General features: G+C 72.1%; 178 protein-coding genes and 10 pseudogenes (1 of these 188 cut by a window edge). 114 read left to right on the top strand and 74 right to left on the bottom strand.

The window, feature by feature from the left end:
• Positions 1 to 155: 155 nt before the first annotated feature.
• The 5 genes from ACGFT1_RS25480 to ACGFT1_RS25500 form a co-directional block, all read right to left on the bottom strand.
• Positions 156 to 704, bottom strand: a complete 549-nt coding sequence (locus ACGFT1_RS25480) for a phosphatase PAP2 family protein (RefSeq protein WP_373911299.1) — start codon at positions 702 to 704, stop codon at positions 156 to 158.
• 156 nt (positions 705 to 860) lie between these two features.
• Complete coding sequence (locus ACGFT1_RS25485) at positions 861 to 1,151, bottom strand: hypothetical protein (RefSeq protein WP_373911300.1); 291 nt, start codon at positions 1,149 to 1,151, stop codon at positions 861 to 863.
• Positions 1,152 to 2,588: 1,437 nt separating this feature from the next.
• Positions 2,589 to 3,221, bottom strand: a complete 633-nt coding sequence (locus ACGFT1_RS25490) for a PadR family transcriptional regulator (RefSeq protein ID WP_373911301.1) — start codon at positions 3,219 to 3,221, stop codon at positions 2,589 to 2,591.
• 14 nt (positions 3,222 to 3,235) lie between these two features.
• Positions 3,236 to 4,000 (bottom strand): DUF4097 domain-containing protein, encoded by a 765-nt coding sequence (locus tag ACGFT1_RS25495; protein WP_373911302.1) that lies wholly within the window; start codon positions 3,998 to 4,000, stop codon positions 3,236 to 3,238.
• Between the two features lie 121 nt (positions 4,001 to 4,121).
• Positions 4,122 to 4,616, bottom strand: coding sequence for a MarR family transcriptional regulator (locus ACGFT1_RS25500; protein WP_373911304.1), 495 nt, complete (start codon positions 4,614 to 4,616; stop codon positions 4,122 to 4,124).
• Positions 4,617 to 4,825: 209 nt separating this feature from the next.
• Between ACGFT1_RS25500 and ACGFT1_RS25505 the strand changes: the two genes are divergently transcribed.
• Positions 4,826 to 6,538: an MFS transporter gene (locus ACGFT1_RS25505; RefSeq protein WP_373911305.1), complete on the top strand. Its 1,713-nt coding sequence runs from the start codon at positions 4,826 to 4,828 to the stop codon at positions 6,536 to 6,538.
• A gap of 69 nt (positions 6,539 to 6,607) precedes the next feature.
• Here ACGFT1_RS25505 and ACGFT1_RS25510 read toward each other — a convergent pair whose 3' ends face one another.
• Positions 6,608 to 7,396, bottom strand: coding sequence for an SDR family NAD(P)-dependent oxidoreductase (locus ACGFT1_RS25510; protein WP_373911306.1), 789 nt, complete (start codon positions 7,394 to 7,396; stop codon positions 6,608 to 6,610).
• 277 nt (positions 7,397 to 7,673) lie between these two features.
• On the opposite strand from ACGFT1_RS25510, the gene ACGFT1_RS25515 reads away from it, so the two are divergent.
• From ACGFT1_RS25515 to ACGFT1_RS25535, 5 genes are all read left to right on the top strand, one after another.
• Positions 7,674 to 8,135, top strand: coding sequence for an anthrone oxygenase family protein (locus ACGFT1_RS25515; protein ID WP_373911307.1), 462 nt, complete (start codon positions 7,674 to 7,676; stop codon positions 8,133 to 8,135).
• 62 nt (positions 8,136 to 8,197) lie between these two features.
• Entirely contained in the window at positions 8,198 to 8,824 is a 627-nt protein-coding gene (locus tag ACGFT1_RS25520) for a class I SAM-dependent methyltransferase (RefSeq protein ID WP_373911308.1), read from the top strand.
• A gap of 128 nt (positions 8,825 to 8,952) precedes the next feature.
• Positions 8,953 to 10,671 (top strand): BTAD domain-containing putative transcriptional regulator, encoded by a 1,719-nt coding sequence (locus ACGFT1_RS25525; RefSeq protein WP_373911309.1) that lies wholly within the window; start codon positions 8,953 to 8,955, stop codon positions 10,669 to 10,671.
• Entirely contained in the window at positions 10,668 to 11,864 is a 1,197-nt protein-coding gene (locus tag ACGFT1_RS25530) for a cytochrome P450 (protein ID WP_373911310.1), read from the top strand. Before ACGFT1_RS25525 ends, ACGFT1_RS25530 begins: the two co-directional genes overlap by 4 nt.
• A gap of 35 nt (positions 11,865 to 11,899) precedes the next feature.
• Entirely contained in the window at positions 11,900 to 12,442 is a 543-nt protein-coding gene (locus ACGFT1_RS25535) for a DUF1707 domain-containing protein (protein ID WP_373911311.1), read from the top strand.
• A gap of 81 nt (positions 12,443 to 12,523) precedes the next feature.
• Here the strand turns inward: ACGFT1_RS25535 and ACGFT1_RS25540 are convergent, their stop codons facing one another.
• Complete coding sequence (locus tag ACGFT1_RS25540; RefSeq protein WP_373911312.1) at positions 12,524 to 13,732, bottom strand: cytochrome P450; 1,209 nt, start codon at positions 13,730 to 13,732, stop codon at positions 12,524 to 12,526.
• Positions 13,733 to 13,848: 116 nt separating this feature from the next.
• Positions 13,849 to 14,853, bottom strand: a complete 1,005-nt coding sequence (locus ACGFT1_RS25545; RefSeq protein WP_373911313.1) for an acyltransferase domain-containing protein — start codon at positions 14,851 to 14,853, stop codon at positions 13,849 to 13,851.
• 205 nt (positions 14,854 to 15,058) lie between these two features.
• Between ACGFT1_RS25545 and ACGFT1_RS25550 the strand changes: the two genes are divergently transcribed.
• Genes ACGFT1_RS25550 through ACGFT1_RS25630 form a run of 17 tightly spaced genes read left to right on the top strand, consistent with a single transcriptional unit; the run spans position 15,059 to position 28,256 of the window.
• A complete protein-coding gene (locus ACGFT1_RS25550) occupies positions 15,059 to 15,382 on the top strand; it encodes a TcmI family type II polyketide cyclase (protein ID WP_356945811.1) in 324 nt (107 codons plus the stop codon).
• Positions 15,379 to 15,825, top strand: a complete 447-nt coding sequence (locus tag ACGFT1_RS25555) for a cupin domain-containing protein (RefSeq protein ID WP_373911314.1) — start codon at positions 15,379 to 15,381, stop codon at positions 15,823 to 15,825. Before ACGFT1_RS25550 ends, ACGFT1_RS25555 begins: the two co-directional genes overlap by 4 nt.
• Positions 15,822 to 17,093 (top strand): beta-ketoacyl synthase, encoded by a 1,272-nt coding sequence (locus tag ACGFT1_RS25560; RefSeq protein ID WP_373911315.1) that lies wholly within the window; start codon positions 15,822 to 15,824, stop codon positions 17,091 to 17,093. Before ACGFT1_RS25555 ends, ACGFT1_RS25560 begins: the two co-directional genes overlap by 4 nt.
• Complete coding sequence (locus ACGFT1_RS25565) at positions 17,090 to 18,310, top strand: ketosynthase chain-length factor (RefSeq protein WP_373911316.1); 1,221 nt, start codon at positions 17,090 to 17,092, stop codon at positions 18,308 to 18,310. Before ACGFT1_RS25560 ends, ACGFT1_RS25565 begins: the two co-directional genes overlap by 4 nt.
• Positions 18,311 to 18,359: 49 nt before the next feature.
• Positions 18,360 to 18,617: an acyl carrier protein gene (locus ACGFT1_RS25570; RefSeq protein ID WP_373911317.1), complete on the top strand. Its 258-nt coding sequence runs from the start codon at positions 18,360 to 18,362 to the stop codon at positions 18,615 to 18,617.
• 3 nt (positions 18,618 to 18,620) lie between these two features.
• The gene (locus tag ACGFT1_RS25575) at positions 18,621 to 19,094 is read left to right on the top strand and encodes an SRPBCC family protein (protein WP_373911318.1); all 474 of its coding nucleotides are present in this window, start codon (positions 18,621 to 18,623) and stop codon (positions 19,092 to 19,094) included.
• Entirely contained in the window at positions 19,091 to 19,549 is a 459-nt protein-coding gene (locus ACGFT1_RS25580; RefSeq protein ID WP_373911319.1) for an anthrone oxygenase family protein, read from the top strand. Before ACGFT1_RS25575 ends, ACGFT1_RS25580 begins: the two co-directional genes overlap by 4 nt.
• Before the next feature lie 25 nt (positions 19,550 to 19,574).
• Positions 19,575 to 20,324, top strand: coding sequence for an SDR family NAD(P)-dependent oxidoreductase (locus ACGFT1_RS25585; protein ID WP_373911320.1), 750 nt, complete (start codon positions 19,575 to 19,577; stop codon positions 20,322 to 20,324).
• Between the two features lie 2 nt (positions 20,325 to 20,326).
• Positions 20,327 to 20,656: an antibiotic biosynthesis monooxygenase gene (locus ACGFT1_RS25590; protein ID WP_373911321.1), complete on the top strand. Its 330-nt coding sequence runs from the start codon at positions 20,327 to 20,329 to the stop codon at positions 20,654 to 20,656.
• The gene (locus ACGFT1_RS25595) at positions 20,653 to 20,982 is read left to right on the top strand and encodes an antibiotic biosynthesis monooxygenase (RefSeq protein WP_373911322.1); all 330 of its coding nucleotides are present in this window, start codon (positions 20,653 to 20,655) and stop codon (positions 20,980 to 20,982) included. The genes ACGFT1_RS25590 and ACGFT1_RS25595 overlap by 4 nt, the downstream gene beginning before the upstream one ends.
• A gap of 32 nt (positions 20,983 to 21,014) precedes the next feature.
• Entirely contained in the window at positions 21,015 to 21,302 is a 288-nt protein-coding gene (locus tag ACGFT1_RS25600) for a DUF6059 family protein (RefSeq protein WP_373911323.1), read from the top strand.
• Positions 21,302 to 22,348, top strand: a complete 1,047-nt coding sequence (rfbB, locus tag ACGFT1_RS25605) for a dTDP-glucose 4,6-dehydratase (protein WP_373911324.1) — start codon at positions 21,302 to 21,304, stop codon at positions 22,346 to 22,348. Before ACGFT1_RS25600 ends, rfbB begins: the two co-directional genes overlap by 1 nt.
• On the top strand, positions 22,345 to 23,409 hold the full coding sequence (locus tag ACGFT1_RS25610) for a glucose-1-phosphate thymidylyltransferase (protein ID WP_373911326.1): 1,065 nt from the start codon (positions 22,345 to 22,347) through the stop codon (positions 23,407 to 23,409). The genes rfbB and ACGFT1_RS25610 overlap by 4 nt, the downstream gene beginning before the upstream one ends.
• Before the next feature lie 38 nt (positions 23,410 to 23,447).
• Entirely contained in the window at positions 23,448 to 24,911 is a 1,464-nt protein-coding gene (locus tag ACGFT1_RS25615) for an NDP-hexose 2,3-dehydratase family protein (protein WP_373911327.1), read from the top strand.
• Positions 24,908 to 25,924 (top strand): Gfo/Idh/MocA family protein, encoded by a 1,017-nt coding sequence (locus ACGFT1_RS25620; protein ID WP_373911328.1) that lies wholly within the window; start codon positions 24,908 to 24,910, stop codon positions 25,922 to 25,924. Before ACGFT1_RS25615 ends, ACGFT1_RS25620 begins: the two co-directional genes overlap by 4 nt.
• 29 nt (positions 25,925 to 25,953) lie before the next feature.
• Positions 25,954 to 27,561 (top strand): FAD-dependent monooxygenase, encoded by a 1,608-nt coding sequence (locus tag ACGFT1_RS25625; protein WP_373911329.1) that lies wholly within the window; start codon positions 25,954 to 25,956, stop codon positions 27,559 to 27,561.
• Positions 27,558 to 28,256, top strand: coding sequence for an N-acyl homoserine lactonase family protein (locus ACGFT1_RS25630; RefSeq protein ID WP_373911330.1), 699 nt, complete (start codon positions 27,558 to 27,560; stop codon positions 28,254 to 28,256). Before ACGFT1_RS25625 ends, ACGFT1_RS25630 begins: the two co-directional genes overlap by 4 nt.
• 114 nt (positions 28,257 to 28,370) lie before the next feature.
• Here the strand turns inward: ACGFT1_RS25630 and ACGFT1_RS25635 are convergent, their stop codons facing one another.
• The 3 genes from ACGFT1_RS25635 to ACGFT1_RS25645 form a co-directional block, all read right to left on the bottom strand.
• On the bottom strand, positions 28,371 to 29,564 hold the full coding sequence (locus ACGFT1_RS25635) for a cytochrome P450 (protein WP_373911331.1): 1,194 nt from the start codon (positions 29,562 to 29,564) through the stop codon (positions 28,371 to 28,373).
• Between the two features lie 58 nt (positions 29,565 to 29,622).
• The gene (locus tag ACGFT1_RS25640; RefSeq protein WP_373911332.1) at positions 29,623 to 30,924 is read right to left on the bottom strand and encodes a glycosyltransferase; all 1,302 of its coding nucleotides are present in this window, start codon (positions 30,922 to 30,924) and stop codon (positions 29,623 to 29,625) included.
• A 139-nt stretch (positions 30,925 to 31,063) separates the two neighbouring features.
• Positions 31,064 to 32,278: an amidohydrolase family protein gene (locus tag ACGFT1_RS25645; RefSeq protein ID WP_373911333.1), complete on the bottom strand. Its 1,215-nt coding sequence runs from the start codon at positions 32,276 to 32,278 to the stop codon at positions 31,064 to 31,066.
• 266 nt (positions 32,279 to 32,544) lie between these two features.
• Between ACGFT1_RS25645 and ACGFT1_RS25650 the strand changes: the two genes are divergently transcribed.
• The 3 genes from ACGFT1_RS25650 to ACGFT1_RS25660 all read left to right on the top strand — a co-directional run bounded on the left by ACGFT1_RS25650 (position 32,545) and on the right by ACGFT1_RS25660 (position 36,176).
• Entirely contained in the window at positions 32,545 to 34,038 is a 1,494-nt protein-coding gene (locus ACGFT1_RS25650; RefSeq protein WP_373911334.1) for an FAD-dependent monooxygenase, read from the top strand.
• Positions 34,039 to 34,088: 50 nt separating this feature from the next.
• Positions 34,089 to 34,886, top strand: coding sequence for an FkbM family methyltransferase (locus ACGFT1_RS25655; protein WP_373911335.1), 798 nt, complete (start codon positions 34,089 to 34,091; stop codon positions 34,884 to 34,886).
• A 120-nt stretch (positions 34,887 to 35,006) separates the two neighbouring features.
• Complete coding sequence (locus ACGFT1_RS25660) at positions 35,007 to 36,176, top strand: nucleotide disphospho-sugar-binding domain-containing protein (protein WP_373911336.1); 1,170 nt, start codon at positions 35,007 to 35,009, stop codon at positions 36,174 to 36,176.
• 74 nt (positions 36,177 to 36,250) lie between these two features.
• Here the strand turns inward: ACGFT1_RS25660 and ACGFT1_RS25665 are convergent, their stop codons facing one another.
• On the bottom strand, positions 36,251 to 36,682 hold the full coding sequence (locus tag ACGFT1_RS25665; protein WP_373911337.1) for an SCP2 sterol-binding domain-containing protein: 432 nt from the start codon (positions 36,680 to 36,682) through the stop codon (positions 36,251 to 36,253).
• A 179-nt stretch (positions 36,683 to 36,861) separates the two neighbouring features.
• On the opposite strand from ACGFT1_RS25665, the gene ACGFT1_RS25670 reads away from it, so the two are divergent.
• The 3 genes from ACGFT1_RS25670 to ACGFT1_RS25680 are packed head-to-tail and all read left to right on the top strand — an operon-like array spanning position 36,862 to position 38,916.
• Complete coding sequence (locus tag ACGFT1_RS25670; RefSeq protein WP_373911338.1) at positions 36,862 to 37,638, top strand: NAD-dependent epimerase/dehydratase family protein; 777 nt, start codon at positions 36,862 to 36,864, stop codon at positions 37,636 to 37,638.
• Positions 37,635 to 38,630, top strand: a complete 996-nt coding sequence (locus ACGFT1_RS25675) for a beta-ketoacyl-ACP synthase III (protein WP_373911339.1) — start codon at positions 37,635 to 37,637, stop codon at positions 38,628 to 38,630. The genes ACGFT1_RS25670 and ACGFT1_RS25675 overlap by 4 nt, the downstream gene beginning before the upstream one ends.
• Positions 38,631 to 38,655: 25 nt before the next feature.
• Positions 38,656 to 38,916 (top strand): acyl carrier protein, encoded by a 261-nt coding sequence (locus ACGFT1_RS25680; RefSeq protein ID WP_373911340.1) that lies wholly within the window; start codon positions 38,656 to 38,658, stop codon positions 38,914 to 38,916.
• A gap of 63 nt (positions 38,917 to 38,979) precedes the next feature.
• Here ACGFT1_RS25680 and ACGFT1_RS25685 read toward each other — a convergent pair whose 3' ends face one another.
• The 3 genes from ACGFT1_RS25685 to ACGFT1_RS25695 form a co-directional block, all read right to left on the bottom strand.
• Positions 38,980 to 39,846, bottom strand: coding sequence for an NAD(P)-dependent oxidoreductase (locus ACGFT1_RS25685; RefSeq protein WP_373911341.1), 867 nt, complete (start codon positions 39,844 to 39,846; stop codon positions 38,980 to 38,982).
• A gap of 79 nt (positions 39,847 to 39,925) precedes the next feature.
• A complete protein-coding gene (locus ACGFT1_RS25690) occupies positions 39,926 to 40,318 on the bottom strand; it encodes a SchA/CurD-like domain-containing protein (protein WP_361996950.1) in 393 nt (130 codons plus the stop codon).
• A gap of 48 nt (positions 40,319 to 40,366) precedes the next feature.
• On the bottom strand, positions 40,367 to 41,104 hold the full coding sequence (locus ACGFT1_RS25695; RefSeq protein ID WP_373911342.1) for an SDR family NAD(P)-dependent oxidoreductase: 738 nt from the start codon (positions 41,102 to 41,104) through the stop codon (positions 40,367 to 40,369).
• Positions 41,105 to 41,683: 579 nt separating this feature from the next.
• Between ACGFT1_RS25695 and ACGFT1_RS25700 the strand changes: the two genes are divergently transcribed.
• The 8 genes from ACGFT1_RS25700 (at position 41,684) to ACGFT1_RS25735 (ending at position 48,701) form a co-directional block, all read left to right on the top strand.
• A complete protein-coding gene (locus ACGFT1_RS25700; RefSeq protein WP_373911343.1) occupies positions 41,684 to 42,301 on the top strand; it encodes a helix-turn-helix transcriptional regulator in 618 nt (205 codons plus the stop codon).
• A gap of 169 nt (positions 42,302 to 42,470) precedes the next feature.
• Positions 42,471 to 43,040 (top strand): hypothetical protein, encoded by a 570-nt coding sequence (locus tag ACGFT1_RS25705; protein ID WP_373911344.1) that lies wholly within the window; start codon positions 42,471 to 42,473, stop codon positions 43,038 to 43,040.
• A complete protein-coding gene (locus ACGFT1_RS25710) occupies positions 43,037 to 44,194 on the top strand; it encodes a hypothetical protein (RefSeq protein WP_373911345.1) in 1,158 nt (385 codons plus the stop codon). The genes ACGFT1_RS25705 and ACGFT1_RS25710 overlap by 4 nt, the downstream gene beginning before the upstream one ends.
• A 60-nt stretch (positions 44,195 to 44,254) precedes the next feature.
• Complete coding sequence (locus tag ACGFT1_RS25715; protein WP_373911346.1) at positions 44,255 to 45,412, top strand: MAB_1171c family putative transporter; 1,158 nt, start codon at positions 44,255 to 44,257, stop codon at positions 45,410 to 45,412.
• Between the two features lie 32 nt (positions 45,413 to 45,444).
• Positions 45,445 to 46,893, top strand: coding sequence for an FAD-dependent oxidoreductase (locus ACGFT1_RS25720; RefSeq protein ID WP_373911347.1), 1,449 nt, complete (start codon positions 45,445 to 45,447; stop codon positions 46,891 to 46,893).
• Positions 46,894 to 47,426: 533 nt separating this feature from the next.
• Positions 47,427 to 47,822 carry a peptidase inhibitor family I36 protein gene (locus ACGFT1_RS25725; RefSeq protein ID WP_373911348.1) on the top strand — a complete coding sequence of 132 codons (396 nt, stop codon included), beginning with the start codon at positions 47,427 to 47,429 and terminating at the stop codon, positions 47,820 to 47,822.
• Between the two features lie 186 nt (positions 47,823 to 48,008).
• Complete coding sequence (locus ACGFT1_RS25730; RefSeq protein WP_373911349.1) at positions 48,009 to 48,257, top strand: hypothetical protein; 249 nt, start codon at positions 48,009 to 48,011, stop codon at positions 48,255 to 48,257.
• Positions 48,258 to 48,404: 147 nt separating this feature from the next.
• Positions 48,405 to 48,701: a hypothetical protein gene (locus ACGFT1_RS25735; protein WP_373911350.1), complete on the top strand. Its 297-nt coding sequence runs from the start codon at positions 48,405 to 48,407 to the stop codon at positions 48,699 to 48,701.
• A gap of 198 nt (positions 48,702 to 48,899) precedes the next feature.
• On the opposite strand, the gene tpg is transcribed toward ACGFT1_RS25735, so the two are convergent.
• Both tpg and tap read right to left on the bottom strand, forming a co-directional pair.
• Positions 48,900 to 49,457 (bottom strand): telomere-protecting terminal protein Tpg, encoded by a 558-nt coding sequence (tpg, locus tag ACGFT1_RS25740; RefSeq protein WP_373911351.1) that lies wholly within the window; start codon positions 49,455 to 49,457, stop codon positions 48,900 to 48,902.
• Positions 49,458 to 49,470: 13 nt separating this feature from the next.
• A complete protein-coding gene (gene tap / locus ACGFT1_RS25745; RefSeq protein WP_373911352.1) occupies positions 49,471 to 51,696 on the bottom strand; it encodes a telomere-associated protein Tap in 2,226 nt (741 codons plus the stop codon).
• Between the two features lie 436 nt (positions 51,697 to 52,132).
• Here tap and ACGFT1_RS25750 point away from each other — a divergent pair, with 436 nt between their 5' ends.
• The 7 genes from ACGFT1_RS25750 to ACGFT1_RS25780 all read left to right on the top strand — a co-directional run bounded on the left by ACGFT1_RS25750 (position 52,133) and on the right by ACGFT1_RS25780 (position 59,166).
• A complete protein-coding gene (locus ACGFT1_RS25750) occupies positions 52,133 to 53,548 on the top strand; it encodes a DEAD/DEAH box helicase (RefSeq protein ID WP_373911353.1) in 1,416 nt (471 codons plus the stop codon).
• A gap of 171 nt (positions 53,549 to 53,719) precedes the next feature.
• Positions 53,720 to 54,526, top strand: a complete 807-nt coding sequence (locus tag ACGFT1_RS25755) for a GNAT family N-acetyltransferase (RefSeq protein ID WP_373911354.1) — start codon at positions 53,720 to 53,722, stop codon at positions 54,524 to 54,526.
• Positions 54,527 to 55,043: 517 nt separating this feature from the next.
• Positions 55,044 to 55,580, top strand: coding sequence for an EF-hand domain-containing protein (locus tag ACGFT1_RS25760; protein WP_373911356.1), 537 nt, complete (start codon positions 55,044 to 55,046; stop codon positions 55,578 to 55,580).
• Complete coding sequence (locus ACGFT1_RS25765; RefSeq protein ID WP_373911357.1) at positions 55,577 to 56,710, top strand: isocitrate/isopropylmalate family dehydrogenase; 1,134 nt, start codon at positions 55,577 to 55,579, stop codon at positions 56,708 to 56,710. The genes ACGFT1_RS25760 and ACGFT1_RS25765 overlap by 4 nt, the downstream gene beginning before the upstream one ends.
• Complete coding sequence (locus ACGFT1_RS25770; RefSeq protein ID WP_373911358.1) at positions 56,707 to 57,354, top strand: cysteine hydrolase family protein; 648 nt, start codon at positions 56,707 to 56,709, stop codon at positions 57,352 to 57,354. The genes ACGFT1_RS25765 and ACGFT1_RS25770 overlap by 4 nt, the downstream gene beginning before the upstream one ends.
• An 8-nt stretch (positions 57,355 to 57,362) precedes the next feature.
• The gene (locus ACGFT1_RS25775) at positions 57,363 to 58,226 is read left to right on the top strand and encodes a class I SAM-dependent methyltransferase (RefSeq protein WP_373911533.1); all 864 of its coding nucleotides are present in this window, start codon (positions 57,363 to 57,365) and stop codon (positions 58,224 to 58,226) included.
• Between the two features lie 154 nt (positions 58,227 to 58,380).
• Positions 58,381 to 59,166, top strand: coding sequence for a hypothetical protein (locus tag ACGFT1_RS25780; RefSeq protein WP_373911359.1), 786 nt, complete (start codon positions 58,381 to 58,383; stop codon positions 59,164 to 59,166).
• Between the two features lie 377 nt (positions 59,167 to 59,543).
• On the opposite strand, the gene ACGFT1_RS25785 is transcribed toward ACGFT1_RS25780, so the two are convergent.
• Both ACGFT1_RS25785 and ACGFT1_RS25790 read right to left on the bottom strand, forming a co-directional pair.
• Positions 59,544 to 61,070 (bottom strand): glycosyl hydrolase family 18 protein, encoded by a 1,527-nt coding sequence (locus tag ACGFT1_RS25785; protein ID WP_373911360.1) that lies wholly within the window; start codon positions 61,068 to 61,070, stop codon positions 59,544 to 59,546.
• A 354-nt stretch (positions 61,071 to 61,424) separates the two neighbouring features.
• A pseudogene (locus ACGFT1_RS25790) lies at positions 61,425 to 61,716 on the bottom strand (DoxX family protein); the annotation flags it as partial.
• Between ACGFT1_RS25790 and ACGFT1_RS25795 the strand changes: the two are divergent.
• Positions 61,713 to 62,168, top strand: a pseudogene (locus ACGFT1_RS25795) (lytic polysaccharide monooxygenase); the annotation flags it as partial. The pseudogenes ACGFT1_RS25790 and ACGFT1_RS25795 overlap by 4 nt on opposite strands.
• Positions 62,169 to 62,401: 233 nt before the next feature.
• Here ACGFT1_RS25795 and sbnB read toward each other — a convergent pair.
• The 3 genes from sbnB to ACGFT1_RS25810 form a co-directional block, all read right to left on the bottom strand.
• Positions 62,402 to 63,436, bottom strand: a complete 1,035-nt coding sequence (gene sbnB / locus ACGFT1_RS25800; protein ID WP_373911361.1) for a 2,3-diaminopropionate biosynthesis protein SbnB — start codon at positions 63,434 to 63,436, stop codon at positions 62,402 to 62,404.
• Positions 63,409 to 64,428 (bottom strand): 2,3-diaminopropionate biosynthesis protein SbnA, encoded by a 1,020-nt coding sequence (gene sbnA, locus ACGFT1_RS25805; protein ID WP_373911362.1) that lies wholly within the window; start codon positions 64,426 to 64,428, stop codon positions 63,409 to 63,411. The genes sbnB and sbnA overlap by 28 nt, the downstream gene beginning before the upstream one ends.
• Positions 64,429 to 64,826: 398 nt before the next feature.
• Positions 64,827 to 65,075, bottom strand: a complete 249-nt coding sequence (locus tag ACGFT1_RS25810; RefSeq protein ID WP_373911363.1) for an MbtH family protein — start codon at positions 65,073 to 65,075, stop codon at positions 64,827 to 64,829.
• 904 nt (positions 65,076 to 65,979) lie between these two features.
• Here ACGFT1_RS25810 and ACGFT1_RS25815 point away from each other — a divergent pair.
• From ACGFT1_RS25815 to ACGFT1_RS25835, 5 genes are all read left to right on the top strand, one after another.
• Positions 65,980 to 66,654 (top strand): hypothetical protein, encoded by a 675-nt coding sequence (locus tag ACGFT1_RS25815; protein WP_373911364.1) that lies wholly within the window; start codon positions 65,980 to 65,982, stop codon positions 66,652 to 66,654.
• Positions 66,655 to 66,812: 158 nt separating this feature from the next.
• Complete coding sequence (locus tag ACGFT1_RS25820) at positions 66,813 to 67,328, top strand: hypothetical protein (protein ID WP_373911365.1); 516 nt, start codon at positions 66,813 to 66,815, stop codon at positions 67,326 to 67,328.
• Positions 67,329 to 67,612: 284 nt separating this feature from the next.
• A complete protein-coding gene (locus tag ACGFT1_RS25825; RefSeq protein WP_373911366.1) occupies positions 67,613 to 68,839 on the top strand; it encodes a sensor histidine kinase in 1,227 nt (408 codons plus the stop codon).
• Positions 68,836 to 69,519: a response regulator gene (locus ACGFT1_RS25830; RefSeq protein ID WP_373911367.1), complete on the top strand. Its 684-nt coding sequence runs from the start codon at positions 68,836 to 68,838 to the stop codon at positions 69,517 to 69,519. Before ACGFT1_RS25825 ends, ACGFT1_RS25830 begins: the two co-directional genes overlap by 4 nt.
• Positions 69,520 to 69,660: 141 nt before the next feature.
• A complete protein-coding gene (locus ACGFT1_RS25835; RefSeq protein ID WP_373911368.1) occupies positions 69,661 to 70,059 on the top strand; it encodes a zf-HC2 domain-containing protein in 399 nt (132 codons plus the stop codon).
• A 157-nt stretch (positions 70,060 to 70,216) separates the two neighbouring features.
• On the opposite strand, the gene ACGFT1_RS25840 is transcribed toward ACGFT1_RS25835, so the two are convergent.
• Positions 70,217 to 70,615 (bottom strand): nuclear transport factor 2 family protein, encoded by a 399-nt coding sequence (locus tag ACGFT1_RS25840; RefSeq protein ID WP_373911369.1) that lies wholly within the window; start codon positions 70,613 to 70,615, stop codon positions 70,217 to 70,219.
• 91 nt (positions 70,616 to 70,706) lie between these two features.
• Here ACGFT1_RS25840 and ACGFT1_RS25845 point away from each other — a divergent pair, with 91 nt between their 5' ends.
• Positions 70,707 to 71,150 (top strand): MarR family winged helix-turn-helix transcriptional regulator, encoded by a 444-nt coding sequence (locus tag ACGFT1_RS25845; RefSeq protein WP_373911370.1) that lies wholly within the window; start codon positions 70,707 to 70,709, stop codon positions 71,148 to 71,150.
• A 554-nt stretch (positions 71,151 to 71,704) separates the two neighbouring features.
• Here ACGFT1_RS25845 and ACGFT1_RS25850 read toward each other — a convergent pair.
• The gene (locus tag ACGFT1_RS25850; protein ID WP_373911371.1) at positions 71,705 to 72,298 is read right to left on the bottom strand and encodes a TetR/AcrR family transcriptional regulator; all 594 of its coding nucleotides are present in this window, start codon (positions 72,296 to 72,298) and stop codon (positions 71,705 to 71,707) included.
• An 87-nt stretch (positions 72,299 to 72,385) separates the two neighbouring features.
• On the opposite strand from ACGFT1_RS25850, the gene ACGFT1_RS25855 reads away from it, so the two are divergent.
• Together ACGFT1_RS25855 and ACGFT1_RS25860 are read left to right on the top strand one after the other, a co-directional pair.
• A complete protein-coding gene (locus ACGFT1_RS25855) occupies positions 72,386 to 72,811 on the top strand; it encodes a nuclear transport factor 2 family protein (protein WP_373911372.1) in 426 nt (141 codons plus the stop codon).
• Positions 72,808 to 73,656: an NAD(P)H-binding protein gene (locus tag ACGFT1_RS25860; RefSeq protein WP_373911373.1), complete on the top strand. Its 849-nt coding sequence runs from the start codon at positions 72,808 to 72,810 to the stop codon at positions 73,654 to 73,656. The genes ACGFT1_RS25855 and ACGFT1_RS25860 overlap by 4 nt, the downstream gene beginning before the upstream one ends.
• 139 nt (positions 73,657 to 73,795) lie before the next feature.
• Here the strand turns inward: ACGFT1_RS25860 and ACGFT1_RS25865 are convergent, their stop codons facing one another.
• The gene (locus tag ACGFT1_RS25865) at positions 73,796 to 74,038 is read right to left on the bottom strand and encodes a WhiB family transcriptional regulator (RefSeq protein WP_356823446.1); all 243 of its coding nucleotides are present in this window, start codon (positions 74,036 to 74,038) and stop codon (positions 73,796 to 73,798) included.
• 387 nt (positions 74,039 to 74,425) lie between these two features.
• Here ACGFT1_RS25865 and ACGFT1_RS25870 point away from each other — a divergent pair, with 387 nt between their 5' ends.
• The 3 genes from ACGFT1_RS25870 to ACGFT1_RS25880 all read left to right on the top strand — a co-directional run bounded on the left by ACGFT1_RS25870 (position 74,426) and on the right by ACGFT1_RS25880 (position 77,053).
• Positions 74,426 to 74,734: a hypothetical protein gene (locus tag ACGFT1_RS25870; protein WP_373911374.1), complete on the top strand. Its 309-nt coding sequence runs from the start codon at positions 74,426 to 74,428 to the stop codon at positions 74,732 to 74,734.
• An 878-nt stretch (positions 74,735 to 75,612) separates the two neighbouring features.
• Complete coding sequence (locus ACGFT1_RS25875) at positions 75,613 to 76,107, top strand: hypothetical protein (RefSeq protein WP_373911375.1); 495 nt, start codon at positions 75,613 to 75,615, stop codon at positions 76,105 to 76,107.
• Positions 76,108 to 76,564: 457 nt separating this feature from the next.
• Positions 76,565 to 77,053 (top strand): GNAT family N-acetyltransferase, encoded by a 489-nt coding sequence (locus ACGFT1_RS25880; protein ID WP_373911376.1) that lies wholly within the window; start codon positions 76,565 to 76,567, stop codon positions 77,051 to 77,053.
• Between the two features lie 277 nt (positions 77,054 to 77,330).
• Here the strand turns inward: ACGFT1_RS25880 and ACGFT1_RS25885 are convergent, their stop codons facing one another.
• Positions 77,331 to 78,371, bottom strand: a complete 1,041-nt coding sequence (locus ACGFT1_RS25885; RefSeq protein WP_373911377.1) for a vWA domain-containing protein — start codon at positions 78,369 to 78,371, stop codon at positions 77,331 to 77,333.
• A gap of 166 nt (positions 78,372 to 78,537) precedes the next feature.
• Positions 78,538 to 79,803: a helix-turn-helix domain-containing protein gene (locus ACGFT1_RS25890; RefSeq protein ID WP_373911534.1), complete on the bottom strand. Its 1,266-nt coding sequence runs from the start codon at positions 79,801 to 79,803 to the stop codon at positions 78,538 to 78,540.
• A gap of 892 nt (positions 79,804 to 80,695) precedes the next feature.
• On the opposite strand from ACGFT1_RS25890, the gene ACGFT1_RS25895 reads away from it, so the two are divergent.
• Positions 80,696 to 81,073, top strand: a complete 378-nt coding sequence (locus ACGFT1_RS25895) for a LuxR C-terminal-related transcriptional regulator (protein WP_373911378.1) — start codon at positions 80,696 to 80,698, stop codon at positions 81,071 to 81,073.
• 109 nt (positions 81,074 to 81,182) lie between these two features.
• Here the strand turns inward: ACGFT1_RS25895 and ACGFT1_RS25900 are convergent, their stop codons facing one another.
• Positions 81,183 to 81,701 (bottom strand): RNA polymerase sigma factor, encoded by a 519-nt coding sequence (locus ACGFT1_RS25900; RefSeq protein ID WP_373911379.1) that lies wholly within the window; start codon positions 81,699 to 81,701, stop codon positions 81,183 to 81,185.
• A gap of 61 nt (positions 81,702 to 81,762) precedes the next feature.
• Positions 81,763 to 83,121, bottom strand: a complete 1,359-nt coding sequence (locus tag ACGFT1_RS25905; RefSeq protein WP_373911380.1) for a protein kinase — start codon at positions 83,119 to 83,121, stop codon at positions 81,763 to 81,765.
• A 433-nt stretch (positions 83,122 to 83,554) separates the two neighbouring features.
• Between ACGFT1_RS25905 and ACGFT1_RS25910 the strand changes: the two genes are divergently transcribed.
• On the top strand, positions 83,555 to 92,287 hold the full coding sequence (locus tag ACGFT1_RS25910; protein ID WP_373911381.1) for an amino acid adenylation domain-containing protein: 8,733 nt from the start codon (positions 83,555 to 83,557) through the stop codon (positions 92,285 to 92,287).
• On the top strand, positions 92,280 to 96,095 hold the full coding sequence (locus ACGFT1_RS25915) for a type I polyketide synthase (protein WP_373911382.1): 3,816 nt from the start codon (positions 92,280 to 92,282) through the stop codon (positions 96,093 to 96,095). Before ACGFT1_RS25910 ends, ACGFT1_RS25915 begins: the two co-directional genes overlap by 8 nt.
• A gap of 436 nt (positions 96,096 to 96,531) precedes the next feature.
• Here ACGFT1_RS25915 and ACGFT1_RS25920 read toward each other — a convergent pair whose 3' ends face one another.
• The 3 genes from ACGFT1_RS25920 to ACGFT1_RS25930 all read right to left on the bottom strand — a co-directional run bounded on the left by ACGFT1_RS25920 (position 96,532) and on the right by ACGFT1_RS25930 (position 99,014).
• The gene (locus tag ACGFT1_RS25920) at positions 96,532 to 97,197 is read right to left on the bottom strand and encodes a 4'-phosphopantetheinyl transferase superfamily protein (protein WP_373911383.1); all 666 of its coding nucleotides are present in this window, start codon (positions 97,195 to 97,197) and stop codon (positions 96,532 to 96,534) included.
• Positions 97,198 to 97,284: 87 nt separating this feature from the next.
• Positions 97,285 to 98,763 (bottom strand): class I adenylate-forming enzyme family protein, encoded by a 1,479-nt coding sequence (locus ACGFT1_RS25925; protein WP_373911384.1) that lies wholly within the window; start codon positions 98,761 to 98,763, stop codon positions 97,285 to 97,287.
• A complete protein-coding gene (locus tag ACGFT1_RS25930; protein WP_373911385.1) occupies positions 98,763 to 99,014 on the bottom strand; it encodes an acyl carrier protein in 252 nt (83 codons plus the stop codon). Before ACGFT1_RS25930 ends, ACGFT1_RS25925 begins: the two co-directional genes overlap by 1 nt.
• 398 nt (positions 99,015 to 99,412) lie before the next feature.
• On the opposite strand from ACGFT1_RS25930, the gene paaA reads away from it, so the two are divergent.
• The 9 genes from paaA to kynU all read left to right on the top strand — a co-directional run bounded on the left by paaA (position 99,413) and on the right by kynU (position 107,513).
• A complete protein-coding gene (gene paaA, locus ACGFT1_RS25935) occupies positions 99,413 to 100,522 on the top strand; it encodes a 1,2-phenylacetyl-CoA epoxidase subunit PaaA (RefSeq protein WP_373911386.1) in 1,110 nt (369 codons plus the stop codon).
• The gene (locus ACGFT1_RS25940) at positions 100,522 to 100,833 is read left to right on the top strand and encodes a 1,2-phenylacetyl-CoA epoxidase subunit B (protein ID WP_361993638.1); all 312 of its coding nucleotides are present in this window, start codon (positions 100,522 to 100,524) and stop codon (positions 100,831 to 100,833) included. Before paaA ends, ACGFT1_RS25940 begins: the two co-directional genes overlap by 1 nt.
• On the top strand, positions 100,817 to 101,614 hold the full coding sequence (gene paaC, locus ACGFT1_RS25945) for a 1,2-phenylacetyl-CoA epoxidase subunit PaaC (RefSeq protein ID WP_373911387.1): 798 nt from the start codon (positions 100,817 to 100,819) through the stop codon (positions 101,612 to 101,614). The genes ACGFT1_RS25940 and paaC overlap by 17 nt, the downstream gene beginning before the upstream one ends.
• 92 nt (positions 101,615 to 101,706) lie before the next feature.
• Positions 101,707 to 102,183, top strand: coding sequence for a 1,2-phenylacetyl-CoA epoxidase subunit PaaD (gene paaD / locus ACGFT1_RS25950; protein WP_373911388.1), 477 nt, complete (start codon positions 101,707 to 101,709; stop codon positions 102,181 to 102,183).
• 8 nt (positions 102,184 to 102,191) lie between these two features.
• Positions 102,192 to 103,589 (top strand): 2Fe-2S iron-sulfur cluster-binding protein, encoded by a 1,398-nt coding sequence (locus ACGFT1_RS25955; protein WP_373911389.1) that lies wholly within the window; start codon positions 102,192 to 102,194, stop codon positions 103,587 to 103,589.
• 57 nt (positions 103,590 to 103,646) lie between these two features.
• Entirely contained in the window at positions 103,647 to 104,423 is a 777-nt protein-coding gene (locus ACGFT1_RS25960) for an SDR family oxidoreductase (RefSeq protein WP_373911390.1), read from the top strand.
• Between the two features lie 103 nt (positions 104,424 to 104,526).
• On the top strand, positions 104,527 to 105,381 hold the full coding sequence (locus ACGFT1_RS25965; RefSeq protein ID WP_373911391.1) for a tryptophan 2,3-dioxygenase: 855 nt from the start codon (positions 104,527 to 104,529) through the stop codon (positions 105,379 to 105,381).
• On the top strand, positions 105,371 to 106,219 hold the full coding sequence (locus ACGFT1_RS25970) for an alpha/beta hydrolase family protein (protein ID WP_373911392.1): 849 nt from the start codon (positions 105,371 to 105,373) through the stop codon (positions 106,217 to 106,219). The genes ACGFT1_RS25965 and ACGFT1_RS25970 overlap by 11 nt, the downstream gene beginning before the upstream one ends.
• A gap of 43 nt (positions 106,220 to 106,262) precedes the next feature.
• A complete protein-coding gene (gene kynU / locus ACGFT1_RS25975) occupies positions 106,263 to 107,513 on the top strand; it encodes a kynureninase (RefSeq protein ID WP_373911393.1) in 1,251 nt (416 codons plus the stop codon).
• A gap of 62 nt (positions 107,514 to 107,575) precedes the next feature.
• Here the strand turns inward: kynU and ACGFT1_RS25980 are convergent, their stop codons facing one another.
• From ACGFT1_RS25980 to ACGFT1_RS26005, 6 genes are all read right to left on the bottom strand, one after another.
• The gene (locus ACGFT1_RS25980; RefSeq protein WP_373911394.1) at positions 107,576 to 108,454 is read right to left on the bottom strand and encodes a PfkB family carbohydrate kinase; all 879 of its coding nucleotides are present in this window, start codon (positions 108,452 to 108,454) and stop codon (positions 107,576 to 107,578) included.
• Between the two features lie 116 nt (positions 108,455 to 108,570).
• Positions 108,571 to 109,572 carry an SIS domain-containing protein gene (locus tag ACGFT1_RS25985; RefSeq protein WP_373911395.1) on the bottom strand — a complete coding sequence of 334 codons (1,002 nt, stop codon included), beginning with the start codon at positions 109,570 to 109,572 and terminating at the stop codon, positions 108,571 to 108,573.
• An 85-nt stretch (positions 109,573 to 109,657) separates the two neighbouring features.
• Positions 109,658 to 110,500, bottom strand: a complete 843-nt coding sequence (locus ACGFT1_RS25990) for an ABC transporter permease (RefSeq protein ID WP_373911396.1) — start codon at positions 110,498 to 110,500, stop codon at positions 109,658 to 109,660.
• Positions 110,497 to 111,405 carry an ABC transporter permease gene (locus tag ACGFT1_RS25995; protein ID WP_373911397.1) on the bottom strand — a complete coding sequence of 303 codons (909 nt, stop codon included), beginning with the start codon at positions 111,403 to 111,405 and terminating at the stop codon, positions 110,497 to 110,499. Before ACGFT1_RS25995 ends, ACGFT1_RS25990 begins: the two co-directional genes overlap by 4 nt.
• A complete protein-coding gene (locus ACGFT1_RS26000; protein WP_373911398.1) occupies positions 111,369 to 112,640 on the bottom strand; it encodes a spermidine/putrescine ABC transporter substrate-binding protein in 1,272 nt (423 codons plus the stop codon). Before ACGFT1_RS26000 ends, ACGFT1_RS25995 begins: the two co-directional genes overlap by 37 nt.
• Positions 112,641 to 112,656: 16 nt before the next feature.
• Positions 112,657 to 113,835 carry an ABC transporter ATP-binding protein gene (locus ACGFT1_RS26005; protein ID WP_373911399.1) on the bottom strand — a complete coding sequence of 393 codons (1,179 nt, stop codon included), beginning with the start codon at positions 113,833 to 113,835 and terminating at the stop codon, positions 112,657 to 112,659.
• A 233-nt stretch (positions 113,836 to 114,068) separates the two neighbouring features.
• Here ACGFT1_RS26005 and ACGFT1_RS26010 point away from each other — a divergent pair, with 233 nt between their 5' ends.
• Positions 114,069 to 115,166, top strand: a complete 1,098-nt coding sequence (locus ACGFT1_RS26010; RefSeq protein ID WP_373911400.1) for a LacI family DNA-binding transcriptional regulator — start codon at positions 114,069 to 114,071, stop codon at positions 115,164 to 115,166.
• A gap of 575 nt (positions 115,167 to 115,741) precedes the next feature.
• A complete protein-coding gene (locus tag ACGFT1_RS26015; protein WP_373911401.1) occupies positions 115,742 to 115,912 on the top strand; it encodes a hypothetical protein in 171 nt (56 codons plus the stop codon).
• A 234-nt stretch (positions 115,913 to 116,146) separates the two neighbouring features.
• On the opposite strand, the gene ACGFT1_RS26020 is transcribed toward ACGFT1_RS26015, so the two are convergent.
• The 4 genes from ACGFT1_RS26020 to ACGFT1_RS26035 all read right to left on the bottom strand — a co-directional run bounded on the left by ACGFT1_RS26020 (position 116,147) and on the right by ACGFT1_RS26035 (position 118,303).
• Positions 116,147 to 116,638, bottom strand: a complete 492-nt coding sequence (locus ACGFT1_RS26020; protein WP_373911402.1) for a hypothetical protein — start codon at positions 116,636 to 116,638, stop codon at positions 116,147 to 116,149.
• Positions 116,622 to 117,113 carry an RNA polymerase sigma factor gene (locus ACGFT1_RS26025; protein WP_373911403.1) on the bottom strand — a complete coding sequence of 164 codons (492 nt, stop codon included), beginning with the start codon at positions 117,111 to 117,113 and terminating at the stop codon, positions 116,622 to 116,624. Before ACGFT1_RS26025 ends, ACGFT1_RS26020 begins: the two co-directional genes overlap by 17 nt.
• A gap of 132 nt (positions 117,114 to 117,245) precedes the next feature.
• Positions 117,246 to 117,884 (bottom strand): class F sortase, encoded by a 639-nt coding sequence (locus tag ACGFT1_RS26030; protein WP_373911404.1) that lies wholly within the window; start codon positions 117,882 to 117,884, stop codon positions 117,246 to 117,248.
• Complete coding sequence (locus ACGFT1_RS26035; protein ID WP_373911405.1) at positions 117,881 to 118,303, bottom strand: sortase-dependent protein; 423 nt, start codon at positions 118,301 to 118,303, stop codon at positions 117,881 to 117,883. Before ACGFT1_RS26035 ends, ACGFT1_RS26030 begins: the two co-directional genes overlap by 4 nt.
• Positions 118,304 to 118,795: 492 nt before the next feature.
• Here ACGFT1_RS26035 and ACGFT1_RS26040 point away from each other — a divergent pair, with 492 nt between their 5' ends.
• From ACGFT1_RS26040 to lanL, 3 genes are all read left to right on the top strand, one after another.
• Entirely contained in the window at positions 118,796 to 119,422 is a 627-nt protein-coding gene (locus ACGFT1_RS26040; protein WP_373911535.1) for a hypothetical protein, read from the top strand.
• A 732-nt stretch (positions 119,423 to 120,154) separates the two neighbouring features.
• Positions 120,155 to 120,337, top strand: coding sequence for an SflA family class IV lanthipeptide (locus ACGFT1_RS26045; RefSeq protein ID WP_373911406.1), 183 nt, complete (start codon positions 120,155 to 120,157; stop codon positions 120,335 to 120,337).
• 2 nt (positions 120,338 to 120,339) lie between these two features.
• Complete coding sequence (gene lanL / locus ACGFT1_RS26050) at positions 120,340 to 122,886, top strand: class IV lanthionine synthetase LanL (protein WP_373911407.1); 2,547 nt, start codon at positions 120,340 to 120,342, stop codon at positions 122,884 to 122,886.
• Positions 122,887 to 123,251: 365 nt separating this feature from the next.
• Here the strand turns inward: lanL and ACGFT1_RS26055 are convergent, their stop codons facing one another.
• The 5 genes and pseudogenes from ACGFT1_RS26055 to ACGFT1_RS26075 form a co-directional block, all read right to left on the bottom strand.
• Positions 123,252 to 126,614 (bottom strand): SAV_2336 N-terminal domain-related protein, encoded by a 3,363-nt coding sequence (locus tag ACGFT1_RS26055; RefSeq protein WP_373911408.1) that lies wholly within the window; start codon positions 126,612 to 126,614, stop codon positions 123,252 to 123,254.
• Positions 126,611 to 127,561, bottom strand: a complete 951-nt coding sequence (locus tag ACGFT1_RS26060) for an AAA family ATPase (RefSeq protein WP_373911409.1) — start codon at positions 127,559 to 127,561, stop codon at positions 126,611 to 126,613. The genes ACGFT1_RS26055 and ACGFT1_RS26060 overlap by 4 nt, the downstream gene beginning before the upstream one ends.
• The gene (locus ACGFT1_RS26065) at positions 127,558 to 129,708 is read right to left on the bottom strand and encodes a trypsin-like peptidase domain-containing protein (RefSeq protein WP_373911410.1); all 2,151 of its coding nucleotides are present in this window, start codon (positions 129,706 to 129,708) and stop codon (positions 127,558 to 127,560) included. Before ACGFT1_RS26065 ends, ACGFT1_RS26060 begins: the two co-directional genes overlap by 4 nt.
• A 3-nt stretch (positions 129,709 to 129,711) precedes the next feature.
• Complete coding sequence (locus ACGFT1_RS26070; RefSeq protein ID WP_373911411.1) at positions 129,712 to 130,107, bottom strand: CU044_2847 family protein; 396 nt, start codon at positions 130,105 to 130,107, stop codon at positions 129,712 to 129,714.
• Between the two features lie 565 nt (positions 130,108 to 130,672).
• Positions 130,673 to 131,111 (bottom strand): annotated as a pseudogene (locus tag ACGFT1_RS26075) (VOC family protein).
• Between the two features lie 561 nt (positions 131,112 to 131,672).
• Between ACGFT1_RS26075 and ACGFT1_RS26080 the strand changes: the two are divergent.
• The 4 genes from ACGFT1_RS26080 (at position 131,673) to ACGFT1_RS26095 (ending at position 136,683) form a co-directional block, all read left to right on the top strand.
• Complete coding sequence (locus tag ACGFT1_RS26080; RefSeq protein WP_373911412.1) at positions 131,673 to 132,527, top strand: family 16 glycosylhydrolase; 855 nt, start codon at positions 131,673 to 131,675, stop codon at positions 132,525 to 132,527.
• Positions 132,528 to 133,555: 1,028 nt separating this feature from the next.
• Positions 133,556 to 135,070: an MFS transporter gene (locus ACGFT1_RS26085; protein WP_393734053.1), complete on the top strand. Its 1,515-nt coding sequence runs from the start codon at positions 133,556 to 133,558 to the stop codon at positions 135,068 to 135,070.
• Positions 135,067 to 135,321 (top strand): hypothetical protein, encoded by a 255-nt coding sequence (locus ACGFT1_RS26090; protein ID WP_373911414.1) that lies wholly within the window; start codon positions 135,067 to 135,069, stop codon positions 135,319 to 135,321. The genes ACGFT1_RS26085 and ACGFT1_RS26090 overlap by 4 nt, the downstream gene beginning before the upstream one ends.
• 126 nt (positions 135,322 to 135,447) lie before the next feature.
• Complete coding sequence (locus tag ACGFT1_RS26095; protein WP_373911415.1) at positions 135,448 to 136,683, top strand: glycosyltransferase family 2 protein; 1,236 nt, start codon at positions 135,448 to 135,450, stop codon at positions 136,681 to 136,683.
• 290 nt (positions 136,684 to 136,973) lie between these two features.
• On the opposite strand, the gene ACGFT1_RS26100 is transcribed toward ACGFT1_RS26095, so the two are convergent.
• Entirely contained in the window at positions 136,974 to 137,879 is a 906-nt protein-coding gene (locus ACGFT1_RS26100; RefSeq protein WP_373911416.1) for a LysR family transcriptional regulator, read from the bottom strand.
• Between the two features lie 340 nt (positions 137,880 to 138,219).
• Between ACGFT1_RS26100 and ACGFT1_RS26105 the strand changes: the two genes are divergently transcribed.
• Positions 138,220 to 138,834, top strand: a complete 615-nt coding sequence (locus tag ACGFT1_RS26105; protein WP_373911417.1) for an SRPBCC family protein — start codon at positions 138,220 to 138,222, stop codon at positions 138,832 to 138,834.
• A gap of 600 nt (positions 138,835 to 139,434) precedes the next feature.
• Here the strand turns inward: ACGFT1_RS26105 and ACGFT1_RS26110 are convergent.
• A complete protein-coding gene (locus tag ACGFT1_RS26110) occupies positions 139,435 to 140,592 on the bottom strand; it encodes a Dyp-type peroxidase (protein ID WP_373911418.1) in 1,158 nt (385 codons plus the stop codon).
• Positions 140,593 to 140,678: 86 nt separating this feature from the next.
• Between ACGFT1_RS26110 and ACGFT1_RS26115 the strand changes: the two genes are divergently transcribed.
• Positions 140,679 to 142,019 (top strand): NosD domain-containing protein, encoded by a 1,341-nt coding sequence (locus ACGFT1_RS26115; RefSeq protein ID WP_373911419.1) that lies wholly within the window; start codon positions 140,679 to 140,681, stop codon positions 142,017 to 142,019.
• 7 nt (positions 142,020 to 142,026) lie between these two features.
• Here the strand turns inward: ACGFT1_RS26115 and ACGFT1_RS26120 are convergent, their stop codons facing one another.
• The 4 genes and pseudogenes from ACGFT1_RS26120 to ACGFT1_RS26135 all read right to left on the bottom strand — a co-directional run bounded on the left by ACGFT1_RS26120 (position 142,027) and on the right by ACGFT1_RS26135 (position 148,900).
• Positions 142,027 to 142,707 (bottom strand): hypothetical protein, encoded by a 681-nt coding sequence (locus tag ACGFT1_RS26120; protein ID WP_373911420.1) that lies wholly within the window; start codon positions 142,705 to 142,707, stop codon positions 142,027 to 142,029.
• A 302-nt stretch (positions 142,708 to 143,009) separates the two neighbouring features.
• A complete protein-coding gene (locus tag ACGFT1_RS26125) occupies positions 143,010 to 145,433 on the bottom strand; it encodes an SdrD B-like domain-containing protein (RefSeq protein WP_373911536.1) in 2,424 nt (807 codons plus the stop codon).
• Between the two features lie 1,113 nt (positions 145,434 to 146,546).
• Positions 146,547 to 147,635, bottom strand: a pseudogene (locus ACGFT1_RS26130) (IS701 family transposase); the annotation flags it as partial.
• Positions 147,636 to 147,778: 143 nt separating this feature from the next.
• On the bottom strand, positions 147,779 to 148,900 hold the full coding sequence (locus ACGFT1_RS26135; protein WP_373911421.1) for an FAD-dependent oxidoreductase: 1,122 nt from the start codon (positions 148,898 to 148,900) through the stop codon (positions 147,779 to 147,781).
• Between the two features lie 752 nt (positions 148,901 to 149,652).
• Here ACGFT1_RS26135 and ACGFT1_RS26140 point away from each other — a divergent pair.
• Both ACGFT1_RS26140 and ACGFT1_RS26145 read left to right on the top strand, forming a co-directional pair.
• Complete coding sequence (locus ACGFT1_RS26140) at positions 149,653 to 150,381, top strand: trypsin-like serine protease (protein ID WP_373911422.1); 729 nt, start codon at positions 149,653 to 149,655, stop codon at positions 150,379 to 150,381.
• Between the two features lie 173 nt (positions 150,382 to 150,554).
• Positions 150,555 to 150,749, top strand: coding sequence for an antitoxin (locus ACGFT1_RS26145; protein ID WP_373911423.1), 195 nt, complete (start codon positions 150,555 to 150,557; stop codon positions 150,747 to 150,749).
• A gap of 529 nt (positions 150,750 to 151,278) precedes the next feature.
• Here ACGFT1_RS26145 and ACGFT1_RS26150 read toward each other — a convergent pair.
• The gene (locus tag ACGFT1_RS26150; RefSeq protein ID WP_373911424.1) at positions 151,279 to 151,965 is read right to left on the bottom strand and encodes a TetR/AcrR family transcriptional regulator; all 687 of its coding nucleotides are present in this window, start codon (positions 151,963 to 151,965) and stop codon (positions 151,279 to 151,281) included.
• A 52-nt stretch (positions 151,966 to 152,017) separates the two neighbouring features.
• Between ACGFT1_RS26150 and ACGFT1_RS26155 the strand changes: the two genes are divergently transcribed.
• From ACGFT1_RS26155 to ACGFT1_RS26170, 4 genes are all read left to right on the top strand, one after another.
• Positions 152,018 to 153,133 carry an FAD-dependent oxidoreductase gene (locus ACGFT1_RS26155; RefSeq protein WP_373911425.1) on the top strand — a complete coding sequence of 372 codons (1,116 nt, stop codon included), beginning with the start codon at positions 152,018 to 152,020 and terminating at the stop codon, positions 153,131 to 153,133.
• A gap of 789 nt (positions 153,134 to 153,922) precedes the next feature.
• On the top strand, positions 153,923 to 155,902 hold the full coding sequence (locus ACGFT1_RS26160; protein WP_373911537.1) for an amino acid transporter: 1,980 nt from the start codon (positions 153,923 to 153,925) through the stop codon (positions 155,900 to 155,902).
• A gap of 572 nt (positions 155,903 to 156,474) precedes the next feature.
• Complete coding sequence (locus ACGFT1_RS26165; protein WP_373911426.1) at positions 156,475 to 157,341, top strand: LLM class F420-dependent oxidoreductase; 867 nt, start codon at positions 156,475 to 156,477, stop codon at positions 157,339 to 157,341.
• 105 nt (positions 157,342 to 157,446) lie between these two features.
• Positions 157,447 to 157,698, top strand: a complete 252-nt coding sequence (locus ACGFT1_RS26170) for a hypothetical protein (RefSeq protein ID WP_373911538.1) — start codon at positions 157,447 to 157,449, stop codon at positions 157,696 to 157,698.
• A gap of 280 nt (positions 157,699 to 157,978) precedes the next feature.
• Here the strand turns inward: ACGFT1_RS26170 and ACGFT1_RS26175 are convergent, their stop codons facing one another.
• Positions 157,979 to 158,965, bottom strand: coding sequence for an alpha/beta fold hydrolase (locus ACGFT1_RS26175; RefSeq protein ID WP_373911427.1), 987 nt, complete (start codon positions 158,963 to 158,965; stop codon positions 157,979 to 157,981).
• A gap of 184 nt (positions 158,966 to 159,149) precedes the next feature.
• On the opposite strand from ACGFT1_RS26175, the gene ACGFT1_RS26180 reads away from it, so the two are divergent.
• Positions 159,150 to 159,743 carry a helix-turn-helix domain-containing protein gene (locus tag ACGFT1_RS26180; RefSeq protein ID WP_373911539.1) on the top strand — a complete coding sequence of 198 codons (594 nt, stop codon included), beginning with the start codon at positions 159,150 to 159,152 and terminating at the stop codon, positions 159,741 to 159,743.
• A gap of 411 nt (positions 159,744 to 160,154) precedes the next feature.
• Positions 160,155 to 160,649 (top strand): hypothetical protein, encoded by a 495-nt coding sequence (locus ACGFT1_RS26185; RefSeq protein ID WP_373911428.1) that lies wholly within the window; start codon positions 160,155 to 160,157, stop codon positions 160,647 to 160,649.
• A 441-nt stretch (positions 160,650 to 161,090) separates the two neighbouring features.
• Here the strand turns inward: ACGFT1_RS26185 and ACGFT1_RS26190 are convergent, their stop codons facing one another.
• Positions 161,091 to 161,474 carry a hypothetical protein gene (locus ACGFT1_RS26190; RefSeq protein WP_373911429.1) on the bottom strand — a complete coding sequence of 128 codons (384 nt, stop codon included), beginning with the start codon at positions 161,472 to 161,474 and terminating at the stop codon, positions 161,091 to 161,093.
• Positions 161,475 to 162,110: 636 nt separating this feature from the next.
• On the opposite strand from ACGFT1_RS26190, the gene ACGFT1_RS26195 reads away from it, so the two are divergent.
• A complete protein-coding gene (locus ACGFT1_RS26195; RefSeq protein ID WP_373911430.1) occupies positions 162,111 to 162,242 on the top strand; it encodes a hypothetical protein in 132 nt (43 codons plus the stop codon).
• Between the two features lie 448 nt (positions 162,243 to 162,690).
• On the opposite strand, the gene ACGFT1_RS26200 is transcribed toward ACGFT1_RS26195, so the two are convergent.
• Positions 162,691 to 163,269 carry a TetR/AcrR family transcriptional regulator gene (locus ACGFT1_RS26200; RefSeq protein ID WP_373911431.1) on the bottom strand — a complete coding sequence of 193 codons (579 nt, stop codon included), beginning with the start codon at positions 163,267 to 163,269 and terminating at the stop codon, positions 162,691 to 162,693.
• 76 nt (positions 163,270 to 163,345) lie between these two features.
• Here ACGFT1_RS26200 and ACGFT1_RS26205 point away from each other — a divergent pair, with 76 nt between their 5' ends.
• Together ACGFT1_RS26205 and ACGFT1_RS26210 are read left to right on the top strand one after the other, a co-directional pair.
• Complete coding sequence (locus ACGFT1_RS26205) at positions 163,346 to 164,530, top strand: FAD-dependent monooxygenase (protein ID WP_373911432.1); 1,185 nt, start codon at positions 163,346 to 163,348, stop codon at positions 164,528 to 164,530.
• A 948-nt stretch (positions 164,531 to 165,478) separates the two neighbouring features.
• Positions 165,479 to 166,075, top strand: a complete 597-nt coding sequence (locus tag ACGFT1_RS26210) for an isochorismatase family protein (RefSeq protein WP_373911433.1) — start codon at positions 165,479 to 165,481, stop codon at positions 166,073 to 166,075.
• 169 nt (positions 166,076 to 166,244) lie between these two features.
• Here ACGFT1_RS26210 and ACGFT1_RS26215 read toward each other — a convergent pair whose 3' ends face one another.
• From ACGFT1_RS26215 to ACGFT1_RS26230, 4 genes and pseudogenes are all read right to left on the bottom strand, one after another.
• On the bottom strand, positions 166,245 to 166,961 hold the full coding sequence (locus ACGFT1_RS26215) for a hypothetical protein (RefSeq protein WP_373911434.1): 717 nt from the start codon (positions 166,959 to 166,961) through the stop codon (positions 166,245 to 166,247).
• A gap of 508 nt (positions 166,962 to 167,469) precedes the next feature.
• A complete protein-coding gene (locus tag ACGFT1_RS26220; RefSeq protein WP_373911435.1) occupies positions 167,470 to 168,369 on the bottom strand; it encodes a hypothetical protein in 900 nt (299 codons plus the stop codon).
• On the bottom strand, positions 168,366 to 169,379 hold the full coding sequence (locus ACGFT1_RS26225) for an SPFH domain-containing protein (RefSeq protein ID WP_373911436.1): 1,014 nt from the start codon (positions 169,377 to 169,379) through the stop codon (positions 168,366 to 168,368). The genes ACGFT1_RS26220 and ACGFT1_RS26225 overlap by 4 nt, the downstream gene beginning before the upstream one ends.
• 231 nt (positions 169,380 to 169,610) lie before the next feature.
• Positions 169,611 to 169,783 (bottom strand): annotated as a pseudogene (locus tag ACGFT1_RS26230) (PEP-utilizing enzyme); the annotation flags it as partial.
• A gap of 29 nt (positions 169,784 to 169,812) precedes the next feature.
• Between ACGFT1_RS26230 and ACGFT1_RS26235 the strand changes: the two are divergent.
• Positions 169,813 to 169,974, top strand: coding sequence for a hypothetical protein (locus ACGFT1_RS26235; RefSeq protein WP_373911437.1), 162 nt, complete (start codon positions 169,813 to 169,815; stop codon positions 169,972 to 169,974).
• A 586-nt stretch (positions 169,975 to 170,560) separates the two neighbouring features.
• Positions 170,561 to 171,850: a hypothetical protein gene (locus tag ACGFT1_RS26240; protein ID WP_373911438.1), complete on the top strand. Its 1,290-nt coding sequence runs from the start codon at positions 170,561 to 170,563 to the stop codon at positions 171,848 to 171,850.
• Between the two features lie 358 nt (positions 171,851 to 172,208).
• Here ACGFT1_RS26240 and ACGFT1_RS26245 read toward each other — a convergent pair whose 3' ends face one another.
• Positions 172,209 to 173,084: a LysR family transcriptional regulator gene (locus tag ACGFT1_RS26245; RefSeq protein WP_373911439.1), complete on the bottom strand. Its 876-nt coding sequence runs from the start codon at positions 173,082 to 173,084 to the stop codon at positions 172,209 to 172,211.
• Between the two features lie 122 nt (positions 173,085 to 173,206).
• Here ACGFT1_RS26245 and ACGFT1_RS26250 point away from each other — a divergent pair, with 122 nt between their 5' ends.
• Positions 173,207 to 174,205 (top strand): NADP-dependent oxidoreductase, encoded by a 999-nt coding sequence (locus ACGFT1_RS26250; RefSeq protein ID WP_373911440.1) that lies wholly within the window; start codon positions 173,207 to 173,209, stop codon positions 174,203 to 174,205.
• Between the two features lie 98 nt (positions 174,206 to 174,303).
• Here the strand turns inward: ACGFT1_RS26250 and ACGFT1_RS26255 are convergent, their stop codons facing one another.
• Both ACGFT1_RS26255 and ACGFT1_RS26260 read right to left on the bottom strand, forming a co-directional pair.
• The gene (locus ACGFT1_RS26255) at positions 174,304 to 174,534 is read right to left on the bottom strand and encodes an FG-GAP repeat protein (protein WP_373911441.1); all 231 of its coding nucleotides are present in this window, start codon (positions 174,532 to 174,534) and stop codon (positions 174,304 to 174,306) included.
• 69 nt (positions 174,535 to 174,603) lie between these two features.
• Positions 174,604 to 175,653, bottom strand: coding sequence for a hypothetical protein (locus ACGFT1_RS26260; protein ID WP_373911442.1), 1,050 nt, complete (start codon positions 175,651 to 175,653; stop codon positions 174,604 to 174,606).
• Positions 175,654 to 176,915: 1,262 nt separating this feature from the next.
• Between ACGFT1_RS26260 and ACGFT1_RS26265 the strand changes: the two genes are divergently transcribed.
• The 5 genes from ACGFT1_RS26265 (at position 176,916) to ACGFT1_RS26285 (ending at position 182,556) form a co-directional block, all read left to right on the top strand.
• A complete protein-coding gene (locus tag ACGFT1_RS26265; protein ID WP_373911443.1) occupies positions 176,916 to 177,164 on the top strand; it encodes a hypothetical protein in 249 nt (82 codons plus the stop codon).
• A 467-nt stretch (positions 177,165 to 177,631) separates the two neighbouring features.
• Complete coding sequence (locus tag ACGFT1_RS26270; protein ID WP_393734064.1) at positions 177,632 to 180,745, top strand: GDSL-type esterase/lipase family protein; 3,114 nt, start codon at positions 177,632 to 177,634, stop codon at positions 180,743 to 180,745.
• A gap of 562 nt (positions 180,746 to 181,307) precedes the next feature.
• On the top strand, positions 181,308 to 181,496 hold the full coding sequence (locus ACGFT1_RS26275) for a hypothetical protein (protein ID WP_373911445.1): 189 nt from the start codon (positions 181,308 to 181,310) through the stop codon (positions 181,494 to 181,496).
• 428 nt (positions 181,497 to 181,924) lie between these two features.
• A complete protein-coding gene (locus ACGFT1_RS26280; RefSeq protein WP_373911446.1) occupies positions 181,925 to 182,188 on the top strand; it encodes a hypothetical protein in 264 nt (87 codons plus the stop codon).
• Positions 182,185 to 182,556 (top strand): hypothetical protein, encoded by a 372-nt coding sequence (locus ACGFT1_RS26285; RefSeq protein ID WP_373911447.1) that lies wholly within the window; start codon positions 182,185 to 182,187, stop codon positions 182,554 to 182,556. Before ACGFT1_RS26280 ends, ACGFT1_RS26285 begins: the two co-directional genes overlap by 4 nt.
• A 451-nt stretch (positions 182,557 to 183,007) precedes the next feature.
• Here ACGFT1_RS26285 and ACGFT1_RS26290 read toward each other — a convergent pair whose 3' ends face one another.
• Positions 183,008 to 183,484 carry a hypothetical protein gene (locus tag ACGFT1_RS26290; protein WP_373911448.1) on the bottom strand — a complete coding sequence of 159 codons (477 nt, stop codon included), beginning with the start codon at positions 183,482 to 183,484 and terminating at the stop codon, positions 183,008 to 183,010.
• Here ACGFT1_RS26290 and ACGFT1_RS26295 point away from each other — a divergent pair.
• Positions 183,483 to 183,692 carry a hypothetical protein gene (locus ACGFT1_RS26295; RefSeq protein ID WP_373911449.1) on the top strand — a complete coding sequence of 70 codons (210 nt, stop codon included), beginning with the start codon at positions 183,483 to 183,485 and terminating at the stop codon, positions 183,690 to 183,692. The genes ACGFT1_RS26290 and ACGFT1_RS26295 overlap by 2 nt on opposite strands.
• A 42-nt stretch (positions 183,693 to 183,734) precedes the next feature.
• Positions 183,735 to 184,286, top strand: coding sequence for a YciI family protein (locus ACGFT1_RS26300; RefSeq protein WP_373911450.1), 552 nt, complete (start codon positions 183,735 to 183,737; stop codon positions 184,284 to 184,286).
• Positions 184,287 to 184,513: 227 nt separating this feature from the next.
• Here ACGFT1_RS26300 and ACGFT1_RS26305 read toward each other — a convergent pair.
• From ACGFT1_RS26305 to ACGFT1_RS26315, 3 genes and pseudogenes are all read right to left on the bottom strand, one after another.
• Positions 184,514 to 184,831: pseudogene (locus tag ACGFT1_RS26305) on the bottom strand (transposase); the annotation flags it as partial.
• A gap of 263 nt (positions 184,832 to 185,094) precedes the next feature.
• Positions 185,095 to 185,548 (bottom strand): annotated as a pseudogene (locus ACGFT1_RS26310) (glycosyl transferase); the annotation flags it as partial.
• Between the two features lie 57 nt (positions 185,549 to 185,605).
• Complete coding sequence (locus tag ACGFT1_RS26315) at positions 185,606 to 186,259, bottom strand: CatB-related O-acetyltransferase (protein ID WP_373911451.1); 654 nt, start codon at positions 186,257 to 186,259, stop codon at positions 185,606 to 185,608.
• Positions 186,260 to 186,357: 98 nt separating this feature from the next.
• Here ACGFT1_RS26315 and ACGFT1_RS26320 point away from each other — a divergent pair, with 98 nt between their 5' ends.
• Entirely contained in the window at positions 186,358 to 186,984 is a 627-nt protein-coding gene (locus tag ACGFT1_RS26320; protein ID WP_373911452.1) for a TetR/AcrR family transcriptional regulator, read from the top strand.
• Positions 186,985 to 187,151: 167 nt separating this feature from the next.
• On the opposite strand, the gene ACGFT1_RS26325 is transcribed toward ACGFT1_RS26320, so the two are convergent.
• On the bottom strand, positions 187,152 to 187,763 hold the full coding sequence (locus ACGFT1_RS26325) for a hypothetical protein (RefSeq protein WP_373911453.1): 612 nt from the start codon (positions 187,761 to 187,763) through the stop codon (positions 187,152 to 187,154).
• Positions 187,764 to 188,148: 385 nt separating this feature from the next.
• Between ACGFT1_RS26325 and ACGFT1_RS26330 the strand changes: the two genes are divergently transcribed.
• The 9 genes from ACGFT1_RS26330 to ACGFT1_RS26370 all read left to right on the top strand — a co-directional run bounded on the left by ACGFT1_RS26330 (position 188,149) and on the right by ACGFT1_RS26370 (position 212,882).
• Entirely contained in the window at positions 188,149 to 188,790 is a 642-nt protein-coding gene (locus ACGFT1_RS26330; RefSeq protein WP_373911454.1) for a hypothetical protein, read from the top strand.
• A 515-nt stretch (positions 188,791 to 189,305) separates the two neighbouring features.
• Complete coding sequence (locus ACGFT1_RS26335) at positions 189,306 to 190,160, top strand: thioesterase II family protein (protein WP_373911455.1); 855 nt, start codon at positions 189,306 to 189,308, stop codon at positions 190,158 to 190,160.
• Positions 190,161 to 190,426: 266 nt separating this feature from the next.
• Entirely contained in the window at positions 190,427 to 191,251 is an 825-nt protein-coding gene (locus ACGFT1_RS26340) for a hypothetical protein (protein WP_373911456.1), read from the top strand.
• Between the two features lie 277 nt (positions 191,252 to 191,528).
• Positions 191,529 to 192,713 (top strand): transposase, encoded by a 1,185-nt coding sequence (locus ACGFT1_RS26345; protein WP_373911457.1) that lies wholly within the window; start codon positions 191,529 to 191,531, stop codon positions 192,711 to 192,713.
• 142 nt (positions 192,714 to 192,855) lie between these two features.
• Positions 192,856 to 193,650, top strand: coding sequence for a BTAD domain-containing putative transcriptional regulator (locus tag ACGFT1_RS26350; RefSeq protein WP_373911458.1), 795 nt, complete (start codon positions 192,856 to 192,858; stop codon positions 193,648 to 193,650).
• A 253-nt stretch (positions 193,651 to 193,903) separates the two neighbouring features.
• Positions 193,904 to 196,075: a BTAD domain-containing putative transcriptional regulator gene (locus tag ACGFT1_RS26355; protein ID WP_373911459.1), complete on the top strand. Its 2,172-nt coding sequence runs from the start codon at positions 193,904 to 193,906 to the stop codon at positions 196,073 to 196,075.
• A 367-nt stretch (positions 196,076 to 196,442) separates the two neighbouring features.
• Positions 196,443 to 198,032, top strand: a complete 1,590-nt coding sequence (locus ACGFT1_RS26360; protein ID WP_373911460.1) for an aspartate aminotransferase family protein — start codon at positions 196,443 to 196,445, stop codon at positions 198,030 to 198,032.
• Between the two features lie 300 nt (positions 198,033 to 198,332).
• On the top strand, positions 198,333 to 212,222 hold the full coding sequence (locus tag ACGFT1_RS26365) for a type I polyketide synthase (RefSeq protein WP_373911461.1): 13,890 nt from the start codon (positions 198,333 to 198,335) through the stop codon (positions 212,220 to 212,222).
• A 114-nt stretch (positions 212,223 to 212,336) separates the two neighbouring features.
• Positions 212,337 to 212,882: a flavin reductase family protein gene (locus ACGFT1_RS26370; RefSeq protein ID WP_373911462.1), complete on the top strand. Its 546-nt coding sequence runs from the start codon at positions 212,337 to 212,339 to the stop codon at positions 212,880 to 212,882.
• Positions 212,883 to 213,431: 549 nt separating this feature from the next.
• Here the strand turns inward: ACGFT1_RS26370 and ACGFT1_RS26375 are convergent.
• The 4 genes and pseudogenes from ACGFT1_RS26375 to ACGFT1_RS26390 all read right to left on the bottom strand — a co-directional run.
• Positions 213,432 to 214,046 carry a TetR/AcrR family transcriptional regulator gene (locus tag ACGFT1_RS26375; protein WP_373911540.1) on the bottom strand — a complete coding sequence of 205 codons (615 nt, stop codon included), beginning with the start codon at positions 214,044 to 214,046 and terminating at the stop codon, positions 213,432 to 213,434.
• Positions 214,047 to 214,175: 129 nt separating this feature from the next.
• Positions 214,176 to 215,615 carry a flavin monoamine oxidase family protein gene (locus ACGFT1_RS26380; RefSeq protein ID WP_373911463.1) on the bottom strand — a complete coding sequence of 480 codons (1,440 nt, stop codon included), beginning with the start codon at positions 215,613 to 215,615 and terminating at the stop codon, positions 214,176 to 214,178.
• 308 nt (positions 215,616 to 215,923) lie between these two features.
• A pseudogene (locus tag ACGFT1_RS26385) lies at positions 215,924 to 222,355 on the bottom strand (thioester reductase domain-containing protein); the annotation flags it as partial.
• Between the two features lie 69 nt (positions 222,356 to 222,424).
• Positions 222,425 to 226,609, bottom strand: a pseudogene (locus tag ACGFT1_RS26390) (type I polyketide synthase); the annotation flags it as partial.
• 330 nt (positions 226,610 to 226,939) lie between these two features.
• Here ACGFT1_RS26390 and ACGFT1_RS26395 point away from each other — a divergent pair.
• Complete coding sequence (locus ACGFT1_RS26395; RefSeq protein WP_373911464.1) at positions 226,940 to 227,317, top strand: DUF4440 domain-containing protein; 378 nt, start codon at positions 226,940 to 226,942, stop codon at positions 227,315 to 227,317.
• Between the two features lie 52 nt (positions 227,318 to 227,369).
• A complete protein-coding gene (locus ACGFT1_RS26400) occupies positions 227,370 to 227,786 on the top strand; it encodes a nuclear transport factor 2 family protein (protein WP_373911465.1) in 417 nt (138 codons plus the stop codon).
• A gap of 492 nt (positions 227,787 to 228,278) precedes the next feature.
• On the opposite strand, the pseudogene ACGFT1_RS26405 reads toward ACGFT1_RS26400, so the two are convergent.
• Positions 228,279 to 228,686: pseudogene (locus ACGFT1_RS26405) on the bottom strand (transposase); the annotation flags it as partial.
• A 33-nt stretch (positions 228,687 to 228,719) separates the two neighbouring features.
• Between ACGFT1_RS26405 and ACGFT1_RS26410 the strand changes: the two are divergent.
• Both ACGFT1_RS26410 and ACGFT1_RS26415 read left to right on the top strand, forming a co-directional pair.
• Positions 228,720 to 229,895 (top strand): acyl-CoA dehydrogenase family protein, encoded by a 1,176-nt coding sequence (locus tag ACGFT1_RS26410; protein ID WP_373911466.1) that lies wholly within the window; start codon positions 228,720 to 228,722, stop codon positions 229,893 to 229,895.
• Between the two features lie 21 nt (positions 229,896 to 229,916).
• Positions 229,917 to 230,686 carry the 5' portion of a cytochrome P450 gene (locus ACGFT1_RS26415; protein WP_373911467.1) on the top strand. 448 nt of this gene lie beyond the right edge of the window, so the window shows 770 of its 1,218 coding nt (coding positions 1-770); its start codon is at positions 229,917 to 229,919; the stop codon falls past the right edge of the window.

Here is a 230,686-nt window from a genome sequence, read left to right on the forward strand (position 1 = left end):
CCCGGCCCCCGGGCCGACCTGGACGCCCGCCTCCCGGGACTCCTGGCCGCCGTACTGGCCGAGGACGGACGCTGAGCTGACGGCTGCCGACCCCGGCGGCCGGCGGCCCGATGCCGCTTGACCGTTCCCTGTCGGCCCAGCCCGTCCCCTCCCCGTCACCGCCGCACGCGCACCGCCAGCCGCGGGAGGCGCCGGACCAGCCAGGCACTGCCGAGCCCGATGGCGGCACCGGCGGCGACATCGCTGGGGTAGTGGGCGCCTGACTGCACCCGCTCGACGGCGACCAGGGCGGCGGGCACCGCGCACGCGGCTCCGGCCGTCGGCCATGAGGGGATCAGCGCAGCGGTGAAGGCCACCGCGGCCGCGGTGTGCCCGGACGGGAACGACGAGGAATCGGGCCGGTCCTCGACCTCGTCGTGCGGGATCCACTCCTTGGGCGGACGCGGCCGGTCGGCCACCTGCTTGCACACACCGTTGGACACCAGCTGTGCCAGAGCCAGAGCCGCCAGACCCGAGACCGCGGCCTTCCGGCCCCGACGTCCGCCGGTGCAGGCCATCACCAGGGCCGCTCCGCACCACAGCTTGGAGCTCTCCGCGGCTTCCTCCACCGCCGAGAGTGTCCGGTGGATGTGGGGCTCCTGCCAGGCGGCCACCCGCTTGGTCAGACGGCGGTCCATGTCACGCACTGCGGTAATCAACGTCATGACCTGCTGGTATCCCGTGCGGCCCCGGACAGTCATCGATGTCGTGGACGGGCGGGTGGACACCGCTGTACCGGAAGCGCCGCCGCACCGTCACACGCCGTACCGCTTCCCGCGCAGGGTCAGCAGGAGAGCAGCCCCGTGCTCATGCTGCGGGACTTACCGGGAGGCGGGAGGGAACAGGGCCAGCTGGTCCTTCACCCAGGGGTCGAACACGGCTGCCCGCTGGGTGGACGACGGATAGAAGGTGGCCAGCTGGTCCGCGATCCACGGGTCGGTGGCCTGCCGGGCCGCGTGGTGACCGCAGGCGCCTCCCGCGGTGCCGTGGACCGGGAGGTGCCCAGCCGCCCCAGGTGTGGCCGCCAGCGCCGGGCTCCCGCCGGCCAGCAGAGCGCCTCCGGCGATCGCGGCACAAGCGCCTGCGACCGCGATCCGTCGCGTCAACTTCATGATCTCCTCCTTGCTGGCCCGCCACTGTGGGTCGCGATCGGAAACATCGCGTGATGTGAGCCCTTGTGGTGACGGGCGGAAGCATCCGGTCGGCCCACCTACCCACTCCTACTCCTCGCACACCGGCACCGGGCAAACCAGATGAAGCGGGGCAGCCGGCCGTCGTTCCGCCGTTCCGGCCGCCCGGCACCGCGTCGGGCGCCGCGACGCCGAAGAATGTTTCGTTTCCGCAACCGCGCAAAGCGGGCCGGCCCGAGTCCGGCATGATCAGCTCGCCGGGTGGTTCATTGACGACGCAGTCCGCTGTGCCGCTCATCGATGACGGGCACGGGCACGGGGACGGGCACGCGGGTGTGGGGCGTGGGGCATCCCGCAGGTGACGGAACGAGGAGAAGAGCACGCACCAGCCGGCCGCCCAGGAACCGATGAGCGCCAGCCAGAGGCTGGGCCGCACTCCGATCAGGTTGCCGAGCGCCCGCCCAGGACGCCACCGAGCGGCAGCGTGCCCGACACGACCTTGTGGACGGCCGCGTTCACCCGGCCCATCAGCTCCGGCGGTGTCACCGATTGCCGGCCACGGCGGCGGTCGTCGTTGCCGAGGACCGAACGGCGACCGATGCTCCAGAAGGTTCCCAGCCACCCGTTGAACTCTGTGAACAGGGGAACTTCGGCACTGCGGAGGCATGGTGGAACCGCTGACACGGAAGACCGGTTCGGGTGGGCGGAACGACGGGGGGTACGAGGTGCCGTCGCGCCGCGCATACTGCGGCCGGGGTTGGGCCGCAGAGGTCCGCCGGGGGGACGACCTGCCGCAGCCCGCGGTCGGAGAGCAACCCGGCGCGGGCGCCGCCCGGTGCGGGGAGAGCCTCCGGAACGAGTGCCTCGACACGGCCCTCGCCTCCGTGGCCTCGATGGTGAGCACTATTCTGTCGCTGGCCACCAGTGGTCCGCCGCCGCAGGCGCGCCGGGCTGGGCAGGCCAGGACCGCCGTGGCGCCGGCGTCCGGGAGCGACCGGCAGGCAGGACAGGGGACCAGCCCCGCACCCATAGCCATGAGGTGACTGGCTGAGCTGAATCGTCGATGTGGTCGGCTCCGGCGGGACCCACTTCCCTTGGGCTCAGCCGGGATCATGGCCGCGGCCATGGCGGCACGCAGCCGGTCCAGGGCAACGACGCCGACATCACCAGCAGCTGTTGCCGCAGCACGGGACTCGGCCGTCCCCCTGGCCGACCACCGCCTACCTGAAGATCCCAGCTGTAGCCCTTGTCTCCTCGGTGAGGGGCCGGACCTGGGGCCGCCGCCCCGGTCCGAAGGGCGGCACCGACCCCTCGCAGGCCAGGTGTGTCTTACTGGTCGAACCGCCTCGGGACCGGGCGGGTGCCGGGTCGCGAAGGCACCTTTTCGGGCTCCTGATCCGGACGGTGGGCCGGACCCGGTCAGTCCCGGGGCAGGAGCGTGCGCAGCGCGTCGGCCGTCTCGGCGAGCAGACGTGCTGCCTGCCGCAGGGAGTCATCCGGCACGGATTCCTCCGCGAGCAGGTCCTGGGCCGCTGCGGTGACCTCGCCCAGCCGATGCCGCAGACGTTCCCGGCCGGTCGGCTGTGCACCGGGGGAGGCCCAGCCGGCCCAGGTGAACCAGTTCTGATCGTCGGAAGTGTCGGTGGGACGACCCGTCGCCGCCTGGAACTGCTCACGGAAGTCCCGCACGATCGCCTCGACGTCGCTCCGGATGGACTCGCTGAGGCCGCCCGCGGCTGTCGCCGACGCCCCTGCCATGTCCTGATCACTCGCCTCGGGAGCGGAGTCGTCGCCGGCCTCCTCCAGTTCCCGTCGGCCCGCGTCGGTGAGGTGGTAGACCTTCCGGCCCCGGACCAGCTCGTGACGGACGAGTCCCTCGGCCTCGAGCCGGCGCAGCCTCGGATACACGGTGCCGGGAGAAGGCCGGTAGGCACCACCGAACTTCTCGCTCAGCGCGGTGAGCAGCTCGTAACCGTGCCGCGGGCGCCGGGCCAGCTCCTCCAGCAGGTGGAACCGGACCTCACCGTAGGCGAATCGGCGGCTGTCACTCATCCGCTCCACTACTCCTAGTCCGCGATGCCGCCTTCCTCGAAGCCGCCCTTGAGCAGCGCGATCCGGCCGGAGACGCTGTTGGCCCACACCGACGCGCTGCCGCGGCCGAGATCCCCTCGGGCTCTGTGCTGCATCGGCATCTTAACCGGGCTGACACTGCTGAACTGGCTGGAGACCCGTCCGTTCACGGATTCCAGAGTGACCCTGACGTCAGCGTCCTCCGGTAACCGGATGCTGAGATCGCCCGAGACACTGGACAGTTTGAGGTTGCGTGTCGGACGGGGCACGGCGGACAACGCGACGGCTCCGGACACCGATCTGATGTCCACGTCGCCGCTCAGATCGATGGCGTCCACATGGCCGGAGGACGTCTCCACGTCGACCTGGCCCGACAACAGGTTCAGCGTGGTTCCGCCGCCGCCGTTGTGCACATGGACCTCGGTGGCGCTGTCGAGCACCGCGACCTCGGCCTGGACCGACCACAGGTCGAGCTTGCAGTGACGCGGTACGGCGAGCGACATGACGACGTGCTGCGCGCGCCGCCGGCTCAGCCGGCCCTTGACGAGCTGCCGCCAGTCGGTGCCCTGGTGGCCGAGGAAGAGCAGTCCGTCGTCGATCTGGAGGCGTAACGGATTCCGGTCGAGTTCCGCGACCTCCAGCGTCACGAAGTCGTCGTTCGTGCCGATCACCTGGAGGCGGCCGCGCACGACGAAGGAGCGGACGGCCGTCACTCCTTGCAGGGTCATGCGCTGGGGCCGGTCGATCTGCATGTGCTTCATAAAGGTTCTCCGATTCGCACAAGTCGGCGTCCGCGGTCCGCGTGGCCCGGGGGGTCGTCGCTCACGGGGCGCCCATGTCCCCGAGGAGGCGGCCGGTGACCGGTACTGCGGCACCCCGGTGTCAGTTGCGGGCAGCGGGTTGTTCGAAGCCTTGCCGGAGCTTCATCGCCTCCGCGCGGGTGGTCTCGGTCGCGTGGCTGATGAAGTCGAGGACCAGTGCGATCTCGTGGTCCTCGTAGCGCGCGCAGAGATCGAGCATCGAGGTCGTGATGGAGCCGAAGAGCCCGGCGACGCGGGACGGCACGTCCGGGCTGACCGTGATGATCACTTTGCGGCGGTCGTTCGGGTCCTGTTCCCGGCGCACGAGCCCCGCCCTCTCCAGGCGGTTGACCACACCGGTGATGGAGCCGGAGGTGAGTCCGGAGACCTCGGCCAGCCGGCCGGCGGTGAGCGGTTCGGGGCCGGCGGCGAGGTCGAGGCACTTCAGGTCGGTGGCGTTGATGCCGAGGCGGTCGGCGATCCGCTGGTGGAACAGCACCGTTTCGGCACTGAGCCGGCGCATCTTCCAGGAGAGCGCCCCGACGAGTTCGTCCCTGGGTGGCAGATCGGTTGACATGCTTACTCAAGCCCTCCTAATATCTTAGCTCGCAAATCAAAATACACTCTAGCAGGGTGGTTTTCAATGCCCGCAGGGCGGTCAAACTGTCCGAAGATGGGCGGCTAGGATGCGCAAACGATCCGAGCGGCCATCGTGCTCCCACCCATACCTTACGTGTCTATTACGTGTCTTCCTCGATCAGGGGATGAACGAGCAAGGAGACCGATGTGACTACAGCTGAGTCAGGGGTGTCCGTCGAACCGAACGGCGGACAGGCCCGGAGCGCGCGGCGGTGGTGGGCGCTCGTCGCGCTGCTGCTGGCGAGCTTCATGGACCTGCTGGACGGGACCATCGTCAATGTGGCCATCCCGTCGCTCCAGCGGGACCTCGGTGTCAGCAACTCCGATGCGCAGTGGGTGGCTTCGGGCTATGCGCTCGCGTTCGCGCTGGTACTGATCACCGGCAGCCGGCTGGGGGACATCTTCGGCCGCAAGAACCTCTTCGTGCTCGGCGTAGCCGGTTTCGTCGTGTTCTCGGCGCTCTGCGGCGCGGCGCAGGATCCGGCGATGCTGATCGTCGCCCGGCTGCTCCAGGGCGCTGCCGCCGCGCTCATGGTGCCGCAGGTGCTGTCCACGCTCATGGCGACGTTCCCGCCCAAGGAAGGGGCCATGGTCGCCGGTATGTTCGGTGGGGTCTCCGGCCTCGCCGTGGTCAGCGGCCCCATGCTGGGCGCACTGCTGATCAAGGCCGACGTGTTCGGCCTGGAGTGGCGGTCGATCTTCCTGGTGAACATCCCGGTCGGCGCCGTCGCTCTCGTCGGTGCGGCCCTGTTCGTGCGGAACACCAGGTCGGAGCACGCCCAGCGGGTGGACGTGGTGGGCAGCCTGCTGGTCACCACGGCGATGCTGCTCGTGATGTTCCCCCTGCTCAAGGGCCGGGACCTCGGGTGGCCGCTGTGGACCTACCTGTCCATGGCCGCGTCGGTTCCCGTCTTCGCCCTGTTCGCCGTCGTCCAGATCCGCAAGGGCCGCGCCCAGCGCTCCCCGCTGGTGGAGATGAGCCTGTTCCGCAAGGTGCCCTTCAATGGCGGCCTGGTCATCGCGTTCCTGTTCTTCGCCGCGCTGATCGGCTTCTTCTTCGTCTTCATGCTGTACCTCCAGGTCGGGCGCGGCTTCGAGATCATGCACGCGGGACTCACCGCGCTGCCCTGGTCACTGGGCATGGCGGTGGGATCGGGTGTCTCCGGGGCGGTGCTGGCTCCCAGGCTCGGCCGCAAGCTCCTCAGCCTCGGCGCGCTGGTCATGGCCGCGGCCTTCACCGGAGTCATCCTGACCCTGCACCACCAGGGCCTGCACGCCACCTCCTGGCAGCTGATGCCCAGCCTGCTCGTCGCGGGTCTGGGGATGGGTGCCGTGGTCTCGTCGCTGTTCGGTATCGTCCTCGCGGCCGTGGAACCCCGGGAGATCGGGTCGGCCTCCGGCCTGGTCAACGCCATTACCCAGGTCGGTGCGTCGGCGGGGATCGCGATCCTCGGCGTCGTCTTCTTCTCGCTGCTGGGGACCCAGTCCTCCGGCATGGTGGACCGGGTCGCTCCCGAGCTGAGGGCGGAGATGTCCGCCGCCCACCTGCCGGCCGACGCTCAGGACCAGGTGATCCGCGTGTTCAAGACCTGCTACCACGACAGGATGGCTGCCACGGACCAGGCGGCGACGCCGGAGAGCTGCCGTGCCACCGGGGCCGGCGACGGGAAGGGGGCCGACGCCCCGCCGACCCTGGCGGACAAGAAGGTGGCGGTCGCACTGGAGCACGCCGGCTCCATGGCCAACGGCCAGAACTTCACCCTCGCGCTCCAGCGCACCCTGTGGTGCACGGTGGGAGCCATGGTCCTGGTGTTCCTGCTGTCCTTCGCCCTCCCGCCGCGTGCCCGCAATTGGGGCTAGCGGCAGGTGCGGCGCGGCCGGGGTGGCCGGGCCCGGCGGCCTGGCCACCCGAGCGGGGTCCGGCTCGGCTCAGCGTGCCCACAGGCGCTCGAAGGCGTGGCGGGAGATCGCGCGGGGGAGTACCCGGCTCAGGGCGATGGCGGCCCGGTAGGGACGCCCGGGAATGCAGACCGGCCGGCCGGTCTGCACCGCATCGATCGCCTCGCGGGCCACGTCGTCCCGGTCCAGCCAGAACGACTCCGGAAGGCGGAAACTCCGGGTGCCGCCGTCCGCCCCGCCCTCACCGCGCCGGACGAAACCGGGGCAGACCACGGTGACGTGGACTCCCGAACGGCGTGCCTCGCAGTACACGGTCTCGGTCATGGACGTCATGAACGCCTTGGACGCGGCGTAGGTCGCGCCCTGGGGCTGGGGCAGGAAGCCCGCTATCGACGAGACGTTGAGAATGCCGCCGTGCCGACGCGGCAGGAACGCGGACAGTGCCGCGTGCGTCAGCCGCAGCGGAGCCACGACGTTCAGTTCCACCTTCCCCAACTCGTGATCCAGCGGCTGGTCGACGAGGGGGTGCGGCGGGCGCGAGCCCGCCCCGGCGTTGTTGACCAGCAGATCGATCGGCCGCTCGACGGCGGTCAGGCGCTTTGCCACGGTGTCCAATTCCTCCGGCACCGTCAGATCTGCCGGCAGCACCTCGACGGACACCCCGTGGCGGCTGCGCAGTTCCTCGGCCAACTCCTCGAGACGCCCGGTACGGCGGGCCACCACCACGACATCGGTCCCCTGTGTCGCGAGCCGCCGGGTCAGGCTCTGCCCGATACCGCTGGAGGCTCCGGTCACCAGAGCCGACGCGTACGTCACCATCCCATGTCACCTCGTCTGCGTGTGGGCGACCCGGCAGCCGGCAGGCGACCGAGCGCTCCACTTACTTTGCCGACGATGCTGCCCGGCGTCGCTGGCACATCGCTGGACGGTCCGTCGACGCGCCGCACGATCGCAGGCACACCCGGGGACCGTACGGCAGGGCCGCCGCGACTGTGTCCAGTGAGCTGCGAGTGTCCGTACGGACGATCGAGCACATCGCGGCATCACCGGACCGCTGTCTCTGCGGACGGAAAGAGGAGCGAGTAGGAGAGGGGACGTGGGAGTGGTCCAACTCGTCAGTGTCACCGTCATATTCGGCAGCGGCCTGGTGGCCGGCGTGTTCTTCGCGGTGGCCGTCAGCGTGCTTCCCGCCCTCAGCGCCATGCCGCCGGACAGGTACGTACAGACGCACCACCTGCTCGGAAAGGGGTATCACCCGACGATGCCGTTGCTGGTCAACGCGACCCTCCTGGCGGACGTCGTGCTGGTACTGCTGACGGATTCCTGGACGGCCCGGGCCCTGTTGCTCGTATCCATTGTCGGCATTCTGGTGGTGGAGGCGGTTTCGCACCTCTGCAACGTGCCATTGAACAAACTGGTCCGGCAGGTTGCCGACGACACGGTGCCGGCCGACTGGCGCGATCCTCGGCCCTTATGGCGGCGCTGGCACGGGATCAGAACGATCTCCGCCTTCATCGTTCTGCTGCTGAACGGCCTGGCGGTCACAATTGGTCACTGAGCCAGGGACGGGAACCGGCCGATTTTCGGACCACGGGTGTCGGCCAATCGAAAGGGTTTATGATGAGACCGTGGCTTTACACAGTGCTGTACAAGCGAGGCGCCGCATGGGAGCACGGCGTCGGGCCGGAGCTGCGTGAACTCCTGGCTCAGGGGCGAATCACGGCCGACCCGCGGTCTCCGGACCGCCCCAGAGCCCTTGACCTGGGGTGCGGCACAGGAGCCAACGCCGTGTTCCTGGCCGAGAACGGCTTCGACGTCGTCGGCGTCGACTTCACCGAGTACGCGCTGGAGCGCGCTCGCGAACGCGCCCTCGAGGCGGGCGTCGCCGACCACTGCCGCTTCGTCCACGGCGACCTCTCGGCCGACCATATCCCCGGTGTCGACGGGCCTTTCGATCTGCTCGTCGATTACGGAACCCTGGATGACACCACTGGCCCCGTTCGCAGTGCGATGGTACGCACCGTGTTTCGGATGTCCCGCAGCGGTACCCAGTTCTTCCTGTGGTGCTTCTCGGCGGACAAGAAGGAGCTGCCGCTGGTGGCCCGGCGGAGAATCTCGCGGCTGCTCCATACGGTTATGGAGCCCGGGGAGGAGCAGCGTCTATTCGGACATGCCTTCACCATCGAACGATTACCGGATCCACCTCGCCCCGAACACGCGGCCTGCTTCCTCATGGTGCGCAGGTGAAAAGGCTGCTCCTCGACGGAATGACGGGCCCGGTGGCAGTCCGGTAGGAGTGGTCGGTGCGAGGTGATTTTCCGGGACCGTGAAAGCGCATCCCAGCACAGTGGCAGTTCAACAAAAGGGGGAACAGCATGCAATTCGGAATACTGGGAAGCCTCGAAGTCTACAGCGGAGAGACGTTGGTGACTCCGACCTCGCCCAAACTGCGGCACGTGCTGGCCGCGCTGATCCTGCATGCGAACCGTCCGCTCAGGCCCGAATCCCTCATCGACGAACTGTGGTCGGGCGAGCCGCCGGTCAGCGCCGCCACCACGCTCCAGACCTACATCTACCGGCTGCGGAAGAAACTGTGCCCCCACCGGCGCGTCGGAGAGCGGGAACTGCTCCTCACCGTCAACTCGAGTTACCTCTTAAGGACCCAGGCCGAACAACTGGACCTCACCCTGTTCGAGCAGCTGTTCCGCATGGGACAGGAGGCGCTGGGAGGCGGCCGGCCTGACCGGGCGTCGACGCTGCTCGGAGAGGCGCTCTCCCTGTGGCGCGGAAACATGCTCGAGGACATCTCGGTCGGACCACTCCTGGAGGCGAGTCTCGTCCACTTCGAGGAAGCGCGCCTGCGTGCCTTCGAGATGCGCATGGAGGCAGGTCTCCAGCTCGGCAGGCATCAGGAGCTGATTCCCGACCTCAAGGCCCTCACCACGAGTCATCCGCTGCACGAGGGATTCCCCGCCCAGCTCATGCTGGCCCTCTACCGCTCGGATCGCCGGCTGGAGGCGCTGGAGGTGTACCACTCCCTGCGGCGCCGCCTCGTCGACGAACTCGGTGTCGACCCGTCGAGCGAACTGGAGCACTTGAACCGGGCGATCCTGCGGGCCGACCCGGGCCTGGACCTCCCGGGCGAGAAGCGGACGGGGGTGCAGCTGAGGTTCCCGCCCCGGGCCCTGCCCGCGGACAAGCAGCAAGTGATCATCCACCAGTTTTCGGCTGCTCAGCTGGAGGCGCTGTTGAGCACCGCCTTCATGGACGTGCCCCGCGCCGACTCCCGGCCGCAGCTCGTGGCCCTGCACGGCATGCCGGGAGTGGGCAAGAGCGCCCTGGCGCTGCACGTGGCCCGACGCCTTCGTCCTCGGTTTGCCGGCGGCCTGTTGTACCTGGACCTCCGGGACGGGCAAGGGCGCCCCCTGACCTGCGACGAGGCGATGGCCCGCATGCTGCGGCAGGCCGGGATCGAGTTCAGCCCGTCAGAGGGTCCGGCGGAGGGCAGGAGGCGGTTCCGTTCCTGGAGCGCGGACCGTCGGCTGCTGGTCATTCTGGACAACGTCACGTCGGCCGATCAGGTGCTGCCCCTCCTGCCCAGCGGTCCGGAGTGCGCGACCATCCTCACCAGCCGGTCGCACCTCGTCGGGTTGGGCGATGTGGTGGCGTTCGACCTGGCCCCGCTGTCGGTCAACGAAGGGGTCCAGCTACTGGCGTCGCTGATCCTGCCGGAGCACGTGGTGAACGACCGAGAGCACGCCGAACAGGTGGTCAGGATGTGCGGCTGTCTGCCCGCCGCCATAAGCGCCGCCGCGCACCAGTTCCGTCAGCAGCCGCGGTGGCGGCTGCGGGATCTCGCCGCCTGGCTCGCCGATCCGCAGAGCCGGCTGAAGGCCCTCGGGTCGCCCGAGGGCGACCTGTGCAGGACCTTCGAACTCTCCGGCGCGGAGCTGGGCCGAAGCGGCTTGCAGCTCCTCGAAGCGGACCGCGGCCCGGCTTTCGGCTCCCAGCCGCCGGGCCAGGACGGGCAAGCCGCGCATTGTCCGGCCGCCCAGACCCAGGGCGTGGCCCAGTTGGTGAGGGAGGGGCGATGAACCAGCCGGAGGCGAGGCGCTTCCCGTTCCCCAGCCCGGGGCCGGTGGATATCGCCGAGGAATACGCGGAACTCAGGGCCGGCTGCCCGGTCGCCCGGGTGCGGTTCGCCACCGGCGACAGCGGATGGCTGGTCACCCGGTACGACGACGTGCGTACGGTGCTGACGGACGCGCGCTTCAGCCGGGCGGCCGCGGCCCGCCCCGACGCACCCCGCATGCGGCCCCTGCTTCCCGACCCGTCGACCATACTGTCGATGGACCCGCCCGAGCACACGCGGCTGCACAAGCTGGTCGCCCGCGCCTTCGGCAAGAAGCCGATCGAGCGGCTGCGGCCCTTCGCCGAGCGGACCACTGACGACCTTCTGGCCGCGATGCAGCGCACAGGGCCACCGGCCGACCTGGTGAGCGGCCTGGCCATGCCCCTGCCCGTGGCCGTCATGTGCCAGTTGCTCGGCGTGCCGTACGACGACCGTGACCGGTTCTGCCACTGGGCCGACGTGATGCTCAGCCTCGGCAGCCACACCCCCGACCAGGTGCGCGCGGCACGCGCCGGACTCGCCCGGTATCTGGCCGGGCTGATCGAGGCCAAGCGCGGCAGACCGGCCCAGGAGGACCTGCTGGATCTGCTGATCGCCGCACGGGAGGACCACGACCGGCTGAGCGAGCAGGAACTGGTCGTCTTCGGTGTCACTCTGCTGATCGCGGGCTACCACACGACGTCCAGCACCCTGGCCAACGGAGCGGTGCAGCTGCTGAGTCGCCCCGGGCTGGCGGACCGGCTCGCGCGTCACCCGGAACGGATCCCGCCCGCCGTCGAGGAGGTCCTGCGGTACAGCACGGCGGGCGTCAACGGCGGCACCATCCGGGTCGCCACGGAAGACGTACAGCTGGGCGGCGTCCTCGTACGGGCCGGTGAGGCGGTCCTGCCCGCGATCACGTCGGCCAACCGGGACGAAGCCGTCTTCGGCGACGCGGCCGTCTTCGACCCCGAGCGCGAGCACAACCCGCATCTGGCCTTCGGACTGGGTGCGCACTACTGCCTCGGCTCGCAACTGGCCCGATTGGAACTGACGGTGGCCTTCGGCCGGCTCCTCGCCAGATTCCCCGGGCTGCGTCTTGCCGGGCCGGTGGAGGAACTGGTCTGCACGTCGGGCGTCATACGGAACCTCGCCGCCCTGCCCGTCGTATGGTGAAGCGGAGTCGAACCTGGGAAAGGGGGCTGCCGGCCATGGCCGAGGAGCCGGACCACACCCGAGCGAAGCGGCTGCGGGCGTCCGACGCGGAGCGGGAACGGGCGGCGCGGCAGGTACAGGACGCGGTGGGGGAGGGCCGGATCCCGCTGGACGAGCTGGACCGCCGTCTCGCCTCGGTCCTCTCCGCCGCCACCCGAGCCGAGGTAGAGGCGGCCGTGGTCGATCTGCCGGCCGCGGTGGCCCCGGCTCCGCTCCGGGTGCACGCGGTGAAGGCGGTATCGCGACTCGACGGCCGCTGGGAGGTGCCGGATGTTCTGTTCGTCGACGGCTACGACGCCCTCATCCGGCTGGACTTCCGCGACGCCGTACTGCGACACCCCGAGGTGCGCATCGAATTGGCGGCGCAGAAGAGCGTGGTGAGGCTGCTGCTGCCGCCAGGGGCGTCCGTGTCCGTGCACGGACTGGCACTCCACAAGGGGTTCATCCGCAACCGGGCCCACGTTCGGCGCGATCCGCCGGGCGTCCCGCACTTCACGGTCATGGGGCACTTGTCGAAGGCCCTGCTCCTGCTGCGCTGACACAGCCGTCCTTGCACGGGACCCGGCGGCGCGACGGTCCAGGCCGCGCACCCTCCTCGGGTGCGCGGCCCGGCCGCGCGTTCACCAGTGGACGGGGATCTCGGTGAAGTTCTGGATCAAAGCGCCCTCGTTCCTCGGCAGCTCGTCCGCAGGCGCCGCCAGCCGCAGCCCGGGGAAGCGCCGCATCACCTCGCCCAGCGCCACCTGGAGTTCCATCCGGGCCAGCGCGGCCCCGGCACAGTAGTGCAGGCCCGTGCTGAAGGTGACATGCCGGTTGTCCTGCCGGGTGATGTCGAAGGCCTCGGGAGCGGAGAAGACCTCCGGGTCCATGTTGGCCGACTCGATCGAGGGAACAATGCTCGATCCGGCCGGGATACGGACCCCGCTCACCTCGATGTCCTCCTTCACGTACCGCAGCATGGACAGGGAGGAACCCATGACCTGGAGGCGCAGGAGCTCCTCCACGGCGGAGGGCAGCAGTTCGGGCCGGCGGCGGAGCTGCGCCAGTGCCTCCGGGTCGCTCAGCATGACGACCAGGCTGGAACCCAGCTGCCCGGCCGTGGTCTCGTAGCCGGCGATCAGCAGCAGCATCGTCCAGTAGACCAGCTCGTACTCGGTGAGGCTCGAGGCATCATCGTCCTGGGCCGTGATCATCGCGCTGATCAGGTCGTCCCCGGGCTCGTCCCGCTTGGCCGCCACCAACTGCTGTACGTAGGCGATCAGTTCGCCACGGGCCCGGCCGATCTCCTCGCCGGTGAAGCGGCTCACGGACAGGAAGTGGTCGGTCCAGACGCGGAACCGGTTCTGGTCCTCCAGCGGGACGCCGAGGAGCTCGCAGGTCATCCGGATGGTCAGCGGGAACGCCAAAGCCTCGTTGATGTCGGCGGGCCGGGGGCCTGCTTCCATCGCGTCCAGCAGTTCCGCGACCACCTTCTCGGCGCGGGGCCGAAGCTGCTCGACTCGCCGGGCCGTGAACGCCTTCGTGATCAGGCGCCGCATCCGGGTGTGCTCCGGCGGGTCCGGGCTGATCACGGGGTCCTGGAACATGACGTTGTCCTTCGTCATGCGGGCGGTCCCCGGCCGGGTCAGGTCGCGGCTCACCCGTTCGTCGGAGAGGACCGCGCGCATGTCCGCGTAACGGGTGATCAGCAGGGCCCGGTCGCCGCTGGGCAGTGTCACCGGGACGACCGGGTCCTTGTGGATGGTGCGCAGCTCCGAAGGCTGTTCGAGCGCGGATGGCCGCTTGAACGGGTACGGGCACGCGGTCGGGTTTGTGGGGCTCGTCGTCATACGTCTCACTTCCACGTCGGTCGGGCCCGGCACGACAGGCTCGCTGGTGGACCCTGCCGGCACCACGCCACGGCAGGGCCGGTCACGTCACGAGTCTGGTGGCCGGCGATGGACGATCACTGGACACGCGGAGTGTGTCCCTCCGCCCGGATGCGCTCGACGGCGTCCGCGAGTGCCCTCCCCGCGAGGCCGGGCGCGGCGTGCGCCGGGGGCAGCAGGGACACGGCGCGGCTGCGACCCGAGGCGACCGCCGGGTGCCGGCGGGCCAGACTCAGCAGGCTCTGGCCGGGACCGGCGTCCACCAGGAGCAAGTCGTCGTCGGTGAGCATCCGGTGCAGCGCCGGTCCGAACAGGACGGGTCCTGCCAGCTGCCGGCCCCAGAACCGCGGATCGGTCGCCTCACCGGCGGTGAGTGGGCCCCCCGTGGCCGCCGAGTACAGGCGGACGGCCGGGGGACGCCAGCGGGTCCGCTCGTACTCCGGGAGCGTCGCCGCGACCGCGGGCTCCATCAGGGGACTGTGGAATCCCTGCCGGGCACGGGCCGGACGGCAGGGCACCCCCCGGGCCCGCAGCCGGCTCTCCGCCTCGGCGAGCGGCTCACGGGCTCCGGCGAGCAGGATCTGATTCGGGCCGTTGACCGCGGCCACGGCCACGCCCTCCGGCAGGAGGCCGGCCAGCGTGCCGGGTGACGTGGCCACGGCCAGCATGCCGCCGGGCGGCGTCGTCCGTGCCGCGGTGGTGCGCGCCACCAGGAGCCGCACCGCGTCCGGCAGGGACACCACATCCGCCACGACGGCCGCGACGGCCTCCCCGACGCTGTGGCCCAGCAGCGCCGCCGGCCGCACGCCCCGTCCGAGGAGCAGACGGGCCAGCGCGTACCCGAGGGCGAAGAGCAGCGGCTGTGCCCGGCCGGCGTCGTCGAAGCCGTCCGCGCGCCCGGCGAGCCAGCAGTCCCGCAGGTCCAGCCCGCCCGGGCCCAGCAGGGCGAACACCTCGTCCATGGCATCGGTGAAGCACGGCTCCACGCCGTACAGGTGCAGCCCCATACCGGGGTGCTGGGCGCCCTGGCCCGCGAACAGCAAGGCCACGGGCCGCGGCCGCAGTGTGCCAGTGGTCACCATACGGGGCCCTCCCCGGGGACGACGGTCAGGCGCTCGCAGCCGGGCGCCGGTCCGAAGGTGGGGCGAACCGCTGTCGAGCGACTCGCAGCTCGGTGGACGGGCGCCGCCGTGCTCCCGCCAGCGACCTGTCAGCACCTGTCCAGCGGAACCGCCCAGGCTGGCTCGCCGTAGCCAACTCGGACCGCGCCGTATGGGGGAGGAACCCTTGCACCAGAACCTGATCGTCGCCCGGATGGAACCGTCGCAGGCCGCTTCGGTCGCGCAGATATTCGCCGAATCCGACGCCTCGGAGCTGCCCGATCTGATCGGGGTCTCCCGGCGCACGCTCTGGCGCTTCCACGACCTGTACTTCCATCTCGTGGAGGCCGACCAGGAGATCACCCCCAACCTCTACCGGGCGCGCAGCCACCCGCTGTACGAGGACATCCACGTCAGGCTCGCCCGGCACATCACGCCGTACGACCCCGCGTGGAGCGAGCCGAAGGACGCCATGGCCTCGGCCTTCTACACGTGGGAGAAGAAGCGATGAGTTCCGACGCGACAAAGGTGGCCCGCACCGACGTCACGCCCAACCGGCGCAGGGGCGGGGACGTCCGGGTCCTGCTGAGTCCCCGGACGGTCGGCGCCACCTCGGGCTTCATGGGGACGGTCACGCTGGAGCCCGGGGAATACGTGTGCGAGCACTACCACCCCTACTCCGAAGAGTTCGTGCATCTGGTCCGCGGGACCGTCGAGATCACCATCGACGGCACCACGCTGACCCTGGAACCGGGCGACTCGACGCTGGTCCCGATCGGGCTGCGGCACCGGCTGGTGAACAACGGCCCCGCGCAGGCACAGGCCGTCTTCCACCTGGGGCCGCTGGCGCCCCGGCCCGAGCTGGGGCATGTCGACACGGAGTTCCTGCCCGGTGCCGAGCAGGCGCCCTCGCTCCAGGTCGGCGGCCCCCCGGCCGGCGGGGCGGGCACATGAGGAGCATGGACGTGGCCATCACCGGCATCGGCGTGCTGGCCCCCGGCGGGGTGGGGCGCGACGCGTTCTGGCAGCGGATCATCTCGGGACGCGCGGCCACTCGTCGGGTCACCCACTTCGACCCGACGGGCTATCGCTGCCAGGTGGCCGCCGAGGTCGACTTCCACCCCGAGGTCCACGGGCTGACCCCTCAGCACACCCGGCGCATGGACCGGGCCGCACAGTTCGCCGTCGCCGCCACGGACGAAGCGGTGACCGACAGCGGGCTCGACACCGGCGCACTGGATCCGGGGCGCCTCGCCGTGACGGTCGGCAACGCCGTGGGGTGCACCACCGGCCTGGAGCGGGAGTACCGCGTCCTCAGCGACGACGGGCGGCAGTGGATCGTGGACCACACCTACGCCGTACCCGAGCTGTACAACTACCTGGTGCCCAGCTCGATCGCGGCCGAGGTGGCCTGGTGGGCCGGCGCCGAGGGCCCGGCGTCGGTGGTCTCCTCCGGCTGCACCTCGGGCATCGACGCCCTCGGTCACGCGGCCGGGCTGCTGGCGGAGGGCAGCGCCGACGTGGTGGTCGCGGGCTCCGCCGACGCGCCGATCTCACCCATCACCATGGCCTGCTTCGATGCGATCAAGGCCACCTCCACGTACAACGACGAACCCGAGCTGGCATGCCGGCCCTTCGATCGCAGCCGCCGGGGGCTCGTCCTCGGAGAAGGAGCCGCCATGTTCGTGCTGGAGAAAGCCGAGCACGCCCGGCGCCGCGGCGCCCGGGTCTACGGGCGGATCCTCGGCTACGCCACCCGTGCCAACGGCTACCACATGACCGGACTGCGCCCGGACGGCCGGGAGATGGCCGAGGCCATCGGTGCCGCGATGAACCAGGCCCGGGTGGACCCGCGGGACATCGACTACGTCAACGCGCACGGCTCCGGCACCAGGCAGAACGACCGCCACGAGACGGCGGCGGTCAAGAAGAGCCTGGGCAACCGGGCCTTCGAGGTGCCGATGAGTTCCATCAAGTCGGTGGTCGGACACTCTCTGGGGGCCATCGGTTCCATCGAGGTCGCCGCCTGCGCTCTGGCGATCGAGCGGGGCGCCGTCCCGCCCACCGCCAACCTGAGGGAACGCGATCCCGAATGCGACCTGGACTACGTGCCGTTGACGGCACGCGAGCAGAAGGTATCGGTCGCGCTGTCGGTCGGCAGCGGGTTCGGCGGCTTCCAGAGCGCCATCGTGCTGGCCGGCCCCGGCAGGGCCGCCGCATGAGCGGCACAGCCGCGGTGTTCGTCGGCATCGGCGTGACGGCCCCCAACGGGCAGGCCACGGAGGAATGGTGGGCGGCCACGCTGGCGGGCAAGAGCGCCATCGACACGATCAGCACCTTCGACGCCCGCGCGTACCCCTCTCAACTCGCTGGTGAAATAAGGGACTTCGATCCAACGGAGTACGTCTCGCCCCGTGTCGTCGTCGAGACGTCCCGCATGAGCCACTTCGCCCTGGCGGCCACCCGGATGGCGCTGGACGACGCGGCCGTCGACCCGTCCCGGCTGCCGGAGTACGAGCTGGGCGTGATCACCGCCAACGCCACCGGCGGAGCCGAGTTCGGCCAGCGCGAGTTGCAGAAGCTCTGGCGTGGCGGCCCGCGGGACGTGAGCCCGTACATGTCCATCGCCTGGTTCTACGCCGCAACCACCGGCCAGATCTCCATCGGGCACGGGATGCGCGGACCGTGCGGGGTCATCGTCAGCGAACAGGCGGGCGGACTGGACGCGCTGGGGCAGGCACGCCGCGTGGTGCGGGACGGCGCCCGTCTCGTCGTCACCGGCGGCACCGACTCCTCGCTCTCCCCGGCCGGCTTCGTCTCCCAGCTGCCCACCGGACAGCTCTCCCCGGTCACCGACCCGGCCGGCGCCTATCTGCCGTTCGACACCAGCGCATCCGGCTTCGTCCCCGGCGAGGGCGGCGCGATCCTGCTGCTGGCGAGCGCCCACGCCGCGCGTGAGCTGGACATCGACCCCTACGGCGAACTCGTCGGCTACGCCGCGACGTTCGACCCCCCTCCCGGATCGAACCGGCCCCCGTCGCTCGCCCGCTGCATGCGCGAGTCCCTGACAGACGCGCGACTGCGGCCGGAGGACGTCGACGTCGTCTTCGCCGACGGGCACGGCAGCCCGGAGCGCGACCAGCAGGAGTCACAGGCGCTCGCTGCCGTCTTCGGCCCCCACGGGGTTCCGGTGACCGTTCCCAAGACCATGACCGGCCGGCTGTACGCGGGGGCCGGCGCCCTCGACACCGCGGGCGCCCTGCTGGCCCTGCGCGACCAGGTCGTCCCGCCCACCGTGCACGTCACCGGTCCGGCCGCCCACCACCACCTGGACCTGGTCCTCGACCAGCCGCGCGAACTGCCCCTGCGCACCGCCATGGTCGTGGCCCGGGGATACGGCGGGTTCAACGCCGTGGCCGTCGTGCGGCGGACCGGATGACGTGCGGAGCAGTGCAGCCACACCACAACGAAGGAGCGGAGGAACGACCGTGAGTGCATTCACTCTCGACGAACTCAGATCGATGCTCCAGGAAAGCGTGGGCGTCGACGAGTCGGTGGACCTCGATGGTGACATCCTCGACACCCCTTTCAGCAGCCTGGGCTACGACTCACTCGCGATGCTGGAGATCACCGCCCGCATCCAGAACGACCTGGGTGTTCCCGTCCCCGACGAGCACATGGAGCTCATGACGACCCCCCGGGCCGTCCTCCAGTACATCGACCACCGCCTCCCGGAAGGACGCTGACCCATGGCCGCACGGACAGAGAACTCCGTGGTCGTCGACGCGCCCATGGAACTGGTGTGGCGGATGACCAACGACATCGAGTCCTGGCCGCAGCTCTTCGACGAGTACGCCTCGGCCCAGATCCTGGACCGGGCGCCGGACGGAACCGTCCGCTTCCGGCTCACCATGCACCCCGACGAGGACGGCAAGGTCTGGAGCTGGGTCTCCCTGCGCAAGCCGGACCCCGCCACCCGCACCGTACGCGCCCACCGGGTGGAGACGGGCCCGTTCGAGTTCATGGACATCGCCTGGGACTACCGGGAGACCGACGCCGGCGTGCGGATGCGCTGGGTCCAGGAGTTCCACGTACGGCCCACGATGCCCTTCGACGACGAGGCGATGGCCGCGCACCTCGACGCCAATACCAAGGTGCAGATGGCCCGGATCAAGAAGCTCGTCGAGCAGGCGGCCGGCCGGCCAACCGGTTCCGGGTCATGAACCAGATCCTGCTGCCGCTCGCCCTGGTCGGGAGCGGGATGGCGGCCGGCGGACTGATGATCGCCTCGCTGGGAGGAGCCCCGCTGCTCCTCAGCCTTCCGGTCGAGCGCTACGTCCCGGTGCACCAGTTCCTGGTCACCCGCTTCGACCCCTTCATGCCGATCTGCATGATCACCGCGATGCTCTGCGACGCCGCCCTGGCCGTCCTCGGTACCGGCCGGGTCCCGGCCGCCGCCGGGACTGCCGGCGTCCTGCTCCTCGCCGCGATCGTCGTGTCCGTCACCAGGAACGTGCCGATCAACAAGTGGGTCGGCTCCCTCGAACCGGGTGCCGTACCGCTCGACTGGGACCGGCTCGACCCCCGGGTGCGATGGCGCAACTGGAACCTCGTCAGGACCGCGCTCGCGGTCGCGGCACTGCTGGCCAACGCCGTCGGCGCCGCACTCTCCCTGTGAACCCAAGACGATTGGAGACGCCCCGATGAACCTGTCACTGGACGGGCAGCACGTGCTCGTCACGGGAGGCACCCGAGGAATCGGCCGGGCCGTGGTACTGGCCCTGGCCGCCGCGGGCGCCGACGTCCTGACCTGCCACCGCCAGGACAACGATGACGCCCAGAGCCTCGTCCGCGTCCTGAAGGAACTGCCCGGTGACCACCACGTGGTCAAAGCCGACGTCGGCCGCCCGGAGGACGTGGACCGGCTGCTGGAGGAGTGCAGGGTCAGGTTCGGCAGGCTCGACACCGTCGTCAACAACGCGGGAGTCATCTCCCACGTGCCCTTCGCCGAGCTGTCCCTCGAGGAGTGGCGGCGCATCCTCGACGCCAACCTCACCGCGCCCTTCCTGGTCACCCAGAAGGCGCTGCCCCTGCTCGCCGAGAAGGCCTCGGTCATCAACATCGGCTCCCGGGTCGCCACGGTCGGCCTTCCGCTGCGGGCCCACTACACCGCGAGCAAGGCCGGCGTGATCGGGCTCAGCCGCTCCCTGGCCAAGGAGCTGGGGCCCCGGGGCATCCGCGTCAACGTCGTCGCCCCCGGCGTGATCGAGACCGAGGAGGCGGCCAAGCTACCGCCCGAGGAGTACGAGGCCCTCCAGCAGAGGTACCGCCACATGACCGCGCTCGGCCGGCTCGGACTTCCCGCCGAGGTCGCCTCGGTCGTCGTCTACCTCGCCGGCTCCGCGTCGGGCTACCTGACAGGCGAGACCATCCACGTCGACGGAGGAATCTGAACATGGAGCGCGCCGACGGCGTCTTCCGGGTCCTGCTGCGCGTGCAGACACACCCGGGCATGGGAGCCGACTTCGAGCGGACCTGGCTGGAGATAGGCCACGCGGTCACCGCCGACCCGGCCAACCTGGGTCAGTGGCTGCTGCGTTCGACCGAGGAGGAGCACGTCTACTTCATCATCAGCGACTGGACCGACGAGCAGGGCTTCCGCGCCTTCGAACACAGCAAGCAGCACGTCGAGCACCGCCAGAGGCTCCACCCGTACCGTTCCGGCGGCTCCATGTCCACCATGCGGGTCGTCCACCATCTGCCCTCGGCGAAGGCGGCGGTATGAACCGCGAGATCCGGGTGATCGTGTACTGCCGGGCCCCCGAGGAGGGACCCGCCCCTCTCGAGGCCGCTTTCCTCAGCATCAACGAGGACCTCGCCGAGGTGCCCGGCCTGCTGCGCAGCGAACTGCTTCACTCCACCCTCCAGGAGGAGGACGGCATCTTTGCCGTCCTGAGCTACTGGCGGGACGCCAAGTCGTTCCGCGACTGGGAACAGGGGGCCGCCCACCGCTCGCAGACCTCGCCGTTGCGCCGATACCAGGACCGCGGCGGCAGCCGGCACTACGGGATCTACGAGGTCCGGGACGCGGCCTCGTTCACCAAGTCGTGAGCCGCCGTCCCCGGCGCGGAAGGGAAGCCGTGATGCGTCGCCTGCTGCGCGCGGTGGGGCGAGGGGTGTCCGAAGGATTCCAGACACTGGGGGCGGCGTACTTCCCCCTGCCCCCGTGGCAGGACTTCCACCAGAGTCCCGCCGCGGCCGCGTTCCTGCTGGGTCACTACGGCATCCCGACCCTGGCCGAGCCGCCCCCGGGGAGCCCCGAGCGCCTCACCTGTGGCGAGGCGACCTCCGCCGAACGGTCACTGATCAGCGAACTGAGCCGGGACCTGCGGTGGCCCGCGGAACGCTCCGACAAGGAAGAAGCCCCCTGATGTCCATTGCCGCCCCCTCCCGCACCCTGCTCGTCACCGGTGCGGCTGGATTCATCGGTGCCAACTTCGTCCACTACTGGCGCGAGCAGCATCCGGACGACACCGTCGTCGCCCTCGACGCGCTCACCTACGCCGGCAACGAGGAGAACCTCGCCGGGGTGCGTGACGGGATCGTGTTCGTGCACGCCGACATCGGCGACGGCGACCGGGTGGCGAAGATCCTGCGCGACCACCGCGTCCGGACCGTGGTGAACTTCGCCGCCGAATCCCACAACAGCCTCGCCGTCCTCGACCCCGGCAGGTTCTTCCACACCAACGTCATGGGCACCCAGCGACTCCTGGAGGCGTCCTTGCGCCACGGGGTCGAACGGTTCCACCACATCTCGACCTGCGAGGTGTACGGGGACCTTGCGCTCGACAGCACGGACGCCTTCCACGAGGACTCCCCCTACCGCCCGCGTACTCCCTACAACGCCAGCAAGGCCGGCGCCGACCACGCGGTGCGGGCCTATCACGAGACCTTCGGGCTACCCGTCACGGTGACCAACTGCGCCAACAACTACGGGCCGCTCCAGTTCCCGGAGAAAGTGATCCCGCTGTTCGTCACCAATGCCCTGCGCGGCAGGAGCCTGCCCGTGTACGCCTCCCGGCACCACCGGCGGGAGTGGATCCACGTCTCCGACCACTGCCGGGCCATCGACATGGTGCTGGCCGACGGGGTGCCGGGGGAGACCTACCACGTCGGCACCGGAGCGGAGGCGAGCGTCCAGGACATCGCCGACGCGGTGCTCGACGAGCTGGAACTGCCCACCTCCTTGCAGACGACCGTGGCGGACCGGCCGGGACACGACCGCCGGTATCTGCTGGACTCCACCAAAATCAGGCGGGACCTGGGCTGGCGGCCCACCGTCGCGTTCGGCGCCGGCCTGCGGGAGACCATCCGGTGGTACCGCGATCACCCCGAGTGGTGGGAGCCCCTGCTGGGACGCCGTCCGGTCGTGGAGGACCCGGCCGTCTGGCAGCCGTCCGGGGCGGGTGCGCGATGAAGGCCCTCGTCCTCGCCGGAGGTACCGGCTCGCGGTTGCGGCCCATCACCCACACCTCCGCCAAGCAGCTCGTCCCCATCGCCAACAAGCCAGTCCTCTTCTACGGCCTGGAGGCCATCCGCGAGAGCGGCATCCGCGATGTCGGCATCGTCGTGGGCGAGACGGCGGCCGAGGTGCGCCGCGCGGTGGGCGACGGCTCGGCATTCGGCCTGTCCGTCACCTACATCCCGCAGGAGGCACCGCTGGGCCTCGCGCACTGCGTGCTGATCGCCCGCGAGTTCCTCGGCGGCCACGACTTCCTGATGTACCTCGGGGACAACTTCGTCATCGACGGCATACGCGGTTTTGTCACCGACTTCCAGTCCCAGCGACCCGACGCGCAGGTCCTGCTGACCAAGGTCGCCGACCCGACGCAGTTCGGGGTGGCCGAACTGGACGCCGACGGCCGGGTGGTGGGCGTGGCGGAGAAACCCAGCCGTCCCAAGAGCGACCTGGCCCTCGCCGGGATCTACATGTTCACCCCGGCCGTCCACCAGGTCGTCGAAGGTCTGCGGCCCAGCCTCCGGGGCGAGCTGGAGATCACCGAGGCCATCCAGCAGCTGATCGTCCAGCGTGCCGACGTGCGTTCGCACATCATCACCGGCTACTGGAAGGACACGGGCAAGGTCGAGGACATGCTCGAGTGCAACCGCATGGTCCTGGAGACCGTCGAGCCGCGCGTCCTGGGAACGGTGGACGCCGAGAGCGAGGTCATCGGGCGGTTGGACATCGCCGAGGACACCGTCGTACTGCGCTCCAGGCTGGTGGGTCCGCTCTCCATCGGCCCGGGCACGGTGGTCAAGGACAGCTACATCGGCCCGTTCACGTCGGTGGGTGCCGGGTGCCGGCTGGACCACACGGAGCTCGAGTACTCCATCGTCATGGACCGCTCGTCCATCAGCGGGGTGCGCCGGATCCACAACTCGCTCATCGGCAGGGACGTGGAGGTGTCCCCCGCGGCTCCGACGCCGCGCGGCAACCAGCTGATCGTGGGCGACCACAGCCGGGTCCGGCTGAACTGACTGAGGCCAGGGCCGGCCGACCTACCGAAGGAGACACCATGCCGCACACCGCCGCGCCGGGCACCCGGCCGGGGGCCGCAGCGTCCCTGGCCGAACGGCTGGCCCGATCAGCGGCCATCAGGGACACTCCCGGTCTCCCCACAAAGGACGTGGTGCCCTGGCTGGCACGGGAACGCCGCGACGGCGGGATCGCCGTCTCCCGCATCCCCTTCGCCGAGCTGGACCAGTGGAGTTTCCACGAGGGGACCGGCAACCTCGTGCACCGCAGCGGGCGGTTCTTCACCGTCGAGGGAGTGCGGGTGACCGGCGAGGACTGGCCCGTCGGCGGCTTCACCCAGCCCATCATCAGCCAGCCGGAACACGGGATCCTCGGCATCCTGGTCCGCGAGTTCGACGGTGTGCCGTACCTGCTCATGCAGGCCAAGATGGAACCGGGCAACACCGGCCTGGTGCAGCTGGGCCCCACCGTCCAGGCCACACTGAGCAATTACACCCGCGTCCACGGAGGTGGCGGCACCCACTATCTGGAGCACTTCACCGGCCCGGGCCGCGGCCGGGTCCTGGTGGACACGCTCCAGTCCGAGCAAGGCGACAGCTTCCTGCACAAACGCAACCGCAACATGGCCGTCGAGGTATTCGAGGACGTCGCCGTGGGCCGCGGCCACCGCTGGATGACACTGGGTCAGGTCCACAGCCTGATGGGTCTCGATCACGTGGTCAACATGGATGTCCGCACCGTGCTGGCCTGCCTGCCGCTCGGCCGGGGGCGGACGCCCGGCGACGGTCCCACTGTGCCCAGCGCCGACCCTTTCCAGGAGGCACTGACCCGCTCCCTGAGCCCCGGCGCGTCCGTCCGCCACGACGAGTTGGAACTGCTCACCTGGCTCACCGACCTGCGCACGGGAACCTCCCGGTCCGCCCGGCTGATCCCCCTGAGCGCGCTGGCGGGCTGGCGGCGGAGCGAGGACGCCATCAGCGAGCCCTCCGGACGGTGCCACCGGGTGATCGCCGTCTCGGTCAGCGCCGGTACCCGGGAGGTGACTCACTGGACCCAGCCGATGCTGGAGTTCCCCGGCCAGGGCGTCGCGGCGTTCATGGTCCGGCGCATCGACGGTGTTCTGCACGTGCTGGTGCAGGGAAAGGCGCAGCCCGGACTCCGCGACGGCATCGAGCTGGCGCCGACCGTGAGCTGCGTCTCGCGCGACTGGCGCGCGCTGCCGCCCGGCGAGTGGCCCCCGCTGCTGGATCACGTGCTGGGCGCCGACCCCGCAAGCATCCGGTTCGACACCGTGCTCCCCGAGGAGGGCGGCAGGTTCTACCGGCGTGACAACCGGTACCTCGTGGTCGAGGCCGGTGACGACTTCCCCGTCGCCGAGCCCGACACCATGCGTTGGATGACGATGCGTCAGCTCAAGCGTCTGCTGAGGTACGGGACCTACGTCAGCGTCGAGGCCCGCACGCTCATCTCCTGCCTGCAGTCGCTGTGGGAAGGCGTCTGGTGAGCGGCACCCTTCCCGAGGAGCGGACCGGCAGGGCACCGGTCACCATGGGCGTGCTCGGATGCGCGGATATCGCCGCACGCAGGATGCTGCCCGCCCTGGCCGCCGGATCCCGCGTACGCGTCACCGCGATCGCCGGCCGGGACCCCGCACGGACCGCGCCGTTCGCCGCGCGGTTCGGCTGCGAGGCCGTCGACGACTACGCGCGGCTGCTCGCCCGGCCCGACATCGACGCGGTCTACATCCCGCTGCCCACCGGCCTGCACGCCCGGTGGACGCTCCGTGCCCTGAGGGCGGGCAAGCACGTGCTGGTGGAGAAGTCCGCGACCGTCACGCTCGCCGAGGCGTACGAGGTGGTCGGCCTGGCGCGTGAGCGCGGGCTGGCGCTCATGGAGAACTTCGCCTTCGTCCACCACGGCCAGCACGCGGCTGCCCGACGACGACTGGACGGCGATGAGATAGGCGAACTGAGAGCTTTCCAGGCGTCGTTCGGTATCCCGCCGCGGCCACCGGCGGACATCCGCTACCGCCGGGACCTCGGCGGCGGAGCGCTGCTGGACGTCGGAGCCTATCCGGTACGGGCGGCCTTGATGTACCTGGGCGACGACTTGGAGGTGGTCGGCTCGACCCTGCGCCTGGACCGGGAGCGAGGGGTGGACGTGGCCGGGAGCGCCCTGCTGGCATCGCCCTGCGGTGCCACGGCCGAGCTGAGCTTCGGCTTCGAGCACAGCTACCGCAGCCACTGCTCCCTGTGGGGCAGCACGGGGCGGCTCGTCCTCGAACAGCCCTTCTCGCCGCCGGCCACCGCCCGGCCGGTGACGCGGCTGGCCCGGCAGGACCACCTCCAGCACTTCGTGCTGGGCGCCGAGGACCAGTTCGCCCGTGTGGCCGACCACTTCGCGCACCTCACCCGTGGTCCGGCAGCGGCCCGCGAGGAGGAGTACACGCAGATCCTGCGCCAGGCTGCCCTGCTGAGCGCCGTTCGAGCCGCCGCCCGGACGACCCGGCCTGTATGACGCCCGGACGCATCCTGAGAGGGAGAGACATGACAGACGTACGAACCCCCGTGCTCGTCGTGGGGGGAGGACTCGTCGGCCTGTCCGCGGCGGTGTTCCTCACCTGGCAGGGCCAACGGCCTCTCCTGGTCGAACGCCGTCCCGGTACCTCGGCCCACCCCCGGGCCAGAGGCGTGAACGTCCGGGCGATGGAGCTGTTCCGGCAGGTCGGACTCGAGGAGCGGATACGGGCCACCGAGTCCGCCCGCGCCCTGGCCGATAACAGTGGCATCGTCCAGCTCGACTCGCTCGCCGGCCACCGGCAGCGGGAGTTCCTGCCGGGCTACCTGGAGGAGGGCACCGAAGACCTGAGCCCCACCGGATGGACCCTGTGCGAACAGGACGAACTGGAACCGCTGCTGCGCGAACGCGCCGAGGAGGCCGGGGCCGACCTGCGCTTCGGGCACGAGCTGATCGCCCATACCCAGGACGCCGACGGTGTCACGGCCACCGTGCGCGACCTGGCCACCGACGAGCGGTACACCGTGCGGGCGCGCTACCTGGTGGCGGCCGACGGTGCCGCCGGCCCGTTGCGGGGGGAGCTGGGCATCCCCCGGTCCGGGCGGGGCGTCCTGGCCCGCTACCTCAACATCCACTTCCGCGCCGATCTCACCGAGGTCCTCGGCGACCGGCGCTTCCTGATGGCCTACGTGCACAACGCCGACGTGACCGCGGGCCTGCTCCCCGTCAACAACAAGGACCGCTGGCTGCTGCACGTGCCGCTCGGCTCGAGCCGGGAGCCCTGGGACGAGCAGCGGTGCGAGGCGGCCGTGCGGGCCGCAGCCGGTGTACCGGAGCTGCCGGTGAAGATCCTCGGGGCCCAGCCGTGGGATGCCGCGGCACTGGTGGCCGCCAGATTCCGCCGCGGGCGGATCTTTCTGGCCGGCGACGCGGCTCATGCCATGCCGCCCACAGGTGCCTTCGGCTCGAGCACCGGGGTCCAGGACGCCCACAACCTCGCCTGGAAGCTCGCCGCCGTCCTGCGCGGCGACGCGGACGCGCACCTGCTCGACACCTACGAGAGCGAACGGCTGCCCGCCGCCCGGGCCACGGTGGAGCAGGCGGTGCTCCGCTCCCTGGACCGCCCCGGCCGCAAGGCGACGGCACCGGCCGGAACGATACTGCCGGATCACGCGGTGGCGCTCGGCTGCCGCTACCCGGCGCCCGGCACCACCGACGACGGCGCACTCGTGCGGCGGCTCACGGGAACGCCGGGCACGCGGGCACCGCACATGTGGCTGGAGCGCGACGGAAACCGGATCTCCACCCTGGACCTGTACGACGGCAGGGGCATCGTCCTGGTGGCGGGAGAGCAAGCGCGGCACTGGTACGAAGCCGCCCGCCGTCTCTCACCCCTCGTGACGGCGCACCGCATAGGCGCCCACGGCCTGGCCGATCCCCTGGGCCGGTGGGCTGAGGTTCACGGGGTGCCGCCGACCGGCGCGGTCCTCGTCCGCCCGGACGGTTACGTACTGGAGCGCTTCGACGGATCCTCCTCCGGCGCCGCCCTGACCGGCACGCTGGGCACGTTTCTCGGCCGCCCGGCCGCCCCGCGCGCCACGGCAGGGTCCACCACGACGACGGGGAGCGCGGGATGAGGCTGCACCTGTTCAAACTCGGCACCAACCCGGTCGGCGCGCCGGTGCCCGGCTACCTCGTCCAGGCCGACGACGGCACCAACGTGCTCGTCGACAGTGGTTTTCCGCGGACCGCGTCGGGCCCCCGCGTTTTCGTCACTGTCGGGCCGGACGAAGGCGTGGAGGCCAGGCTCGCGGCCGTCGGACTGCGCCCCGCCGACATCGCGCTGGTGGTCTGCACCCACCTGGATCCCGACCACGCCGGCAACCACGACCTCTTCCCGGACGCGGAGTTCGTCATCCAGCGCCGCCACTACGAGCGGGCGAGGGCGGGCGTGCCGGCCCGGGTGGAGTTGGCCAGGGCCGCCTGGGACCAGCCCCATCTGAAGTACCGGCTGGTCGACGGCGACACGGAGCTGCTCCCCGGTCTGGACCTCGTGGAGAGCCCGGGACACGTCGAGGGCCACCAGTCGGTCCTCGTACGACTGCCCCGGACCGGTGCCGTGCTGCTCGCGGGCGACGCCATCCCGTCGGGTGAGCATCTCGACCCTGACGCCCGGGCCATGACCCCCTTCGATGTGAACGAGTCCGCGGTGCGCGCCAGCACCCGCAAACTGGTCGCACTGGCGAAGGCGGAGGACGCGCTGCTCGTGCGCGGGCACGACGCCCAGCAGTGGCCGGCACTGCGCACGGGACCGGACGACTGCTACGAGTGACGGCGGGCCGCGTGCGGGCGGCCGTCCCCGGTGCGGGCACGCCGCAACAAGGGGTGAGGGCGGCGGGGAGAGGATGTTCCTCTCCCCGCCGCCCTCACCCCTCCCGTGCGTGGCTCACCACAGGACCGGCAGGGCCTTCGGTCCCCGCTGCATGGTGCGCAGCTCCCACTCCAGGTCCGTCACGGGCACGGCGAGGCGCAGCCCGGGGAACCGGGCGATCAGCGCGCCCAGGGTGATGCTCAGCTCCGCGCGGGCCAGTTGAGCACCGAGGCAGCGGTGGGGGCCGTGACCGAAGCCGAGGTGCGGATTGGGGTGTCGCGTCACGTCCAGCTCGTCGGGGCCGGTGAACACGGTGGCGTCCCGGTCCGCCGAGATCACGGCCGGCAGGACCGCCTCCCCCCGGCGTACCAGAACGCCGCCCAGTTCGACGTCCTCCAGCGCTATGCGGACGGTGCCGCCGCTGACCGCCGCCGGGGTGTAGCGGACCAGTTCCTCCACCGCGCCGTCGAGCAGCGAGGGCTGTTCGCGCAGCCGGTCCCACTGGTGCCGGTGCTCCAGCAGAGCCAGGACGCCACCGCTGATCTCATGGGCGACCGTTTCCACCCCGGCGACCAGCAGGGTCACCCCGAACGTCACCAGTTCCTCCTCGTCCAGCCGCTCCTCTTCGGGTGCGTTGGCCAGGTCGCTGAGCACCCCGGCGCCGGGCCAGCGCCGCTTCTCGGCGATCAGACGGGCCAGGTACTCCTTGAGCGCCGCAGCGGCTGCTTCGATCTGCCCTGCCGTGCGGTCAGTGACGCTCAGGTAGTCCTTGGTCCAGGTCCCGAACCGCTCCTGGTCCCCGGCGGGCACTCCGAGCAGTTCGCAGATCACCGTGACCGGCAGGGGCCTGGCCACCGCCGCGACGAGATCGGCACCCGGGCCGGCCACCGCCATGGCGTCCAGCAGTCGGTCGACGGTGTGGCGGATGCCCGGCCGCAGCAGGTCCACCCGCCGGGTCGTGAACGCCCGCATGGCGATTCTGCGCAACCGGGTGTGTTCGGGCGGGTCCATGGTGGTGAGCGAACGGGCTTCGAGTGCGGTGCGCCGGGCCCGGGGGGCGTGGGCCCGCGCGGCGGCGGCCCGGCTGAAGCGGGGGTCCGAGAGCAGGCGCCGGTTGTCCTCGTAGCGAACGGCGATCCAGGCCCTGTCCCCGGTGGGCAGGGTCACGCGTCGCAGGCCGTCCGTCTCGCGCAGCTCCGCGAACTGCGGTGCAGGTCGCCACGGTTCGGCGGACGGGAAGGGGAACGGCAGCGGCGGACGGTCGTTCATCACGTGGGTCTCCTGGCGGTGTCGGGGCGTACGGTGGGACTGACGGGCGGGCGTGATGTCACCCGCCGGGCGCCGTCACCGGACGGCGGGTCTCGATCAGCCGTTCGAGCAGCAACGCGAGCTCCCGTGGCGCCTGGCGTCCGGCGAACGCGGCACGCATCGCGGACGCCGCCCGCCGGACCGCGGGGTCGGTGAGCACGCGGTGCACGGCCGTGGCGAGGAGGGGTTCCGGCGGGCGCCGCCGCCGCAGGTCGACGCCGGTGCCACTCCACGCGATGCGTGCGCACACCTCCGGCTTGTCCTCGGTCACGCCCGAGGCCACGATCGGGACGCCGTGCGCGAGCGCGAGCTGTACGGTGCCGTACCCGCCGTTGGTGACCATGGCGTCCAGGTGCGGCATCAACCGGGCGTAGGGCAGGAACGGTTCGACATGGACGTTGGCCGGCAGCGAGCCGGGGCGCAGCGCCTCATGGGACGCGCCCGCCGTGGTCACGACGACGGTGATGTCCTGGTCCCGGAGCGCTCGGACGGCCGGCACCACCAGCTCGCCCAGGTCGCGGGCGCCCGTCCCCTGCGTGACCAGGACGGCCGGCCGGCCCTCGGCCAGCTCCGGCCACCAGCGCGGGAGCGGGCCGGAGGGCGGCGGGGCGGGGAGCAGCGGCCCGATGAACCGCACCTGCTCGGGCAGCCTGGCCCGCGGGTACTCGAACTCCTCCACGGTGGCCTGCGCGTACAGGTAGGGGGTGAGATTGGCGTCGAACGGACTGCTGCGGAGCGGCGGCAAACCGAGGTCTGCGCGGATGACGTTCATCAGCCGCAACGGTTCCGGGAAGCGCCGGCGCTCGACCGCTTCGGCGTACCGGCGCCGTGCCCGCCGCCAGGGCTGCCCGCCCGGCGGCCAGCCCTTGCCGAACGGCGGCACCAGCGGATCCGGGATCGCCAGCGGCGCCACACTGATCGTCGCCCACAACTCCCCGTGCAGCTCGTGCATCAGGGAGGCGGCGATGAGTGTGGAGTCGGCGAGCAGGACATCAGCCCGGTACCGTGCCATCAGCGTGCGCAGGTCCTCGTACTGGCCCGGCACCGGCCGGACGAAGACCCGCTCGGTGAACCACGCCCCGCGGGCCTCCGGTGGGAGCGCGAGGAACTCGGGGTGCTCGTCGGTCAACCGGTCCAGGTCGACGAACGCGCCCCGCTCCGGCGGGGCGTACTGGGCACCGGAGCGCGCCACTCGGTCCGCGTATCGGGTGCCCGTGTACCAGACGACACGGTGCCCGCGGGCGGTCAGCTCCGCTGCGACGGGGCCGCAGGGATTGACATGGCCGCTGGCCGCGAGGGTGGCCAGGAGGATCGTGGACATCGTCCGCTCCGTCACTCGGGATGGTGCCCGCCGCAGGGTGTGGGCGCACGGCGCCGGACCGGCGCTCCGGCCACGGTCACCCGTGCCGCTGGACTCCGGCTGGACACGGCGCGGTACGGGCGTCGGTCCGGCGGACGGCTCAGCCGCGGCCTTCCTCGACGGGCTGCCGCACGACCCTGACCCCGCGCTTCCACACGCCGGACACGGCCCGGCTCGCCCGGATGTCCCGTGTGGGGTCGCCGTCGACCAGGAGGAGATCGGCGCGCAGGCCCGGCGCGATCCGGCCCCGGTCGGTCAAGGAGAAGACCGCCGCGGGAGTCGCGGTCGCCGCGGTGAGCGCCTCGCCGGGGGTGAGTCCGGCCTGGACCAGCAACTCCAGCTCGCGGTGGAGTCCGATGCCGTGCAGCCACATCACCGAATCGGTCCCGGCGAGCAGCGGCACGCCCGCGGCGTGGGCCGAGCGGACAGCGGCCTGCGCGGCACCGAGGTCGACGGCGAGCCGCCGTGCCCTGCCCGTCCGGTGCCGCTCCAGCAATTCCCGGTCCCGCGCGCACAGATGGCGCGCCACGGTGTCGTCGTCGGCGAGCGTGCCGAGCGCGGGGCTGCCGGAGAACAACTCGACCATGGTCAGCGTGGGCACGGCGAAGACCCCGTGCCGCGCGAGCGCCTCTCCGAACCCCTGCCCGGGCGCCTCGTCGACGAGCAGGTGGGCGAGCCCGTGCGCGCCGGCCTCCACGGCGTCGAGAGCGGCCCGTACGGTTCCGGTGTGCACCAGGGTGAGCAGGCCGCGGTCCCGGGCCGCCGCGATGACGGCCGCCATGGTGGCCTTGCGGATGACCGGCAGCTCGGTGCCGTGCATCCGTCCGGAGACCTGGCCGTCGTCGTAGTGCACCTTGATGTAGTCCGAGCCCTCGGCGATGCGCGCCTCGACGAAACCGGCCGCTTCCTCGGGCTCGGTGAGCGTCGGGATGTCCGGGAAGCGCGCGGAGCCGTGGCCGCCGGGCACGGTGGCGGCGCACCCGGCGGACCTCAGGTCCGCGATCGAGGAGCCGAGCGGCCCGTCCTGCTCCTTCTTCGCGGCGGCGACCGCGTCGGGGAAGTTGGCCATGTCCAGTTCGGTGCCGACGCCCCACCGCAGTGCCTGCCGCAGGGCGTCCCCGACCACGTGGGTGTGGGCATCGATGAGTGCGGGCAGCAGAGTGCGTCCGCCGCCCTCGACCACTTCGGCGCCGGCGGGCACCGGCAACTCGCTGCCGACCGCCTCGATACGGCCGGAGGCGACGACGACGGTGTCCTCGGCACGGACGCACTGCCCGTCGAAGACACGCACGTTGCGGAAGATGGTTCGGCCCATAGGAGTCCTCCTGTGGATCGCGCGCTGCCATCGCGCGTCGATCGAGCGTCCAGCGCCTCGGGTGAGGCTGGGAACGCGGTTCCGGAGATCCGCGTCACCCTGTGCACCGCGCTGACAGGGACTCGCCGACAGGGCCGTGGGAAGCCGGTCGCGGTCCACCGTAGGCGAGGAGCGGACGGGTGTCCATGGAGCCCCGACCGGTCCGGTCCGGGCCGCACCGGCCGGTTCCGCTGTGGCGGGGGATCCAGTGAGGAGGCACGACGGTCATGGTGGCGGCGACTGAAGTGGTGGTGGTGGGGGCGGGCCCCGTAGGGCTGTCCGTGGCGGTCGAACTCGCCAGACGGCGCGTGAAGTGCCGGGTGGTGGACCGCAGGGCCGAACCGCGCCCGGGCACGCGCGGCTGCACCGTGTGGCAGCGCACCCTGGAGACGTTCGATCTGATGGGCCTGCCCATGGCCGACTTCGCGTCACGGGCGGTGAGCTACCGGCGCAGGGTCTACCACCCCTTCGGCGGCCCCGAGTTGGCCGTCGAACTGGGCGAGGGGAACACGCCGTATCCGCTGCCGCTGCTGATCGGCCAGCAGGAGACCGAGCGGGCCCTGACGGAGCGGCTGCGGGAACTGGGCACCGAGGTCGAGCGCGGCGTGCGCGCGGCCGGACTGGAACAGGACGCCGAGGGCGTGACCCTCACCCTGGACCACGTCACGGGAACCCGCGAGATCGTCCGGGCGCAGTGGGTGGTCTCCGCCGAAGGCTCCCACAGCATGACCCGAGAGGCACTGGGCGTGCCCTGGCACACCCGGCGCTTCACGGGCACCCAGCTCGTGCAGGTGGACGCCGTCGCGCAGGGACTGCCCGGCGACGGCGCCGATGAGGCACACCTCCACCTGACCCCGGACGGGTTCCTCGGTGTCCTGCCCCTGCCCGACGGCCGGCGCCGGCTCTTCGCGGCTGTCGCCGACCCGGACCCCGGGGACCGGAGCGATCCGTCCGTGGAAGAGGTCGAGGCGTACGTACGCAAGCTCTCCGGCGTGCCGGACATCCGGCTCCGGTCACCCCGCCACAGCTGGCGGGTGCGGCTGCACAACAGCATCGCCGGCTCGTTCCGGTACGGCCGCTGCCTGCTGGCCGGCGATGCCGCCCGCACCGTCATGCCGGTCACCGCCCAGGGGATGAACACCGGTATCCAGGACGCATTCAACCTCGGCTGGAAACTCGCGGCCGTCGTCGGCGGCGCCGGCGAACAACTGCTGGACACCTACGCGGCCGAACGGCTCCCGGTCGCCCACGACCTGCTGCGCCGCACCGAGCGCTCGTTCTGGGGAGGCGTCGGCACCCCACCCACTGCCGAGGCCGTCACCGTGGGAGTCCGCAGGCAGCAGCAGGCACGGTCGGACCAGGCCGTGGACTACCGGGACAGCACGCTCAGCCGCCAGTGGGCCGAACGCCCCGGTCTCAGGGCCGGTGACCGCGCCCCCCAGATCGCGCTGACCGGCGCGGACGGCGACCCCACCACCCTCTACGACGAACTGCGCCACGGTGACTGGGTGTCCGTCGCCGCCGTATCGCGGACCGGCCTGCCGCACGGGGTGAGGGGCACGCGACCCGCCGCCACGGCCGCCGGGAACCCGGCGGACCCGTATGCCCTGGCCGAGGGCGAGACGCTGCTCATCCGGCCCGACGGCTACCTCGGGTGCCGTATCGGCCCCGGCGACAGCGATGCACCGGCGCGGTACCTGCGTGAGACGTACGGCAGTTGACATCACCCACAGGCGAACCCGAGGACAGCGGACAGCACGAGGAGAAGCGGATGCCGGAAACGGACGCGGCACGCACGGACGCCGCCCACGAGATCGCACTTCCCGACGGCCGCAGGATCGTGGCCCCGGACCCCGACCAGGCGGCCGTGCTGTGGCGCGAGGTCACCGGGAACGACCTGTACGCCAGGGGCGTGGAGGGCCTCGCGGCCGGGGACGTCGTCTTCGACGTGGGCGGGAACCTGGGTCTGGCCGCCCTGTTCTTCTCCGACCTCGTCCCGGGCCTGCGGGTGTACTCCTTCGAACCGGCCGAGGACTGCTTCGCCTGCCTGCGGGAGAACACGCGCCGGCACGGGACCGGCATCACTGCCGTCCAGGTCGCCGTCGGCTCCCGTCCGGGCACGGGGGAGCTGACGTACTATCCGCGGTCGCCCGCGCAGAGCAGCCTGTACCCCGACGAGGACGAGGACCGGCGCCACCTCATGACCTATCTGGCCAACACCGGCATCGACGAGGACACGGCCCGCGCCCTGGGGGAGACGATGTACCAGGGCCGCCGGTACCAGGTGGACGTCACCACCGTGACCGCCGCCATGGCCGAGCACGGCGTCGACGAGATCGCGCTGCTCAAGATCGACGTAGAGCGTGCCGAACAGGACGTCCTGGACGGCATCGAAGAGAGCGACTGGCCCCGGATCCGCCGTGTCGTGGCGGAGGTCCACGACAGGAACGGCCGGCTGGCGGCCGTCGTGGAGGGGCTGACCCGGCGGGGATTCACCGTCCGCGTCGGCCAGGAGGAGATGCTCACCGGGACCGGCGTACAGATGGTGCTGGCCCTCCGGGACCGTTGAGCGGACCCCTGCCGGATACGGCCGCCGCCCCGGCGTCCAGCCCCCTGCGAGTACGCCTTGAGAGCATCACGAGCCCTCCGTTTCCACGTCCCGCGATCACCTCGACGCTATGGAGATCACATGCGAGTGCTCATGACAGCCATCCCGGCACCGGGACACGTCACCCTGATGGTCCCGCTGGCCTGGGGGCTGCGTGCGGCGGGCCACGAGGTCGTGGTCGTCAGCCAGCCGGACCTGGTGCCGGTCATCCGCGGCGCGGGCCTGCCCGCCCACGCGGTGGGCGAGCACCTGGACCAGCTGGCCATGCTGCGCGAGCGACTGCCCGACGACCAGCCGCCCATCGAGGCGTGGGGCCGGCAGGGTGAGGTCATGGCCGCGATAGCCGCGCGCACCTGGGCCACCTTCACCCAGTACGCCGTCGACAGGTACGTGGACTTCGCCACGGCCTGGCGGCCGGACCTGATCGTCTCCGAGCCGTTCGAGTTCACCGGCCGTCTGGCCGGCGGGGTCCTGAAGATCCCCTCGGTGCGGCACGGACTCGGAGTCAACGGACTGACCGGGCGCTTCGACGGGACGGCCAGAGAGGTGCTGTCCAGGACCGCGGACCGCCTCGGCCTGGAGTCCGGCCTGCCCGAACCGGCCCTGACCCTGGACCCCTGCCCGCCCACCCTCCAGTACCCGGGCATCGGCGGCGCCCAGCCACTGCGGTTCGTCCCGTACAACGGCACCGGCGCCCTTCCCGACTGGGCCGTCGACATGCCGCGTGACGTGCGCCGCGTCTGTGTCTCCCTGGGCAACCAGACCATCGCGCTCAACGGCATGCCACTGCTTCGCCGACTCATCGAAGCGGTCAGCGGCATCGACCGGACCGAGGTGGTCGTCGCGGTGTCGTCGTCGGACCTGCCCCTGGTCGGAGACGTACCCGGCAACGTGCGCTTGGTGGACTCCCTGCCGCTCCAGCTCTTCCTCCACCACTGCGACGCGGTCGTGCACCACGGCGGCGCCGGCACGGCCCTGACCGCCACCTCCTTCGGACTGCCGCAGCTCGTCGTGCCCCAGTTCCTCGACCAGTTCGATTTCGGCGACCGGATAGCCGCCGTCGGCGCGGGCATCGCGCTGGACACCGTGGAGAAGCAGAACGGCGTCGAGGGCCTGCGGCAGGCGGTCGCCGATCTGCTGGAGGACTCTGCCTACACCCGGGCCGCGCGGGGGCTGCGCGAGGAGATGAGGGCCATGCCGTCGCCAGCCGAGACCGTAACCCTGCTGGAGCAGCTGGCAGCGGGCCGCTGACCGCACGACCGGGAACGACATCCCCCGCGCGGCGGGAGGGGAGGCATCCGCCTCCCCTCCCGCGCGTACTTTTCTCAGCCGAGGTCGAACCAGTCCTTGAATCTGATCGCGGTCACCACATCTCCCTCGGTGCGCAGTCGCCGCTGCGCGCTGAGCTCGAATCCGGTGGCCAGCCCCGTGGACAGCAACAGCAGGTCGCCCAGGCTGATCGTGGTGACGGCGGTGGGCGAGGTGTCCGCGCCCCGGCGGATCCGGCACCGGCCGTCGCCCACCGAGACCGTGTACTGCCGCGTCCCCGCCGACGTCGCGACGTCGAACCGGAACTCACCCGCGGCGCCGGAAGCCCGCTGCGGGACGAACGCCCCCTGATACAGGGCGAAGAGCGCGTCCAAGGCGGCGTCCGGGCTGCCGAACGCCTCCTGCGCCCTCGCCGCCGCATCCTCGGGCGAACCTCCCCCGACGAGTTTGCGCAGTTCCTCGAAGCTGCGGGCATGTGACTCCATCATCGCTCCCCTCTTTGAGCAGTCGTGACCGGCTCGCACCGTCCCAGGTCCCACTGGACGCGCCGTGGACGGGCGGTTCGCCACGTGCGCCCGGCAGCCGCCTCCCGTCCAGCGACCTGCCAGCACCCGGCACCAGGCTCGTCCCCGAAGGCCCGGCACACGTGAGGAGGGACCGGCGCCCCATGGAAATCATCGGAAACGGGTTCATCGCCCGGCACCTGCGTCCGTTCGCGCACCGCCACCCGGACACAGTGGTGTTCGCCGCCGGGGTGTCGAGCGCCGGATCGCTCTCGGAGGACCAGTTCGCACGGGAGGCGGACCTGCTCTACTCGGTGATCAGGCGCTGCACGGCCGACGGGCGGCGGCTGGTGTACCTCTCCACCAGTTCCGCCGGCATGTACGGGGCGCGGGGGTGCCGCGGACGGGAGGACGAACCCGTCTTCCCCGGCTCGGCCTACGCCCGGCACAAGCTGGCCCTGGAAGCAGTCCTGGCGGCTTCCCGCGCCGACCACCTCGTCCTCCGCACGACCCATCTGGTCGGCCCCGGCCAACGGCCGCACCAGCTGCTGCCCTCGCTGACCGAGCAGATCCGCGGCGGCTCGGTGGTCGTGCACCGCGGCGCCTACCGCGACGTGCTCGACGTCCGGGATGCCGTCGCCTTCTTCGACGGCCTGCTGGCCGTCGCCGAACCGAGACAGGTGATCAACGTGGCGTCCGGCACCTCGGTGCCCGTCGAGGAGATCGTGGCCCACATCGAGCGGTCACTGGGCACCGTCGCGCACAAGACGTACCGCCATGCCGCCGCTGCCTACACCGTGTCCGTCGAGCGGCTCGCGGCGTTGCAGCCCAGCGTCCACGCACGGGTCGCCGACCCGGCCTACTACCGCACGGTCATCGACCGCTACCTGGCTTCGCCACCATCACCCGCGCGAGCCGCCACCGAGGGGGAACACCGGTGAATGCACGTCTGCGCACGCCGGAACACCGGTACAGCCGGATCCTCGGCGTCGGTGCCTACCGGCCCCGCCGGGTGGTGACCAACGCCGAGATCTGTACACGCATCGACTCCACCGAGGAATGGATCGAGAGCCGTTCCGGCATCGTCACCCGCCACTTCGCGGCCCCCGACGAGACACTCGCCGTGATGGCCGCGTCGGCCGGCGCCAAAGCCCTCGCCCACGCGGGACTGGAACCCGACCGGCTCGAGTGTGTGTTGGTGGCCAGCATGTCGAACCTGCTCCAGACACCGCCGGTCTCGGTCGCCGTCGCCCACGCACTGGGCGCGCACCAGGCGGGCGCCTTCGACCTCTCGGGGGCCTGCGCAGGCTTCTGCCACGCGCTGGCGGTCGCCGGCGACCTCGTCTCCTCCGGCGGCGCCGCGCACGTACTGGTGGTCGGTGCGGAACGGATGACCGACATCGTCGACCCGGAGGATCGCGCCATCGCGTTCCTCTTCGCGGACGGCGCGGGCGCCGTGGTCGTCGGGCCGTCCGACGAACCCGGCATCGCGCCGGCCGTGCGCGGGGCCGACGGCTCCCACGCCGGCGCGCTGCGCATGGACGGCGAGTGGGCGGGGGCCGGTCCGGACCGGTCGCGCCCGTACATGCGGATGGACGGCCGCGATGTCTTCCGGTGGGCGGTGAGCCGGATCGTGCCTGCCGGGCAGCAGGCCATGGCGCAGGCGGGTGTGGACGCGGCGCGACTGGCCGCGTTCATCCCGCACCAGGCCAACCTGCGGATGATCGAGGTTATGGCGGATCGTCTCGGTCTGCCCGCGGACGTGGCGGTTGCCACGGACGTGTGCCGCAGCGGCAACACCTCCTCGGCCTCGATCCCGCTGGCCATGGAGCGGCTGCTGAGCGAGGGGACGGCGCGCAGCGGCGAACCGGCGCTGCTCGTCGGGTTCGGAGCAGGTCTCAACTACGCCGGCCAGGTCGCCCTGTTGCCCTGACGGCTACTCGAAGAAGGAGGATGAGGTGCGCAGATTCACGGTGGCCGACTTGCAGAAGAGCGTCGACGCCTGCGTGGGCACCGACGAGAGGGTCGTCTTCGACGACTCCGCGATGGACGTCACGTTCGCGGATCTGGGGCTCGACTCGCTGGCGGTCTACGAGATGTTCACCCGACTCGAGGCCGACCTGGGCCTGGAGATCCCGGACGACGACCTGGACGGCCTCACGACGGCCGGCGCGGTGCTGACGTACGTGCGGCACCGCCTCACCGGGGAACGGCACTGACATCACCGAAGGGCGGCGGAGGCCATCGGCCTCCGCCGCCCTTCGCCTTCGCGCCCTACAGCGTCAGCCGTCCGCCGGGGCGGTCGCCTCACCGACCACCGCGGCATCGGCATCACCCCTGCCCCGGGCGATCGCCTCCTCGAAGTAGCGGGACGCGCTCGCCGTCACCGCCAGCTCCAGGCCCGACTGCCGGGCGTCGTCCAGCACCATGCGCAAATCCTTGTGCATGAGACTGGTACGGAAGGCCGCCGGCTCGTACGCGCCGGTGCGCATCACCTCGGCGCGGAACGCCATGACCTTGGAGCTGAAGCCGCTACCCGCGATGACCGTCAGCAGGAGGTCACGGTCCAGCCCCGCGTCCTGCCCGTAGCGCACGGCGTCCGCCAGGGAGGCGACCTGCGCGCCCAGCAGCAAGTTGAACGCGAGCTTCATGGCAGGGGCCTGACCCACCGGCCCGAGGGCCACGACGCCGCCCAGTGTCTCGAGTACGGGCCGGGCCGCCGCCACGTGTTCCTGGGCCCCAGACACCAGCACCCGCATGGCGCCCTCACGGGCCTGACGCGGATTGCCGATGACACAGGCGTCGATCCAGTGCGCTTTGGCCTTCGCCACACGCGTGCTCGCGTCACGGGCGTACCCCGGGGACACGGTGGAGGTGTTGATCACAAGGGTCCCCGGCCGCAGCCCGTGGTGGCCGAAGAGGACGTCGTCCACGGCGGCCTCGTCGGCCACGCTGACCACCAGCGTCCCGGCGGAGGCCACCGCCTCGGCGGCCGAGCCGGCGAACTCCGCGCCCGCCGCCACCACGGGCAGCGCTCGCTCCTTGGTCCGGTTGTGCACGGTGACGCGGAAGCCCGAGTCGATCAGGCGCAGCGCCATGCCGCTTCCCATGTTGCCGAGTCCTGTGAAGGCGATGTGTCGGCCGGTCATGACGACCCTTCCCGAGAGGACGGTCCGCAGCGTCGAACCGCTGCGGACCGGGTGGACGGCGGGGTGTGGCGAGCGGGCGTCACAGCTTGGCGAGGACCTCGGGCGGCAGGCTGTCCACGGAGAGTTCCGACAGGCAGCGCATCGAACTGTTGCGGAAGTAGGTGAGGAACCCCTCGACGGTGGTGGTGTCACGCGGCTCGGCGAGATACGGGGCGAGTCTGCGCTCCGCCTCCCGGACTCCGTCCTGCTGCGCCATGTGGCGGCCGACATCTTCCAGCGTCCCGTCGAACTGGATGAAGCGCACCATGTGGTCGTCCTTGATGAACAGCGCGGTCGCCCTGATCCGGCCTGTCTCCTTGCCGGCCTCGTCCCGCAGGATCGGCGAGGCCGCCCGCTTGAAGTGGGCGAAGATCTCGGCGATCTCCTCCTCGTGCCCGGGCTTGATCTTGTAGGTGATGGCTGCGGTGGCCACGCGAACCTCCTGGTTGGGGTGGGGCAGTTGAATGAGTGAGTCGTCGGGCTACAGTCCACCGTCGACGTTCAGCGTGACGCCGGTGATGTACCGGGCGGTGTCACAGGCCAGGAACAGGACGCCCTGCGCCACTTCCTCGGCGGTCACCAGGCGTCCCAGCGCGGACATCCGGGCCATCCGGGCCCGCACCTCGGCGCTCAGGCCGCTGTCCGGGCCCATGTCGACGATGCCGGGAGCGACGGCGTTGACCCGTACACCCTTCGGTCCGAGTTCCTTGCTCAGGGCGCGTGTCATGCCGGTGATTCCGGATTTGGCGGCTCCGTAGTGTGCACGGCCGGGCACCCCCCGGGCTGCCGCGGAGGAGCCGACACAGACCACCGAGGCGTCGGGGCCGAGCAGTCCGAGGACGGCCCGGGTGACCCGGTAGGCGCTGGTCAGGTTGGTCTGGAGCACGTGCTGCCACGCCTCCTCGGTGAGATCGGCGAAGGCGGACACGGCGTCGACGCCTACGTTGTTGACGAGCACCCCGAGCGGAACGCCGGCCTCGCGGCAGGCGCCCACCAGCCTGTCCACGTCGTCGGGGCGGGTCACGTCGGCCCGGATCATCCGGTGCTTGCCGCCCGCCTCCGCCAGGACGCGCAGGGCCTCCTCGGCAGTCCGCTCCTCGCCGTGGTAGCAGCCGACGACATCGGCGCCGGCCCGTGCCAGAGCCCGCGCGGTAGCGAAGCCGACGCCGCGGGTCGCCCCGGTGACCAGTGCCAGCCTGCCGTCCAACCTCAGATCCACGGTGCCTCCAGAATCGCCGGGCGCTTCCCTTGCATGAGGAGCCTGGTACCGGTGCCTGGACGGCAGCTGGACCGCTCGTCGCACATCGCTCTCACCGGCCGCCGGGCAGGACAGTCCCCGAGCCACTCAAAGGGGTAGCCCTGTCATGCTCAACTCGCCATGCCCCTCGGCCCGGTGCAGGCCGCCTCCACGTCGGCGCTCTCGGTCGGGGAGGCGATGAAGGACACAACAACCACTGGTCCGCCATCGCGGGGCTGCACGGGATCACGGGGCAGGGCACCCCGACCACCCCGTCGCGGAAGCGCAGCGCGACGAGACGACGTTGCTGCCGGCCCGGCTCGTCGAATCGCGGCTCCTCTCGGGCGGGCAGTACAGGGGATCGTTGTACTGGTGGGCGGACAACCTCCACCTCGCCGGCTTCCACCAGCCACGGTGATGGCGCTGCCGCACGCCCATCAGGCATCGAGCGACCCCGCTCACCGAGGCGCTCTTCCCCGCCCGTGTCGACCAGTCGAGGGGATGCGGATACGCTCGCGTACGTCCCGCCCCTGATCAGCGACGCGCGCAGGAGAATGCTCGGTGGCAGCAGACGATGCCTACGCAAGACTGGCCGGAACCCTGGAGCGCATCCAACGCGCCTCGGGAGGTGCCGAGTTGTTCGAGGTGCTCGACAGCGCGGACCTGTCGTACGAGACGGGGATCCCGCAGAGCGTCGTACTGAGCCTGCTCGGGGGCGGACGGGCCGAGGACATCTCGGTGGCGGAACGCGTACGGCAGCGGCTCGACTTCCTCCGTGAGACGCGTCGGCGTGACGACGGGAAGAGGTACGCCCTCGAAGAGATCGCCGCGGCCGCCGGCGTGACCCGTCAGACGATGAGCGAGTGGCGCAAGAAGGGCATACCCAGCCTGGAGTCCGCCGATCGGCTCCGCCGGTTCTTCTCCCTGCCGCCCGGGTTCTTCTTCGCCGACGAGCCGGAGGCCCTCGACGAAGCGCTGCAACAGCACCTCCAGGAACTGGAGTCGAGGTCGGATCCCTTCGCCGAGCTCCGTACGCCCGAAATACTGCGGCTCGCGGCGCGCGGACTGCTGTCGCCCACCGGAGTGCGGGCGATGGCCCAGTGGGCGGAGGCGGTCACCCGGCCCGTCGCACCGGGCGTCCGCGGTGCGCGCCAGGACGAAGAAGGACTCGTGTCGTGATCTCCGGATGCAGTGCGGCGCCCCGCCTTCCGCGGGCCCCGCGTGTCCCCGCCGACCGGCAGGAGCCCGGCACGGTCCGTGATGCCGCCGCCCCCAACCACCGGGGCGGGCGATGACTCCTCTGACCCGGCTCCGCCAGTGGCAGCGGTTACGGGCGCGCGACAGGGAAATGCGTCAGTTCGCCGAGACGCTCATCGCTCCGGTCCGGAGACGACTGGGTGATGCCGGGGCGGACGGCAGCGATGCCGGCGCAGACGGTGACGTCGAAGCGTCGACGGATCCCGAAGCCCTGTTCGAAGCCCTGGTCGAGTCCGCCCGGCGGTGGCGCGGCGATCGCCGGCTCGAGGTGCACAAGGTCCACATCCCGCGTGAGTTCAAGGCCACCGGGATGTGGCTGGAGCGAGTCGACCGTGACGACGTCATCATCGAGCAGGACGCGGCCATCTGGCACCAGGCCCAGATCTTCGGTCACGAGCTGTGGCACATGCGGCAGAAGGACGGCTTCACACCCGAGCAACTGGCGGGCGGGGCTTGGGACGAGCTGAAGTCCGGGCATGCGCACGGCGCGCACCCGGCCGCCGCGCGTTCGCGCTTCGACGAGGATCCCGAGAAGGAGGCCGAACTGTTCGGCATCCGGGTCGGGCAGGAGATGCGGGCGCTGATGGAACGGGACGTGATCACGGGCGCGACCGCCCGCCGTATCGCCGACGCTCTCAGCTATCGAGGGAACCGGAGATGAGTGGGTCGATCAACTACATAAGCTGCGGCCTGCTGTGGATCGGGCTCCTGGTGAAACTGCCGGGCCTGATCCGCAACGGCAGCGAGCCTTCGCTGCGTGCCATCAACGGGGTGCTGGCGTTCGCGTCGCTGTGTTTCCTTTTCGGGGCGCCTAGTTCGGTCGAGGTGATCAACCGGCTCAGCGGCGTGCCCAACCTGGCCGCCCCACTGACCTACGCCTCGATCACCGCGTACAGCGCGACCCTTCTGATCCTGATCGCCTGCTGGCGGGGCGGCCCCTCCGCGCGCCGCACGACACGCAGCTGGCTCTACGGCTACACGGCCGTTCTCCTCGGTGTCGCGGTCCTCTACATCCTGGGGGACGCCACGGAGGAGCGCCGCAGCGACTTCGACACGTACTACGCGACGGCGCCCTGGATCTCCGAGATGGTCGTCCTGTACCTGGTCGCACATCTGACGGCCGTCACGGTCAGTGCCGTCTGGTCGCTGCGCTGGGCCTTCGAGGCGGAGGTCCGCAGGCTGCCCTGGCTGCGGGCCAGCCTGCTGACGATCGGCGCCGGTACGGTCATCAGCGCCGGGTACAGCGTCTCCAAGCTGGTCGCCGTCATCGCGCGGTGGGCCGGCCGGGACTGGACGGTCCTCGGCACCTCCATTCCGCCCCTCTGCGCCGGCCTGGGCGCACTGCTCACCGTGGTGGGCGTCCTCCTTCCCGTGGCGGGCCACCACCTTTCGGCATGGCGCGACTTCTTCCGTCTCGCGCCCCTGGATGCGGTGCTGGACCCGGTACTCAAAGAACGCGCCCTGCGTGTCGAGCGCCCGCGTTCCCCGCTCCTGTGGGGCACCTGGCGCTGGAGCACCATCCACAACGGCCTCCTGGCGCTCGAATCACACTTCGACGAGCGGCTCTACGACGAGGCCTTCTGCACGGAGCTCGACAGGACGGGTGACGCGAAGAGCGCTACGGCCGCCGCGTGGGCCGTGACCATCGCCGCGGCCGTAGGGCGCAGCACCCGCCCTGTGCTCGGGCCCGGGGGCGCGCCGACCCGGCTCTGCCACCCACGGGACGCCGAGTCCCTGGTCCGGATCGCCGATGCCGTGAAGAGGTCCGAGCGGACGGTACGAGAGCCCGACACCGTCGAGGCCCGGCCGCTCTGACCCCGGCTTCGAGTACACGATTCCCCCACATCCGCGGACCTGAACGGAGTCCCCGAAAAGATGAGTCTTGTCGTGTATATGGCGTCCATCCTGCTGGCTCTGGCCGCCATACTGCTTCGCCGACCACGCAGGACTCCCCGCTCACCCCTGTCCAACGCCACGCGGGCCACTGCGTTCATCGCCGCCACGTGCTTCTTCTGGTCCGCTCCGGTGACCCTCGCCGCGGTCAACCACGCCACGGGCATTCCCAACGTGGGCGCCCCGCTGACCTACGGCTCGATCTCTGCCCTGAGCTGCTCCCTGATCATCCTGCTCATCCACTGGAGAGGCGGCCCCAGGGAGCGGATACGGCGGATGACGCGGATGACGGTCGCCGTCTACGGGACGCTCATCGTCGCCATCGTCCTGCTGTTCAGCCTCGCGGACGCCCACACGGAGCGGCTCACCGACCTGGACACGTACTACGCCAACACCCCGTACATGCGCGAGATGATCACCCTCTACCTCGTGGGCCATCTGGCGAGCACCGTCGTGCTGAGCGCCGTCTGCCTGAAGTGGGCGCGCGACGAGGTGACAGGGCTGCTGCGCGTCGGCCTCCGGCTGATCCTCGCCGGCCTGCTGCTCGACGCCCTCGGATTCACCCTCGCCAAGGTCACCGCGGTCGTCGCACGCTGGCTGGGGTACGACCTGGACGTCCTGTCCACCACCGTCGCCCCGCCGGCCGCCGCGCTCGGCGCTCTCATCTACTCCGCCGGATTCGTCCTTCCGCGCCTCGCGTCCGCCGCCGCCGCGGAGCGGCAGAGCCTGGCCACCTACCGCGCGCTGGCACCGCTGTGGTCCGCGGTGAAGGACGTGGTCACGGCACCACCGGTGGCGGAACCGACGTGGTGGCAGCTGTGGTGGCAGATGCCGAGCAACCGCCTCTACCTGCTCGAAGCCAACATCCACGACGCTCTGCTCCAGCTCACGGCGCACTTCGACCAACGGATCGGTCACGCGGCGTACGCGGCTGCCGTGGAACGCGGCGCGCAACAGGACCAGGCCCGGTTCGCCTCGGAGCAAGCGATGATCATCGACGGTATCCGGCGTGCTTCGGGCAAGGGTGACGGTCCTGCCGATCCGCCGGAGAAGTTCCGCGTCACCATCGCCCTGGTCGAGCTGGCGCACGCCGTGAACCGCCTCCGTGAGGCGGCGCCGCAGCAGGCGAGAATCCAGTGAGACCGTCTCATCAGTGCTACGAGGAGTAACAGTTGTCGCAAAAAGCCGTCGTGATCGGAGCCGGCACAGCCGGGCTGGTAGCCGCCGCGGCCCTGTCCCGCGCCGAGCCCGCGCTGGAGATCCTGCTCCTGGACAGGGACGAGCTTCCTGAGGGGCCCGAGAACCGGCGTGGTGTTCCCCAGGGCCACCACGCCCACCTGCTCATGGCCGGCGGCCTGTCCGCCATGGAGACGCTCTTCCCGGACAGTGTGCGCGACCGCCTCCTGGCCGCGGGGGCGCACGAGATCGCCCTCGGCAACGGCATGCTCGCCCTCACCGCGGACAGCGGGTGGTTCCGCCGCTGGAGGTCCAACGGCCCGCACATGATCACCTGCACACGCGCCCTGCTGGACTGGGTCCTCCGGCAGGCCCTGTTCGACTCCCGCGCCAACATCTCGATCCACCGGGCCGGCGTGGAGGGGCTCCTCGGCAACGCCCAGCGTGTTCACGGTGTCCGCGTCAGCGGAGCGGACCACGGCCTGGACCCGGAGCTGGAAGCGGACTTCGTCGTCGACGCGAGCGGCCGGGGATCAGGCAGCCTGAAGTGGCTCGACGGCATAGGCATCACGGGAGTCGAGGAGCGGAAGATCGACTCCGGACTCACCAACGCCACCCGGATCTACCGCACGCCGGAGGGCGCTGAGCGTTTCCCGCTGACTGTGGTCCAGGCCAACCCCTACAACGGCCGGCCCGGCCGGAGCGCCATGGTGCTCCCGATCGAGGGAGACCGGTGGATGGTCAGCGCGGGCGGCACCCGGGGCGGTGAACCTCCCCAGGACGCGCAGGGCTTCCTCGACTACACCCTCGACCTGCCGCATCCCATCGTCGGCCACCTGATCTCCGGCGCGGAGGCGCTCACCGACGTCGTGGTCACTCGCGGCCGCAGCACGAGCAACGCTCGCCGGTACTTCGAGAAGTCGGCGCAGTGGCCGGAACGTTTCGTCGTTCTCGGCGACGCGCTGACCACCTTCAACCCCGCCTACGGACAGGGCATGTCGGTGGCGGCACTCGGCGCCCAGGTCCTGACTCGCGAACTCCGGCAGCACGGCCTCACCGGCCCGGGTCTGTCCCGACGGGTCCTGCGGGGCGCCGCCCGCCACGTCGACACGGCGTGGGCCACCGCCGTCGGCATGGACATCCTCTATCCGGGCGTACTCGGCGGAGAGCCCACACTCGCCGACCGGGTCACCGCGCACTACGCACGCCGACTGACCAAGGCCGCGACCGGTTCCTACGACGCGGCGGCGGCGCTCTGGGACGTCACCAGCCTGACGGCCACTCCGGCCCGAGTGCTCCGGCCGAAGGCGCTGCTGGCCGGCCTGACGGGACCGTTCCTCCCCCGGACGTCCGAGCCCCCTCTGTGGCCTGCGGAGAGGGAGGTACTCGACCGGCTCAGGAAGGCGGCCGAGAAGACAGCCACCTCATCCGTCACCGGCCCGTAGCATTCGGCTGTTCCGGCATGCCCGTCCGCCTGCCGGAACGACGCGACCGGCTCGCGGAGCCCGCCCGCCGACCGGCGCTCAGCCCGCTCCGCGGTTCGGGGCACTCGACAGGTACGACTGTCACACCGACCGTGACAATCCGGAGACCGCGACAGCCCTCAGGCCGCGACAGCCCGATACCGTGACCGCCCGAAACCGTGACCGCGCGGAGCCGGCGCGGGCACAGACGCGGGGGAGCGGATGACCGGGGGGACCTCCGGGGCGTGCTCCGGGCACCGCAGGTACAAGTCGGCCGCGACACCTCGTCCGGGCGGGACAGGCCGTCTCGGCTCGGGGTCGCGCGCCGCCTGTCAGCGCGACCTCACTCCGCCGGAGGCCCCGGCTCACGCGGGGGAGAGGTGATGCCGGTAGCTTCCGGGGACGCCTCGCGCGCCCCTGCGCACGCTCTGGTGGCCGCCGTTCGCAGCGTATGACACTGGCAACCGTCGTCGGGGGACACCGGCGATGAAACCAGTGGTAAGGGGATGATCACCATGCGCCGTGTCACTTCGCTCGCCATCGCCTCGGTCGCCTTCGCGGCGGCTCTCGGCACAGCCCCCGCCGCGTCCGCCGCCTCCGCCCCGGCCACTCCGGGGACCGGCGCAGCCGCCGCGGCCTTCCGCTGCGACCCGGGGCACTTCTGCATCTACAGCGGCTGGGACGGCGGTGGCACCCGCTGCGAGTGGACGTCGGAGAAGGTCGCGAACACCGCCGACCGGTGCTCCCTCATCCGCAACGGCAAGAAAGTGCTGTCCGTGTGGAACGGAACGGGTCACCGCGTGCAGTACTACACGCAGACCAACTACCACGCGCGCGTCGGATCGACGCCCGCCGGCCACGGGGGCAACCTCCAGGGCAGCTACCAGATCCGCTCCTTCAAGAAGCAGTAGGCCCGTCAGCACGGATCCGGAGGTCGGAACCCCGTCCTCGACAGACGGATGGCGATCGCGACGGCGAACACCGGGACCCGGGACATCGAACCGGCAACGGCACGAAGACCCTCGCGCCCACGGGGTACCCGCCCGTCCGTCAGGCAGGAGCCGGTCAGTCACCGGCAGGAAGGCGGGACGAGAGCGATGATCACTGCCGATCACCTTCGTGAGTTGCTGGACCGTGGGCAGGACGACGCCGTACTGGTGCTGCTGCGTGGACGAGTCGAAATGGTCGACAACCCCGAGTCGGACCCGGAGCGCGGCCAGGGCGCGATGACCGTTGTCTCGCGCCGGGAACTCGTCGAGCGCCTGGACGCGGAGGGAACGGCACCAGGCGATCTCGACGCGGTGGCGGCCGCGCTCGACACGATGGTGACACATCAAGGCGGCTGAGCACGGGACGACGGGACAGGACAGGGCGGCCCCGGGCGCAGCCGATGGCGGGGCGCGCGTCGCACGGCATCGGGCCGGCCTCCACTCGGGCCGGCCCGTCGCCGTCCGCGACCCCTCATTGTCAGTGGTGGCTGTCACTCTGGACGGATGAACGGAGATGAGCAGCTGTTGCGCGGCCGGGTGTACGGCCGCGCATACGAGGACCAGGACCCGGGCCCGCTCGCGCACCGGACGTACGCCGTGCTCACAGGCGGCCCGCTCGACGGGCTGTTGCTGGACATCACGGGCTGGCGGCCGGAGGAAGTCGACGACGGCGCGGCCCTGCCCACCGAGCTGGGACAGTTCCCCGGCGGGCGGTCGCTGTACGACCCACGGCCCGGCGAACCCCGCACACCGGGTCCGGGTGTGGCCTGCCGCTTCCACTACGGCGGCGACACGCCCTGACCGCAGTCCCACCACCGCCCGCACGGGCGGGAGTTCCTCCCGTACGGCCGATGGGTTTTGCCTCGCCGCGTCGTCTGCCGAGGAAGAACGTCACCCGCCCGCGCGCCTGCGGAAGGCCCGGCTGAGGTGAAAAGGGAACTCCCGCGTGGCCGAGGTCGCCGCACCGACGGCTCGGGCCCGGACACAGGGGGGTCTGGGCTACAGCTCGAACTCAAGGTGTCCGAGGTCGGTGAATTCCACCTCCAGGCCGTGGGCGCGGCGGCCGCTGTCGCGGAAGTAGACCTCACCCAGGGCTTCGGCGGCGATCTCGCGGAGCTGGTCCTCGGTGGCGCCGGCCTCCTGAGCCTGGAAGAGTCGGGCGGCGTGGTGGGGTGGCAGGGCGAGGGTGAGGTGACGCAGCCGGGCGTCGTCGGTGCTCCCCGGGGCCGCGGTGAAGCCGAACCGGGCACGCGTGTCGATCATGATGCCGCCGGTGGTGGCCGCGGCCTGTTTGGCCTTGGCCCTGATCTGCGGCTGCCAGCGCGCGCGGACCTCGCGTTCCAGCCGGTCGGCGAGTTCCGGCCGGGGCTTCTTGATCTGGTTCTTCACGTACCGCTCGACGGTGCGCCGGCTGACACCGAGCAGCTCGGCCACCCGCCGGGTGCTGCGCTGGTGCTGCCGGACCAGGTAACGCATCTGTGCCCCGGCGGACTTGGGCAGGGGACGCGTGAACGCGCCCTGCACCGCCTTGTCGAGTCCTTCCCCGACCGTGACCATCGCCGCGACCCTCCTACTCTCCGGTGTCCTTGGCGGTGACCTCGCCGGTCTTGATGTAGCGGGCCAGGTTGGCGACCTTGCCGTCCTGACCGAGCTGCTCGAGCACGTCCGCGCCCCACAGCACGCTCTGGGTGCCTTCGTGTTTGACCATCCCGGGTGACACCCCCAGCCGGAAGGAACCCGGCACGGTCCTGCCGTCGGCGTCGTAGGGCAGGACGTCCAGCGGACCGGGTCCGTCGGCGGCGTACACGGCGCAGTCCGAGAGGACCGCGACCGGGTAGCGGCCGGTGGCCGCCGCGAGGGCGAGCATCTTGCGGTGCATGTTGATCCGGGCCCGGGAGATGACAGCGGCCCGGATGTCGGGGCGCCACGTCGGCCGGGCGAGGGCGGGCCAGGCGTGCCCCGGCTTCCAGCCGCCACCGCGCGCCTTCTCCTGCAGCTTGCCGATTCCGCCCTTGACGGTCATCTTGATGGCGTCCACGACGATCGCCATCTCCCGCTCGCGGCTCTTGTAGCCGTCCATCGCCCTCAGGAACTCAGCCGGGGACAGCTTCTCCGCGACGCCGAGGTCCGCCATGGTGCCGACGTAGGCGTCGCGCAGCCGCTTGTACCAGCCGTCCAGGAACCGGCCACTCTCCGGGCGCACCCACGCCTCCAGCGGCGCCACGTCATAGCCGAGTTCGACGGCGTAGGCGACCGTCGGCGTGGCGTACCAGGCCGGCCCCTCGGGGCGTTCCCCGGTCGGCGTGAACGGGCTGGGCAGCAGACCGCCGTCGAGCTCACGCCACTGCTTGCCGACCCTCACCCGGGACAGATCGACGTGGGAGAGATCGACCAGCCAGGAACCGGGCATCGCCGCGTCGAAGACCGGGTCGGTGACGTGCACGGGCGGCGAAGCGAGACCGACGACGGCGCCGTTGGCGGCCGCGCCGAACGCCAGGTTCACGTCGATGCCGACCAGGTAGCGCTTCATGCACTCGCTGTCGGTCATGTCCCGCGCCCAGTCGTACGCCTCCTCGAACAGCTTCTCGCCGGGGCCGCGCACGTGGAAGCGGGGCAGGTGGGCCAGGACGGGGTGGCCGTCGGTCGCCTCGCACGGCGCGGGGTCCATCGGCTGCGTGCCCAGCGAGCCGGGCCGGTGCTCGGCGTGCCGCCGGCCGGTGGCGTCCGGTTCGCTCGCGCGGGTCGGCGGGTTCAGCGCGGTCATCAACTGGAGACCGGTGACGGCCGTGGTGCCGACCGGCGTCATCACCCGCGTGGCGTACACGCCCAGTATCCGGGCGAGCTGGGCGGGGTCGAGCTGTGAGGCGTGGCCCCAGGCGCGGTCGTCGAGGGCGTGCCAGGAGGGGATGCACAGCTGCACGCACTGCCTCCGGCCGCCCTGCGCGGGGCGGTAGATCCGCGCCCAGGGCCCGAGCCCGCGTTTGGTGAGCTGCCAGTCGGCACGCTGGAGTTGCTTGATGACCTTGTGCCCGTCCCCGAGCCGCCCGGCGTGCCGCTCCGCCTCCGACAACTCCGCGGGGAGGCCGTACCGCTCGCAGGCCGCGCGGGTGAGCACGAGCAGCGGGTCGGCGTCCTTCCCGGAGCCGTGCAGCCTCTCCGCTCCCAACCGGGCCTCCTGGAGGGTCCACTCGACGAGGGCGGGCAGGGACTTGGCGGGTACGTCGAGGATCAGGCCGCCGATGCCGTAGCCGCTCACCTTCCGGTCGGAGTCGGCGTCGAGGACGAGCAGCGGACCGTGTGCGTACGCGCCGCCGGGCGCGGGTGTGCTCGCCCCGGTGGTGTGCTTCGCGCCCGGGCGGCGCGATGTGTGCGACGGCCGGGAAGCAGGTGCCGCACCTGCGGCGGCGGCCGGTGCGGGAACGCCGGCGGAGGGCACGGGCGGCGCTGGCGGGGTGCTGTCAGGCGTGGGCGGTGCGGTCGCTGCGGTCGGTGCAGGCACTGCCTGGGGCGCCGCGCCCGGCGCAACGGTGTCCTCCTGCGGCGCACTGCTCTCCTGGGCGGGGTAGAGCTCCGCGAGCTGCTTCATCAGGCGCGCGTACGCCTCCCGGTGCGGCGGGCGTGGCTCGGTCTTGCCCGACTCCCAGTCGCCGACGGTCGCGCGCCGCACGCCCAGGGCTGCGGCCACTTCGTCGAGGGTGAGCGCGTGAGCCTGGCGCAGCCGCCTGCGCTCCGTCGGCGGGGGCAGCGGAGACCGAGACGCGACCAGCGCGTCGACCGCGTCGAACAACTCGGACATGAGGCACCTCCAGAGCCACCCTATGCCCTGGACCGTACTGATGCCGTACTCATCGGGTGCGGTCGACGTGCGTTTCGCGTCTGTCTGACGTACGGGGAGCTTGCGGAGTGTGGCGTCCAAGGACTTCACCGCGGCGCAGCCGGTCCGGCGGCGCCTGGCAGGCCACGGCGGCATTCCGTTCGCGCCGCATCCCGACCCGGCGTGTCTCCCGCCCTTCCGACCAGCGGTGTCAACTCGGCGGCATATCGCGTTACCCGGCGGGAGGCGGAGCGAACTGCGCCACGACGCCGGCCACGGCGCCGGCCGTCACGTTGTGTTAGCCTTACGTGTTCACGCGCTCGTGGCGGCTGGCGAGTATGCCCGTCCGGCCCTCGGGTGTCGGCTGCTCATTCCTGCCGGGCCTTCCTCGGTACGTTCCCCTGTGCGGAAGGTCTGCATGAACCATCCCCACCGCCCCGGCGTCTCGCACGACGACCTGGCCCAGCCGGTGGCCACCGCTCCGATGGTGTCCCCGGTCGCTTCCTTCGCCGACCTGGACCTGCCGACGGAGATACTGGGCACGCTCACCGAACTCGGCGTGCGCGAGCCCTTCCCCATCCAGGCAGCCACGCTGCCCGACGCCCTCGCGGGACGCGACGTCCTGGGGCGTGGGCGCACCGGATCAGGCAAGACGCTCGCCTTCGGCCTGCCGCTGCTCGCACGGACCGCCGGGCGGCGCGCGGAACCGAAGCAGCCCCTCGCTCTGATCCTGGTGCCTACCCGGGAGCTGGCCCAGCAGGTCACCGAGGCGCTCACGCCGTACGCCGACGCACTCCGGCTGCGGATGGCCATCGTCGTCGGCGGCATGTCGATCGGCCGACAGGCCGCTGCGCTGCGCCAAGGGGCCGAGGTCGTCGTCGCCACCCCCGGCCGCCTGCACGACCTCATCGAACGCTCGGCCTGCCGCCTGGGCCGGGTCAAGATCACTGTCCTCGACGAGGCCGACCAGATGTGCGACATGGGCTTCCTGCCGCAAGTCACCGAGGTGCTCGACCAGGTGCACGCCGACGGCCAGCGGATGCTGTTCTCGGCCACCTTGGACCGCGACGTCGACGACCTGGTCCGCCGCTACCTCCACGACCCGGTCGTCCACTCGGTGGACCCGTCCGCGGGCGCTGTCGCGACGATGGACCACCATGTCCTGGTCGTCCACGGACCCGACCGGTACGCCGTCACCACGGAGATCGCCGCCCGCGACGGACGCGTACTGCTGTTCCTGGACACCAAGCACGCGGTGGACCAGCTCACCCGGCATCTGCGGGCCAGCGGAGTGCACGCGGCTGCCCTGCACAGCGGCAAGTCCCAGCCGCAGCGCACCCGGACCCTCGGACAGTTCAAGAACGGCCAGGTCACCGTCCTGGTGGCGACCAACGTCGCGGCCCGCGGCCTGCACGTCGACGACCTCGATCTCGTGGTCAACGTCGACCCCCCCACCGACCCCAAGGACTATCTGCACCGCGCGGGCCGCACCGCCCGGGCCGGTGAGTCCGGCAGCGTCGTCACACTGGTGCTCTCGGGCCAGCGCCGCGAGATGAGCCGGCTGATGGCCGAGGCCGGCATCGAGCCCACCGTCTCCAAGGTGCGCTCGGGCGAGGCGGAGCTGAGCCGGATCACCGGGGCCAAGGCCCCCTCGGGCACCCCCCTCGACGGCGGGCCCGCCGCGCCCCGCCCAAAGAACACCAATGCCCCCTTCCGCGGCCTGGGCACCAGCAAGGACGCCTCCCGCGGCACCGGTGGCAAGTCCCGGAAGGCCGACCAGGCCCGCAAGCTCGCCGAGGCCCGAAAGGCGGCCCTGACGCGTCGCGGCGGCTGAGCGGCCCGCAGAGGCCGGCGGTCACGCGCCGGGCGGATCACCACCCGGGGGGAGGCGCGCACGCCAGCGTGCCGCTGCCGCTTGATCCCCTTGCTGCTCAGGAGGCGTATCAGCTCCGACAGGGCGAAGGGGTGGCCGCCGTTGGCGGCCTGGACCCACCAGGTGCGGGCGGTGCCGGTAGTCGCCCCGCCGGAACCGGAGGACGCCCAAGTTGTGCATGGCGTCGGTACTGCCATGGTCGGCGGCCTGCGTCCACCAGGTGCGGGCGATGTCGTTGAACCCCATCCGGGCCATGAGGACGCCGAGACCTTCGCTTCCGGAGCCGCCGGCAGGGTTTCTGCTGATCTTTGCATGACCGTGCGCGGCCAGCGCGGACCAGGCTCCGGAACCTGGGTGCGGGCCGGTCTCGGAGCGCGGCAGGATGGCCGCATGAAACAACCCCTTGACGTGCCGGAACTCGCCGCCGGTGGTGGCTTCACCCTTCGGCCGTGGCGCTTGTCGGACCTCCCGCTCGTCCAAGAGGCGTCGGAGGACGAGTACATCCCGTTGATCACAACCGTGCCGTCGCCGTATTCGGAGCCGGCAGGTGTCGCGTTCATCGAACGGCAGTGGAGCCGGGCGACCACCGGGGCCGGGTATACGTTCGTCATCGCGGCCTCGGGTGATCGGCCGGTCGGTCAGGTCGGGTTGTGGCTGAAGAACCTGGACGAGGGCCGCGCGTCGCTGGGCTACTGGGTCGTCCGGTCCGCGCGTGGTCAGCGTGCCGCCGCGGCTGCGGTCGACGCAGTGGCCGGCTGGGCCTCGCGCGATCTGCGGGTTCCCCGGCTCGAACTGTGGGTGGAGCCCTGGAACACGGCCTCCATACGCACTGCCGAGCGGGCGGGGTTCCAACGTGAAGGGCTGCTGCGGGGGTGGCAGGTGGTGGGGGACGAACGTCGGGACATGTTCATGTATGCGCGGATGAACGACGAGGCGTGAAGTCGTCGGGTACTGCCGCGGGTCCGAGAGCGCTCAACGTGCCGGCAATGAGCCCCAGTACCCCCTGCACTTGGATGAGAGCGGCGAGAGCGAGCTCGCCGAGGCGGTGCCGTGCGGCGCGACGGAGGCCTGTGTCGGGAGTGACTTGTCGAAGTCGTGTCCCCGGTCGGTGTACAGACGCCGGTTGTCGCGGCGCGGGCCCGTGCGCAGGCCGTGGATCGGCTGCTGCCGGTGAGCGTGACGGCGCGCGGGGTTCCGTGCCGGTCGGCGGTCAGGGGCCCGGAAAGGCGCCCCTCGCGTTGCGCATCACGGCGGCCAGAACCCCACCCCACCGCCTGGACGCGCTTCCCAGGCCTCGCCGCATCATGCGCCATCCGGCCGATTCCCTCCTTTCGTGTGCACATGCCCAGCTTCAATCGCAGGCCCCCTGATGGAGGGCCGATAGTGGGGGAGCCGCCGGAGTTCCCCGAGACACGGTGGCATCTCCCCGATCGGCGCTGTAGCAAAGGTGAGGACCATGCCGACTACCGAGGCCAACGACCGCGTCAAGCTCGTCTTCTCCCTGTTCGACGCCGACGGCAACGGCGTTCTGGAGTCCGACGACTTCGAGCTGATGGGCAAGCGGGTCATCGCGGCGGTGCCCGAGGCCGGCGACGGAGTGAAGGACAAGATGCTCGACGCCTTCCGCCGCTACTGGGAGACGCTCGTCCGTGAACTGGATGCCGACGGCGACGGGCGGATCAGCCCTGAGGAGTTCACCGCCGTGGTGCTCGCCCCCGAGCGGTTCGACGCCACCGTCGACGACTTCGCGGACGCCTTGGCCGCCATGGGCGACCCGGACGGCGACGGCTTGGTCGAGCGCGCCCACTTCACGGCCCTGATGACGGCCATCGGATTCCAGCGCCCCAACATCGACGCCTTGTTCGACGCCTTCGAACCGGTTGCCGAGGACCGCATCCCCACGGTCACCTGGGCGGACGGCATCCGGGACTACTACCGCCCGGAGAAAGCCGGCATCCCCGGCGACCACCTCACCGTGGGCACGGCCCGGTGACCCGCCCTCACGTTCCCGCGCCGGGAGGCGAAATACGCGTCGCCAAGCCCGTCATCGGCCTGGCGGTGGGCCGGGGGACGGGACCCGAGCTCGCGGACGTCTTCGAGCGGGTGCTCGGCGCGCTGACCGCCGGTCATCCGCACGGCGTGGTGATCGAACGCTCCCCCCGCCTCTACCACTCGTACGTCTCGCTCCGCGCCGAACGGGGCGTGGCCGGTGCCCGTGCGCTGACCGCCGACGACGCGGACCATTACGAGCGGTTCTGCCGCGCCCGGGCCGAGCTGGGCACCGAGGCGGTCTTCCGCACGGCCATCAACGCCCAGTCCCTCTACCTCGTCCGGCAGCGGCTGCGCGCCGTGAAGGTCGACCTCCTCAGCGGCGCCGGGCGCTCCCTGCTCCTGGTGCGGGACCAGGCCCAGGGGTTCTACACCGGGGACAACCGGCACACGCCCGGCGAGGTCACCCGCACCATGACGTTCAGCCAGGAGATCACCGAGGCCGTCGTCACCTACGCCCTGCGGCGCGCTGGGCAGGAGTGGCCGGACGGGGGCCTGGACCGCATCGTCATGGCGTACAAGTTCCACCTTCTGGACGGTGCCCTCGACGCCTGGGTGGCCGACCTCGCGGACCGGCTCGGCATACGCGTCGACCTGTTCCAGCCGGACACGGTCAACCGCAACCTGATCACCCACGGCCTTCCCGACCGCACGCTGATCATCGCCGGGAACGAGTGGGCCGACATCATGCACGTCGTGCTGCTCGACCGGTTCGGCTCCGGCCGACAGGAGAACCACTGCACCGAGAACGTGTGCCTCGCACCGGGCCTGGCCGGTCTGGTCGAGTACCAGACGGTGCACGGGTCCGCCGACGACCTGGCGGGGCGGGAACTGGTCAACCCGGTGGCGACGATCCGCGCGGCGGCGCTCGTCGCGGAGCGCCACGCCGACTGCCCCGGTGCGGTACGGGCCACCGAGCGGTCGCTGCGGGCGCTGGACGAGCGGGGCGTGCACACCCCCGACCTCGGCGGGCGGCACTCCACCACCGCCGTGGTCGACGCACTGCTCGACTGCCTCGACGTGCCCGGACCCGACGGGACGCCGCAGGACACCGCGCTGGCCGGCGGGTCATGACCGGCGGTGAACCGGACGGGACGGCCCTGGTCGTGGTGGACCTGCAGAACGACTTCTGCACCGGTCCGACGGCCCTGACCCGTTCCGGCAAGGACCCGGCCGTGCTGGACGCGGCCGTCGCGGGTTGTGTCCGGGCGGTGCGCCTGGCCCGCGAGCGCGGTGTGGAGGTGGTCTTCGTACGGTTCGTCGGCGACCCTGAGTACCAGGGGGCCGCCTGGCGGCTGCGGGACCGTGCCCTCGACAAGCGGCCCAAGTGCCTGGAGGGCTCCTGGGGCGCGGAGTTCCACGCCGTCGCCCCGGCCCCGGGTGAGCGGATCTTCACCAAACGCGCCTGCTTCGACGCCTTCTTGAGCGACGGCTTCGAGGAGTACCTCACCGCGAGGGGGGTGGGGCACTTGGTTCTCGCCGGGCTGTACGCGGACGTGTGCGTGGACTCCACCGCCCGTACGGCGTTCCAAAAGGGCTTCCACGTGACCGTCCTGTCCGACTGCACCGCCGCGCTGCACCTGCCGTACGACGCGGTACTGCGGTTCATGAGCGTCGTGTACGGCGCCCGGACCACCGTCGCGGACGACCCGCGGGCATGGACGGCATCCGTGTCCCCACCCCGGGAGGAGGGGCCGTGCGTCCTGCCGCCGGGCTGAACGCCGGTGTGGCGGAGGGTGTGGGCCGTACCGCCCTGCTGGTGGCCGCGGCCCGCGCCATCGAGACCCATCGTCCCGACGCCCTGGCCCGGGACCCGTTCGCGGAGCACTTCGTGCGCGCGGCACCGGCATCGGCCGGCTGGCCGGTCCGGCCGGAGCAGGTGCCCGCCGGTGAGGCCGACCCGTTGTGGGGCCGCCTCGGCCGGTACTTCGGCTTGCGCACCCGTGTCCTGGACGACCATCTGCTCGACTCCGTCGACCGGGGCGCCCGGCAGGTGGTGCTGCTGGGGGCGGGCCTGGACTGCCGGGCGTTCCGGCTCGGCTGGCCGCCGGGCTGCGCGGTGCACGAGATGGACATGGCTGGCGTCCTGACGTTCAAGCAGGCGGTGCTCGACCGGACCGGGGCCACGCCCACAGCTGAGCGCCGCACCATCGCGGCCGACCTCCGGCTCGACTGGAGCGAGGCACTGCTGGGCACGGGCTTCGACCCCGCCGCGCCCACCACGTGGCTCGCCGAGGGGTTGCTGCTCTACCTCCCGGCGGCGGCCGAGTGCCGTCTCATGGCCACGATCGGCCGGCTGAGCGCGGCCGGCAGCACCCTTGCCTACGAGATCAAGGAGAGCGCCGAGTCACCACGGGTGCGCGCCAGTCCGGTCTATGCGGCGGCGCGACAGCGGCTCGGCATCGACCTGCTCGCCCTGTTCGACAGCGAGGCACGCCCCGACTCGGCGGGCGAACTCACCAAGAGCGGCTGGACGGTGGCCGTCCACACCCCGTACGACTTCACCGCCCGGCACGGCCGCGGTCCCCGCCCGGAACCGAACGACGCCCTGGCGGCCAACCGCTGGATCTTCGCCACGGCCCCGGCCTAGGAGGCGGTGGCCGACCGCCGTGACCGCCGTGGGGCTCCCGCCGCCCGGCCGGATCCGCCGCCGCGGCATGGCCTGCCCCGCCGTGCCCGAGGAAACGCTGTGCGATCGTCGTCCGCTCGCTGTGTACTCTCCTCTCACACCAAGGGGAGGGATCATGAAACACAGAACGATCAGAGTGGCATGGGCTGTGACCGGTGGGGCCGCGGCTCTGACGCTGCTGACGGCAACGGGAGCCCACGCGGAAGGGAAGGGAGACATCCGGGTCACGGGCGCCGTCGTCAACAGCGGGAAGAACGTCGTCATCGGCACCTCCCGGCGCGTCACTTACCCGATCGCCATCACCATCCGGGACAACTCCGGTGTGAAGGGTCTGTCGCACGTCAGTGTCTTCAACAAGAGCGACGGCTGGGGGTTCGGCGACTGGACCGGCACCAAGTGCGTGAAGAAGAGCTCCACCACTTCGGTGTGCACCGCCACGATGACGGTCGCCCCGCAGTGGCTTCCGGGCAGCCTGCCCGAGAGCGTCAACAACACCGCCGGCGTGTGGCAGGTCAACGCCACCGTCAAGGCGAACGACGGTGACTACTGGATCGCCGACCACATCGCTGAGTTCAAGGTGCAGCGCGCCTCGAAACTCACCACCGACGCCTCACCCGAGCCCGTCACCAAGGGTTCCGAGCTGACGGTCTCCGGCAAGCTGACCCGGGCTCACTGGGAAGACCTGAAGTACTACGGATTCACCGGGCAGAACGTGCAGCTCCAGTTCAAGTCGGTTGGAGCCGCCCACTACCGCACCGTCAGGACGGTACGGACGGGCACCTCCGGGTCGCTCAGTACGAAGGTCACCGCCGCCTCGGCCGGCAGCTGGCGCTGGTATTTCCCCGGCACGACGACGACCGCACGGGTCGTGTCGGCCGGTGACGAGGTGAAACCGAAGTAGGCCGAAGGTAGGGTCACGCCCGCGGCCTGATCGCCGGCCGCCGGGCACCCGGCTCCCTGCACGGCCGCCCGGGCACGCGCGAGGGTGCGGCAGCCCGGGCACGTGCGGGCGGGTCGGCCGGGACGGTCAGGAATCGTCGCCGGTCCGGCCGACAGTGGGCCGGGGTCCGGTAGTACCTCGCCCAGCAGGCCGGCGGCCCGCCGATCGATTCGGCCGGCCGCCGGCCCGGGTGGTCGCGCTGTGTGCCGCGGGTCCGGCGGCGCAGCTGCTGCTTCTTGCACACTCGTCCGCGGGCTTGTGCTCAGCCCGCCGACGGGGTCGCGAACCCTGGCATCCGGAGCTGCTCAGCCGCGCCGTCCGGGCGGTGACGAGGCGGTTCAGCAGGCGCCGAGGTCCTGCCAGACGCCCCACTCGCCGGTGGTGCCGGGCTCCTCACCCGTCGTCCACCACTTGGCCTTCCAGGTGTGGCCCTTGTACGAGACCTGCTGGCCACCGGTGTAGACGGTGGCCTTGGCCCACGGGGCGGCCGTGCACTGGCTGCCGGAGCCGCCGGTGACGGTCAGGGAGTAGGTCGCCGAGTGGCTTCCCGTGGCGCCCGCACCCGTCACGGTGACCGTGTAGGTGCCCGAGGCCGCGGCCGAGGTGGTGGCCAGGGTGAGTGTGGAGGAGCCGCCCGCGGTGACCGACGTCGGGTTGAAGGAGGCGGTGACGCCCGCCGGGGCCCCGCTGACGCTGAGCTTCACGCTCTGGGCGTCGCCCTTCGTCACGGCCGTCTTCACGGTGGCCGTCGCGGACTGGCCGGCCGTCACGGTTCCGGAGGCCGGGCTGAGCGCGACGGAGAAGTCGTTGGACGGAGTGGTGGCGCCGCCACCGGTGAACGGCGCGAAGACGTGCGTGAAGTCCCATGTGTTCTGCTCGATGCCCGAGCAGTTGTCCGCGGCGGCACCGCCCGCGCAGCTGCCGTTGTCCCGCTGCAGCGCCCAGAAGGACAGGGTGTTGATGCCCTTGGCGACCGCCCAGTCGTACACGGTCCGGGCGTTGGCCAGGGTGAAGGTCTCCGCCTTGCCGAAGTCGTCGACGCCCGGCATCTCGGTGACGCCGACCATGTTCCACAGCTGGGCCGGAGTCTTGCCCGGGTACAACTGGGCGAGCAGGTCGTACAGGCCCTGGGCGGCGGTCTGGGTGTCCTTCGCCATGTCGTGGGGCTGGTTGTCGTAGTAGTCGAACGTCATGAGGTTCACGACGTCGACCCGGGCCCCGTTGCTCACCGCGTTGCGCAGCAGTGCCGCGCCGCTGTCCGCGAGGCCGTGGGTGGTGGTCGGCAGGGTGTAGGAGATCTCCACCTTGCGCCCGTTGGCCGCCGCCCAGTCCTGGACCAGCTTGATGGCCTTGTTGCGGCGGTCGATCGCGGCGGTGTTGTCGAGTGAGTCGACCTCGATGTCCATGTCGAGCCGCGAGATGTCGTAGGTGGTGATGACCTTCTCGTAGGCGGCGGCGATCTGCTGGACGTCGGTGCAGCTGTCGGCGATCTCGGTGCCGGTGGTGTCGGCCGTGTAGCCCCCGAACGAGGGGATGACGTCGCCGCCGTTGCCCTGGATCGTCTTGATGTCGGCGCCGAAGGTCGAAGCGGCGACCGGCATGCTCGTGTCGCCGTTCCAGTACGGCGTGCAGGAGCCCTTGGAGGCGGTCTGCAAGAACGCCATCGTCAGGTGCTTGGCGCCCGACTGGGCGGACAGGGCGGCGGGGCTTTCACCGGTCCAGGCCTCGAAGTAGGGGGCGAAGACGTGGTTCGGCAGGGGTGTCGCGGCCTGGGCGGTGCCGGTTCCCGTGAGGGCGAGGCCCATCGCGGCCGCCATGGTGGCGGCCGCGGTGAGGGCCGCGCGGAAGGGAAGCGCGAGTCTCATGTCAGTCCCGGTGTGTGGTGGGGGAGGGTGGCCAATGTCCGTGTGCGGGGCAGGTGTTGCCGACTACTGGAATAACGCCCGTCAGATGGGTGGGTCAATGGTCTGGACCAAGAAGGGACTAGACCAATTTGCGGAGCCTGTGCACCCCTTCCCTGCACAGGGCACCCGGCGGTGGACTGGACCACGCGCGAATGTTCATCGGGGTGCCTGGGCGCCGGGGTGATCCGGTCTGCCGCAGGCGTTCGCGGGCGGCTGGGGGAGCGCCTTCCCTCGGGCCCACCGGTCAGTGAGTCCCGCGCCCCGAGGCGTGTGACGCCCGCTCGCGCGCCGGCGGCAGGTGGGCGCGGAGGCGGCTCATGCGGATGTCGGCGTGTTCCGGGACCACGTGCCGGCCGGCCCCCCCGGTGCCGGACCGTCGCCGGGAGGGAAGCAGGGACGCCGGCGCCCGACGCCCCGGCCCCAGGGCGGCGATGAGGAGGAAGGACCAGCAGAACATGGCCGCCGGTTCTCCGCCGTTCTGGATGGGGAGGGCCCCGTGGGCCTGGTGCACGTCGAAGTGGGCGTACGCCATGGACCCCGAGCACAGCACGGCCGCGACGCGGGTTCCGAGGCCGCCCAGGACCGGTGCGCCGCCGACCAGTTGGATGGCAGGTCACACCGGTCGGCACGACGGCCACGTTCACGTGGCACAACACGGCCCGGCACTCCACCGCCGACTGGCAGTACTTCATCGGTGGCCAGAAGTTCGCCGAGTTCGCCGGCGGCAACCAGCAGCCGGCCGCGGACGTCAGCCAGCAGGTGAACTTCGGCAACTTCACCGGCCGTCAGAAGGTGCTCGCCGTCTGGAACGTCGCGGACACGGCCAACGCCTTCTACTCCTGCGTCGACGTCAACATCGGCGGCGGCGACAGTGACGGCGGCACCGGCGGTGGTGGGACCACCTGCACCGCTTCGGCCTGGGACTCCGCACGCGTCTACAACGGCGGCGACACCGTCACGTACGGCGGCCACACCTGGCGCGCCAAGTGGTGGGTGACGGGCGACAAGCCGGGCACCACCGGCCAGTGGGGTGTGTGGGAAGACCTGGGAGCCTGCTAGGCCGCGATCCCGGCCCGTCGGCGCGCGTTTCCCCCAGGTGCCGACGGGCACGCAGGCCGACGGCTTCCGCTGCCCCGACACCGGCCGCCCCGCCCGAACCACCCGAGCCGAACAGGACCCGCGGCGCGACGGGCCTTCGCCCTCCACCCGGCGCCCCCTTCCGGGACGGCGGCAGAACGACGCCGGGCCGATGCCCCGAACGTCGCCGGTCAGCCGGTCAGCCGGTCAGCCGGTCAGCCGGTCGCCCCGTCGGCGGGGGCGGGCAGGAAGTCCGGTACCCGGGTGCCCAGCCCCAGGGATTCGGCGCGGCGGCGGACGAGTTCGGCGAGGGCGACGTCGAGGGTGCTCAGGCCGAACGGGGAGAACACGGTGACGCGGTCCTCGGGGCGCCGGCAGGGCTTCTCGGTGTTCAGGACGGAACCGATGGAGGTGGCGATGAAGTCCCGGCTGCCGCAGAGCCGTTCGGCCAGGTGCAGGGAGGTCGACTCCCGGCACACGTGGTCCGCGTCGTCGACCACGTTGACGACGGTCAGGATGCTCCCCGGGGTCAGGTCGCGCAGGGACACGTGCAGGACCAGGGTGCCAGGCCGGCAGGCGTCGGTGGTCAGATGCGGGGCGGCGGCGCTGGTCGCCAGGCAGACCAGCCGGTGGCTGGCGAGCGCCTCCTCGGCGCTCTCGGCGACCTCGGTCTTCAGGCCGGGCCAGCGTGCCTGGCAGCGGGCGGCGACGGCCTCCGCCCGGGAGCGGTCGAGGTCGAACACGGTGACCGCGGCGAGGTCGGGCAGGACGGCCCGGAGGTAGGCGAGGATCTCGAAGCCGATCACGCCGCAGCCGATCAGGGAGGCACCGGTCTCGGGTACGGACGAACCCAGCGCCATGGCCGCGAGGGCGGCGCTCGCCGCGGTACGCCGTGCCGAGATCACCGAGCCCTCCAGCAGGGCCTCCGGCTGCCCGGTGGCCCTGGAGTTGAGGATCACCGCGGCGGATGCGCGTTGCGGACCGTGCGCGGTGTCGCTGGAGAAGGAGGCGATCCACTTGCCGCCCGCCACCGGCTCGTCCTCGCCGAGGCAGGCGGGCGGTCCGCCGATGCGGCTGCGCGGGGCGTCGGGGAAGCGGAGGAAGGCGGAGTGCGGCAGGGCCGTCCGGCCCCGTTCGTACAGCAGGTAGGCGCGGCGTACCGCAGCGACGACCTCGGTCTCGGCGCCGTCGAGGACCTGGTGGACGGCGCCGGATCCGAGGATCAGCATGGTGCCACCCGCATCGCCCACTTTTTCTCCTTCCACAGGTGGGACACGTCGCCGAAGTGGCGGGCGACCCATTCGTCGTCGTAGATCGTGTCGAGGTACCGCTCCCCGCGGTCGGGCAGGACGACCGCGCAGCGCGCGCCCGCCGGGATGCGGTCGGCCAGTTGGTCGACCGCCGCCACCAGGGCCCCGGAGGAGCCGCCCGCGAGGACGGCCTCCCGGGCGGCGAGCCGCCGGCAACCGACCACGCAGTCGAGGTCCGTCACGTGGACGACCTCGTCGGCGAGTCCGTCGCGGTAGAGCGCCGGTCGTACGGCCGCGCCGTGACCCGGAATCAGCCGGGACGCCGGAACGCCGCCGAAGATGGCGCTCCCGGTGGCGTCCACCGCGACCACGGTCACCGGCAGCCCGCGGTCGCGGACGTACTCCGCGCAGCCGCGCAGCGTGCCGCACGAACTCGTCGCGCAGAACACGTAGTCGACCCCGCCCGGCGCCGCCTCCAGGATCTCGCGCATCGTCTGCCGGTGCGCCCGGGCGTTCAGCGGGTTGGCGTACTGATTGGGCCAGTAGGCGCCGGGGATGCGGGCGATCAGCTGGCTGATGCGGCGGATCCGGACGGGCAGGTACTCACCGGTCTGCGGGTCGCACTCGCTCACCACCTCGACCTCCGCGCCGAGCGCCCGCATGACGGCGATGTTCTGCCGGTTGGTGCGGGGGTCCACCACGCAGATGAACCGGAGCCCGTAGTAGGCGCAGATCTGGGCGAGCCCGATGCCGAGGTTTCCGGAGCTCGACTCGACGACCACCGAGCGGCCGGGCACGAGGGTGCCGTCCCGGATCAGCTCGCGCAGCATTCCCAGGGCCGCGCGGTCCTTCATGCTGCCGCCGGGGTTGAAGCCCTCCAGCTTGGCGTACGTGGTGAAGTGCCGGCCCGGAGCGAGCTTGGCCAGCTCGACCAGCGGGGTGCCGCCGATGGTGCCGAGAACGCCGGCCGGTCCGTCGTCAGGTGTCGGCATGGTGGCCTCGCCCCGTCGGGTCGGGGCACGGCCCGAGCATGGTGCGGAACACGGTGGTTCCTCCTGTCAGCACTGGATCGAGGGTGTGTGCGCCGGCCGGGTGCGGTGGGGAGGGGAGCCGCGGCCGGGCCGGGGGCCGGCGGGTCACCGATCCGGCGGGCCAGGCGTGGCGCGAACCCTGATCCGGCCGGCCCGGCGGCGAACGGCGAGCCGGTGAGGCCAGGACCGGCAGCGGGTAGGCGATGGTGGTCGCAGTCGAGCCGGGCAGCGAGACCGCCGCCCCGCCCCCGCAGCAGCAGGAAGTCGCGGTTGCGACGCAGCGGGACCACCGGACCGGCGGTGGCCGCGTCCGGCGGTTGCGCGTCCGCCGGCGCGCTCGCGCCGGGGCTCGTCATCCGTCACCCTCCTCGTCCGGCCCGGGCCGGACGCCGGCCGCGCGCCGACCGCTCCATCCGCCGGCGCAGACTGAGCGGTCGCATATCCGTCCAGACGGCGCCGATGTGGGCCAGACATTCGGCCCGGGTGCCCTCGGTCCCCTCGGCGTGCCAGCCGAGCGGCAGATCGCGGTCGGCGAGCCAGACCGAGTACTGTTCCTCGTCGTTGAGGACGACGCGGTACGTACGCTCGTCGATGTCTTCCTCGGCCACGGCGGGCTCTCCCTCGGGTGTGAACTTCCGGGTCACGAACGTCACATGACCGGTGCGGCGTCAAGGAGCCTGCCGCAGCCGCCCGGTCCGGTTGCAGAGAAGGAGCCGCAGTCACCGCGACGCAACGCTGCCGACGTGACTGCCGGTTGTTCTCTCGGAGCGGCATCGGCCCGGCGGCGACGCTGAGGCGCATGACTGCGAAGTCCTCCATCCGGACCGCGCCGGCCGACCGCGTCCGGGAGCGCGACGCAGGCTCCACCCTCCCTCTGACGGTGCCGGCCGAGTCCCCCGCTCGCCGGCACCCGCCGGGTGCACGAGGCGATCGGCCCCCCGCGACCGGCGCCCCCGATCCCACCGTCCGCCACCTCGGGCAGCGGCTGATCGCGGAGGAGGCCCACGCGCCGAACCGGGGCGACCCGGAAGGATGGCCGCGGGAAGCCGAGCACCACTTCCGCCACCGCCATGGTCGGCGCCTGCCGAACCCTCCTGCGCGAGATCGGCGCGCCGTTGCGCCCGCACCGCACCGGCAGCGACCTGATCCCGCCGGAGCTGGGCGCCTGATCGCCAGGACCGGACTGCTCAACCGCTCGCAGCCGTGCGCCCTGGCGGCGTCCAGGCCGCGGCCCCGGTGGAGAGAGATGCCTTACGGCACCCATGACGGCCTGCGGCGTGAGCAGTTCACGCCGCGCACCGGGCCGTTCGCGGTAACTTCCTGCTTCACGAAGCGAACTTCATGCCCACGAAGCGAACTTCAAGCTCAGGAAGCGAACTTCCGGCCATGCGAAGCGAAGGAGAAGAGTACGTGGAACCCCGTTCGACATCGTCCCTGCTCACACCCGTCCTGCGGGTGCTCACGGGTCTACTGGGCGCAGGGTCCTTCGGAACGGGGGTACTCGCGGTATTCGTGACCCAGAACGGGACGGGCACGGGAGTGCTGCTCGCCTTCGGTGGTGTCCTGCTCGTTCTCGCGCTCCTCGGTAACCGCATCGAGAGCTTCGAACTCGGTGGAGCGAGCCTGAGGCTCCGCGCGGCCGCAGCGGAGAGATTCGCGCTGGCAGAGGAGTCCGAGCGTCAGGGGGACCCCACCACGGCCGGCCAGCTGCGCGCCGAGGCGCAGGCCCTGCTGGACGCCGCGGGGCCCATCGCCGCCAGCTACAGGTCCGTTCGCCGCTCGATGCGCCCAGGCCCGGACCGCACCCGCGCCATGCAAGAGATCGTGTCCCGAGCTCGTCGTCTCTCGGAGGAGCAGCCGTTCGAGCCGGCCGAAGTTCTGCGCTGGCTGAGAGAGGGGAGCGACGAGGAACGCGTCACCGCCCTGGCCATGATGCAGGCCAGCCGCGAGTTGCGGAACTTCGATGCCGCACTCGCGACCATCGAGCACTCGCGCAGCGCGTTCGAGCAATACCTCGCCATGCTCCTCACCAGGCTCATGATCGACGACCTTGACGCGGCGCAGTTGAGGCGGCTCGCCGACATCGTCAAGTCGCAGCGAGGGCTCCGATTCCGCCGGGACACCGACCGGTGGCGGCTCAGCGAGGAGATCCTCCAGCGGGTGGAGGGACGCTCAGACACCCGCTGACCGCGCCTCCCGCAACGGGTGAGGCCCGGACGACGACACGCCGGCCTCCACCGACACCCCGGCCCCGCCCCACCTGCCGGTGACTGCTGAGGGCTTTTGTGGGCCATGTGAGCCGTGACGGGGTGGGTCAGGGGCGCGCCGGCGGGTACCCGCAGGACATGATCAGGCGCGCGCTGTGGCAGGGGTTGGTCGCCGGTACGGCCGGGGGAGTCGTGATGACCCTCGGAGAGAAACTGGAACAAGCGGTCACCGGCCGGCCCGACTCCCACGTACCGGCCCGCGTTCTTCAGCGCCTGACCGGCCTGCCGGAACACGACGGGGCACAGCCGCTGCCGGTCAACTGGGCCATGCACTTCGGCCAGGCCGCCCTGCTCGGCGTCCTGCGTTCGATCATGGCTCAGGCGGGGCTGCGGGGGCCGCTCGCATCTGCCAAGTTCACCGTCGTCCGCCTCACCAACGACCAGATCCTCGAAAACGCCACCGGTGTCGGCGCTCCGCCTCCCACCTGGCCGAGAAAAGAGCTCGTGCTGGACGTCCTGCACAAGGCCGTCTACGCCTTCGCCACGGGTGCTGTCGCCGATAGGCTCGCAGCCCGCAGCGGCCTTGGCCCCGGACAACGTCACGCCGCCCTCCGCCCGGGTCGCCATAGCGGCATCGGCCCCCCTCCCCGGTGAGTCGACGGCAGTACCGGCCGGCATGCTGATCATGGCCAAGCCGTGCCCCTTGACCCGGTCCACTCGAAGAGGCGCAGCCGAGCCGCCGCCCGGCGCAGCGGCCACGCATCGGGCGCTCCGCCGAACCGGGTCGGTTCGGCGTCGGCGGCCGGGCGGAATGCGACCCGGGCCCCGAAGACCCCGCCTGCTACGACCGGCCCGCCGCCACCCCCTCCGTCCCGGCCGGCCAGGCAACCGCGGAGGACGAACCGGCGGCGTTCGGGCATCGGCCCTACCGTGGTGGCATGGCAGTGATCACCGGTCGGCGAAGGGGAGCGGGAACCCCGGTCGGCACGCTGGACGTACTGGGGCCGGCCGTGCTGTTCGTGCTGTCGGTCGTGGCCGCATCCGTCATCCCGCACGAGCACCGGGTCGCGTTCCGGTGGCCCGCCGTCGCGCTGGCGGCAGTGGGCTGCTTCGCGTTGCTGTGGCGGCGCCGCCACCCGTTCGGCGTACTGGTCACCGCCCTCGCCTGCGGAATGGTCTTCCAGATGTTCGGGGTCCGGGAGAGTCCGCTGGTGACGAGCCCGGTCATCGTGTCCGTCTACACCGTGGCCGCACGGACCGACCGGCGGACCACCTGGGTCGTGGCGTCCGCCTCGGCTCTCCTGCTGGTCGGGGCGGCCATGGCGTTCGGGCCGGGATCGTGGCTGGCTCCGGACAACGCGGCGATGCTGGCCTGGACCGCTCTGCCCGCCGCCGTAGGGGACGGGGTGCGTTCACGCCGTGCTTACGTGGCGGCGGTGGAGGAACGGGCCGCGCACGCGGAGCGGACCCGGGAGCAGGAGGCACGGCAGCGGGTGGCGGCCGAGCGGGTGCGGATCGCGCGCGAACTGCACGACGTCGTCGCCCATCACATCGCTTTGATCAACGCGCAGGCCGGTGTTGCCGTTCATCTGGTGGAGCGGCGGCCGGAGCAGCTGGTCACCGCCTTGGAGGGCATCCGGGACACCAGCCGGTCCGCGCTGGAGGAACTCCGGGTGACCGTGGGCCTCTTGCGGCAGTCCGACGATCCGAAAGCGCCGCGGGATCCGATGCCGGGGCTGGCGCAGGTACCGGCGCTTCTGGCGTCCTTCGAGCGGGTCGGCCTGTCCGTCAGGCACACGCGGCACGGCCTGGCCGAGCCGCTGGCACCGGCGGTGGACCTGGCCGCGTACCGCATCGTGCAGGAGGCCCTGACGAATGTACGCAAGCACGCCGGGGCCGATCACGCCCGTCTCCACCTGCACTACCGTCCTCAATGGCTCACGATCACCGTCGAGGACGACGGGCACGCCGGATCGCACGAGCCTCACCCCGGGACCGGCCACGGGCTGATCGGGATGCGCGAGCGTGCGGCCAGCGTAGGGGGAGAGCTGGAGGCGGCCGGGCGCCCCGACGGGGGTTTCACCGTGACCGCCGAACTGCCGTTGCGGCCGACCGCGGCAACGGCGGTACCGATCGGGCAGAGTGCCGAGGAGAGATGGGCATGACGATTCGCGTACTGCTCGCCGATGACCAGGCGCTGCTGCGGGGCACCTTCAGAATGCTGTTCGACTCCGCCGACGACATGGAGATCGTCGGCGAGGCGTCCAACGGCCGCGAGGCAGTGGAGCTGGCGCGGACGCAGCAACCGGACGTGATCCTGATGGACATCCGCATGCCCGAGATGGACGGCCTCGTCGCCACGCGGCTGATCGGCGAGGCGGAGGACCTCGCATCGGTGAAGGTCCTCATCCTGACCACCTTCGAGGACGACGAGTACGTGGCGGAGGCACTGCGGGCGGGCGCGAGCGGCTTCCTCGGCAAGGGAGCCCGCCCGGAGGAGTTGCTTGACGCGGTCCGCATGGTGGCCGCCGGGGACGCCCTGCTGTCCCCCTCGGCGACCCGGGGGCTGATCAGGCGATTCCTGGCGCAGCCGGCACCGTGCACCACAGCCGTGCACGAGCGGCTGGAATGCCTGACCCGACGGGAGCGCGACGTCGTGGGGCTTGTCGCGCTGGGACTGTCGAACGACGAGATCGCCGGGCGCCTGTTCGTGAGCCCGCTGACGGCCAAGACCCACATCAACCGGGCCATGACCAAACTGGCCGCCCGCGACCGTGCCCAGCTGGTGGTCATCGCCTACCAATGCGGTCTGGTCAGTGCTGCGACGACGGCGGCTCGTCCCTAGTGCCTGGTCGGGCGCCCGGCGCGGCTGCGGAACGCCCTGCCCGGGCGGTAGGACCCCCCGCCGCGTACCGCAGCCGCAGTACCCGGGAATCGCCGCACAGGGACGACGCGCCAGGGCCCTTTCCTGGGCGATGGTGAAGGCATGAACGCAACTCTCATAGCCGTCGGACCCACCTCCGCGTCGGAAGAGTCCACCGTGGTCACCGCCCTCCAGGGTTGCCGCACGATCAGCAACCTGCTGGCCGGACACGCGCTCGACATCCTGGAGTCGCACGAGGCGGCCGCGGTCCGTGCCCACCTGGCGACCTGTTCCGACTGCCGGGACGAGCATCACTGCCTTGCGGCCGTGGCAGCCCACCTGTCCTCGCTCCGCAAGGCCCTGGCGTACGGCGCCGGCCGGCAGCAGTCCTCGTACCTTCCCGGCCCCGCCGGGCCCAGCCGGACGCGGCACCCACGACGCCGCAGCAGTGCCGCCCGAGGGCCCCTGGCCACCTCCCTCACGCTGTCCCAGTGGGTGAGCAGGCTTGCCCGCGTCAGGTGAACGGCTGGTCAGGGCGCTGGTCCGCCCCCGCCGGCACAGCGGATCCAACCGCAGCCGGCGGGTCCAGGCCGGCGGGTGTCCTCGGACTCGGCACGGCACCGGCAGGGACACCCGTGGGCCGAGCCGGGTCGTACAGCCATCCGCCGGCTGCCGGGTACTACACCTGGCGGGCGCTGCCGAGGGTGCGGTCGGCGTCGGAGCCGTGGAGCATCAGCGTGGTCTCCTCGATGCGGCTGAACCGGCCGTCGGGCGCGAGGTCGGCGAACACGTACACCTCCATGCTCACTCGGGAGCCGTCCTTCTTCGTGATGTGGACGGTGTGCCGGTCGGCGTAGCGGCTGCCGTCGTACAGCTCCTCATGGACCTGGACGCGGCCGTCGGCGACGACGGTGCGCAGGTGGTCGATGTGCGCGAGGAAGCCGGCACGGTCGTTCCATTCGCCGTCCGTGCGCTGGCGGTAGCCGGGGGTGAAATGGCGGTCGGCTGCCTGCGGGACGGTGAGGTCGCGACGGAAGACGAGATCGGTCAGAGCAGCCTCGATACCGGTACGGGTCATGTGAGGTCCTTTCCTCGCAACTGCGTGCGCCACGCACGCTTTTCGTCACTGTAGCAGGCGACGCGTGCGCCGCGCACGCTATCGTGGGGGTGTGGAGAACGAGGTAGGACACGAGATCGCGGACGCGCTGGGCCTTCTGTTCCGGCGTACCACCCGCACCCGGCTGCACCGTCGGCTCACCGAAGGCATGGGCGAAGCGATAGACGAACTGACCTATCCCGTGCTCAGCGCACTGGCCCGCACCGGCCCCCGCAGCGCCGCGGACCTCGCCCCCGAAGTCGGCATTGACCGCTCCGGAGTCACTCGCCGCGCCTCCCGGCTCGAAGCCGCCGGCCTCGTCCACCGCCGGCCCGACCCCACCGACCGACGCGCCCACCTGCTCCACCTCACCGATCAGGGCAAGGACGCCGTCAGCGAACTACGCGCCCGCCTCGCAGCCCACATCACGGCCGGCCTCTCCGCCTGGCCGCCCGGCGAAGCCGAATCGTTCGCCCGCCACCTCCGTCTCTTCACCACCGACGGCCCTTTCGCCTGAAACGGGAACGTGTCGGCCTGAATGCCCGAGCGCCGTTTCGACAGGTGCGCGGTAGTCGGTTCAGTGATCCGTACCCGGGCTGCGCATGCCCGCCGGGCCCTTGAGGGTGTGCAGGACGAGGAAGCTCTCGATGCTCCGGACGGCTGTGAGCCCGGAGACGGTGGTGGTCGGGTACTCGTATGCCCGACGGTCATCCGGAGCGCGACCTGCCGGAGGCGGACGAGCCGGGCCGCTGGCGCGGCGAGCCGGGCACCCGGCTGCCGCACACGTTCCTCACCGGCGGGTACGACGGCCTGTCGGCTCTCCGCGGAGCCCTCCGCCCCCACAGGGCCCGCCCTTCCGTCCGCGATCAGGACCGGCGAGCACGAGACGTCAACGGGCTGAGACGGGCCCACAGGCCACATGACGCCGTACAGGTCGGCGTCTCCAGCGACTGCCTTGCCCTCCCGTCCGGCCGGTTGGGCGGCAGCCGTCGTACTCCGCACCTTGGTGTCTAAGGAAGGCATCGGCCCGCTGTCGGATCTCTGCCGTGGGGCTCCGTGAGTCGCCGGCCGTCATTCTCCGTGGGGGACCGGGGGCAGCGCTCTGGTGGCGAAGTGCCGCAGTTGTGCACGCATCGCGTCCCGTGGCACGTTCTCTTGCCCGGCCAGGTGCTCGACGAGATCGGCTCGGGTGGCGGCGAGCAGGGCGTGGGCGGTGAAGTCGCTGTCGGCCACGCCGGGAAGCTGCTCGAGAACCGCTCGGAGCAGTCCGTGCCACCGCTTGTAATGCTCTGCCTGGTACGGGCTGCCGCCACCGCTCTCCTCCAGCGCCAGCGCGAGGCGGCGGTTGTCGAGTTTGAAACACAGGACCGCGTCGAGCAGCGCGGGCACGCGCCGCTCCGGCGGGGTGGTGGGCCCCAGGGGGGGCGGGCCGGTCTCGACGGCCTCTCTCACCGGTTCGAGCCGCGCCTCGTACAGGGCGCGCAGCAGCCCGGTGCGATCACCGAAGGCGCGGAAGAGCGTTCCCTTGCCCACGCCGGCCGCCGCCGCGATGTCGGCCATGGTGACGTCCTCGGGACTGTCGCAGCGGGCGAAGAGGGCGTCGGCGGCCGCGAGCACGGCCTCCCGGTTGCGGACGGCGTCCTTGCGGGACTTGCGCTCGGGCACGCGGTTCCTCCTGTTTGCAAAGCGGACCCCGGGTCCGTATCGTCAAAGCGGACCCAGGGTCCGTATTTCACGAGATGGAGGATACCCATGTCCGTACCGACTTCTCCGTCGGATCTCTACCGCCATAGCCTGCGCCTGCTGCTGGACAAGGACATCGCCGGCTGGGTCGGCCTGTGGGCCGAGGACGGCGTCATGGAGTTCCCCTTCGCTCCCGAGGGCCGGCCCGGGCGGCTGGAGGGCAGGGAGGCCATCGCCGCCTACATGCGCCCCTACCCCGACCACATCGACCTGCACGACTTCCCCGACCTGCGGATCCATCAGACCACCGATCCGCAGACCATCGTGGTCGAGATGCGCGGCGTCGGGCGCCTGGTGGAGACCGGCAAGCCCTTCGAGATGACCTACATCGCCGTCGTCGCCGTGCGGGACGGGCGCATCACCTCCTACCGCGACTACTGGAACCCCCTCGCCGTTCTGGAACCCGGCACCGACTTCACCGGGAGCAGCCGATGACCACCACCGGCACCACTTTGGTCATCGGCGCGACCGGCACCACCGGCAGCCGTGTCACCGCGCTGCTGGCGGCTGCCGGTCAGCACGTCAAGGCCGCCAGCCGGCACGCCGCCCCGGTCTCCGGCGCCCAGCCGGTCCCGTTCGACTGGCACGGCCACGCCACCCACGCCGCCGCGCTCGACGGCGTCGACCGCGTGTACCTCGTACCGCCCCCGGGAGACCCCGATCCCGCGAGGGTCATGCTGCCGTTCCTCCGGCAGGCCCGGACCGCCGGGGTGAGGCGCGCGGTGCTCCTCAGCTCCTCCGCCGTCCCCGAGGGCGGTCCGGCGGTAGGAGCGGTGCACCGGGCCCTGCCCGCGCTGTTCGACGAATGGGCGGTGCTGCGCCCCTCGTGGTTCATGCAGAACTTCACCGGCACCCACCCGCACGCCGTGAGCATGCGCGAAGAGGGCGTCATCCGGACCGCGACCGGGAGCGGCCGGGTCGGCTTCATCGACGCCGGGGACATCGCGGCCGTCGCCGTCCGCGCCCTCACCGACGCCCGCGCCCCCGACGCCGACCTCCTGCTGACCGGGCCGGAGACGCTCGGCTACGACGGCATCGCCGCGATCATCACCGAGGCCACCGGCCGCCCCGTGGTCCACCGCCGGCTGTCGTACGAGGAGATGCGTGATCGCCTGACGGCACTGATGCCGCCGGAGTTCGCCACCATGCTGGCCGGCATGGACCGCGCCATCGCCGAGGGGGCGGAGGACCGCGTCACCGACACCGTCCAGCGCATCACCGGGCGTCCCCCGCGGACCTTCCGCGCCTTCCTGGAAGAGGAGGGGGGATGTAACAGCTGAAGGCAAGAACTCCCCGGCAGCGGTGAGCCGCCCCGGCGGCGGCCCGCGCGAGCGCTCGCCGTCGGAGCGCGCACGCTGCCTGCCCGTCCGACCCTCCGCGGTGTATCGAACGGTACGACGACCACGCACCGGCCGGCGCTCAGCCGTCGGCCTCGCTCCGCCGTGGCCGCAGCGCACGCCGCTGCCTTGCGGTGAGGCCGCCCCAGACGCCGTCGTCCTCTCGGTGCCGTAGCGCCCAGGCGCGGCACTCGCGCACCACGGCACAGCGGAAGCAGATCCGCCTGGCCTTCTCGATCTGCGCGAGCGATGCGCCATCCTCACTGATCGGGAAGAACAGCTCGGGATCCTCGCCGCGACAGGCCGCCCATGTTCGCCAGTTCACAGTGCCCTCCACCTGGTCGGACGCACGGTCGTGCGGTCAGGTCCCCGGGGGCAGCCAGGACCGCGCGGCGCGTGCAACACGTCGCAGACCCGGCAGAGTGCTGACCAAAATATCCTATATAGGGAGAATATTTCCAGACGAGGAGACAAGAAGATGCCCCTTCTCACTGGGCGAGTGAGTGGTACCTCGACGAAGGTGCCTCGGGGGCTTGGACGCCGGCGATCCGGGCACGAGGGACGGTGAACGGACCAGCGAACTCGAGTGAGGACGGTGCTGCGATGAGCCCCTTCGAACGCGCATGCCGGTCCGTGGTGCGGACCGCGCCGGCGAGGCGGCTTCGGGCCCACGCTGACCAGCCGGCCGCCTGACCACCGGCCGCCGCACACCATGGCTCGCACGAAGCAGTACGCCGTCGCCGCCTCGGGACAGTGGACCGACGAGGAGGAGGGACGCCGTCGGCTGCCCGCCGGCGAGGTCCACGCCTGGGAACCGGGTCGGAACGAAACGGTCTGCGGGCTGTCCCTCAGCCGCTCCCAGCTGACCCGCTTCCCGCATGTCACCTGGGTCGACACGTTCCCCGAGTCCGGTGGCGCGGCGGACCGGGTGAAGCGCGTCTGTCCGCGGTGCGCCTCCGTCGCCGGACGTCGCGGCAGCGACGCACGCCCGCGGTGGCACCACACGAACCCCCGGCCCTGAGCCCAGCGTCGTCTCCCGGGCCACGGCCCCTGTTCCGCGACCATGTGACTCAGGGACAGGGGAGCTCTCGTCGGTGGTCCTCCTTCGCGGGGCCGGTAGTGCGGCGCGGGCGCGTGCCGCTCGGTCCGCTGCCGCGCCCGCCCTGCCGGTCCACCGAGCCGAGCCGGGCCCCGACGAATCGGCTGGCGTGCGCCCAGCAAGTCGTGCGCTCTGCCGGGCGCCCGTAACGCGCCAGGACACTCGGCACTCGCCCGGCCACGACCCGGCGAGAAGGGTAGGCCCATGGAGCGAGGCCGCCTGCTCGGCGGGGGAGGGGCCTGACAGCTGCCGCGGTCCTCACCCTCGCCGACGGCCGCGCGGGCCGCCGCGCACCTCGACATCCGGCCGTCCGCCGTCGGCGCTGACTGCCGGCTCGCCGCTAGGGTGTCGTGCCGTAACAGCATGTCTCCGTGGAAAGGCCCCCGTTGAGCACCCCGTCGCACCCGAACCCCGCCTACCAGCAGCCCCAGGGGCCGTACCCGCAGACACAGGGGCCGTACCCACAGGGACCGGGGCCGTACCCGCAGGGACCGGGGCCGTACCCGCAGGGACCGAACCCGTATGCTCCGGCTCCCGGTCCCTACCAGCAGGCGCCGAGCCCGTACCCGCACCCACCGGGAGTCTTCCCGCCCCCTGCCGTCGGTCCGCACCACAACGGCGGAGGGATGCCGGCGGATTGGCCTGCGGCCGGCGGGCCGATGGGGGTCTGCCAGGTGTGCGGGGCGGCACCCGCCGCGCCGGTGACGGTGCGCGGTCACCAGGGCATGCTGGTGATGATGCGGTTCCTCCGGCGACAGGGAACATTCTGTCGGACCTGCGCGCTTGCCACTTTCCGTGACATGCAGGCCGATACCCTCATCCAGGGCTGGTGGGGCGCCCTGTCGGTGTTCATCACGCCCGTCACACTGCTGCGCAATCTCGGTGCGCTGTCCTCGATCCGCACCATGCCCCCGCCGGTCTCGCCCGGCCCGCGGCCTCCGCTGGATCCCGGCAAACCGGTGTTCAAGCGGCCCGAGGGCATCCTGGCCCTGATCCCGCTCTGCCTGCTCACCCTGGCCGTGGTCGCCGTTCCGGTTCTTTTCGTCATCGGCCTGGTCACCGGGGCGAGCGCCGGTGGTGACAGCCGTTCGGTCCTGCGAGTCCACTCATGCGCGCACAACTACGCCACCTGGCCCGACCAGGACTTGCGGCCTGTGGACTGCGCCTCCCCCGAAGCCCAGTACCGCGTCCTCGCCCAGGATGACCCCGACTGCGGATCCACGGACTTCGACGCGTATCCGCAGTACAGCAGCAGCGGCGAGGTCTCCCTGTGCCTGCATGAGCTGAAGAAGTAGGCGGCGATGGGGCGTGCCCGGGGCCGCCCGGACTCGGGCTGCCCCCTCGGCGGGCGTCCCGCGAGCAGGTGGCCGCGGCCGGCCGCACGGCGGGGACCCGTCGGGTGGCGGTACACGCCAGGCCCAGCATGCTGACCACGCGACCGCGGAAGCCGCGCAACGGGCGAACCTGTACGAGCGGGCTACCGACCAGGAGGTTTCCAGTCCGCCCAAGATCAGCCGTGAACAGCTCATCGACGCTGCATTGCGCCGCCGGCATCGCTCTGTGCCGGGCCGCCGGCTGTGTGGTCCCCGGAACCGGTGGCGCCCCGACGTGTCGGCTCGGGCCCCGTCGCCGTCCGCGACACGCTGATCCGCGTGGACTCGCTGCCGGAAGAGGCGCTGGACGATGCCACGGCGGGGCCGCTGAGCCCGACCCGCCGGACGAAGGCGCTCCGCGGTGCGACATACTCTCCCGATGAGTTCACGCACTTCCCCCATCAGCCAGTCGATCACGATACGGAGGGCCGTCGCGCGGGATGCCAAGCGGCTCACGCGGCTCGTGCGTGGCTCTGGCGCCTACGAGGGGAAGTACGCGGCCGCAGTCGCGGGCTACAGGGTCGGTCCCGATTACATCGAGGCCCACCGCGCCTTCGTAGCCGTCGGCGCCGACGAGCATGGCAGCCGCGTCCTCGGGTTCTACTCGCTCGTCCTCGCTCCGCCGGAGCTCGACCTGCTGTTCGTCGCCGACGAAGCGCAGGGACGTGGCATAGGGCGGCTGCTCGTCGCGCACATGCAGTCCGAGGCCCGTGCCGCCGGGCTCGACCGTGTCAAGGTCGTGTCGCATCTTCCCGCCGCGGACTTCTACCACAGAGTCGGTGCGGTGCGGACCGGCACCGCGCCCGCGAATCCGCCCGCCGTGGCGTGGGACCGCCCCGAATTCGAATTCCGCATTCCTTCGGACTGACGCGGTGTGCCGGTTCGCGGGGCAGGGGCGTCGGCTCCATGGTGGCCTGCATGCGGGAGCCGACGGACGCCGCGCGATCCGTGTACGCCGTCGTCCCTGCCCCGACAGGGGGGGGGAGGGGGGCCGGTCACCGCACCGGCGATCGCCTCGCCTCGCCTCGCGAGTCTCGCGCGCCTTGTGCTTCTGCCTTCACTGCACCACCGCGTGCAGGAGGAATCCCCGTCGGCCACGCGATCGAGCTGATCCCCCGCTCCGTCTCCCGCGGGTCTCCCAAGCGTCAGAGCATCAGCAGAAGCCGCGTGTTCGCCACGAGTTTGCGGTTCACGCTGGTGCTCTGCACGAAGATCGTGTAGTCGTCGTTGTGGTCCGGCTTGACGCGGACTTCCGCGTCCGGCAGGCCGAGCAGGGCTCGGGCCTCGGGCCCCGTATACACGCGGTCCGTCTTCTTCTCGAGTACGGCGATCTGCTTCCTCGCCTGTATCTTCTCGGACTTGCTCAGCTGGTAGAACGCACCACCGGTACGGTAGGCGTGCCCGTTCTCGGTGACCCATTCCCGGATTGCCGTGTCACGGGTCACCGGGAGCAGCTGGTACTGCGAGGGCTTCACCGGGATGAGGCCGGCCGCCTCGATGGTGTCCCTGTTCACCGTTTCCGCACCCATGGAGAACACCGCCCGCGATCCCCGGATGCCCTTCGTGCGGCCCACCATGAACTTTTCGGTGGCCTGCTGGATGACCTGCCCGGCTTCCTCAAGACCCTGTGTGCTGGTGGCGTCCCAGATGGCGATGTTGTCCTTCGGGAAACCGCACTTCATGGCCTCGCGCTTGCCCATCTGGTCCGGCACCAGGACGGCCAGTGTCCAGTTGTCCGCCTGCGTCCCGATCATCTCGGACACGGCCTGCGTCAGTTCACGCGGGTCCTGGGTGAGCGTATCGGGGCAGCGATGACTCGCGTTCTCCTGCCCGTCGGTGAGTATGAACGTCAGGAAGCTGTGGTCTCCGTACAGTTGAGCGGTCTGCGCGAGTTCCCGCTGTGACTTCAGCGCGGCCGCCAGCAGGGCCGTCATTCCGCCGGCCCGGTACAACTGCTTCAGCGACGGCATTCGCAGCACGTCCTTGTCATAGACCACGCATTCCACCTTGTCGGCGAAGACGTACACCGTGACGCGGGTTTCCTGGTCCAGCTCCCTCGAACGCCGGGCGAGATACGCGATCTGCTGGTCGGCGACCTCTACGACCTTGCGGCTCAGGTGCGTCATGGACGAACTGGCATCCAGCACAAGGGCAACGTGATTGATGTAATTCTGGGTTCCGGACACGAAAGCTCCCCGTCATTCCGACTCGATGCTCCTACCGTCTCACGCACCACTGACAATCGGTCCTGCCCCCGCTCGCGGCGGTCCGGACCCTCCCCGGGTGGCGAGCCGGCTGTGCCCTCGCGTGTGTCACCGGCCGGCGGCGACCGGCAGGAGGCGAGGCGAGCGGTCACCGGCAGCGGCGGGTGGACGCCACCGCGTCGCGTGGCGCCGCGGCACGGACTTGGGCGAGCGCGGTGGCCAGGGTCTGCCAGACATGGGTGGCCAGGTCCATGTTCCGCGCGTCCGTCGCCTGGTGGGCGAGCCGTTCCAGGGCCGCTATGCCCTCCTCGACGCGGCCGTCCAGGATGGTCAGCCGGCCTTCGAGGACGGCGAGCCGCACCCGGTCGCGGTGGGGCAGCCGCAGTTCGCCGTCGGACAGCAGGGCACGGCACAGCGCGCGGGCCTCGTCCAGCCTCCCCTCATGGAAAGCCAGGTGGGCGCGCAGCGCGTGCAACTCCTGCACCTGCAAGGGTGTGCCGGTGAGTTCGACGAGCACCTGGGCCTCGCCCAGCCAGCGCCGGGCCGCCTCCAGCCGGGGTGGGGACATCTCGAGCGCGGTGGCGGTCGCGGCGGTGCGCAGCCGTGTCCACAGCTCCAGGTCGTCCCGGCCCTGGAGCAGGCCGAGGGCGGTTTCCAGCCGGTTATGGGCGGCGGTGTGGTCCCCTTGACGGTGGCTGACCACGGACGCGGTCCACAATGCCTCGGCCGCCTGCGGGGCACTGGCGGCGGGAAGCAGGTCCCGCTCCAGTTCGTGGACGTGCCGGCCGGCCGCGTCGAGGCGGCCCAGTTCCGTCTCGACACCGATCAGCGCCATGAGCGCGGTCATGGTGTCGGCCACCTGGAGCTCTTCTTCGCGCGCGATGGCCAGCGCGGTCACGGCCGCCGATTCCGCCGTCCCCAGGTCGCCCAGTGCCCCCAGGCAGCGCGCGTACCGGACGTTCGCCCTGACCCGCAGCTCCGGTACCGCCAACAAGTCGCTCAGCTCGACGAGTTCGCCGAGTCGGCCGCGTTCCTCCTCGTAGTCGCCGTTGCGGCAGTCGACGCGGCTCAGCAGCCACAGCGCCTGCCAGCGGCTGGAGAGGTCGGCGCGTTCGTCGTCCCGCAGGGCGTGACGCAGGGCGACGGTGCAGTCCGTGCCGGGTGGTGCCGAGGACGCGGCCGCCAGTGCGTGGCTGAGGGACCTGCCGCCCAGCGGCTCGTTCAGCGCCGACACGTCGACCCCGAGCCGCTGGGCCAGATAGGTGACGGCGCGTGGAGTGGGCCGGCGTTCACCGGACTCCAGCCGCGACAGGTATCCCGTCGACATGCCCTCGCCGACGACCGCCGCCTGGCTCAAGCCTCGTTCGAGCCTGAGCATCCTCAGCCGTCGCCCGAAATGCGGCTGCTCGAGCATTCCCACCCTCTGATCCCCTGAGGTCTTCGTGAGTCCGCTTCCTTCTGCGGATTTCCGCCGGCAGCGTGCGGAAGCGGTCCAACTTTACGAAGCGTCGACAGCACGGGCAACACAGTGGCGATCGCGTGAGCCACCGGCCATTCACCGTGTTCCCTCTTCATGGCCTGACCGCGTTCCCGGGTTGCCGGTTTCTTTCGGCTGAAAAACAGCCCTGTGAGCAAGAGTTGACAGGTTGTCGGCCCGATCGGGCAAACCCTTGCCAAGGGCGTTGCCCGGCCTTAGCCTCCGTGGTACCGGCCTGATGCGATTACGCCCTCGTCTCCGGAGGCTTCCGTGCCCCCTCGCGTCCAGTCGGGCTCGTTGTGGAAACTGACCGCGGAGAGGACCGCGGCAGCCGCTCCCGACGCGCCCGGCAGATTATCCCGCGGTACCGGTGTGCCGACAGCCCTGGCGGCGGGGCGGTGATCCCCGAGGAACCCGGGCGGGCAGTGTCGGGAAGTGGAGCTCCGACAACGTTGTCCGCAGGTCGTCGCGCATTTCAACCCCCCATGCACAGAAAAAGGGTACGTCTGTGGCCACCATGAGCACCGCCTCCTCCCTCTCCTCCTCTCCCACCCCCGACGGCGGAAGGACAGCCGCCGGCGTCGCTTCCCGGGTCCTGCCGGGGGACGCCGGGGGCGGCCGTCGGCGTCCTACCTACACGGCCCACGCGTCCGCGAGGGACACGACCGTCACCGCTGCGGAGACGGATTTCGCCGGGGCCTTCGGGCTGAGCCCGGGTGAGATATGCGGGCGTGACCTCTGCGATCTCCTTCTCGCGCGGTTTCCCGTGAGTCTGCGGCGCCGGTTCACCGATCTCTGCGAAGGCCGAACGGACCGGTTCACGGAGCCGGTGACCGGCCGGGACGGCAGCGGCCGGACCTTCTGCGCGGACCTGACGGCGACGGCGGTGGCCGGCCCGGACGGCACGGCCGGACTCGTGATCCTGCTCAGCCGTGCCGGGGACGGGGAGGGGACGGGACGCCGTGGGGAACAGATGCTCAGCGAACTGGACGCACGCGTGCTGGAGGGTGTGGCGAGCGGTGCGTCGACGGTGCAGCTGGCCAGCCGCCTCTACATGAGCCGGCAAGGGGTCGAGTACCGCGTGGGGCGGCTGCTGCGCAGATTCGACGCTCCCAACCGCCCCGCGCTCGTGGCGCGCGCCCACGGGCTGGGGATGTTCTCCGTGGGACAGTGGCCGCCACGCGTCCTGCCCGATTTCGTCGAGTAACCGGCAGACGGCCTCCCAGCCCGCCGGGGCGGCCGCGGACGGTGCGAACACCGACCGCGGCCGCCCCGCCAGCGGTTGCCCGCCCGCGAGCGGGGCCCGGCCGGGACGGTCATGCCGCCGACGGCAGCCAGGCCTCCCGGAAGCGGCGGCGCGCCCGGTGCAGACGGGACCGGACCGTCCCCACCGGCAGGGAGAGGACCCGCGCCATCTCCTCCTCGTTGAGGCCGTAGGCGCGCAGGGTGAGCACCTGCCGGTGGGAGGTGGGAAGACGCTCCAGCACGTCACTGATGTGCACGGCGTCCAGCGGGTTCGTCTCCTGGCCCGGGTCGACCTGTGCATAGACCCCCTCCTCACCCGTCCGTCTGGCGATGCGGACGGCCTCACGGACCGTCACCGAGCGCACCCAGCCGTAGAACGCGGCCGGTTCGCGCAGGGTGCGCAGACCGCGGTAGATGGCGAGGAGCGCCTCCTGTGCGGCGTCGGCGCCGTCGTCCTGGGTGACGGACCGGCAGATGCGGGCGACGTACGGCGTGATCGCGGTCAGCAGGTGGTTCATCGCCTGTTCGTCGCCCGCCTGGGCACGGGGCAGCAGCGCGAGGGGGGTGGGGAGGTGGTTGACGGTGCTCATGCGGGGGGGTGCTCCTTGTGGCAACCGGTGCGGTCGGGCGCGGTGGACGGGGTGACCGTCCTCACCGTGCGGGCGAGGGCAGAGGTTCGGTGACGTCCGCGAAGGTGAGGAGCCCGGCGAGGACGTCGTCACGGAACGCCTGCATGAAGGAGGGGCTGAAACAGGCGGTGAAGTGCGGGAACTCGATGGCGAGGCGCCCCTCGAAAGAGACGACGCACGCCATGACGGGACTGCGGCCGGCCTGCGGGAAGTAGTGTTCGCGAGCGGGCACCAGCCGGATGTCCGTGGCCCGCAGTCCGGCCGGGAGCCGGGGGCCGGGGACGACGCCCATGTTCGTGACGATGACGGTGGCCAGCTGCAAGGCCGGGTTGCCCGGAATCTCCGGCGTGATGCGCATCTCGTGATAGTGGTCCGCGCGGTCGATGAAGCCGCTCAACCGGTCGTGCACGGTTCGCGCCAGCGCGATCGGGTCGGTGTCCGCGGCGACGCCGAGGGTCTGCAGATGGGTGGTGACGGCCGGCACCATCAGCAGGGCGGGCAGCGCGGGAGTCAGCCGGGACCGCAGGTCCACGGGGGACAGGCAGCCGAGGGTGCGGGGACCGTCGCCCTCCAGACGGCGCCGTGCCGCCGTGAGAGCCGCGGCGGCGACGAGAGCGTGCACGGACACGCCCAACTGGCGTGCGGTGCGCCGCAGCCGGGTGGTGCGCTCCTCGTCGAGGCCCAGCCGGCACACCTCGATGCGGCCGTCGCCGGCCGGTTCCGCACCCGGCCCGGTGCCGCCGGCCGCCGGCCGCGGCACGTCGAAGGGCACGAGTTCGACGGGGTGCCGCCGCGTCTCCTCGACGCGGCGCTCCAGGTAGGCGGCGGTGGCCGCCGGGTCGGCGGCGGGCAGCAGCCGGCTGACCGGCTGCGGCCAGTGAAGGCAGTCCTCGGGGTCCTCCTGGACGTCGGCGGTCGCATCGGTCGCGGCCGCCTTCCCCTCGTTCCGACCGCCCTCGACCAGGGACCGGTAGTGGTCCCAGACGGCGTTGTGCAGGGCGATGCTGCTGTGCCCGTCCGTGATCGTGTGGTCCACGACGAGGACGAACAGATGGCGGTCGCCTTCGGGCGCGCTCACCAGGACCGCCCGGCTGAGCGGGCCTCCGAGCGGCAGCGGAGCGTTCAACTCCGCGAGGTGGACGTCCTCGCCGCCGCTGCGGGTGATCAATCGGGGTCGTTCGTCCTCGGCGAGGAGACGCAGCGCGAAGCCCGGCCCGTCCGACGCGATGCGCGAACGCAGCGTCGGGTGGGCCTGCGTGAGGGCGTCGAATGCCGCGGACAGCGCCCCGGGGTCGACCTGCCCGTGCAAGGCGCATGAAAGCACCGCTCTGCTCCGCTGCCCGACGTACAGCGTCTCGACCGGGCACAACGCACGATGCATGCCGCCAGCCTTCCTTCCGTATCTCTTCGTCGTACAGGCTTTGGTGACGGATCGTCACGGCCGGGGCGCGCATGCCCGACGCCCGTTCGAGAGTGCAACGCCGGGAGCCGGTGAATCCACCTGGACCGGACGGCCGGACCAAAGTCGCGGGAATTCCTTAGAGTCCGCCGGGTCCGGCGCTATCCCGGTCCGGGCGTTCTTCAGGGAAACACCTGAATTCCCTGCGCGGGCCCGGTCCCGGCTTGATCGGTCCCGTCGCCTCGTCGCACCCTGAGGGCACTTGCGGGAGCGGCGGCGGGGCCGTGCCGGCCCCACGCTCTCGGCAGTGCGACCGCCCCTTCCCCGCTCCGTGGGCCGGGGCCGCACCCCCCCACGTCCGCCCGACCGGGTCGTTCCGGCCGGGACGTCACGACTTGCCACGCGAGGTTGTGCCATGTCACTCCACGAGGAGTCACTCCGCGAGAACGACCACCGGCCACTGTCCGGAGCCCAGGAGGGACTCTGGTACGCCGGGCGCCTCGCGTCCGACAGCGCCGCGTACAACACCGCGGAGGCGGTGGAGATACACGGCGCCCTCGACACCGACCTGTTCGAGACGGCCCTGCGCCGGACCGTGGGCGAGGCCGACACCTTCGCCCTGCGTTTCCTCGACACGGACGACGGCCCCCGCTGCCACCGGGCGCCGGACGCGGACGACTGGACGCTTCAGCGGATCGACACCGGTGACGCCGACGACCCGGAGCACGCCGCCTGGGAGCTGGTCCGCACCGACCTCGCGACGCCGGTGGACCTGGACAAGGGGCCGCTGTTCTCCCACACCCTCCTCACCCTCGCCCCCGACCGGCACCTCTGGCTGCTCAGGGCCCATCACCTCCTGCTGGACGGTTACAGCTACAAGCTTCTCGGCCGTCGCCTCGCCGACACCTACAACGCGCTGGCCGAAGGGCGTGAACCCGCCCCGGCCGTCTTCGCGTCCGTCAGCCGGCTCCAGGCGGAGGAGGCCGCCTACCTCGCGTCCGAGCGCAGCGTCCGCGACCGGGCGTACTGGTCGCGGCGGCTGGCCGGACTGCCGGAGCCCGCACGGCTCACGCACCGCACCGCGGCGCCCGTCGCCCCGTTCCTGCGCCGCACCGTGGAACTGGAGGACGCCGACGCCCGGGCTCTGTCGGACGCGGCCGCCCGGCTCGACGTCACGCGCACCGACCTGCTGACCGCCGCCGTCGCCGCCTACCTGCACCGCATGACCGGTGCCGACGACCTCGTGCTGGGCATGGCCACGATGAGCCGGCCGGGCAGCGCCGCCCTGCGCACCCCGGGCACCGCCTCCGACGTCCTGCCGCTGCGCGTGGCCGCCGACTCCGGGACGACCCTCGCCGGCCTGGTGCGGACGGTCGCCGACGAGCTGCGAGGGCTGCGCCGGCACCAGCAGTACCGGGGAGAGTTCATCCGCCGGGACCTGAACCTGCTGGGAACCGGGCGCCGGCTGTACGGGCCGGTGCTGAACATCATTCCGTTCACCGAGAACCTCGACTTCGGCGGCCACCCGGCCACCTGGCACCACCTGTGCGGCGGTGCCGTCGACGACCTCCAGATCAATGTCCGGCCCGGCACCCGGCCCGGCAGCCTCTGGCTGGCCTTCGACGCCAACCCCGCCCTGTACGACGAGGACGAACTCGCCCTGCACCGCGACCGGTTCCTGCTCCTGCTGCGACGGCTGGCGGACGCCGCGCCCACGACACCGCTGGGCGACCTGGACCTGCTGCTGCCCGGCGAGCATCCGAGCGACGCCCCCGTGCGGGACTTCCCGGTCACCGCGACCCTCACCGACCTGTTCGAGCGGCAGGCAAGGGCCTGCCCGCGGCGCGTCGCGGTGTCGTACGAGGGAGAACGGCTCACCTACGCGGAACTCGACGCCCGGGCCAACCGCCTGGCCCGACTGCTGGCCGAGCGCGGGGCGGGTCCGGGCCGGGTGGTGGCGCTGGCTCTGCACCGGGGCCCGCGGCTCCTGCCCGCCCTGCTGGCCGTCCTCAAGACCGGCGCCGCCTACCTCCCCCTGGACCCCGGTCATCCGGCACAGCGCCTGCGGCTCGTCATGGACGACGCGGCCCCCGTCCTCCTCGTCACCGAGACCGCTCTCGCACCGCGCTTCACCGACGGGGTCCCCGCCGTCGTCCTGGACGACCCCGCCGTCGAGGCGGACGTCGCCGCACGGCCGGCCGGCGAGCTGACCGCCACCGATCGCCGGGGGCGGACGAGCCCTTCGGACATCGCGTACATCATCCACACCTCCGGCTCCACCGGCCGTCCCAAGGGCGTGCCCGTCGCGCACGCCAACGTCGTCCGCCTCTTCGCCGCGGCGGCCGAGCACTTCGACTTCGGCGAAGAGGACGTGTGGACGCTGTTCCACTCCTACGCCTTCGACTTCTCGGTGTGGGAGATCTGGGGCGCCCTGCTGCACGGCGGCCGGCTCGTCGTCGTCCCGTACGCCGTCAGCCGCACGCCCCGGGACTTCCTGCGGCTGCTGCACCGCGAGGGGGTGACCGTCCTCAGCCAGACGCCGTCCGCCTTCGAGCAGCTCATGGACGCGGACGGCGAACAGGCGCCGGACAGCGGCCCACAGCCGGCGGGCGCACTGCGCTACGTCGTCTTCGGAGGTGAAGCCCTGCGCCCCGGGCGACTGCGGCCGTGGGCCGACCGGCACGGGCTGCGGAGCCCCGCGCTGGTGAACATGTACGGCATCACCGAGACCACCGTGCACGTCACCCACCACCGCATCACCGAGGCCGACCTCACCGACCCGCGCCGGACGAGCGTCATCGGCGAACCGCTGGCGGACCTGCGGGTGCACCTGCTGGACCCCACGGGCCGGCCGGTGCCGCCGGGCGCCGTCGGCGAGATGCACGTGGCCGGCGCGGGCGTGACCGGCGGCTACCTCGGCCGGCCCGAGCTGACCGCCGAACGGTTCCTCGACGACCCCTTCGGGCCGCCCGGCAGCCGGATGTACCGCTCCGGAGACCTCGCACGGCGCCGCGCCGACGGGAGCCTCGACTACCTCGGCCGCGCCGACCAGCAGATCCAGCTGCGCGGCTTCCGCGTCGAACCCGGCGAGATCGAAGCCGTCCTCACCGCCCACCCGCGGGTCACCCGGGCCGCCGTCGTCGTACGACGTGCCGACAACGGCGCCCGGCAGCTCGTCGCCTACACGGAGTCCACCGGACAGCGGCCCCCGAGCCCGGCGGAACTGCGCGCCCACACCGCCGCCCACCTGCCCGACCACATGGTCCCCGCGGCCTGCGTGAACGTAGACACGCTCCCGCTGACCGCGAACGGCAAGCTCGACACCGACGCCCTGCCCGCGCCCGACTTCACCGCCGCCGCAGCCGGCGCCCGCCCGCAGACGCCCCAACAGGCGCTCCTGTGCGCCCTGTTCGAGGACGTACTGCGGCTGCCGCGCGACACGGTGGGCGCCGACGCCAACTTCTTCGACCTGGGCGGCGACTCCCTGCTCGCCACCCGCCTGCTGGCCCGCCTGCGGCACGAGAACGGCGCCGAGGTGCCCATCACCGCCCTGTTCGACGGCCCGACACCGGCCGCGCTCGCGCAGCGGCTGCCCTCCCGGCCGGGCACCGCTCCCGCCCGCCCCGCGCTCGGGGACATCGACCGCCCGGAGCGCGTCCCGCTGTCCTACGCCCAGGAACGCATGTGGTTCCTCAACCGGCTCGACGGCTCGGCCGCCACGTACAACATCCCGCTGGTGGTGCCGCTCGGCTCCGCCGTGGACGCCGAGGCGCTGCGCGCGGCGCTCGGTGACGTCACCGACCGGCACGAGAGCCTGCGCACGGTGTTCGCCGAGCGGGACGGCGTGCCCCACCAGCGGATCCTGTCGCCCGGGGAGCTGCGCCCGCGGCTGCGCCGGGTGGACTGCCCGGCCGACGAGATCGCCGCCCACGTCACCGGGGCCACCCGCCACCGCTTCGACCTGACCGGTGAAAGCCCCCTGGCCGCCTGGCTGTTCGGGACCGGGGACGAACGGACGCTGCTGCTGGTGCTGCACCACAGCGCGGCCGACGGCTGGTCGCTGCGCCCCCTCGCCGACGACCTGACCGCCGCCTACGCGGCGCGCCGGGCGGGCCGGGCCCCCGCCTGGGACCCGCTGCCGGCGCAGTACGCCGACCACGCCGTCCGGCAACGCGCCCTGCTCGCCCCGGGACCCGACGGCCCGGGACTGCTGGAAAGGCTGACCGCGCACTGGCGCGAAGCGCTGGCCGGTCTGCCGGAGGAGTGCACCGTCCCCGGCGACCGGCCCCGTCCCACGGCACCGCGCGGCGACGGCGCCCACGTCACCGGGACCGTGGACGCCGCACTCCACCGGGACCTGCTGGCCCTGGCCGAACGGGAGGGCGTCAGCCTGTTCATGGTGCTGCACGCCGCGCTGAGCGCCCTGCTCACCCGCTGCGGAGCCGGCGAGGACATCGTCGTCGGCACCCCCGTCGCGGGGCGCTGCGACCCCGCGCTGGACGATGTGATCGGCCTGTTCACCAACACCCTCGTCCTGCGGGCCGACACCTCGGGCGACCCCTCCTTCCACGAGCTGCTCACCAGGCTGCGCCCGCGCGACCTGGCCGCCCTGGACCACCAGGACCTGCCCTTCGACCGGCTCGTCGACGAGCTGAACCCGCCCCGCCGCGCCGGCCGCCACCCGCTGTTCCAGGTCATGCTGGCCCTCCAGAACAACGAGCCCGCCGTCCTCCGGCTGGACGGCCGCGAGGTGCCGCTGCGGCCCACCGCCACCGGCACCGCCAAGTTCGACCTCTTCGTCGACGTCGTGGAACGGCGCGGCGCGGACGGCGCGCCCGGCGGACTCGATCTGCACGTCGAGTACGCCACGGACCTGTACGACGCCGCCACCGCCGAGGGGTTCGCCCACGCCCTGGGCGAACTGCTGCGCGTGGTCGGCGCGGACCCGGACCGCAGGATCGGGGACCTGCCGGCGCCGCCCCCGCACACCCCGGCCGCGTCCGCCGACGCCGGCACCGCCGACCTGACGGACACGGCTCTGTCCGTACCCGGCATCCGCGACGCGGCCGCCCTGCCCGGCCCCGACGGCACACCGCCGCACCTGTACGTGGTGCCGGGCCGCGCCGACGCCGCCGAACGCGTCGAACAGGTCCTCGACGCGGCCGGGCACGGCACCGTCCGCGTCACGGCGGTCAACGCCCTGCCCCGCACCGCCGACGGCGCGCTCGACACCGACGCGCTGCGAGCCCTGCCCCTGGCCGACCGCACCGCCGCCGAGGCCTGGCGGCGGCACCTGGCCCGCGTCCCCGGCGTGCGGACGGCCGAGGCCGTGGTGGAGGCCGTCCCCGAAGAACTGGCCCGCCGGCACGCCGGCCCCCCGCGCCGCACCGCCGGGCCGGCACCGGCCGGCCACGGCCGCACGGCGACCGGCACCGTGCCGGCGCTCAGCGAGGGACCGAGGCTGGCCGAACCCACCGTGCCCGGCTGGGCACAGGCCCTGGTCCGCGCCGCCGAGCGGGACCACGGCGACATCGTGCACGTGCACGCCGACGGCAGCGAGACGCGGCGCGGCTACGCGTCCCTGATCACGGAGGCCTCCCGGGTGCTCGCCGGGCTGCGGCGGGCCGGGCTGCGCCCCGGCGACCAGGTGATCCTCCAGTGCGATGCCACCGAGGACTTCCTCGCCGTGCTGTGGGGCTGTGTCCTGGGCGGTTTCGTCGCTGTCCCGCTGACCGTCCCCGCCTCGTACACCACGCCTTCGGCGGCGCTGACCAAGCTGGAGGGCATCTGGCGGATGCTCGGCCGGCCCTGGACGGTGTGCTCGGCGGCGCTGGAGCCCGGCCTGCGCGACCTGGCGGCCCGCCAGGACTGGCCCGGGCTGCGGCTGACGACCGCCGCCGCGCTGCGGGACGCCCCCGAGGACCGCGACTGGTACGCCGCCCGGCCCGACGACCTCATCCTGATGCTGATGACGTCCGGCAGCACCGGACTGCCCAAGGCCGTGCGGCTGACCCACCGCAACGTGCTCACCCGGTCCGCCGCCACCGCGGCCATGAACCGGCTCGGCGAGCAGGACGTCTCCCTGAACTGGATCCCGCTCGACCACGTCACCGGCGTGGTGATGTTCCACCTGCGCGACGTGTACCTGGGATGCCGGCAGATCCACGCACCGACCTCCTGGATCCTCCAGGACCCGCTGCGCTGGATGGACCTCGCCCACCGGCACCGGGTCACCGTCACCTGGGCCCCCAACTTCGCCTTCGGACTGCTGGCCGGGCAGGCCGACCGCTTCCGGGACCGGGAGTGGGACCTGACACCGATGCGGCTGGTGATGAACGCGGGCGAGGTCGTCGTGGCCGCGGCCGCCCGGCGATTCCTGCACACACTGAAGCCGTTCGGACTGCCGCAGGACGTGATGCACCCCGGCTGGGGCATGTCCGAGACCTGCTCGGTGGTCACCGACGCCGTGCTGCCCGCCGAACCGCCGGGCACCGACGAGACGTTCGTCAGCTGCGGCCTGCCCTACCCCGGCTTCGCCATGCGGATCGTCGACGAACACCGCACCGTGCTCGCCGAGGGCGACGTCGGCCGGCTCCAGGTCCGCGGCACCTCCGTGACCGGCGGCTACCACGACAACGCGGCGGCCAACGCCGAGTCGTTCACCGACGACGGCTGGTTCGACACCGGCGACCTGGCCTTCCTGCGCGACGGCGAGCTGTACATCACCGGCCGCGCCAAGGACGTCATCATCGTGAACGGCGTCAACCACTACAGCCACGAGATCGAGGCCTGCGTCGAGGAACTGCCGTACGTCGTCCGCAGCTTCACCGCTGCCTGCGCGGTGCGCACCGACCCGTCGGCGGCCACCGACGAACTCGCCCTGTTCCTCCACCTCGCCCCCGGGCACGACCCCGCCACCGCGCTGCGGGAGATCGCCGGCAAGGTGACCCGGGAGATCGGCGTCAGCCCCGCATTCCTCGTGCCGGTCGACACCGCCGCCGTCCCGAAGACCGAGATCGGCAAGATCCAGCGGACCAGGCTGCGCAAGAGCTTCGAGGCAGGCGCCTTCGACGACGCGGTCCGCGAGGCCCAGCTGCTGCTGGGCACCGCCGCCACCCTGCCCGACTGGTTCCTGCGGCCGGTGTGGCAGCGGGCCGAGCGCCACCGCCCCCGCGCGGCGGTGGCCGGCCGGCACACCCTCGTCCTCACCGGCGGCGACCCGCGGGCACAGGATCTCGCCCGGCGCCTGGCCGGCGAGGTGCGAGCCGGCGGCGGACTGTGCACCCTGGTCACCGACGGAGCGTCGTACGCCCGGCTCGACGCCGCCCACCACCAGCTCCGGCCCACCGAACAGGCCGACCACGCGGCGCTGCTGCGGGCCCTCGAAGCCGACGGGCGGCCGGTCGACGTCCTCGTGCACCTCGGCGCGTCCCACCTCGGCGAGGCCGCCGATCCGGCGTCCGCCGAGGCCGGCACCGCGTCACTGCTCGCGCTGGCCCGGGCCCTCGCCGACCGGCCCGGCGGGCCGCGCCCGGTCGACCTGCTGTACGTGACGGCCGGCGCCCAGGCGGCCACCCCCGGGGACCGCCCCTCCCCGGCGCACGCCATGGCCGGCGCCGTACTGAAGTCGCTGCGGGAGGAGTCCGGCGGCCTGCGGTGCGTCCACCTCGACCTCGACCCGCACGGCGACGAGGACCCCCTACCCCTGCTGCTCGCCGAAGCGGCCGGCACCCCCGCCGACACCGAGGTCGCCCACCGCGGCGGACAGCGCCTGGTACGCCGGCTGGCCCCCCTGCCGGACCCGGCACCCCGTACCGAACCGCCCGCCGCCGACGGCTTCCACCTGATCAGCGGAGGACTGGGCGGTGTCGGCACCGAACTCGCCGCGCACCTGCTGCGCACGCCCGGCACCCGCCTCCTCGTCCTCGGCCGGACCCCACTGCCCCCCGAGGACACCTGGCCGCGGCACCTGGCCGCCGGTGGGGCCACGGCCGCCCGCGTCGAGGCGTACCGGCGGCTGCGTGAACTCGGAGAGGTCCGGTACGCGTGCGCCGACGTCACCGACGAGCGGCAGGTACGGGAAGCCGTCCACACGGCCGCCGAACACTGGGGCGCGCCCCTGGTGTCGGTGCTGCACCTGGCCGGAGCCCTCGTCGAACGCCCCGTCGGCGAACTGGACGCCGCCGCCTGGCGCGAGGCCATGGACGCGAAGGTGCGCGGCGCCTGGACCCTGCACCGCGTGAGCACGGACCACCCGGTCGGCTCCTTCGTCACCTTCTCCTCGGTGAACGGCTGGTTCGGCGGCGCCATGAACACCGCCTACGCCGCCGCCAACGCCTACCTCGACGCCCTCGCCCTGCACCGCCGCGGCCTCGGCCTGCCCGCCCAGAGCCTGGCCTGGAGCATGTGGCGCGAGCGCGGCATGAGCAGCGGCTACCGGCTCGCCCCGCTCACCGAGGCCCGCGGCTACCGGGTCCTGGACACCGCCGCCGCGCTGCGCTCCTTCGACCTGGCCCGCACCCTGGACGAACCCCACCTGCTGATCGGCGTCGACCGCAGCGCTCCCTGGGTCCGCAGCCACGTCCTCGAACCCGCCCGCCAGGTACGGCGACTGGCCGCACGCGTCGCCCTGGAGGAGGGCGCCGACATCGGCACCCTGTACCGGGCCGCCGCGGACGCCGCCGGCGGGGACCACTGGGTGCTGCGCGCGGCCGGCGCCACCGAGCAGCAGGCGGCCGCCTCCGGTACGGGGGAGCGGCTGCGGAAACTGGAGGACCGGCTGACCGGCCTGTGGCGCGACATCCTGGGCCGCGACCGGATCGGCAGGGACGAGAACTTCTTCGACCTGGGCGGCAACTCCCTGCTGCTGGTCGCCGCCCAGAACGCCGTCAACCAGGCCTTCGGATGCGAGCTGCCGGTCGTCGACCTGTTCGCCCACCCCACCGTGCGCGACCTGGCCCGCCACCTGTCGGCCCTGACCGCACCCGAGGCGGCCGACGCCCTCCCGACGGCGGACCCGCAGGCGCCGCCGGAGGCCGCCGGGACCGGGCCGAGCGGCCTGGACCGCGCCAAGGAACGAGCCCAGCGGCAGCGTGCGGTCCGTACCCGCCGTACCGCGCGGCAAGGAAAGGACCGAGGCCATGCCTGAGACCATCGAACCGCAGGACGAGCAGGCACCCGCCGTCGCCGTCATCGGCATGGCGGCACGCCTCCCGGGCGCGGACGACCCGGACGCGTTCTGGGACAACCTGGCCGCCGGACGCGAGTCCGTGCGGCCCATCACCGACGAGGAGTTCCTGGCCGCGGGCGGAACCGAACGCGACCTCCGCGACCCCACGCTGGTCCGGATGGCGTCGGTCGTCGAAGGAATCGACCGCTTCGACGCCGGGTTCTTCGGCTACAGCCCCGCAGAGGCCGCCGTGGTCGACCCCCAGCAGCGGCTGCTGCTCGAGACGGCCTACCACGCCCTCGAGGACGCCCGGTGCCTCGGCCCCGGCACCGACACCGGCACGTTCGGCGTGTACGCCGGCAGCGGCGACAGCCGCTACTACCCGTCGCACGTCCACCCCCGCTACGCCGGGCAGCCCGGGTCGGTGGAACTCGTGCACGCGGCCACCGCCAACTCCCTGGGCACGCTAGCCACCCGCGTCTCCTACGAGCTGGGGCTGACCGGCCCGAGCGTGTCCCTCCAGACGGCCTGCTCCACGGCGCTCGTCGCGGTGCACACCGCCTGCCAGGACCTGCTCGACTACCGGTGCGACACCGCGCTGGCCGCCGCCGTCTCCCTCAACCCCTCCGCGTTCCTCGGCTACCGCCATGTGCCCGGCGGCCCTTTCTCACCCGACGGCCACTGCCGGGCCTTCGACGCGGCGGCGGCCGGCACCTCCTCCGGCGACGGCGTCGGCGCCGTCGTCCTCAAACGGCTGGAGGACGCTCTCGCGGACGGCGACCGGGTCCGCGCCGTCATCCGGGGCAGCGCCGTCAACAACGACGGGCGCCGCAAGGTCGGCTTCAGCGCGCCCAGCGCCGCCGGACAGACCGAGGTCATCCTCGCGGCACAGGCCCAGGCGATGACCGACGCCGGCACCATCGGCCTGGTCGAGGCGCACGGCACCGCCACGCGCCTGGGCGACCCGATCGAGGTGGCCGCGCTCACCGAGGCGTTCCGCCAGTCCACGCGGCGCCGCGGCTACTGCGCCCTCGGTTCGGTGAAGACCAATATCGGGCACCTGGGAGCGGCCGCCGGCATCGCCGGGCTGATCAAGGCCGTCCTGGCCCTGGAACACCGGCAGATCCCGCCGAACCTGCACTTCGAACGGCCCAATCCGCACATCGATTTCGCCTCCGGCCCGTTCCGGGTGCCCACCACCCTGGAGGAGTGGCCCGCGGACGAGCACCCCAGAAGGGCCGCGGTCAGCGCCTTCGGCATCGGCGGCACCAACGCGCACGTCATCCTGGAGGAGGCGCCGTCCGCCCCCGTCCCGCCCCGGGCGCCGGAGGGCCGCCACCGCCTGGTCCTGCCGCTGTCCGCCCGCACGGCCGACGCCCTGCGCGGCCAGGCCGAGGCCCTCGCCCGCCACCTCCAGAGGCGGCCGGATCTGCGCCTGGACGACACAGCGCGATCCCTGCGCGCCGACCGGCCCGCGCTGCGCCACCGACTGGCCGTGACCGCCGCTTCCCGGGAGGAGGCCCTGTCCGCGCTGCGCACCGCCGTGCCCGGCACGCCACCCGTGGCGGACGAGCCGCCGCGGGTGGCGTTCCTGCTGCCGGGCGGCGGCACCCAGTACCCGGGCATGGGCGCACAGCTCTACCGCGAACACGACGTCTACCGCGACGCCGTCGACGAGTGCGCGCGCATCCTGCGCCCCGCCCTCGGCGCCGACGTCCGCGACGCCCTGTTCGCACGCCGCGAGACCGACGGCACGAGCACGTCCCTGCTCGCCCTGGTGGTCACCGAGTACGCCCTTGCCCGCACCCTCATGGCGGCGGGGGTGCGCCCGGACGCGCTCATCGGCCACTCGCTCGGCGAGTACACGGCCGCCTGCCTGGCCGGGGTGATCGACCTCGACGAGATGCTGCCCCTGGTCACCGAACGCGTCCGGCTCATCAGCTCCGCGGGCGGGGCGACCGTCGGAGTCGCGGCACCCGTCGAGGACGTACTGCCGCTCCTCGGCGAGGAACTGTCCCTCACCGCGGTGAACGGCCCCGGGGCCTGCACCGTCGCCGGACATGAGGCAGCCGTCGCACGCTTCGAGACCGAACTCGCCCGCCTGGACGTGCCGTTCCGCCGGCTGCGCATACCGGTCGCCGCCCATTCCCACGTCCTGGACCCGGTGCTCCCGGCGTACGAGAGACACCTGCGCGGCGTCACCCTGCGCCCGCCGCGGATCCCGTTCGTCACCAACGTCACCGGCGCCTGGATCACCGACGAGCAGGCGACCTCGGTCCGGCACTGGATCGCGCACACCCGCGACACCGTGCGCTTCGCCGACGGCGTCACCACCCTGTGGGAACGCCGGCCCGTCCTGGTGGAGGTCGGCCCGGGGGACACGCTGACCAAGCTGGCCGCCGCCCAGCTCGCGGAGCACTCGCCGGTCACGGTGACCACGATGCGGCACGCCAAGGCCGACGCCGCCGACGGCTTCGTCCTCGCCGAGGCGCTGGGCCGGCTGTGGAGCGCCGGCGTGGACACCGCACTGCCCGAGGTGCCGGGTACGCCCCGGCGAGTGCCGCTGCCCCCCTACGCCTTCGCACGGCACCGGCACTGGATCGACGCCCCCGGCGCCCGCACGGCCCCCGCCACGCCGGACCGCGGCGCGGCGGTGCCCGCCGAACCGGCCCTCGGTCCACGGCCCCGCCTGACGACCGAGCACGTACCCCCGCGCACCGCGCGCGAACAGGCGGTGACCCGGGTGTGGGAGGAGACCCTCGGCATCGGTGGTATCGGCGTCCACGACAACCTCTTCGACCTGGGCGGCGACTCGATGCGCGCCGTACTGCTGACGGGCCGGCTGCGGCAGGCCGGCGTCCTCGACGTGCCCGCCGCCGCCCTGCTGGCCGCGCCCACCGTGGCCGGTCTCCTCGCGGCGGCCGACGACACCTCGGCGCGGACGCCCGGCGCGGGTGCCAGTGCTCTGGCTCCGCTCCTGCCGCTCCGGGCGCAGGGCGGCGCCGCCCCGCTGTTCTGCGTCCACCCCGGGGCGGGCGTGTCCTGGCGCTACACCGGACTGCTGCCCCACCTCGGCGGCGACCAGCCGGTCTACGGCATCCAGGCCCGGGGCCTCGACGGCACCCGGCCGCCCGCACCGGACGCGGCGTCCATGGTCGCCTGCTACCTCGACCTCGTCCGCGAGGTGCAACCCCACGGACCCTACCGGCTCCTGGGGTGGTCCTACGGCGGTTTCGTCGCGCACGCGATGGCGTGCGCCCTGCAGGAGCGGGGCGAGCGGGTGGAGCTGCTGGCCATGCTGGACGCCCCCCAGCCGCACGGCATGCGGTACGACGCCGCGGCGGTCGAGCGGCAGGTGGCGTCCCTGCTGATGCGGGTGGCCGGCCCGTCCGCCGGGCCGGGAGCGGCCGAAGTGCCGGACGTCGCGGCCGTCCTCGCCGGCATCGACGCCGCCTTGACGGCCGACCCGACGAGTGCGCCGGTCACCCGGGCCGAAGCCGAGGCCATCGCCGCGGTCATGCGCAACAACCTGCGCATCGCCCACCAGTTCGCCCCCGGTGTCTTCCGCGGGGAGGTGCTGTTCTTCAGCGCTGCCGAGGACGCGGACACCGGCTTCCCCGGCGACCTGGCCGTGCTGCCCGGCAAGGCCGAGAGCTGGCGGCCCCACGTCGCGGGCACCCTGCACGACCACCGGGTGCCGTGCGGCCACTACGAGATGACCGAACCGGAGCCCATGGCGCTGATCGGCACGGCGGTCGCCAAGGCGCTGCGCGTGGCATCCGAGTGACCGACCGGGCCGCCGACGCTTCGCGCTCGGGACGGTGCCGACCACCGGGCTCGAGTGCGGAGCGGGCGGACGACCGCCGGGAAGAAGGAGGAAGGCGAAGAGAGTGAACGACAGGCCCCCGCACTCGGCGCGTCGACGATCGGCGAACGCCGACGCGGCGTCGGCGGGGGAGTGGGAAGGAGGGCGGCACCGCTCGTGCGGGCGGTTGCGCGTGCGGTGGTGTGCGGGGTGCCCTCGATGAGGCGGTGGCCGGCGGTCAGCGGCCGGCCCAGCCGAGGACCGTGCTGAAGACGCCCGTGCCGACCGCCACCACCTCGGCGCGTCGACGATCGGCGAACGCCGACGCGGCGTCGGCGGGGGAGTGGGAAGGAGGGCGGCACCGCTCGTGCGGGCGGTTGCGCGTGCGGGGTCCCCTCGATGAGGCGGTGGCCGGCGGTCAGCGGCCGGCCCAGCCGAGGACCGTGCTGAAGACGCCCGTGCCGACCGCCACCACCTCGACCCGCACGGCGAGCCCCGGGTTCCGCCGCGCCTCGATCCGCAGACCGCGGGCGCACGGGTGGACCAGCAGGTCGCGCAGGCTTCTCAGCATGCCGGCGGGGAGCGCCTCCGGTCCGGTGTGCAGGGCTTTCCACGCGGCTTCCTTCGCCGAGAACATCGAGGTCACCGACCACCGCACCGCACCCGGAGCGGGAGCGCGCAGCAGTTCCTCCTCGTCCTCGCGCAGCACCAGCCGGGCCGCTTCGGCGGGCAGGTGGCGCAGTTCCAGATCACAGCCGAGCGGGACGTCCCGTCCCGGCGCCCGGGCCACGGCCACCGCGACGCCCGCGCTGTGCGTGATGGACGCCGCCCGCCCGGGAGGGAACACCGGCAGGCGGCCCGCCCGCGGGATCTCCCCGCAGTCCAGCCCCACCGCGCGCAACGCGCGCCGCGCCGCGAGCCGGCCGGCCAGGAACTCCAGCCGGCGCTGCGGTGGCATCACCGCGGCCGCGGCCCCCTCGGCGGGCCCGGCGGGGACGGCCTGCGGTTCCGAGACGGCGGCGACGCCCAGCCCGAGTCCGGCCGCCGCCCACTCCGGCCGCAGCGGGCGGAGCAGGGCGGCCACCTCGGCACCCGGACCGGGCGTTGCCCCCGCGAGCGTCCCCGGGGGAGGGCCGGCCGTCGGGGCCGGGCACTGGCACGGGCGCACGCGTCAGGCCCGCAGCAGCTTCTTGACGATCTTCCCGGCGGGGTTGCGGGGCACCTGCTCGATGAACTCCAACCGCCGCGGACGCTTGTACGGGGCGAGTCGCTGCCCCACGTGGGCGAGCAGGTCCGCCGCCCGGGCGTCCGGTTCGGCGACGACGTACGCCAGCGGTACCTCGCCGTAGTCCTCGTCGGGCATCCCGACGACCGCGGCGTCCCGGACCGCTGGGTGGGACATCAGGGCCCGCTCGATCTCCGAGGGATAGACGTTCTGCCCCGCCCGGATGATGACGTCCTTGGTGCGGTCCACGAGATGGATACGGCCCGCGTCGTCCACGAACCCCAGGTCACCTGTTCTGATCCAGCCGGCGAGGCTGATCTCGCGCGTGGCCTCGGGGTCGTTCCAGTAGCCCTGCATGACGCCCGGCCCGCGTACGACGATCTCGCCGATCTCGCCGCGAGGCAGTTCCCGTCCCGCTCCGTCGACCGCTCGGGCGGACATCCCGGGCACCACGCGTCCGCAGGGGATGCGGGCCGTGACGTCCCCGGGGGCCGGATGCTCGTCGGGGCCGAGGGTGACGAAGGGGCCGCCCACCTCGGTCATGCCGTAGACCTGCCGGAAACCGCAGCCGAGACGCTCCACCGCGTCGGCGTACACGTCCAGGGGCATCGGGGCGGCGCCGTAGAGGATCTCCCTCAGCGAGGACAGGTCGGCGCGCCCGGCGCCCTTGGCCTGGAGCATGAAGCGGAGCATCTGCGGGACCAGCCACATGTGCGTGGCACGGTGTTCCTCCACCGCGGCCAGCGCCCGCTGCGGGGTGAAGCCGGGCATGAGCACGACGGTGGCGCCGGCCGCCAGGTAGGTCAGGGACACCACCATGCTGCCGTGGTACAGGGGGCAGCAGTTGACCATGACGATGTCGTCCGTGGGACGCGCCATGACCAGCCAGCCCAGGGCGATGGCGCGGAACGACGCGCTGTCGACCGTGACGCCCTTGGCCTGTCCGGTGGTCGCCGAGGTGTGCAGCACGGCGATCGGGTCGGTGTCGGCCACCTCGGGCAGCTCACGCTCGGCGGCCAGGGTGCCCAGGGCCTCGAACACCGGCTTGTCCAGAGCCACCCTCATCCGCACGGACGCCGGCAGCTCGGGGTGCCGGTCCAGCAGCTCCGACTCACCGAAAACGGCCACCGCTCCGACGCGTTCGACGATACCGGCGACCTCCGGCACGGCCAGGCTGTGGTTCAGCGGGACGAACAGCGCGCCCAGCCGGGCCAGCGCGAAGTAGGTCTCCAGGACCTCGACACGGTCCTTGGACAGCACCGCGACACGGTCACCGCGCCCGATGCCGAGATCGGCCAGCCCCCGCGCGAGTTCCAGCGTGCGGTCGTGGAACTGCGACCAGGTGAGCCGGCGCCGCTCGTCGACCAGCGCCAACGCGTCGGGCCGGCACTGGCGGTTGCGCTCCAGCAGCTGTGCCAGCCACATCACGCACCGCCGGCGCCGGCGGCGGAACGCTCGGCCGTGAACCGCTCGTAGTCGGCGATCGTGTGCAGGCGCTCCATGTCGTCCGCGGTGATCTCCACGCCGAGCCGCTGTTCGACGAGCAGGACGAGCCGCACCAGGTCACCGGAGTCGATGCCGCTCGCGGCGAGGTCGACGTCGTCACCGACCCGCTCGGCGTCGGCGAACTCCGCGGTACCGGTGAGTTCGACCAGCAACTCCCTGATGGTGCTCATGCTCTCCCCTTTCGCCGCGGCGCGTGACCGCCGGGCGGATCTCGTGGGTCCGGTGTCACCCGAACAAGAGGCCCGCGCGGCGCACGGCAATCCCCGCCGTCCCGCGTGAGCTTTGTCACGCACCCGCACCGGCCGACGCGGGGATAGCGCGGCCCCTACCGGGCCTCTTTCCCCTACGAGAGGCCGCGCGGCACCCGCCCGGCGGACCGGGCACCGCGACGCGCCGGGCAGGCCGAGGCCCGACGTGCCGGGCGGCCCGAGGCCCGACGCGCCGGGACCCGCCGAGCGGGCCGAGAACCGAAAGACGCCGAAGGAGTGATGCCAGTGCCCAGGCCATACGTCCGGTCCGAGGACCGGTACGTGCCCGCCGTGGCGTTGACCGGCCGCGGAGGCACCGTATGAGCGCACAGCCGGCCGGCACCGCGGTCGCCGCGCGCGACGAGCTGCCCGCGCACTTCGACGGCCTCATCGCCCGGGGCGAGACGATCGAACCCCGTGACTGGATGCCCGACGGCTACCGCCGGATGATGATCCGCCAGATCGCGCAACACGCCCACTCCGAGATCATCGGCATGCAGCCGGAGGGCGCCTGGCTCACCCGGGCGCCTTCGCTGCACCGCAAATCGGTGCTCATCGCCAAGGTGCAGGACGAGGCAGGGCACGGGCTGTACCTCTACTCCGCCGCCGAGACACTGGGCGTGGACCGGGCCGACCTCCTCGACGCCCTGCACGGCGGGCAGCAGCGGGCTTCGGCGACGTTCAACCACCCCGCGCTGACGTGGGCGGACACCGGCGCCGTCGCCTGGCTGACGGACGGCGCCGCCGTCATCAACCAAGCGCCCCTGTGCCGCACGTCCTACGGGCCGTACGCCCGTGCGATGCGCCGCGTCTGCCAGGAGGAGGCCTTCCACGTGCGGCAGGGGTACGACCTCATGCGCGCCCTGTGCTCGGGCACGCCGGAACAGAAGGCGATGGCCCAGGACGCGGTGAACCGCTGGTGGCTGCCGGCCGTGGCGCTGATGTTCGGCCCGCCCGACACCGAGGCCGGCGGCGCCGACGCCCGCACCGCCGCACTCGGCGCCGCGGTCTCCCGCCGCGCCATGGCCTGGGGCATCAAGCGGCACACCAACGACGAACTGCGCCAGCGCTTCGTCGACAGCTGCGTCCCGCAGGCCGAACGCCTCGGGCTCACCCTGCCCGACCCGGCGATCCGCTGGAACGAGGAACGCGGTCACTACGACTTCACCCCGGTCGACTGGGACGTCTACCGCGAGGCGCTCGGCGACGACACGCACTGGTCCCGGCAACGCGTCGAACACCGGCGCACGGCACACGAGGACGGCGCCTGGGTGCGGGAGGCGTCCGCGGCGTACGCGGCGCGCTTCGGCACCGACGGGGCATCTTCCGCCACAGCCACAGCCACAGCCACAGCCACAGCCACGGCCACGGCCACGGCCACGCAAGCGGATCCGGCCCAGGGGGCGCGGGAACGGGTGGGTGAGCGCTGATGAGCCGGGAGCGAGAGGGCGCCCCTGCGTCCTGGGAGGTCCTCCTCAGGCCCCGCCGGGGCCTCGCCCACCAGCACGTGGGGTCCGTGCGCGCCTCCGACGCCGAAACGGCCCTGCTGCGGGCCCGTGATCTGTACACCCGGCGCGGCGACCCGCTGTCGCTGTGGGTGGTCCGCTCGGACGCCGTGCACGCGGCCTCCCCGGACGAACACGACCCGTTCTTCGCGGGCGCCCACCACAAGCCCTACCGGTACCCGGAGCAGTTCGCGCCGCTGACCGAGGAAGGCCCCGACGGTGACCCTCTCGACTGACCCCGCCGCGTCGGCCGAAGCCGTCCGCGTCGACGCCCACCTCGCCGTGCACCTGCTGCGCCTCGGCGACGACGCCCTCGTCCTCGGGCAGCGGCTGTGCCAGTGGATCACGCGCGCGCCCACCATCGAGGAGGACATGGCGCTGTCCAACATCGCCCTCGACCTGATCGGCCACGCCCGCGCGCTGCTCACCCTGAGCGGACAGGCCGACGGAACCGGACGTACCGAGGACGAGTTCGCCTTCACCCGCTCCGACCGCGAGTTCACGAACGTCCTGCTGACCGAACTGGCGAACGGGGATTTCGCGGTGACCGTCGCCCGGCAACTCGCCTACACCCATTACGCGGTCCTGTACTACGAGGCCCTGGCCGGTTGCGCGGACGCCCGACTGGCCGGTTTCGGGGAGCGGGCCGCCCGAGAGGTGGCCTTCCACCGGATGCACGCCGACAACTGGACCCTCCGGCTGGGACTCGGCACCCCCGAGAGCTCCTGTCGCATGCAGCGGGGTCTGGAACGCGTGTGGCCCTACACCGCCGAGTTGTTCGACGTGGACGACGTACTGAGCCACCTCGTGGCGGCGGGCACGGTGCCCTCGCCCGCCCCGCTGCGTCCGGCCTGGGAGCGCAGTGTGGGCGAGGTCGTGACCCGCGCGGGCCTGTCCGTACCGGTCCCGCGCTGGCAGGCCCGCGGCGGGCGGGCGGGCCTGCACACCGAGGAGTTCGGGCCGCTGATCGCCGAGATGCAGTCGGTGTACCGCCAGTTCCCGGGAGGCCGCTGGTGAACGGCCCGACACCCTTGGCGACGTCCCCGGCGCCGCCCCGGACGGCACCTTCGGCACAGCACCCCGTCGTACCCCTGCGTCCCGCCCGCGCGGTGGCTGAGGTCCGGGCCTCGGTGGAAGCACTGCCCGACCCGGAGCTGCCGATGATCGGCCTCGGCGACCTCGGCGTGATCCGCTCGGTCGCCCCGGCCGCCGACGGAGTGCTCGAAGTGGAGGTCACCCCGACCTACCTGGGCTGTCCGGCACTGCCCGCCATCGTCTCCGCGATACGGGACGTGCTGGCGGCGAGCGGCCACCCCGAGGGGCGGGTACGGCAGGTCCTGTCCCCGCCGTGGACGACCGACCGCATCACGGAGGCGGGCCGGGCGCGACTCGCCGCCCACGGCATCGCCCCGCCCGTACCCGCCCCGGCGAACGGCCCGGTCCCTGTCCCGCTGGCCCAGGTGCCCTGCCCGCACTGCGGCTCCCGTGCCACCCGGCCGCACAGCCCCTTCGGACCGACCCGCTGCCAGTCCGTGCTCCGGTGCACGGCATGTCACGAGCTGTTCCCCCACCTGAGCGCGCTGTGAGGCGGACCGTGAACACCATCGACACCTCCGACGCAACCGTCCCCCCGGACGGGGCCGCCTCCGCCGCGGACGGGGCCGACGACACCCCGGGCATCTCCGCCGAGCCCGGCACCGCCTCCGCCGCAGGCGTGTGCGCCCCCGCAGGCGTTCCCGCCGCGCGGCGCCCCGCCTCCACCGGGACCGGCATCCTCCCCGCCGCGCCCGGCACCACCCCTGCCGAGCCCCGTCCCGCTGGGACCCGTTCCGCCCACGCCCCCGCCGCGGGCGCCGTCGTGCCCGCTGTCGCACCCCCGGCCGCCTCGGGTCCGAACCCCTCCGGCCGGCCCCGGCGCAGTGGCTGGTACCCGCTCGTGGTCGCCGAGGTCGGGCACCTGCCCGGGGACGCGGTCGCGCTCACCCTGGAGGTGCCCGGGCCGCTGCGCGAGGTGTTCGCGCACCGGCCCGGCGAGCACGTCGTGGTCCGGCACCGCCTCGCCGGCAGGGAACTGTGCCGCAGCTACTCGGTGTGCCCCCCACCCGACGACCCGGCCGCGCTGCGCCTGGTGATCAGGCGCGGTGCCCCCGACGGCTTCGGCGCCCACGCCACCACCGCGCTGGCACCCGGGGACGTTCTCGAACTCTCCCCGCCCACGGGCACGTTCGTTCTGCCCGGGCCAACCGGGGGTCACCACGTCCTGATCGCGGGCGGCTCCGGCATCACACCGCTCGCCGCCATGGCCGCCACCGCGTTGCGCGAGGACCCCGCCTGCCGGGTCTCCCTGATCCACTCGGTCCCGACGTCCGCCGACGCCCTGCTGGCCGACGAACTCGCCGGTCTCAAGGACGCGTTCGTCGACCGCTTCACCGTCCTGTACGTCCTCACCCGGGAGGAGCGCGGCGCCGGGCTGCCGGGCGGGCGCATCGACGGTGTGACGCTGCCGCGCCTGCTCACCGCGGTAGGCGCCCGCCCCGGCCCCGGCACCTCCTTCGCCGTGTGCGGCCCGGCCGGCCTGGTCGTCTCCGTGCGCCGGGAGCTCACGGCGTGGGGCGCCGAGGCGGCCCGGATCCGTTCGGAGATGTTCACCCCTGCCGGTACCGGTACCCCGCAGCCGAGTGCGCCGCCTTCCCGGCCGACCGCCGCCCCGCAGCAGACCCGTGTCACCGCGCTGCTCGGCGGTCACCGCCGTCTGGCGACCGCCGGACCCGGCGATGCCACGCTCCTCGACGCGCTGCTTCGCGCCCACCCCGACGTGCCCTACGCCTGTCGTGAGGGCGTGTGCGGCAGCTGCCGGGCCCGCGTCCTGTCCGGCCGGGTGACGGCGGAACTCCAGCACGCCCTCGACGCCGAGGAGACCGCCGCGGGCTACACGCTCGTGTGCAGGGCCCGGCCGCTCGGCACCGAACTCACCCTCGACTTCGACGCATGACCGGCGCACGACGTTCGTCCGTCGCGATCCCAGCCCACTCGCCCGAAGGAGAAGACGTTGACCACCACCCTGCGGCACGAGGGCAGAACCGCCCTGGTCACGGGAGGCAGCCGCGGTATCGGCCGGGGCATCAGCCGGCGCCTGGCCCGGGAGGGCGCCCTCGTGGCGGTCCACTACGGGCACGACCGGGCGGCGGCCGACCGAACCGTGAAGGAGATCGAGGCCGACGGCGGCCGGGCCTTCCCCGTCCACGCCGAACTCGGTGTGCCGGGCGACGCCGAAGCGCTCTGGGAGGCGTTCGACGGCGCCCTGACCGGTCAGGGCGAGCACCCGGGCCTGGACATCCTCGTCAACAACGCCGGCATCACCCTTCCGCGCCGGATCACGGACGTCACCGAGGCCGACTACGACCGGGTGTTCGCCATCAACACCAGGGCACCGTTCTTCATCGTCCAGCGCGGGCTGGACCGGCTGCGCGACGGCGGCAGGATCGTGAACGTCTCCTCGGTGGCCACCCGCTTCGCCTTCCCGGCGATCGTCGCCTACACCATGACCAAGGCGGCCCTGGACTACCTCACCCTGTCCCTCGCGCAGGAGCTGGGTCACCGGGGCATCACCGTCAACAGTGTCGCGCCCGGCTACACCGAGACGGAGATCAACCCCACGCTGCGCATCCCGGAGGTCCGCCGGAGGTACTCGGACGCCTCCGTGTTCGGCCGGCTCGGCGAGCCCGCGGACATCGCCGACGTCGTGTCCTTCGTGGCGAGCGACGAGGCCCGCTGGGTGACCGGCCAGTGGATCGACGCCTCCGGTGGCGTGCACCTCGGCGTGTGAGACAGCCCCTCGCCGCACCGCTCTTCCCGCACCGTCCGACCGGTGGCCCCCCGGCCCGGCCGCGGGGCCGCGCTCCCGGCCCGTGGCAGCACTAGGAGATGCCATGAACGACAGCCCGTCCGCCCTCGCCCCGCCCGTCGCGGACGACCTCGACCTGTTGACCCAGCCCTTCCCCGGCGCGAGCCCCTACGACGCCTACGTGCGCGCGTCCGTCCTCAACACACTCCAGCACCCCCTCACCGAGGCCCCGGACGAGATGGGTTTCCTGGTCACCACCCAGGTGATGGAGCTGTGGTTCACCCTGATCGTCCACGAGTGGCGCACGGCCGGCACGGCCTTCGCCAAGGACGACCTGGACGCGGCGGTGGACGCCCTGGCGCGCAGCCGCCGCGCCCTGACCGCCCTCAACGCCGCCTGGGCGCCGATCGCCGCCCTGACACCCTCCCAGTTCAACGGTTTCCGCGCCGCGTTCGGCAGGGCGTCCGGCTTCCAGTCGGCGATGTACCGGCACATGGAGTTCCTCCTGGGGGACAAGTCCCCCGGCATGCTCCGCCTGCACCGGGGCGACGGATCGGTCCACGAGGCGCTCGGCGAGACCTACCGCGGACCGTCCCTCTACGACGAGGTGCTGCACTTCCTGTACCGTCAGGGCCTGCCCGTCCCCGAACACGTCCGTCACCGGGACGTGACCGGCCCGTACACCTCGGATCCGGGTGTGGTCGAGGCCTGGCGGCAGGTCTACGCCGGCCCCCAGCACCACCCGCTGCTCGCCCTCGGTGAGCTGCTCACCGACATCGCCGAACTCGTCACGCGCTGGCGCTCGGACCACGTCATGGTCGTACGCCGTGCCATGGGGACCAAGAGCGGCAGCGCGGGCTCCGCCGGGATCGCCTGGCTGGAGCGGCGCGCGGCCCGCCCGGTCTTCCCCGAACTGTGGGAGGTGCGCGGTGGCCTCTAGGACGATCTCCGCCTTCGCGGCCGAGGAGGAGAAGCGGGTACTGAGCCTGAAGCCGGTGCTGGCACCGGTGCACGGCTCCTACGGGAACCACCCCCACCAGGTCTACGACGCCTGGCCGGCCGAAGACCCCGCCGCCCCGCTGGTGATCCTGTTGCACGGCGGTTACTGGCGCTACGACCGGATGCACCTGACCCCCTTCGCCGCCTACCTCTCCGAGCAGGGCTTCGACGTCCTGCTGCCGGGCTTCCGTCGGTCCGGTGGCGCCGGCGGCTATCCCGAGACGTTCGACGACGTCGCGCGGATCGTGGACACCCTGCCCCAGGGACGGCCGTACGTCCTGGCGGGGCACTGCTCGGGCGGCCACCTCGCCCTGTGGTGCGCGGCCCGCGGCCTGCTGCCGCCGGGTTCGCGCTGGTACACCGCGGACCTGCCCACCGCCGTGCTGGCGCTCGCTCCGATCACGGACCTCACCGCCACCCGCCGTGACGACCTCAGCGACGGCGCCGCTCTGCAACTCCTCGGCGGTGCCGACGTGTTCGAGGAGCGGCTGCCCGCGGTCGACCCCCTCACCCTGCTGCGTGAGGCGGGCACGACCGGCGTCCCCACCGTGCTGCTGCACGGGGCCGTCGACGAGGAGGTCCCGCTCACCCAGTTCACCGACTACGCGTCCGTACACCGTGATCTGAGGACCGTCGTGCTGCCCGGCACCGGCCACTACACGCTCATCGAACCGGGCGCGCCCGGTGCCCGCGCGGTCGCCGGAACGCTGGAGGAGATGTCGGCCGCATTCGGCGCACGCCGCCCGGCCGACGACAGCCGGAGGACCCCGCGGCCATGACGACCACCGGCACCGGACGACGACAACCGGAAGGCCCGCAACCGTGACGACGACCTTCACCGCACTGGACGAACAGGCCGTGCGACTCGACGCCGACGACGTCCTGGCCCCCCTCCGTGAGCGGTTCCTGCTCCCGGACGGCGTCGTCTACCTCGACGGCAATTCCCTGGGCCCCCTGCCCGCCGCCGTCCCCCAGGCCCTCACCGACGCCGTGTCCCGGCAGTGGGGCACCGACCTCATCCGCTCCTGGAACAGCAACGGCTGGTGGGACGCGCCCCTCAGGGTGGGTGACGCCGTCGGCAGGCTCCTCGGCGCGGCGCCGGGGCAGACGGTGGCGGGGGACTCCACCAGCGTGCAGTCGTTCACCGCGCTCAGCGCCGCCGCCGCCCTGCGCCCCGACCGGACGCTGCTGGTCACCGACCCCGGCCATTTCCCCACCGACCGGTACCTCGCACAGGCGGTGGCCGACCGCCAGGGCCTCGAAGTACGGCACGTCCCCCCGGCGGCCCTGGCGTCGTTCCTCGCCGCCGAGGGTGAGCGCGTCGCCGTCATCAGCTACTCGCCCGTCGACTTCCGTACGGGGGAGCTGTTCGACATGCGGTCGTTGACCGAGGCCGCGCACCGCGTCGGCGCGCTGGTCCTGTGGGACCTGTGCCATGCGGCGGGCGCAATCCCGCTGCACCTCGACGCCCTCGGCGTGGACTTCGCCGTGGGCTGCGGCTACAAGTTCCTCAACGGCGGTCCGGGCGCCCCCGCGTACCTGTACGTGGCCCGACGCCATCACGAGGCACTCGACACCCCGCTGCCCGGCTGGAACGGCCATGCCGACCCCTTCGGCCTGGACCGCCGCTACACGCCCGCGCCGGGTATCGCCCGCGCCCGCATCGGCACCCCGCCCATCCTGTCCCTGCTGGCCCTCGAAGCCGCGCTCACCGTCTTCGACGACGTCGACCTGGCCCGGGTCCGCGCCAAGAGCCTCTCCCTGACCACCTTCTTCCTCCGCTGCACCGCCGAACTCCTCGTCCCGCTCGGCTTCGAACCCGTCACCCCCTCCGACCCCGCCCGCCGCGGCAGCCACGTCGCCCTGCGCCACCCCCACGCCCACGCTCTGACGCGGGTACTGGCGGACCGCGGCGTGATCATCGACATGCGCGCCCCGGACCTGCTGCGCTTCGGCGTGAACGCCCTCTACACGACCCATCGGCACCTGCTCACCGCCGCCACCCACCTGAGCGGCATCGTCCGGGAGGCCGCCTACGACCCGACGCCCCCGCCCTCGGGCCCGGTCACCTGAGAACCGTCGGAGCACCACAGCCGTCCGCACCCGGCGTTCCAGGGGCGGGCGCTGCCCGGCTGTCACGCGACGGTCCCCGCCGGCGTCGGCCAGCCGCAGCCGAAGGCGGCCTCCACGAAGCACTGGTGGTAGGCCGCCCGCGCGCCCCGGTGCAGAGCGCGTTCCAGGGCTTCGGGGGCCGGCGAGTCACGCCGGGACCATCCGTCGCGAAGCAGTGAGACGGCGAATCCGGCGACGAAGGCGTCCCCGCAGCCCATCGTGTCGGACATGGCACCGGGGTCCGCGGTACGGGCAGGCGCGGCGGCCGTGATCCGGCCGTCGTACACGATCGCCCCGGCCAGGCCGCGGGTGGCCAGTGCCATTCCGGCCCCCCGGCGCACCGCCTCGGCGAGCAGCGCCCGCGTGGCGGCCTCGTCCAGGTGCGAGCACGACAGCAGCGCCAGGTCGACATGGGGGCAGACACGGTCGAGATAGGCGGGTGTGCGGTACTCCTCCTCGTCGGAGAAGTCGAAGCTGACCAGTGGGCCGGCCGTGGCGAGCCGGGGGAGTTCGGCCTCGGTGCGGGAGTAGACGCCGGAGTGCACGAGGGTGAACGACGCGGCGTAGGCGAGCAGGGCGGGGGTGAGGGGAAGCGGTTCGCGGACGGCGTCGCCGCCTGGGTCGTAGCCGAGGAAGATCCGGTCACCGTGCTGCACGTGCAGGGTGGAGACCGAGGTCGTGCCGTGGCGCACGAGGCTGCGGTCCACGGTGACGCCCTGGGCGGTGACGGCAGCGCGCAGGGCGGTGCCGAGGTCGTCGTCGCCGAACACCCCCAGGTAGGCGGCGTCCAGACCGAGCCGGCGGGCGTAGACGGCGACGTTGACGCAGTTGCCGCCGGGGTAGTCGGTGCCGCGGTCCACGAAGCGGTCGACGGTGTTGTCGCCGAAGCCGAGGACGTTCATGAGGGACTCCCGAGATGCGGGCACGATGTGCGAAGCACCGCGCCCGCCGTGGGCGCGCCGGTGCCGGGGCACCGGCGCGCGGGACGTGAGGGACGAGGGGTACCGGTCGGAAGGGCTCAGTAGTCCATGACGCGGTAGTAGCGGCGCAGGTCGAGCGAGTGGTCGCGCACCCGCTCCAGGTGCTTGCTGACCCTGTCCATCACGGTGTCCATCACCAGCGGGGCGAGCAGTCCGCGGAACCGCGGGCTGATGCCTTCCAGGGGGTAGTCGCGGGTGTCGAAGACGGTGACGTCCTTGGAGACGCGCTTGGCGAAGGCCTCGGCGCGGTCGGTCAGCGCCCGGGTCTCGTCCTCGCCCTGGAAGACGATGACGCTGGTGCTCTCCTCCAGGAGTTCCAGCGAGCCGTGGAAGAACTCCGCGCTGTGCACCCGGGTGGTGCGCAGCCACTGCATCTCCTCGAGGATGCACATGGAGTACAGGTAGGTGAATCCCCACAGGTTCCCGCCGCCGATGAGGAAGTGGTAGCCGGTGTCCTTGTGGGCCTCGGCGAAGGCCGCCGCCACCGGTTCGGCCTGCCGGGCGACGTCCACCAGGATGCGGGGCAGGCCGGCGAGTTCGCCGGCGAGGCGTTCGTAGCCCTCGAACTCGCCCCGGCGGGAGAGCAGCCGGCCCATGAACAGCAGCAGCTGGACGTCGAACGGCCAGGCCTTGGGCTCGGAGATCAGCGCGGTGTCGACGCTCTGGGCGATGGGGGAGTCGGGGTAGCCGGTGAAGCCGATCGTGTGGGCACCGCGGGACTTGCAGTAGTCGACGGCGCGGAGGCTGTCGTCGGTGGTGCCGGAGACGGAGGTGAAGACGGCGATGGTGCGTTCACCGAGGCGGGCGTCGCCGGAGGCGGCGAGTTCGGCGGCGACGGCGGCCCGCACCGGCAGCAGCGAGGAACGCCGGGCGAGGTGCTCGTAGGGCCACATCTGAGCATACGTGCCGCCCGCGCCCACGAGGAGGACGTTGTCGTAGCCGTCGTCGGCCAGACGGTCGACGACCTTCTCGATCTGGGGACGCAGCGCCAGGAGGCTCTCCGTCTGGGAGACGAACTCGGCTTCGTTGAACTTGAGCACGGTGATGACTTCCTCAGAGGTGGTTGCGTACCGGCCGGCGTGTGCCGGTGAGCCGGTGTGCGAAGGACGCGCGGACCGGACCGGGTCAGGTCGCGCGACGCCGGGAGAACAGCACGTTCGCCCCGGCGATGATCAGGCCGCCGACGAAGATCAGCGTTCCCATGACGTTGACCTGCGGGGGCACGCCGGTACGGCTGGCGCTGTACACCCACAGCGGGAAGGTGACCGTACGGCCGGCGTTGAAGCTGGTGATGACGTAGTCGTCGATGGACAGGGCGAAGCAGAGCAGGGCACCGGAGGCCACGCCGGGCAGCAGCATCGGCAGGGTGACCAGCCGGAACGCCGTCCACGGGCCCGCCCCCAGGTCCCGGGCTGCCTCCTCCAGCGTCGGGTCGTGTCCGGCCATGCGCGCCCGTACGGTGATGGCGACGTAGGGGATGCAGAAGGCCACGTGCGCGATCACGACGGTCCAGTAGCCGCGGGGCACGCCCATGACGATGAACAGCGACAGCAGTGCGGCGCCGAGGGCGATCTCGGGGGCGGCGATGGCGGCGAACATCAGCAGGTCCACCGAGCCCCGGCCGCGGAAGCGGTGACGGCCGAGCGCCAGTCCGATCGGTGTGCCCAGGAGGGTGGCGACCACGGCGACGACCACGGCGATGGTGAGGCTGTTGACCAGCGCGGAGGTCAGGTTGGGGATGGCGAACAGGTGCCGGTACCAGGAGAGGGTGAAGCCCTGCCAGGTGAAGTTCACCTTGCCGCGGGTGTCGTTGAACCCGAACAGGATCATGACGGCTATCGGCAGCAGCAGCCAGGCCAGCACCAGGGCGGTGTAAAGCGTCAGGGCGGGGCGGCGCCGGCGTCCGGCGCGGCGTGGACGTGGCGGGGCGGGTGCGCCGGCCGCGGGGGCGACGGTTGTGGTGGTCATCGCGCGGCCGCCTCCAGGACCTCGTCGGTGCCCAGGGCCCGGGCGTAGGTGAACACGGCCAGCAGCAGCGCGCCCATGAGGACGAAGGACAGGGCGGAGGCGCCGGGGTAGTCGAGGTTGGTGAAGTACTCGGTCTGGATGATGTTGCCGATCATCGTCGTGGAGGGGCCGCCGAGGATCCCGGCGTTGACGTAGTCGGCACAGGCGGGCACGAACGTCAGCAGTACGCCGGCGAAGACCCCGGGCAGCGACAGCGGCAGCACCACGCGCAGGAACGTCTGCGCCCGCGAGGCGTACAGATCGGTGGAGGCCTCGATCACCGTGGGGTTCACCCGCTCCAGGGCGACGTACACGGGCAGCACCATGAATGGCAGGAAGTTGTAGGTCAGTCCGCCGATCACCGCGTAGGGCGTGGCCAGCAGGTGGAAGCCGGCCGGAAGCAGACCGATGTCCTTCAGCGGTCCGAGTAGGACGCCGTGGTCGGCGAGCACCACGTTCCAGGACTGGGTGCGGATGACGAAGGAGACGAAGAAGGGCAGCAGGAGCAGGAAGAGGAACACCGATTTCCGCCGGCCGGCCCGGAAGGCGATCCAGTAGGCCACCGGGTAGCCGACGACGGCGCAGCCGACGGTCGCCGCGGCGCCGTAGACCAGGGACCGGAGCAGTTGCACGTGGTAGGTACGGACCACGTCGGCGTACGTGCTGAAGTGGAACGTCTGGCGGAAGCCGTCGATGAAGTTGCCGGTCTGCAGCGACAGCGACACCATCACGATCACGGGAGTGACGAAGAAGGCGGCCAGCCACAGCCAGCCCGGCAGGATCATCAGATACGGGGCCAGCGCCTCCCCGGGACGGCGGCGGCGCCGGGTCAGGCCTGGTAGATCGGTTCGAACAGCGCGTTCCACTGCTCCTCCTCCTCTTGGTCGAGCACCCGCAGGCGGCGCAGCTTCGACTGGTCGGCCCCGGTCGGGAAGACCAGGGGGCTGGTGCTCAGGGCGTCGAGCACGGTGCGCCGCCTGCCGGTGGCGGCGGCCGCGTCGCGTGCGACGACGCGCTGTGCGGCGGGAACGGGGCAGACGAACTGCACCGTCTCGCTGATCTTCGCGGCGACCTCGGGCCGGTAGGCGTAGTCCATGTAGGCCAGGGCGTCGACGGGATGGACGGCCGTCGACGGGATGCAGAGGTTGTCGGTCCACAGCAGACCGCCCTCCTCGGGGATGACGAACTCCAGCTGTGAGCCGCTCTGATTGGCCTGGAAGACGTCGCCCGAGTACACCAGGGACGCCGCCAGGTCGCCGCGCTGGAGGGAGGACTGGTAGGTCGAGGTGGAGTAGGAGCGGACCATGCCGGCGTCGCGCTGCTTGCGCAGCCAGGCCGCCGCCTTGCGCCAGTCGGCATGGGTGGAGGTCTCCGGGTCCACGCCGACGGCCAGCAGCGCGATGTTGCCCATCTGGACCGCGTCGTTCCACATGCCGACCCTGCCGCGCAGTTTCGGGTCGAGCAGGTCCTGCCAGCTGGTGATCCTCCGGCCGACCCGGGCCGGGTCGTAGCCGATGCCGGTCATGCCGGACTGCCAGGGCACGGTGTAGACGTTGCCGTGGTCGAAGGGGGAGTTCTTGAAGGCGGCTCCGCCGTACCGCGCGAAGTTGGGCAGGCGGGTGTGGTCGAGCGGGGCGAGGTAGCCGAGCTCGATGTACTTGCCGAGGTAGCTGTCGCCGCCGACGACCATCAGGTCGTAGCCGATGCTCTGTCCGGAGGCGAACTCGGGCTGGATCTTGCCGAACCAGGAGGCGCTGTCGTCGATGAGCTCGTCGTAGGTGACCTCGATGCCGCTCTCGCGGGTGAAGGCGTCGAGGGTGGGATGCTTGCTCTGGTCGGCGGGGTCGACGTCGATGTACTGCGTGTAGTTGACGAAGTCCAGCCTCCCGGACCGCTTCCTCCCCCTCCAGAAGCCGGTGACGGCGGCGGCGATCTCCGCCTTTCCGGTGGGGACGTGTACGCGGGCGCCGGGGACGCTGCACGCGGCGAGCGGGGCCAGCGCGGCGGCGCCGACCGCGGCGCGCAGCAGGCCGCGCCGGGTGCGGCCGCGCGGGGTCAGTCCGCGCGGCCGGGGCGCGAAGGGTGTGGAGTGCTCGGGCATGGTGCTCCGCCTGTCGTCAGCGCGAGGTGAGGGAAACCGGGTCCGCTGCGGTCGCCGGGTTGGCGGGGGCGGAGGTGAGCAGGTAGGAGTGGTCGGTGGCCCAGGAGAGCCAGACGGTCTCGCCGCGGGACGGGGACGCGCAGGCGCTGCCGTCGTTGGGCTGGAAGACCGTCATCTCCGCTCCGCTGCCGGTGTCCACCGTGTAGCTGGTGGAGGTACCGAGGTAGACCACCTCCCGGACGGTGCCGCGGACACGGCTGGCGGTGTCGGCCGGCTCGGTGGTCAGCGTGATCTTCTCCGGCCGCACGGTGAGTTCGACGGTCCCACCGGCCACGTGGGAGCCACGCAGCGGTACCGTGACGCGCTGGCCGCCGCCGAGGTCGAGCACCCCGGTTGCCGCTCCCACCGAGGTCAGGCGCCCGCCGATCAGGTTGGAGGTGCCGATGAACCCGGCGACGAACGCGGTGGCGGGCCGCTCGTAGACCTCCTGCGGCGGGCCGACCTGCTCGACCAGGCCGTGGTTCATCACCGCGATCCGGTCGGACATGGTGAGAGCCTCCGCCTGGTCGTGCGTGACGTAGACGAAGGTGATGCCGACCTCGCGCTGGATGCGCTTGAGTTCCAGCTGCATGCTCTGGCGGAGTTTGAGGTCGAGGGCGCCGAGCGGCTCGTCCAGGAGGAGCGCACGGGGGCGGTTGACCAGGGCACGGGCGAGGGCGACCCGTTGCTGCTGGCCGCCGGAGAGCTGGCGGGGATACCGGTCCGCCTTGTCGGCCAGTTCGACGGTGTGCAGCATCTTCCCGACCCGGTCGCGGACCTCGTCCCTGGGCACGCGCTTGCGGCGCAGGCCGAACGCCACGTTGTCGGCGACGCTCAGGTGCGGGAAGAGGGCGTAGGACTGGAAGACCATGTTGATGTCGCGCTTGTTGGCAGGCACGCCGACCATGTCGCGGCCCTGCAGGAGGATCTGCCCGGCGGTCGGTTCCTCGAAGCCGGCGATCATCCGCAAGGTGGTGGTCTTGCCGCAGCCGGAGGGGCCGAGGAGCGAGAAGAACTCGCCCTCGCCGATGGCGAGATCGACGCCGCGCACGATCGCCGCGTCCCGGGTGCCGGCGCCGCCGAAGTCCTTGACCAGGTCGACGAGGGTGATGGCGTCGCCAGCGGCTGGTGGCGGCGAGAGGGTGTCGGTTGCCATCCGTGGAACCTCCGGTGTTCGGGGCGTGCGATCGGGGCGGACGCGGGCAGGGGACGTACCGCGGCCGGCCGGTGGAAAAGGCGGACGGGGACGGTCCCGGCGGAGTTGATAACGTTACCAACGGGGCTGACCTTACCCACGGACAGGCGCCGTCCGTCAATGGTTGAATGGCCTCGAATTTCATCGGCCGGTTCCTCGGCCTCCGCCCAGCCGTCACCCACGAGAGATCGCCCATGCCCAACACCCCACGGCCGCCGCGACGCGTCACCATTCCCGACGTCGCCCGGCACGCCGGCGTGGGACAGGCCACCGCCGCCCGGGTCCTCGGCGGATACGGCTCGTCGAGCGCGGCCACCCGGGAACGGGTGCTGGCCGCCGCCGCCGAACTGGGCTACAGCACCAACGCGGTGGCCCGGAGCATGATCAGCGGACGCACCCACACGCTGGGCGTGGTCGTCGCCGACGTGGAGAACGCCTACTTCGCCCGCGCGGTGCGCGGCATCACCGACGTCGCGGCCAAGGCCGGCCTGCACGTCATCCTCGCCAACAGCGACGAGAAGGGCGAGACCGAGAAGTCCGCGGTGCAGATGTTCATCGAGCGGCGCGTGGACGGCCTGGTCGTGGCACCCGCGGCGACCGACCACGAGCACCTCGACAAGGCCGTCGCCGCGGGCATCCCCGTGGTCCTCCTGGACCGTGCACTGAGCGGCGCCACGCTGGACACGGTCGTCGTGGACAACCGCGGTGCCGCCAAGGCGGCGGTCTCCAGGTTCACCGACGCGGGCCACACCCGCATCGCCGTGGTCACCTCGGCGTCCCCCGACGAGAACGCCGCACAGCTCGCACCCGGTGCCGACATATGGACCACGACCGAACGCCTCACCGGCTACCGGCAGGCCCTGCTCGCCGCCGGCATCCCGCGCGGGGCAGAGCTGATCCGCCACACCGGATACGACCGGACCTGGGCACGCTCAGCCGTACTGCAGCTGATGAGCTCGCCCGACCGGCCCACCGCACTGTTCACCACCGACAACGTGGCCACGCTCGGAACCCTCGACGCCCTGCTCGACCTCGGCGCCCGCATCCCCGGCGACGTCTCGGTCATCGGCTTCGACGACGCCGAATGGGCCACACTCGTCCGGCCGCGGCTGAGCGTGGTCAGCCAGCCGGTGCAGGAACTGGGCGGGCTGGCCGCCGACATCCTGGTCCGCCGTATCAACGGCTCCACGGCCCGTCCTCGCCGGCACACCCTGCGCGCCGTGTACGTGCCGCGCGAATCCACCGGTCCCGTGCCCGCGCGGGTACGGCACCTGCGGGCGCCGGGGCAGTGACGGGCTCACAGGTCCGGGGCCGACAGGACAGGGGTCCGACGCGGGCGGCCGGTACACCTCGATCGCCCCTGCCGGGCACCACCGTGGCCGCCGGCGACACCAACAGGCCCTTGGCCGCCCGGCGAAGGGATGCGGCTGGTGAACGTGTACGTTCTGGTGGTCCTGATGACAGCGGTGATGGTGGGGTGATACCAGAGGGCCGCGCCCCCGGCCGCGGCGTTCCCCGCCGCGCTGCTCACCGGCCACACCCTGGAGCGCCAGTGAACACTTCCGTCGACCCGGACCCCGCACTCGGCACGGGGGATGCGCGTGGATTACCGAGCCGGCGACCGGCCCGGGCCGCCGTGACCGCGGATCTCACGGGCTGCCCGAACACGTCCGACCGTGCCCGTCATCCCCGCCGGATCCAGCGGGTGACCGGCACGCCGGCCCCGGCCGAGGAGATCGACGGTTTCATGGAGAGTGCGCAGGAGTTGTTCACTGACGAGATGAACCGGTTCGGGCCCGACCCGCACCTGTAGGCGTCCCGCACGACCCGGCCCGAAGCCGGCCACCCAGAGAAAGCAGACTGCACCGTGTTCCAGGAAACCCCCATCTTCAGCCGCCTCGTCGCCGAGCGCGGCGACATCCCCACCCAGGTACGCGGTGAAGCCGAACGCATACACCGCGACCTGGCACGGGTGATGCCTTGGACATCCGCATCGGATCTGCCCGCCCGCCCCATGCAGGACACCAAGAGATGGTGACGGTGCGGACGTCGCGTGGCCCCTCCCGCTCGCTCGCCGCCGCGCCCCGCCCGGCTGAAGGACCACCCACCGCGGCGCGGGGGAACCGGACCGCCCGTCGTGCCCTCGTCCGGATCAGGACCTGGGCGCCCGCGGTGCCTACAGGCCTGATCTGACCGAACGGGCGTGTACGGGGAACCACTCACCAAGGGCACGCCGGCCGCCTGAGCCGAGACGCGGCCCACCCGCCGCCGGTCACCTGCGGCTGGTTGCCTCCGGTGTCGGGTACGCCGGGGTCTGCTCCCGCGACGGTGCCGGGCGGCGCGGGCCGGGCCGGACCGTCTTGCGGGAGCCGGGGGCGGCCGTGGAACTCGGGGCGCGGCTCGGGCGCGCCTCGGCGCCGGTGCTCTTGCGGGGGCCCGGGGCGGCGGAGTCCGAGGCCGGTGCGGTCGGTCCCGGCGGGGGAGTGGGGCCCGGCGCGGTCGCGGGGGGCGGCGGAGCGAGCGGAACCGCCGGCGTCGCGGGGCCGGACGAGCCGGACAGGTGCAGCGGCAGTGCGGCGAGGGCCGCCGCGCACGTCAGGGCCGCCCCGGCGGCGGCGCGCAGCAGCTTGCGGCGGGCCGCCGTGCGGCGGATCGCCTTGTAGCGGCCGGGTGGCGGGCCGAGGTGGTCGGCGGGCGGCCGGAGGATCACCATGAGCGGGTCGTCGGACGCGGACTCCGGGTCGTTGTCAAAGCGAGTGGTCAAGGTTTCTCCTCAGGTGGACGCGGAGCAGTTCCCGGGCCGCGTGCAGGTCGGCCTTGACGGTTCCTTCCTTGCGTCCGGTCAGTACGGACACCTCCCGGATCGGCATGTCAGCGTAGTAGTGGAGGAGGATCGGTACGCGCAGTCGTTCCGGCAGGGACTGCACGAGCAGGCGCACCGAGGGGTCGCTCTGCTCGGTGTGGGGGCTGAGCGAGGCCTCGGTGGTGGCGCGGCGCACGGCCCGGCGTTCACGCTCGAGCCTGCGCCAGTGGTCGCGGACGATGTTGGCCGCGGTCACGTAGAGGAACCCGCGGGGCTCCTCCACGGATGTCCAGCGGGCCCAGAGCCGGGTGAACGCCTCGGAGGCGATCTCGTGGGCCGTCTCGTCGTCGTCGACGAGGCGGCGGCACCAGCCGGCGAGGCGCGGGTACAGGGCGGCGAACAGTTCGGACGCTGCCTTGTCGCGGGACCGTTTCAACGCTCTCCAGGGTCGGGGTGCCCGGTCGGGCACGGGTGGGGGCTGCGGGCGGGCCGGCGCCCCGCGGGCGGTGACGCCGGGCCGGTGGTGCGGTGTCCGCCGGCCCGGTCGCCGCCGCGGGGTACCGGTCGGTCACGGACCGGTGGAGCTGACGGTGGCGAAGACGATCACGTTGTCGCGGTAACCGCGGCCGTCGCGCGGGCCGCCGCAGGTGATGAGCCGCAGTTCCGGGCGGTCCACGTTGCCGTAGACCTCTTCGGTCGGGAAGTGTGCCTTGGCCACCGTGCGGAGGGCGGTGACGGTGAACTCCGCCTGCGTACCGTTCTCCAGGCGAGCCACGATCCTCTCGCCGGTGCGCAGCCGGTCAAGGTGGTGGAAGACTCCGTCGCCGTAGGAGCCGACCGTGACGTGGCCGAGGATCACCGACGGCCCGCGCTCCCCCGGCGTCGGCGAATTCCGGTACCAGCCCGCCCGGTCGTGCGCGGTGACCGGGGGGACCTGCACGGTGCCGTCCGGTGCCAGGCCGAGGCTGAGCAGCGGGGTGTCGACCCCGATGGCCGGGATGCGGAGCCGGACCGGGACCGAATGGCGCAGCGGGCGCGGGGCGTAGCCGGTGCCCGGCGGCGTGGCCGGCGGGCTTGCCTGCGGGGTGCCGTGGTGCGCGCCCGCCGGGTGGGCGGGGGCGGGCCGGCCGGTCCCGACGCCGCGGCAACCGGCCAGCAGCGTGGTCAGTGCCGCGCCGCCGAACGCGCGCCGGGAGAGCGGTGTCATGCCCCGGTCGCCCGGCGGCGGACGACGAAGACGGCACCTCCGGCCAGCACCAGCGCCGTACCGGCCGCGCCGCCGATCAGCCCCTCCCGGGATCCGGAGTCCGCGGCGGGGGCGGTGACGCCGGTGTCGGGTGCTCCCGCGGGCACCTTGCCGACCTGGTCGCGGGCCGGGGCTCCGGTGGGTCCGGTGCCCGGCCTGCGGCCGTTCTTGGTGCTGTCCTGGGCGGGGGCACTGGGGGCGGGGGTGGCGTCCTCGGAAGGGGCCGGCGTGGGGGTGGCGACCTTGGAAGGGGCCGGCGTAGGGGTGGCGGCCTTGGAAGGGACCTGGGTGGGCGTGGTCCCGTCGGCGAAGGCGGGCACGGTTCCCGCCAGCACCGTGGTGCACGCGAGTGCCGTGGCACTGAGGACGGTTCGGCGCATCGGATGGCTCTCTCTCGTCGGCCGCCCGCACGGTGGGCGGACGGTTGCGGAATCGAGCGGAGAGACGAGGGGGAGCGGAACCAGGTTGTAAAGAACAGGCAAAGTCGCGTGGGGGTCGCAGTTCCCGTTCTCCTCGGTGACGTGCGGCGCGTTCCGGCGGCAGCCCCTGCTCGCCGAGACCCGCCGTCAGCCGCTGTACCGACTGATCAGGCAGGCGCCCCCGGGGCAGTCCTGACGGAACGGCAGGCGGGGTGCCCGCCCACGGCCGGCAGATCCGCAACGGGAGGGGCGCACGGCCGGACGACGCACGCGGTGATGCCGCCGGCCGTGACCGGAGCGCGGACCGTCGTCCGCTGGTCGTACCTGAGCACGACACGGACTGCATCCAGCGGGTGTTGCGTTGACCCCACCGCTGACGCGCAGGCCGGTTACCGTACTAGGTCCCCGGCACGGAAGGGCGACGACGCCATGGACAGGTCTGCCTTGAACAGTGTGGTCCGTGAGAGCCTCGTGCTGGGTGCGGCCCTGGTGTCGGTCGTGCTCTGCGCCACGACCAGTGGGGCTGCCCCCGGGGACACGAGGGGAGCCGAGGCGACGGCTGCCGTTGCCAGCGGCGAAAGCGGCTGTCCCGTTGTGTACTTCGACCTGGGCGAAACCCTCCTGCACACCGCGGACGACGGCGCCACCTCCTATGAGCGTGGCGCGGCCTCGTACCTGCGCTCCCTGCGCGAACGCCACGTCAGAGTCGGCCTGATCACCAATGTCCCGTCCTCCTGGGGCACGACCGACGCCGAGCGGGCCGCCAGGCTGAAAGAGGAGGTCGACGCGACGTGGCGTGGTCCGGCCCCCTTCGCCTGGGAGGATTTCGGGGACCGGATCCTCACTCCGCGCGCCGAGACCGAGCGCAAGCCGGCTCCGGTCCTTTGGCAGCGCGCGAAGGCCGACTCGGGCCGGTGCCGTGTCGTCTACCAGGCGGAAACGGCCGAAGAGGTCAAGGTCGCGTCCTCGCTGGGCTTCGTGCCGTACCAGGTCGGCCGACCTCACCGGCCCGCATTCCTGCCGGTGGGGCTGATCGAACTCCTCCGGGTTCCGGGCGGCGGCGTCATGCCGGGTGGATGAAGCGGCTCACATAGGCGAGGACCACGGCCTGCACCCGGTCACGGAGTTCGAGCTTTTGCAGAATTCACCCCGGAGGGGACTTCACGGCCGCCTCCGCGAGGTACGGGGTGGACGCGATCCCGGTGTCGGACAGGCCGCAGCGCACCAGGATGCACACCGCGCGCCCACGGGCGCCGAGCCGGCTCGACCGCTCCTCGCGGTCGGCGCTGCCGCCGTCGGGAACGTGCGGGCGTAGCCCCTCCGGCAGGCGGCGGTGATCGGCGGGAAGACCACCGCGCCGCCCGCGGCCACGCTGCGTGGCGCGGTGAGCAACGGGGCGCCGCCCGCCCTTATTGCCCTTCGCCCCGGCGGCCCGCAGCCCGTCGTTGGCACGTCGACCGGGCTGTACATCCGGCGCGCCCGGCCGGAGGCGGCGCACGCCGTAGCCGCCGGCCACGTCCGCCTGGACCGGCGACCGCCCGGCCGCCCTTGGCGGTGATGTCCGAGACGCGATCAGGACCTCGGGCGGCGCTCCTCGTCCGTGTCGACGTCTGATCCGCGGGTGGGGTGGCGGCCCTCGGGCGAGGCCGGCACCGCTGCCGGCGACATCTCCGGGAGCAGTGCCACCTGACCTCTTGTCAGGAAGTGCCCCCCTGCCTACCTTTGTGCAGCGAGTTCACGGCCAAGCGGGTCCACCGGCCCGCGTGAGCCCTTGCCCGCTCCTCAGCGCACGACACACCATGGAGGCGTCACATGCCCATAGCCGTGCCGGATCTTCTGCAAGCCGACGGATTCCGCGACGCGGGTCCGCTGGAGATCGACGACGAGGCGATCGTGTTCGAGGACGACGACCGCGGCGACCGCGAGCACACGGCGTGTCTCGCCGACCCCTGGGTGACCGCCACCACCCGCTTCGCCTGTGACCTGAACTCGTAAGGGTGGCCGTTTCCATCGCCGGCCGCAGCGGTTGGTCCGACGACACATGGTCGTACCTGAACGATCCGCGGATGCCGGCGATGGAGCACGGCTGGAAACTGCACGTCTCGGCGCGTCCCGGTGACCTGGAGGCCGTGACCCGGCTCGTCCTGCCGGTGCTGTCCCGGCACGTCTGCCACGCGAAGTTCGCCCGTGACCCGGAGACGCTGCGCCGCCTCAACTCCGGGGCGGTGAGCGCCGGAGCCGTCGGCAAGGCGATCACCGTGTACCCCTTGGCCGGCACCGTGGTCGAGGTCGCCCGGGACCTCGCCGCCGTACTGCGTGACCGGGAGGGCCCGCGGATCGTCAGCGACCGGCGGGTCGACCCGAGGGCCCCGGTCTACTACCGCTACGGCCCCTTCACGGGCGACTACCGGACCGGCCGGAGCGGGCGGCTCGAATCCGTCATGACCGGGCCGGACGGCCGGATCTTCGACGGCCTGGCCGTCGGCCGCTACCGGTGCCCGCCCTGGGCGGAGGACCCTTTCGCGACCGGCCCGGGACACGGTGACGAGCCGTCCGCGCCCGGCTTCGGCGGCGGACGCTACACGGTCACCGCCGGCATCACGCGCGCACCCCGGGGCAACGTCTACCGCGCGGTCGACCGCACACTCGGGCGGCCGGTGGTGGTCAAACAGGCGAGGGCCTTCGTGGGCGAGGACGAATCCGGTACGGACGCCCGCCACCGGCTGCGCAACGAGCGCACGGTGCTCACCGCGCTCGACGGCGTCACGGGCGTGCCCCGGGTACTGGACTATTTCGCTCACCAGGCGGACGAGTACCTGGTGATGAGCAGCTGCGGTGACCGGGACCTGCGCAGAGAGGTCCTGCGCAACGGCCCCTACCGGGACGACGACACCCGGCCGGCACGCGCCCTGTCCGTGCTCGCCTCCCGGCTCCTGCGCGTCCTGGACGCTGTCCACGGCCGGAATGTGGTCGTCCGCGACCTCAAGCCCGACAACGTCGTGCTCGACGGCTCCGGCCACTGCCACGTGATCGACTTCGGGATCAGTGAGTGGAACGGCGCCGGCCCGGGAGGGGCGACCCCCGGATACAGCGAGCCGGTTCTGCGCGTGACCGGACCGGCCGCCCCCGCCGACGACCTCTACGCCCTCGGCGCCACCCTTTTCTTCGCCGCCACCGGCATGGACCCGGTGATCGTCGACACCGACCACGGGGTCAACCGGGACCGGACCCTGGCCTGCCTCGGATGGGCACTGCCCGGGCGCACCCACCGGGAGATCCGGTCGTCGATCACCGGGCTCCTGAGCTTCGATCCGGCCGTACGGACCGCCGCCGCCGAGCGCCTGCGCACTGGCACGGCCGGAAGCGAGGGCGGGCCCGCGCGCCGGCCCGCGCGCCCCCGGATCGACAGCGGCCTGCTGGACGAGATCATCGAGCACACGACCGCGTTCTGCGTCGGTGAAGCGCACGCGATCGTGGACCCGGAACGGGCCGCACGGCTGAACGTCCCCACCTCGATCGACGTCTACGGCGGCAGTTCGGGACTCGGGCTGGAACTCCTCCACCACGCGCACCGGCCCCACGTGCGTGCGGCCGTCACCGCGTTGGCGCGGTGGACGGCGGAACAGACCAGGAACCTGCCACCCGGCTTCTACACCGGGCGCACCGGCGTCGAGCTCTTCCTTGAGGAGGCGGAGGCGAGGTCGGGGACGGACGCGGACGCGCGGCGCGGGTACCCCGTCCTGCCGGACCGCGCCCCGGACGGCGGACCGCCGGAGGCGGATCTGATAGCGGGCGCCGCCGGAATCGGCCTCGGCCGGCTGATGCTCGCCCGACACGCCCTCCGCTGCGGTCACCGAGACGCCGCGGACCGGCACCTCGCCGTCGCCGCCGACTGCGACCGGATGCTGGCCTCGGGCACCGCCCGGCTGACCCCGGCCGGTCCGGACACGGCCGGCAGCGCCGCGCTTCGCGAGGGCATCGCGCACGGCGAGGCGGGCGTCGCCTGCTTCCTGCTCGAATACGGCGGCGCGACCGGGGACCCGGACGCGATCAGCCGCTCCGAGAAGGCCGCCGCGCGCCTGGCCGCCGTGACACCGGACATCATCGCGGCGGCCGCCGGGCCGGGGGCGACACGCCGCTACGGCTCGTGGTGCCGGGGCCTGGCCGGCATCGGGGCCGTACTGGTCCGGGCCGCCGAACGCCTCGACGAGCCCGCGTACCTCGACCTCGCCCGGCGCGCCGCGCGCGCCTGCGCCGCACTGGCACCGCGGATGCCGCTGGTCACACAGTGCTGCGGACTGGCGGGAGTGGGCGACCTGATGGTGGACGTCGCGGAGGCGTCCGCCTCCGAGGAGTTCCGGGACGCGGCCGAGACCGTAGCCCTGCTCATCCTGAGCCGCAGCGGCGGCACCTGGTCGAGGCCCGTGTTCCCGGACACCACTCTCGACCGGTCGAGTGCCACCTGGGCCGGCGGCTCCGCGGGCGTGCTGACCTTCCTCAGGCGCCTGCGCGACCGGGGCGGTGCACGGCTCGGCCTCGTCTGACCGCTGCCACCGGCGACGCGGTCGCCCCTGCCGCCCACTTCATGCCGGTCATGCCCCACGACCGGGCACGACCGGCCCGGTCCGACCGCGGCTTCCCCCGCCCGGGAGCGTGCGCGCGTGCGGTGGCAAGGCCCCGGAGTGCGATCTCTCGGGCTGGTGCCGGTGGTAGGGAGACCTTCACTGCCGTGGCCGGCCGGGCGCGCGTTGTCGAGGAGACTGCGGCTGGCAAGGCGCCGAACGGGACTGCCGCCGAGGGCGGCACCCTCGTGGAGGCACTCGCCGACCTGGAGCTGCCCGAACCGTCACGCCCTCGCCCTAGCGGTCCGGCCGGTCGTGCCCCCAGCCCGCGCGGATCGCGCGACTTGTCACGAGCGTCCGGACAGGGGGCGTACGACCAGCTCCGCCAGCCGAAGATAGGCGTCCACGGTCGCCGCCCGGAGGTCCTTCAGTTGCCAGTGCGCTGACTGCAACGCGGGGTCGAACGGCACCTGTACCACCTGATCGGCCTCGATGCGCAGAGTCCGGTGCAGTTCGCCGGGGAGGCCACGGCGGTGCGGGCCGTCGGTCCGGGTGGCCACGGCGACCGCCTGATCCGCCAAGTGGCCCCGGCCGCCGTCCCGGACCCGGTCGAGTATGCGCGCCGCGGCGTCGAGGAACCAGTCGGCGGTGCCGCAGCACACGACCAGCTGGTCGGTGTGGTCCAGGACCAGGTCCATGGAGGCGTCCAGCGTGACCGGCGCCCAGTCCGTGAGGACGAACGCGTAGTACGGCGCGGTGTGGGCCAGTACCCGCAGGAACTCCTGGGCATGCGTGGAGTTGGGCCCGTAGTGGCCACCCGGGCGGTGCGCGACGACTTCCAGGCCCGAGGGCAGGCTCGTGGTGTGCGCCGCGACCTCCTCGTACGAGGGGCCGAGCGGCAGCGCGGCCAGGTCCCGCGGGACGGCCCGGTTGCGGTCGGGCGGCAGGAAGAAGCCGAGCGTGCCCTGGGTGGCCGCTCCGTCGAGCGCGAGCACGGGCTCGGACCGGGCGGCGGCCAGCAACGAGCCCAGGGCAACCGTGGTGGTGGCCCGGCCGCTGTAGTGGTAGGCGCTGACGAGCGTCACCCGTCTGCTGTGCCGTATCGGGGTACGCAGCCGGTTCAGGCGTCTGCGCAGCTCGACGCGGGCAGGACCGAACCGGGGCACGGGCAGCAGCCGGTCGGCCGCAGGGCGCGGACCGGGCCTGGCCGGCGGGGTGAGCGGCACGGGCTGCAGTGACCGGCCGTTCACCGGTGGGGCCGGCGATCGGGTGTCCTCGTCGTACCGCAGCCGGGTCAGCGCGATGTACTTGGCGAGGGCGTCGGCGACCTCGCTCGCGGTGGGACGGCGGGCCGGGTCGTCGTCCAGACAGCGCAGCACCAGGCGCCGCAGCTTCTCCCAGCCGTCGCCCTGCCACAGGTGCATGCCCTCCGGCACATTGGGCAGCTCCACGCCCGACTTGCTGCTGATGAGCTGGAGCATCGCCCCCAGCGCGCGCATGCTGTCCGCGACGGTCGGCGCAGGTCCGGCCCCCAGGTACCGGCCGTCGACGGCGTAGTCGGAGAGGTCGCCGAGCACGATGGTGCGGCGCAGCACGTACACGCCGTCCAAGCCGAAGTCGGCGGGCACCAGGCCACTGGCGTGGCACAGGGCGAGCGCGTTCGCCAGATGCCAGGACACCAGCAGGCCGCGCACCAGGTCGACGGGTGCGGTGCGCTGCTGAAGGGACCGGGCGAACACCTCCGACAGCCGCGGCGGCTGCCCGTCCGGGGTGTCCTGGTCGCGGACCGGTGTCATCGCCAGCCACGGCGGGGAGTCGTCCGGTCCGGTGGCGAGCAGCGTGGGCGCGTACTGCCCTTGGAGACGGCCCAGCACCTCCGCCTCCACGGCGATCAACTGAGCGTTCGCCGCGGGCAGATCGGGCCGGGGCGTACGCAGCACCGCCTCCGTACCCTGCGCGTCCACTCCCTGGTACAGCACCGTACGGCGGCCCCGGCGCCGGCCGCGCAGGGTGTACGCGCCGAGCCGTGCCGGGTCCGCGTCGGTCAGCGGCTCCCACCCGCCGGTGGCCACGGAGGCACGCTCCGGTTCCGGGCCGGACAGGCCGGGCACACGCTCGAAGGACACCCCGAACCGGGCGAGCAGCCGACGCTCGACGCTGGTGAACGGCGGCTGTGAGCCCGACAGGTGAGCGGAGCCGTCCGGGTGGGCCAGCCAGGCCGGGAAGTCCGGCGAGTTGCCCGCGAGTTCTTCCAGGTACCGGCCGATACGCCGACCGGTGCGCAGGAGTTCGGCCTGCGGGACCGAGTCCAGCAGCGCCGCCTTGGACTGCTCGGTGAAGTCGAACACCCGGTGCTTGGCGGGCAGCGGGCCGGGCACCGGCGCCGGGTGCGGCCCGACCAGACCGCCCAGGAACACCTCCGCCAGGTGCGAAGTCGTGGCCTGCCACGGCACCGCCGACTGCACCAGCCGCATCACCGGCACGGACAGCGGGGAGACCGCCGCCAGATGCGCCGCCAGCCGGTACGCCTCCGGGGTGGCCGCGTCCCGGAAGTGCTGGGCGCTGGTCAGGTCCCGCGCGGCGGTCACACTGCCGTACGGGTCCGGGCGGGCCAGTAGCGGCAGCTCCACGGTGGCGCCGGGCGAGGCCAGCAGCCGAGCCCACGCTCGCAGCGGCTCGGGCGTCGGCTCCAGCACGGGCACCGGCACTCCCTCGAAAGCGGACAGCTCCAACGGCAGCACCGGATCGCTGACCTCCCAGGCCGCGTTGGCGCCACCGATCCGCCGGGTGGCGACCTGCCAGCGCTCCGCGGCGATGCCGGATGCCTCCCACATGTCCGGCGGCAGCGTCTGCACCACCGCCACCGGACCGCGGGAAGCCCACTCCGCCAGCAGCCGGTGCATCGCGCCGGACCGCCAGGCGGCGCCCATACCGTCGCTGACGACGAGGGCGAGGGTGCGCCCGGAGGGGTCGTTCACGGTGCTCAGCGGCAGTACACCGCTCTCGGGCCGGAACGGCCTGGCGCGCAGAGTGGGATCGCGGGCACCGCGCGTGTCGAGGCCTAGCACGCGAATGGTGGCGAAGGCGCCCAACCGCTCCAGCAGCGTGCGCAGTTCGGCGCCGAGCCGGTGCCACAGCAACATCGACAGACCGTCGTCGACGAGCAGCGCGAGATTGAGCCAGCGTTCCCGCAACGGCCGCTCCACCACGTCGGGCAGGTCGGTCTCGGCGAGCAGGGCCGCGGTGCGCTCTTCGTCGATCTCCGTGCGGTGGCGGCTGTCGAGCCGGCGCCGCAACGGCCGGAGGGCGCGTCCCACTGCCAGCTCGTCGGCCAAGGCCTTGCCCTCGGGCACCCGCACCGGCAGCGCCCGTCGCGGCTCGGGCGCGGACGGGGCGAGCCGCGTCTCCGGTACCGGTGTCTGCCGGGCCGACGCGTACAGGGAGGGGGCGGTGAGGTCGGGCAGGTCCGGGTCGTCAGGTTGCGGTGCCGCCTCCTGCGGGGCGGGCCGGCCGGGTTCGGGAACGGGGTCCGGCGCCGGGCGGCCTGCGGGAGGCGGCGGCTCGCGCAGCAGCGGAGCGTCCGTGCCCGCAGGCAGCCTGCGGGCGAGCCAGAGCACGTCCAGTACCTGGTCCGCGTCCAGGTCATGGCCGCAGGCCGCCAGCACCCGCAGCACCTCGGTCAGCCGCTCGCCGCCGCCCGCCACGGTCACATGGCTCCGGTGAGTTGGTGCAGTACGGCGTCCAGCAGGCCGTCCGCTTCCAGGTCGACACCTCCGGTGCGCAGAAACACGGCGTTCAGCAGCTGGTCGGTGGCCAGTTCACCCAGCGCACGGCGGCGCAGGAAGGCGTCGATCAGGTCGTCCGCCTCCTGCAACGCCTCCTCACCGAGGTGCGCGGTGACGATGGTGCGCAGCCGCTCCTCGTCGGGCACCGGCAGTTCCAGCCGGAGACAGCGGCGCAGGAACGCGGGCGGGAAGTCCCGCTCCCCGTTGCTGGTGATGATCACCACAGGGAACTCGGCGCACTGCACGAGCCCTTGGTGCACCCGGACGGTGCCCCGGTGGTCGGAGGTCTGCACCTCCACGTCGGCCGTGCCCTCCGGCAATCGGACCAGCTCCTTGATCTCGAAGTAACCCTCCTCGAACACCGTGAGCAGGTCGTTGGGCAGGTCGACGTCGCCCTTGTCCATCTCGTCCACGAGCAGGCAGCGCGGGGCGGCGGACGCCACCAGCGCCGTACCGAGCGGTCCGAGCCGGATGAACTGGCCGATGGAGGGCTCGCCCTCGCTGCGGTCCCGGCTGAGCGTGGTCTCCCGCAGCCGGCCGATGGCGTCGTACACGTACAGGGCGTCCGGCACGGAGGAGCGGCTGGTGACGGACCAGCGCAGCAGATCGCCCAGGCACAGTTCGTGCGCGATGGCCCGGGCCAGGGACGACTTGCCGGTCCCTGCGGGCCCGGTCACCAGCAGCGGACGGCGCAGATGCAGGGCCGCGTTGACGATGTCGGCGTGCCGCGGGTCGATGATGTACGGCAGCTTCGGACGCGTCACGCGCGCCGGGGTGAACCGCCGCCAGGGCGGGGCTGCGGGGAGGCTGACGGCCTGCGGAACGCCGTCGCCCCGGAACAGACGCCAGTCGGCGCCGGCGGCGGATGTCATGGGCCCTCCTGAGGTTCGGACAGGTGCAGGCGAGGGACGCTGCGGTCGGCGTCGGCCCAGGCGAGGACCGGCCGGCCGGGGAACTGGGGCGGATCGGCCTGGGCGTTGGCCCGGTAGTCGTGGACCGTGTCGGGCAACTCCCGGGTGGCGACCCCGGACATGTGACGGACGCTGTGCGACGGGCCGTCCTCGCGCCGGTCCCACATCACCACAGGAATGCCCAGAGCCAGGCACGTCTGCACGATGCGGTCCCGGTGAGGGCCGGGTGGTACGTCCACGGAGACGCGTACCGTGTCGAGTTGGTTGACGAGCCGGGAGTACAGCGTGTCCCGGTCCGCGGGTTCGGAGACGACGAGCGTCCCGCCCGAGTCCAGGCGGCTCCACCTGCTGCGCCAGCGGGAGACGAAGCGCCCGTTCCGGCGCAGGAGTTCGGGGCAATGTACGACCAGCGGGAACTCCACCCCGAGTACGCCGGGCACCAGTTCGGCCGGACTGTCCCCAGCCGTCCACTCGTCGACGGGCAGGTTGAGGCCGCCGCGGTCCACGAGCACCTCCACCAGGGGCGGCCGCTCGTCCTCCGCCGGAGGGGTGAGCGAGTCCAGCACGCGCAACACCTGGCGTGCCGCCTCCGAGGTCGAGTACGGCTTCACGCTCTCTGTGGAGACCTGCCGGGGGCCGGCCCCCTCGTCGCACCAGATCCGCAGCCGGTGCCGGTCCCGCCCGGCGTTGGCCACCTGCACCAGGACCCGCACCCGTGTGGCCCGCACGCGCGCCGACCGCGCCCACTCCTGCGCGTCGAAGCGCCGTTCACCGAGCGCCGACCGCTCGATGCCCAGCCGTCGGGCCACCCCGTCCGCCCACAACCGCAGCTGCGCCCGCCGGGTGTCGGGGCACAGGGCACCGACGTACTCCACCACCCGCAGCAGTGCCGGCACCCGGCGCTCGTCGCCGCTCGCGTGACCGTCCCCCGGAAGGGTCTCCAGATGATCGAGCAGCGCGTCCACGGTCTCACCGCCGGACCGGGCCGCCAGGTGCGGTAACGCGGCGCGGACCACCTCGGGTAACCGCCCCAGCACAGCCGGGGAGAGAGCGCGCAGGTGTCCGTACAGCTCCTTGTACTCCGCCGAGGTCAGCAGCCGTGGTGTGCGGGACAGGGCACCGGCGGCCAGGACCCGGTCGGCGCCCCGTGGATCGTCCCGGCGCAGAATGCCGGTGAGTGCGGCCATGGCGCGCGGACGCGTCAGTACGAAGGCGGTGAACTCCTCCGGCGTGGGCGGCACGACGTCACTGCCGGGCTCCACCCCGCACAGCCGGGCCAGCCGACGGGCGCAGTCACCCCGTCCGCTCGGCGAGGGCAGCAGGTCCTCGATCACTCCGAGCAGCACCTCGAAAGCGGGATCGTCCGGCTCGACCGGCGAGGGCCGGATGTCGTCCAACACCCCGAGGGAGCCCAGTTCCGCTTCGACGGCCTGCCAGGGCACGGCCCAGCTGCGCCGGATGACGCCCTGGAAACCCAGTTCGAGTGGGGCTCCGGCGTCGTCCACCGGCATGAAGTGCCCGACGACCAGCCCGACCACGGCCTGCTCCTCCCGGCACCACAGGGGGCCGCCGCTGTAACCGGGGCCGACGGCCATGCCGGTGGAGGCACCGTCGAGGTAGGCCAGGCGGCCGTGCAGCGCGGAGACGGTGAGCCGGGCGAGGGTGGAGGCACGGCCCCCGCCGTGCCAGGCCTCCGCCTTCTGGCCGGCCGCCATGGCGGCCTGGCGGGGCGGGGGCGGTAACCCGCCGGCCGGGGCGTCCACGCGCAGCACCGCGAGGTCGCCGAGCCACTCGGCGGCGCCTGCGGTCACCGGCCCACCGCCCCGGGCGCGGGGCGGGATCCAGTGGGCCACACGGGAGGAGAGCCGCCGGCCCCGCACCATGTCGTCGTCGCGCACCTCCACCGGAACCTCTTCGACGCCCGGCGGCCGTGCGTCGAACATGTCCCTGCCCAGAGCGGCGTTGACGACATGCGCACAGGTCAGCACCGTGTCGGGGCCCAGCACGAAGCCCGCCCCGGCGGGCCTGCCGTCCTCGCTCCGCCGGACGGTCACGACATGGCGGGAGGGGTCGTCGGAGCTGTCCCACCGGTTATGGAACCATCCCACGCGTCACTCCGCGCCGGGTGTCACGCCGGCGTCCGCGCCCGGCTTCCAGCTGGCCGTGACGGTGAGATGCGCCTGCCCGGCCGCGCCGACGATCCCGAACTTGAGATCCTGCCCCACCTGCACGCCGAAGGTGACGCTCAGCTCGGTGGGTGGCTCGGGCACCGCCATGGCCGCGTGGTGGACCTCCTGCAACAGCGGGCCGATGGGGCGCAGGGCGGCGCGCAGCGCGTCGGCCGCGAGATTCGCGACCGCCCGGCTGCCGGCCCCGACCGGCACGGCGCGGCCCATCCCTTCGGGAAGGTCATCGTCCACGGCGGAAGGCACCGCACCCGCGACAGAGGTCAGCAGGAAACGGACCGGAGTGCCGTCGGAGAGCGCGAGTTCGGGTGAAGTCGACACGTCATCAGTATCGGCCCGAACCAGACACGGAACGCGGCCTTTGCCCAACTCGGTTACCCAAACGAGGCCTTGCGGCGCCGAGGGTCGAGCCTGACGCGAACCACGACCCGGGCCGGGCAACGTGCCTCCGCCCTGTCCCCGCCGCCCTGTCCCCGCAGTCCGGGCCACCCGCTCCGGCTGCGGGTCGGCCGCCACGATCCGGGCGTCCCCGCCCGGCCCCGGGCCGAGCACGTCGGCAACCGAGGACCGCCTCGTCATGCCGGGTGCGACACCGGCTCCCGCAGCGAGGTGCGGTGCTCGGCCAAGCCGTCGAAACGTCAGCGACCGACGCCAGGACGGGGTGCCTTCGCGCCGGTCACCTCGCTGGTCTCACCGTCGAGCAGCGCGGGCGTCCGATCACCGTCCAGTCCGCGTTCGGCCTCGTCCGGCCTCGGGACGACGCCTCACCGCGATCGCCGTGTGCCGGTGCGCCGGGCCGGACGTTGAGGCCAGGCAGGGCCGGACGGCACCGTTGACCGTCATCCATCCAGCGGATGACTGCTCGCAGGTCGGCCGCGAAGAGCCGTCAGCTGATCCGTTCGGCCGGGGCGAGGATGGTGCCCGAGGGGCCGCGGAGGTAGCAGAGGCGGTACATGTCCTCGTACCGCGCCACCTCACCGAGCAGTTCGGTGCCATGGGGCGCAGGCGGGCGATGGTGTCGTCGATGTCGTCGACAGCGAACATGACCCGGTGCATGCGTGGCGTGTTCGGCGGCGGGTTGAGCGATCCGTCGCCGATCGCCGCGGGGATGTGGTACTGCGCGAGCTCCAGCTTGCCGTGACCGTCCGGGGTGCGCATCATCGCGATGCCGCTGCGGACGCCGTTCAGTCCGACGGCCTGGTCCGCGAAGAGGCCCTCGATCTGCGCCTTCCCCTCGACCTCCATGCCCAGTTCGGTGAAGAAGGCGACTGCTGTGTCCAGGTCTTCGGCCACGATGCCGACGTTGCCATCCGCTGAACCGCCATGACGGTTCTTCCTCTGCGTTGCGCGGGCCTTTGATGCCATCGGTATACCGAGGACGTAGCCGACGGCACGTTCCCGGCACCCGTAGAAGGCCTGAGTTCACCAGGCCCGCGTCTCGTCGAATGGACCTGACAGGTCTGGCCGGTGCGCCCCCGGCATGACCTCGGTGTCCACGGCTCGGAGCGGGAGCGCGAGGTAGTGTGGTGGTGCGCGGGCGATGGCGGACATGTGCCGGCGCCGGTCGGTGAACGCGCGCGCTCTCGGCCGCCGGTGCCCCGAGTAGGGCCTGCGGTGGGGTGCAGTCCGTTGCGAACGACCGTCGGGATCAGGTGTTGGATGCGTAGGTCCGCCGGTCGCGTGCGGCGTAGAGGCGTTCACGGGCGGCGTGCTAGTGCCAGTAGGGGGCGACGTCTCCGTTGAAGAGGACGGCACGCAGTCTCAGTAACGGCTTTCGGACAGTGAATGCCCCAGCGGGCGTCGGTGATGTCGAGGCGGTGTCACTCCACGCCCGAGCGACACGACCGTGCTCACCGTCTTCCGCACCATCTTCCAGGAGCAGCACGGTGAACCGACGTACCCGCCTGACACTCATGTTGGCGCTGGGCGGACTACTGGGCGGATGCGCCTCCGCTGGAGATGCGCATTCCCCCGCGCCCGCAGAAAGGCCCTTCTGGCGGGCCGAGTTCGACGGAGCTGCGGCCACACGCCCCTCGGAGGAGTCCTGGAACACCGAGATCGGGAACCGGGACGCCGAGGGCTGGGGCAACAACGAACTGCAGTACTACACGGACGAGGTGGCCAACTCCGCTCTCGACGGCGCGGGTCACCTCCTGATCTCGGCGCGGCCTGCCCCTACCGGATCAGAACTGCCCTGCTACACACAGAAGTTCTGTCGCTGGACGTCGGCCCGTCTCACCACCGAGGGGAAGGTCGCACTCACCCGTGGACGTGTGGAGATCCGCGCGAAGACCCCCACCGGCACGGGACTGCTGCCGGCGATCTGGATGCTGGGAGACAACGGAGTCGAGTGGCCCGGCCAGGGAGAGATCGACATCTGCGAGGTGGTCGGCGGGGAACCGCGAACGGTGTACGGCACGGCGCACGGGCCGTCCTACTTCAATGAGCACGGGATCGGCGGCTCCACCACCCTCCCCGCCGACGCCTCGCGGTCCTTCCACACCTACGCCGTCGACAAGCAGCCGCACCGCATCACCTGGTCCGTCGACGGAAAGCCGTACTTCACCTTGACCCCGTCGAAACTGCCCGAACCACGCGACTGGGTCTTCGAACAGGACATGCACCTTCTGCTCAACGTCGCCGTCGGAGGCGACTGGCCCGGCCCTCCCGACGCCTCGACGCCGTTCCCCGCGACGATGACCGTCGACTACGTGCGCTTCTACGGCGAGGGCCACGCGTGACAGTCCGCGGCGCCCCCGCGTCCACCGCCGGCCGGTGGTTCACGGCGCCGGGCCGGTGGCGGCGGACGACGTGGCGCACGCCTGCCTGACCGGCTGCGCCAGGCCGGGCCCAGGGGGCCTCAGGGGCGGGCGAGAGCGGGGTGTCCGGTGCGTGACCGGGTGAGCGCCACCACCGCGCGGGGCCTGCGTCCGCACCCGCGGCGGTCATCCACCTGGTGGGCATATCCGGCCTCGCCAGCATCGTGGTCCGACCGCGAGGCGAGTCACACCGCCAGCACCCGGAGCCACGGCTACGGCACCCGCGGTGTCCCCTGGTACCACCCCCGTGCAACCCGACCGCCGCGCCCGGTGTTTCCCCTCACGCCCGACTCGATGAAGGCAGTCGATGGAGACCTGTCGATGCGGACGGTCGGTACGGACATCCGACGAGACACCCGACTACCCAGTGCGAGGCGTGAGATGGGCGAATCCACCGAACCGAGCGCTCCCCGGCTCGCCCTGGCGATCCGCGGGCGGGCGACCTCCCCGGTCGAGGCGGTCCAGGCGGTCCAGGCGGTGCTCGACCGCATCGGGCGTTCCCCGCTCCGCAGGGCGCGACACCGTCGGCCCCCGCACCGTCGAGGGCCAGGCCGTCGACGCGTTCGTCGGCTGACCCGTCACCCGCTCGTTCGACCTGATCGCCAGACCCGCCGCCAGGGAGCCGGTCGGCCGGGCGGGCAACGGCGTCCCCGTCGGCCTGGCGCCCGCCGCCGCGGCGAGGTCCTCGCTGTCCGCGCCGCCGCCCTGGAGGCCCGCCTGCCCCGGGCGGTCGCCCACCAGGACCTCGACCTTGACGCCACCGGCGCCTGAGCCGCGGCCACCGACCGAACCGGCCGCGACGGGACCGAACCGGCCGCGACCCGACCGGACCGGTCCGGGTCCGGCCGGGCGGGTCGATGTTCCGGCGGACGAACCGACCTCCCCGGCGGGGAGCGGAGACGGGAGACACTGTGCAAGCCACGACCGGCGGACGAACCGGACCCAGCGGTATGGCCCTGCTGGTCCTGCTGATCGGACAGGCGATGGCGAACATCGACCTGGCGATCGTCAACCTCGCCGCACCCGCCGTCAGCGCGGACCTCGGCGTGAGCAGCTCCGAACTCACCCTCATGATCACCGCCTACGCACTCTGCTCGGCCGTGCTCATCGCCCCCGCCGCCCGGCTCGGCGAGCACCACGGCGTGCGCCGGGTCTACCTCTGGGGCCTGGCCCTGTTCACCCTCGCGTCCCTCGCCTGCGGACTCGCCACCAGCGCCGCCGCCCTGATCGCCAGCCGCTGCCTGCAGGGCGCCGCCACCTCCCTGATGACCACTCAGGTCCTGGTCGGCATCCACCGCTGGTTCACCGGTCCCGACCGCGCCCGCGCCCTCGGCTGGAACGCGGTCACCCTCTCCGGCGGCGCCGCGTTGGGCCAGGTACTCGGCGGCACCATCGTCTCCGCCGACCTCCTGGGTACCGGTTGGCGTGCGGTCTTCCTGCTCAACGTGCCCATCGTCGCCCTCGTCCTGCTGCTCGGGCTCGTCCTGCTCCCGCACGACCGGCCCGCCGGCACCGGCACCCGTGAGGGCACGGGCCGCGGTGACAACGACATCCCCGGCACCGTGCTGCTCGCCGCCGCCACCCTCGCGGTCCTCATCCCGCTGAGCCTCACCCACCCCGACTGGATCTGGCTGCTCCTGCTCGCCGCCGTACCGCTCGCCGCCCAGCTCGTCCGCACCGAACGGGGGGTCGTCGCCCGCGGCGGCAAGCCGGCCCTCGACCTGCGCCCGCTCGGCGCCCCCACCGTCCGCTGGTCGCTGGCCGCCTACGCCGGTACCACGCTGACCTACATCGCCATGCTCTACCTGCTCTCCCTCCACCTCCAGGAGGTGCTGAGGCTGCCGGCCTGGCAGGCCGGCCTCGTCCCGCTCGGCTGGGTCTGCGCCTTCGGCCTCGCCGGCCCGGTCCTCGGCCGCGCGCCGCGGGCCGTCGTCCGCCTCCTGCCCTTCACCGGCTGCGCCCTGCTCACCGCCGCGTACGGACTCGCCCCCGTCGTGCCCGCCGGAGCGGGTACCGGCATCTGGCCGCTCACCGCCGTCCTGTGCGTCGGCGGCTTCGGTCTCGGCCTCGCCCACACCGCCCTGCTCAACGTGCTCACCAGCGCCGTCCCGCCGAGGTACGCCGCGACGCTGAGCGGCACCGTCAACACCCTGTCCACCGTCGTCGGCGTCACCGGCGTCGCCCTGTTCGGCGCCGTCCACTCCTGGCTCGGCCGCAGTGCCTGGGCCGGACCCACCGCCGCCTGGGCCTGCTCCTGCGCCGGGCTCGCCCTCGTCAGCGCCCTGTGCGCCCTGGCCGCGCTCCGCTCCGTGGCCACCGCACCCGACCCGGCCGGCGCGGTCGCTGCAACCGGCGCGGCCGCCGCGGTGTTCACCCCCGAGGGGTACCCCGACGACACCACGCCCACCGTCGACCGCCCCGGCCGCTCCCCCGAGGAACGCACGACGAAGGACGACCTGTCATGACCGAGCCCGCGCTGCACCACCTCCACGCCAAGGCCGCGCTCTTCGACCTCGACGGCACCCTGGTGGCCACCGAGCACCGCAGCCGCGCGGCCCGGACCCGCCTGTTCACCAGCCACGGCCTGCCCTGCGACGACGCGCTGCTGGCGACCTTCGTCGGGCGGCGGGGCCAGGAAGCCCTCGCCGACCACGTCCACCGCTTCCCCGGCCGCACCGTCGACGAACTGTTCGAAGAGAGCACCGACGGCAGCTGATCCCCCCGGGCCCGGCCAGGCCCGCACGCCGGCCGTGCCGGACCCCCGGTCCCGCTCCGGCACCATCCGCTCTGGCACCACCCGCCCGGTACCACCCGACCGACACCGCTGGGGAGATCGCCACCCATGTCCGCCGCCCGTCCGTCCGAGCCCGCCGCGCTGGCCGCCGCGGCGACCAGCAGCCTCGTCCTGGTCCACGACCCGGTCTCCCGCGCGGTCGCCCCCGACTACTGGAACTGGTCGGCCGACGCCCACCACGCCGCAGCGAAGGCGCTCACCGCCCTCGACGACGACCGGGTCCGGGCCGCCACCGCCCGACTCGCCCAGGACCCCGCCGACGGCACCGCCGCCGCACAGCTCACCACCGCGCTCACCGCCCTGCTGCGCCGCCCCGGCGGCGAGAACGAGGGCGTCGACGCGCTGCGCACCGCCGCCGCCCGTACCGAATCGCTGTCCCGGCTGCTCGTCCAGCCCGGTATGCCCGGCCGGGCAGCGGCGGGGCCGGCCGCCGAGGCACCCGACACGGCGGACCTGCTGGCCGCCCTCGCCAGCAAGCCGCACCGCGGCACCCATCCCGTGGACGCCGCCGTGGTCATCCCGTTCCGCGCTCCCGACGACGCGACCGGCCGGGTCCGCAACCTGGCGGCCGTCCTCAACGCGCTCGCCGACCAGTCCCACCCCCGCGAGCGCTACCGCGTCGTCGTGGTCGAGAGCGACGGACGGCCCCGCTGGCGCGAGCTGTTCGCCGAAGCCTGCGACGCCTATGTGTTCGCGCCCGACCCCGGCCGGTTCAACAAGTCGTGGACCGTGAACGTCGGTGTGGTGCACGGCGCCCGCCCCGCCGAACTGGTCTGCGTCCTGGACGGCGACATCCTCGTCGACCGCGACTTCGTCGCCCGGGCGGCCGAACGGTTCCGGCGGCCCGGCACCCAGGCCCACTGGCCGTTCGAGGACATGCTCTTCCTCGACCCCGCCTCCAGCGCCGAAGCCGTCCGCACCCGTTGCCTGGACGCCGCCCCCGACACCGGCCCGGACCGGCTGCGCGGCGTCCACCTGCGCCGGCCTCCCGGCGGCTGCGTCTGGCTGCGCGAAGACCTGTTCACCCGCATCGGCGGCATGGACGAGCGCTTCTGCGGCTGGGGCGGCGAGGACCAGGACTTCGTGTGGCGGGCCGAACGGTACGGCCCGATGGACCGCCACCGCGATCCGCTCGTCCACCTCCACCACGACCGCGCCGCCCACCGCGGCGACGACGGCGTCCCCTTCTACGACGAGGTCGAGCGCGCCGGGTTCTGCAGCTGGCCCTGCGACTCGGACTTCGGCCGCCTGGACCGGAACTCGCCCCGGCCGGCCGGAGCGTAGTCCCCTCCATCCGCTTGCGCGTCGCCAGGACACCGGCGCCGCCCGCACCGTCAGAGCCACGCGGTCCGAGGGCCCGGCCATGGACACCCGGCAAACCGCCGGAACCTCGTCACCGCCGTTCCCGGCCGCGGCGGGACCACCACCTGCGGGAGCAGCGCCCGCCGCCTCGGTGACCGGTGACTCGCCCAGCGGAACTCGACCCGGGGCTGACAGCGCCGCAACGCCGCCCGGCAACGCCCGGAGGAACAACGTGGCGTCCGAGGCCGCCGGTCTTCTCGTACGGATCGTGTTCACGCAGTGATGCGCGACTTCGTACAACTCGCGGCGACGGCGTCGGCGAAGCTCCGAGCCAGCGGGGAGAGGGCGTCCCAGCGGCGTACGGCCCAGCCGACCGACAGCGGCGGCAGCGCCGGAATGGGAATGAGACGCAAGGGGCTGCCGTCACCCGGTGCGGGCAGACCCGGTACGGCGGGGACGACGGCGTGCCCCAGGCCGAGTTCGGCAAGGAGCAGGGCTGTGTCCCAGTCGGCGACGCTGGTGTCCGAGCCGGTCCGGATCCCCAGTTCGGCGAAGACGGTGTCCAAATGGGCGCCGGAGGTGGAGTTCGGCGGCAGTCGGACGAGGCGGATGCCCTTGAGGTCGCAGGCGTCGATGCGCGGCCGGGCGGCGAGCGGATCGTCGTACCGAGTGGCGAGCACCCAGGGCAGATCGACGACGGGGCGCTGCTCGATGCCGCGCACCGGGCCGCCGACGGTGATCCAGGCGAGGTCGAGGTTGCCGGCCAGAAGGGCGTCGAAGCACCCGCGACTGGAGGTCTCGGTCTGGAACTCCAGGCTCATCTTCGGGTAGCGCCGGCGGAAGGAGACGATCGCTTCGGCCATGAAGTGCCGGACGGTAGTTCCGCCGGTCGTGATGCGCACGGAACCGCTTTCGCCGTTCACGAGATCGCCCAGGCGGCGCAGCGCGAGGTCGAGCCCGGCGATGCCGTCGGCCGCGGCATCGCGCAGGATGCGCCCCGCCGCAGTGGGAACGACCCCGCGCGGCTGGCGTTCCAACAGGCTCATACCCGTCTCCCGCTCCAGGCGTTTGACGTGCTGGCTCACTGCGGACTGCGTACAGGACAGGTCACGGGCCACGGCACTGAGGCTTCCTGCCCGGCACACGGCCACGAACACGCGCAGGTCATCCAGAGTCACACACCCAAGCTACACCTTGGGTATATGGAGTTCTCTCAAGGATTGACTGGGTTATGGGAGTGCCGGAAGATCGTCGCAGGGCCCAGGCGGCAACCCGTCCGGTGCCTTCGTACGGATCCGGACCGGCGAAGGTGCCGGACGGGTGCCGACCGCCCCGTTACCGAAGGGACACGGGCACCGTGACCGGTCTCCCTGCCGTGACCGACCCGGCTGTCAGCCTGTCGCGTGTCGCAGGGCACTTACCGCCCCTGCCTTCGAACCGCCGAACCGACAGGTCAGCTCGCGCTTGTCGGCGTGGAAGGCTGACAAGCGCTGAGATGGCGGACCACCGACCGCTGTCGTGGCCCTGAAGGAGCTGTTGCGAAACTGGACCAAGGCCGATCATGGCCGTGGACGGTTCCGGCATCTGACATTGGGGGACGACATGAGATTTGCCGATGGCCCGAGCGTGCAATGTGATGTTCATGTGGAGGCAGACGTGCCGCGCGTCTGGGAGCTGGTGACCGACATTCGTCTGCCCGCCCGGCTCAGCCCGGAGTTGCAGCGTGTCGCTTGGCTCGATGACGCGGAACGGCCCCTGGTGGGTGCGTGCTTCGAGGGCTACAACCATCACCAGCAGCTCGGCGAGTGGCGAACGGTGTCCCATGTGGTCGAGCTGGACGAACAGCGGGTGTTCGCTTGGGTCGTCACGGACGCGGACGGCCGGTACGGAGAGCCGGTCTTGGATCCGGCGAAATCCATGGCGTCCTGGCGCTACGAACTCGAGGCCGAGGGCGGGGGCACCCGGCTGCGGCAGTCGGCCCTCATCGGGCCGGGCCGCAGCGGAGTCACACTGGCCCTCGAGCGCTGGCCGAACCGGGAGGAGGAGATCATCGCCTTCCGGATGCAGGAGCTGCGCGCCGGCATGGAGGCCACCCTTCGCGGCATCAAGTCGCTGGCGGAGCAAGGCAGCTGAGAACCTGCTGCGGGGATCACAGCGATTCGCCGTTCGCGGCCACCTGGTGAGGGTGAGGTGGTGCAGGCAGGCGATGCCGAGCATGGCGCGGTGCTCGACGTCGTCGCACAGCCGGACGTGCGGTCCACGCAGGCACGCCGGATGCTGATCCAGCCGCCCGAGCGGCTGGCCTGGCCCTGACCCGGGGAAGTCACGAGCCGGTCGGTGCCGGGGCGCGGGTGGTGGGGGTCCGGGCCGGTCTTCGAGGGTCTGCGCTCTGGTCCCTGCTGCAGCCCCCTCCGGGCGCCTGGTGAGGCCGGGTGCGCGGCATCCGCCCGTCGCACCGGGAGTGCGGCGCGGTACGTGGTCAGGCCGCCGGCACGGCGTCCGCCGGGCCGGCGTGCCAGTTGGTCACGACCGACTCGCACGTCCCACACCCGAACCGGTGGGCGAGACAGCCACCCCAGGACGCGCCGCGGGTCCGCTTCGCGGGGTGCCATCGGCGCTGTGGGGGGTGGCGGCGGCACGGCCGGCCGGGGAGCCCCCTCCCGGCTCCTTCCCGGTGTGAGTCCGCCGCCCGGGCAGCCGCCTGATCAAGCCGGAGCCACGGGCGCGGCGCTTTCAGCCGAACAGCTGCGAACCGAGTGGGCGTTGCCGGTCGAAGCCGGGGAGGATCAGGAAGGTCGCGCTGGCGGTTGTGGTGGTGAAGGGCAGCAGTGCGTCGGAGGTGTCCATGTGGGTGAGGGTGGCGGTGAAGGTCCGCAGGTCGTTCTGGAAACTGATGAAGAGCAGGCCGGGGGCGGGATCGTCGATGCTGTAGGAGCGGCGGAGCATGAGGCCGACCCCGACCGCCGTGGCGTGCGCTCTGCGCACGTGGGCGTTGGCGGGGACGAGATAGCGCCCGTCCGGCGTCTTGGCGCCGAGGTCCGGGCCCGATGCGACGGGGCCGCCGGAGAGGGGAACTCCGCTGGCCCGGCGCCGTCCGAAGACGGCTTCCTGCTCGGCCACGGACAGGGCGGCGAAGCGCGGGAGGTCGAGTTCCATGCGCCGCAGTACGGCAAGGGTCCCGCCGGCGACCGCGGGGGGTCCGGCCAGCCACAGGTCGCGTTGTAGTTCGGCGGTCGTGTGCGGCCCCACGATGCCGTCGATGAATCCGAGGGGGTTTCGTGGCGCGGTGAGACCGTTGCCGACGGGCACGGCCGTACCGCGGCGTGTGGACTGGCGCCAGCGTTCGCGGATGCGGTCACCGGCCTGGTGAAGGAGCGCGGCGGCGACGACCGGTAGGAGCAGCGCGTCGCTGGCGCAGATCTGTATCAGCAGGTCACCGCCGCGTGCCTGGGGGGCGATCCGCTCGCGGGAGAATCGCGGGAGGTCGGCCGTGCCGGGCAGCGAGGCCCCGGCGGTGCGCACCAGCCGGGGGCCCACGCCGACGGTCACGGTCAGGTCGCCCGGCGGCAGTCCCAGCAGCCGCGGGTCGGTCCCCGCGGTGAGTGTGCGGATGGCCTGGCCGAGTTCGGCCAGTAACCGGCCGGGAGCCACGGTGGCTCCGAGGTCGGCCACCACGGCCAGCAGGTTGGGCTGGGCCGGCCGGGGGAGCGTGATACCTGCCTGATGCCGGCCCGTCGCCACAACCGGCATAGGTGTGGCCGCTGGGGGAGCGGCGTGCCCGCCTGGCCGGGCGGAGTCCGGCGTGCACCCGGCGGCAAGACCGGCGGCCACCATGGCGCCGGTGACGTCCAGGAAGGTCCGGCGCGACGGGTGGTGATCGGCTCCGTGCATGGGGTGCACAGTGCCACACCGGAACGGTGCGTGCCGGTCAACCCCGTTATTCTGGCAACGAATTGGTCGTATGTCAGACTGGGGTCATGCCTCGATCAGCTCTTCGCGTGTTGGCGGCGGTACTGGGCACGCTGACACTTGCGGTCGGCTGCGGCGGCGGCGACAGCGGATCGAGTGCAGGCCGGCGTCCGGCCGGTGCGCATGTGACGATCCGAGTACCTGCCGATGCCCCGACGATCTCGGACGCGGTGTCGTTGGCCAGGCCCGGTGACCTGGTGCTGGTCGCTGCGGGGGTCTACCACGAGTCAGTGAGGATCGACACGGCGCGCGTCACCCTTCGCGGCGAGTCACGGGACAAGGTGGTCATCGACGGGCGGTTGCAGCAGCCGAACGGTGTCGTCGTCGCGGCTCCCGGGGTGGCCGTGGAGAACCTGACCGTGGAGAACAACACGCAGAACGGCGTGCTGGTCACCGGTTCGGCGAAGGCGGCCGCCGGGTTGCCGGGGCAAAGCGGCGGCTACGACACCGGAGACGAGCCCGTCACCTTCCTGAAGTCGTTCCTGGTCTCGTATGTGACCGCGACCCGTAACGGTCTGTACGGCATCTACGCGTTCTCCGCGCAGAACGGTGTCATCGAGCACTCGTACGCCTCGGGCGGGGCCGACTCGGGGATCTATGTCGGGCAGTGCAAGCCGTGTCACATCGTGGTGCGGGACAACGTAGCCGAACTCAACGCGGTCGGTTACGAAGGCACCAACGCCAGCGGCGACATGTACGTGGTCGGCAACCGCCTGGTCGGCAACCGGGTCGGACTCACCACCAACTCCGACCACCAGGAGAAGCTGCTCCCGCAGGAGGGAGCCGTCATCGCGGGCAATCTGATCGCCGCCAACCAGCAGTCGGCCACCCCGGAGCAGGCCGACGGCGGGTGGGGCACCGGCATAGGCATCGACGGCGGCAGCGACAACCAGCTCATTCGCAACCGTATCGCCGGCAACCGCAACGCCGGGCTGGTGATCACCGCAACCGGCGACATGGCTCCGGTCGGCAACCAGATCGTGGACAACACCTTCGCCGAGAACGGCGTCGACGTCGGCTGGACGTTCCCCACCGCCACGCGGGGACGGGGCAACTGCCTGCGCGGCAACAGGCTGCGCGCCACGGTGCCCGCCCGGCTCGCGACAACCGCGTCCTGCCCGGCCCCGGCCCGGTCGTCCTCGCCGGCCGGTAGGTGGGCGATGCCGACGGCACCCGGTGGCATCCCGTTCACCGAGGTCGCGGCACCTGGCCCGCAGCCGCAGTTCCCCAACGCGCTCACGACGGGCGCCACCGCTGTCCCAGCCGTTCCTGATCTGCCGGACACGGCCGGCATCCCGCTGCCGTCCGCGTCCCTGCTCGCCGCAAAAGCGCGGGTGCGGACGTCCTGAACAGCGGCTACCGCCTGGGGGTGACCCCGGGCACCGGCTTGACCGCAAGATACTTGTGGGTGTCGAAGTCGATGACCACCGGCTCCGGCTGCGAACTCACGCTGACGCGGACCCGGTACATGGTGCCGTCGGAGCCGATCCAGTAGCGCGCGTTGCCCTCCGTACCGGAGCGGTCAGGGGAGGACGGCCCGGACATGACGTCCACCCGATGCCCGGCCACCCGGTCGCGTCCCCGCCAGGCGGCGCCGTTCTGAGGCAGCAGTTCGGCGTTGTCCGGCCGGTCGCTGCCGAGACCGAGCGCGATGGACAGGGAGGTGTCCAGCGCGCTGCCGGACGACTGCAGTGGACGGTCGTACCAGCCCGAACGGGAGGGCGACGCGGGAGCCTGCGCCGGGGCGTTCGCCATCGGGTGGACCGACACGGAGGTGGTCGTCCACTGGATCAGCCCGTCGCTGGACGTGTCACGCCCGGTGCCGTGCACCACGCCGTAACCGACCTTGCCCCGGTAGTCGACGGACCCGGTGACGGTCAGCCGACCGGCGGTGCCCGGCACGGTGATCGTCACCGCGCGGCCGTGCGCCTCGTAGTTGCGGAACCGGGTGATCGCCAGCCGGTTGGCCTCGTCCGACGTCAGTGCGCGCGGACCGCTGGGGCCGGAGCCGCTGCCGGCGAGGAAGAACGCGGCCACCGCGACGGCCGCTGTGCCGATGACGGCTGCCGCCCGGCGTGGCCGCAGCCATCGGCGCCGGTCAGCCGCACGACCCGGTGGAGTGTGATGGATTTTCCCGCTCCGCACGCGGTTCGACGCTGACACTCGTGTGATTCACCCTCTCAGCCACCGCACTGGTCGGCCGCCGCATGCTCGCGGCGGCAATCGGCAGTCCGGTGGCGGACGACGCGAAGGCCGGCCCTCGTGGGCCGGCCGAGACGTGATCCGCCCGTCCGCGCCGTCCGGATCGCGGACGGGCGGATCACCGTTGTGCGGTTCGTTCAGTGTTGCCGGGCGCGGCGCTTCCGGGTCACGTACGCGATCACCAGGCCCGCACCCACCAGCAGACCGACCAGGGCGATCATCCCCGGCAGCCCGGCCATACCGGTGTGCGCCAGCGAACCCGTGTCCCCACCGGCCGGGGCCGGGTTGTTGGCAGGGGGAGCGGGTGACGGCCGCGTAGAAGACGGCGGCGAGGCCGGTGGCGAGCTCGGGGTCGCAGTCGGAGTCGGGGACGGATGCGGGGTCGGGGTTGCCTTCGGGATGTACACCCCGGCGTCGATCGTGTGATCGACCCCGCCCGGCTTGTCCGGCGCCGTGACGGGCGCCTGGCCGTTGCACAACGGCCCGGTGGTCGGCGGGGTCACATTAGAGTCATGCGCAGGGTCGGAACCGGCTCGCGGGAGCGTGAACCGCAGCTCGCTCGCGGGGGGCTGGCCGGGCACCTTGCTGGTGTCCGCGGTGCACACGTCGAACTGCACCGTGTACTTCGCGCCCGGGGTGAGCTGGTACGCGGCGCCGACACCACCGAAGTAGTACTCGCCGGAGGCATCGGTCTTGGTTGTGGCGACTTGTTTGCCGTCCGCGTCCAGCAGGTTGATCGTCGCTTCCGGCAGCAGCACGTGCCCCGGGTCCTGAATGCCGTTGTGGTCACCGTCGAACCACACGACGTTGCCGATCTGGATCGGCGCGTTCGCCGCCGCGTACGCGATGTCACCGAGCCCGCCGGCTTTGCCGAACCCGCCCTGTGCCTGGCTGACGAACTGGAACCCGTTGGCAGTCGGATTGTTGCCCGGGCCCTGACCGGTCCGGATGTCGTGGTACCCGGTCCCCGAGGTCGCGACGTTGACGACCGGGTCGAACTCCGTGCTGACGACCCACTGCTGCTGCGGAATGTAGGCCACCGACCCCAGCGCGGTCTCCTGGTGCGCGTTGGCGTAGAAGTCGCCCGGGAAGTATTCGACGACATCGGCTGCCTGGCCGCCGTTGTTGGCGGGGGTGGCGTGGTTGGGGCAGTTCCCGGTCCCTTCCCACTGGTATTCACCGGTGGGAGTGGCGCAGACCATGGTGATGTCGCCACCGGACATGCCGTTTTCCGCCGTGTCCGTCCCCGGGCGGGGGTCCAGCCCTCCCCAACTCAGCGCGTCCATGAAGCGGTCCCGGAAACCCAGGATCATCGAGCCGTCGCGGGCGAAGGCGAGGGAGGCCAGCTCCGGCTGCGGATCGATGAAGACGTTGCCCGTCTTCCGGTCGTCCCATGTGTCCAGGCCGGTGTTCCACGGGTTCCAGTGGGTGGCCTTGTCGCCGGCACCGAAGACGCTGCCGCGTTTGTCCGTGAGCGGGTGGCTCAGCACCATGGTGAACCGCTTCCGCTTGTCGTCGTAGGTGGAGACGACGGCTTTCAGGTCCGCGCGCCGCTGCGTGCTCTCCGCGCTGCACACGCCTCCGACGTACAGCGTGTTGTCGTGGACCTGGAGACCGAACGGCCGCCAGTCACCAGGGCTTGCGCACCCCGGGTCCGGGATCCGCACCGTCGACTCGAGCCGCGAGGCGGTGGCCCCCGTCGCGTCGAAGCTCACCAGGCTGCGGGTCAGCAGGTTCACCGCGTACAGCGTCGAGCCGTCCTCCGACAGGGCCAGGCCTCCGATGCCCTCCTTGCCCGGTGCGTCGGTGAACCCTGGATCCTTGAGCATGTTGGTGGTGTCGTGCGGCGTCACCGCAGCGCCTGGCACCTGAGCGAACAACTCCGGCGCACCCGAGCCGCTGACCGGCACCGTGTAGATCGCGCCGCCGCCCTTGGGCCCGTACGGCGCGTAGCGGCGGGCGAACGCGCTCTGGAACAGCCGGCTCCGGTACTTGTCGTACGCCAACCCGAATGTCGTGCCCACCTGGGCCTGCGTGGCCAGCGTGGCCGGGCACGAAACATCGGTGGGACACGTGCCTCGGGTCTTCGTCCCGAACGCCACCAAGGCCCGGGTGTCGGTCCCGTTGGCGCCGTTCTGGACCGGGACGAAATACCGTGAGTCCGGCAGTGCGTAGTCGGCCGGATTCCACACCCCCGTCACAACCGAGGCGTCCTTCCCGTCCGACACGTTCACGAACGACGTGAAGCTGTCGAAGTGGTTCTCCGCCGTCGACGCGGGCGCCGCCCGCAGATAGCCGCTGTACGGCGCCGGAACGCTGACGTCGACGCGGTACCGGCCGCCGCTCAGCACCGTCGATCCCGACACCACCACCTTTCCAGTGGCATCCGTGATGCCGGTGACGTCGTGCCCAGCGGGGTCGGAGATCTCCACCTTCATGCCCCGCTGCGGCACGTCCATCGTCGCGTTGAGCACGCCGGTGCCGAAGAAGTCACGCAGCACCTCAACCGTCAGCGTGCCGTCGGCGGTCGAAGCGGCGGCCCGTCCAGCCGTCGCTCCCACGGCGCCGCCGGCCAGCAACAGAACGGATAACCCGATGCGTGCCGGCGGCTCCACAAGCCTCCAGGCTAACCGGCGCGAGTCTCTGCCGACTCGGTTCATGGCATCACACTCCACACTTCTCTTGTCATGCAAACGAAGCACCCGCTTCTCGCTACACGTCCGCTTCGCGACACCAGGCGCGGACGCCGGCCGCGAACGTCACGGAGGAAAGGGCCCATTGCTACGCGGACCGCTTTGTGATGACCGCCTGAGGATGTTGTGGGTGAGCTGTAAGCGCCAGAGGCCGATAAAAGCAAACGCACACTCACGACCTCGGGAAGGACCGCACCGGGTCGCTGTTTTTGCAGCTCGATCACGCTGCCTTCACCCCTGCCCCCACCTCGACCGCCACCCCACCCCGACCGCCATCGCGAGCAGCGCGCGATATTCTATCCCCCGGAGTCTCGCCGTCACCAGCAGAATCCCTCGCATCCCTCGTGATCCGCGATCGTCTCCGAGCGCGCGGAGAATAGCAATCGGAAGACTGTGCGACAGTGAAGTGATGGCCGAATCTGGTCCCGTTGGGTCCATGCCATCCGGATGACGCGTTTGCGGCGTGCTGGTCACGCAGGGACGTTGCGTAGCCGAAATCGGTCCGCTTCGCCGCTGCACGATGGACGCGGCGTCATATCTGGTGCCGAGAGGGAATTCGGACAGCAGTGCAGGCACTGCCATTTTGATCAAGTGATTGTCAGCTGGGCACCTGCGGGTGCCGGGCGATCCCGGAGGCGGCCCCGCGTGCGGCCGGGCCTCCCGTCCCGCCCTGGAGGTCTTCACGAAGGCCGGCCACCGGGTGCCGCCGCCCCACGTGCTGACTGGGGTCGGACACCAGGGCCGGACTGGTCAGCGGGATCGGGACGCCTAGTACTCCAGTCTGCTTTCGCGATGTACTCGGCGGATTCGTCGGGGGTTCGTCGTCGGTAGTGGCTGCGTCGGGCTGTTGCCTGGTGGTGTCGGCGCCAGATGGACCAGTGCAGCAGCCTGGCCGTCGACACGGCAGGCGGGTTGAGGACGGCGCCGAAGAGACGGCGGATCTCCGGCGCGGTCAGCGTGATCAGATCGAGGCTGTGGTCGAAGTGGTGTGGACCGGCGGGCCGTTGTGGTGCCGCGTCGGGCGGTCAGGAAGGCCAGGGCGAGCATGGCGAGCGTGATGTGCCGGTGCCAGGAGGTCCAGTGCCTCACCTGGTAGTGGTCCAGGCCAACCTGGCTCTTCGCGGCTTGGAAGCATTCCTCCACGCTCCAGCGGACACGGGCGACGCGGACCAGCTCGGCCAGGGAGACCGTGGCGGGTGACCAGCACAGATAGAAGGCGAGTTCACCGGTGGAGCGGTTGCGCCGGATCAGCAGGTGCCGGTTCGCGCCGATGCCGATGTGGATCCAGGCCCAGTCGTAGTAACGAGGACCTTTCGCGCCGTTGCCGGCGCTGTGACGATGCCAGGCCGTGACGGGCAGTCGGCCGACAAGGGTGTCCGCGCGAACGGCAGTGCGGCCGTGGTTGATCCTCACCCGCGTCGAGCAGGCGACAGCCAGGACAAAGCCGGTGCCGCGTGCCTCAAGGACGGCGCGGAGCTGCGGGTCCTGGCCGTAGGCTTCGTCGCCGGTCACCCGGGACGCAGTGATTCCGGCGTCCAGCGCTGCGGCGATCATCTCCCCGGCCAGATGGGGCTCGGTCTGGAACCGCACTTCGTCGGGTATCCCGGCAGCGCGGCGGCGTTCGGGATTATCGGCCCAGGAATGCTCGGGCAGGTAGAGCCGACGGTCGATCAGAGCACGTCCCCGGCTGGTTGCCAGGGCAAGGAAAACGCCGACCTGGGAGTTCTCGATGCGTCCCGCGGTGCCGGTGTACTGCCTCTGCACCCCTGCCGAGGACCGGCCCTTCTTCAGGAAGCCGGTCTCGTCCACGATCAGGACACTGTCGGGGGCGGCGAGGTGTTCCGCGGCGTAGGAACGCAGGGCGTCGCGGAACGCATCGGCATCCCAACGGGCGTAGCGCAGCAGCCGCTGCATCGGCCCGGGTCGCGTATGGCCCGCCTGTTCGGCCAGCTGCCAGCAGTTCTTCCGCTCCACGCCCGACAGCAGCCCGAGCAGGTAGGAGCGGGCCGACGCGCGGGGCTCAACCCGCCGGAACCGGACCGCGATCCGGGCCACGGCCTGGTCGAACATCGCCTGCCAACGGGCAGAGTCTGGGCTATGCCGTGCGGCCACCGCACGATCTTCAGGAGTCCACACAACCCCCGATGATCACGCGATGGCCGTACCCGTTCCCCTCCGGGTCCGCGGCAAGATCGCGAACCCGGAGGGGGGTATCAGGAGTGATCGAACAGAGTGACTACGCTCTGCGGTGCTTCCCGGCCGAAGAAGATTTCCAGGTTCTGCGCCGAGCGGCTGGCGGCGTCGCTACTACGCAGGAACAGCCGCTCTTCGTAGGCGGTGAGCGCGACCTCGATGTCGAGTTGCTCAACCAGCTTGCTCGCCAGCTCAGCGCCGTCGTACATGGCGAGGTTCGCGCCTTCGCCGGCGAAGGGCGACATCAGGTGCGCGGCGTCGCCGACGAGCGTCACGCCGGGCACCCTGTCCCATTTGAGCCCGACGGGAAGGGCATAGATGGGTCGGAGCCACGGTTCCGCGTCGCTCTCTGTCACGAAGGCGGTGAGCAGTGGCGACCAGCCGTCGAACTCATCGGCAACTTGGCGGAGGCCGGCGGACGGGTCGCCGAAGTCGATCGACCTCATCCACTCCTCGGGCTTGTTCAGCGCCACGTATCCGCGAACGTGCCCGTCGGCGTAGCGATGGGCGATGATGCCTTTGCCTGGCGCGACCGCCATCAGCGTGCCGCTGCCGATCGCGGCCACGCTCGCCCGATAGTTCTGGCCGCCTGAGGCGAGGGCGATCTCGATGAAGCAGGTTCCGCTGTAGAGAGGCTTGGCGGGGGTGAGCAGCGGACGCACTTTCGACCAGGCACCGTCCGCGCCGATGACGATGTCGGCGCGCGTGCCGGAACCTTCCGCGAAGGCGAGGTCGTAGCCGCCCTCCACACGGTGCCGGATCGAGGCGAGCTTGTGACCCCACCTGATCGTCCCAGGCGCCAGCGAGTCGATGAGCAGGCGCCTGAGTTCGCCGCGATCCACCTCAGGACGGGCCGAACCGGGGTCCGCAGGCATGTCGAACAGGATCACGCCGTGGCGGTCGACCACACGCTTGGCGTCCTCGCCCGGGCGGACCAGAGTGAGGAACTCGTCGTACAGACCAGCTGCGCGAAGCGCGACCTGTCCGATCTCTTCGTGGATGTCAAGCAGGCCACCCTGGGCACGGGTCGACGCCGAAGCCTCACCCTCGTAGATCGTCGCGGCGACGCCGTGAGCCTGAAGCACCCGGGCGAGCGTCAGCCCGCCCAGTCCCGCTCCGACGATGGCGATGGTCTTCTGCATGCTGCGCTCCTCTGTAGCGCCGACACGCGTCGGCGATAGTCAGCGCCGTGAGCGGACGGGATGTCCGGTCTCGGCAGGAGACGCTCACCGATCAGAACCATCTGCATCGATGTACGAGCGATGTCCGGCGGGTGGACCCGCGGGACCTCGTTTTTCGCGACCTAGTGACTATAGCCGGCATCCACCTCCCGGCGGCCGGGGCCGCTCACGCTGCGACGCACCGCGCCCGCCAGGTTCATCCTCGACAACCGGATCGACCGGCTCGGCAGTGCTCGGGGGTGTCGTTGGGGTGCTACCGGAAAACTGCCCCCAGGTGATCATTCCGCTGCGTTGCGGCTGGTGTCCGGGGGCCACTACGTCAGGCGGTGAGCTGCGCTGACGGCGGCTTTGCGATGCGCCTGGGGCGCTCCTCTATGGGGCTTGAGGGCGAAGCGGACGGGGGTGGGGCGGGCGGGAGTGGTGGTGGGGCAGGCTGCTCCGATTTGCCGCGCGACAGGGAGCATCGGTGGAACGCCCAGCGAACGGAACTCAACGGTAGTCGCCCGGCCTTCGCCACGCCGATGGTCGTCACACCCCGCCATCTGACGGGACGACAGCGCGGAGGGAACAACTCTGGTCCCACAGTGCACGGATCGTGCGTCGACGGAACCGCCCGGAGGGCCGCCTCACTCTTGCGGATGCGTACGACTGGCACGCACGGACGCGGTGCATGAGCCGCCTCCCTGTCCGCCCCTACCAACCGAGGAACACACATGTTGAGCAAGATACGTGCGTACGGCGCGATATGCGCCCTCATCGCCTCCTTCATGGCGGCGGCAGGACCGGCCTCTGCCATCCAGGGCGGCACGGTCAGCAAGCACGGGCCGTGGGCGGTGCGGGTGTACATCGACGGTGAGCCGTCCTGCACGGGCGCCGTCGTCGCTCCCGAGTGGGTGATCACCGCCGGTCACTGCGTCCGCTACGACAACTGGGACATCACGTTCCGCGTCGGCAGCCTCGACCAGCGGCACGGGAAGGTCGTGCGTCGCGTCGAGAACGGCACCGTGTTCGCTCCCGGAGCCGACGTGGCGCTCGTGCGGGTGCCCCGCCTGGACATCGAGCCCATCGAACGGGGGACCGGCACCAGCGTGAAGGTCGGCCGCAGCGTGCGGGCCTACGGCTGGGGAGCCACGTGCGCGCCGCCGAGGAACGAGACCTCGTGTCAGTCGAACGTCCTCAAGCAGGCACAGGTGAGGATCGTGGCGCACTCCGACCGGCGGTGTGACCTGCTCGTGGGGACCGGGGATTTCTGCGTTCAGCGCGGCAGCGGTCTTCCTGTGGGCGGTGACTCGGGCGGCCCGGCAACGGCGTTCGACACAACGGGCCAGGAGGTGCTCGTGGGCGTCCTGTCCGCATCGGACAGGACGGACGTCGCGTCCTTCGGCGACGCCACGCGCCTGCGTTCGTGGATCAAGTGGGTCATTCGCGGCGGGGGCCACTGAACCGTCTCGTCCGGACCACTTCCCCAACCGGGTGAAGGGGTCGGTGATGTGGCGCCTCAGCCGTCCGAACTTGTCGTCACCGAGCGGTTCGGGCGGGAAAAGGTGGTGAGAGACCGGACACCGCGGGTACCCGTCGCCTTGGCACAACCTGCGTAAGCTCTCAGGAGGTAACCATGGGCAAGCTGGGCGACATGGCGAACAAGGCCAAGGAGATGGCGAAGAGCCACCCCGACCAGGCCGACAAGGGCGTCACGGGCGCTGAGCGCATGGTCGACGAGCGTACGGGCGACAAGTACGACGCCCAGACCGACAAGGCTGCCGACGCGGTGCGCCGCTCCTACGGAGGCGACGGGACGACGGAGCGGTAGTCCCGAGTTCATGGGTCGACCCGGGTCCCCGGCGCCACGCGCCGGGGACCCGTCATGTCCACGAGCTACCGCACGCCCCCGTCCGGCCCGCGCGGCACTCTGCTGAGCATCTCACGGCACCGGAAGGGGCTTTGGACGTGACCGACACCGGCCCGCTCAGCCTCTGGCGGGCTGCGGATGCCCGACCGCGATCCGCCGGACCGGCGTCGCGCGGCAGACAAGTGGCTGGCCGATCGCAAGGTCCGTAACGCCGGATCCCTTGCCGAGGCTGCGGTCGAGGCCGCCGAGCGGCAGCACACCGTCGTCCCTGGGGAGAGGGTGATCGCGAGCTGGATTGTTCACTGCAATCGGCTTGACGGTCGCGTGCCACCACAGGGTGCGGCGCAGCGGTCAACCGGAGGCGGCCAGGACCGGATGGTCGATGTGGTGGTGCCGACCTTGTCGTCGCACTCACCGTCCCGATCGGTCCGGAACGGCTTGCGACCGCTTGCGCGACCGTCACGGAGCTATCCCGGACTGATCACAACGATCAAAGCCGGGTGAGTTTGGCGGCCACGGCGTCGAGGACCCAGTCCAGGCCGGTCGCGAAGGATGATTCGGCGTCCACGTCCGTGCCGTCGTACACGGCCTTGGCCAGTGCCGGGAAGCGGCCCGTGGCCAACATCCTGGTCACATGCGGGCCGGAGGCGCGCTGCCAGTCGCGCTTGGACAGGCCCGTGACGCGCTCAGCCCGCAGGTTCGCGATCTCGCGCCTGATCGCGCCAGTGAAGTAGGCACTGACAGTCTCCACGGCGCGCATGACGGTGTCGATGTCGGCGAGGCCGTCGAGGGCCGCCAACGTGGCCTCGGTCACGGCGAGACCGTTCGGGCCCAGGGACGGGCGGCTGCCGAGCAGGTCGGCCAGCCACTCGTGACGGAGAGCGGCCTGCCTGGTGCGATGGGCGAGGATGCGCAGCGCCTCGCGCCAGTCACCGGGCTGCTCCTCGGTGAGGATCTCGGCCTGGACCTCGTCCACCATGAGGTCGAACAGCTCCTCCTTGGTGGAGAAGTATCCGTACAGCCGCATCGGGCCGGCATTCAGCCGGGCGGCGACCTTGCGCAACGACACCGTCTCCAACCCGCCCTCGTCGGCCAGCGCGATGGCGGCGGCGACGATCCGCTCCCGGTCGAGCGGCACGGGGCGGGTCGGCGGTTCCGGCCGGTCCCACACAGTCATGGTCACACCGTTCTCTTGCAATACAATATATCGGAGAAATACAGTGTATCGAATGAGACCTCGAATCGCCGTGGTCGGGAGCGGCCCTGCCGGCCTTGCCTTCGCCCGTGTCCTGCACCGCCACGGCTACCCCGTCGCCGTCTTCGAACGCGATCCCGCCCCCGGCGCCCGCCCCCCGGGCGGCACGCTGGACCTGCACGAAGGGCTGGGCCAGCTCGCACTGGACAAGGCGGGGCTGCTGGCGGAGTTCCGGGCGCTGTCCCGCCCCGAGGGACAGGCCATGCGCATCTTGGATACGACCGGGACCGTCCTACGCGACTGGCGACCCCGTCCAGACGACCGGGCCAATCCCGAGATCGACCGCGGGCACCTTCGTGACCTGCTGCTCGGCCCCCTCGACGTCCAGTGGGGCCGGAGCGTGACGCAGGTGGTGCCGGGAACCCCGGATGGCGCACGGGTACATTTCGCGGACGGGCGACAGGAAACGTTCGACCTGGTGGTCGGCGCGGACGGCGCCTGGTCCCGGATCCGCCCGGCAGTCTCGTCGGTGACCCCGCACTACACCGGCGTCACCTACGTCGAGACCTCCCTCGACGACGTCGACACCCGCCACCCCGACCTCGCCCGGTTGATCGGCGACGGTTCCGTGGCCGTGTACGGGGTGAACCGAGCTCTCGTCGCCCAGCGCAACAGCGGCGGCCACGTCAAGGTGTACGCCCAGTTCCGCGCGCCGCTGGACCGGCACACGAACCTGGACCGGGCCGACGTCGAGACCGTGCGGTCGAGACTGCTGGCTCTGTTCGACGGCTGGGCCGCTCCCGTCCTTGACCTGCTCCGCCACGGCACCGCTTTCGTCCACCGCCCCCTCTACGTCCTGCCCGTGTCCCACACCTGGACCCACGTCTCCGGGGTGACGCTCCTGGGCGACGCCGCCCATCTGATGCCCCCCTTGGGGGCGGGCGCGAACCTCGCGATGCTGGAAGGCGCCGAACTCGCCGAGTCCATCGCCGCCGGCCCTGAAGATCTGGACGAGGCCGTCCGCGCCTTCGAGGAACAGATGTGGGAACGGGCCGGCAGGTGGGCGAAGATCACGACGGCCGGTCTGGAACGCCTCGTGAGCCCGGACCCCGCCAAAGCCGTCGCCCTCTTCGACCAAGTCCAGCCGTAGTTGTCGGCGAGGGTGGAGTCCGCGCTCCAGTCGCCGGCCGTATTGCGTTCGCAGAGCGGGAGCAGGGCCTCAGGTTGCCTCGCGGGCCCCCACCAGGCCGAGCGGCCGGTCCTGGATCAGGGGCCCGTGGCGGGACCGCAGCAGCATCCGACCGCTTCGGTCTGTGGGTGCTCAGCGGCGTCCGTTATCCGTCGACCTTCTGCCACCACTTCGAGGGTCCGCGAGTCGTCCGAGGTCTCACCGGCTACGCGTCTGTGACGTCCTGGGGCGTCGCAAGCTGGGGGAGTCGATGTCTTCCATGAAGCTCAGCGGCCGGGCGTTGATGAGGCCGGGGTGGTCGATCTGCGGTCCGTGTCCGGTCGCGGCGACGATCTCTGCGCGGGCGCCGCGAATCACCCGAGGAACGCGTTCCAACTGACGCTTCGGGTGTACCACGCCTTTCTCGCGCGCTCTCAGCGGAGTCGGCAGCCGTCGCCGATGTCTTCCCTTCTCCGCCCGCCCCGTGACCGAGGGGCCAGGTTGTCGAGCCACGACTGTGATTTCCTTCCGGGTCCACTGGAGGAACTCCCGCACTGCTTCGGCCGCGTCGTGTGTGGCCCTGCGCGGGATCGGCTGGGGCGACCAACGGTTCGTCTTCGGTGTGACAGATGTGGGGAAGAAGGTGGGGCGCGGCTACCCTGACCAGCCGGATCGGCGGGCGGCAGGTCTCATACTCGGTGGTCGTGCCGCGGGCAGGGATTCCGAGTGGTGCGCTGCGTCGATGGGAACCAGGAAAGGCTCATGGAGCATATGGAAGATGTGAATCAGCCGCTCGTCCCCGAGGTCGTGGACAGTCCGGCTCTGCGGATCGGGCCGCGAGGCCGTCTTGCGCGGTGGATGTTGCGTCATCAGGTGCAGCCGGTCGGACCGGCGGCGGATGGAGGACACGCGGAGACGCATGCCTGGTGGAAGGTGATGTGCCTGACCGGCGTGGACTACTTTTCCAGCCTCGCCTATGTGCCTGCGATCGCCGCACTGGCTGCCGGCGCCGTCTCGCCCCTAGCGACGCTGCTGATCGTGGCGCTGACCTTGCTGGGCATGCTGCCGATGTATCGGCGGGTGGCGAAGGAGAGTCCGCACGGGGCCGGATCGGTGGCGATGCTGGAGGACTTGCTGCCGTTCTGGTGGGGGAAACTGTTCGTGCTGGTCCTGCTCGGCTTCGTCGCCACCTCATGGATCATCACCATCACCCTGTCCACGGCGGATGCCTCCGTCCACGTGGTGGAGAATCCCTTCTTCCCTCAGGCTCTGCACGGACATGAGGTCGTCCTCACCGTGGTCTTGCTTCTGATCCTGGGCGGGGTCTTTCTGCTGGGGTTCAGCGAGGCCGTCAAAGTGGCCATCCCTTTGGTGGCCGTATTCCTGGTCCTCAACGCCGTGGTCATCGCCGTCGCTCTGACGGATGTCTTCAGCACACCCGGCGCCGTGTCGGGCTGGACCGACGCCCTCGGTGAAGGCGGCGGCTTCGGCGACCTGGCAGGCCCGGCCCTACTGGCCTTCCCCTTGCTGGTCCTGGGCCTGTCGGGCTTCGAGACCGGCGTGAGCATGATGCCGCTCGTGACCGCAGACGCCGCCGACGCTGAACAGCGTCTGCACTCCCGGATCCGCAACACCCGCCGACTGCTCACCACCGCGGCGCTCGTCATGAGCGTCTACCTACTGGCCGCCAGTTTCGCGACCACCGTCCTCATCCCCCACAAGCAGTTCGAGCCCGGCGGCGCGGCCAACGGCCGTGCCCTGGCGTGGCTCGCGCACGAGCACGTGGGGGAGGCGTTCGGCACCGTCTACGACATCAGCACCATCCTGATTCTCTGGTTCGCCGGCGCGTCGGCGATGGCCGGACTGATCAATATCGTGCCCCGCTACCTGCCCGGCTACGGAATGGCCCCCGAATGGGGCCGCGCGGTACGCCCCGTGGTGATCGTCTACACCGCTTTGTGCGTCCTGATCACCATCGCGTTCGGCGCGGATGTCGACAAGCAGGCCGGCGCCTACGCCACCGGCATCCTGGCGATGATGGTCTCCGGCGCCTTCGCCGTCACCGTCTCCGTCGTACGCCGCCGCAAACGCACGGCCACCGTCGGTTTCGCGCTGCTGACCGCGGTGCTCTTCTACGCCTTGGTCGCCAACATCATCGACAAGCCCGACGGCATCGCCATATCGGGCATGTTCATCCTCGGCATCATCATCGTCTCGCTGGTCTCACGCGTCTCGCGCACCACTGAACTGCGCGCCGACCGCCTCGTCTTCGATGAGGCCGCCCGGCGGTTCATCGCCGATACCCTCGCCCACGACCAGTCCATCAACATCATCGCCAACCGCCGGCAGGCCGGCGACGAAGCCGAGTACTCCGCCAAAGAACTCGAACAGCGCGGCACCAATCCCGTCCCCGGGCCCGCCGACGTACTGTTCCTCGAGATCGATGTGGTCGACCCTTCCGACTTCAGCGACACCCTCACCATCCATGGCATCCAGGTAGGCCCGTACCGCGTCCTGCGCGCCGAGGCCCCGGCCGCCCCGAACGCCATCGCGGCCATCCTCCTGGCGCTGCGCGAGACCACCGGCGTCAAGCCGCACTGCTACTTCGCCTGGGCTGAGGGCAGCCCCCTGAAGCACATGTTCCGCTACTTCCTCCTGGGGCGCGGTGACACGGCTCCCGTCACTCGCGAGATCATCCGCAGCAATGAACCCGATCCCGGTCGTCGCCCCGGCATCCACGTGGGCGATTGACCTGTTCTGCCGGACCGGCAGGCGTGCCTGTGCGTCCCCGGGGGGCGGCTCCTGTCCCGGAGCCGCCCCCGGGACCGCCGCGCGGAAGGCCTGCTGCGGCCATTCCGGCACGGCCGGCCGCCGTCGAACGGTGCATCAACCCCCCGAGCGGTGAAACCTAGGCGGGCTTGCCTTTGCCGGGGTACCGGTCCAGGCGGGTGTGGCCGCAGACACCGCTGCGCACGTCGAGGAAGTCGTAGTCGACGGCCTTGACCGACTCCATGGGGGAGGCCACGGAGATCTCCGTGGCGGCCGCAGGCCGGCCCCCGCCCGCTTCCGTAACGGTAGGCGGCCCGCGCACCATCGGCTGGCCGAGTTCCTCACCTCTTCCACGCCCAACTCGGCATCGTCATCGCCGTCACCGCCGGTCTTCACCACACGATGGCGAATATGGGTCCCGCCCTGCCGAACGCCTCCTCGGCCGTTCGGCCGAGTGAGGCAAGAGCGGGAATCACCCGGCACGCCCTCTGGTTGCCAGGAGCGGAAGACGTGATGATCACGGCACAGCCCACCCACCGGAGGGATCCCATCCGATGACCACCTCACTCAAGGAGAACGTCGGCCGGTACGGCGTCTGGAGCGGCGACCTGCGCTCGGAGGATCCGGGCCGGCGCGGTGAACTGAACGAGGCCGCGGCCGAGCTGGAGGAACTCGGGTACGGTGCCGTCTGGCTGGGCGGCAACAGCACCGTGGACCACGCAGCCCCGCTCATCGGGGCGACCCGGCGCATCACGGTCGGCACCAGCATCCAGAGCGTGTGGCAGCAGGACAGCGCCACGACGGCAGCCGGTTTCGCCGAGATCGAGACGGCCCATCCCGGCCGCTTCGTACTGGGGCTCGGCGTCAGCCACGGCCCGCTGGTGAAAAACTACCAGCGCCCGTACGCGGCGATGACCGGCTACCTCGACGAGCTCGACACAGCGGGCGTACCCGCCGGCCGCCGGGTGCTGGCTGCCCTGGGTCCCAGGATGCTGGCCCTGTCCGGCGACCGAGCGGCCGGCGCGGTCCCGTACCTGGTCACGCCCGAACACACCGCCCGGGCCCGCGAGATCCTGGGCGAAGGGCCGTTGCTCGCACCGGAGTTCAAGGTGGTCATGGAGACCGACCCGGCCCGCGCCCGGGAAAGGGCCCGCGCCTACCTGGCCCGCTATCTGGAACTCCCCAACTACACGGACAACTTCCTCCGCCTGGGCTTCACGGAGGCCGATGTCGCAGGCGGAGGCAGCGACCGTCTCATCGACGCGGTCTTCGCCTGGGGCGACGAGACCCGGATCCGCGAACGCGTCACCGCCTTCCATGAGGCGGGCGCGGACCACGTGGCCCTGCAGATCGTCACGGAAGGCACGGACGGCACTCTGCCCCGGGAGGAATGGCGCAGGCTCGCCTCCCTGCTCGCGTGACGGGCCCGGCCCGGCCCAGGGGCACGGAGCCGCTGCACGTGCGACCGCGCACAGCGCAGCCGCAGCCGCGGCCCCACCCGCAGCCGTCCGACACCTCTCGCCCCTCTGTTCGAGCCGGGTGATGCGGACCGGTTCTTCGGCCGGTATGACCTGATCATCGCAGCGTGGCGGATGCTGGCCGAGCGGCGCTTCCCGGCAGTCGCCGGGCTGTCGGGCAGCGGGAGATCCTCGCTGCTGCGGGCGGGATTGATGCCGATGCTGCGGCAGCGCGCCGCGGGACACGTGGCAGCGATCCGCATCTTCGCGCCGGGTGGCCGACCCGGACGTCGGGCCGGGCTCGCGGATCCATCCGCGTGACCTTCGAGCGCCGTCACCTCCCGCGGGGCGCGGCATCCCGGCAGTCGCGCTATGACTCGACCGAGACCTGGTCGAAGAAGTGGGGTCGGCAGGGGGCGGGTGCTCGCTGGCCCGAGGGTGAGCAGGCTTCAGGCGAGGAGGGTGTCACCGATACCGGAGCCGGGTGGGGCGGCGCGGTCCTCGGGGCCGAAGCCGCTGACGTTGCTGGTGCTCACTCCCGCCCTACCTCGGCGCGGCCCACCCGAAACGCACATCCAAGCTGCCCAGGTAGCCCGCTGGTTCAGCCGTGGAGGGTGGCGAGCCAGTCGCTCAGCAGGCTGTTGACCTCGTCGGGGCGTTCCTGCTGGACCCAGTGGCCGCAGCCGTCCAGGAGGTGGGAGGCGGACAAGGCGGGGAGGGTGGTGGAGTAGGCGTCCATGGCGTCGGCCATCCAGGTGGTGGAGGCGTCCAGTGTGCCGCCGATGAACAGGGCGGGCTGTGTGATCGGGGCTCCGCGGTGGGGGGCGAGGTCTTCCCAGTCGCGGTCCATGTTGCGGTAGCGGTTGAGGGCGCCGGTCAGGCCGGTGCGCTCGAACTCCCCGGCGTAGACGTCGAGGTCGTCCTCGGTCAGCCAGACTGGGAGCGGGCCGGCGGGGAAGCGGTCACGCAGCCGGCCGCCCAGGGCGACGAAGTGCGGGTCGGGCTCGTCATGGGCGGGCATGGTGTCAGCGGACAACGCGGCGTAGAAGCCGGCGAGCCAGCTCCGTACGTCGGGCTCGATCTCTGCCTCGGCGCGGCCGGGTTCCTGGAAGTAGGAGACGTAGAACTCCTGCTCGGGGCCGCCGATCCGGCGGAAGACGCCGGTGGGTCGGGGGCCGCCGGGCGGCGCGTAGGGGACGCTCAGCAGGCCGACGGCGCGGACGGTCTCCGGGTGGAGCAGGGCGGAGGCGGCGGCGATGTTGGAGCCCCAGTCGTGGCCGACGATCACCGCGCTCTCCTCGCCGAGGGCGCGCACGACGGCGACGTTGTCTTCCACCAGATCGAACATGCGGTAGGCGTCGGTCGCGGCGGGCTTGGAGGAGCGGCCGTAGCCGCGTACGTCGATCGCCGCTGCCCGGTACCCGGCCGCGGCGAGGGCCGGGAGTTGGTGGCGCCAGGAGTACCAGGACTCGGGGAAGCCGTGCACGAGGAGGACCAGCGGACCGGTGCCCTGCTCGACCAGGTGCAGGCGTCCCGCCGGGGCCTCGACGGTGCGGTGGCGGAGGGCGGCAGTCGGCTCGGATCGCATGGGGGCTTCTCCTCGGTTCGCGGGCGGACACGGCTACCCATCGATCATGCGGCGCGACGCCCACCCGACGCGATCGGTCTTGCCATCCTGGCAAACTCGCAGGACGGACGGTGGAGCGGCGCGGCTGGAAGGAACGGTCACGGTGGCAGTCGACGAGGTGGAGGTGGACGGCACGTTGGCGGCGATGGGGCCCAGGCTGCGAGCCGCACGCGAGCAGCACGGCGCCACGCTCGCCGGTATCAGCTGCGCGACCGGCATCTCCCCGAGCACGTTGTCGCGGATCGAGACCGGCCGGCGCAAGCCCACCCTGGAGGTGGTGCTGCGGCTGGCGAAGGAGTACGGCGTGTCTCTGGACGAGCTGGCCGGTACCGCACCCGTCCCAGCGGCCGAGCCGCGCACTTCGGCGCCGCTGAGCTTCGGCGACAGCAAGATGGTGCTGCCGCTCACCCGGTACGTCGGCGGCCTGCACGCCCACAAGCATGTCCTGCCTGCCATGGAAGGGCCGCCCGCGCGGCCACGTCAGGTCTCCCACGAGGGCCACGAGTGGCTGTGCGTCCTGTACGGACGGCTGTGGCTCGCACTCGGTGACCAGGACCTCGTCCTGGCTGCCGGGGACGCCGCCGAGTTCGACACCCGCGTCCCCCACGGCGTCGTGAACGCCGGATCCGACGGACCGGTCGAGTATCTGATCTTGTTCGGGCCGCAGGGAGAACGTCTACGGCAGCGCACCCCTCCAGCCGCTGGTCGCGGGGCCGGTGAGAGAAAGGCTGCGGAATGAGCTGGAGCAGACGAGCCTCACGACGGGGACGAAGCAGTCCGCGGCGAACTGACCCGCCGGGCGCGCGGGACGTTCAGGCCGGCAGCGGCGCGTGGCTCGCCCACGCCTTGGCCGCGCACCTCGGGCACTACCGCGACCCGGCCGCCCGCAAGGCAGCTCGGACCGGCAATCTCCCGTGTGGAGAAGGAGGTCGTGGACAGGCGCTGCGCTTGTAATCTCAGTTGCATGGCTGAAGCGAGTAGCGGGGGGCAGCCTGTGCCCGACGGCGGCGATCCCGGTCCCACGATCGGTTCCGACGGTGATGCTCCTGCGGACCCGGCACCCCGAAGTCCGGCAAGCTCCGAGGACGCCCCTGCTGACCCCGCAGCGCCTGCGCTCACATGGGCGGAGATCGGCAGGGGAGTGGGTGCGGTGGTCACGGTCATTGCCGCACTCGCGGGGCTGATTCTGGGGGTCAGGGCGGAGCAGCGCGCCGCCAGGGAGGAGAAGCGAGCGGCTGAACTGAGCCAGAAAGTCTTCGCTGAGCAGGTCGACTTCTACCGAACTCCGTCCGCGGTGGTCGTGATGAACGGCAACCCGCACCCGACGGAAATGCGTCTCTTCCTGCCGGGAAGGCGCCTCTGGTGGGATGTGCATTCACTCGAGCCTTGCAAGCAGATCAAGATACCCACTGACTCTTTGCGTGCCAGCTTGCGCGCCCAGTTGCCATCCGTGCAGGTGACCGATGAAGAGTTGTCATCACTGTGGTTGGAGTTCCAGGACCCTGACGGCAGGAGCTGGGCCCGTACCGGCGGGGGAGCGCTTGCCCCCTCTCCATGGAAACCGGCATCGCTCGTGCACATGGTCGACCTTCGAGAGAGCTGGAACAAGGCCCCGGAGGACTCACCTATTTGTGGCGCCTCTTGAGGGCCTGGTTGCAGGCTGACGGAGATCGGTCTGCGCATCTCCGCTGTGCTCCGACATCGATGGCGATCGGTCGAGGTTCGCTGTCACAGGACGGACACCGGCGCCCACCACGCCCGGCGGTCACCGAAGGTGAGTGTCACGCTGTCACGCCGGGGTGTCCCGCACCCCCGATCCGGCTGTCACGCTGCCGGTCCGGCCCTTGCCGGGCCTCGTCCAACGACGCGATGACGATCGCCCGGTAGCGGCCCGGCGCGGAGCTGTGCCGCGATCGGCCACGAGATCGTTATCCAACCCCGTCCGGCATATCCTGCGGGCGCTGACGCCCGGTGCGAGTTCCGCTTCCCGCACCCGACGGAGGACAGGCAGGCGGTCGGCGGGGCGCACGGGTGCCCGGCCGGCGGAGGAGCGCCGGGCACCCGTGCACGTGCGGTGGGTGGTGCGTCAGCCGAGGTTCACCAGGTAGCGACTCGAGGCCGTTCCTTTCGCGGCGCCCGTCCAACCCTTCGACGCGGTGAAGTGGGCCGTACCGACGTAGAAACTCTTGTCGGGGTTGGTGTTGTAGACGCCCCACACCTTCCCGTACGTGCTGCCGGAGACGATGGGAAGTTGTCCGCACTTGCCGGGCGCGATCAGCACGGTGGAGATGTCGCCCTGCTGGGGAATGGTCGCGTAGGCGGTGTAATTGCCGTATGCGCAGACCTTGAAGGTGTGGGCGGTGGCGGCCGACGCCGGTCCCGCCGTGCCCGCCAGCACCGCTCCGGTCATGCAGGACACGGCACCGATGGCCAGGCAGGCCCTGCGGGCCGCCTTGGAGCTGAACTTCATGATGTTCTCCGTTCCGTTCAGTGATGAGTAGAAGTAGCTGAAAGTGGGCACGGGCGGACATGCGGGACATTGAGGGAATGCGACCCTCGACGAGCAATGACCGACCGCATGAAGAGGTGAGCCGGACGGCTCCGGTTGCCCGCTTTCTGCCCGGCTGAGCCGACCGCCGTCCCGTGCGGCCGGCCAACCGGCCGGCACACACTCCAGGCAGGCAGGCAGGCAGCGGCAGACGCGCGGACCTCTCGGCCGGGCAAGGGCAGCCGTTACCAGTGCCTGGGACGAGCAGCGACGGTGTCGTGCGTGGTTGCAGGGCTATCGACCGCGGCGACCGTGGCCCACCGAACCGAATGCCGGCCCTGGCGCGGTCAGATCGCCCGCGTGAGCACCCGAGCTCCTCCGGCTCGACGATCCGCGTCGCATCATCCAGTCCTTCCGTCGTGTGGGAGACCCCCTGCTCTGGCACTGGGAAGTGTGCGCACAACCAGGTCCCGGGCGTGTTGCCCGAGGGTCGGATGTGCCCCCTGGGACGCCGGCGGCGCCCAACCGGGCAGTTTTGCGGCCCGCGAGCCGGCACGGGACGCCCAGCCACGCGGGTACGCGTCACGCGCAATGGACAGCGACCATCGCTTCAGACGGTTGACGCATCTCCCGGCCGGTCAGGCGTACCGCCGCTACTACCTGCGCCAGATCGTCGTCGGGGACGGCTGCCGCCCGGCGTGCACGCCGCCGCGCGAGGCCCAGGAGCAAGCCGGTGTCCCGGCCGGGTGAGGGGACTTGCCGTGCTCGGTCCGACGGCGGGCAGGAGGTCACCGAGGCGCGGATGCGGAACCTGTTTCGGCGAGCGGGGTCGGCATCCGTACCCGGACCGGACCGAGACCGAGCGGCTGGACAAGGGCGAGTCTCCGAAGAAGGCGTGGGAGGCCGGCGCCCTGGGACGCCGGGTTGCGGGGACTGGTGTCGGCTGCGTCCTTCGTCCGCAGCCGACGATCCATCTGTTGTGGGCGCTGGGGGATGAGGAGACCCGGCGGGTGGTTCAGGCCGCGCACGAGCGGGCGATCTGGCGGATGCCGGGGAAGTGGGGCTCGTGCAGGTTCGCGTTTCCCGCGTCCCCTTCTCGTCGATGGTGGCCTTTGTCCGGCCCGTGGGACAAGGAAGTGGGACGAACACCCGTCTGGTCGTTCGCCCCCTGATCCCATCCCATGCCTCAAGGCACCGTCTAGGCCAAAGCCGCGTCCACCATGCGGCGGGTGACGGCTGTCAGCTCGGCCAGGTCCGGGGTCGGCCGGGACCGGGCGAGGGCGCCCGCGAGGCGGTCATAGAGGAGGCCGTCGGTCCAGCCGACCAGGAGCTCGGCGGACTCCTCGGGCCGATCCGCCCCCAGCCCGCCGAGAATTCCGGCGACCCGGGCCCGTGCACCGAGGCCCGCCTGGTGGAACTCAGTCTCCAGTTCAGGGTGACGTGCCGCCTCCAGGCTCAGCTCGAAGCGAGCCAGCTGCCGGGCGCGCCCTGTGGTCAGCCAGCGGTGCAGCAGCGCGGCGAGCGCTGCCGCCACCGCGTCCCGGTCCGGCAGCGGTGCCGGACCGTTGCCGTCGAAGTCGCCGAGGTCCAGCTCGGCGAGCCGTTGGTAGCAGGCGCCGATCAGCGCCGTCCTCGTACGGAAGTAGTACGAGGTGCTGCCTGTCGGCAGCTGCGCCGCGGCATCGACTGCCCTGTGGGTCAGACCGCGCAGCCCGGCGGCAGCCACGAGACCGATCGCGGTGTCCGCGATCAGGGTTCTGCGATCAGGGGTGGACATCCGTTCACTCTACAGCTGTAGAGTGAAGGCAGGCCTCTACGGATGTAGAGGCCCTGAGGGCGAGGAGGGACGCGCCATGCTGAGGACTCCGCGTCATGCGGTCGTGGTGGGGGCGGGGATCGGCGGGCTGACGGCGGCGGTGGCCTTGCACCGGCGCGGCTGGCGGGTCACCGTGTGCGAGCGGGCGCTCGGGCCGTCCGCGGCCGGCGCCGGCATCGTCCTCGCCCCCAACGCCCTGCGCGCCTTCGACGCCATCAGCTTCGATGCCACCAGCGCCGCCGGCCAGGCTGTTCCGGCCGCGATGGGTCTGCGGCGCCCCGGCGGAGACTGGCTGAACCGCGCTGACACCGCCGCGATGGCGGTCCGGTACGGTCGGCCCCCGCTCGCCGTGTACCGTCCGGCCCTCGCGGCCCGGCTGGCCGCCGCGCTCCCAGAAGGCGCGATCCGGTACGGCACTGCCGTCACCGCTGTCGATGTCGCCCACGGGAGTCCGGTCCTCCACACCCCGGCCGGAGACCTCACCGCCGATGTCGCGATCGCCGCCGACGGCATCCGCAGCGTCCTCCGCCGCCAGCACTTCCCCGACCATCCCGGCCTGCGCTACAGCGGGGAGACCGCCTGGCGCACCGTACTGCCCGCCGACTGCCTCCCGGATCTGGCCGCCGCCGAGACCTGGGGCCGCGGCGAGCGTTTCGGCGTGGTCCCGCTGGCGGACGGCCGGGTCTACGTCTACGCCACCGCTGTCGTACCTGAGGGGTACGAGCCGACCGACCTCCGCGCCGAACTCTCGCGGCGCTACGGCACCTGGCACGCCCCGATCCCGGCGCTGCTGGAGCGGATCGTCCCGTCGGCCGTGCTCCAGCACGACCTGTACGACCTGGCCGTCCCCCTCCCCTGCTACCACCAGGGCCGACTCGTCTGGCTCGGCGACGCCGCCCACGCCATGACCCCCAACCTCGGCCAGGGCGGCTGCCAGGCCATCGAGGACGCCGTCGTGCTCGCGTACCTGCTGGACAGGGACGACATACCGGCCGCCTTGGCCACCTACAGCCAAGCCCGCCACGCGCGTACCGACGCCATCCGCATCCGCGCCCGCCGCGCCGGCCGTATCGCCGCCCTCACCCACCCCGTCGCGGTCGCCGCCCGCGACCTCGCCGTCCGCGCCACCCCGGCCCGCGCCACGCAACGTGCCCTGGACGACCTCTTCGACGGCTTCAGCCTTCCGGCTGCGGCGGCGACACCTGGCCGCGCACACCGGTGAGAGGCTGAGGGCCGGCGTCGGTGACATTCGTCGTTGACGCTCACCGAGCGTTCGACACCGAAGCCACGCACTGCAGACCCACGTCGGCTTCAATGACGCCGAGGGGCAAGCCGGGGCTTATCTCCACTGCGCGCAGGTGCTCCCAGTCGACTTCGGGGTGGTCGGGGACGACCGCGTCGACGGACGCCGTGGTGCAGAGCGCGACGTCGACGGCCCCGTCCGGCTGGTGCCGAAGCGCATCTCGATCGACTGTGGGGAGCGGACCCAGTCGAGCCGGACCACGTGGTCCCAGTCGCCTGCATTCGGGTGCCCGCCGCCGTGATCGAGCGCCGCGTCAGGAGCGTGACCACGGCGGGCGCCGTCGCCGTCCTCGGCGTGGGGAAGGGTGCGGCGTGCGGCGGTGTGCCCGGTGCGACGTCGGCCTGCCAGACGGAAGCGCCGGTAGCGCTAGGGATGCGGCGTCGTCGCCTTCCGCCGGGGTGGGTGCGGTCAGCGACGTGGACGGCTGTGCTATTTCACGGTGGGCGCTTCTTGCCGGCTCCGGCTCCGGCTCCGGCTCCGGCGCACCGGTACCCGGCCCCGAGCGCTCCTTGCCGACCGCCCCGTTGGGGTCAGGGCCGTCGAGACGGCTGGAAGGTGAGAGCCGGCTCGCGGTGATGTGACTTACCGCCCGTGCGGGTGACTGCCGTGCGAGGCCCGGGGCGGGAGGCCCTTGCGGGCCGCTACGAAGGTCCCGAGATGTCCGGGAACTTCGAAGGGACCGCCGTTCCATGCTCTGCCCCGGTCACCGTCGTCCTGGCGCGTTGACCGCTCCCCGAGGACGCGTGACGGGGCGGGCTGCGCCGGATTTGCTCCGGCGGACCGCGGAACGGGGTGGCCGTCGAGGCGAACACCGCTCATGACTGAGCGAACAATCTTGTACGTGAGAGCGGAATGGAGAGCAGTGGCATGGGACGTGCGCTGATCGTGGTGGATGTGCAGAACGATTTCTGCGAGGGCGGCAGTGTCGCCGTGGCCGGCGGAGCCGAGATTGCTGTGAAGGCTTGCGACCTGGTCTCACGGGCGGATGCAGCCGGGTACACGCATGTGGTGGCGACGCGGGACCATCACATCGACCCGGGGGATCACTTCTCCGACACGCCCGACTTCAAGACCTCGTGGCCGGTGCACTGCGTGGCGGGCACGCAAGGCTCCGGCTTCCACCCCGACTTCGTCCCCGCGGTGGAGGCGGGAGTGGTCGACGCCGTCTTCTACAAGGGCGCCTACGCAGCCGCCTACAGCGGCTTCGAGGGCGCCGACGAGGACGGGACGGGACTGGCGGCATGGCTGCAAGAGCGTGGCGTGAGTGCGGTGGACGTAGTGGGTATCGCCACAGATCACTGCGTGAAAGCCACCGCCCTGGACGCGGCGGCGGCCGGCTTCGCCACCCGGGTGCTGCTGGACCTGACCGCCGGCGTCAGCCGCGGCACCATCGATGAGGCCTGCGCGGAACTGCAGCAGGCCGGGGTGGAGCTGTCGGGTGCCCCGGTGGTCGCCGGAGCATGAGGTTCGCCCCTCCTACGGTCCGGCCCGAGCACACGCACTCGGGCCGGACCAGTTGTCTGACCTGGTCGCAGCCCTCCCGGTGCTCGGCCGCCTCCGGCAGCGACGCCACCGCCTCCCACAGCGCCCCGACGACCCGGTGCGGACGCAAGCCGTCTGCGCCGTGTGACGGTCAGTGCAGGATGCTCACCGCTCGGGCGATGACCAGGAGTGAGGTGAGGAGGGCCGAGACGCTCTCGAGGCTCATCAGGAGCTTGGCGCGGGTGGACAGGGGCATGGTGTCGGTCGGGCTGAAGGCCGTGGAGTTGGTGACGGACACGTACAGGTAGTCCGTCAGGGTGGGCACCCAGTCCGAGGAACGGCTGGCGCCGTCGGCGACCTCCTCGACGGCGTCGTCGTTCTCGTCCTGCGAGAAGCGGAAGTCGGCCAGGGGAAGTTCGTCGCGGGGCAGCTGGGTGCGGCTGACGGGTCCGCCCCGGTCCAGCTCCCAGTAGGCCAGTCCGAAGACGATGATGTTCGTGAGCCAGACCTGGAGCGCGGCGACGAGCAGGCCCCGGCCGTCCTTCACGCCCGCGTAGAGGAGTTCGTGGATCAGCAGGCCGAGCGCGACGAGGTTGCTCGCCGCGATGACGCCGACCAGGGTCAGGGACAGCGCGCGGAATGTCCTTGTCTGGCGGGTCAGCCGCTTGGGGTTGATCGCCACGAGCGGGACGAGGAGCAGGAGCTCCAGCGTCGGCAGCACGTACCGGGGGGCGATCAGGAGCCGCTGCGGCAGGGCGAGGTAGAGGACGACGGCCACGAGCGTGGCGATCACCGCAGGCAGTCTGGGTTCCCCCCTGCGTTCGTGCCGGGGGTGCCGGATGCGGGCGTCCGCTCGCGTGCGGGTCATGTTCCCTCTTCTCCTGCTTCGGCTCTGCCGGCCATCCTGCACCGCCACCCCCGGTGTGGCGTGACAGGTGATGCGTCTGCCCCGGTGTGCGGCGTTGAAGCCACCGCTGAAGCCGGGCGGTCAGCGCTGCTCGGGCCCGGTGTCGCGGTGGGCCTCGAAACGGAGGAATACCCGGAACCGGGCCTGGCGTGCCGCGCGCCCGAAGGGGGCAGGGTGGGCTGCGCCCGTCGTCTTCCGGCGTGCGCTGCCGCGCGGCGGCGACGATTGACACGGATGCCCCTCGAGCTACGCGGAGTTCCGGCCGGGACCGGAGTCGGGCACCGGCGCCCGGAGCCGGTGGCACGGGAGCGGCGGTCAGCAGCAGTGCCACGAACGCGAGGGCGCCGCCACCTGGTAGCCGATCCAACCTCGCCCCTGGCGCCGCTGCCCTGCCACGCTCGATCGGGTCACGGTCTCCGTGCTGGCCACCGCCTACGAGCCCCGGTGAGCGAAGGCGGAGGCAGGGCGCTCACGTCACCAGGCGCAGCGACGACGCCGCGATACCCACATGTACGCTCTGCCCCCACGTCAGTTCCAGGGCGTCGGCCTCCATCCCGTCCCCGAAGACGACCATCCGGTCCGACTCCACGGTCAGCCGCAGCGCCTGTCCGCGTCCCAGCTCGCCCGCGACCCTGGACGTCCCGGTCGCGGGCGACGGCCATGCCTCGCGCACGAACCAAAGCAGCCGCGGGTCGCGCGGCGCGGGCATCGGCACGGTGCTGCCGCGCTCCAGCCACAGGGAGCGGAGCCAGCCGGTGGCGCCGGTGCCCGTGCCGACGAGCACCCCTGAGGACGCCTGGGGCTCGCCCGGGTCGGCCTCGCCGCGGCTGCCCAGCCGGTAGCGGGCCGTCTGGTGGCCCGGCGGGCCCAGGTACACCTCGTTCAGCGCGAGGAGGCGCTGGGTGTCGTCGGCGACGGCCTCGACCATGGTCAGTTCCTCCACCCGGTTCCCGGCGGCGGTCGCGGCACGCAGCAGCCCGGCCGCGTCGGCGCAGCGGTGCCGCACCAGGACCCCCGGGTTGCGCCCCGGATCGGTGTCGATGCCCACCACCGGCTGTCCGGAGAGGTACTTCGCGGTGTTGGCGACCAGACCGTCCTGGCCTACCACGACCACCACGTCCTCCGGGGCGAACAGGAAGCGGTCCAGATCCGCCCGCTCCACCCGGGAACTGCGCCAGGTGAGCGGTACCGCCGCCGCCACGTCCCGGAGCGCCTGCCGGGTGGCGGCGTGGCGGCGGGCCACCTCGTCGATCGAGCGGCCGCGGCTGGAGAGGAAGAACGCGGCCTGGCCGTGCGTGCCGTGCCGGGCGAGAAGTTCCTCGTACTCGGTCCTGCGGTGCACGAGCACCACCCGCGGTGCCAGGCTCACGCGTCCACCCGTCCGTCCGGACGCCCGATCCTCGCGAGGAGCCCGGTGAGCACGTCGGGGGAGAGGGTGACGCTGTCGATCCGCGGCAGGTTCTCCGCCAGCCGGGTCGCCGCCAGGGCGTGCAGCGTGACCGGGTCGACCTCGCCGTGCACCCCCAGCCAGGCGGCCTGGGCCTCGGCGCGCGCCGCGCCCGTCGCGCGCGCGGCCTCGGCCTCCGCGCGGGCCAGGCGGACCGTGCGGGCCGCCTCGGCCTCGGCCCGTACGCCGTCGGCCGCCGCCTCCTCCTCTGCCTCGCGACGCGCGTTGGTGCCGCGCTGGTCTACCAACTGCTCCTCACGGCGGGCCAGTTCGATCTGGCTGGCCAGCTCGTTCTCGGCGATGGCACGCTCACGTTCGACGGCGACGGCCCGCCGCTCGTAGGTGGCCCGGTCCGCCTCCTGCTGGATCTGCTCGCGGGCCGGGGTGCGCAGGGCGCGCTCCACCTCGGCCTCGGGCCGGATCGCGACGACGCGCACGGCCACCACGTCGATGCCGGTGGCCGGCAGGCGGGGCTCGGCGGCGAGACCGGCGGCGACCCGGTCCCGCACGGAGGCGACGCCGTCCACCAGCGCGACGGCCAGCGGGGTTCGGGCCAGTACGTCCAGCGTGTGCTGCTGAGCGGTCTCGGTGAGGAGGGTGGCGATCTGCTCCAGCGGTGTGCCGCGCCAGTTCCCGCTGTCCGGGTCGACGGAGAAGTCGAGCCGGTTCGCCGCCTCGGCCGGGTCGCTGATCCGGTAGGTCACGGTGGCCTGCACGGTGACGTCCTGGAAGTCGGCCGTACGGGCGTGGAACGCCATGGCCAGTTCCCGGTCGTCGACCGGTACTTCGGAGAGCGCCGCCGACAGTGACCGGTACCAGAAGCTGAGGCCCCGGCCGTCGTGGACGAGCCGGCCGCGGTGGTGGTGGCGGATGTGTGCGGTGGGCGCGGAGCGCAGATGGCGCCAGCCGAAGCGCCGGGTGATGTCGGCCATGGTGGACCCCCTCGATTTCGTCAATGCGACGATAACGAGGGGTGTTGATCTCGTCAAGTAGACGAGAAGGAGGGTGTCGCCGAGCACAGGTGACGGACGGACACCGGTGCCCGACCGGGGCGGCCGGGCGCGGGGCGCGGACGGGACAGCCCGCCCGCGCCCGGCACGGGCTGCCGTCGACGTCCTGGCGCCACCCGGCCGGAGCCACGGACGAACCCGCGGTACGGCCGGTCAGGACAGGACCTCGACGTACCCGCCGGTTACGTGCACGCGCGGATCCGCTGCCCGTCCCGGATCAACCGGGTGGCCTGCGCCACGCCCACGACGGCCGGCAGACCGCACTCCCGGGCGATCACCGCCCCATGGGTCTTCAGACCGCCCACCTCCGTCACCAGGCCCGCGATCTCTGACCCCCGACTGCACCACCTTCTCGGTGCCCACTTACTGGCACACGGTGGCGCTCCTCCCCGACACAGTGGACGGCACGGCGGCCGCGGACCCGACGGCCGACCAGCAGAAGCAGACGCCCGCCGCGCAGGCGGAGGCCGACCCGCAGCCCGCGGGGGAGCAGGCGTCTGGCTTTGTCGAGCAGTAGTGACGTCGCTTGTCGATGAGTTTGGGAGGCGCCCCGTTCCGCGGACGGGTGGTCGCCCGAGGGTGACACCGGATCACGGCGGCCTCATTGGCTTCGGCCCTGGCATCACCGGTATCCCGGTGTGGCACCGTGTGGACCCGCGTAGTCCGTCGCCGAAGGAAGTCGGTCTGTTGCGCGTCAGGGAATGGACGTACGTCCGAGTCCCGCCTGATCTCGGGGACCCGGTGCCCCGTGTCCGGGCCAGAAGGTCGTGTCCATCGCCAACAGCGAATCCTGCGGCAGCGCGTTCCTGCGCACGGTCACACCCACGAGATCAAGAAATCAAACGTCTTCGCGGACCCCGTCCTGCTTCCCGGACTGTGCCCCTCCCGTGACTGGTGCGACGCGCCGCTCGCACGGCCGCCGAGTCGTGGCTCCTCATCCGGAGGCACGCGGATGGCGAGCGGACCGATCACCACGCAGGATGAGTACGCATCACTGGTGGCAGATCTCCTGGTCCGCCGCGGTCCTGCGAAGGAGGCACCCCCGTGGCAAGCGTTGGGACAGACCGGGTCGGGCCCGTTGGGCTCTTTCCGGCGGTGGTCGTGTGAGGATCCACAGCAAGTCACCCGCCAGCTCGCGCCTGCGGGCGCAACGCACGCTGGCGAAAGGCCAATCCAGACCGTCGCGGGTCTCCCTGGCGTTGATCACGCTGGTTCTCCTCGCGGCGACGGGTCTGCTGGGCTGGTTCGGCTACGAGGACTTCGCTGGGGCGCTGACGTTCGCCGGCCGCATCACCGGTGCCGTACTCATTGCCGTGGCGTTCACCGCGCTGCTGGGCGCCGTCGCGGTCACCGACCATTGGCTGTGGCACAGCTTCCCCTACTCGGGGCTGGTGGCGCTCATCGGCACGTTCGCGGCCCTACTCACCAACTTCCTCGTGCTCGCCGAGATTCTGAAGAACGGCGATTCCTGGTTCTTCAAGGCGCTGTTCAGCGTCCTCACGGCGGGCTCAGCCTGGGCGGTCGTCGCGGTGCTCCGCACATCGGTCGTAATTCCCGCTCCGAAGCGGGTGGCCGCGACACTGATCGTCACCACGGTCATTGCGGTGGCGAACTTCGGCTACCAGAACCTCTACCAGCCGTCCCAGCACGAAGCGACGCCTGTCATCGGACTGACCGTGGGGAGCCCTATGACGAATCCGAATCACAAGGCGTTCTCCGTGCCGGTGGACATCAAGATTGAGAACCGCGGCGATGCGGCTTTTTATGTTCTGGGCACCGAATTCCACGCCATGGGGGAACGGGTACCGCTGAGCTCGCACGACCGGCCCCGCCAGCAGTGGCGAGCTGACGCAGAAAAATGGGTGAATTACAAGACATCCAATCCGGTCTCCCGCAGAGAGATCCACCAGCCCGGCCAGTTGGTGTCGGCACAGCCATGGATGCCCTACGGGCGGTGGATCTACACCAAGGACACGTTCTCCGCACGAGTGGTCGTGCAACTCCCCAAGGGCACCCCGTACGACCAGTTGACGTTCTACGCCAGCGCGCACCTCACGCGCAAGGACCTCTCATCTCTGCAGCACCTCAAATTCGACGGGTACACGTGGGGCAAGGCCCAGGTGCCCGCATGGGTGAAGGCGCAAAAGGAATTCGACTCCATCGTCTACAGCAGTCCGATCAAAGAAAATAACTCGATCGACGCGAGAACGAGGATGCCTCGGTACATGACCGTCTACTGGCAGTTTGGTTCACGTGGCGTCAACATCATCGAAACGATCAGCACGGCGGACGGCAAGAACGAGTCCCAAGAAGCGGTGGAAAATCGGTACGGCGTGCGCCAGGTCGAAACGGGCCCGGTCGAACGAACCCTGTGGGATATCAAGAACCGATGATGACCGGGACGGTCGTGCAGGGTCATCCGCCATGGGCTCGTGCAGCGGAGCTGCGGCGAGTCCGAGCAATGCCAGGTATCCACCGCAGCGTCGACTGCTGCGGCTCCACCGCCGTCCCCGGGCCCACCCCCCTGGTCGACCTCCCCGGTACCCGCGCCACCAGCCGCCACTAACCCCACCGCGCCACGCACTGCACCCGGCCCTGTCCTGCACCCGCAGGCGGGGCCGCCCGCACACCCACCACACCACCCAACCATCCCTACCGCGGCCGCCGACCGCACTCGCGAGGCCGTCCGCGTCGACAGCTGGATCTGGGCCGTCCGTGCAGTTCAGCGCCAATCGGGTTGGCTGGTCCCGGTCAGGCTGCCGGGGCGGTCAGGACGGCCTTGGCCGCCAGCCGGAGATTCCTGATCATCGGATTCGGGTCGCCCTTGCGGCTGACCAAGACGACCTGGCTGGGGGGAGCGCCCTCGATCGGGACGGTGACGAGGTTGGGACGCAGCGAGCTACGCCGATCGCCGGCCGGTAGCACGGCGATCGCCCTGCCACTCGCGACGAGTTCGAGCTTGTCCTCGTAGTTCTCGATCGGCGGCACGCCGGCTCCGAGGATCCGGTAGGAAGTCCAGTCCGCGGTCTCGAACGCGCACGGCGCCGCCTCTTCGCCGGCCAGTTCTTCCGCGGCCACCGACGCGCGGTCGGCCAAGGGATGGCCGCGCGGGACCGCGAGTACCCGGGGCTCCTCGTACAGCGGGGTGGTGAGCACGTCGTCGGCGGCGAGCGGCAGCGGGGCCCGCGCGATCAGGGCGTCGACGCGCTTGTCGGACAGTGCCCCGACGTCGCGGCAGCTCAGGTACCGGGTGGCGATCTCGGCGTCCGGGTAACGGCGGCGCAGTTCTTGTACGGCGGCAGTGATCACCAGGTCTTCGACGTAGCCGATGGCGATCCGTGCGGTCTCGGCTTGTTCACGCACGACCAACTCGGCCTGGCGGGCGGCCTGCAGCAGGGCTTGGGCCCGGGGGAGGAACCTCTGGCCGGCCGGAGTGAGCCGGGCGCCCTGGGGCACGCGGTCCAGCAGTCGTGCGCCGAGATGCTTCTCGAGCCGCTGGATCTGGCGGCTCAGCGCCGGCTGGGCCACGTGCAGGTCGGCGGCGGCCCGGCCAAAGTGCTGGTGCATCGCCACCACGGTGAAGTAGCGCACCAGCCGCAGTTCCAGGTCCTGTCCGAGATCGTTCACCCTTCCAGCGTACGCGTCATGCCGTTTCGGAATGATCAGGTTGCCGAACCGGACTTGGACGGCCATGCCGTCCTGGGCCTTGACTGAAGGAGCAACGTTTCCCCAGGAAAGCGACAGGTGCGATGAAGGCGATCCAGTTCCACGAAGCGGGCGGGCCGGAAGTTCTGCAGTATGACGAGGTGCCGGTTCCCGGGATCGGCCCGGGCGAGGTACTCGTCCGGGTGCACGCGGCGGGCATCAACCCGCCGGACTGGTACCTGCGTGAGGGGATGAAGGTCATGCCGGCCGAGATGAGGCCGGCGCTGGAGTTCCCCCTGATCCCCGGAACGGACATGTCGGGTGTGATCCAGGCGGTTGCTCCGGACGTGCTGGGGTTCGCCGTCGGTGACGAGGTCTTCGGCATGCTCCGGTTCCCCGGATTCGACGGCCGGACCTACGCCGAGTACGTGGCCGCGCCGGCTTCGGACCTGGCTCACAAGCCGGCCGGTATCGACCACGTGCAGGCGGCTGGGGCGCCGATGGCCGTGCTCACGGCCTGGCAATACCTGATTGATCTCGGCCACGACGTGCCGTCTCCTTTCACCGGCCAGGTGCACCAGCCGGTGCCGATCACGCCAGGGATGACCGTGCTCGTCAACGGGGCCGCCGGTGGAGTGGGCCACTTCGCGGTGCAGTTGGCGAAGTGGAAGGGGGCACACGTCATCGCGGTGGCCTCGGGCCGACACGAGCAGTTCCTGCGCAAGCTCGGCGCCGATGAGTTCATCGACTACACCAAGACGCAGGCCGCGGACGTGGTCAACGGTGTCGACCTGGTGATCGACACCGTCGGTGGCCCGGACAGCTCACGCTTCCTGACCGTGCTCAAGCACGGCGGCACCATGCTTCCGGTGTTCTTCGCCCAGTACGACCCGGAAGAGACGGCGAGTCTGGGCATCACAGTCTCGAATATCCAGGTCCGTTCCAACGGCCCCCAGCTCGCCGAGATCGGGCACCTGTTCGATGAGGGCAAGCTCCAGGTCGGGGTGGACAGCACCTACCCGCTGCCCGAGGCGGGCAGCGCACACACGCGAGCCGCGCAGGGCCACATCCAAGGCAAGATCGTGCTGACGGTGACCTCATGATCGCCGAACTCCAGCAGGCTGGCGAACTCCGCCCACGCCCTGGCCGAGCTGAATGTCCCCGAGCTGGCAGCGGTCCTGACCGAAGACACCACCTGGACCTACTCGATGCCCGGACAGGGAGTGCTCGGCCCGGTCGCCGGACGCGCGGCGGTGCACGACTTCATCCGTGACGGGCACACGGCCCGGACCGGAAGAGTGCGGCACCACCTGGTGGCACGGCCGAGGGTTTCGTGGGGGACGCCGACGGCGAGTTCGGCGCGGTGGTCGCCGTTGATGTCGCCGATGGACAGGGTGCCGCCTCCGCGAGCTGAGGCCGCTGCACGTCGCACCCGATGGGTCTGCGACCGACAACGGCCGAAGGCGAGACATCTGTTTCCTCTCGCAGGTGACTTCGTGTGTCACTCCGGCTGGCGCTCGGGTCCTCCGAAGTCCCGGCTGGTGTAGTCCGGGCTCGTGAAGCTCGGGCGCGGGCCGGGGGCGCCGTCGTCCGGGCTGCTGAAGCCTGGCCGGTCGTAGCCGAGGTGCGGCATGCGGATGGTCGGAGCCGGCGCTGCCGTACGCAGCACGGCGCTGCCGGGGTCGGCCAGCGCCTCCCGCAGAAACGGCAGGATGCCCCGCTCCAGCAGTGCGTTGTGCCAGTCCTCCCTGGCCCGGGTCACTTCCGCGGTCAAGTCGCGGTACGGTCTGGCCTCGACCGAGGGCTTGTTGCGCAGGGCGGTGATGAGCGGTCCGACGGCGGTGACGAGGATCGAGGCCGCGGTCACGGCGCCGAACACCCATCCGGTGGTGAGCATGGTCTGGGCGGACGCCGGCTCGGGGTCAAGCATCGTGAGGATGCAGCCCACGAGCAGGAAGATCGCTGCGATGGTTCCGGAGAGGGCGGTGGCAGGAGCGGCGAAGACCGAGAACGCGCTGGGTCGCGCGGCCCTGGCTGCAGCGGGTACATCTGGACGTACGTGCAGGCCGAGCACTGCTGCTAGCAGGCGACGGCCGTAGGACATTCTGGCCCAGCGATGTACGGCAATCCCGTCGCCGGTCCGACCGTCGTACGACGGCCCGGCGCCCAAGGCACCCGCGCCGGTGGTCTCGGCGACCTCTCCCATGGGGGTGGCGAGCCCCATCGTGCTCGACCCCGGTTCCGCGGAGCCGGGTTCACGTGTGGATGACGGGGTTGACGGCGCCGGTTGGCGCAGTTCCTTGCGGATCTTCACGTAGTGCTGGTACTCGGTCGCCGCGGCCGCCGTGATGAGTGCGGTGGCGTTGAGCGCCATGGTACGCAGCTGTTCCGTGTTGAGTCGCTGTCCGACAGCGGCCAGTTCGGAACGGTGTGGTGCGGAGCGCAACGCCTCGTCGAGGATCCGCTCGTATTCCTGGCGGTCCTCGCTCAGCAGGTGCTGTGGATCGCTGTTCACAGCCCCTCCTCCCCGGTCGCAGGTCCCTGACGCCATCGTGGCGCGCCTCGACCATCGAGGCCAGATCCTGTTCTGTCGGTCGGATCGCCGGGCAAGGGAGTGTCCCCAGGAGATGCGGGCTCTGGACGCTGTGTGCGCTCCGCAGAGAGCGCGCCGGGGATGGGCTCCTGTGTGGGAGCAAGCGCGGCGCGAGGCGTGGACGAAGACAGCGGACGCGCAGGGGGAGGCGGGCTCTGAGTAGAGACCGCCTGCTGGACCGGGCTGGCGAGGGACGGGGCGGGTGCTGGCCGGGGGTCCGTTTGGGGCAGGGGAACGGGCGGTGTGCTGGTTGCAGCAGCTGAGGCGCTGGCGCCGTCCGCACCACCGACGGCACTAGTAGCCGGAGGCGCACCGATCGCAGTGTGTGCCTCCGCCCCCTCGGCAGGCCGTCGATCGCCCGTCACCGCCTCGTTCACTGTCTGGACGCGGGTGAGTTGGGTGAGCAACATGGGGGCTGACATTCCGACGACGAGAGCGGCGTACTCACCGCTGATCTGCCCCGTGGTGCCGAACAGTACTGCGGCTCCGGCGCCCATAAGGGTGTGCAGGACGGGCGCGACGATGTCGGTGGAGGGGTCGAAGTATTCCTGGAACCGCGGTGCTTGCCTTGCCGCTTGCCGACAGTCGAGGCGAACGGTCTGCCAGGACACGAACCGGCTGTACAGGTCCACGGCACCACGCAGCAAACCGCCCGCCGCCCCCAACACGATCAACGTCGGGACGTCCACGGTCTCTCCCGGGTGATGACGCTGACGTCTGGCTGCGAACTTCCGGACACCGCGTCAGCGTAGAGCCAGGAGCGAGTACAAGGAAGGACTCAAGACGGGCTCGCTGTTGACTGACAAGCCACACCCCACACATATTTGACGTCAACGGAGCCAGTCCGTGTGGTAGCCGTGTCGCGCAGTGTCCTCAGCCGACTCAAGCGCGAGAACCCGGAATGAGGACATACGCCCGCCTTCCGCCTGGCCAAGGCTTCTGGCGGCGGCCCCGGCCTAAGACCGAGCGCGCCGCAGACCCCAAGAGCGTGCTGGTGGCGTGCTTCATAACCACCCCCTTCCAGGACGAACCAGAGCTTCTGAGGAAGGGCACCTCGCCGCTCAAAGCCAAGCCGGAGAGCGATGACATTCGCATCCGGGTCGAAGCCGCTTCCCGCCTGGCTGGCACCTGGGAGGAAAGTCCGGCCGCTGCTCCCGCCTGACGGGACGCACCGTTGATCGGCCTTTTCTCGCAGGTCAGAGCCGTGTGACGTGGTCTCCATGACAGTGGACATCAGGGTCGTCCGGGCCGGTCGGATGTACCGCTACCACCTGCGCGAGACCGTTGCCGGCGACGGCCGCCGCCCGGCCCGCACGCCCCTGCGCGAGGCCCAGGAGCAAGCCGGGGTCCCGGCCGGGCGATGGGTGGGCCGCGGCTCGGCCGTGCTCGGACTGGCGCCGGGTGAGGAGGTCACCGGGGCGCGGCTGCGGAACCTGTTCGGCGAGCGGGGCCGGCATGGGGCCGCCTAGCGCAAGTCTGCTGCCCCGGTCGGCGGCTGGCCCCGGGGCGGTGCAGCAGGCGGCGCCGGTTTGTTCTGCCCGCCGTCGCCCTCACTGCCGCCGTCTCCGCTCCCGTCCAGTCGGCCATCTGATAAGGCCACCAGACGCTGACGTGTCGGGACGCGCCTGACACCAGGAAGTCGGTGCTGCGCTCGCTATAACCCGAAGGTGTCCCAGACAAGGAGCCGGCCGGGGCCACAGTTTGACTTTGCGTCACTGAGGCGGCCGCATACTGATCCGGTGAAAGGGTTGGCCGGCGGGATCGTTCTACGGAGCTGCGGGTCAATGCACTGCACATCTGGCATGACTACGACAGAGTGGAGACGCGCCCACCGATGGCCTCATACACCTTCCCGCGTTCGGCATACCGGGCGAGTACGGCGTTACCGGCGCAGTTGTCCGATGATCCGGGGGTTCAAAGACCGCGTGTCCGCTCCGTGGCCTTTGGCGTGATCCAGGCCCTGTTGGTCGCGCTTCTGGTGGCGCCGTTCACCGTCCTGGCCGTCGGCCGGGCCCATGCGGCGCCTCTCGATCAGACTCCCTTCCTCACCTGGAACATGCAGGGAGAGACCTCGCAGGGCAGGAGCCTGTGGACGGATTACCTTCCGCGCATCCTCACCGCTGCCCGGTCCGAGGTCGTCATGCTCCAGGAGGCGGGCCCGGATGTGCCCAACAGCGCCGAGATACTGCCCAATCCGCCGGGCACCGAGAACAACCGACTGGTCACCTACGCCCGATGGCGCGCGAGTCAACGGTCCTCGGACTGGTACATAGTCTTCCTCCAGACCCATGACCGGCTGATACCGGGCGGCCGGGTGAACACCATCGTGATGTCGACAACCCCGGTCGACGCGGCCATGGTCGTGGACAACCCGCACGGCGGAGCCTACGGCCGACCCGCCATCGGCATCCGGCTGGGCGAAGACTGGTACTTCAGCTTCCACGCGCTCAGCGGCGGCGGCGGCGACGCCATCGGCATGCTCGCCCGCATCGGAGAAGCCGTCGAGGGCGACGACCCGCGTCGCAACTGGACGGTGGGCGCGGACTTCAACACCAGCCCGACCACCCTGGTCGGCCGCATGTACCAGGACGTCATCGCGACGCCGGACGGCCGCACGCCCCGCATCCTGGCCAGCGGCCGGCCCACCCACCGCAGCCCGGACGGGGCGCAACAAGAACTCGACTTCGCCGTCACGAGCACCGGTCGCGGCAGCGTCGAGGCGAGGGTGCAGCCCAACCAGGGCGGCTCCGATCACGATCCGGTGCACTTCGTCCCCCAGACCGGCCGACAGGACGCCGACCGGACACAGTTGGCCACGATGCCGGTCGGTGGATACGCGATCGACGGCCACAACGTGGCGCAGGGTCCTTTCGATTACGCGGGCATGCGCGACCCACTGGACCGGTGCGTGGTGCAGTCCTACAGGGACGGGTGCACCCAGTTCTGGTCCCGGACGGCCGGTCCGGCGAAGGCCGCGGTGGCCGCCGGTTCGACGAGGGCGGTGGCGGCGGCGAACGCGCACACCCCCACCTTCGACTATGTCGGCGCCGTGAGCAGGGGGAACGTCGCGGACGACGACAACCAGGAAGAAGCGTTCCCCGGCGCGGGTGTCGACGAACTGCGTCAACGCCTGGACGGTGACCTGCGCACGTACAAGCCCAACGTCGTCCTGCTGCAGGTGGACGTCGCCAACGACCTGGCGAAGAAGAACGGGCCGACGGCCGGCCAGGAGGCGGACCAGCTGCGCAAGCTGCTCGACCAGGTCTACACCGTCCTGCCCAACACGACCGTGCTGGTGGGTGACCCGGCCCCGTCCAGGTCGGCAGCCGTCCGAGACGAGATGTACACAGGGACCGACTCCTACGTCTCGAGGGCGAGCGCGGTCATCACCTCCCAGCTTCGAGTGGGGCACCGGATCCGGCAGGTGCCGCTCGACTTCGGGCGCGATGCCGGCCAGCTGGACACCGGGGAGTCCGCCGACGGGGTGCCCAACGCGGACGGCTACAAAACCATGACCAACGGCTACGCGGCCGAGCTGACCAAGCTGTGGCAGGACGGCACCATCGTCGATCCCGACGCCGTCGAGGTGAACCCCGTCGACATGGTGGTGGACGGCAGCGGCGTCGACGGGACGGATCCCGGGGACGGGAACACGGGCGGCCCGCCCCAGCGGGTGATGGTGGTCGGCGACTCGATCAGTAACGGCTTCGAGGGCGACTACACCTGGCGCTACCGCTTGTGGCAGTGGGCCCGCACGCAGAACTGGAAGGCCGAGTTCGTCGGGCCGCTGCACGGAACCGTGGCTCCCGACGAACCCAAGGCACCCCAGCCGCCTCCTGCCTACGACGGCAAACCGCCGTCGGAACCCCAGCCCGTGACCTCGGACGGCGCCTACGCGCGGGACGTCAGCCCCGCCTTCCTCAAGAGCGGTGCCGAGCACTACGCGATGTGGGGCCGCCGGCTGGAACAGGACGTCCCCACCATCACCTCGGTCATGGAAGACCTGAAGGCCGAGAGGAAGCTCCCGGACACCCTGCTGGTCGAACTGGGCTTCAACGACATCGGGTGGACCGGCGCCGGCGCCGACCTGACCGGGACGATGAAGGAGTTCATCGACAACGCCCGCAAGGCCAATCCCGGTATACGGCTGGTCCTTGCCAACGTGCCGCAGCGCACCACCCTGGGCAGCGCCAACCCGCAACTCGGAGCGCGCACCCGCGCCTACAACGCCGCGCTCGCCGGCAAGGTGAAGGAGTGGAGCACCGACGCCTCGCCGGTGGTCCTCGCCGATCTCGACAAGGCCATGGGCTGCGACCCTTCCGCCACCTCCTGCGGCACCACCTACGACGGACTGCACCCCAACAACCTCGGGGAGTACCGCATCGCGCGCGCCTTCGCATCGACCCTGCACGACGAGTTCCGCATCGGCAGCGGACCGCCCACCGACCCTGTCGACGTCGACGCGCGGTTCCTCACCACCCCGACCGACGTCACCTTCGACGGCACCCAGCAGGGTGTCACCCTCACCTGGGACAAGGTGTTCGGCGCGCACGGCTACCAGGTGCAGTGGCGCGACATCACCGCGCACCCGGACGGGGAGTGGAACTGGGCCTACCCCGTGACCAACCGGTGGGACATGATCCGGCAGTACTACGGCCAGATCTTCGAGGGACACACCTACGAACTGCGGGTCCGCGCGGCCTCCGGGGACACCGTCCGGTCGGACTGGTCGGACATCACGCGCGGCACCTCCCACCCGACCACGCCCGGATATCCCAGGAATGTGAAGGCCACCGCCGGCCCCAACGGCGGAGTCGCGACCTGGGATCCGCCCACCGGGAAGTACAGCGACGGGATCACCGCGTACGCCGTGTACATGTGGGACAAGTCCGCGCCGCTGGGGATCACCCGGAGCTTCAGCGTCTCCGGAACCTCGGACATCACCATCATCCCGAAGATGCCACCGGGTGAATACGTCGTCATGATCTCGGCATGGAACAAGTCGGGCGAGGGCCCGATCGCCCTCAGCGACACCATCACCTTCGACTGACTGGCTGTTCTCTTTCCGCTCGGGTGGTCGGCCGGGTTCGAACAGGGGCCTGGTCCGGGTGAGTCTGCTGGTGCGGACGCATGGGAACAGGGCCTCTTGGTAGCTCGCGGATGTCAAGTCCGGCGAGGAGCAAGAGGCCCTGTTGCCGAGGTGTCGCGTGGTCATGGTTGCCGGGTCCAGTCCGTCCACTCCTGGGTGTGACTGCATCCAGCAGTCCGCTTCCCAGACACCCCAGCCGGCTGGCTCCTCTCCCACGGGCAGCGGACCACCCTCGTCCGGCGGACCCTCGTAGGTGCCATTCGCGATCTCGCGACGAAGGTGCGGAGCGGCTCAGGCAACACCACCCCGCGTTTGCGCTCCCACCCCCGAAGCGCCTCCCAGCCCAAAGGGCAGTGCCGGACCTCTGCCGGAAAGGCTCCACGCAGGAGGGCTATCGCGCCCGAAAGCGCGTCTTCCACGCCCTACAGGTATCACCGGTCCGACACTCTGGCCTCGGACCACCGAAGGTGGCGAACCAGGAGACACGCTGAGCACTCCGTCGGCCGTAGCGGACGGTCTCGGCTTGCTCGCCGATACCGCGGTCGATGAGGGCCGCTGGCGGCATCCGGTTCGCTTCGTCCGCGTCCGCGACGGACCTGGACGTCGACGGCCTGCCCCTCGCACCCTCGCCTACCAGCTCATGGACGCCGCCGGGCTGCAGCGCGCCCGCCTGACCGGGCTCGTCCTCAACAGCGAGGTCCGCGGCCGTTGATGAGGGTCACGCCCGCGGCGTCCGCGGGCGCCTTGACCATCTCGTTGACGGCCCGGCCTGTGAGGAAGAGGCCCCGTACGGCTGCGTTCTTCCGGCGCTTGAGGTTGCCGGTGGTGATCAGGGCCTGGAAGAGCGGCTTGGCCGGCGGGAACGCGGGTTCGTCGTGCCCGGAGTTCTGGTCGTGCAGGGGGCCGGGGTGTCGGCTGCAGCCGACGGTCCCTGGAGACGAGCCGCAAGGAACTCCACATACGGCTGATGTCCGCCGAGGGCTCCGCCGCCCAGCCCCACATCCACTCCAGCCAGCTCACCAGCCGTGTCCGCGAGCCGCGATAGCCGGCCCCTCGCCGGTGATCACGTCGGATAGGCTCCGGTTATCCGTTGTGACAGACCCGGACATGACACGGGTCAGGGATCAGGGAGCGCAGCCGGTGTCGACGAAGAAGACGGCTGAGAAGAACCGCCGGAACTCGTGGGCCGGCACCACCCGGGACCTGCTGTCGTTCAGCGGCAACGAGTGTGTATCGGCCGGCTGCCGCGAGCGGCTCACCGCGGGCGGCGAAGCATGGATCGGAGAGTTCGCCACATCCGGGGTGCCGAGGACGGCATTGCGCACCATCACCGTCGAGCAGTTCGAGAGAGGCGTGCACGGGGGACTCTACGTCCTGAAGGATCCCGTAGGCGATGCTCAATGAGGACCAGACCATTCGTACGCCGGGAAGGAAGCGACTTCTCCGTTCGCTTCGCCGGATCCCAACGGGCCCTCCTGGGCGAGTTGCTGCCGTGGCTCGCCTACCGGCGAGAAGGCGAACCCGCCCTCACCGTGTGGGCGGGGTGCGGCAGGGAGCGACTCGAAGAGCTCCATGACAGGTTGCGCGGCGGTGACGAAGTGATCCTCTCGATCGAGGAGCTGCACATCCTGCACGCCGTCCTCCTGGCCGTGCACAGCATGTTCGCGTCAGAGGAGGCGTTCAACACCCAGCTCGGCTTCTACCGCGAGAACGCGTTCGAGCTGGCCAACGGCTTGGTGAAGGCCGTCGAGGACGCGGCTGCAGCAGGCTGATCCGAGCCCTCCGCGGCCTCCCTCCCGAGACCCGGAGGGGGCCGTCTTCCGGTGGGAGCGGGTCGATGGCAGCGCGAGCAGGACCGCGACTCGTGCCAGTGCCGCATCAGGCAACGTTCGCCCCCATCGGAGAGCTGGCCTGGCGCACCTGTCGCAGGGAGCGTCAGTAGGCAGTGCGATGCTGACGCAGGCCACACCTCGCGTCGTTCTGCATAGGCGCTCGTGCCCGGCCTCGCGTGGTTTCGGTCCTGGCCGTCGTCCTGGCGCTGGCCGTTGTCAACGGGCCGGTGGCCCACTGGTTGGGTAGGACCGCCATCGGCGTGCTGTACCCGGGGGCATTGCTTGCGCGGCGGCCGCGAGTGACCACGACGCCGGTGAAGGCTTCCGTGCCGGAGATCAGGTGGCCGACGACGGGGCAAGGCAGGCTGAGGGTGTACTCCAGGAACCTTTGTCACAGCGGCCGGGCCTCGACGGTGTCGGGCTCTCGTACCGTCCGCTCGGACCTCTTCACGGCATCGGCGATCCGGACCAGGGACTCGGCGTCCCGTGGGTGGCAGAGCCGGGTCGGCGCGCCCCCGGGCCCGAGCACAGGGCGGGTGCTGCGCCCTACGGCCGCGGCGATGGTCACGGCCCACGCGGCGGCCGCAGCGCTCTTCGCGTCACCCGTCCTGTCGAGCTCCGTGCAGAAGGCCTCGTCGTAGAGCCGCTCGTCGAAGTGTGATTCGAGCGCCAGGAGGCCGTTGTGGATGGTGCTCCAGCGCCAGGTGCCCCACAGGAGCGGGGAACGCGGGCGCTCGACACGCAGGGCGCGTTCTTCGAGTACCGGGTCCAGCACCGCATCCAGGGGCGCGAGACGGAAGAAGTCGCGCCATGCCGAAAGGTGGTGGCCCGCCACGGGAAGGAGGACACCCCAGATCGCCGCTCTCATGCTCGACGACGTCGACCTCGGCAACCGCCGACTGACCATCGCCGGACGCGTCCGCCCGCTGGACGACCTCACCTCGCGACTGCTGCTGGACTGGCTGGAGCACAGGCGCTTGGCGGAGGTCTTCGGGCTCGACGAGAAGACCGCGATGCGCTACGCGGACTCCGCACGGGCCCTGCTGCAGCAGGCAGCCGAGCGACCCTCGCAGTGAAACCCGCTCGACCTGCTTACCTCCGTCAAGAGATCTTTAGGCATGGAGTTTCTCTGCTACCACCGCGACCGGCCCGCCTCCCTGCCACTACGCGACGAGCTGCTGGAAGAGCATTGGTCCTACATGGACCAGTACGCGAAGGAGATGATCGCCCGGGGTCCGACTCTCGCCGACGACGGCGACACACCCACCGGAAGCGTGCACATCGTCGACCTGCCCGACCCCGCCGCTGCCCGCGCATTCGCCTTCGATGAGCCGAACTACCAGGCCGGCGTCTACCGGGACGTGCTGCTACGACGGTGGCGCAACACGCTGGGGCGCAGCATGTGGGACTTCCCCGGCGGCCGGGCTGGCGGCAACCGGTACCTGGTGATCGGCCTCGGCACAGGACAGGCCGCCGACCTCGCGGTGCCGCCCGACCGGAACGAGCTGATCGCCTACGGACCGCTGCTGTCTGACAACGGCGCCTCCTGGCTGGGAACCGCGGCCCTGGTCCGAGCACCGGACCCGGACACGGCACGCGCCATCCTGACCCCGGACCGGTACGCCGACATCGAGGTGCACAACTGGCAGTTCGGCGGCCGCCCGTCATAGCCGAGGGAGTCCGCCTGCATCACCACCGAATCCTGCGGATCGCTCAGCATCCTCGTGTTCCACCCGAACCCACCGATGCATCAGCCTGACGCACACAGCTGGACCCGTGGGTTCGCGCTGAAGGACCTTCAGGTTCCGCGACCTCGCGGGCCTCTGAGGGTCTGGGTGACGTCGTTGACGTTGGCTGCGGTGGTGATGACCTTGAGCGGGGTGCCGCGTCCGTCAGATCAGGTGGTGTTTGCTGCCCGTCTTGCGCCGGTCGATCGGCGACGGACCGGTGTCGGCGCCCCCATTTTTTCGCGCGGATGTGGGAGCCGTCCACGCAGGGCTCGTGACAAGTCGAGTTGGCCGGCCGCGTTCGGTTCGGCGAGCAGGATGCGGTGCAGTCGGTCGAAGACGCCTGCCTGCTGCCACCGCTCAAGGCGGCGCCGACAGGTCTGCCCAGAGCCGAAGTCCAGCTCTAGGTACAGCAGTTGCCAAGCTATGTCGTTTGTAGGGGACGTGCAGAATGCCCTGCAGACAGAGCCGGTCCGCCTCCGGCCGGGGCCCCGGCGACCGCTCGGGACAGGGCGGCAGCAGCGGTTCGATCAGCGCCTGCAAGTCGTCGTCCACGATCCACGGCCGAGTACTCACAGCATCACGAACGGCCGAATCACCAGACCGGTCACGCCCGACCAGGGCACCTCAACAAGATCGTGTTACGAGCTCTTGGGGGCGGATCCTCTGAAGTGACGGGTGGGGATCAGAGCGGTGAGGTTGTAGTTCCGCTGGCCGGGGCCTGGGGAAAGGCGTTGATGTTCGCGGGCCCCGCGGCCGCCGGGCGGGTCCAGCCGTCCGTGTCCGCTCCTGTGTCGAAGCAGGGGCCGACGAAGGTCACCGTGTCGGTGTCGACTCGATCGGCGTGCGGCTGCATTGCGCACGGGATCAGAGCGAGGGCCCGGGCGGGCGGGCCGATGCAGGTCGGCCGGATCGTCGTCGTAGATGGCACGCAGTTGCGGGAGCGTTTGGACGGCGTCGTCGAGGAAGAGGCTCGCCGCGGCGATGGGATCGGTGGGCCGGTCGTTGTCCGCGACGGGCAACGTGGAGGTTCAGGGCACCAGTTCCGCGCCGGTGGACTCGATCCGGTCGGCCACGAACGGGTCGTTGGCGTAGGCGACCCGGTGCCCGCGGGCCACCAGTTCGCGGATGAGCGCGAGGCTGGGCAGGACATGGCTGACGATGGGGATGCCGATCACCGCGATATGGGCGCGGCGACGGGACATGAGTGATCACTCGTTTCGGCGCGGACCGGGTGCGTGCGGTGTGGCGAGGACGCGGTGTCAGGGCTGGTCGATCTGCGCGGCGGCCCCCTCCATGTCGGCGACGGTCCCCGACATGATCGTCCGTACGTGCCTGGTGATGTGCTGCACGGGCCAGTCCCACCACGCCACGGCGAGGAGCCGGGCGATGTCCGCGGCGTCGTAGCGGGTGCGGATGAGCCGGGCGGGGTTGCCGCCGACGATGCCGTAGTCGGGGACGTCGCCGGTGACCAGGGCGCCGGCGGCGATGATCGCGCCGTGACCGATGCGTACACCGGGCATGACCGTGGCGCCGTGGCCGAACCAGACGTCGTTGCCGACGACCGTGTCGCCCCGGCCGGGCAGGTCGGTGATCAGATCGAAGTGCTCAGCCCAGGAGCCCCCCATGGTGGGGAAGGGGAAGGTGGAAGGGCCGTCCATGCGGTGGTTGGCGCCGTTCATGATGAACCGGGTGCCCGTCCCCAGCGCGCAGTACCTGCCGATGACGAGCCGCTCGGGACCGTAGTGGTAGAGCACGTTGCGCGTCTCGAACGCGGTCGAGTCGTCCGGATCGTCGTAGTAGGAGAAGTCACCGACCTCGATCAACGGCGACTTCACCAGCGGCTTGAGCAGAACCACGCGCGGGTGCTCGGGCATCGGGTGGAGCGCGGTGGGGTCGGCGGGAACGGGTGGCATCGCGGAGGCGGTTCCTCTCAAGTGACCCTAGAGCGACGACTGTCGCATTAAGATGCTGGCACAGCCCTGCGCCTTGATCAACCGGATACTGATTGCCGATGACAGAACCATTGGACACGACGTCGGACCGCCGTCCCGGCGGTCGCACCGCCCGCATCCGCGCCCAGGTTCTCGATGCGGTGCGCGCCGAACTCGCCGAAGGCGGTCACGCACGACTCACGATGGAGGGTGTCGCGACCCGGGCCGGAGTGCACCGCGCCACGGTCTACCGGCGTTGGCGCGATGTCGGCGGCCTGCTCGTCGACGTCATCGCCGCCGCCGGCGAAATCAACTGGCAGCCGCCGGACACCGGCTCCCTGCGGGGCGATCTGACGGCCCTCAACCAGGAGATACAGGAATCCCTGGTCGTGCAGCCGTCGCTCGCCGTCGCCCTGATGGCCGCCTCGTTCCAATCCGAACAGGCCGCGCGGGCCCAGACGCAGCTGTGGACGGACCGGTACGCCCAGTGCGAGATCCTCGTCGAGCGCGCCATCGAGCGCGGCGAACTCCCCGCACAGCACACGGACGCGCGGAGCCTGCTGATCGCCGCCACGGCACCGCTCTACCACCAGCTGGTGCTCCTGCATGCCAATCCGGACCCGCAACTGCCGAAACGGGCCGCGGAGACGGCAGTCCTGGCCGCTGCCGCGGGTGCCTTCTGCGTCCGTCGGGAAGAGAGCGTGTGATCGAGGAGCACAACCGGAGGCTAGCCGTCGCCCCTGCGTTCCTCCTGACGCCGCTGATACCGCCAGACGGCCGGCATGGGCAGGGTGCCGGTGTCCAGCCGGCAAGTAGGTTGCTCAGGTCGGGGAGAAGACGGGCGCCGTACACCTCGCCCGAGCGGCCGGGCCCATCAGGAGCTGCTCCAGGCGTAGGCGTCCCAGTAGCCGTCGTGGCGGACGCATCCGCCGTCGGCGACGACCAGTCCCTCGCCGGCACGTCGGCCGGGGCTCAACGACAGCGCGACGCCGTGGCCGTCGGTCGTGCGGATCTCTTGCAGACCGGTCGCTCTGCCGCTGACCGGGTCGGTCCCCGGCTCCGTCGTCACCTTCCATCCTCGCTCGGACCACTGCCTGCGAAGGTTGGCGACCGCCGCGCGATACCCGGCGTCGCCGTCTTCGAAATCCGGGGCCCAGGAGACGGACGGCTGATCCCGGCGGGTGTCATCCCCGTCGACACCGAGGTCGTCCACGCAGGATGCGCTGTCCGTGGACCGTCCCAGGATCACGGAGTCCGGATCCGAGCCCAGGAAGAGAACCGTGTCCTCGCCGGCGGCCTGCGTGTCGCGTACGTGCTCTAGGAACTGCGCTTCGGAATGGATGGGTCCACCCGCCATGGCGGTGCAGCCCGTGACGGACCCCACGAGCAGAAGCACCACGACGGCCCCGGCGACGGACAGCTCCGGGACCCTGAACCGGCGGCGGAAAGCGGACGCCGCGGGGGCGGCGGAAGGAGTCAGCGTCATGAAGCCATCCGAACACCGCCACCCGGGCCGACGGCACCGTCGCCCTACTCAGTCTCGTACTCAAACGGGCCAGCGTGCCCGGAGAGTCTTCATGGCCTCTTTGAGGCTCTGTCGAACGGTGCCCACTTGGGGGCTCGGTCACGCAAGTCGGGATGGCTTGTGTGGCAGGTGCCGCGGTGGACGCGCGTGGCGGGGCGGCCCGTGCCGATGCCGAATTCGACGATCCAGTCCGGGACGGGCGGGCGCCGCCGCCGAGTTCGTGCTCGGCCTCCCGCTGCCGAACGGAGGCGATCTAGTGCTCTGACCGCATACCTTCGCCGGGTTGGGCGGGTGTGGGGCCATTAATGCCCGCTACCTGGCCGAGGCATCCGCCTATGCTCGGCTCGTGCAGCCGCTTTCCGACCGCAGCAATCCGTTGATCACGGCGTTCACAGCCGAGCTTGCAAGCGATGCCGAGGCAGTCCTGGCGGTGATGCCTGATTCTCGGCTCCAGCCGCATGCCTCGTTCTCGGTCGCTGTCGAGGGCCAGCAGGTTTTGATCCCCGGGCGCCTCTACAACGACGAGCCGCCAACTGCCAGGGTGGCGTCGCTTTCGTCGCGCCAACAACAGCTTCTGCACTGCCTGTACTCAAGGCACTGCGACGGCACGGTCAGGCAGCGCCACCTGGAGAAGGTCGTTGGTTCCACGGACCCATGGGTGGTCCCCTTCGTCGTGCAGCTGGTTGGCGAGTACGTCTTGGAGATCCTGGTCGTCATCTGCGATGAGCTCCGTGATCTCGCCACGCCCGGCACCTCCGGCCACCTCGCTTACGGGCAGTTCGTCGTGGACAACCCTTCTTTCTTCGCGCGCACTCAACGACGGGTCGTGAGCTACTGGAGCTGCTACTACCGGGGCACCTACACGAGTTTTCAGGGCTACCCGGGGTGCACGATTCTTGACCTCCTACGGTCCGCTGCCTCCGACAGAGCAGGACGTCCCTGGCCCAACCTCGCTCCAGTCGGCGCGAAGGTGGACGGCTACTGCTAGGACCCGCCGGGCTGGTCAAGCGGCATCGGCGAGGGGACGTCCGCCCCAACCCCCGGCAGCACCGGCGTCCCGGCATCGGGGGAAAGGTCGCACGGGCGGTGGAACGGGCAGTACGGCTTCGGCGGGCCGGCCTCGTGCCGCGCGGCGGAACCGTCCACTGGTTCGCGCCACGGCGGCGTGGGGCGAGGAACCAGCGGGCGGGCCGATGGCGCGGGGGATGTCCGCCATCGGCCCGCCTGGTTCCCGGGGAGGGTTCCGTCGGTGGCACCCCTCGTGACGACGGCCCGGGAATGAGCCAGGGTCTTGCGCCGAAGGCCGGCGCGGAACCCTCCCTGGCGGCAGAATCGTCGTCCGTCGCCGACGTGCCAGGCAAACGACGCCGCACGTCGATGTCACTTTCATTCGCCGGCCCTCCGTCGCTTTGTGCGCTTCTTGCCCGGACTTTGAGTCACCGTCCTCATCATGGAGCGTGGCCTCCGGGCCACCACGTCGAAGTACGAGGCAGGGGAGTGCAAGTGGGCAGCGAGTGGTTCCGCACGTACGCTCCGGCCGGTGCGCGGTCCGGTGATCGCGGCCCCGGCCCCGGCGTCCGACTGGTCTGCTTCCCGCACGCCGGCGGCGCGGCCAGCGCCTACGTCCGGCTCGCCCGGCTGCTGGGGCCGGAGTGCGAGGTGCTCAGCGTGCAGTACCCGGGCCGCCACGACCGGCGGCACCAGGAGCCGGTCCCGGACATCGGCCGACTCGCCGACGCTCTCGCCGAGGAGGTGACCCTGCGGGTTCCGGGGCGCTACGGCTTCTTCGGGCACAGCATGGGAGCCGTCGTCGCCTACGAGACGGCCCGCAGGCTGCACGGGCACCGCGGCCCCGACCGGCTGTTCCTCTCCGGCCGGGGAGCGCCGACCGGCGAGCCCGGCGCGCACGACAGGATCAGCACGGATGCCGAACTGCTGGCCGTCGCCGCCAGGTTGGGCGGTACGGCGACCGATCTCCTGGACGACCCGGACGTACGGGACATGGTCCTGCCCGTGCTGCGGGCCGACTACCGCGCCCTCGCCTCCTACGTCTGGACCCCCGGCTCCCGGCTGCGCGTGCCGTTCACCGTGCTCATCGGTGACAGCGACCCGGTCGTCTCCGTGGCCGAGGCCGCGGCCTGGGAGGCGTTGACCACCGCGCCCACCGACTGCCGGGTGTTCGGCGGCGGCCACTTCTACCTCCACGACGAGCACCACCTGGACGCCGTCGCCCGGATCATCACCGCCGGTCTGGCCGAACCGACCCGCCACCCGGCGCAGGCCGGAGCCGGTGCGCAGGGCGGGGCGCCGGTGTCCACGAACGACCGGTGGGGCGGGTCGGGATCCATATGGAGCTGAACGGCTGGACCGACGTCTGGATCGGCGGCGCGGCCACCACCGCTTCCGAAGGGTCCTACGAAGCCTCTCGCACCGTGGGGGAGGCGCGCCGCGCAGGCCGGCGGCACCCGCGGAACACCCCCGCCGACCGGACCGGCCCGACCGATTTCGTCGATCGGGCTGATCCCGTCGGCCTGGCCGATCCCGTCGATCGGACTGGTCCGGCGGACATGGTGTTGCGCGCGGCGCGGACCGCGCGGCGGCGGTCGGGGGCGCCGGACGCAGGCGTGGACCTCATCGTCCACGCCCCGGCCGGCGGGCCCGGCGCCATGGGCGGTACGGCCGCCCGGGTGCTGCGCGGGCTCGGCTGCCCCGCGGCCACCGCCTGGGAGGTGTGGCGGCCGGCGGACGGCGGGGTGCTGGCCCTGCATCTGGCGGCGCAGTACATGTCGGGCCGGCCCGGCACGCCGTTGACCGCCCTGGTCACCGCCACGGACGGCGTCGCGGCGTATGCGGACGCCGGACGGGAGCCGCCCGGCGGGGAGCGCGCGGACGAGGCGGCCGGACTGGTCCTCACGACGACGGCCGGCGTGGCCCGGCTGCTCGCCACCGCCGCGCTGGGCGAACCGCCGCACGGCGCCCTGCTGCGCAGCGATCTCCCCTGGCGTGTGCCCGCGCACCGCGGTGCGCCAAGAGGGCGGAGGTGGCCCGTGGTGCGCGGGGCGGGGGCGTGGCGGTGGGGGAGGAGGGTCGGCGGACCGGCTGCCGCGGGTACTCCCGCACTCCGGGTTCCGCCCGGGCACGGCATCACGCCCGTCCACGGGACGCCGCCCGGCCGCGGCACTCCCCCCGCGCCCACCCCTCAGCTCGGTGAGCGCGAGGACGAGGCGGTGCGGCTCGCGCTGGCGCAGTGCGGTCGCGCCCTCGAAGACGTCGCGTACTACGTGCTGGCCCGGGCGGACGGCGGCGAACGCCCCTCCGGCGGACATGTCGCGGCGCTGGCCCGGCTGCTGGAAGGGAGCCGGACCAGGCGCGGGGACACCGTGGTGCTGGTCGGGGGCGACGGACGCGGTGTCGGCTGCGCCGTCCTGGAGGTCGCCCGGACGTCCTGACCGGGCCACCGCGCGTCATCCCTGTCACTCGGACGGTCGCTCTAGTGCCCGGGTTGATCACCTGTCGAGGTTTGACCGGATGTTGACTCCGAGGGGGGTTGTTCCGGGCATATGTCAGCGCGGTTTGTCCCTTATCCTCCCGTTTTCTACCACGATAAAGATCGTTTCGGGCTATACAAAGCATCGGTCGAATGGTTTCTTTGAAGGCGTGAACGGCGCATCTGTAATAGTCGTTCGTTCTACTCGGTAGTCGTGTGACGCGGCGGGGGGCTTCGCGATGTGGTCTGCACAACCGTGTGCGTGTGCGGCACACGAGCCGTCCGTACCGGCGCCGCTGGTCGCCGAAGCGAGCGGCCGCGTCTTCGCCTCCCTGGTGCGCAGCGGTTACCGGCTCAAGGCCGAGCAGTACGTGCGGGCCCTGCTCGCCGTACCGGGACGCAAGACCCTCAAGACCATCGGCGCGCAGTGCGGAGGAGCCGCGGCCGGGCAGAGCATGCACCACTTCATCACCGCTTCCCCGTGGGACTGGCGGCCGGTGCGCCGGGCCCTCGCCCGGTACGCGCAGCAGGCGTTGGCACCGGAAGCCCTGGTCGTCACGCCCGCCGTCGTCCTGGGGACCCCAGCCCGTCCGGCCAAAGCCGACCGGTCCGCCGTACGCCGGCGCGTGCCGGCCGAGGCGGCCCCGCAGGCCCTGGGCGCCTGGCTGGTGTCGGTGGCGGGATCCGTCCCGGTGGACTGGCACCTGATGCCCCTGCCCCGACTCGGCGGCGCGGCCGGCAGCCACCCCGGTACCGGCACTCACTCCGCCAGCACCACCTCGGCCCCGGTGGCGGCCGGCGGGCTGCACGCGCACGTCCTGGAGACCGCGGCCGACGCCGCCCGCCTGCTGCGTCCTTGGCGCGGCCCGGTCGTGGTCGACGCCGACGGACCCGACGCGGTCGACACGGTCCATGGGCTGCTGACGCGCGGCGACGACTTCATCGTCCGTGTCGCGGCCGGAACGCCCTTGCGCATCGACCGGTCCCGGCTCCCGCGCTGCGACGCGCGGCAGAGCACGGCGGCCGGCCTCGCCGCCGCGCTGACGGAGCTGCGACGCCCTCTCGACCCGTGCGGCACGGGGGTCACCGCGGCCGCCATCCCGGTCACCCTCGAGCCCCGGTCCACCCGTGACGACCCGCCCGCCCTGCTGCTGCTCGGCCAGTGGGAGCGCGGACGCAGGCCCCGTTCCCTGTGGGTGACGAACATCCGGTCACTGCCCCTGCCGGCACTGCTGCGGCTCGCCCGGCTGCCCGACCGCGTCAGGCACGACATGGCGGACGTCTCGGCGCGGCTGGGACTGCGCGACTACTCCGGACGGTCCTACCGCGGCTGCCACCACCACCTCACCCTGGTCTCCGTCGCACAGCTGCTAGCCGTTCTGCACGCAGCGGCGGACGGTCCGGCCCACCCGTGCGCCGCGTGACGCGTCCCGGCGGCCGTCGGGACGGGACGGGATCCGGCCCCCGGGCGCGGCGCCACGGGTAGCGCTCCCGCTCGCCCGCCTCGGGACACCCCACCGAGTCCCCTGTACAAGTACTGATCGCACCCGGACAGGAGTGTGCTTTGTGGAAATAAGGCTCAGCGGTTCCTTCGAGATCGTCACCGGGGACGGAGAAGTCCATGCCCCTAGAGCCCCCAAGGTCTCCCGGCTCCTGGCCGTCCTGGCGCTCCAGCCGCGTACGACGATCGCCACCGGCACGCTGATCAGGGAGCTGTGGGGCGAGAGCCCTCCGGCGGGCGCCCTGCGCACCCTGCAGACCCACGTCTACCACGCCCGTCGCATGCTGGCCGACGTACGGGCCTGCCCGCCCGGCCGTGAACTCCTGGTCACCAAGGGGCCGGGCTACCGGCTGGAGGTGGATGACGCCGACGTCGACGTCCGTACCTTCGAACTCCTCGTGCGCCGCGCCCAGTCGGAACTGGACGCCCGGCTCCTGGACGCCGCCTCCCACCACGTCACCCGCGCTTTCGGCCTGTGGCGAGGGCCCCTCCTGAGCAACCTTCCGGTGGGCGCGGTCCTCGCGAGCCGCACCGCCCGCCTGGAGGAACTGCACCTGCGGGCCCTGGAGCTGCGCGTCGAGATCGCGGGCGCGCGCGGCCAGTTCCGGCACATACTGCCCGACCTGCGCGCGCTCGTCGACGAATACCCCCTGCACGAATGGTTCCACGGCCAGCTCATCCAGGCGCTGCACCGGGTGGGCCGCCGAGGGGAGGCCCTCCAGGCGTACCGGAACCTCTATGCCCTGCTCAGAGCCGAACTGGGTCTGGAGCCCTCGGCCGAGCTGAGAAGTCTGCACGCGCAGATCCTGCAAGCAGCCAACACCGCGGCCTTCGACCGGTCGGACCATCGGGCCGCCTGACGAACGTGCGCCATCCGTCGTCGACGGGACCGTCCGGTGGCAATGGCGCCACGGGAGGGTGCACACCGAGGACGGCAGACGGCGGCGGCACTGTGCCGACCGCCTGTGCGTCTGCCTTGTCCGGTCTTTGTGCCGGCTTGGACCGGGGCGGCCCACCATGGCATCCGGATTTGTTCGGATGCCGGGCTGTTCCTCGACCATCCTCCCGGGACCGGGCCGTGTGGAAACAGATGCCGCATTGAAGGGGGAAGCAATGCAATTCCGTGTACTCGGTCCGCTCGAGGTACTCGACCAGGGCAGACCGGTCGTGCTGCGCGGCACCAAGCAGCGTGCCACGCTCGGGTTCCTGTTGCTCCAGGCGAACCGGGTCGTACCCGTGAGCCAACTGCTCAACGCCCTGTGGGGGGTCGACGAAGCACCCACGACGGCGCGCAAAATACTGCAGAACGCGGTGTACGGCATACGCGGACTGCTCTCCCCCCGGGCCGCCTCCTTGCAGCCCGAGACCTACGCGCAGACGGGTCCGACGCTGCTCACCCAGCCCGCCGGCTACATGATGCGGGTCGCGCCCGAGCACGTGGACGTGCACCTGTTCCACCGCCGGGTCGCCCAGGGGCGGGAGCGGCGGGTGCAGGGAGCGCCGGAACAGGCGGCGCTGCTGCTGCGCGAGGCACTCGGCCTGTGGCGCGGTCCCGCCCTCGCCGACCTGGTGGAGGCCGGGATCGACTGGCCCGAACTCGCGGCGCTGGAGAAGACGCGCCTGGACGTCATGGAGGACTACTTCGACGCCCAACTGGCCTGCGCACGCCACTACGAGGTGCTGCCGGAGATGGAGAGCCTGGTCCAGGCCGAGCCGCTGCGGGAACGCTCCTGCGGACAGCTGATGCTCGCCCTGTACCGGTGCGGCCGGCAGGCCGACGCCCTCAACGCCTACACGCAGCTGCGGTCCCAACTCGTGGAGAACCTGGGGCTGGAGCCCGCCCGCGAACTCCAAGCCCTGCAACAGGCCATCCTCACCCAGGACATCTCGCTCTCCCCGGGCGCGGGCGGACCGCTGCCCGACCGGACCGACGACGGCCCGCTGCGCGACGGCACCTACGGGATCGTCCGCACCGAGGCCAGGGTCATCACACCGACACCCCCGCCACCGAACGACACGCCGGCGCCGGCACGCCTGACCGACGGTGCCCGCCGCAGGGTGGCCATCCTGTCCGTCTCCACCCGGCTGACCCCCGCACCGCACCGCGGCGCTCGCGAGAACATGGACGACCTCCTGGCCGGGACGACCCTGATGGTCCGGGAGCAGATCGAGCGGTTCGGCGGAAAGGTCACCGCCTCCATCGGGTCGGTCTCCCTGGCGCTGTTCGGCCTGGAGGACCCCGCCGAGGAGGACGTCAGCCGGGCGGTGCTCGCCGCGCTCGCCGTCCGTGACATCCTCGTCGTCGCCGCCGACGCGGGACGGTTGACGGCGCGCGCCGCCGTGACCGTGGGCGACGTGCTGCTGCGCCACGGGGACCCCGGCGACACGCCCACCGTCGTCGGCGCCGCCCTGGACGAGTCCCACGCCCTGCTCTCCGAGGTGCCCGGCGACGAGGTATGGGTGCGCGACGAGGTGCGGCGGGCCACCGCGAGCAGCATCTCCTACAGCAAGGTCGAGGGCGCGCAGCGGCTGTGGCGGGTGACGGGACGGCGGGAGTTCGCCGCGGGCCAGGGCGCGGGAGTCCGGCAGACGTGTGAACTCGATGTGCTCGGCGGTCTGGTACGGCGGACCTGGCACCGGTCGGTGCCCCACCTGATCACCGTCCTGGGCGAGGAGGGGAGCGGCAGGAGCCAGTTACTGGAGGACTTCCGCGGATGGACCGCGGAACAGCCCGAATCGGTCCTGTTCCTGACCGGTACCACGCCTTCGGCCCTCGATGAGGACCCGCTCCAGGCGCAGGCGGAGACGCTGGCCGCCTACTGCGGGATCCGTCCGGGAGAGGAGGGCACGGCCGTCCTGATACGCGAGGTGCGGTCCTTGTTCGCATCGGAGCAGACGGCGGACTGGATGGTGGCCCGCCTCGCGCCGCTCGTCGGCGGCACGCCGCGACCGGCCGGCGCCCACGGCGGCGGCGAGCACATGGCCGACACCCTCCTCGCCTGGCGCACCTTCTTCCAGCAGGTGGCGCGCCACCGGTCCGTGGTACTGGCCTTCGACGACCTCCACCGCGCCTGCGACCACGTACTGGACGCGGTCGAGGCGTGCGCCGGATCGGCCGGCCCCTGCCGGCTGTTCGTCGCCGCCGCCGCGGGCCCCGAACTGCTGCTGCGCCGGCCGTCCTGGGGCGGCGGGAAGCAGCACACGACGACGGTGACGCTGGACCTCCCCGAGAGCGCCGGCACCGGACCCCTGGGGCAGGTACTCCGCTCCGCCGCCGTCAGCTGACCGCCGCACCTGCCCGTACACCGCGCGCCCCTGCTTCCGACCGCCCCGCCTCAGGCGCGCCGCCGGCTCCCGCCGCACTCCCCGCACCAGGCGCGGGCCGACCCCTGCGGTCGGTCCGCGTCCGGGCGTGCCCCGACGCGGCCGCCCCCGCTCACCCGTGTCCACGACGCGGGCGCATTCCCCGGCACCCGTGCCGGTGGCTCGGGCGCACTGTGCGAGGAGGCCGTCGGAAGCGTGATCCGCCGTATCCCGGCACCGGTTACCGAAGCCCATCGCCCGGTAATCGCCCGCCCCGCTTCCCGATGACTTATCCGTGACTGTGCGCTGGATTCCTCAAGCACAGGATGGCATGACGACAAGGAGCGACATGAATGCGGAAAATGAAGTACCGGAACTCGCCGAGCCCAATCTGCGCCGGCTGCTCGGCACGGCCGGGCTCGACGTCGAGTACGTCTCCGGAGAGGGCAACATCCTCCACCGCCGCACCGGGACCGGCGCGCCGGTGCCCGTCCTCGACTTCGCCGGCGGCTACGGTTCCCTGATCCTCGGGCACAACCACCCCGAGATCCTCGCCCGGGCCCGGGAACTCCTGGACGCCCGCTCGCCGGTGCACGCCCAGTTCTCCTCCCACCCGTACGCCAACCGCCTGGCCGCCGAGCTGAACCGCGTCATCCACCGCGAGACCGGCGTCGAGGAGCCCTACTACGCCACGTTCGCCAACAGCGGGGCGGAGGCGATCGAGGCCGCCGTGAAACACGCCGAACTGGACCGCGGCGCACGGCTGTCCGCCGTACTGCGGGAGACCGAGGCGAGCGCCGAGGAGGCCCGCGCGGCGGTGCTCGCCGGCACGGCGACCATCGCCGCGCCCCTCTACGAACGGCTCGCGGTGCCGCGTCCGGCGCGGGACGAGGACGGCGTCGACCTGCTCATCGCCGCGGCGAGCGGGCACAACGCCGAGGTCGCCCGGCGCCCGCCGGTGCTGCTCGCCCTCGAAGGCGGCTTCCACGGCAAGCTGATGGGAAGCGTCCAGCTCACCCACAACGAGGGATACCGGGCCCCCTTCGCGACGCTCGGCGTGCGGACGCGGTTCGTGCCCATGGACCGCCCCGACTCGCTCAAGGAGGTCCTCGAGCAGGAGCGCGGCAGCCTGTACGGGATCCGCCTGCGCGACGGCCGGATCGAGCTGGCCGAGCACGAGCATCCGGCCTACTGCGCCTTCCTGCTCGAACCCGTCCAGGGTGAGGGCGGCATCCGGCCGCTGTCGCGCAAGTTCGCCGAGGAGATCCAGCAGTTCGCTCGCGAGGCCGACTGCCCGCTCGTCATCGACGAGGTGCAGAGCGGCATGGGCCGCACCGGCGCCCTGCTGGCCAGCGCCGGACTCGGCTTGCGCGGCGACTACTACGTCCTCGCCAAGGCCATGGGCGGCGGCATCGCCAAGACCTCCGTCATGCTGGTGCGCGAGGCCCGCTACCGCCCGGAGTTCGAGCTGGTGCACAGCTCCACCTTCGCCAAGGACAGCTTCTCCTGCCACATCGCGCTGAAGGTGCTGGAACTGCTGGAGGCGGACGACGGCCGCCTCTACCGGCAGGCGACCGAGCGCGGGGAGGCCCTCGCCGCGATGCTGCGCCGGGTCGCGGCCGAGTTCCCGGACGTGGTCAAGGAGGTACGCGGCCGGGGCCTGATGCAAGGCTTCGAGTTCCACGACCAGAGCGCGGCGAGCAGCCCACGGCTCGCCGAGGCCGCCCGCTCCGGCCTGTTCGGGTACGTCATCGCCGGGCACCTGCTGCACGCCCACGCCATCCGCACCTTCCCGACGGCGAGTGCCGTGCACACCCTGCGCTTCGAGCCCTCCGTCCTCCTCACCGACGAGGAGATCGGCCGCCTGGAGCGGGCATTGACCGACGTGTGCCGGATCCTCCGGGACCAGGCCGCGGACCGGCTCGCCGTGCCGGCCTGACAGGCGCCGAGCGGGCGCCCCGCGCAAAGTCCGGCAGCACGGTCCGCAAGACCCGACGGCACCTCGCGAAAGCTCCGGCGACACCGCGCGAGCGCGAATAGCCGGACGGGGTGACGGAAATGGCCGACCGGGGAAAGCGCACCGGCCGGCCCGCAAGAAACCGGGGCCGTACGGAACGTCCGTACGGCCGGAGAAACGGAAATCGGCCCGGACGGGAAACAGAACCCGCCCGCACGGCCCCGGTGCGCCTCGCGCACTTCACCTTCTCGGGAATTCAGCTAGGAAAGGGCAGCGGACGTCATGATGAGTGAGCACGCTCCGGCGGGCGTCACGACCGGCCACCACCGCAACGAACCCATCGCCGTGGTGGGTCTGGCCTGCCGGCTGCCGGGAGCGGCCGGGCCCTCGGCCTTCTGGGAGTTGCTGGCGAGCGGATCCAGCGCCGTCACGGACGTGCCCGCCGACCGTTTCCCGCCACCCGCCCGGGCCGCCGTGCGGCGCGGCGGCTTCCTCGACGCGGTGGACGCCTTCGACACCGCCTTCTTCGGAGTCTCGCCGCGCGAGGCGGCCGCCATGGACCCCCAGCAACGGCTCGTCCTGGAACTGTCCTGGGAGGCGCTGGAGGACGCGGGCATCGTCCCCGCCTCCCTGCGCGACAGCCGGACCGCGATGTTCGTCGGCACCCTGCGCGACGACTACACCTCTCTGCTCTACCAGCGCGGCGACGCGGCCGTCACCCAGCACACCATGACCGGCGTCAACCGGGGCGTCATCGCCAACCGCGTCTCGCATCACCTGGGTCTGCGCGGCCCGAGTCTCACCGTGGACGCCGCCCAGTCCTCGTCGCTGGTCGCGGTCCACCTGGCCTGCGAGAGCCTGCGCAGCGGCGAGTCCACCGCCGCGCTGGCCGCGGGCGTCAACCTCAACCTGCTCGCCGAGCACACCCTGACCGAGGAGCGGTTCGGCGCCCTGTCGCCCGACGGCGTCAGCTACGTCTTCGACGCCCGCGCCAACGGGTTCGTACCCGGCGAGGGCGCGGGCGTCGTCGTCCTCAAGCCGCTGAGCCGGGCCGTGGCGGACGGGGACCGCGTCTACGGCGTCATCCTCGGCAGTGCCGTCAACAACGACGGCGCCACCCCGGGCCTGACCGTCCCCAGTGAGGAGGCGCAGCGGCAGGTGCTGCGCGCCGCCCGCACCCGCGCCGGGGTGGGCGCCGACGAGGTGCAGTACGTGGAACTGCATGGCACGGGCACTCCGGTCGGCGACCCCATAGAGGCGGCGGCACTCGGTGCGGAACTCGGTGCGGGACGCTCCCGGGAGACCGCGCTGCACGTCGGCTCGGTCAAGACCAACATCGGCCACCTGGAGGGCGCGGCGGGCATCGCCGGCCTCATCAAGACACTGCTGTGCATCCACCACCGGACACTGCCGCCGAGCCTGAACTTCGCCACACCCAACCCCGCCATCCCGCTGGCCGAACTCGGGCTGACCGTGCGCACACGGACCGGACCCTGGCCGCGCCCGGACCGCCCGCTGGTCGCGGGCGTCAGCTCCTTCGGCATGGGCGGCACCAACTGCCACATCGTGCTCGCGCAGAGCCGGGCGGCCGCGGAGGCCGACGAGGCCGCTCCAACCGCCGCAGGCGTGTCCGCCACCGGGACCGGCGAGGGCGCGCAAACCCCCCCCGCCCCGGACCGGTACGGCGCCGCGACCGACGGGGGCGGGGGCGGGGACGGACCCCGGCTGCTCCCGTGGCTGGTCTCCGGGGCCGGACGGGCCGCGTTGCGCGCGCAGGCCGGGCGGCTGCACGCGTTCGCCGCCGACACCGAGCCCTCCCCGGCGGACGTGGCGTGGTCCCTGGCCACCACCCGCGCCACCTTCCGGCACCGCGCCGTCGTGCTGGCCCGTGACGCGCGAGGGCTCCTCGCCGGGACCGAGGCCCTCGCCGCGGGACGCGCCCACCCGACCGTGACCACCGGGACCGCCCGCCCCGGCCCGATCGGTTTCGTCTTCACCGGCCAGGGCGCGCAGCGCCTCGGCATGGGCATGCGGCTGTACGCGGCCTTCCCCGCGTACGCCGCCGCGTTCGACGAGGTGGCCGCGGCGCTGGCGGAACACCTGCCCGTCTCACCGGCCGAGGTGATCCGCACCGGCGAGGGCCTCGACGACACCCTCAACACGCAGCCGGCCCTGTTCGCTGTGGAGGTCGCGCTGCATCGGCTCGCCGAGTCGTTCGGCCTGCGGCCCGACTTCGTGGCCGGGCACTCCATCGGCGAACTCGCCGCCGCCCATGTCGCCGGCGTCCTCGACCTGCCCGACGCCGCCGCACTGGTGGCGGCACGGGCGCGGCTGATGCAGTCCGCGCGCAGCGACGGCGCGATGATCGCCGTACAGGCCGACGAGGCCGAGGTGACCGAACTGCTGCCCCGGTGGCCGCAATTGGCGCTGGCCGCGGTCAACGGCCCGCAGGCCGTCGTCATAGCCGGCGACGCGGACGCGGCCGGCGAGATGGCCGACGTGCTGCGCGCCCGAGGGCGCCGCGTGCGCACGCTGACGGTGAGTCACGCCTTCCACTCACCGCACATGGACGAGATCCTTGACGACTTCCGCCGGGCCGCCGCACACCTCACCTACCACGCACCCCGCATCCCGGTGGTCTCGACGCTCACCGGGGACCTGGCCCGCGGCGAGGACCTGCGCACCGCCGATTACTGGGCCGACCAGCTCCGCGGCACCGTGCGGTTCGCCGACGCGGTGCACACGCTGCACGCGCGGGGCGTCGTCACCCTCGTCGAGATCGGCCCCGACGCGGTACTGGCACCGCTGGCCCGGCAGACGACGGACGAGGTGACCGCCGTAGCCCTGCTGCGCAAGGACCGCCCGGAGCCCGACGCCTTCATCGCCGCGCTGGCCGCCGCCCACGTCCACGGCGCTCCGGTCGACTGGGGCCGGTTCCTGCGGGGCACCGCCGGGCGCCGCATCGACCTGCCGACCTACGCCTTCCAGCGCACCCGGCACTGGCTGGACGACGCCGTCCCGAACGCGCCGCACCCGCCGTCCGCGCCCGGCGGCCTCGCGGCCGGCGCGCCGAGCGACGCACCCGCACCCGCCGGGACGACCGGCCTCTCGCGTCCCCGCGGCGAGCTGGGCGAGCGGCTGGCGGCGATGTCCGCGGCCGAGCGCCGGCAGGCCGTCGCCGACCTGGTCGACGAGCACATCGTCGCGGTGCTGCAGTACACGGGCGACGAGCCGATCGAGCGGCACACGCCGTTCCAGGAACTCGGGCTCACCTCCCTGATGACCACGGAACTGCGCACGGCGCTCGCAGCCGCCACCGGGCTGCGGCTGCCCACCGGCCTGGTCTTCGACCACCCGACCCCCCATGCGCTGGCCGCGTTCGTCGAGTCGGAACTGCTCGGCGCGGCCACCGGGTCCGACGCCTCCGCGGCGGACGCGGCGGACGGCGATGAGCCGATCGCCGTCATCGGCATGGCCTGCCGCTATCCGGGCGGTGTCGCCTCGCCCGAGGAGCTCTGGCGGTTGGTCCACGAGGGCGTCGATGCCGTCTCCGCCTTCCCGAACGACCGCGGCTGGGACGACGACCTCTACGACCCCGATCCGGAGCGGCAGGGCAAGAGCGCGGTCCGGCACGGCGGCTTCCTCGCCGGGGCAGGCGAATTCGACGCCGCCTTCTTCGCCATCTCGCCGCGCGAGGCGCTCGGCATGGACCCGCAGCAGCGGCTGCTGCTGGAGACCTCCTGGGAGGCGGTCGAGCGGGCCGGGCTGCTGCCGGAGGACCTGCGCGGCACCCGCACCGGCGTCTTCGTCGGGGCCACCTCCCTCGAGTACGGGCCCCGTATGCAGGACGCCCCCGAGACCGTGCAGGGACACGTGCTCACCGGCAGCACGGCGAGCGTCATGTCCGGCCGCATCGCCTACCAGCTCGGCCTGCTCGGGCCGGCGGTGACCGCGGACACGGCCTGTTCGTCCTCCCTGGTCGCGCTGCACCTGGCGATCCGCTCCCTGCGCTCCGGCGAGACCAGCATGGCGCTGGCGGGCGGCGCGGCCGTGATGTCGTCACCCGGCATGTTCGTGGAGTTCTCGCGCCAGCGCGGGCTGGCCTCCGACGGCCGGTGCAAGTCGTTCAGCGCCTCCGCCGACGGCACCGGCTGGGGCGAGGGCGTCGGCATGCTCCTCGTCGAGCGGCTGTCCGACGCCCGCCGCAACGGGCACCGGGTGCTGGCGGTCATCCGCGGTTCCGCGGTCAACCAGGACGGCGCGAGCAACGGGCTGACCGCCCCGAGCGGGCTGGCCCAGCAGAGGGTCATCCGCGAGGCGCTCGCCGACGCCGGGCTCGGCCCCGCGGATGTGGACGCGGTCGAGGCGCACGGCACCGGCACCACGCTGGGCGACCCCATCGAGGCCGAGGCCGTCATCGCCACCTACGGCAGCGACAGGGCGGACCGGGAGCCGGTCTACCTGGGCTCGCTGAAGTCCAACATCGGCCACGCCCAGGCCGCCGCCGGAGTGGGCGGCGTCATCAAGATGGTGCAGGCCATGCGGCACGGCGTGCTGCCCCGGACCCTGCACGTGGACCGGCCGACCCCGCACGTGGACTGGTCCGCGGGGACCGTCGGGCTCCTGACCGAGGCCCGGGACTGGCCCGCGACGGACCGGCCGCGCCGCGCCGCGGTCTCCTCCTTCGGCATCAGTGGCACCAACGCCCACGTGATCCTGGAGTCGGAGCCCACCGCGGACATCGCCTCCCCGACGTCCTCGGCCGACCCCGGCACCGCCTCGCACGACGGCACCACCTCGCCGGCCCCGGCCCCCTCCGGTACCGCGACGCCGGGCGAGTCCCTCCCGCTGCCCGCCGCGGGCCCGGACCCGGCGGCACGGACACCGGACGGCGCGCGGTTCCCCACCCCCTGGGTGCTGTCAGCCCGCGACACCGAGGCGCTGCGCGCCCAGGCGGACCGGCTGCGCGGTCACCTGGGACCCGACGCCGACGCGGCGAACGTCGGCTGGTCCCTCGCCGCGACCCGTACCGCGTTCGAGCAGCGGGCCGTGGTCCTCGGCGGCGACCTGTCCGAACGCCTGGACGCCCTGGCCGCGCTGGCCGGCCAGGACGCGCCGAGGCATCCGCGCCTGGTCACGGGCGACGCGGCGGCGGCGGGCCGCACCGCGTTCCTCTTCACCGGTCAGGGCGCCCAGCGCGCCGGTATGGGCCGCGAACTGTACGAGGCGCATCCCGTCTTCGCCGCCGCCGTCGACGAGATCTGCGCCGTCTTCGACGGCCTGCTTCCCCGGCCGCTGGGCGAGGTCCTGTTCGCCGAGGCGGGCAGCGAGGCGGCCACGGCGCTCGACGAGACCCGCTACACCCAGCCCGCGCTGTTCACCGTCGAGATCGCGCTGTTCCGCCTCCTCGAGCACCACGGCATGACACCCGACCTGCTGGCCGGGCACTCCGTCGGCGAGGTCGCCGCGGCCCACGCGGCCGGTGTGCTCTCCCTGGAGGACGCCGCCACCCTGGTGGCCGCCCGCGGCCGGGCGATGCAGGCGGCCACCCCCGGCGGCGCGATGATCTCCGTGCAGGCCACCGAGGAGGAGATCCTGGCCGATCTGGCCGGCCGGGAGCACGAGGTGGCCCTCGCCGCCGTCAACGACCCCCGGTCCGTGGTCCTGTCCGGGGACGCCCCGGCCGCGGAGGAGATCGCCGCCGTGTGGCGGGCGCGCGGCCGCAGGACGAAGCGACTGTCGGTCAGCCACGCCTTCCACTCCCCGCACATGGACGGCATCCTCGACGAGTTCCGCGCGGCGGCCACCGCGCTGACCTACCGGCCGCCCGCCCTGCCCGTCGTCTCCACCGTCACCGGTGCCCTCGCCACGTCCGACGAGCTGACCTCACCGGACTACTGGACCCGGCAGATCCGCGCCACCGTCCGGTTCCTCGACGCCGCCCGGCAGCTGAGGCGGCAGGGTGCCACCGTGGCGGTCGAGCTGGGCCCGGGCGCCGTACTCGCGCCGCTCGCGCGGCAGGCCGTGGACGGCGAGCCGTTCACCGCCGTACCGCTGATGCGGGCCGGCCGCCCCGAGGGCGAGACCGTCGCCGAAGGCATCGCCCGCGCCCATGCCGTCGGCGCCCCGCTCGCCCCGGCCACCTTCTTCCCCGGCGGCACCCCGGTCGACCTGCCCACCTACGCCTTCCAGCGGCAGCGTTTCTGGCTGGCGCCGCAGTCCGCCGCGGGCGCCCGGGGGCTCGGCCTCGACCCCGCCGGCCATCCGCTGCTCACCGCGGTCGTGGACCTCGCCGAACGCGGGGACGCCGTACTGACGAGCCGGGTCTCCGTGAGCGCCCATCCCTGGCTGGCCGACCACGTGATCGCCGGAACCGTGCTGCTGCCCGCCACGGCCTTCCTCGAACTGGCCGTCGCCGCCGGCGATCACCTGGGCGCCCCGCACGTGGAGGACCTGGCGCTGGAGGCCCCCCTGCCCCTGCCCGCCACCGGGGCCGTACGCCTCCAGGTCGGCGTCGGCGCCCCCGACGAGGCGGGCCGACGGGTGTTCACGGTGCACTCCGCGCCCGACGGCGACGACACACCTGCGCGGTCCTGGACCCGGCACGCCTCCGGCACGCTCACCGCGCGGCCACCCGCCGCCCTCCCGGCAGCCGGCCCGCAGCAGCCCGCCACCGACGCGGCCGCGCCGGACGACACCTACACCCGCCTCGACACCCTCGGTTACACCTACGGGCCCGCGTTCCGCAACCTGGTGTCGGTGCGGCACGACGGAGCGGACGTGTACGCCGAGGTGCGGCTGCCCGAGGAGCACCGCGAACCAGCCGGCCGGTTCGCGGTGCACCCCGCATTGCTGGACGCCGTGCTCCACCCGCTGGTCCTGGCCTCCGCGACGCCCTCGGACGACGACGGCATCAAGCTGCCCTTCGCCTGGTCGGGCGTCACCGTCCACGCGGGCGGTGCGACCGAACTGCGGGCCCGGATCCGCCCGGCCGGCGACGACACGTTCCGCGTGACGCTGACCGACCCGGCCGGGGCGCCCGTCGCCGAGATCGAGTCGCTGTCGCTGCGCAGGGTGGACAGGAAGCGGCTCGCCGCGCCCGCCGCCGGCTCCCTGTACAGGCTCCACTGGGCGGCCGTCACCACCCCACCGGACGGGCACGCCCCCGAGTGGGCCGAGGCCGGCGGCGACCTCGCGGCCGCCGCACCCGCCGAGGTCGTCGTCCTGCGGGCGACCGGAGGCGCCGACGCCGGGCACGCGGCGGCCGCCCGGGTGCTCAACGGCGTACGGACGTTCCTGTCCGGCGAGCGCGACGGCGACTCCCGCCTGGCCGTCGTCACCCACGGCGCCCTGTCCGTCCTGCCCGGCGAGGACGTCGCCGACCCCGCCGCCGCGGCCGTCTGGGGCCTGGTCCGGTCCGTGCGCTCCGAGCACCCGGACCGGCTGCTGCTCGTCGACCTCGACCCCGCCGACACGAGCGCGGGAGCGCTGGAGGCGGCGCTGGCCGCCGGTGAGCCCGAGACGGCCGTGCGGTCCGGGCAGGTGCGGATCCCGCGCCTGGCGGCGGCCCGGCCGGAGCCGGCCGCCGCGCCGCCCGCGCTGGACCCGGACGGCACCGTCCTCGTCACCGGCGGCACCGGCGGACTCGGCGCCCTCTTCGCCCGCCACCTGGCGACCCGGTACGGCGTTCGGCACCTGCTGCTCGCCGGCCGCCGCGGCCCGGACGCGCCGGGCGCCGGCGAACTCGCCCGCGAACTGCGCGAACTGGGCGCCACGGTGACCGTCACCGCGGTGGACGCCGCCGACCGCGACTCCCTCGCGGCACTGATCGCCTCCGTGCCCGACGCGCATCCCCTGACGGCCGTCGTGCACGCCGCCGGGGTCCTGGACGACGCCACCGCGCTCTCCCTCACCCCGGAGCGTCTGGCCGCCGTACTCGGCCCCAAGGCGGACGCGGCCTGGCACCTGCACGAACTGACCGCTGGAGCGGACCTCGCCGCCTTCGTCCTGTTCTCCTCGGTGTCCGGACTCCTCGGCACCGCGGGCCAGGCGAACTACGCGGCCGCCAACACCTCGCTGGACGCACTCGCCCACCACCGCCGCGCCCGCGGACTGCCCGCCCTGTCGCTGGCCTGGGGCCTGTGGGACACCGGCAGCGGCATGGGCGCCACCCTCACGGACACCGAACGCGCCCGCTGGCGGCGGGCCGGTCTGCCGCCGCTCACCGCCGAGCAGGGCCTGACGCTGTTCGACGCGGCGCTCGCGACCGGCGATCCGCTGCTCGCCGCCGTCACGGTACGGCCCGCCGAGACCGACCGGCCGCACCCTCTGCTGCGCGGACTCCAGCCCGTACGCGCACCGCGGCGCACCGCGGCGACCCGCGCGGACGGCGCCGACGGAACATCCGACTGGGCGCGCCGGATCACCGCGCTCCCCGAGGACAAGCGCGCCGAAGCGGTCCTCGACCTGGTCCGCGGCACCGTCGCGGCCGCCCTCGGGCACAGCGGAGCGCGCGCCGTCGCACCCGAACGCACCTTCAAGGAGATCGGGCTCGACTCGATGGGCGCCGTGGAGCTGCGCAACCAGCTCGGCCGGGCCACCGGCACGCGGCTGCCCGCCACCCTCGTCTTCGACCACCCGACGCCCCAGGCCGTCGCCGACCGGCTGCTGAGCCTGGTGAGGGCGACGGACCCGCCCGCCACGAGCGCGCCCGACCGCGGGCGGGCGCAGGCCGACGAACCGATCGCGATCGTCGGCATGGCATGCCGCTACCCCGGCGGCGTGGCCTCCCCGGACGACCTGTGGCGACTGGTCGCCGACGGCGTGGACGCGGTGAGCGGGTTCCCCGCCAACCGGGGCTGGGACCTCGCGGCCCTCTACGACCCGGACCCGGAACAGGGAGGCACGAGCTACACCCGGCACGGCGGCTTCCTGCACGACGCCGACCTCTTCGACGCCGGCTTCTTCGGGATGCCGCCGCGCGAGGCGACGGCCACCGACCCCCAGCAGCGACTGCTGCTGGAGGCCGCCTGGGAGGCCTTCGAGAGCGCGGGCATCGACCCGGCGTCCCTGCGGTCCACCCGGACGGGCGTGTACGCGGGGGCCATGTACGACGACTACGGCGCCCGGGCAGCCGCGGCACCGGGCGAGTTCGAGGGCTTCCTGCTCGCCGGGAACCTCTCCAGCGTCCTGTCCGGCCGGGTGGCCTACACCTACGGCCTGGAGGGCCCGGCCGTCACCGTCGACACCGCCTGTTCCTCCTCCCTGGTCGCGCTGCATCTGGCCGCGGGCGCGCTGCGCGGCGGCGAGTGCGACCTGGCCCTGGCCGGCGGCGTGACCGTGATGGCGCAGCCGACGACGTTCGTGGAGTTCTCCCGGCAGCGCGGACTGGCTCCGGACGGCCGGTGCAAGTCCTTCGCCGCGGACGCCGACGGAACCGGCTGGGCCGAGGGCGTGGGCGTGCTCGTCCTGGAACGGCTCTCCGACGCCCGCCGACGCGGCCACCACGTGCTGGCACTGGTGCGCGGCTCGGCGGTCAACCAGGACGGCGCGAGCAACGGGCTGACGGCGCCGAACGGCCCCTCCCAGGAGCGGGTCATCCGCCAGGCCCTGGCCGACGCGGGCCTCACCCCCGCGGACGTGGACGCGGTCGAGGCGCACGGCACCGGCACCACGCTGGGCGACCCCATCGAGGCGACGGCCCTGCTCAACACCTACGGCCAGGAGCGGCCGGCGGAGGACCGCCCCCTGTGGCTCGGCTCGCTGAAGTCGAACATCGGGCACGCCCAGGCGGCGGCGGGCGTCGGCGGACTGATCAAGATGATCAAGGCCATGGAGCATGGCGTCCTGCCCAAGTCCCTGCACCTCCAGGAGCCCACGCCGCACGTCGACTGGGACTCCGGGGCGGTCGAGCTGCTCACCGAGGCACGGGCCTGGCCGAGCGAGGGCCGGCCGCGCCGAGCGGGCATCTCCTCCTTCGGTATCAGCGGCACCAACGCCCACGTCGTCATCGAGCAGCCGCCCGCTCCGCCCGCTCCGGCGCCGCAGGCCGCCCCGGCCCCGGGCGCCGTCCCCTGGATCCTGAGCGCCCGGGGCGAGGACGCCCTGCGGGCGCAGGCGGAACGGCTGCTCGCCCACCTGAGCGACCACGCGGACCAGGCACCCGCCGACGTCGCCCTGACCCTCGCGACCGGACGGTCCGTGCTGGACCACGGGGCCGTCGTCGTCGGCGGCGACCGCGACACGCTCCTCGACGGCCTGCGGGCCCTCGCGCAGAACCGGCCCTCCCCGGCCGTGCTGCGCGGCCGCGCCAAGCGGCCCGGCCGGACGGCCTTCCTGTTCACCGGCCAGGGCAGCCAGCGCCCCGGCATGGGACGCGAACTGTACGAGGCATCGCCCGTGTTCGCCCGGGCCCTGGACGAGGTGTGCGCCCACCTCGACACCCTCCTGGAACGCCCCTGCAAGGAGGTGCTGTTCGCCGAGCCGGGCACCCCCGAGGCCGCGCTGCTGGACCGCACCGACTTCACCCAGGCGGCGCTGTTCGCCGTGGAGGTGGCGCTGTTCCGTTGGTACGAGCACCACGGTGTACGGCCCGACGTCGTCCTCGGCCACTCGGTCGGCGAGCTGTCCGCCGCCCACGTGGCGGGCGTCCTGGACCTGGCCGACGCCGCGACGCTGGTCGCCGAGCGCGGCCGGCTCATGCGGTCGGCCCGTGCCGGCGGGGCGATGGCCGCGGTCGAGGCCGGCGAGGAGGAGGTCCGCCAGGACCTGGCGGCGCGCGGCGGTGGTGCCGAAGCCGTGGCCCTCGCCGCTGTGAACGGACCGCGCGCGGTGGTCGTCTCCGGCGACGCCGAGGCGGTCGACGCACTGACCGCCCAGTGGTCCCGCCGGGGCCTGCGCACCCGGCGGCTGACGGTCAGCCACGCCTTCCACTCCCCGCACATGGACGACGTCCTGGACGAGTTCCGTGCCGTGGCCGAACGGCTCACCTTCCGGCCGCCCGCCATCCCCGTCGTCTCCGACGTCACCGGCGCCCTCGCCACCGAGGAGCAGCTGACCTCGCCGGACTACTGGGCCCGGCACATCCGGCAGACCGTGCGCTTCCACGACGGCGTGCGCACCTTGCAGGACGAGGGCGTGGCGCACTTCGTCGAACTCGGCCCGGACGGCGTCCTGACCGCCCTCACCGGTGACGGCCTGACCGAGGAGGCCGGCGTACTGGCCCCCGCCCTGCGCCGCGGCAGGCCCGAGCAGGAGAGCGCCGTCGGGGTGCTCGCACTGCTGCGACTCCAGGGTGCCGAGCCCGACTGGTCCCGGCTGCTGCCCGGCAGCCGCCGGGTCACGCTGCCCGCATACGCCTTCCAGCGCCGGCGCTACTGGCTCGACGTACCGGCCGGCCAGGCCGGCGACCCGGCGGTCCTCGGCCTGGGCGCCGTGGACCACCCGCTGCTCGGCGCCTCGGTGCGCCGCGCCGGCCGGGACGAGGCGCTCTTCACCGGCCGGCTGTCCCTGCGCACGCACCCCTGGCTGGCAGAACACGCGGTGGCCGGTTCGGTCCTGCTGCCGGCCACGGCCCTGCTGGAACTGGCCGTCCGCGCCGCCGGCCAGGTCGGCTGTGACCGGGTCGCGGAACTGCACCTCGCGGCGCCGCTGGTCCTGCCCGAGCACGGCGACGTTCAGATCCAGGTGTTCGTGGGCGGCGCCGACGCGAACGGCGAACGCCCGCTGGACATCCACGGCAGCGCCGACGGCGACGAGTGGACGCTGCACGCCCAGGGGAGTCTGGCCTCCGGAGCGGGCCGCGCGGAGGGCCTGCTGGTGTGGCCCCCGCCGGGCGCAGAGGAGATCGGCCTGGACGGCGCCTACCGGACGCTCGCCGGGCACGGCTACGCCTACGGGCCCGCCTTCCGCGGCCTGCGGCGGCTGTGGCGCGGTGACAACGAGCTGTTCGCCGAGGTGGCCCTGCCCGAGGAGGCACGGGAGGAGGCGGCGCGGTTCGGCCTCCACCCGGCGCTGCTGGACGCGGCCCTGCACCCGCTGCTGCCCGGCGTGGCGGACGGGACGGCGCCGGCCCGGCTGCCGTTCGCCTGGTCCGACGCGACGGTGCACACCAGCGGGGCCACGGCGCTGCGCGTCCGGCTGCGGCTGCCGCAGGACACCACCGCCGATACCCTGGAGGCCGAGCTGACGGTCGCCGACGCGACCGGACTGCCCGTGGCCTTCGTGGGCTCCCTGGCCCTGCGCCCGCTGTCCGCCGATGCCGTACGGGCGGCCCACGCGGGACGCGAAGGCCTGCTCCCGCTGTCCTGGGCGCCCCTGCCGGCGCCGGAGGCCGCCGTGGACGAGGCCCGCTGGCTCGCCCTCGGCACTTCCCCCCTCGCCTCGGTCGCCTCGTGCCCCGACCTGCGGGCGGCGGCCGACGCGCGGCCCACGACCCTGCTGTGGGAACCGCCGGCGGCCGAGGACCGCGGCGACCTGCCCGAGCGGGCCCGCGCCCAGCTCGGCGGCGTGCTCGCCCTCCTCCAGTCGTTCCTCGCCGACGACCGGTTCGCCGGCACCCGGCTGGTGGTCCTCACCCGGGGCGCGACCGCCGTAGAACCCGGCGAACCGGTCCAGGACCTGGAGCGGGCCGGACTGTGGGGACTGCTGAGGGTCGCCGGGACCGAGCATCCCGACCGGGTCGCCGTCGTCGACATCGGCACCGACGGCTGCGCCGAGGCCGACCTGCGGGCGGCGCTCGCCACCGGGGAGCCGCAGCTCGCGGTCCGCGGCGGCCGGCTGCTGGCGCCGCGGTTGACCAGGGCCGCCGCGGAGTCCGCGGCCGAGGCACCCCGCTGGGACGACGGCACCGTGCTCGTGACCGGTGCCACCGGCACCCTGGGCGGCGTACTGGCCCGGCACCTGGTCGCCACGCACGGGGCACGTCGGCTGCTGCTCCTCTCGCGCCGCGGCGAACAGGCCCCGGCAGCCGCGGAACTGCGGGCTGATCTGGAGCGACTGGGCGCCGAGGTGACGTTCGCGGCCTGCGACGCGGCCGACCGCACGGCTCTCGCCGGCGTCCTCGCGGCCGTCTCCCCCGACTTCCCCCTGCGTGCCGTCGTGCACACCGCGGGCGTCGTGGACGACACGGTGGTCGGCGACCTGACGCCCGACCGGCTGGACGCCATCTTGCGCCCGAAGATCGACGCGGCGTGGAACCTGCACGAGCTGACCCGGGACGCGAAGCTGTCCGCGTTCGTCCTGTACTCCTCCGTCGCCGGTCTCCTCGGCACCGCCGGGCAGGCCAACTACGCGGCCGGCAACACCTTCCTGGACGCACTGGCCCAGCACCGCAGTGCACAGGGGCTGCCCGCCACCTCGCTGGCCTGGGGGCTGTGGGCCGGCGCCAGCACCATCAGCTCCGGCCTCGGCGAGACGGACCTGCGGCGACTGGCGCGGATCGGACTGCGCCCGTTGTCCGACGACGAGGGCACCGCGCTGTTCGACCTCGCCCTGTCCGGGTCCCGCCCGGTGGTGGCCCTGACCGGCATCGACATGGACGTGCTGCGCCGGCAGGGAGAGCGTGCCGTGCCGGTGCTGCGCGGCCTGGTACCGCGGCCCGCCGCACGCAAGGCGGCCGCGCCGGCCGGGACCGTCCCCGGCGGGGCGTTCTCACCGCTCGCGCAACTGGCCGGACTGAGCCGGCCGGAGCGGGTGGGCGCCCTGCTGGAGCTGGTCCGCGGCCAGGTCGCCGGAGTGCTCGGGCACGCCGACCCCTCGGCCGTCGCCGCCGAACTGCCCTTCCAGGATCTCGGTTTCGACTCGCTCACCGCGGTGGAACTGCGCAACCAGCTCGGCCCGGCCATCGGACTGCGGCTGCCCACCACCCTCGTCTTCGACCACCCCAGCCCCACCGCCCTGGCCGAGTACCTCGCCGAGCTGGTGGAACGTGAGTCGGGCACGAGCGGCGACGCGGTACTGGCCGAACTCCACCGGATAGGTGCGGCGATCGGCACGCTCAGGGCGGACGACGACGTCCGTGAGCGGATCACGGCCCGGTTGGGCGAACTCCTGACCCTGGTGGGCACCGCCGCGCCGGACCGTCCCGACCGGGACCCGGCTCCGCAGGAGACGGCCGACCTGGACGCCGCCACGGACGAGGAGCTGTTCGCCCTGCTCGACGAACTCGACTGACCACCCACGGCCGGCCGGCGAGAGCGCCGCCCGGCCCCCAGACGGTACGACCCGACGGACGCGGTCCCCGCGCGGTCCGCGTCCGTTCCCCGCCGAACCTCCGAAGGGTTAGCCATGCACTCCTTGTCCGTGCAGTCCTCGTCCGTCCAGGAAGCCGCCGACCGGGCGCCCGCGCCGCACGCGCTGCGCGAGGTGATGGCCCGCTTCGCCACCGGGGTGGTCGTGCTCAGCGTCGGCGGCGAACACATCCACGGCATGACCGCCAACGCCTTCAGCTCGGTCTCGCTGGACCCGCCGACGGTGCTGTGCTGCGTCGCGCACGACGCGGTCATGCACCGGGCCATCCGGTCCGCGCGGCACTTCGGCGTCTCGGTGCTGGACGCCGGGCAGGAGGCGCTGGCCCGGTACTTCGCCGACAAGAAGCGACCGCTGGGTTCGGAGCAGTTCGACGGCCTCGATTGGGTGGCGGGCGCCGCCACCCAAGCCCCCCTGCTCAAGGGCGCCACGGCCTGGCTGGAGTGCGAGCTGTCCGACTCCCACGACTCCGGGGACCACTCGATCTTCGTCGGCGACGTGGTCGGCGCCACGCGCGCCGAGGGGGGATCGGGGCTGCTGTTCTTCGACGGCGGTTTCCGTTCGATCCGGTCGGAGCAGTCGTGACCGGCGGGACCGACGGTGCCGTGAGTGCCGAGACCGTGGTCGGGCGCCTGTTCGTCGAGGCGCTCAACGCGGGGCTGGCCAGGGCGCGGGAGGCGTCGGCGGGCTCCGTCGGCGCCGCCGGACCCGCGGCCGCCCCCCGGTTGCCGGCCGACCCGTTCGCGACCGCGGTGCTGGTCTCCTTCGACGCGGCGCTGCCGTCCGTGCTCAGTGCCCGAGACCGCCGTGACGCCACCCTCCAGGCGGTGATGCGGCGGCGGGCGCGGCAGGTCATGGCCGCCGCGTTCGCCGCCGCCCGGCGGCCGGCCCGCCAGCCGTGCCTGCCGGCCGAGCCCAGCGAGCTGGCCTCGGCGCACGAGGGGCTGGTGCGCACCCTGCTGCTGGAGTGCGCGGCGCTGACGGTGTGCGACAAACGGCGCTTCCCGGTCGGGACGGTGCCCCCAGCCGACCTGGTGAGAGAACTGGGCCGCTCGCTGCGCACCTCCCACCGCTCGGCCCGGGCGGCCACACGGTTGCGGGCGCGGGCGGCGGCACGCCTGCCGGGGCCGGGCCCTAGCGGTACGAGGCGACCAGGCGGGACAAGTGGATGCCGGCCACCTCCAGCGGCCGGCTGCTGCGGGAGACCTGGGCGGCCAGCTCGGCGCCCTCCAGCGTACTGATCACCGTGTGCGCCAGGTCGCGGGCGTCGCTCTCGCGAATGCCCGACTCCAGGAGCCGGTCGAAGACCACGCCGCGCCAGCGGGCGAAGGCGTCCGCGGCGGCCGACTGGATGTCGGGCAGACGGCCGACGGTGCCCAGGGCGGTGGTCGTGATCGGACAGCCGTCGAGCCAGTCCGACAGCCGCAGACTGTCCGCCAGGCTCCGGCAGAGGATCCCGATGGCGCGAACCGGGTCGGGGTCGCTGTACAACGAGGCCCGCAGCTGCTCCACGAACTCTTGGTCCCCGCGGCTGATGGCCGCGAGGGCAAGCTCCTGCTTGCCGCCCGGGAAGAAGTGATAGACAGACCCGAGGGTGGCCTGGGCCTCCTGCGAGATCTGTTTGATGCCCGTGCCGTCGTAGCCCTGTCGCTGCATGAGCCGTGACGCCGCCCGGATGATGCGCTCACGGGTCGCGGGCACGGCCTCCGGGGTGGCTGCCGATCGATTGGGGTCGTCCGGTGGCTTCATCTTCACCTTGCCCAGGCTACCAGTGGAGCGTTCTTTTCAGCCGGGGAGGTGGCGCGGATCTCCCGGGTGGCCATGGCCGCGCCGCCCGGGACACCGTACGCCGTACCGCCCCGGACGGGCGCGCACCGCTCAGACGAGGGCGGCCGCCTGCTGTGCGGCCCGCAGCCCCGTCTCCACCGCGCCCTCGATGAAGGCGCCGTTCCAGCCCGAGGCGATGTCGGCGCCGGCGAACAGCACCCGGCCGTAGGGCTGCTGCAGCGCCGGGAGCTGGCGCAGCAGCTGGGTCGGGCGCCGCAACCCCCACCCGCCGCGCGACCAGCGGTCGGCGCCCCACTGCTGGGCGCGGTACGTGACGATCGTGGCGCCCGGTATGTACGTCCGCACCGCGGCCTGCACCGCCGCCTTGTCCGTCACGTTCAGGGACGAGCCGGCGAACCCGATCATCAGCCGGCCGCCGCCGGGCAACTGCTGCTGCGGGATCATCAGCGGCAGGGCGGAGTTCTCGGTGCCCTGTGCGTAGACCGCGTCCACGTTCCCGCTCAGCTGCATCCAGAGCTTGGTGGCCAGGGAGACGCCCACCCCCTCCGTGGTCGCGGCCGTGTGGGTGCTCGGCAGGGCCGGGCTGAACTGGATGGTCTTCCAGACGTTCACCGGCGTCGCCATCACGACCGTGCGCGCCTTCAACACCTGTCCGTTGCTCAGCCGCACCTGGACGCCGGTCGACGTGCTGGTCACGGCGGTGACCGGCGAGGACAGCATGACGGTGATGCCGGGTGTGGCCAGCATCTTCTGCAGCAGCTCCGTCATTCCGCCCGCCGGCTTGAAGGCGGTCTGCTTCTCCCAGCCGTCCATGGTCCAGCCGCCCAGGGCCCACCACTGCGCCATCGACGTCATGGCGCGGGTGCTGTTCTCGTTGCCGGTGTAGGCGGTGAAGTAGCCGGCGAGCCACTGCTTGTCGAGCGTGGACATCGACAGCTGGGCGATGCGGTCGGTGAACGACAGCTGGTCCTGCTGCTGGAGGAGGTCCGCCCGGTACAGCGGGTCGTGCGGGTGGGCGAAGTACTCCTGCGAGCCGTCGTAGAACTGCTCGAAGAGGCCGCCCAGGTGGGTGTTGGCGTCCGTCGGGTTCAGCGCCTGGAAGCCGCTGGAGGCCGGCATGAGTGACTGGGTCGGCACCACGTCGGCGATGTTGCTCAGGCCGTAGCGCTGCATCTCCTGGGCCACCAGCTCGTGGTCGGGGCTCAACCAGCCGCCGCCCAGCTCGATCCGCGCACCGGCCATGGTGTCGGTCCATATACGCCCGCCGATGCGGTCACGCGCCTCCAGGACCGTCACCTTCAGGCCCTGGGCGGCCAGTTCGCGGGCGGCCGTGCCACCGGCGTATCCCGCGCCGATCACGATCACGTCGGGCGGGGGTGCCTCCGTCGTGGCGTGGGCGGTGGAGCCGGTGTACGGAAGTGTGCCGACCGCCCCGGCGAGTGCGGTGGAGCCCGCCGCCTTGAGGAACAGACGGCGTCCGGGCGCCGCGGTAGCGGTGGGCCGAGGTGCGGGAACAGGACGTGAACTCATCGGCGAACCTTCTTTTTTGCACGGATCGACCGCTTGTGCGGCAGCGTTATGTGGCTCGTTTCGGCCAGGGACAGCTAACCGGATGGGTGGCTGAAACCGGTCACCGAGCGGTAATCGGATGGTTTACATCCGTCCTCGACGGGGAACAAGCCGTTCCCCTTCCGGGTCGCCGACCGGTGCGGCGGACCGTCCGCCGGCCCGCGAAACACGGAAGCCGACCCGTCGGACAGCCGGGTCGGCTGGTGGAACACGCCGGCCGGCGCCAGGGCGCCGGCCGGTTTCCGTGGGTCACGCGGGTGCCGCGCGGGTCAGGGGGCCGGGAAGTGCCCCGTCCGTACGAAGTACCGCACGTACCGGGCGAACAGCTCCTCGTCGACCGGCGGGCAGACGATTCCGCTGCCGCTCAACGCGGCCTCGGTCTGCGTGGTGTCCATCGGCGGATAGAAGCGGTCGGTGTCGCCGGTCATCATCTCGAAGGCGTGCAGCAGCGGCAGCATCGCGTTGCCGCGGTCCTGCTGGACCCGCTCGCGCCAGTCGTCCGGTTCGGTCTCCTCCAGCGTGTAGCCCAGCGCCCGCAGCCGCCGCACGCACTCGCGCAGACTCACCGAGCTGTCGTTGAACAGGTGGAAGGCGCCGCCCGCGGACTCCGGCCGGCCCGACACACGCACGATCGCCGCGCTGACGTAGTCCACCGGCAGCAGATGGAAGCGACCGTCCACGCCCGCGGGCACCGCACCCGCCTGGATCAGGCCCTTCATGCTCAGCCACACGAAGTCGTTCGTCTGGCAGGCCCCGTTGACCTGGTCGCCGGAGACCACGTCGACCCGGTAGACGGAGACGGGCAGGCCGCGCTCCGCCGCCGCCGCGATCAATTGCTCCGCGACCCACTTGCTCTGGAGGTAGCCGCTGGGCAGACGTTCGGCGGGACCCGTCGGATCGGTCACCCTGAGCGGCCGTCCGTGCTCGGCCGCTTCGGCGAACACCCCGACGGTGGACACGTAGTGGACGGGCACGCTGCGGTGGCGCGCGGCCAGCCGCAGCACCTCCTCGGTGCCCCGCACGTTGGCCGCGCGCAACGCCTCGTAGGGATGCAGCCAGTGCACCCGCGCGCCGTTGTGGTAGACCACGTCCACCGTGGCGGCCAGCGCGTCGAACTCCTCCTCGGGCAAGCCCAGCCGGGGCTGCGCGAGATCGCCGACCACCACCGCCAGCCGGTCCGGGTCGACCTCCTCCCACACCGCGTACCGCTCCAGGTTCTCCCGCAGCCGCTCCCGCGCGGCGGTCTCGTCGGCCGCCCGCACCAGGCAGACAACCGTGGCCCTGGTGGTGCGCATGAGGTCGCGCAACAAGAAGGCGCCGAGGAACCCGGTCGCCCCGGTCAGCAGCACCCGCTCCGGATCGGTCGCGCACCGCACCACCTCCGGTGCCGGGCGCACGTCCTCGGCGAGCACCGCCTCGGCCGCGAAGTCGACGGTGGGCGGCCCGGCCGGCGCCTGCGCTCCGTCCGCCACCAGCACGGTCAGCAGATAGCCGGCCAGCGCCGCCGGGGTGGGATGGTCGAAGACGAGGGTGGCGGGCAGCCGTACACCGGCGAGGGCGCCGATGCGGTTGCGCAGCTCCACGGCGGTGAGCGAGTCGAACCCCAGTTGCTGGAAGGGGCGGTCCGCCGCGATCGCCTCCGCGCCGTGCCCGAGCACACCGGCGACCTCGGCCGTCACGGCCTCGGTGGCGATCCGCAGCCGCTCCTGCGGCGTGAGACCGGCCAGTCGCGTCGCCAGCGGCTCGGCCGCCTCCGTGTCCTGGGCGGCCCGGCGGCGGGTGACGCGGACCAGCTCCCGGAACAGGTGCGGGACCTGGGGCTGTTCGCGTACGGCGGCCAGGTCCAGCGGCGAGGCGACCAAGACCGGCCGGCCGAGGCCGAGCGCCAGGTCGAGGACGGCCGGGCCCGACGCTTCGGACAGCGGGCGGAAGCCGCTGCGGGCGATGCGCCGCAGGTCCCTCTCGCTCAGATCGGCGGACATGCCACCGTCCTGGGCCCACAGACCCCACGCGATCGAGGTGGCGGGCAGCCCGCGGGCGGCCCGCAGCTCGGCCAGGCCGTCGAGGAAGGAGTTGGCCGCCGCGTACGTGGACTGTCCCGGGCCGCCGACCAGACCCGCGACCGAGGAGAACAGCACGAACGCCGCGAGGTCCAGACCGGCGGTCAGCTCGTGCAGATGCCAGGCCGCGTCCGCCTTCGGCCGCAGCACGTCCGCCAGCCGCCGCTGGGTCTGGGAACCGATCAGGCCGTCGTCGCGCACACCGGCCAGATGGATCACGCCGGTCAGCGGATGCTCCTCGGGTATGCCCGCCAGCAGCGCGGCCACATCCGCCCGGTCGCTCACATCGCACACCGCGATGGTGACCTGAGCCCCCAGCTCTTTCAGTTCGGCGGCGAGTTCGCCGGCTCCGGGGGCCTGCTCACCGCGTCGGCTGGCCAGCAGGAGCTGCTGCACACCGTGCCGGCGGACCAGATGCCGGGCGAACAGCGCGCCCAAGGAGCCGGTGCCGCCGGTGATGAGCACCGTGCCGTGCGGACCGAGCCTCGGCGCGGTGGCCGCCGAAGCGGCCGGGACGGCCGAGGCGGGCCGCAACCGGGGCAGGTGCACCCGCCCCGCCCGCACCGCCGCCTGCGGCTCACCCGAGGCCCACACCGCCTCCACGGCCGCGGCCGGATCGGTGTCGTCGGTGTCGACCAGCAGGACCCGGCCCGGCGCCTCCGACTGCGCCGACCGCAGCAGGCCCCACACCGCGCGGGCGCCGGGATCGCACGCGTCCCCGTCCCGCACCCGGACCGCCTCGCGCGTCACGACCACCAGCGGGACGTCGGACAGCCGCTCCTCGGCGAGGTGGCGCCGTACCGCCTCCAGCACCTCGCCCGTGGCCTGGTGCACCGCCGCCATGTCCTCGGCGCGCGGGGGCCGGTGCACGAGCACCAGTGCGTCCACGGGCGTGCCGGCGAGCGCGGCGGCCGCGTCCTCGGCGTCGGCGAACCGTGGCCCTGGGAACCCGTGGGGCGCCGTGCCGAGCAGGCCCCACCGCACCGGTCGGCCGGGAGGCGCAGAGGTCAAGGGGCTCCAGTCGAGGTGGAACAGGCTGTCGGCGGGCCTGGCCGCCGCCCGGTCGATCTCGCCCGGCGCCAGCGGGCGCACCGTGACGGAGTCGACCGAGGCGACGGGCAGCCCGGCCCGGTCGGCCAGCGCCAACGTGGCCGCCCCGTCACCGTCCACGGCCAGCCGCACCCGTACGGCGGCGGCTCCGCGCGCCAGGAGCCGCACGCCCCGCCACCGCGTCACGGTCTGCGGCACGGCATCCGCACCGCCGCCCACGACGGCGCGTCCGGCGTGCACGGCGGCGTCGAGCAGCGCCGGGTGCAGCAGGTACTCCGCTGCCGACGCCGCCGTGGGCGCCGGCAGCGCCGCCTCGGCGAACACCGCGTCGGTGCTCCGCCAGGCCGCCGTCACCTCCTGGTACACCGGCCCGTACCACTCGTCGCCACGCGTCAGCAGCGCCCGCACGTCCGCCGGGTCGACGCGCTCCGTGCCGGACGGGGGCCACTGCGCGGCGCTCCCGCCCGGGCCCAGCGGTCCGGTGCCGAGGCGACCGCGGGCGTACCGCGTCCACGGCACGTCGGTGCCGTCGGGCCGGGCGTGCACGGTGACGGCGCGCCCGTCGGGCCGCTCGCCACCCACCCGGACCTGCACCTGGAGTCCGGCCCCCGCGGGCAGCACCAGCGGCGGACCGGTCTCCAGCTCCTCCAGCACGGTGCAGCCCACCTCGTCACCGGCGCGCACCGCCAGCTCGACGAGCACCGACGACGGCAGCACATCCCGTCCGTCCACGGTGTGCCGCGCCGGCCACGGTCGTACGTGCGGCGAGAGCCGGCCGGTGAACAGCACCTCGTCACAGCCCGCCGGCCGCACCGCAGCCCCCAGGAGCGGGTGCTCGCCGGGGCGCAGCCCCAGATCGGTCGCGTCCCGTCCGTTCTGCTCCTGCGGCTCCACCCAGTAGCGGCGGCGCTCGAAGGCGTACGTCGGCAGGGGTGTCCGCCGGGCGCCGGTGCCGGCGAAGAACGCCGCCCAGTCCACCGGTACGCCCCGGTTGTGGAGCCGGGCCAGGCCGGCGATCGCGGTCTCCGCCTCGGCGTGCCCCTGCCGCAGCAGGACCAGCCCGGTCAGGCCGTCGTCGATCTGGGCGGCCAGCGGCACGAGCACCGCGTCCGGGCCCAGTTCGACCACAGTGGCGGCCCCCTCGGCGCGCAGCGCCCTCACCGCGTCGGCGTAGCGCACCGTGCCGCGCAGCTGCGCGGCCCAGTAGCCGGGGCTGCGCAGGTCGTCGTCGCGGGCCGGCTCGCCGGTGAGGGTGGAGACCACCGGGATGCGCGGCGCGTGGTAGGTCACACGCGCGGCCACCTCGCGGAAGCCGTCCAGGACGGTGTCCATGTGCGGGGAGTGGAAGGCGTGGCTGACGTCCAGGACGCGGGTGCGCCGGCCGCGCTCGGCCAGTACGGCGCGCACCTCGGCGGCGGCATCGGCGTCCCCGGAGATCACGACGGCCGCAGGGCCGTTGACCGCCGCGAGCGCCAATCCCGGTCGGGTCGCGAGGAGTTCCGAGACCTCCGCCTCCTCGGCCTGCACCGCCACCATGACGCCGCCGCGCGGCGCGGACTGCATCAGCGAGCCGCGGGCGGCCACCAGCGCCGCGGCGTCCGCCAGGTCGAGGACGCCCGCGACATGGGCGGCGGCCAGCTCGCCCACCGAGTGCCCGGCCACCAGATCGGGCCGTGTCCCGAACGACTCGAGCAGCCGGTACAAGGCCACTTCGACCGCGAACAGGGCCGGCTGGGCGTTGACCGTCTCCGTCAGCCCCCGGCCGTCGCGGATCACCTCCGCCAACGGCTGTGCGAGATGCGGGTCCAGGGCGGCGGCCACCTCGTCGAACGCGGCCGCGTACGCGGGGAAGGTCTCGTACAACTCCTGTCCCATGCCGACGCGTTGGGCGCCCTGCCCGGTGAAGACGTAGGCCAGCCGGCCGTGGTCCCGGCGGTCCCGCAGCAGGCGCGGGTCCCGGCCGCCGGACACCAGCGCCGTCAGCCCGGCCACCAGGTCCTCCCGCCCGGCCCCGACGACGGCGGCCCGGTGGTCGTGGGCGGCGCGGGTGGTGGCGAGCGAGTGGGCGAGGTCGAGGTCGCGGGCGGGATGGTCCCGGACGTGGTCGAGGAGGCGTCCGGCCTGGGCGCGCAGCGCGGTCTCGGACCTGGCGGACAGCAGCCACGGCAGGACCGGCGGCGCACTCGTCCCTGTCCCGTCGCCGCCGGCCGGGGGCGCGGGAGGGGCGGGGGCCTGCTCCAGGATCACGTGCGCGTTGGTGCCGCTCACCCCGAACGCCGACACGGCGGCGCGGCGCGGGCGTCCGGTGTCGGGCCAGTCGCGCTGCTCGGTGAGGAGCCGTACGGCGCCGGAACTCCAGTCGACCATCGGGGTGGGGCGGTCGATGTGCAGGGTGCGGGGGAGCACCCCGTGGCGCATGGCCTCCACCATCTTGATCACACCGCCCACTCCGGCGGCCGCGACCGTGTGTCCGATGTTGGACTTGAGGGAGCCGAGGTGGAGGGGTCGGTCGGCCGGGCGGTGGTGGCCGTAGGTGTTGAGGAGGGCCTGGGCTTCGATCGGGTCGCCGAGGCGGGTTCCGGTGCCGTGGGCCTCGACGGCGTCGATGTCGTCGGGGCGCAGTCCGGCGTCGGCGAGGGCCTGGCGGATGACGCGTTCCTGGGCGGGGCCGTTGGGTGCGGTCAGTCCGTTGCTGGCGCCGTCCTGGTTGACGGCGGAGCCGCGCAGGAGGGCGAGGACGGGGTGGCCGTTGCGGCGGGCGTCGCTGAGGCGTTCCAGGACGAGGAGGCCGACGCCCTCGGACCAGGAGGTGCCGTCGGCGGCGGCCGCGAAGGACTTGATCCGGCCGTCGGGTGCCAGCCCCCGCAACCGCGAGAAGTCGACGAATCCGCTCGGGGTCGCCGTCACGGTCGCTCCGCCGGCCAGTGCCAGGGTGCACTCGCCCGCGCGCAGTGCGCGCGCGGCCAGGTGCATCGCGACCAGGGACGAGGAACAGGCGGTGTCCACCGAGACGGCCGGGCCCTCGAAGCCGAACGTGTAGGACACACGCCCCGACGCGACACTGGACAGCTTGCCGGTGAGCAGATGGCCCTCCAGCTCCTGAGGCCCCTCCAGCCCGAGATAACTCTGCTCGATGACACCGGCGAACACGCCGGTAGGGCTGCCCTGCAAGGTCGCCGGGTCGATGCCCGCGTCCTCCAGCGCCTCCCAGGCCGTCTCCAGCAGCAGACGCTGCTGCGGGTCCATGGCCTGGGCCTCGCGCGGCGAAATACCGAAGAACGGCGCGTCGAACAGGGGCGCGTCGTGCAGGAACCCGGCCTCCTTGGTGTACGTGGTGCCCGGCCGGTCCGGGTCGGGGTCCCAGAGGCGATCCAGGTCCCAGCCCCGGTCGCCGGGAAACGGCGAGATGGCGTCTACGCCGTCGGCGACCAGCTGCCACAGGTCATGCCGGGAGGCGACGCCGCCGGGGAAACGGCAGGCCGTGCCGACGACGGCGACGGGTTCGCGCGCGCCCTCCTCCAGTTCGGCGATGCGCCGACGGGCCTTGTGCAGGTCGGCGGTGACCCACCTGAGGTAGTCGACGAGTTTCTCTTCGCTGGGTTCGTGGGACATGCGTGATCGATTCTCCTCGGCGTACGTGGGGGTGGGCTCGGGGCGCGGTCAGTGCGCGGACCGGCCGAGCTGGGAGTCGATGAAGGAGAACAGCTCGTCGGCGGAGGCGGTCTCGATCGTCGCCGCGGTGTCCGTCCGGGCAGCCGCCGCGGCGGCCGGGTCGTCCGTACCGGAGGCGCCGGCGGGACCGTCCGTACGGAACGCCCCGATCCCGTCCGGGCCGTCGGCGGGGGCGTGCAGTGTGGCGGCGAGAGCGCGCAGCCGCTCGGCGATCTCCACCCGCCGCGCCGTCTCCTCGGGCGGTGCGGCCAGCAGGGACTCCAGCCGGTCGAGGCCGGCCTCCAGCACCTCGGACGGGCCGTCGTCCTGCGCCGCCGCCAGTTCCAGCAACCGGGCGGCGAGCGCGGCCGGTGTCGGGCGGTCGAAGACGGTGGTCGCCGGCAGCGGGATCCCGGCCGCGGCGCTGAGCCGGTCGCGCAGCTCGACCGCTGTCACCGAGTCGAACCCCAGTTCCTGGAAGGGCCGTTCCGGTGCGATGGTGTCGACCGACGCATGGCCGAGGACAGCGGCCACCTCGGTGCGGACCAGGCCCAGCGCCCGGCGTTCCCGCTCCGCCCGAGGCAGCGCGGCGAACCCGCCGCCCGGCTGCCGAGGGGTGCCCGAGGCGGCCCGAGCCCGTGCCGGACGAGCCGCTCCCGCCGCGTCCGGCAGCGGTGCCGCCTCCTGCGGGGCGTGGAACTCCTCGGCCCCGACGTCGGCGAAGCGGACCCCGTCCACCGTGGCCACGAGCGCGCCCGCGGGATCGGTGAGCCGGAGGGAGACGGTGCCCGTCTCCCGCTCGACGACCTCGGCGTGCACGACGGTGGCCCCTTCGGCGAGGAGCCGCACGCCCTGCCAGACGACCGGTGCCGCGACGTGGTCGGGGCTGGATCGCTGCGGCACGGACCGCAGCGCGGCGTCGAGCAGATACGGGTGGATGCCGTACAGCCCGGCCTCCTCGGCCCGGTCGTCGGGCAGCCGGATCTCCCTCCCGACGGGCGAGGCAGCGGACGGCTCGGGAGCGGGCGCGTCCGGCAGCAGGGCGCCCTCGGCGTGCAGGGTCCACGGCGCGCCCTGCACTCCGGCGGACGCCGGCCGCGCGTGCACGGTCAGGTCGCGCCCGCCGTCCTGCCGCGGCAGGGCCACCCGCACCTGGACCTCCACCACGCCGTCGGCCGGCAGCACCAGAGGGGAGTGCAGGCTCAGTTCCCCGACGCCCGCGCAGCCGGTCTCGTCGGCGACGCGCAGAGCGAGTTCGACGAGTGCGGGCGCCGCGACGACGTCCGCGCCGAACACCTCGTGCCGGTACGGCGACGGGCTCGTGCTACCGGAGACACGCCGGGTGAACAGGACCTCGCCCAGCCCGGCCACGGCGGTCGCCGGCCCCAGGAGCGGATGGCCGGCGGCCTGCCCGGCCGAGGCGACCGGGCCACCGGCCACGGGCTCCAGCCAATGGCGTTCGCTGTCGAAGGCGTACGTCGGCAGGTCCACCGGCCGCGCCCCGGTGCCGTCGAACAGGGCCGCCCAGTCCACCTCGGCCCCCCGGACGAACACCTCTGCCAGAGCGGACAGCAGGGCCGGTGCCTCGGGCCGGCCCCGGCGCAGCGCGGCCACCGTCACCCTGCCCTCCCGCTCGCTCAGGCAGTCGGCCGCCATGGCGGCGCAGACGTTGTCGGGCCCCACCTCCAGGAAGGCGGTGACGCCCGCCGCCTCCAGCGTGCGCACGGCGTCCAGGAAGCGGACGGGCCGGCGGATCTGCTCGACCCAGTACTCGGCCGAGGACCACTGCCCCGGCGTGACAGCGAGTCCGGTCACCGTGGAGACGGCCGCCGTGCCGGGCTCGCGGTAGGTCAGCGCGGCGGCGACCCGGCGGAACTCGTCCAGGACGCCGTCCATGTGCGGGGAGTGGAAGGCGTGGCTGACGGTCAGGCGCCTGGTCCGGTGGCCGGCGGCACGGAGCCGGAGCGCCACCTCCTCGGCGGCCTCGGCGTCCCCGGCCAGAACCACGGCACGCGGCCCGTTGACGGCGGCGACGGCGAGGTGGCGCGCATGCTCCGCCACGAGGGCGGTGACCTCCTCCTCGTTCGCCTGCACGGCGATCATCGCGCCGCCGGGCGGGGCGCTCTGCATGAGACGGCCCCGGGCGGCGACCAACGCGGCGGCGTCGGCGACATCGAGGACCCCCGCGACATGGGCGGCGGCGAGTTCGCCGATGGAGTGCCCGGCCACGAAGTCCGGCGTCACACCGAACGACTCCAGCAGGCGGTACAGGGCGACCTCGACCGCGAACAGCGCGGGCTGGGTGACTGCCGTCTCGTCGAGGCGGTGCCCGGTGCGCAGCGCCTCGCCCAGGGGATGGTCCAGGTGCGGTGCGAACGCGGCCGCCACGGCGTCGAAGGCATGGGCGTAGACGGGGAAGGTCTCGTACAACTCCGCCCCCATCCCAATGCGTTGGGCGCCCTGTCCGGTGAAGAGCAGGGCGGTGCGGCCGGCGGCCGCCTCGGCCCGGACGACACCGGGCGCCGTGCTGCCCGCCGCCAGCGCCCGCGCGCCCGCTGCCAGGGCCTCGCGGCCCGCCGCCAGCACCACGGCCCGGTGCCGGAAGACGCTGCGGGTGGTGGCGAGCGAGTGGGCGAGGTCGAGGTCGCGGGCGGGATGGTCCCGGACGTGGTCGAGGAGGCGTCCGGCCTGGGCGCGCAGCGCGGTCTCGGACCTGGCGGACAGCAGCCACGGCAGGACCGGCGGCGCGGGCCTCGGCGCCGCGGCGACGGCGACGGCCGTCCCCCCGGGCCCCGGCTCCTGCACAGCACCGGGTTCGCCCTCGTCCGCAGGCCCCTGTTCCAGGACGACATGGGCGTTGGTCCCGCCGAAACCGAAGGAGGACACGGCGGCGCGGCGCGGGCGTCCGGTGTCGGGCCAGTCGCGCTGCTCGGTGAGGAGCCGTACGGCGCCGGAACTCCAGTCGACCATCGGGGTGGGGCGGTCGATGTGCAGGGTGCGGGGGAGCACCCCGTGGCGCATGGCCTCCACCATCTTGATCACACCGCCCACCCCCGCCGCGGCCTGGGCGTGTCCGATGTTGGACTTGAGGGAGCCGAGGTGGAGGGGTCGGTCGGCCGGGCGGTGGTGGCCGTAGGTGTTGAGGAGGGCCTGGGCTTCGATGGGGTCGCCGAGGCGGGTTCCGGTGCCGTGGGCCTCGACGGCGTCGATGTCGTCGGGGCGCAGTCCGGCGTCGGCGAGGGCCTGGCGGATGACGCGTTCCTGGGCGGGGCCGTTGGGTGCGGTCAGTCCGTTGCTGGCGCCGTCCTGGTTGACGGCGGAGCCGCGCAGGAGGGCGAGGACGGGGTGGCCGTTGCGGCGGGCGTCGCTGAGGCGTTCCAGGACGAGGAGGCCGACGCCCTCGGACCAGGAGGTGCCGTCGGCGGCGGCCGCGAAGGACTTGATCCGGCCGTCGGGTGCCAGCCCCCGCAACCGCGAGAACTCCGTGAACGCCACGGGCGTCGCCATCACGGTCGCTCCGCCGGCCAGTGCCAGGGTGCACTCGCCTGCGCGCAGTGCGCGCGCGGCCAGGTGCATCGCGACCAGGGACGAGGAACAGGCGGTGTCCACCGAGACGGCCGGGCCCTCGAAGCCGAACGTGTAGGACAGACGCCCCGACGCGACACTGGCGGCGCTCCCGCTGAACAGGTACCCCTCGGTGTTCCGCGCCGGCAGACCCGGCCGGGAACCGTAGTCGTTGTACATGACGCCGGTGAACACGCCCGTACGGCTGCCGTGCAGGTCGCGCGGGAGGACACCGGCCCGCTCCAGCGCCTCCCACGCCGTCTGCAACAGCAGGCGCTGCTGCGGATCGGTCGTCAGCGCCTCGCGTGGCGACATGTCGAAGAACGCCGGGTCGAAGCGGCCGGCGTCGTGCAGGAACCCGCCCTCACGGGTGTAGCTGGTGCCCAGCCGCCCCGGATCCGGGTCGTACAGCGCGTCCAGGTCCCAGCCCCGGTCGTCCGGGAACGGCGTCACCGCGTCGACGCCGTCGGTCACCAGTCGCCACAGGTCCGCGGGGGAGGAGACGTCACCCGGGTAGCGGCACGCCATCGCCACGATGGCGATCGGCTCCCGTTGTCTGTCCTCCACCTCACGCAATCGCTCGCGCGCCTCACGGGCCTCCACGATGGCTCGCTTGAGGTAGTCGCGGAGTCTTTCCTCGCCCGCCATGGTGTTCAGCTCCCCGAGGTGAAGTGAGTGGTGCGGCGTCGTCCGGGCAGGAGAAGCACCGGCTCTTCCCGCCCTTTGCGCCGTCGCGCACGACAATCCGTGCGGCGGTCCGCGTACGTCTTTTCCGGCGGACCGGGCTGCCGAGCCTAATGACCGCCCGATCATGCGCCGGTAATTCAAAGACGCACGAGGACCGGTAGGTGTTGATTACCTGACAGTGGACGTCCGATTGTCCCCCCTCGTTACCCTTCGGTGGGAGCTGCGGAAATAGGCGATGCCCGGCCATCGCGGTAAATAAAGGAGACAGCGAACATGGCACAACTCACTCAGGACGTGGAAAAGCACACCGCTCTCTACGTCGAGGCGTTCAACGCCGGCGACGCGGACGCGGTCAATGCCATGTATACGGAAGAAGCCGTCGCCGTGTGGGAGCCCGGGGAGCCGCTGACCGGTCAGGCCCGTATCGACACGGTCCGCGAATACCTCGCCCGCGGAGCGCAGATGACGGCCGTGCCGCGGCAGTCGTTCGTCACGGAGGACACGGCCCTGCTGGTCGTGGACTGGACCATGGACACCACCGACGAGGACGGCAACCCCGAGCACCTCGAGGGAGTGGGCCTCGACGTGCTGCGTCGCGGCACGGACGGCAACTGGCGCTACGCCATCGACGACCCGTACGGCCAGGAGTGAGCCGCACCGCCCGGCACATCGACCAGTCAAGGCAACCGGAGGATTCCCAGCCATGAGCTTCACCGTCGACATCGACTTCGACAAGCCGGACCTCACCGGCGACACTGACACGCAGAACGAGATCTTCCTCCAGGTGTTCAACTCGGGTGACGGCGAGTTGTTCGACAGGCTCTACCGCGCCGACGCCATCTCGAACTTCTCGGGCGAGCCCCTCACCGGTGAGGCCCGCAAGGAGTTCTTCAAGGAGTTCCTCGCCGCGAAGCCCACGCTGCAGGCGGAGGTCACCCACTCCTGGGTGGCCGGTGACGTGGCCCTGATCGGCGTGCGCTTCGTCATCGACGGCACCGACGGCGACGGCCAGCCGATGCATCTCGAGGGCACCTGCACGGACGTGCTGCGCCGGGTCGAGGACGGCAGGTGGCTGATGGCCATCGACCGGCCCGTCGACGGGGGCTTGGTCGCCGACTGACGTCCGAGGCGCAGGTCGTGTCTCCCGCCGGTCCGTGTGGCCGGGGCACGCAACTGCCGAGGTGGTCGCTGCACCGTCCGGCGGTGTCGCGGCTGCCTGGAGGCGTCCGCGTCGAGGCCGGGTGGACGACCGCCTCGGCGGCCGTGCCGCACACGGTTGCCGATCCGGTCCGGTGACTGCGGGACGACCGCGAGGTTCCGCCGGGCCGTACGCCGGGACGGGCCGGCCGGCCACGCGCCAGGACGCTCCCGCCCGGGCCGAGCACCGAGGTCCCCCCCCCGTGGTGGACGGTCGTGCACGGCCCCTGGCGCTGGCCGTCGGCGCGGGCCGGGTCGGCGACGCCGGCCGGCTCCACTGTGGCGCGGGCTCGCCGGCACGCCGTCGGAGCCCGCGAGAGGACCCGGATGCGGGACCTGACCGGTCCGGAGGCGGGTGCAGGTCATCGACGGCATCGGCTGTCGCCCGGACGGCGGCGAGGCTCCTCTCCCACGCCCCGTCGACGGCCCACCTGGGCAGCCGCTCGCAAGCCGTCCGGAAGGAGCCGGGCTCGTCCGGACGGCCCCGCCGGGGCGAGCCGGCGCGGTATGTCCACGCGATGGCCCCGGGCATGCGGCGGTGGCCGGCCCGGCGCCGTCCGCGGACCGGATCGGCCGGCAGCAGCGGTTCGCCCGGGTCCCACGTCGCATCCGTGATCACTGTCGAACAGGCGCCCCTGATCAACTGACGAACCCACCGCCCAGGGATGCTCCGGACCGCCCCCGATCCGGTCCCCCTCCGGCCCCGGGGCCCGGCAGGGCGGGCCGCCCGCACCGCTCGGGTGGGCGGCCCGTTGCCGTGCGATGGATGGCCGATTCCATGCCCCGAATACGGTGAAGCCGTTCCGCGAACGGGCGACTTCACGCCCGCGCAGACAAAGAACTCTATGGAGGCAGAATGAGCCCGCTCGGCACGGAAGCACAACAGGTCCTCAAGGCGGTGCGGGAAGCGGTGCCCACGTTCCGCCGCAATGGAATGGAGACCGAGAAGCAGCGCTGGCTCGTCGACGAGAACATCGAGCTGCTGGAAAAGGCTGGCGTTTTCCGCACCGCGGTTCCGGAGCGATTCGGCGGGCTGGACCTGCCCGTGGCCGAACAGGCGGAGATCATCAACGCGATCTCCCAGGGCTGTGCCTCGACGGGCTGGGTGTCCATGGTGTGGATCTCCAGCGCCTGGATAGTGAGCCTCTACCCCGACCGCGCCCAGGAGGAGGTCTTCGCGGGCGGCTCGGTGCGCGTCTCCGGCGGCTTCACCCCGTCCGGCACCCTCACCCCCGTGGAGGGCGGCTACCGGCTCAGCGGCAGCTGGCGGTTCAACACCGGCGTGCCCGGGGCCCAGTGGAACATCCACGCGGCCCTGGTCGAGCACCCCGACGGCCGGCACGAGGAGCTCTTCGCGCTGGTGCCCGCCGAGGACATCACGGTCGCGGACGACTGGGACGTGTTCGGCGCCGCGGGCACCGGCAGCGCCACGTCCACGGTGAAGGACGTGTTCGTCCCGGCGCACCGCGTGGTCGACGCCTCCGTCTACGACGCCGCCACCGGCGACCGCTGGAACGCCGAGGTCAAGGGCCGCAACTACGGCCTGCTCAGCTACATTCTGGCCACCTGCGCCCCGGTGTACCTGGGCATAGCCCGCTCCGCCCTCGACCTGTTCACCGAGCGGGTCACCGGCAAGGCCATCACGTACACCAACTGGACCGACCAGCGCGAACACCCGTACACGCAGATCACGGTGGCGCGCGCGGCGAACCAGATCGCCGCCTGCGAGGAGCTGTCCCGGGACTGGCTGCGGGTCGTGCAGGAGCGCGCCGACCGCGGTGAGCAGCTGACCGTCGAGGAGAAGGTGACGGTGCGCGGACAGGTCGGCTACGTCGTGGAGGCCACCAAGGACGCGGTGCAGATGCTGTACGACATCAGCTCGGCGTCCACCATCGTGCGCAGCAACCACTTCCAGCGCGCGTTCCGCGACATCTCGGCGCTGTCCCTGCACGGACTGCTGACCCCCACCAGCTCCCTCGAGGCGCACGGCCGCGTCCTGCTCGGTCTGGAACCCGGTACCGACTACATCTGAGCCGTCCTCTGGAGGCCGACTATGGGCACAATCTCTGAGGCTCCCGCGCTGTTCGACTCCGCGTACTACCGTGACCCCTACTCGGTGTACGACTGGCTGCGCGTGCACGACCCGGTCCACCGCTTCCGGTTCCCCGTCGGCGACGTGCCGATGGTGTTCCTGTCCCGCTACGACGATGTCAAGGCCTTGCTCAGCGACCAGCGCTTCAGCAACGACGGGGACGCGTGGGGCAGCGAGGAGTTCCGCCGCTCCGGCATGATCTTCGGGGCCGGGACGCTGATCGGCCGCATCCTCACCGTGCTCGACCCGCCGGACCACACCAGGGTGCGGCGGCTGGCGATGGGCGCCTTCACCCCGCGCCGGGTGGCGGCCTGGAAGGAGCCGGTGGACCGCATCGTCGGTGAGTGCCTGGCGCGTCTGGAGAAGTCGGACGCGCCGAACGTCATGGACTACGCCGGCCGCATTCCCGCCGACGTGACGGGCGAGATCCTCGGATTCCCGCTCAAGCGGTTCGGCGAGATGCTCGACGCCATCGAGCGCGCGTTCCACGCCGACCCCGACAACCCCGACCACGAGGGCGAGGTCGCCGCCGCGTTCGAGGAACTCGTGGACTACGGCCGTGAGCTGATCATCGAGAAGCGCCGCAACCCGGGCGACGACCTCACCTCCCACTTCGTCCACGCCCGGGACGGGGAGGACCAGCTGACGGAGGACGAACTCGTCTCGCTGGTAGCCGTGATGATCATGGCGGGGATCGACACCACCCGCAATCTGATCGGTTCGGCGGTCCT

It is taken from the genome of Streptomyces sp. Y20, from assembly GCF_043195475.1.
Classification (GTDB): Bacteria; Actinomycetota; Actinomycetes; order Streptomycetales; family Streptomycetaceae; genus Streptomyces.

Bases quoted from the DNA above. Each gene is read 5' to 3' on its own strand.
- ACGFT1_RS25875 (WP_373911375.1), top strand. From the start codon at position 75,613: ATGCAGGCCGATACCCTCATCCAGGGCTGGTGGGGCGCCCTGTCGGTG.
- ACGFT1_RS26265 (WP_373911443.1), top strand. From the start codon at position 176,916: ATGACAGTGGACATCAGGGTCGTCCGGGCCGGTCGGATGTACCGCTAC.
- ACGFT1_RS25730 (WP_373911349.1), top strand. From the start codon at position 48,009: ATGATCACTGCCGATCACCTTCGTGAGTTGCTGGACCGTGGGCAGGAC.
- ACGFT1_RS26360 (WP_373911460.1), top strand. From the start codon at position 196,443: ATGAATGCGGAAAATGAAGTACCGGAACTCGCCGAGCCCAATCTGCGC.
- ACGFT1_RS26250 (WP_373911440.1), top strand. From the start codon at position 173,207: ATGAAGGCGATCCAGTTCCACGAAGCGGGCGGGCCGGAAGTTCTGCAG.
- ACGFT1_RS26260 (WP_373911442.1), bottom strand. From the start codon at position 175,653: ATGGCGTCAGGGACCTGCGACCGGGGAGGAGGGGCTGTGAACAGCGAT.
- ACGFT1_RS26300 (WP_373911450.1), top strand. From the start codon at position 183,735: ATGGAGTTTCTCTGCTACCACCGCGACCGGCCCGCCTCCCTGCCACTA.
- ACGFT1_RS25500 (WP_373911304.1), bottom strand. From the start codon at position 4,616: ATGTCAACCGATCTGCCACCCAGGGACGAACTCGTCGGGGCGCTCTCC.
- ACGFT1_RS25735 (WP_373911350.1), top strand. From the start codon at position 48,405: ATGAACGGAGATGAGCAGCTGTTGCGCGGCCGGGTGTACGGCCGCGCA.
- ACGFT1_RS26060 (WP_373911409.1), bottom strand. From the start codon at position 127,561: ATGACATCCGCCGCCGGCGCCGACTGGCGTCTGTTCCGGGGCGACGGC.
- paaA (WP_373911386.1), top strand. From the start codon at position 99,413: ATGAGCGCACAGCCGGCCGGCACCGCGGTCGCCGCGCGCGACGAGCTG.
- ACGFT1_RS25840 (WP_373911369.1), bottom strand. From the start codon at position 70,615: ATGACCCGTACCGGTATCGAGGCTGCTCTGACCGATCTCGTCTTCCGT.
- ACGFT1_RS25830 (WP_373911367.1), top strand. From the start codon at position 68,836: ATGACGATTCGCGTACTGCTCGCCGATGACCAGGCGCTGCTGCGGGGC.
- ACGFT1_RS25545 (WP_373911313.1), bottom strand. From the start codon at position 14,853: ATGGTGACCACTGGCACACTGCGGCCGCGGCCCGTGGCCTTGCTGTTC.
- ACGFT1_RS26000 (WP_373911398.1), bottom strand. From the start codon at position 112,640: ATGCCCGAGCACTCCACACCCTTCGCGCCCCGGCCGCGCGGACTGACC.
- ACGFT1_RS26355 (WP_373911459.1), top strand. From the start codon at position 193,904: ATGCAATTCCGTGTACTCGGTCCGCTCGAGGTACTCGACCAGGGCAGA.
- ACGFT1_RS26005 (WP_373911399.1), bottom strand. From the start codon at position 113,835: ATGGCAACCGACACCCTCTCGCCGCCACCAGCCGCTGGCGACGCCATC.
- ACGFT1_RS26030 (WP_373911404.1), bottom strand. From the start codon at position 117,884: ATGACACCGCTCTCCCGGCGCGCGTTCGGCGGCGCGGCACTGACCACG.
- ACGFT1_RS26210 (WP_373911433.1), top strand. From the start codon at position 165,479: ATGGGACGTGCGCTGATCGTGGTGGATGTGCAGAACGATTTCTGCGAG.
- ACGFT1_RS25615 (WP_373911327.1), top strand. From the start codon at position 23,448: ATGCCGCACACCGCCGCGCCGGGCACCCGGCCGGGGGCCGCAGCGTCC.
- tap (WP_373911352.1), bottom strand. From the start codon at position 51,696: ATGTCCGAGTTGTTCGACGCGGTCGACGCGCTGGTCGCGTCTCGGTCT.
- ACGFT1_RS25860 (WP_373911373.1), top strand. From the start codon at position 72,808: ATGACCACCACCGGCACCACTTTGGTCATCGGCGCGACCGGCACCACC.
- ACGFT1_RS25710 (WP_373911345.1), top strand. From the start codon at position 43,037: ATGAGTGGGTCGATCAACTACATAAGCTGCGGCCTGCTGTGGATCGGG.
- ACGFT1_RS25575 (WP_373911318.1), top strand. From the start codon at position 18,621: ATGGCCGCACGGACAGAGAACTCCGTGGTCGTCGACGCGCCCATGGAA.
- ACGFT1_RS26135 (WP_373911421.1), bottom strand. From the start codon at position 148,900: ATGCAGAAGACCATCGCCATCGTCGGAGCGGGACTGGGCGGGCTGACG.
- ACGFT1_RS25555 (WP_373911314.1), top strand. From the start codon at position 15,379: ATGAGTTCCGACGCGACAAAGGTGGCCCGCACCGACGTCACGCCCAAC.
- ACGFT1_RS25825 (WP_373911366.1), top strand. From the start codon at position 67,613: ATGGCAGTGATCACCGGTCGGCGAAGGGGAGCGGGAACCCCGGTCGGC.
- ACGFT1_RS26155 (WP_373911425.1), top strand. From the start codon at position 152,018: ATGAGACCTCGAATCGCCGTGGTCGGGAGCGGCCCTGCCGGCCTTGCC.
- ACGFT1_RS26400 (WP_373911465.1), top strand. From the start codon at position 227,370: ATGAGCTTCACCGTCGACATCGACTTCGACAAGCCGGACCTCACCGGC.
- ACGFT1_RS25625 (WP_373911329.1), top strand. From the start codon at position 25,954: ATGACAGACGTACGAACCCCCGTGCTCGTCGTGGGGGGAGGACTCGTC.
- ACGFT1_RS25630 (WP_373911330.1), top strand. From the start codon at position 27,558: ATGAGGCTGCACCTGTTCAAACTCGGCACCAACCCGGTCGGCGCGCCG.
- ACGFT1_RS25485 (WP_373911300.1), bottom strand. From the start codon at position 1,151: ATGAAGTTGACGCGACGGATCGCGGTCGCAGGCGCTTGTGCCGCGATC.
- ACGFT1_RS25760 (WP_373911356.1), top strand. From the start codon at position 55,044: ATGCCGACTACCGAGGCCAACGACCGCGTCAAGCTCGTCTTCTCCCTG.
- ACGFT1_RS25560 (WP_373911315.1), top strand. From the start codon at position 15,822: ATGAGGAGCATGGACGTGGCCATCACCGGCATCGGCGTGCTGGCCCCC.
- ACGFT1_RS25855 (WP_373911372.1), top strand. From the start codon at position 72,386: ATGTCCGTACCGACTTCTCCGTCGGATCTCTACCGCCATAGCCTGCGC.
- ACGFT1_RS25635 (WP_373911331.1), bottom strand. From the start codon at position 29,564: ATGAACGACCGTCCGCCGCTGCCGTTCCCCTTCCCGTCCGCCGAACCG.
- ACGFT1_RS26145 (WP_373911423.1), top strand. From the start codon at position 150,555: ATGGGCAAGCTGGGCGACATGGCGAACAAGGCCAAGGAGATGGCGAAG.
- ACGFT1_RS26215 (WP_373911434.1), bottom strand. From the start codon at position 166,961: ATGACCCGCACGCGAGCGGACGCCCGCATCCGGCACCCCCGGCACGAA.
- ACGFT1_RS26380 (WP_373911463.1), bottom strand. From the start codon at position 215,615: ATGAGTTCACGTCCTGTTCCCGCACCTCGGCCCACCGCTACCGCGGCG.
- ACGFT1_RS25665 (WP_373911337.1), bottom strand. From the start codon at position 36,682: ATGATGGAGTCACATGCCCGCAGCTTCGAGGAACTGCGCAAACTCGTC.
- ACGFT1_RS26180 (WP_373911539.1), top strand. From the start codon at position 159,150: ATGGGGCCCAGGCTGCGAGCCGCACGCGAGCAGCACGGCGCCACGCTC.
- ACGFT1_RS26205 (WP_373911432.1), top strand. From the start codon at position 163,346: ATGCTGAGGACTCCGCGTCATGCGGTCGTGGTGGGGGCGGGGATCGGC.
- ACGFT1_RS26160 (WP_373911537.1), top strand. From the start codon at position 153,923: ATGGAAGATGTGAATCAGCCGCTCGTCCCCGAGGTCGTGGACAGTCCG.
- ACGFT1_RS26200 (WP_373911431.1), bottom strand. From the start codon at position 163,269: ATGTCCACCCCTGATCGCAGAACCCTGATCGCGGACACCGCGATCGGT.
- ACGFT1_RS26290 (WP_373911448.1), bottom strand. From the start codon at position 183,484: ATGAGAGCGGCGATCTGGGGTGTCCTCCTTCCCGTGGCGGGCCACCAC.
- ACGFT1_RS25785 (WP_373911360.1), bottom strand. From the start codon at position 61,070: ATGAGACTCGCGCTTCCCTTCCGCGCGGCCCTCACCGCGGCCGCCACC.
- ACGFT1_RS26225 (WP_373911436.1), bottom strand. From the start codon at position 169,379: ATGGCCGACATCACCCGGCGCTTCGGCTGGCGCCATCTGCGCTCCGCG.
- ACGFT1_RS26295 (WP_373911449.1), top strand. From the start codon at position 183,483: ATGCTCGACGACGTCGACCTCGGCAACCGCCGACTGACCATCGCCGGA.
- ACGFT1_RS25525 (WP_373911309.1), top strand. From the start codon at position 8,953: ATGCAATTCGGAATACTGGGAAGCCTCGAAGTCTACAGCGGAGAGACG.
- ACGFT1_RS26315 (WP_373911451.1), bottom strand. From the start codon at position 186,259: ATGCCACCCGTTCCCGCCGACCCCACCGCGCTCCACCCGATGCCCGAG.
- ACGFT1_RS25520 (WP_373911308.1), top strand. From the start codon at position 8,198: ATGAGACCGTGGCTTTACACAGTGCTGTACAAGCGAGGCGCCGCATGG.
- ACGFT1_RS25610 (WP_373911326.1), top strand. From the start codon at position 22,345: ATGAAGGCCCTCGTCCTCGCCGGAGGTACCGGCTCGCGGTTGCGGCCC.
- ACGFT1_RS25915 (WP_373911382.1), top strand. From the start codon at position 92,280: ATGCCTGAGACCATCGAACCGCAGGACGAGCAGGCACCCGCCGTCGCC.
- ACGFT1_RS25780 (WP_373911359.1), top strand. From the start codon at position 58,381: ATGAAACACAGAACGATCAGAGTGGCATGGGCTGTGACCGGTGGGGCC.
- rfbB (WP_373911324.1), top strand. From the start codon at position 21,302: ATGTCCATTGCCGCCCCCTCCCGCACCCTGCTCGTCACCGGTGCGGCT.
- ACGFT1_RS25925 (WP_373911384.1), bottom strand. From the start codon at position 98,763: ATGTGGCTGGCACAGCTGCTGGAGCGCAACCGCCAGTGCCGGCCCGAC.
- ACGFT1_RS25600 (WP_373911323.1), top strand. From the start codon at position 21,015: ATGCGTCGCCTGCTGCGCGCGGTGGGGCGAGGGGTGTCCGAAGGATTC.
- ACGFT1_RS25930 (WP_373911385.1), bottom strand. From the start codon at position 99,014: ATGAGCACCATCAGGGAGTTGCTGGTCGAACTCACCGGTACCGCGGAG.
- ACGFT1_RS25910 (WP_373911381.1), top strand. From the start codon at position 83,555: ATGTCACTCCACGAGGAGTCACTCCGCGAGAACGACCACCGGCCACTG.
- ACGFT1_RS26140 (WP_373911422.1), top strand. From the start codon at position 149,653: ATGTTGAGCAAGATACGTGCGTACGGCGCGATATGCGCCCTCATCGCC.
- ACGFT1_RS25965 (WP_373911391.1), top strand. From the start codon at position 104,527: ATGAACGACAGCCCGTCCGCCCTCGCCCCGCCCGTCGCGGACGACCTC.
- ACGFT1_RS26095 (WP_373911415.1), top strand. From the start codon at position 135,448: ATGTCCGCCGCCCGTCCGTCCGAGCCCGCCGCGCTGGCCGCCGCGGCG.
- ACGFT1_RS25890 (WP_373911534.1), bottom strand. From the start codon at position 79,803: ATGCTCGAGCAGCCGCATTTCGGGCGACGGCTGAGGATGCTCAGGCTC.
- ACGFT1_RS26175 (WP_373911427.1), bottom strand. From the start codon at position 158,965: ATGCGATCCGAGCCGACTGCCGCCCTCCGCCACCGCACCGTCGAGGCC.
- ACGFT1_RS25980 (WP_373911394.1), bottom strand. From the start codon at position 108,454: ATGAACGTCCTCGGCTTCGGCGACAACACCGTCGACCGCTTCGTGGAC.
- ACGFT1_RS26375 (WP_373911540.1), bottom strand. From the start codon at position 214,046: ATGAAGCCACCGGACGACCCCAATCGATCGGCAGCCACCCCGGAGGCC.
- ACGFT1_RS25940 (WP_361993638.1), top strand. From the start codon at position 100,522: ATGAGCCGGGAGCGAGAGGGCGCCCCTGCGTCCTGGGAGGTCCTCCTC.
- ACGFT1_RS26395 (WP_373911464.1), top strand. From the start codon at position 226,940: ATGGCACAACTCACTCAGGACGTGGAAAAGCACACCGCTCTCTACGTC.
- ACGFT1_RS25705 (WP_373911344.1), top strand. From the start codon at position 42,471: ATGCGTCAGTTCGCCGAGACGCTCATCGCTCCGGTCCGGAGACGACTG.
- ACGFT1_RS25750 (WP_373911353.1), top strand. From the start codon at position 52,133: ATGAACCATCCCCACCGCCCCGGCGTCTCGCACGACGACCTGGCCCAG.
- ACGFT1_RS25655 (WP_373911335.1), top strand. From the start codon at position 34,089: ATGCCGGAAACGGACGCGGCACGCACGGACGCCGCCCACGAGATCGCA.
- ACGFT1_RS25490 (WP_373911301.1), bottom strand. From the start codon at position 3,221: ATGAGTGACAGCCGCCGATTCGCCTACGGTGAGGTCCGGTTCCACCTG.
- ACGFT1_RS26370 (WP_373911462.1), top strand. From the start codon at position 212,337: ATGCACTCCTTGTCCGTGCAGTCCTCGTCCGTCCAGGAAGCCGCCGAC.
- ACGFT1_RS26115 (WP_373911419.1), top strand. From the start codon at position 140,679: ATGCCTCGATCAGCTCTTCGCGTGTTGGCGGCGGTACTGGGCACGCTG.
- ACGFT1_RS25510 (WP_373911306.1), bottom strand. From the start codon at position 7,396: ATGGTGACGTACGCGTCGGCTCTGGTGACCGGAGCCTCCAGCGGTATC.
- ACGFT1_RS25530 (WP_373911310.1), top strand. From the start codon at position 10,668: ATGAACCAGCCGGAGGCGAGGCGCTTCCCGTTCCCCAGCCCGGGGCCG.
- ACGFT1_RS25495 (WP_373911302.1), bottom strand. From the start codon at position 4,000: ATGAAGCACATGCAGATCGACCGGCCCCAGCGCATGACCCTGCAAGGA.
- ACGFT1_RS25580 (WP_373911319.1), top strand. From the start codon at position 19,091: ATGAACCAGATCCTGCTGCCGCTCGCCCTGGTCGGGAGCGGGATGGCG.
- ACGFT1_RS25670 (WP_373911338.1), top strand. From the start codon at position 36,862: ATGGAAATCATCGGAAACGGGTTCATCGCCCGGCACCTGCGTCCGTTC.
- ACGFT1_RS25645 (WP_373911333.1), bottom strand. From the start codon at position 32,278: ATGGGCCGAACCATCTTCCGCAACGTGCGTGTCTTCGACGGGCAGTGC.
- ACGFT1_RS26320 (WP_373911452.1), top strand. From the start codon at position 186,358: ATGACAGAACCATTGGACACGACGTCGGACCGCCGTCCCGGCGGTCGC.
- ACGFT1_RS25660 (WP_373911336.1), top strand. From the start codon at position 35,007: ATGCGAGTGCTCATGACAGCCATCCCGGCACCGGGACACGTCACCCTG.
- ACGFT1_RS25590 (WP_373911321.1), top strand. From the start codon at position 20,327: ATGGAGCGCGCCGACGGCGTCTTCCGGGTCCTGCTGCGCGTGCAGACA.
- ACGFT1_RS26045 (WP_373911406.1), top strand. From the start codon at position 120,155: ATGCCCATAGCCGTGCCGGATCTTCTGCAAGCCGACGGATTCCGCGAC.
- tpg (WP_373911351.1), bottom strand. From the start codon at position 49,457: ATGGTCACGGTCGGGGAAGGACTCGACAAGGCGGTGCAGGGCGCGTTC.
- ACGFT1_RS26150 (WP_373911424.1), bottom strand. From the start codon at position 151,965: ATGACTGTGTGGGACCGGCCGGAACCGCCGACCCGCCCCGTGCCGCTC.
- ACGFT1_RS25685 (WP_373911341.1), bottom strand. From the start codon at position 39,846: ATGACCGGCCGACACATCGCCTTCACAGGACTCGGCAACATGGGAAGC.
- ACGFT1_RS25725 (WP_373911348.1), top strand. From the start codon at position 47,427: ATGCGCCGTGTCACTTCGCTCGCCATCGCCTCGGTCGCCTTCGCGGCG.
- ACGFT1_RS26090 (WP_373911414.1), top strand. From the start codon at position 135,067: ATGACCGAGCCCGCGCTGCACCACCTCCACGCCAAGGCCGCGCTCTTC.
- ACGFT1_RS25990 (WP_373911396.1), bottom strand. From the start codon at position 110,500: ATGACCACCACAACCGTCGCCCCCGCGGCCGGCGCACCCGCCCCGCCA.
- ACGFT1_RS25770 (WP_373911358.1), top strand. From the start codon at position 56,707: ATGACCGGCGGTGAACCGGACGGGACGGCCCTGGTCGTGGTGGACCTG.
- ACGFT1_RS25640 (WP_373911332.1), bottom strand. From the start codon at position 30,924: ATGTCCACGATCCTCCTGGCCACCCTCGCGGCCAGCGGCCATGTCAAT.
- ACGFT1_RS25715 (WP_373911346.1), top strand. From the start codon at position 44,255: ATGAGTCTTGTCGTGTATATGGCGTCCATCCTGCTGGCTCTGGCCGCC.
- ACGFT1_RS25835 (WP_373911368.1), top strand. From the start codon at position 69,661: ATGAACGCAACTCTCATAGCCGTCGGACCCACCTCCGCGTCGGAAGAG.
- ACGFT1_RS26035 (WP_373911405.1), bottom strand. From the start codon at position 118,303: ATGCGCCGAACCGTCCTCAGTGCCACGGCACTCGCGTGCACCACGGTG.
- ACGFT1_RS26010 (WP_373911400.1), top strand. From the start codon at position 114,069: ATGCCCAACACCCCACGGCCGCCGCGACGCGTCACCATTCCCGACGTC.
- ACGFT1_RS25905 (WP_373911380.1), bottom strand. From the start codon at position 83,121: ATGCATCGTGCGTTGTGCCCGGTCGAGACGCTGTACGTCGGGCAGCGG.
- sbnA (WP_373911362.1), bottom strand. From the start codon at position 64,428: ATGCCGACACCTGACGACGGACCGGCCGGCGTTCTCGGCACCATCGGC.
- ACGFT1_RS26285 (WP_373911447.1), top strand. From the start codon at position 182,185: ATGAGGACCAGACCATTCGTACGCCGGGAAGGAAGCGACTTCTCCGTT.
- ACGFT1_RS25880 (WP_373911376.1), top strand. From the start codon at position 76,565: ATGAGTTCACGCACTTCCCCCATCAGCCAGTCGATCACGATACGGAGG.
- ACGFT1_RS25820 (WP_373911365.1), top strand. From the start codon at position 66,813: ATGATCAGGCGCGCGCTGTGGCAGGGGTTGGTCGCCGGTACGGCCGGG.
- ACGFT1_RS25540 (WP_373911312.1), bottom strand. From the start codon at position 13,732: ATGACGACGAGCCCCACAAACCCGACCGCGTGCCCGTACCCGTTCAAG.
- ACGFT1_RS25900 (WP_373911379.1), bottom strand. From the start codon at position 81,701: ATGAGCACCGTCAACCACCTCCCCACCCCCCTCGCGCTGCTGCCCCGT.
- ACGFT1_RS26110 (WP_373911418.1), bottom strand. From the start codon at position 140,592: ATGCACGGAGCCGATCACCACCCGTCGCGCCGGACCTTCCTGGACGTC.
- ACGFT1_RS25585 (WP_373911320.1), top strand. From the start codon at position 19,575: ATGAACCTGTCACTGGACGGGCAGCACGTGCTCGTCACGGGAGGCACC.
- ACGFT1_RS26345 (WP_373911457.1), top strand. From the start codon at position 191,529: ATGTGGTCTGCACAACCGTGTGCGTGTGCGGCACACGAGCCGTCCGTA.
- ACGFT1_RS26085 (WP_393734053.1), top strand. From the start codon at position 133,556: ATGGCCCTGCTGGTCCTGCTGATCGGACAGGCGATGGCGAACATCGAC.
- ACGFT1_RS26190 (WP_373911429.1), bottom strand. From the start codon at position 161,474: ATGAAGTTCAGCTCCAAGGCGGCCCGCAGGGCCTGCCTGGCCATCGGT.
- ACGFT1_RS25595 (WP_373911322.1), top strand. From the start codon at position 20,653: ATGAACCGCGAGATCCGGGTGATCGTGTACTGCCGGGCCCCCGAGGAG.
- ACGFT1_RS25870 (WP_373911374.1), top strand. From the start codon at position 74,426: ATGGCTCGCACGAAGCAGTACGCCGTCGCCGCCTCGGGACAGTGGACC.
- ACGFT1_RS25565 (WP_373911316.1), top strand. From the start codon at position 17,090: ATGAGCGGCACAGCCGCGGTGTTCGTCGGCATCGGCGTGACGGCCCCC.
- ACGFT1_RS25535 (WP_373911311.1), top strand. From the start codon at position 11,900: ATGGCCGAGGAGCCGGACCACACCCGAGCGAAGCGGCTGCGGGCGTCC.
- ACGFT1_RS26165 (WP_373911426.1), top strand. From the start codon at position 156,475: ATGACCACCTCACTCAAGGAGAACGTCGGCCGGTACGGCGTCTGGAGC.
- ACGFT1_RS26365 (WP_373911461.1), top strand. From the start codon at position 198,333: ATGATGAGTGAGCACGCTCCGGCGGGCGTCACGACCGGCCACCACCGC.
- ACGFT1_RS26410 (WP_373911466.1), top strand. From the start codon at position 228,720: ATGAGCCCGCTCGGCACGGAAGCACAACAGGTCCTCAAGGCGGTGCGG.
- ACGFT1_RS25480 (WP_373911299.1), bottom strand. From the start codon at position 704: ATGACGTTGATTACCGCAGTGCGTGACATGGACCGCCGTCTGACCAAG.
- ACGFT1_RS25650 (WP_373911334.1), top strand. From the start codon at position 32,545: ATGGTGGCGGCGACTGAAGTGGTGGTGGTGGGGGCGGGCCCCGTAGGG.
- ACGFT1_RS26325 (WP_373911453.1), bottom strand. From the start codon at position 187,763: ATGACGCTGACTCCTTCCGCCGCCCCCGCGGCGTCCGCTTTCCGCCGC.